This is a genomic window from Pseudomonas anuradhapurensis (assembly GCF_014269225.2).
Taxonomy (GTDB): Bacteria; Pseudomonadota; Gammaproteobacteria; order Pseudomonadales; family Pseudomonadaceae; genus Aquipseudomonas; species Aquipseudomonas anuradhapurensis.
In genome coordinates, this window is record NZ_CP077097.1 from 1,154,505 (window position 1) to 1,381,165 (window position 226,661).

The 226,661-nt window shown below is 64.5% G+C and carries 205 protein-coding genes, 1 pseudogene and 1 riboswitch (2 of these 207 cut by a window edge); of the genes and pseudogenes, 147 read left to right on the top strand and 59 right to left on the bottom strand.

What is annotated here, in order from left to right:
- On the top strand, window positions 1–1,206 hold the end of the coding sequence (gene purL / locus HU763_RS05305; RefSeq protein ID WP_186686083.1) for a phosphoribosylformylglycinamidine synthase. It extends 2,694 nt beyond the left edge of the window; only the last 1,206 of its 3,900 coding nucleotides appear in the window; its start codon lies beyond the left edge, outside the window; the stop codon is at window positions 1,204–1,206.
- 3 nt (window positions 1,207–1,209) lie between these two features.
- A complete protein-coding gene (locus HU763_RS05310; protein ID WP_170028480.1) occupies window positions 1,210–1,521 on the top strand; it encodes a YqfO family protein in 312 nt (103 codons plus the stop codon).
- 103 nt (window positions 1,522–1,624) lie between these two features.
- Here HU763_RS05310 and tatC read toward each other — a convergent pair whose 3' ends face one another.
- From tatC to tatA, 3 genes are read right to left on the bottom strand one after another with little or no spacing between them, the layout of a single operon-like run.
- On the bottom strand, window positions 1,625–2,386 hold the full coding sequence (tatC, locus tag HU763_RS05315) for a twin-arginine translocase subunit TatC (RefSeq protein WP_186686080.1): 762 nt from the start codon (window positions 2,384–2,386) through the stop codon (window positions 1,625–1,627).
- Window positions 2,386–2,673, bottom strand: a complete 288-nt coding sequence (tatB, locus tag HU763_RS05320) for a Sec-independent protein translocase protein TatB (protein WP_186686077.1) — start codon at window positions 2,671–2,673, stop codon at window positions 2,386–2,388. The genes tatC and tatB overlap by 1 nt, the downstream gene beginning before the upstream one ends.
- On the bottom strand, window positions 2,673–2,906 hold the full coding sequence (gene tatA / locus HU763_RS24985; RefSeq protein ID WP_170028483.1) for a twin-arginine translocase TatA/TatE family subunit: 234 nt from the start codon (window positions 2,904–2,906) through the stop codon (window positions 2,673–2,675). Before tatA ends, tatB begins: the two co-directional genes overlap by 1 nt.
- 144 nt (window positions 2,907–3,050) lie before the next feature.
- Between tatA and gspK the strand changes: the two genes are divergently transcribed.
- Window positions 3,051–4,016 (top strand): type II secretion system minor pseudopilin GspK, encoded by a 966-nt coding sequence (gene gspK, locus HU763_RS05330; RefSeq protein WP_186686074.1) that lies wholly within the window; start codon window positions 3,051–3,053, stop codon window positions 4,014–4,016.
- Window positions 4,017–4,155: 139 nt separating this feature from the next.
- Here gspK and HU763_RS05335 read toward each other — a convergent pair whose 3' ends face one another.
- Window positions 4,156–6,201 (bottom strand): PhoX family protein, encoded by a 2,046-nt coding sequence (locus HU763_RS05335; protein ID WP_186686072.1) that lies wholly within the window; start codon window positions 6,199–6,201, stop codon window positions 4,156–4,158.
- A 224-nt stretch (window positions 6,202–6,425) separates the two neighbouring features.
- Here HU763_RS05335 and HU763_RS05340 point away from each other — a divergent pair, with 224 nt between their 5' ends.
- The 12 genes from HU763_RS05340 to HU763_RS05395 are packed head-to-tail and all read left to right on the top strand — an operon-like array spanning window position 6,426 to window position 16,946.
- The gene (locus HU763_RS05340) at window positions 6,426–8,066 is read left to right on the top strand and encodes a bifunctional UDP-sugar hydrolase/5'-nucleotidase (RefSeq protein ID WP_186686070.1); all 1,641 of its coding nucleotides are present in this window, start codon (window positions 6,426–6,428) and stop codon (window positions 8,064–8,066) included.
- Complete coding sequence (locus tag HU763_RS05345; protein WP_189665758.1) at window positions 8,066–8,488, top strand: pilus assembly protein PilZ; 423 nt, start codon at window positions 8,066–8,068, stop codon at window positions 8,486–8,488. Before HU763_RS05340 ends, HU763_RS05345 begins: the two co-directional genes overlap by 1 nt.
- Window positions 8,489–8,491: 3 nt before the next feature.
- On the top strand, window positions 8,492–10,261 hold the full coding sequence (gspD, locus tag HU763_RS05350) for a type II secretion system secretin GspD (RefSeq protein ID WP_186686068.1): 1,770 nt from the start codon (window positions 8,492–8,494) through the stop codon (window positions 10,259–10,261).
- Entirely contained in the window at window positions 10,261–11,709 is a 1,449-nt protein-coding gene (locus tag HU763_RS05355; RefSeq protein WP_186686409.1) for a GspE/PulE family protein, read from the top strand. The genes gspD and HU763_RS05355 overlap by 1 nt, the downstream gene beginning before the upstream one ends.
- 2 nt (window positions 11,710–11,711) lie before the next feature.
- Window positions 11,712–12,914, top strand: a complete 1,203-nt coding sequence (gene gspF, locus HU763_RS05360; protein WP_186686065.1) for a type II secretion system inner membrane protein GspF — start codon at window positions 11,712–11,714, stop codon at window positions 12,912–12,914.
- Between the two features lie 17 nt (window positions 12,915–12,931).
- Window positions 12,932–13,366 (top strand): type II secretion system major pseudopilin GspG, encoded by a 435-nt coding sequence (gene gspG, locus HU763_RS05365; RefSeq protein ID WP_170028490.1) that lies wholly within the window; start codon window positions 12,932–12,934, stop codon window positions 13,364–13,366.
- 3 nt (window positions 13,367–13,369) lie between these two features.
- On the top strand, window positions 13,370–13,807 hold the full coding sequence (gspH, locus tag HU763_RS05370) for a type II secretion system minor pseudopilin GspH (RefSeq protein WP_186686063.1): 438 nt from the start codon (window positions 13,370–13,372) through the stop codon (window positions 13,805–13,807).
- Window positions 13,804–14,172, top strand: a complete 369-nt coding sequence (locus HU763_RS05375) for a type II secretion system protein GspI (protein ID WP_186686061.1) — start codon at window positions 13,804–13,806, stop codon at window positions 14,170–14,172. Before gspH ends, HU763_RS05375 begins: the two co-directional genes overlap by 4 nt.
- Window positions 14,169–14,834 carry a type II secretion system protein gene (locus tag HU763_RS05380; RefSeq protein WP_225931927.1) on the top strand — a complete coding sequence of 222 codons (666 nt, stop codon included), beginning with the start codon at window positions 14,169–14,171 and terminating at the stop codon, window positions 14,832–14,834. Before HU763_RS05375 ends, HU763_RS05380 begins: the two co-directional genes overlap by 4 nt.
- Window positions 14,831–15,907 (top strand): type II secretion system protein GspL, encoded by a 1,077-nt coding sequence (gene gspL, locus HU763_RS05385; RefSeq protein ID WP_186686059.1) that lies wholly within the window; start codon window positions 14,831–14,833, stop codon window positions 15,905–15,907. The genes HU763_RS05380 and gspL overlap by 4 nt, the downstream gene beginning before the upstream one ends.
- Complete coding sequence (gene gspM, locus HU763_RS05390; RefSeq protein ID WP_186686057.1) at window positions 15,904–16,290, top strand: type II secretion system protein GspM; 387 nt, start codon at window positions 15,904–15,906, stop codon at window positions 16,288–16,290. The genes gspL and gspM overlap by 4 nt, the downstream gene beginning before the upstream one ends.
- The gene (locus HU763_RS05395; RefSeq protein ID WP_186686056.1) at window positions 16,287–16,946 is read left to right on the top strand and encodes a general secretion pathway protein GspN; all 660 of its coding nucleotides are present in this window, start codon (window positions 16,287–16,289) and stop codon (window positions 16,944–16,946) included. Before gspM ends, HU763_RS05395 begins: the two co-directional genes overlap by 4 nt.
- A 57-nt stretch (window positions 16,947–17,003) precedes the next feature.
- On the opposite strand, the gene HU763_RS05400 is transcribed toward HU763_RS05395, so the two are convergent.
- The 4 genes from HU763_RS05400 to HU763_RS05415 form a co-directional block, all read right to left on the bottom strand.
- A complete protein-coding gene (locus HU763_RS05400) occupies window positions 17,004–21,530 on the bottom strand; it encodes a hemagglutinin repeat-containing protein (protein WP_186686055.1) in 4,527 nt (1,508 codons plus the stop codon).
- A gap of 27 nt (window positions 21,531–21,557) precedes the next feature.
- A complete protein-coding gene (locus HU763_RS05405) occupies window positions 21,558–23,240 on the bottom strand; it encodes a ShlB/FhaC/HecB family hemolysin secretion/activation protein (RefSeq protein WP_186686054.1) in 1,683 nt (560 codons plus the stop codon).
- Between the two features lie 160 nt (window positions 23,241–23,400).
- On the bottom strand, window positions 23,401–23,955 hold the full coding sequence (locus HU763_RS05410) for a L,D-transpeptidase family protein (RefSeq protein ID WP_170028497.1): 555 nt from the start codon (window positions 23,953–23,955) through the stop codon (window positions 23,401–23,403).
- Between the two features lie 22 nt (window positions 23,956–23,977).
- Window positions 23,978–24,529 (bottom strand): NUDIX hydrolase, encoded by a 552-nt coding sequence (locus tag HU763_RS05415; RefSeq protein ID WP_186686053.1) that lies wholly within the window; start codon window positions 24,527–24,529, stop codon window positions 23,978–23,980.
- A 124-nt stretch (window positions 24,530–24,653) separates the two neighbouring features.
- Between HU763_RS05415 and HU763_RS05420 the strand changes: the two genes are divergently transcribed.
- The 5 genes from HU763_RS05420 (at window position 24,654) to purT (ending at window position 27,995) form a co-directional block, all read left to right on the top strand.
- On the top strand, window positions 24,654–25,253 hold the full coding sequence (locus HU763_RS05420) for a CoA pyrophosphatase (RefSeq protein ID WP_186686051.1): 600 nt from the start codon (window positions 24,654–24,656) through the stop codon (window positions 25,251–25,253).
- A 45-nt stretch (window positions 25,254–25,298) separates the two neighbouring features.
- Window positions 25,299–25,823, top strand: coding sequence for a gamma carbonic anhydrase family protein (locus HU763_RS05425; protein ID WP_170028500.1), 525 nt, complete (start codon window positions 25,299–25,301; stop codon window positions 25,821–25,823).
- Entirely contained in the window at window positions 25,816–26,016 is a 201-nt protein-coding gene (locus HU763_RS05430; RefSeq protein WP_186686049.1) for a DUF1289 domain-containing protein, read from the top strand. The genes HU763_RS05425 and HU763_RS05430 overlap by 8 nt, the downstream gene beginning before the upstream one ends.
- A 253-nt stretch (window positions 26,017–26,269) precedes the next feature.
- Window positions 26,270–26,737: a VUT family protein gene (locus HU763_RS05435; protein ID WP_186686047.1), complete on the top strand. Its 468-nt coding sequence runs from the start codon at window positions 26,270–26,272 to the stop codon at window positions 26,735–26,737.
- Between the two features lie 76 nt (window positions 26,738–26,813).
- Entirely contained in the window at window positions 26,814–27,995 is a 1,182-nt protein-coding gene (gene purT / locus HU763_RS05440) for a formate-dependent phosphoribosylglycinamide formyltransferase (protein ID WP_186686044.1), read from the top strand.
- Between the two features lie 140 nt (window positions 27,996–28,135).
- Here purT and HU763_RS05445 read toward each other — a convergent pair whose 3' ends face one another.
- The 3 genes from HU763_RS05445 to HU763_RS05455 form a co-directional block, all read right to left on the bottom strand.
- Window positions 28,136–29,437 carry an MFS transporter gene (locus HU763_RS05445; RefSeq protein ID WP_170028504.1) on the bottom strand — a complete coding sequence of 434 codons (1,302 nt, stop codon included), beginning with the start codon at window positions 29,435–29,437 and terminating at the stop codon, window positions 28,136–28,138.
- A gap of 277 nt (window positions 29,438–29,714) precedes the next feature.
- A complete protein-coding gene (locus HU763_RS05450; protein WP_186686042.1) occupies window positions 29,715–30,914 on the bottom strand; it encodes a transporter associated domain-containing protein in 1,200 nt (399 codons plus the stop codon).
- Window positions 30,915–30,923: 9 nt separating this feature from the next.
- On the bottom strand, window positions 30,924–31,733 hold the full coding sequence (locus HU763_RS05455) for a cytochrome C assembly family protein (protein WP_186686040.1): 810 nt from the start codon (window positions 31,731–31,733) through the stop codon (window positions 30,924–30,926).
- Between the two features lie 323 nt (window positions 31,734–32,056).
- Here HU763_RS05455 and ffh point away from each other — a divergent pair, with 323 nt between their 5' ends.
- The 12 genes from ffh (at window position 32,057) to HU763_RS05515 (ending at window position 41,981) form a co-directional block, all read left to right on the top strand.
- A complete protein-coding gene (gene ffh / locus HU763_RS05460) occupies window positions 32,057–33,433 on the top strand; it encodes a signal recognition particle protein (RefSeq protein ID WP_170028509.1) in 1,377 nt (458 codons plus the stop codon).
- Between the two features lie 259 nt (window positions 33,434–33,692).
- Entirely contained in the window at window positions 33,693–33,944 is a 252-nt protein-coding gene (gene rpsP / locus HU763_RS05465) for a 30S ribosomal protein S16 (protein ID WP_003259424.1), read from the top strand.
- A gap of 5 nt (window positions 33,945–33,949) precedes the next feature.
- Window positions 33,950–34,486 (top strand): ribosome maturation factor RimM, encoded by a 537-nt coding sequence (gene rimM / locus HU763_RS05470; protein WP_170028510.1) that lies wholly within the window; start codon window positions 33,950–33,952, stop codon window positions 34,484–34,486.
- 3 nt (window positions 34,487–34,489) lie between these two features.
- Window positions 34,490–35,242, top strand: a complete 753-nt coding sequence (gene trmD / locus HU763_RS05475) for a tRNA (guanosine(37)-N1)-methyltransferase TrmD (RefSeq protein WP_003252146.1) — start codon at window positions 34,490–34,492, stop codon at window positions 35,240–35,242.
- 42 nt (window positions 35,243–35,284) lie between these two features.
- The gene (gene rplS, locus HU763_RS05480; protein WP_003252148.1) at window positions 35,285–35,635 is read left to right on the top strand and encodes a 50S ribosomal protein L19; all 351 of its coding nucleotides are present in this window, start codon (window positions 35,285–35,287) and stop codon (window positions 35,633–35,635) included.
- A gap of 93 nt (window positions 35,636–35,728) precedes the next feature.
- A complete protein-coding gene (locus HU763_RS05485) occupies window positions 35,729–36,136 on the top strand; it encodes an acyl-CoA thioesterase (RefSeq protein ID WP_170028512.1) in 408 nt (135 codons plus the stop codon).
- A 207-nt stretch (window positions 36,137–36,343) separates the two neighbouring features.
- Window positions 36,344–37,240, top strand: a complete 897-nt coding sequence (gene xerD / locus HU763_RS05490; RefSeq protein ID WP_186687238.1) for a site-specific tyrosine recombinase XerD — start codon at window positions 36,344–36,346, stop codon at window positions 37,238–37,240.
- A gap of 153 nt (window positions 37,241–37,393) precedes the next feature.
- The gene (locus HU763_RS05495) at window positions 37,394–38,137 is read left to right on the top strand and encodes a DsbC family protein (protein WP_186687236.1); all 744 of its coding nucleotides are present in this window, start codon (window positions 37,394–37,396) and stop codon (window positions 38,135–38,137) included.
- Between the two features lie 83 nt (window positions 38,138–38,220).
- Window positions 38,221–39,525 carry a homoserine dehydrogenase gene (locus tag HU763_RS05500; protein WP_170028519.1) on the top strand — a complete coding sequence of 435 codons (1,305 nt, stop codon included), beginning with the start codon at window positions 38,221–38,223 and terminating at the stop codon, window positions 39,523–39,525.
- A gap of 55 nt (window positions 39,526–39,580) precedes the next feature.
- The gene (gene thrC, locus HU763_RS05505) at window positions 39,581–40,990 is read left to right on the top strand and encodes a threonine synthase (RefSeq protein ID WP_186687233.1); all 1,410 of its coding nucleotides are present in this window, start codon (window positions 39,581–39,583) and stop codon (window positions 40,988–40,990) included.
- A 210-nt stretch (window positions 40,991–41,200) separates the two neighbouring features.
- Window positions 41,201–41,620, top strand: coding sequence for a DNA-binding transcriptional response regulator (locus tag HU763_RS05510; RefSeq protein WP_186687230.1), 420 nt, complete (start codon window positions 41,201–41,203; stop codon window positions 41,618–41,620).
- Window positions 41,621–41,699: 79 nt separating this feature from the next.
- Window positions 41,700–41,981: a DUF3509 domain-containing protein gene (locus HU763_RS05515; protein WP_170028525.1), complete on the top strand. Its 282-nt coding sequence runs from the start codon at window positions 41,700–41,702 to the stop codon at window positions 41,979–41,981.
- A gap of 149 nt (window positions 41,982–42,130) precedes the next feature.
- On the opposite strand, the gene HU763_RS05520 is transcribed toward HU763_RS05515, so the two are convergent.
- Both HU763_RS05520 and HU763_RS05525 read right to left on the bottom strand, forming a co-directional pair.
- Window positions 42,131–43,006: a TIGR02285 family protein gene (locus HU763_RS05520; RefSeq protein WP_186687227.1), complete on the bottom strand. Its 876-nt coding sequence runs from the start codon at window positions 43,004–43,006 to the stop codon at window positions 42,131–42,133.
- A 16-nt stretch (window positions 43,007–43,022) separates the two neighbouring features.
- Window positions 43,023–44,222 (bottom strand): CaiB/BaiF CoA transferase family protein, encoded by a 1,200-nt coding sequence (locus tag HU763_RS05525; protein ID WP_186687224.1) that lies wholly within the window; start codon window positions 44,220–44,222, stop codon window positions 43,023–43,025.
- Between the two features lie 131 nt (window positions 44,223–44,353).
- Between HU763_RS05525 and HU763_RS05530 the strand changes: the two genes are divergently transcribed.
- From HU763_RS05530 to HU763_RS05540, 3 genes are all read left to right on the top strand, one after another.
- Window positions 44,354–44,896 carry a YaeQ family protein gene (locus tag HU763_RS05530; RefSeq protein ID WP_170028531.1) on the top strand — a complete coding sequence of 181 codons (543 nt, stop codon included), beginning with the start codon at window positions 44,354–44,356 and terminating at the stop codon, window positions 44,894–44,896.
- A gap of 8 nt (window positions 44,897–44,904) precedes the next feature.
- Entirely contained in the window at window positions 44,905–46,614 is a 1,710-nt protein-coding gene (recJ, locus tag HU763_RS05535) for a single-stranded-DNA-specific exonuclease RecJ (protein ID WP_186687221.1), read from the top strand.
- Between the two features lie 148 nt (window positions 46,615–46,762).
- A complete protein-coding gene (locus HU763_RS05540) occupies window positions 46,763–47,869 on the top strand; it encodes an NADH:flavin oxidoreductase/NADH oxidase (protein WP_186687219.1) in 1,107 nt (368 codons plus the stop codon).
- Between the two features lie 116 nt (window positions 47,870–47,985).
- Here HU763_RS05540 and HU763_RS05545 read toward each other — a convergent pair whose 3' ends face one another.
- From HU763_RS05545 to ydcS, 5 genes are all read right to left on the bottom strand, one after another.
- Entirely contained in the window at window positions 47,986–49,410 is a 1,425-nt protein-coding gene (locus tag HU763_RS05545) for a gamma-aminobutyraldehyde dehydrogenase (RefSeq protein WP_186687216.1), read from the bottom strand.
- An 18-nt stretch (window positions 49,411–49,428) separates the two neighbouring features.
- A complete protein-coding gene (locus HU763_RS05550; protein WP_186687212.1) occupies window positions 49,429–50,235 on the bottom strand; it encodes an ABC transporter permease in 807 nt (268 codons plus the stop codon).
- Window positions 50,225–51,136 (bottom strand): ABC transporter permease, encoded by a 912-nt coding sequence (locus tag HU763_RS05555; protein WP_186687209.1) that lies wholly within the window; start codon window positions 51,134–51,136, stop codon window positions 50,225–50,227. Before HU763_RS05555 ends, HU763_RS05550 begins: the two co-directional genes overlap by 11 nt.
- Before the next feature lies 1 nt (window position 51,137).
- Complete coding sequence (locus HU763_RS05560) at window positions 51,138–52,169, bottom strand: ABC transporter ATP-binding protein (RefSeq protein WP_186687206.1); 1,032 nt, start codon at window positions 52,167–52,169, stop codon at window positions 51,138–51,140.
- 150 nt (window positions 52,170–52,319) lie between these two features.
- Complete coding sequence (gene ydcS / locus HU763_RS05565; protein ID WP_170028545.1) at window positions 52,320–53,471, bottom strand: putative ABC transporter substrate-binding protein YdcS; 1,152 nt, start codon at window positions 53,469–53,471, stop codon at window positions 52,320–52,322.
- Between the two features lie 216 nt (window positions 53,472–53,687).
- Here ydcS and HU763_RS05570 point away from each other — a divergent pair, with 216 nt between their 5' ends.
- The 15 genes from HU763_RS05570 (at window position 53,688) to HU763_RS05640 (ending at window position 69,979) form a co-directional block, all read left to right on the top strand.
- Window positions 53,688–54,368, top strand: a complete 681-nt coding sequence (locus HU763_RS05570) for a tellurite resistance TerB family protein (RefSeq protein ID WP_186687203.1) — start codon at window positions 53,688–53,690, stop codon at window positions 54,366–54,368.
- A gap of 140 nt (window positions 54,369–54,508) precedes the next feature.
- Window positions 54,509–56,131: a methyl-accepting chemotaxis protein gene (locus HU763_RS05575; RefSeq protein ID WP_186687200.1), complete on the top strand. Its 1,623-nt coding sequence runs from the start codon at window positions 54,509–54,511 to the stop codon at window positions 56,129–56,131.
- A 5-nt stretch (window positions 56,132–56,136) separates the two neighbouring features.
- A complete protein-coding gene (locus tag HU763_RS05580) occupies window positions 56,137–56,643 on the top strand; it encodes a chemotaxis protein CheW (RefSeq protein WP_170028551.1) in 507 nt (168 codons plus the stop codon).
- Entirely contained in the window at window positions 56,640–57,914 is a 1,275-nt protein-coding gene (locus HU763_RS05585; protein WP_170028553.1) for a CheR family methyltransferase, read from the top strand. Before HU763_RS05580 ends, HU763_RS05585 begins: the two co-directional genes overlap by 4 nt.
- On the top strand, window positions 57,911–58,576 hold the full coding sequence (locus HU763_RS05590) for a chemotaxis protein CheW (RefSeq protein WP_186687198.1): 666 nt from the start codon (window positions 57,911–57,913) through the stop codon (window positions 58,574–58,576). The genes HU763_RS05585 and HU763_RS05590 overlap by 4 nt, the downstream gene beginning before the upstream one ends.
- Window positions 58,573–60,876: a hybrid sensor histidine kinase/response regulator gene (locus tag HU763_RS05595; RefSeq protein WP_186687196.1), complete on the top strand. Its 2,304-nt coding sequence runs from the start codon at window positions 58,573–58,575 to the stop codon at window positions 60,874–60,876. Before HU763_RS05590 ends, HU763_RS05595 begins: the two co-directional genes overlap by 4 nt.
- Complete coding sequence (gene cheB / locus HU763_RS05600; RefSeq protein ID WP_186687194.1) at window positions 60,873–61,886, top strand: chemotaxis response regulator protein-glutamate methylesterase; 1,014 nt, start codon at window positions 60,873–60,875, stop codon at window positions 61,884–61,886. Before HU763_RS05595 ends, cheB begins: the two co-directional genes overlap by 4 nt.
- Before the next feature lie 51 nt (window positions 61,887–61,937).
- Complete coding sequence (gene wspR, locus HU763_RS05605; protein ID WP_170028559.1) at window positions 61,938–62,942, top strand: Wsp signal transduction system regulator diguanylate cyclase WspR; 1,005 nt, start codon at window positions 61,938–61,940, stop codon at window positions 62,940–62,942.
- A 237-nt stretch (window positions 62,943–63,179) separates the two neighbouring features.
- A protein-coding gene (gene prfB, locus HU763_RS05610; protein ID WP_123084286.1) for a peptide chain release factor 2 occupies window positions 63,180–64,275 on the top strand; the annotation gives its coding sequence in 2 pieces (ribosomal slippage) (window positions 63,180–63,251 and window positions 63,253–64,275; 1,095 coding nt in all).
- A 93-nt stretch (window positions 64,276–64,368) separates the two neighbouring features.
- Window positions 64,369–65,871 (top strand): lysine--tRNA ligase, encoded by a 1,503-nt coding sequence (gene lysS, locus HU763_RS05615; RefSeq protein ID WP_170028561.1) that lies wholly within the window; start codon window positions 64,369–64,371, stop codon window positions 65,869–65,871.
- Window positions 65,872–66,065: 194 nt separating this feature from the next.
- Window positions 66,066–66,770 carry a TetR/AcrR family transcriptional regulator gene (locus HU763_RS05620; protein ID WP_170034060.1) on the top strand — a complete coding sequence of 235 codons (705 nt, stop codon included), beginning with the start codon at window positions 66,066–66,068 and terminating at the stop codon, window positions 66,768–66,770.
- A 29-nt stretch (window positions 66,771–66,799) separates the two neighbouring features.
- The gene (locus HU763_RS05625) at window positions 66,800–67,348 is read left to right on the top strand and encodes a LolA-like protein (RefSeq protein ID WP_186687192.1); all 549 of its coding nucleotides are present in this window, start codon (window positions 66,800–66,802) and stop codon (window positions 67,346–67,348) included.
- A gap of 135 nt (window positions 67,349–67,483) precedes the next feature.
- Window positions 67,484–68,761, top strand: coding sequence for a flavohemoglobin expression-modulating QEGLA motif protein (locus HU763_RS05630; protein WP_170028565.1), 1,278 nt, complete (start codon window positions 67,484–67,486; stop codon window positions 68,759–68,761).
- Complete coding sequence (locus HU763_RS05635) at window positions 68,733–69,656, top strand: alpha/beta hydrolase (protein WP_186687190.1); 924 nt, start codon at window positions 68,733–68,735, stop codon at window positions 69,654–69,656. Before HU763_RS05630 ends, HU763_RS05635 begins: the two co-directional genes overlap by 29 nt.
- The gene (locus tag HU763_RS05640; protein WP_170028569.1) at window positions 69,653–69,979 is read left to right on the top strand and encodes a PA3694 family proteiin; all 327 of its coding nucleotides are present in this window, start codon (window positions 69,653–69,655) and stop codon (window positions 69,977–69,979) included. Before HU763_RS05635 ends, HU763_RS05640 begins: the two co-directional genes overlap by 4 nt.
- A 178-nt stretch (window positions 69,980–70,157) precedes the next feature.
- Here the strand turns inward: HU763_RS05640 and lptF are convergent, their stop codons facing one another.
- From lptF to HU763_RS05655, 3 genes are all read right to left on the bottom strand, one after another.
- Window positions 70,158–70,949: a lipotoxin F family OmpA-related lipoprotein LptF gene (lptF, locus tag HU763_RS05645; RefSeq protein ID WP_170028571.1), complete on the bottom strand. Its 792-nt coding sequence runs from the start codon at window positions 70,947–70,949 to the stop codon at window positions 70,158–70,160.
- Between the two features lie 50 nt (window positions 70,950–70,999).
- A complete protein-coding gene (locus tag HU763_RS05650) occupies window positions 71,000–71,413 on the bottom strand; it encodes a DUF4398 domain-containing protein (protein WP_170028573.1) in 414 nt (137 codons plus the stop codon).
- A 271-nt stretch (window positions 71,414–71,684) separates the two neighbouring features.
- Window positions 71,685–72,029 carry a pilin assembly protein gene (locus HU763_RS05655; RefSeq protein ID WP_170028575.1) on the bottom strand — a complete coding sequence of 115 codons (345 nt, stop codon included), beginning with the start codon at window positions 72,027–72,029 and terminating at the stop codon, window positions 71,685–71,687.
- Between the two features lie 150 nt (window positions 72,030–72,179).
- Here HU763_RS05655 and ppc point away from each other — a divergent pair, with 150 nt between their 5' ends.
- The 7 genes from ppc to HU763_RS05690 all read left to right on the top strand — a co-directional run bounded on the left by ppc (window position 72,180) and on the right by HU763_RS05690 (window position 79,375).
- Entirely contained in the window at window positions 72,180–74,807 is a 2,628-nt protein-coding gene (gene ppc / locus HU763_RS05660; RefSeq protein ID WP_186687188.1) for a phosphoenolpyruvate carboxylase, read from the top strand.
- Between the two features lie 257 nt (window positions 74,808–75,064).
- Window positions 75,065–75,715, top strand: coding sequence for an adenylate kinase (gene adk, locus HU763_RS05665; protein ID WP_170028579.1), 651 nt, complete (start codon window positions 75,065–75,067; stop codon window positions 75,713–75,715).
- A 143-nt stretch (window positions 75,716–75,858) separates the two neighbouring features.
- A complete protein-coding gene (tsaB, locus tag HU763_RS05670) occupies window positions 75,859–76,533 on the top strand; it encodes a tRNA (adenosine(37)-N6)-threonylcarbamoyltransferase complex dimerization subunit type 1 TsaB (RefSeq protein ID WP_186687186.1) in 675 nt (224 codons plus the stop codon).
- Between the two features lie 130 nt (window positions 76,534–76,663).
- Window positions 76,664–76,954 (top strand): hypothetical protein, encoded by a 291-nt coding sequence (locus HU763_RS05675; RefSeq protein WP_170028583.1) that lies wholly within the window; start codon window positions 76,664–76,666, stop codon window positions 76,952–76,954.
- 3 nt (window positions 76,955–76,957) lie between these two features.
- Complete coding sequence (locus HU763_RS05680) at window positions 76,958–77,827, top strand: DUF72 domain-containing protein (RefSeq protein WP_186687183.1); 870 nt, start codon at window positions 76,958–76,960, stop codon at window positions 77,825–77,827.
- A 28-nt stretch (window positions 77,828–77,855) separates the two neighbouring features.
- Window positions 77,856–78,686, top strand: a complete 831-nt coding sequence (locus HU763_RS05685) for an isocitrate lyase/PEP mutase family protein (RefSeq protein ID WP_186687181.1) — start codon at window positions 77,856–77,858, stop codon at window positions 78,684–78,686.
- Window positions 78,686–79,375: an extensin-like domain-containing protein gene (locus tag HU763_RS05690; RefSeq protein WP_170028589.1), complete on the top strand. Its 690-nt coding sequence runs from the start codon at window positions 78,686–78,688 to the stop codon at window positions 79,373–79,375. Before HU763_RS05685 ends, HU763_RS05690 begins: the two co-directional genes overlap by 1 nt.
- 10 nt (window positions 79,376–79,385) lie before the next feature.
- Here the strand turns inward: HU763_RS05690 and HU763_RS05695 are convergent, their stop codons facing one another.
- Window positions 79,386–80,006 carry an energy transducer TonB gene (locus HU763_RS05695; protein ID WP_170028591.1) on the bottom strand — a complete coding sequence of 207 codons (621 nt, stop codon included), beginning with the start codon at window positions 80,004–80,006 and terminating at the stop codon, window positions 79,386–79,388.
- A 103-nt stretch (window positions 80,007–80,109) separates the two neighbouring features.
- Between HU763_RS05695 and HU763_RS05700 the strand changes: the two genes are divergently transcribed.
- On the top strand, window positions 80,110–80,886 hold the full coding sequence (locus HU763_RS05700; protein ID WP_186687476.1) for a class I SAM-dependent methyltransferase: 777 nt from the start codon (window positions 80,110–80,112) through the stop codon (window positions 80,884–80,886).
- A 139-nt stretch (window positions 80,887–81,025) separates the two neighbouring features.
- On the opposite strand, the gene HU763_RS05705 is transcribed toward HU763_RS05700, so the two are convergent.
- Window positions 81,026–81,667: a TetR/AcrR family transcriptional regulator gene (locus HU763_RS05705; protein ID WP_170028593.1), complete on the bottom strand. Its 642-nt coding sequence runs from the start codon at window positions 81,665–81,667 to the stop codon at window positions 81,026–81,028.
- 169 nt (window positions 81,668–81,836) lie between these two features.
- Here HU763_RS05705 and HU763_RS05710 point away from each other — a divergent pair, with 169 nt between their 5' ends.
- The 4 genes from HU763_RS05710 (at window position 81,837) to HU763_RS05725 (ending at window position 99,161) form a co-directional block, all read left to right on the top strand.
- The gene (locus HU763_RS05710) at window positions 81,837–83,567 is read left to right on the top strand and encodes a ShlB/FhaC/HecB family hemolysin secretion/activation protein (protein ID WP_186687178.1); all 1,731 of its coding nucleotides are present in this window, start codon (window positions 81,837–81,839) and stop codon (window positions 83,565–83,567) included.
- 23 nt (window positions 83,568–83,590) lie between these two features.
- The gene (locus HU763_RS05715) at window positions 83,591–96,856 is read left to right on the top strand and encodes a hemagglutinin repeat-containing protein (RefSeq protein ID WP_186687175.1); all 13,266 of its coding nucleotides are present in this window, start codon (window positions 83,591–83,593) and stop codon (window positions 96,854–96,856) included.
- On the top strand, window positions 96,853–97,437 hold the full coding sequence (locus HU763_RS05720; RefSeq protein WP_186687172.1) for a hypothetical protein: 585 nt from the start codon (window positions 96,853–96,855) through the stop codon (window positions 97,435–97,437). Before HU763_RS05715 ends, HU763_RS05720 begins: the two co-directional genes overlap by 4 nt.
- 1,007 nt (window positions 97,438–98,444) lie before the next feature.
- Window positions 98,445–99,161 carry a response regulator transcription factor gene (locus HU763_RS05725; protein WP_186687169.1) on the top strand — a complete coding sequence of 239 codons (717 nt, stop codon included), beginning with the start codon at window positions 98,445–98,447 and terminating at the stop codon, window positions 99,159–99,161.
- A gap of 159 nt (window positions 99,162–99,320) precedes the next feature.
- On the opposite strand, the gene HU763_RS05730 is transcribed toward HU763_RS05725, so the two are convergent.
- Complete coding sequence (locus HU763_RS05730) at window positions 99,321–105,731, bottom strand: DUF5801 repeats-in-toxin domain-containing protein (protein WP_476705418.1); 6,411 nt, start codon at window positions 105,729–105,731, stop codon at window positions 99,321–99,323.
- A gap of 399 nt (window positions 105,732–106,130) precedes the next feature.
- On the opposite strand from HU763_RS05730, the gene HU763_RS05735 reads away from it, so the two are divergent.
- Window positions 106,131–107,231, top strand: a complete 1,101-nt coding sequence (locus HU763_RS05735) for an efflux RND transporter periplasmic adaptor subunit (protein WP_186689850.1) — start codon at window positions 106,131–106,133, stop codon at window positions 107,229–107,231.
- A 6-nt stretch (window positions 107,232–107,237) separates the two neighbouring features.
- A complete protein-coding gene (locus HU763_RS05740; protein ID WP_186689849.1) occupies window positions 107,238–110,303 on the top strand; it encodes an efflux RND transporter permease subunit in 3,066 nt (1,021 codons plus the stop codon).
- Window positions 110,304–110,421: 118 nt separating this feature from the next.
- On the opposite strand, the gene HU763_RS05745 is transcribed toward HU763_RS05740, so the two are convergent.
- The 3 genes from HU763_RS05745 to plsB form a co-directional block, all read right to left on the bottom strand.
- A complete protein-coding gene (locus HU763_RS05745; protein WP_186689848.1) occupies window positions 110,422–111,108 on the bottom strand; it encodes a DUF4197 domain-containing protein in 687 nt (228 codons plus the stop codon).
- Window positions 111,109–111,141: 33 nt separating this feature from the next.
- Complete coding sequence (locus HU763_RS05750) at window positions 111,142–111,540, bottom strand: YbaY family lipoprotein (RefSeq protein ID WP_186689847.1); 399 nt, start codon at window positions 111,538–111,540, stop codon at window positions 111,142–111,144.
- 77 nt (window positions 111,541–111,617) lie between these two features.
- Window positions 111,618–114,104, bottom strand: coding sequence for a glycerol-3-phosphate 1-O-acyltransferase PlsB (gene plsB, locus HU763_RS05755; protein WP_186689846.1), 2,487 nt, complete (start codon window positions 114,102–114,104; stop codon window positions 111,618–111,620).
- Window positions 114,105–114,335: 231 nt separating this feature from the next.
- On the opposite strand from plsB, the gene HU763_RS05760 reads away from it, so the two are divergent.
- Window positions 114,336–114,545, top strand: coding sequence for a cold-shock protein (locus HU763_RS05760; RefSeq protein WP_003252255.1), 210 nt, complete (start codon window positions 114,336–114,338; stop codon window positions 114,543–114,545).
- Window positions 114,546–114,714: 169 nt separating this feature from the next.
- Here HU763_RS05760 and HU763_RS05765 read toward each other — a convergent pair whose 3' ends face one another.
- The 4 genes from HU763_RS05765 to HU763_RS05780 all read right to left on the bottom strand — a co-directional run bounded on the left by HU763_RS05765 (window position 114,715) and on the right by HU763_RS05780 (window position 119,863).
- Entirely contained in the window at window positions 114,715–115,089 is a 375-nt protein-coding gene (locus HU763_RS05765) for a hypothetical protein (RefSeq protein ID WP_170028623.1), read from the bottom strand.
- Between the two features lie 16 nt (window positions 115,090–115,105).
- Complete coding sequence (locus HU763_RS05770) at window positions 115,106–115,918, bottom strand: putative RNA methyltransferase (protein ID WP_170028625.1); 813 nt, start codon at window positions 115,916–115,918, stop codon at window positions 115,106–115,108.
- A complete protein-coding gene (gene dapE / locus HU763_RS05775; protein WP_186689844.1) occupies window positions 115,918–117,069 on the bottom strand; it encodes a succinyl-diaminopimelate desuccinylase in 1,152 nt (383 codons plus the stop codon). The genes HU763_RS05770 and dapE overlap by 1 nt, the downstream gene beginning before the upstream one ends.
- A gap of 202 nt (window positions 117,070–117,271) precedes the next feature.
- Window positions 117,272–119,863, bottom strand: coding sequence for a glycosyltransferase (locus tag HU763_RS05780; RefSeq protein WP_186689842.1), 2,592 nt, complete (start codon window positions 119,861–119,863; stop codon window positions 117,272–117,274).
- Window positions 119,864–119,982: 119 nt separating this feature from the next.
- On the opposite strand from HU763_RS05780, the gene tcdA reads away from it, so the two are divergent.
- On the top strand, window positions 119,983–120,792 hold the full coding sequence (gene tcdA, locus HU763_RS05785; RefSeq protein WP_186689840.1) for a tRNA cyclic N6-threonylcarbamoyladenosine(37) synthase TcdA: 810 nt from the start codon (window positions 119,983–119,985) through the stop codon (window positions 120,790–120,792).
- A 205-nt stretch (window positions 120,793–120,997) separates the two neighbouring features.
- Here tcdA and HU763_RS05790 read toward each other — a convergent pair whose 3' ends face one another.
- The 4 genes from HU763_RS05790 to HU763_RS05805 form a co-directional block, all read right to left on the bottom strand.
- Window positions 120,998–121,408 (bottom strand): SufE family protein, encoded by a 411-nt coding sequence (locus HU763_RS05790; RefSeq protein ID WP_186689838.1) that lies wholly within the window; start codon window positions 121,406–121,408, stop codon window positions 120,998–121,000.
- Window positions 121,405–122,610, bottom strand: a complete 1,206-nt coding sequence (locus HU763_RS05795) for a cysteine desulfurase (protein WP_186689837.1) — start codon at window positions 122,608–122,610, stop codon at window positions 121,405–121,407. Before HU763_RS05795 ends, HU763_RS05790 begins: the two co-directional genes overlap by 4 nt.
- Before the next feature lie 92 nt (window positions 122,611–122,702).
- Window positions 122,703–123,737: a 2,3,4,5-tetrahydropyridine-2,6-dicarboxylate N-succinyltransferase gene (dapD, locus tag HU763_RS05800; protein WP_186689835.1), complete on the bottom strand. Its 1,035-nt coding sequence runs from the start codon at window positions 123,735–123,737 to the stop codon at window positions 122,703–122,705.
- 31 nt (window positions 123,738–123,768) lie between these two features.
- A complete protein-coding gene (locus HU763_RS05805) occupies window positions 123,769–124,116 on the bottom strand; it encodes an ArsC family reductase (RefSeq protein ID WP_170028639.1) in 348 nt (115 codons plus the stop codon).
- A 268-nt stretch (window positions 124,117–124,384) separates the two neighbouring features.
- Between HU763_RS05805 and HU763_RS05810 the strand changes: the two genes are divergently transcribed.
- Window positions 124,385–126,031 (top strand): Na+/H+ antiporter, encoded by a 1,647-nt coding sequence (locus HU763_RS05810; protein WP_186689834.1) that lies wholly within the window; start codon window positions 124,385–124,387, stop codon window positions 126,029–126,031.
- 150 nt (window positions 126,032–126,181) lie between these two features.
- Here the strand turns inward: HU763_RS05810 and dapC are convergent, their stop codons facing one another.
- Genes dapC through map form a run of 3 tightly spaced genes read right to left on the bottom strand, consistent with a single transcriptional unit; the run spans window position 126,182 to window position 130,937 of the window.
- Window positions 126,182–127,378: a succinyldiaminopimelate transaminase gene (dapC, locus tag HU763_RS05815; RefSeq protein ID WP_186689833.1), complete on the bottom strand. Its 1,197-nt coding sequence runs from the start codon at window positions 127,376–127,378 to the stop codon at window positions 126,182–126,184.
- 30 nt (window positions 127,379–127,408) lie between these two features.
- A complete protein-coding gene (locus HU763_RS05820) occupies window positions 127,409–130,111 on the bottom strand; it encodes a [protein-PII] uridylyltransferase (protein ID WP_170028644.1) in 2,703 nt (900 codons plus the stop codon).
- Window positions 130,112–130,154: 43 nt separating this feature from the next.
- Entirely contained in the window at window positions 130,155–130,937 is a 783-nt protein-coding gene (gene map / locus HU763_RS05825) for a type I methionyl aminopeptidase (protein ID WP_170028645.1), read from the bottom strand.
- A gap of 415 nt (window positions 130,938–131,352) precedes the next feature.
- Between map and rpsB the strand changes: the two genes are divergently transcribed.
- The 23 genes from rpsB to ispD all read left to right on the top strand — a co-directional run bounded on the left by rpsB (window position 131,353) and on the right by ispD (window position 157,458).
- A complete protein-coding gene (gene rpsB / locus HU763_RS05830; protein WP_046616139.1) occupies window positions 131,353–132,090 on the top strand; it encodes a 30S ribosomal protein S2 in 738 nt (245 codons plus the stop codon).
- A 187-nt stretch (window positions 132,091–132,277) separates the two neighbouring features.
- Window positions 132,278–133,141 carry a translation elongation factor Ts gene (gene tsf / locus HU763_RS05835; protein WP_170028646.1) on the top strand — a complete coding sequence of 288 codons (864 nt, stop codon included), beginning with the start codon at window positions 132,278–132,280 and terminating at the stop codon, window positions 133,139–133,141.
- 181 nt (window positions 133,142–133,322) lie between these two features.
- Window positions 133,323–134,066, top strand: coding sequence for a UMP kinase (gene pyrH, locus HU763_RS05840; RefSeq protein ID WP_003252294.1), 744 nt, complete (start codon window positions 133,323–133,325; stop codon window positions 134,064–134,066).
- Entirely contained in the window at window positions 134,063–134,620 is a 558-nt protein-coding gene (frr, locus tag HU763_RS05845) for a ribosome recycling factor (RefSeq protein WP_170028647.1), read from the top strand. The genes pyrH and frr overlap by 4 nt, the downstream gene beginning before the upstream one ends.
- Window positions 134,621–134,635: 15 nt before the next feature.
- Window positions 134,636–135,391, top strand: coding sequence for a polyprenyl diphosphate synthase (gene uppS / locus HU763_RS05850; protein ID WP_170028648.1), 756 nt, complete (start codon window positions 134,636–134,638; stop codon window positions 135,389–135,391).
- Complete coding sequence (locus HU763_RS05855; protein WP_170028649.1) at window positions 135,391–136,206, top strand: phosphatidate cytidylyltransferase; 816 nt, start codon at window positions 135,391–135,393, stop codon at window positions 136,204–136,206. The genes uppS and HU763_RS05855 overlap by 1 nt, the downstream gene beginning before the upstream one ends.
- A complete protein-coding gene (gene ispC / locus HU763_RS05860; RefSeq protein ID WP_170028650.1) occupies window positions 136,203–137,393 on the top strand; it encodes a 1-deoxy-D-xylulose-5-phosphate reductoisomerase in 1,191 nt (396 codons plus the stop codon). The genes HU763_RS05855 and ispC overlap by 4 nt, the downstream gene beginning before the upstream one ends.
- Window positions 137,394–137,464: 71 nt before the next feature.
- On the top strand, window positions 137,465–138,817 hold the full coding sequence (gene rseP / locus HU763_RS05865) for an RIP metalloprotease RseP (RefSeq protein ID WP_186689832.1): 1,353 nt from the start codon (window positions 137,465–137,467) through the stop codon (window positions 138,815–138,817).
- A gap of 73 nt (window positions 138,818–138,890) precedes the next feature.
- Window positions 138,891–141,239, top strand: coding sequence for an outer membrane protein assembly factor BamA (gene bamA, locus HU763_RS05870; protein ID WP_186689831.1), 2,349 nt, complete (start codon window positions 138,891–138,893; stop codon window positions 141,237–141,239).
- A gap of 44 nt (window positions 141,240–141,283) precedes the next feature.
- Window positions 141,284–141,787 (top strand): OmpH/Skp family outer membrane protein, encoded by a 504-nt coding sequence (locus tag HU763_RS05875; protein WP_015269197.1) that lies wholly within the window; start codon window positions 141,284–141,286, stop codon window positions 141,785–141,787.
- 1 nt (window position 141,788) lies between these two features.
- Window positions 141,789–142,844: a UDP-3-O-(3-hydroxymyristoyl)glucosamine N-acyltransferase gene (lpxD, locus tag HU763_RS05880; RefSeq protein ID WP_186689830.1), complete on the top strand. Its 1,056-nt coding sequence runs from the start codon at window positions 141,789–141,791 to the stop codon at window positions 142,842–142,844.
- Window positions 142,845–142,958: 114 nt separating this feature from the next.
- Window positions 142,959–143,399, top strand: a complete 441-nt coding sequence (gene fabZ / locus HU763_RS05885) for a 3-hydroxyacyl-ACP dehydratase FabZ (RefSeq protein ID WP_028634990.1) — start codon at window positions 142,959–142,961, stop codon at window positions 143,397–143,399.
- Window positions 143,396–144,172 (top strand): acyl-ACP--UDP-N-acetylglucosamine O-acyltransferase, encoded by a 777-nt coding sequence (lpxA, locus tag HU763_RS05890; protein WP_170028654.1) that lies wholly within the window; start codon window positions 143,396–143,398, stop codon window positions 144,170–144,172. Before fabZ ends, lpxA begins: the two co-directional genes overlap by 4 nt.
- A 1-nt stretch (window position 144,173) precedes the next feature.
- Window positions 144,174–145,301, top strand: coding sequence for a lipid-A-disaccharide synthase (lpxB, locus tag HU763_RS05895; protein WP_186689829.1), 1,128 nt, complete (start codon window positions 144,174–144,176; stop codon window positions 145,299–145,301).
- Window position 145,302: 1 nt separating this feature from the next.
- A complete protein-coding gene (rnhB, locus tag HU763_RS05900; RefSeq protein WP_186689828.1) occupies window positions 145,303–145,926 on the top strand; it encodes a ribonuclease HII in 624 nt (207 codons plus the stop codon).
- A gap of 187 nt (window positions 145,927–146,113) precedes the next feature.
- Window positions 146,114–149,638: a DNA polymerase III subunit alpha gene (gene dnaE, locus HU763_RS05905; RefSeq protein ID WP_186689827.1), complete on the top strand. Its 3,525-nt coding sequence runs from the start codon at window positions 146,114–146,116 to the stop codon at window positions 149,636–149,638.
- A 106-nt stretch (window positions 149,639–149,744) separates the two neighbouring features.
- Window positions 149,745–150,692: an acetyl-CoA carboxylase carboxyl transferase subunit alpha gene (locus HU763_RS05910; RefSeq protein WP_170028658.1), complete on the top strand. Its 948-nt coding sequence runs from the start codon at window positions 149,745–149,747 to the stop codon at window positions 150,690–150,692.
- A 139-nt stretch (window positions 150,693–150,831) separates the two neighbouring features.
- Window positions 150,832–152,115: a tRNA lysidine(34) synthetase TilS gene (tilS, locus tag HU763_RS05915; protein WP_186689825.1), complete on the top strand. Its 1,284-nt coding sequence runs from the start codon at window positions 150,832–150,834 to the stop codon at window positions 152,113–152,115.
- Window positions 152,116–152,384: 269 nt separating this feature from the next.
- Complete coding sequence (locus HU763_RS05920) at window positions 152,385–154,013, top strand: CTP synthase (RefSeq protein ID WP_170028660.1); 1,629 nt, start codon at window positions 152,385–152,387, stop codon at window positions 154,011–154,013.
- Window positions 154,014–154,016: 3 nt separating this feature from the next.
- Window positions 154,017–154,862, top strand: coding sequence for a 3-deoxy-8-phosphooctulonate synthase (gene kdsA, locus HU763_RS05925; protein WP_170028661.1), 846 nt, complete (start codon window positions 154,017–154,019; stop codon window positions 154,860–154,862).
- Window positions 154,863–155,014: 152 nt separating this feature from the next.
- Complete coding sequence (eno, locus tag HU763_RS05930; RefSeq protein WP_186689823.1) at window positions 155,015–156,304, top strand: phosphopyruvate hydratase; 1,290 nt, start codon at window positions 155,015–155,017, stop codon at window positions 156,302–156,304.
- Between the two features lie 168 nt (window positions 156,305–156,472).
- Window positions 156,473–156,754 (top strand): cell division protein FtsB, encoded by a 282-nt coding sequence (ftsB, locus tag HU763_RS05935; RefSeq protein ID WP_004375443.1) that lies wholly within the window; start codon window positions 156,473–156,475, stop codon window positions 156,752–156,754.
- Window positions 156,751–157,458: a 2-C-methyl-D-erythritol 4-phosphate cytidylyltransferase gene (gene ispD, locus HU763_RS05940; protein WP_186689821.1), complete on the top strand. Its 708-nt coding sequence runs from the start codon at window positions 156,751–156,753 to the stop codon at window positions 157,456–157,458. Before ftsB ends, ispD begins: the two co-directional genes overlap by 4 nt.
- 131 nt (window positions 157,459–157,589) lie before the next feature.
- Here ispD and HU763_RS05945 read toward each other — a convergent pair whose 3' ends face one another.
- Window positions 157,590–158,486 carry a LysR substrate-binding domain-containing protein gene (locus tag HU763_RS05945; protein WP_170028664.1) on the bottom strand — a complete coding sequence of 299 codons (897 nt, stop codon included), beginning with the start codon at window positions 158,484–158,486 and terminating at the stop codon, window positions 157,590–157,592.
- 107 nt (window positions 158,487–158,593) lie between these two features.
- Between HU763_RS05945 and HU763_RS05950 the strand changes: the two genes are divergently transcribed.
- The 8 genes from HU763_RS05950 to rpoS all read left to right on the top strand — a co-directional run bounded on the left by HU763_RS05950 (window position 158,594) and on the right by rpoS (window position 165,855).
- Entirely contained in the window at window positions 158,594–159,706 is a 1,113-nt protein-coding gene (locus HU763_RS05950) for an S-(hydroxymethyl)glutathione dehydrogenase/class III alcohol dehydrogenase (RefSeq protein WP_016712915.1), read from the top strand.
- 8 nt (window positions 159,707–159,714) lie between these two features.
- Window positions 159,715–160,569: an S-formylglutathione hydrolase gene (gene fghA, locus HU763_RS05955; protein ID WP_186689819.1), complete on the top strand. Its 855-nt coding sequence runs from the start codon at window positions 159,715–159,717 to the stop codon at window positions 160,567–160,569.
- 153 nt (window positions 160,570–160,722) lie between these two features.
- Window positions 160,723–161,196: a 2-C-methyl-D-erythritol 2,4-cyclodiphosphate synthase gene (gene ispF, locus HU763_RS05960; RefSeq protein ID WP_186689817.1), complete on the top strand. Its 474-nt coding sequence runs from the start codon at window positions 160,723–160,725 to the stop codon at window positions 161,194–161,196.
- A complete protein-coding gene (gene truD, locus HU763_RS05965; RefSeq protein WP_186689815.1) occupies window positions 161,193–162,251 on the top strand; it encodes a tRNA pseudouridine(13) synthase TruD in 1,059 nt (352 codons plus the stop codon). The genes ispF and truD overlap by 4 nt, the downstream gene beginning before the upstream one ends.
- Window positions 162,239–162,988: a 5'/3'-nucleotidase SurE gene (gene surE / locus HU763_RS05970; RefSeq protein WP_170028668.1), complete on the top strand. Its 750-nt coding sequence runs from the start codon at window positions 162,239–162,241 to the stop codon at window positions 162,986–162,988. Before truD ends, surE begins: the two co-directional genes overlap by 13 nt.
- Window positions 162,989–163,023: 35 nt before the next feature.
- Entirely contained in the window at window positions 163,024–163,662 is a 639-nt protein-coding gene (locus tag HU763_RS05975) for a protein-L-isoaspartate(D-aspartate) O-methyltransferase (RefSeq protein ID WP_186689852.1), read from the top strand.
- A 219-nt stretch (window positions 163,663–163,881) separates the two neighbouring features.
- Window positions 163,882–164,739 (top strand): peptidoglycan DD-metalloendopeptidase family protein, encoded by an 858-nt coding sequence (locus HU763_RS05980; protein WP_170034072.1) that lies wholly within the window; start codon window positions 163,882–163,884, stop codon window positions 164,737–164,739.
- A gap of 108 nt (window positions 164,740–164,847) precedes the next feature.
- Window positions 164,848–165,855: an RNA polymerase sigma factor RpoS gene (gene rpoS, locus HU763_RS05985; protein ID WP_170028669.1), complete on the top strand. Its 1,008-nt coding sequence runs from the start codon at window positions 164,848–164,850 to the stop codon at window positions 165,853–165,855.
- A 512-nt stretch (window positions 165,856–166,367) separates the two neighbouring features.
- Here rpoS and fdxA read toward each other — a convergent pair.
- Both fdxA and mutS read right to left on the bottom strand, forming a co-directional pair.
- Window positions 166,368–166,694 (bottom strand): ferredoxin FdxA, encoded by a 327-nt coding sequence (gene fdxA, locus HU763_RS05990; protein ID WP_186689813.1) that lies wholly within the window; start codon window positions 166,692–166,694, stop codon window positions 166,368–166,370.
- Window positions 166,695–166,834: 140 nt separating this feature from the next.
- Window positions 166,835–169,408: a DNA mismatch repair protein MutS gene (gene mutS, locus HU763_RS05995; RefSeq protein ID WP_186689811.1), complete on the bottom strand. Its 2,574-nt coding sequence runs from the start codon at window positions 169,406–169,408 to the stop codon at window positions 166,835–166,837.
- A gap of 140 nt (window positions 169,409–169,548) precedes the next feature.
- On the opposite strand from mutS, the gene HU763_RS06000 reads away from it, so the two are divergent.
- From HU763_RS06000 to recX, 22 genes and pseudogenes are all read left to right on the top strand, one after another.
- The gene (locus HU763_RS06000; protein WP_170028672.1) at window positions 169,549–170,295 is read left to right on the top strand and encodes a LexA family transcriptional regulator; all 747 of its coding nucleotides are present in this window, start codon (window positions 169,549–169,551) and stop codon (window positions 170,293–170,295) included.
- Between the two features lie 474 nt (window positions 170,296–170,769).
- On the top strand, window positions 170,770–171,108 hold the full coding sequence (locus tag HU763_RS06005; RefSeq protein ID WP_170028673.1) for a phage holin family protein: 339 nt from the start codon (window positions 170,770–170,772) through the stop codon (window positions 171,106–171,108).
- A gap of 12 nt (window positions 171,109–171,120) precedes the next feature.
- Complete coding sequence (locus HU763_RS06010) at window positions 171,121–171,618, top strand: hypothetical protein (RefSeq protein ID WP_186679167.1); 498 nt, start codon at window positions 171,121–171,123, stop codon at window positions 171,616–171,618.
- Window positions 171,615–172,175, top strand: a complete 561-nt coding sequence (locus tag HU763_RS06015; RefSeq protein ID WP_170028675.1) for a phage baseplate assembly protein V — start codon at window positions 171,615–171,617, stop codon at window positions 172,173–172,175. The genes HU763_RS06010 and HU763_RS06015 overlap by 4 nt, the downstream gene beginning before the upstream one ends.
- 72 nt (window positions 172,176–172,247) lie before the next feature.
- Entirely contained in the window at window positions 172,248–172,574 is a 327-nt protein-coding gene (locus HU763_RS06020) for a GPW/gp25 family protein (protein ID WP_170028676.1), read from the top strand.
- The gene (locus HU763_RS06025; protein ID WP_186689809.1) at window positions 172,571–173,452 is read left to right on the top strand and encodes a baseplate assembly protein; all 882 of its coding nucleotides are present in this window, start codon (window positions 172,571–172,573) and stop codon (window positions 173,450–173,452) included. Before HU763_RS06020 ends, HU763_RS06025 begins: the two co-directional genes overlap by 4 nt.
- Before the next feature lies 1 nt (window position 173,453).
- Window positions 173,454–174,062 (top strand): phage tail protein I, encoded by a 609-nt coding sequence (locus tag HU763_RS06030; protein ID WP_186689807.1) that lies wholly within the window; start codon window positions 173,454–173,456, stop codon window positions 174,060–174,062.
- A pseudogene (locus HU763_RS24665) lies at window positions 174,055–175,266 on the top strand (phage tail protein); the annotation flags it as partial. The gene HU763_RS06030 and the pseudogene HU763_RS24665, both read left to right, overlap by 8 nt.
- Before the next feature lie 819 nt (window positions 175,267–176,085).
- Complete coding sequence (locus HU763_RS24990) at window positions 176,086–176,430, top strand: gp53-like domain-containing protein (RefSeq protein ID WP_420831049.1); 345 nt, start codon at window positions 176,086–176,088, stop codon at window positions 176,428–176,430.
- A gap of 66 nt (window positions 176,431–176,496) precedes the next feature.
- Window positions 176,497–176,928, top strand: coding sequence for a phage tail assembly chaperone (locus HU763_RS06040; protein WP_186689805.1), 432 nt, complete (start codon window positions 176,497–176,499; stop codon window positions 176,926–176,928).
- A gap of 82 nt (window positions 176,929–177,010) precedes the next feature.
- Window positions 177,011–178,177 (top strand): phage tail sheath subtilisin-like domain-containing protein, encoded by a 1,167-nt coding sequence (locus tag HU763_RS06045; protein ID WP_186689803.1) that lies wholly within the window; start codon window positions 177,011–177,013, stop codon window positions 178,175–178,177.
- 13 nt (window positions 178,178–178,190) lie between these two features.
- On the top strand, window positions 178,191–178,700 hold the full coding sequence (locus tag HU763_RS06050) for a phage major tail tube protein (protein ID WP_170028682.1): 510 nt from the start codon (window positions 178,191–178,193) through the stop codon (window positions 178,698–178,700).
- 10 nt (window positions 178,701–178,710) lie between these two features.
- Window positions 178,711–179,013 carry a phage tail assembly protein gene (locus HU763_RS06055; RefSeq protein WP_170028683.1) on the top strand — a complete coding sequence of 101 codons (303 nt, stop codon included), beginning with the start codon at window positions 178,711–178,713 and terminating at the stop codon, window positions 179,011–179,013.
- A gap of 125 nt (window positions 179,014–179,138) precedes the next feature.
- A complete protein-coding gene (locus tag HU763_RS06060) occupies window positions 179,139–181,217 on the top strand; it encodes a hypothetical protein (protein WP_186689801.1) in 2,079 nt (692 codons plus the stop codon).
- A 9-nt stretch (window positions 181,218–181,226) separates the two neighbouring features.
- A complete protein-coding gene (locus HU763_RS06065; protein WP_186689799.1) occupies window positions 181,227–182,072 on the top strand; it encodes a phage tail protein in 846 nt (281 codons plus the stop codon).
- Complete coding sequence (locus HU763_RS06070; protein ID WP_170028686.1) at window positions 182,047–182,253, top strand: tail protein X; 207 nt, start codon at window positions 182,047–182,049, stop codon at window positions 182,251–182,253. The genes HU763_RS06065 and HU763_RS06070 overlap by 26 nt, the downstream gene beginning before the upstream one ends.
- Window positions 182,254–182,257: 4 nt before the next feature.
- Entirely contained in the window at window positions 182,258–183,292 is a 1,035-nt protein-coding gene (locus HU763_RS06075; RefSeq protein ID WP_186689797.1) for a phage late control D family protein, read from the top strand.
- Window positions 183,293–183,319: 27 nt separating this feature from the next.
- Complete coding sequence (locus tag HU763_RS06080; RefSeq protein ID WP_170028688.1) at window positions 183,320–183,868, top strand: glycoside hydrolase family 19 protein; 549 nt, start codon at window positions 183,320–183,322, stop codon at window positions 183,866–183,868.
- Window positions 183,862–184,350, top strand: coding sequence for a lysis system i-spanin subunit Rz (locus tag HU763_RS06085; protein WP_225931929.1), 489 nt, complete (start codon window positions 183,862–183,864; stop codon window positions 184,348–184,350). Before HU763_RS06080 ends, HU763_RS06085 begins: the two co-directional genes overlap by 7 nt.
- Before the next feature lie 91 nt (window positions 184,351–184,441).
- Window positions 184,442–184,924, top strand: a complete 483-nt coding sequence (locus HU763_RS06090) for a CinA family protein (RefSeq protein ID WP_170028689.1) — start codon at window positions 184,442–184,444, stop codon at window positions 184,922–184,924.
- 103 nt (window positions 184,925–185,027) lie between these two features.
- A complete protein-coding gene (gene recA / locus HU763_RS06095; protein WP_170028690.1) occupies window positions 185,028–186,095 on the top strand; it encodes a recombinase RecA in 1,068 nt (355 codons plus the stop codon).
- A gap of 18 nt (window positions 186,096–186,113) precedes the next feature.
- On the top strand, window positions 186,114–186,584 hold the full coding sequence (gene recX / locus HU763_RS06100; protein ID WP_186689795.1) for a recombination regulator RecX: 471 nt from the start codon (window positions 186,114–186,116) through the stop codon (window positions 186,582–186,584).
- Window positions 186,585–186,704: 120 nt separating this feature from the next.
- Here the strand turns inward: recX and HU763_RS06105 are convergent, their stop codons facing one another.
- Window positions 186,705–187,823, bottom strand: a complete 1,119-nt coding sequence (locus HU763_RS06105) for an LOG family protein (RefSeq protein ID WP_170028692.1) — start codon at window positions 187,821–187,823, stop codon at window positions 186,705–186,707.
- Between the two features lie 160 nt (window positions 187,824–187,983).
- Between HU763_RS06105 and HU763_RS06110 the strand changes: the two genes are divergently transcribed.
- Window positions 187,984–188,193: a hypothetical protein gene (locus HU763_RS06110; RefSeq protein WP_186689793.1), complete on the top strand. Its 210-nt coding sequence runs from the start codon at window positions 187,984–187,986 to the stop codon at window positions 188,191–188,193.
- Between the two features lie 16 nt (window positions 188,194–188,209).
- Here HU763_RS06110 and HU763_RS06115 read toward each other — a convergent pair whose 3' ends face one another.
- On the bottom strand, window positions 188,210–188,629 hold the full coding sequence (locus tag HU763_RS06115) for a quorum-sensing-regulated virulence factor family protein (RefSeq protein ID WP_186679130.1): 420 nt from the start codon (window positions 188,627–188,629) through the stop codon (window positions 188,210–188,212).
- A gap of 219 nt (window positions 188,630–188,848) precedes the next feature.
- Here HU763_RS06115 and HU763_RS06120 point away from each other — a divergent pair, with 219 nt between their 5' ends.
- From HU763_RS06120 to HU763_RS06130, 3 genes are all read left to right on the top strand, one after another.
- Complete coding sequence (locus HU763_RS06120; protein WP_186689791.1) at window positions 188,849–189,559, top strand: tRNA-uridine aminocarboxypropyltransferase; 711 nt, start codon at window positions 188,849–188,851, stop codon at window positions 189,557–189,559.
- A 77-nt stretch (window positions 189,560–189,636) separates the two neighbouring features.
- Window positions 189,637–190,287, top strand: a complete 651-nt coding sequence (gene erdR, locus HU763_RS06125) for a response regulator transcription factor ErdR (protein ID WP_016715442.1) — start codon at window positions 189,637–189,639, stop codon at window positions 190,285–190,287.
- A 73-nt stretch (window positions 190,288–190,360) separates the two neighbouring features.
- Window positions 190,361–190,726 carry a diacylglycerol kinase gene (locus HU763_RS06130; protein ID WP_004375479.1) on the top strand — a complete coding sequence of 122 codons (366 nt, stop codon included), beginning with the start codon at window positions 190,361–190,363 and terminating at the stop codon, window positions 190,724–190,726.
- Here the strand turns inward: HU763_RS06130 and finR are convergent.
- Window positions 190,723–191,649 carry a LysR family transcriptional regulator FinR gene (gene finR / locus HU763_RS06135; RefSeq protein WP_170028696.1) on the bottom strand — a complete coding sequence of 309 codons (927 nt, stop codon included), beginning with the start codon at window positions 191,647–191,649 and terminating at the stop codon, window positions 190,723–190,725. The two genes, HU763_RS06130 and finR, sit on opposite strands and share 4 nt — an antisense overlap.
- Window positions 191,650–191,769: 120 nt before the next feature.
- Between finR and fpr the strand changes: the two genes are divergently transcribed.
- Entirely contained in the window at window positions 191,770–192,549 is a 780-nt protein-coding gene (fpr, locus tag HU763_RS06140) for a ferredoxin-NADP reductase (protein WP_023381933.1), read from the top strand.
- 87 nt (window positions 192,550–192,636) lie between these two features.
- Here fpr and HU763_RS06145 read toward each other — a convergent pair whose 3' ends face one another.
- On the bottom strand, window positions 192,637–193,131 hold the full coding sequence (locus tag HU763_RS06145) for a SprT family zinc-dependent metalloprotease (protein ID WP_170028697.1): 495 nt from the start codon (window positions 193,129–193,131) through the stop codon (window positions 192,637–192,639).
- A gap of 126 nt (window positions 193,132–193,257) precedes the next feature.
- Window positions 193,258–193,857, bottom strand: coding sequence for a Yip1 family protein (locus HU763_RS06150; RefSeq protein ID WP_003252385.1), 600 nt, complete (start codon window positions 193,855–193,857; stop codon window positions 193,258–193,260).
- A gap of 262 nt (window positions 193,858–194,119) precedes the next feature.
- On the opposite strand from HU763_RS06150, the gene ttcA reads away from it, so the two are divergent.
- Together ttcA and HU763_RS06160 are read left to right on the top strand one after the other, a co-directional pair.
- On the top strand, window positions 194,120–194,944 hold the full coding sequence (gene ttcA, locus HU763_RS06155) for a tRNA 2-thiocytidine(32) synthetase TtcA (RefSeq protein ID WP_170028698.1): 825 nt from the start codon (window positions 194,120–194,122) through the stop codon (window positions 194,942–194,944).
- Window positions 194,945–194,948: 4 nt separating this feature from the next.
- Window positions 194,949–195,620 (top strand): DNA-3-methyladenine glycosylase I, encoded by a 672-nt coding sequence (locus HU763_RS06160; protein ID WP_186689789.1) that lies wholly within the window; start codon window positions 194,949–194,951, stop codon window positions 195,618–195,620.
- A gap of 113 nt (window positions 195,621–195,733) precedes the next feature.
- Here HU763_RS06160 and HU763_RS06165 read toward each other — a convergent pair whose 3' ends face one another.
- Genes HU763_RS06165 through arsC form a run of 3 tightly spaced genes read right to left on the bottom strand, consistent with a single transcriptional unit; the run spans window position 195,734 to window position 197,095 of the window.
- Window positions 195,734–196,147: a DUF2069 domain-containing protein gene (locus HU763_RS06165; protein WP_186689787.1), complete on the bottom strand. Its 414-nt coding sequence runs from the start codon at window positions 196,145–196,147 to the stop codon at window positions 195,734–195,736.
- Window positions 196,140–196,745 carry an NAD(P)H:quinone oxidoreductase gene (gene wrbA / locus HU763_RS06170; protein ID WP_186689785.1) on the bottom strand — a complete coding sequence of 202 codons (606 nt, stop codon included), beginning with the start codon at window positions 196,743–196,745 and terminating at the stop codon, window positions 196,140–196,142. The genes HU763_RS06165 and wrbA overlap by 8 nt, the downstream gene beginning before the upstream one ends.
- Entirely contained in the window at window positions 196,742–197,095 is a 354-nt protein-coding gene (arsC, locus tag HU763_RS06175; protein WP_186689783.1) for an arsenate reductase (glutaredoxin), read from the bottom strand. Before arsC ends, wrbA begins: the two co-directional genes overlap by 4 nt.
- Window positions 197,096–197,180: 85 nt before the next feature.
- Between arsC and HU763_RS06180 the strand changes: the two genes are divergently transcribed.
- The gene (locus HU763_RS06180) at window positions 197,181–197,645 is read left to right on the top strand and encodes a TlpA disulfide reductase family protein (RefSeq protein ID WP_170028703.1); all 465 of its coding nucleotides are present in this window, start codon (window positions 197,181–197,183) and stop codon (window positions 197,643–197,645) included.
- A 172-nt stretch (window positions 197,646–197,817) separates the two neighbouring features.
- On the opposite strand, the gene HU763_RS06185 is transcribed toward HU763_RS06180, so the two are convergent.
- The 4 genes from HU763_RS06185 to HU763_RS06200 form a co-directional block, all read right to left on the bottom strand.
- Window positions 197,818–198,222, bottom strand: coding sequence for an META domain-containing protein (locus HU763_RS06185; RefSeq protein WP_170028704.1), 405 nt, complete (start codon window positions 198,220–198,222; stop codon window positions 197,818–197,820).
- The gene (locus HU763_RS06190; RefSeq protein ID WP_013971353.1) at window positions 198,219–198,656 is read right to left on the bottom strand and encodes a hypothetical protein; all 438 of its coding nucleotides are present in this window, start codon (window positions 198,654–198,656) and stop codon (window positions 198,219–198,221) included. The genes HU763_RS06185 and HU763_RS06190 overlap by 4 nt, the downstream gene beginning before the upstream one ends.
- 31 nt (window positions 198,657–198,687) lie before the next feature.
- A complete protein-coding gene (locus HU763_RS06195; RefSeq protein WP_186689781.1) occupies window positions 198,688–199,677 on the bottom strand; it encodes a 2-hydroxyacid dehydrogenase in 990 nt (329 codons plus the stop codon).
- 317 nt (window positions 199,678–199,994) lie between these two features.
- Entirely contained in the window at window positions 199,995–202,751 is a 2,757-nt protein-coding gene (locus HU763_RS06200; protein ID WP_170028707.1) for a response regulator, read from the bottom strand.
- Window positions 202,752–202,944: 193 nt separating this feature from the next.
- On the opposite strand from HU763_RS06200, the gene HU763_RS06205 reads away from it, so the two are divergent.
- The 7 genes from HU763_RS06205 to HU763_RS06235 all read left to right on the top strand — a co-directional run bounded on the left by HU763_RS06205 (window position 202,945) and on the right by HU763_RS06235 (window position 211,330).
- Window positions 202,945–203,664: a response regulator transcription factor gene (locus tag HU763_RS06205; RefSeq protein ID WP_186689779.1), complete on the top strand. Its 720-nt coding sequence runs from the start codon at window positions 202,945–202,947 to the stop codon at window positions 203,662–203,664.
- 3 nt (window positions 203,665–203,667) lie between these two features.
- Window positions 203,668–205,041: a sensor histidine kinase gene (locus HU763_RS06210; RefSeq protein WP_186689777.1), complete on the top strand. Its 1,374-nt coding sequence runs from the start codon at window positions 203,668–203,670 to the stop codon at window positions 205,039–205,041.
- A gap of 226 nt (window positions 205,042–205,267) precedes the next feature.
- A complete protein-coding gene (cysM, locus tag HU763_RS06215) occupies window positions 205,268–206,167 on the top strand; it encodes a cysteine synthase CysM (protein ID WP_170028710.1) in 900 nt (299 codons plus the stop codon).
- The gene (gene rlmD / locus HU763_RS06220; protein WP_186689775.1) at window positions 206,168–207,526 is read left to right on the top strand and encodes a 23S rRNA (uracil(1939)-C(5))-methyltransferase RlmD; all 1,359 of its coding nucleotides are present in this window, start codon (window positions 206,168–206,170) and stop codon (window positions 207,524–207,526) included.
- A 96-nt stretch (window positions 207,527–207,622) separates the two neighbouring features.
- On the top strand, window positions 207,623–209,863 hold the full coding sequence (relA, locus tag HU763_RS06225; RefSeq protein WP_186689772.1) for a GTP diphosphokinase: 2,241 nt from the start codon (window positions 207,623–207,625) through the stop codon (window positions 209,861–209,863).
- 67 nt (window positions 209,864–209,930) lie between these two features.
- On the top strand, window positions 209,931–210,764 hold the full coding sequence (gene mazG, locus HU763_RS06230) for a nucleoside triphosphate pyrophosphohydrolase (protein WP_186689770.1): 834 nt from the start codon (window positions 209,931–209,933) through the stop codon (window positions 210,762–210,764).
- Between the two features lie 26 nt (window positions 210,765–210,790).
- The gene (locus HU763_RS06235) at window positions 210,791–211,330 is read left to right on the top strand and encodes a DUF2058 domain-containing protein (RefSeq protein WP_170028713.1); all 540 of its coding nucleotides are present in this window, start codon (window positions 210,791–210,793) and stop codon (window positions 211,328–211,330) included.
- 45 nt (window positions 211,331–211,375) lie between these two features.
- Here the strand turns inward: HU763_RS06235 and HU763_RS06240 are convergent, their stop codons facing one another.
- From HU763_RS06240 to purM, 4 genes are all read right to left on the bottom strand, one after another.
- Window positions 211,376–211,558, bottom strand: coding sequence for a hypothetical protein (locus HU763_RS06240; protein WP_170028714.1), 183 nt, complete (start codon window positions 211,556–211,558; stop codon window positions 211,376–211,378).
- Between the two features lie 309 nt (window positions 211,559–211,867).
- On the bottom strand, window positions 211,868–212,578 hold the full coding sequence (locus HU763_RS06245) for a DUF3108 domain-containing protein (protein WP_170028715.1): 711 nt from the start codon (window positions 212,576–212,578) through the stop codon (window positions 211,868–211,870).
- A gap of 8 nt (window positions 212,579–212,586) precedes the next feature.
- Window positions 212,587–213,240 (bottom strand): phosphoribosylglycinamide formyltransferase, encoded by a 654-nt coding sequence (gene purN, locus HU763_RS06250; RefSeq protein ID WP_170028716.1) that lies wholly within the window; start codon window positions 213,238–213,240, stop codon window positions 212,587–212,589.
- Window positions 213,240–214,298 carry a phosphoribosylformylglycinamidine cyclo-ligase gene (purM, locus tag HU763_RS06255; protein WP_186689768.1) on the bottom strand — a complete coding sequence of 353 codons (1,059 nt, stop codon included), beginning with the start codon at window positions 214,296–214,298 and terminating at the stop codon, window positions 213,240–213,242. The genes purN and purM overlap by 1 nt, the downstream gene beginning before the upstream one ends.
- A gap of 321 nt (window positions 214,299–214,619) precedes the next feature.
- Here purM and HU763_RS06260 point away from each other — a divergent pair, with 321 nt between their 5' ends.
- The 5 genes from HU763_RS06260 (at window position 214,620) to HU763_RS06280 (ending at window position 219,095) form a co-directional block, all read left to right on the top strand.
- Window positions 214,620–215,687 (top strand): DUF2066 domain-containing protein, encoded by a 1,068-nt coding sequence (locus HU763_RS06260; protein ID WP_186689766.1) that lies wholly within the window; start codon window positions 214,620–214,622, stop codon window positions 215,685–215,687.
- A 15-nt stretch (window positions 215,688–215,702) separates the two neighbouring features.
- Window positions 215,703–216,776 carry an AI-2E family transporter gene (locus HU763_RS06265; protein WP_186689764.1) on the top strand — a complete coding sequence of 358 codons (1,074 nt, stop codon included), beginning with the start codon at window positions 215,703–215,705 and terminating at the stop codon, window positions 216,774–216,776.
- A gap of 161 nt (window positions 216,777–216,937) precedes the next feature.
- Entirely contained in the window at window positions 216,938–217,645 is a 708-nt protein-coding gene (gene hda / locus HU763_RS06270) for a DnaA regulatory inactivator Hda (RefSeq protein ID WP_003252443.1), read from the top strand.
- A 126-nt stretch (window positions 217,646–217,771) separates the two neighbouring features.
- Complete coding sequence (locus tag HU763_RS06275; RefSeq protein ID WP_186689759.1) at window positions 217,772–218,422, top strand: C40 family peptidase; 651 nt, start codon at window positions 217,772–217,774, stop codon at window positions 218,420–218,422.
- A gap of 139 nt (window positions 218,423–218,561) precedes the next feature.
- A complete protein-coding gene (locus tag HU763_RS06280) occupies window positions 218,562–219,095 on the top strand; it encodes a C40 family peptidase (protein ID WP_170028721.1) in 534 nt (177 codons plus the stop codon).
- A gap of 67 nt (window positions 219,096–219,162) precedes the next feature.
- On the opposite strand, the gene HU763_RS06285 is transcribed toward HU763_RS06280, so the two are convergent.
- The gene (locus tag HU763_RS06285; RefSeq protein ID WP_186689757.1) at window positions 219,163–220,470 is read right to left on the bottom strand and encodes a PQQ-dependent sugar dehydrogenase; all 1,308 of its coding nucleotides are present in this window, start codon (window positions 220,468–220,470) and stop codon (window positions 219,163–219,165) included.
- A gap of 26 nt (window positions 220,471–220,496) precedes the next feature.
- On the opposite strand from HU763_RS06285, the gene HU763_RS06290 reads away from it, so the two are divergent.
- On the top strand, window positions 220,497–220,652 hold the full coding sequence (locus HU763_RS06290) for a hypothetical protein (protein ID WP_217884028.1): 156 nt from the start codon (window positions 220,497–220,499) through the stop codon (window positions 220,650–220,652).
- Window positions 220,653–221,213: 561 nt separating this feature from the next.
- A complete protein-coding gene (locus HU763_RS06295) occupies window positions 221,214–221,483 on the top strand; it encodes a hypothetical protein (protein ID WP_217884029.1) in 270 nt (89 codons plus the stop codon).
- A gap of 113 nt (window positions 221,484–221,596) precedes the next feature.
- Here HU763_RS06295 and HU763_RS06300 read toward each other — a convergent pair whose 3' ends face one another.
- Window positions 221,597–222,175 carry a hypothetical protein gene (locus HU763_RS06300; RefSeq protein WP_170028724.1) on the bottom strand — a complete coding sequence of 193 codons (579 nt, stop codon included), beginning with the start codon at window positions 222,173–222,175 and terminating at the stop codon, window positions 221,597–221,599.
- A 167-nt stretch (window positions 222,176–222,342) separates the two neighbouring features.
- A riboswitch (cobalamin riboswitch) is annotated at window positions 222,343–222,562 on the top strand.
- A 120-nt stretch (window positions 222,563–222,682) separates the two neighbouring features.
- On the opposite strand from HU763_RS06300, the gene cobO reads away from it, so the two are divergent.
- The 5 genes in view from cobO to cobD are tightly spaced (each overlapping or abutting the next) and all read left to right on the top strand, a layout consistent with a single transcriptional unit that may run on beyond the window.
- Window positions 222,683–223,294 (top strand): cob(I)yrinic acid a,c-diamide adenosyltransferase, encoded by a 612-nt coding sequence (gene cobO, locus HU763_RS06305; RefSeq protein ID WP_170028725.1) that lies wholly within the window; start codon window positions 222,683–222,685, stop codon window positions 223,292–223,294.
- Window positions 223,291–224,586: a cobyrinic acid a,c-diamide synthase CobB gene (locus HU763_RS06310; RefSeq protein WP_186689613.1), complete on the top strand. Its 1,296-nt coding sequence runs from the start codon at window positions 223,291–223,293 to the stop codon at window positions 224,584–224,586. Before cobO ends, HU763_RS06310 begins: the two co-directional genes overlap by 4 nt.
- Window positions 224,583–225,233, top strand: a complete 651-nt coding sequence (gene bluB, locus HU763_RS06315) for a 5,6-dimethylbenzimidazole synthase (RefSeq protein ID WP_186689611.1) — start codon at window positions 224,583–224,585, stop codon at window positions 225,231–225,233. Before HU763_RS06310 ends, bluB begins: the two co-directional genes overlap by 4 nt.
- The gene (gene cbiB, locus HU763_RS06320) at window positions 225,230–226,138 is read left to right on the top strand and encodes an adenosylcobinamide-phosphate synthase CbiB (protein WP_186689609.1); all 909 of its coding nucleotides are present in this window, start codon (window positions 225,230–225,232) and stop codon (window positions 226,136–226,138) included. The genes bluB and cbiB overlap by 4 nt, the downstream gene beginning before the upstream one ends.
- Window positions 226,131–226,661, top strand: the 5' portion of a protein-coding gene (cobD, locus tag HU763_RS06325) for a threonine-phosphate decarboxylase CobD (RefSeq protein WP_186689607.1). It continues 462 nt past the right edge of the window; only the first 531 of its 993 coding nucleotides appear in the window; it begins with the start codon at window positions 226,131–226,133; the stop codon falls past the right edge of the window. The genes cbiB and cobD overlap by 8 nt, the downstream gene beginning before the upstream one ends.

The following is a 226,661-nucleotide window of genomic DNA, read 5'->3' on the forward strand; positions in this document are numbered from 1 at the left end:
TTCGCCGGCCACTGCGGCCTCGACCTGCACCTGGACCCGCTGACCGACAGCAAGGCCGACGTGGCGGCCATCCTCTTCAACGAAGAGCTGGGCGCGGTCATCCAGGTTCGCCAGGATGCCACCCCGGACGTGCTGGCACAGTTCAGCGCCGCTGGCCTGGGCGAAGAATGCGTTGCCGTGATCGGCAAGCCGGTCAACAACGGTGAGGTGTCCATCAGCCTGAACGGCGAAGTGCTGTTCGACGACGACCGCCGCATGCTGCAGCGCCAGTGGGCTGAAACCAGCTACCAGATCCAGCGCCTGCGCGACAACGCCGACTGCGCCGACCAGGAATTCGACCTGCTGCTCGAGGAAGACAACCCGGGCCTGTCGGTCAAGCTGGGCTTCGACGTCAACGACGACATCGCCGCACCGTACATCAAGAAAGGCATTCGCCCGCAAGTGGCGATCCTGCGCGAGCAGGGCGTCAACGGCCAGGTCGAGATGGCTGCCGCCTTCGACCGCGCCGGTTTCGCTGCCATCGACGTGCACATGAGCGACATCCTCGCTGGCCGGGTCGACTTCGAGGCGTTCAAGGGCCTGGTCGCCTGCGGCGGCTTCTCTTACGGCGACGTGCTGGGTGCCGGTGAAGGCTGGGCCAAGTCGGCGCTGTTCAACAGCCGCGCCCGCGATGCCTTCCAGGCCTTCTTCGCGCGTACCGACAGCTTTGCCCTGGGCGTGTGCAACGGTTGCCAGATGATGTCCAACCTGCACGAGCTGATCCCGGGCACCGAGCACTGGCCGCACTTCGTGCGCAACCGCTCGGAGCAGTTCGAGGCGCGTGTGGCCATGGTCGAGGTGCAGAAGTCCAACTCGATCTTCCTGCAGGGCATGGCCGGTTCGCGCATGCCGATCGCCATCGCCCACGGTGAAGGCCATGCCGAATTCGCCAGCGAAGAGGCCCTGCTGGCTGCGGACCTGTCCGGCTGCGTGGCCCTGCGCTACGTCGACAACCACGGCAAGGTCACCGAAGCCTATCCGGCCAACCCGAACGGCTCGCCGCGTGGTATCACCGGCCTGACCAGCCGCGACGGCCGCGTGACCATCATGATGCCGCACCCGGAGCGGGTGTTCCGCGCCGTGCAGAACTCCTGGCGCCCGGACGAGTGGCAGGAAGATGCCGCGCTGATGCGCATGTTCCGTAATGCCCGGGTGTGGGTGAACTAAGGCGTGTACAAGCTCGCCTTCTTCGTCCCCGCCAGCCACGTCGAAGTGGTCAAGGCTGCTGTGTTCGCCGCAGGTGGCGGGCGCATCGGCGACTATGACCACTGTGCCTGGCAGACCCTGGGCCAGGGCCAGTTCCGCCCGTTGGACGGCAGCCAGCCGTACCTCGGGCAAACCGGCCAGGTCGAGGTGGTGGAGGAGTGGAAGGTGGAGCTGGTGGTGGCCGACGAGCTGATTGCCCAGGTCGTCGCTGCGCTCAGGCAGAGCCACCCGTACGAGACGCCAGCCTACGAGGTCTGGCGGCTCGCCGAGTTCTAGGTCGCATCAAGGCTCTTCGCGGGTAAACCCGCTCCCACAGGGACCGCACAACCCTCGGAAATTGTGCGATCCCTGTGGGAGCGGGTTTACCCGCGAAGAGGCCCTACAATCCAGCCACAATCTCCTTGCCCTGCCCGGGGCGCTTCAGCCACCCACAAGCCAGCAACCCCACCTCGAACAGCAGCCACATCGGCACCGCCAACATCGTCTGCGAAAACACATCCGGCGGCGTCAGGATCATCCCCACCACAAAGCAGCCGACGATCACGTAGGGCCTGCTGCGCCGCAACGTGGCCACATCGGCCAACCCCACCCAGACCACGATGAAGGTCGCCACCGGGATCTCGAACGCCAGCCCGAACGCCAGGAACAGCGCCAGGATGAAGTCCAGGTACTGGCTGATGTCGGTCATCATCGCTACGCCTTCGGGCGTCACGCTGGCAAAGAAGCCGAACATCATCGGGAACACCAGGAAGAACGCGAAGGCCATGCCGGCATAGAACAGCACGATACTCGACACCAGCAACGGCAGGGCAATGCGCCGTTCGCGGCGATACAGCCCGGGCGCCATGAAACCCCAGGCCTGGTGCAGCAGCAGCGGCATGGCAACGAACAGCGCGCACATCGCGGTCAGCTTGAACGGCGTCAGAAACGGCGAGGTGACACTGGTGGCAATCATGCTGGCGCCTTCCGGCAGAAAGCGCCGCAGCGGTTCGGAAACCAGGGTGTACAGGGTTTGGGCGAAGGGGAACAGGCCGGCGAACAGCAGCGCGACCAGCCCCAGGCAGCGCACCAGGCGTTTGCGCAGGTCGCGCAGGTGCTCGGTCAGCGGCATGCCGGCAAGCGCTTCCGTGGCCATGCTCATCAGGCATTCTCCCTGGGCTGCGTTACCGTGGTCGCGCCTTGGCTGGGGGCTGCACTCAGGCGCACGCCTTGGCGAATTTCCTGTTCCAGGCGCTGCAACGGGGCGTTGTCGAAGCCAGGCAGTTCGATCTCCCGTTCCACCTGCGTGCGCAAGGCCTGCATCGCCCGGCGCGCCTGGCCCAGGCCACGCCCGAGCGTGCGTGCCGCCTGCGGCAGGCGCTCCGGGCCTAGCACCAACAATGCGACGATGCCGACCAGCAGCAGCTCGCTGAAGCCTACCTCGAACATCAGGCCTGGCGTTCCGCTTGTTGCTGCTGCGCCGCCTGGCCGGTCAGCGGGCATTGCTGCTGCACCTGCGGGTGGCCTGCGGCGTTGGCGCCATTGTCGCCGCCCATGGACTTGCGAAAGCCCTGGATCGCCTCGCCCACGTCGCTGCCCAGGCCCTTGAGGCGCTTGGTACCAAACAGCAGGAATACGATCAGCAGTACGATCACCAGTTGCCAGATTCCAATGCCACCCATTGCGACCACTCCTGTAAGGCCATGAAAAGGAAGGGCAATCGTGCCTTGTGTAGATGACGGGCACATGACGGATGGTGGCTGCCATCTCGCTGCAACACCCGAGGTGTTGACTGGCGTTTTCATTCGCGGGTGAGGTGCGCACGGATGGGTGGCAGACAACAGCAGGGGGCGGCCCTGCTGATGGTGATGGTGGTGCTGGCGATGCTGGCGGCGGGCATGGCCTGGCTGGTGGAAGATGGCCGGCGTCAGGTGGATGAGGTGCGCCTGTTGCATCAACGGGTGCAGGCACGGGCCATGGAACAGGCCGGCCTGGCCTATGCCGAGCAGGCCCTGCTTGATCCCGCCTGGCGGCTCAGCCCGTTGTTCTGGCAGGCCTTGCGCGGGCAGCCATTGAACTATGACTTTGGTGGCGGCCAAGCGCAGCTGCAGGTGCGCGACCAGCACAGCTGCTTCAATGTCAACGCGCTGCTCGGGGCGGATGGTGAGCGCGCCGAACGCCAGTTGCGCTACCTGCTGGGCGACGACATGGCGGCCGAACGCCTGGTCGATGCCTTGGCCGACTGGCTCGATGCGGATAGCGATGCCCGCCTGCAGGGCGCCGAGAGTGGCCAGTACCTGCGCCAGCAGCCCGCGCGGTTGGCGGCCAACCAACCGATGCTCGACACCAGCGAGCTGAACCTGTTGCTGGAGCCGGATGCCAGCCGTGAGGGGCGCTACCCGATGCTGTGTGCCTTGCCGCAGACCACGGGCTGGCGGCTGAATGCCAATGCCCTGGGGTTGGCGCATCTGCCTTTGCTGGAGGCGCTGTACGAAGGGCGTTACCCGCGTTCGCTGCTCAGCCGCATCATCAGCGGCCGACCGGCGTCTGGGTATGCGGATGCGGCGGCGCTGCGCCAGGCACTGGGGGCGGTGGATGATGAAACCTTCGAGCGGCTGAGCGAAGGGCTGCTGCTGAACAGCGGGTATTTCCTGTTGCAGCTGTCGTTCGCCGAGGAAGGGCGGGTGATACGTAGCGAGTTCCAGGTGGAGGCGCTGGGCGTTGTGCAATGGCATGCGCGGGTGCCTGCGCAGCAGGTGCGGGTGCGCAGCCGGGAGCCGATTGTTTGGTAATATTCGCCGGCCTCTTCGCGGGTAAACCCGCTCCCACAGAGACCGCACAGTTTTTGAACCCTGTGCAGTACCTGTGGGAGCGGGTTTACCCGCGAAGAGGCCGGCACAGCCAGCACAAGGCTGACTGACCGGCGCTCTTTCAGGCGGTGCCGATCTCGCCGCCATCGATACGCTGGATCACCACCGTCGCCGCTCGCGGCCTTACCGTGGTCCCCGCCGGGGTGGCATCGGTGGCCTTGTCGGTATACGGCCAGTTGTCCGGGTGCTGGATGTTGACGAACAGCGTCTTGTTGTCGGGGGTGAAGGTAATGCCGGTCACCTCGCAACCATTCGGGCCGACGAAAAAGCGGCGCAGGTCCACCTGGTTCTGCGCGTTCACCGGCACCTGCTTGCCGCTGGCATCGACCAGGTTGGTCGGGATCACTGCCAACAGCTGGTCATTGGTGTAGTCGGTCACCGTGCTCTCGCCGTTGTCGGTCTCGAACCACAGCACGCCACGGCTATCGAAGCTCATGCCGTCAGGGCTGGCGAACTGGTTCAGTTCGGTCAGGCCCGAGCGGTTGATGTCGGCGCTGCCGGCCGCGTTGGCGCCGAACACGAAGATGTCCCAGGTGAAGCTCAGCTGGTCGTCGCTGTCGTGCCAGCGAATGATATGGCCGTGACGGTTCGGGCCGCGCGGGTTGGCAGCATCGACCTTGTCCGGAGTGCGTGCGCTGTTGTTGGTCAGGGTCAGGTACACGTCGCCGTTCAGCGGGTTGACCGTGGTCCATTCCGGGCGATCCATCGGCGTGGCGCCTACGGCATCGGCGGCGCCGCGGGTGTTGAGGATGATCCCCGGCAGGTCGCCATACAGGGCGCCCAGGGTGCTGCCGGCAGTGGTCGTGGTGGCGACGTCCAGCAGCAACCATACCCCGCTGCCATCGGCATTGAAGCGCGCCACGTACAGCTTGCCCTGGTCGAGGTACTTGGCGCCGGTGGCCAGGCGGTCGGCCGGGTTGGCGTCGGCGGCATCCCACACGGCGTTGGACACCCACTTGTACAGGTACTCGTTGTTCGAGTCGTCACCCATGTACCACACCAGCGGCTTGCCGGCGACCGCCAGGCCCGGGGCGCAGCCCTCGTGACGGAAACGGCCCAGCGCGGTGCGCTTGGTGGCCAGGGTGGCGCTGTTGTACGGGTCGATCTCGACGATGTAGCCGTAGGTGCTGGCTTCGTTGCGATAGTCGTCGGTGGCGCTGGCACCTTTGACGGTGACGTCGAAACGGGCGAATTCGTCGGCTACCTCGCTGCTGTCACCCGCCGCGGTTTCCCATTTGTACTGGCCGCTGGAAGTGCTCACGCCAATACGGCGCTGGTCTTCGGGGCGGGTACCTTTGTTGACGAAAATACCTGGCCAGTTCTCTTCACAGGTCAGGTAGGTGCCCCACGGGGTGTAGCCGTTGCCGCAGTTGTTGTTGGTGCCGCGGCAGTGGGTGCCGTCCGGCGAATACTTGGTCTTCACGTGATCGGTGCCGCGCAGGGGGCCGGTGATTTCCATGCGCGAGGCCGTGGTGAAGCGGCGGTTGAGCGGGTCGTTGTCGACCACCTGCCAGCGCCCGCTGACCTTCTGCAAGCGCACTACACCGGCGCCGTGGGCGTTGATTTCCTTGCGTACTTCCTCGGCCGGGCGTTTGCCGTCGATATCGGTGGTCGGGCCGGCCGGGTGCAGGGCAGCGGTGTCGATGTACTCGAAGTTGATTGCCAGCAGGCCGTCTTCCGAGCTGCCGTTGATGGGGAAGAAGTGCATGCCGTCGTGGTGCATGCCCATGGCGTTGGCCTGGTCGGTCGAGGTATTGCTGCCGTCGGCCTTCCACGGGTTGCCGTTGCTGTTGATCGGCGTGCCCCATGGCGCCAGCACGTAGGCGCTGTAGCCAGCGGCAACCACGCAGGCATCGGTGCGCGAGCCGGGGATGGACTGGAAGCCCAGCGCCAGTTTTGGCACTTCCGGCTCGGTGATCGGATCATCATGATCCGAACCGCCACTGTCGAAGCAGCCTGTCAGGCCGGTACCGGCAATCATGGCGATGGCAGCGCCCAGGCTGCCGCGCATCACGCTGCGGCGGCTCAGGTAGGCGTCCATGACGCGGGCCATCGGCAGGTTGCCGCTGTGGTTCCGGTCCAGGTTGTCGCCGGTATCTCGACTCATCAGGGTGTCCTTATGTTGGCTGAGTTGGAGGAAACCGCGACTTTAGTGGGCAAATATGATGATTCATTGGCAGAAATGTGAACGCGCCTTTAAAACACCGGGCGCTTAAAAACATGATCGACAGATCAGTTTGGAATGGTTGTCGGATTTCTGCCATCAAACTGTAATGCCAACGCCGCAACATCCGGTGCCCTGAATGAACATGGAAAAGGATGGCGGGTTCGATGGCAAGCAGTGTGCACAGGCGCGAAGTGATCGGCTGGATGGGTGTCGGTGCCTTGGCGCCGTTGCTCGGCGCCTGCTCCGCCTTTCCTGGGCAAGCGCGCGGTAATGCCGGCCTCGACCTGCTGTACGTGGCTGATACCCTCGATGCCCGCCAGCCTGGCCTGGCCGTGGTGCCGGCCACGCGCCTGGGGCCGGTCAGCCATCTGGGCCGCGCGCCATGGATGACCGGCAGCAACGCCAGCGTCGCCCACCCGCAACTGGCGTCACTGCTCGACGCCGGCCAGGCGGCGTCTGCCCAGCTGGGCGGCTATGCAGTGCTGGCGGCGTTGCTGGAGCAGTTGCGCGGCGAGGCCGGGGCGGGCAACAGCCTGACCCTGGAGAACGGCCAGGGTTGGAATGGCAGTGGCCTGGCCTACCTGACCCAGGGCGAAAGCGGTGTGCAGGGCAGCCAGCTGCTGGGAATCGACGCGCGGGTCAGCAGCGACGAGCGCGTGCTGTGGCCGCAACGTTGCCCAGGCCTGTATCGCCAGGCTAGCGCCATCACCCTGGGGGCCGGGCTGGCAGAGGGGCAACGCCAGGCCCTGGGCCTGGACAACTTGCATATCTTCGAGCGGGGCGGTGCCCGGGTCGCCGTGGTCGGTGTCACCGACCCCTACGCCCAGGACCAGAAAGCGTCGCTCAAGCAGTGGTACCAGGCGCTCCAGCCAGTGTTCGAGCAGGCCCGGCGCGACGCCGACCTGGTAGTGGCCCTGGCCGATGCGGGCACTGGCCCAGGGCTCTGGCTGGCCGAGCGGGTACCGCAGATCGACGTGCTGTTATCTGCCCGTGGCCAGGATTTGTGGCCGGCGCCGGTTGAAGTGACCCAAGCCAGCGGCCGCCGGGTACCGGTGCTGTTCGCCGGTTGCCGAGGGAGCGGCGCCTTCCGTCTACGTTGTCGGCGGGTGGCCGGGGCGTGGCAGTTCGACGGGCGATTCTTCCCAGCCTTCGAGCAGCAGTTGGCCCCCGCGGCGCAGCTGCGTGTCGCGCCATTGCAGGCCGAGCTGCGTCAACAGCGCGCCGGCCATGCGGCCTGGCTCGATCAACCGTTGGCCCGCGCGCCCCAGGCCCTGTGGCGCCGCGATACTCGGGGCGGCAGCTGGGACCGCCTGCTGCATCAAGCCCTGGCCGGCGACAGCGACATGCCGGTGCTGCTGCCCGGCCTGCGTTATGACTACCCGCTGCCAGCAGGGGCGGCCATTACCCGCGAACACTTGATCAGCCTCACCGGTGGCTACCCGGCCCCGGTGGTCGAAGCGCCAGCGCGGCAGGTCGAGCAGGTGCTGGAGAACGCGGCGGAGCAACTGTTCGGCGACCCGTTGCTGCTGGACAACAGCCAGGACCTGCCGCGCTGGCAGGGCCAGCCCTGGCGGGTCAGCTACAGCCCGCAAGGCAAGCGCATCAGCGACCTGGCACCGCTACCGGGCCTGTGCCGCACCTTCGGCCTGCAATTCCAGGCCCAGGCGGGTGAGCCCCTGTGGCAACGCGTTGAGGCCTGGCTCGCCCGCCAGCCTGCGGACTGGCAATTGGCGCCGCTGCAATTGCCCGAAGTGCGCTACGTACAGGGGCACCCGGGTTGGCACCCACGGCAGTTGGCCTCGTGATGCTCATCTCGCGCCTGCTCACTGGCGCTGGCCTGACCCTGGCCGGCTGGCTGGCCGCCCAGTGCGTGCTGCAACTGAGCCGCCAGCCGCAACCAGCGATTGCACCCGGCATGGCCGACACGCCGCTTCCCGGGTTGATGGTCGGCCACTGGCAGCTGCCCGTCGATGACGGCGCCATTGCCCTTACCCGCCTGCCGCTGCACTACCTCGGCGGCCTCAAGGCCCAGCCGTTGGCTGCCAGCGTGGTAGTGCTGCGCTATGGCGAGCAGGTGCGCACCCTGGCCCGTGGCCAGCGCCTGGCACCCGGGATCGTGCTGCAGGACATCGACAGCGATGGCCTGATTTTCAACAACCAGGGGCGGCGTGAACGCTTGCCCTGGCCGCCACGCCCCGTCGTGACCGGCTTCAAGCGGCAAGGATGAACGATGCCTGTCAGATATTGCCTAGCGGCCGCCTTGAGCCTGGCCTTGTCCATGGGCATGCCCGCCGCCAATGCCGAAGAGCCGGTATTCGACGACAACGGCACGCCCCTGTATGAGGTGAACTTTGTCGACACCGATCTGGGCGAGTTCATCGACAGCGTGTCGCGCATTACCGGCACCACCTTCATCGTCGACCCCCGGGTCAAAGGCAAGGTCACTGTGCGCACCGTCGACATGCACGACGCCGATGCGATCTACGACATCTTCCTGGCGCAGCTGCGCGCCCAGGGCTATGCCGCTGTCGACCTGCCCAACGGCAGCGTGAAGATCGTCCCCGACCAGGCGGCGCGCCTGGAACCGGTGCCGGTGGAGCCGGCCGGGCAGCAGGGGCAGGGCAGCGACAGCGTGGCTACCCGGGTTTTCAATGTGCGCAATGCTGCCAGCGAACAAGTGCTCGGTATTCTCAAGCCGCTGATCGATCCACGGGTGGGCGTGATCACCCCTTACCCCGCAGCGCAGCAACTGGTGGTGACCGACTGGCGCAGCAACCTGGATCGTATCGCCAGCTTGCTGCAGCACCTCGACCGCCCAGGCGAAGTGGCGGACAACACCGGCACCCAGGTGATCTACCTGCGCCACGCCAGTGCCAGCGAAGTGGTCAAGGTGCTGCGCGGCCTCAGCCAGGAGGGCATGGTGGCGGCGGAAGGCGCTGCTGGAGCCGAGGCCAAGGACCGGCCGTTGGTGGCTGCCGGTGGTGGCAGTGGTATCCGCCTGGAGTACGAGGAAGGCACCAACGCCGTGGTCATGGTCGGCCCCGACAGCGAGCTGGCGGCCTACCGCAGCATCGTCGAGAAATTGGACATCCGCCGCGCCCAGGTGGTGGTGGAGGCGATCATCGCCGAGGTCTCCGACAGCAGTGCCCAGGAGCTGGGCGTGCAGTGGCTGTTCGCCGATGAGAAGTTCGGTGCTGGCATCGTCAATTTCGGCAGCAACGGGGTCAACATCGCCAGTATCGCCGGGGCGGCCGCCAGCGGTGACAGCGAGGCGCTGGGCGAGCTGCTGTCGTCGACCAGCGGGGCGACGGCTGGCATCGGCCATTTCGGCGGTGGCTTCAACTTTGCCATGCTGGTCAATGCGCTGAAGGGCAAGAGTGGCTTCAACCTGCTGTCCACGCCCACCCTGCTGACCCTGGACAATGCCGAGGCGTCGATCCTGGTCGGCCAGGAAGTGCCCTTCGTCACCGGTTCGGTGACCCAGAACAACGCCAACCCGTACCAGACCATCGAGCGCAAGGAAGTCGGGGTGAAGCTGCGCATCAAGCCGCAGATCAATATCGACAACAGCGTGCGCCTGGACATTGTCCAGGAAGTGTCGTCGATCGCCGACTCCAGCGCGGCCAGCGACGTGATCACCAACAAGCGCGAGATCAAGACCAAGGTGATGGTCGAGGACAACGGCCTGGTCATTCTCGGCGGCCTGATCTCCGACGAGCTGAGCACCAGCAACCAGCGTGTGCCGCTGCTGGGCGACATCCCGTACCTGGGCCGGCTGTTCCGCTCCGATGCCAGCAAGAACACCAAGCAGAACCTGATGGTGTTCATTCGCCCGCGTATCCTGCGTGACGAGCCGAGCCTGGCCGGGCTCAGCGAGGGCAAGTACCGCACCTTGCAGCAGACCACGCCGCTGCAGCTGCCGGACCTGGCCGCCGGCAGCCCGCAGTTGCTGCAGGTATTCCCTGCCAGCCGCGCGCGCCTGGAAGGCGGTGACTGGTGATGCTGCCATATCGCCAGGCGCGGCAGAGCGGGGTAGCCATGGCCCCGGGGGAGCAAGGCTGGCAGCTGTGGCTGCGGCCCGACGCCGACAGTGCGCAGTTGCAGGAACTGTTGCGCGTGCATGGCCAGCCCAACCTGCTCGAATACCTGGAACCCGCACTGTTCGATGAACGCCTGGGCCAGCTGTACCAGGCAGGTGCCAACGCCACCGAGGCACTGATCGAAGGCATTGGCGAGCAGGTGGACCTGGACAGCCTGATGAACGAGATGCCGCGCATCGAGGACCTGCTGGAAAGCGACGACGAGGCCCCGGTGATCCGCCTGATCAACGGCCTGTTCGGCCAGGCCCTGCGCCTGCGTGCCTCGGATATCCACATCGAAACCTTCGAACAGAGCCTGGTGGTGCGCCTGCGGGTCGATGGCCACCTGCGCGAGGTGTTGCGCCCACCGCGTGCGCTGTCAGCCATGCTGGTGTCGCGGATAAAGGTGATGGCGCGCCTGGACATCGCCGAAAAGCGCCAGCCCCAGGATGGCCGGATCACCTTGCGTGCGGCCGGGCGCGAAGTGGACGTGCGGGTCTCGACCCTGCCTGGCATCCATGGCGAACGGGTGGTGATGCGCGTCCTCGACAAGCAGGCCAGCCTGCTGGCGCTGGGCAACCTGGGCATGCCGCCGGCGGTACTGCAGGGCCTGCGTGGCTGCCTGGCGCGGCCCAACGGCATCGTCCTGTCCACCGGCCCGACCGGTTCCGGCAAGACCACTACCCTGTACGCCAGCCTCAACAGCCTCAACGATGGCAGCCGCAATATCCTCACCGTCGAGGACCCGGTGGAGTACGCCATTGCCGGCATCGGCCAGACTGCCATCAACCCGCGCGCCGGGTTGACCTTCGCCAGCGGCCTGCGCGCGATACTGCGCCAGGACCCGGACGTGATCATGCTCGGCGAAATCCGCGACCAGGAAACCGCGCAGATCGCCGTACAGGCCAGCCTCACCGGCCACCTGGTGCTGTCCACCCTGCACACCAACAGTGCGCTGGGCGCGGTGACCCGCCTGCGCGACATGGGCATCGAGCCGTTCCTGATCGCCTCGTGCCTGCGTGGTGTACTGGCCCAGCGCCTGGTGCGGCGCCTGTGCAGTTGCGCCGTGGCGCACCCGCTGCAGGCGGCAGAACGTGAGCTGTGGCCCGAGCTGGCGGCACTGGGCAGCAGTTACCACGCGGTGGGCTGCGAGCAGTGCCAGGGCAGCGGTTACCGCGGGCGCCTGGGCCTGTACGAATTCATCGAGCTGGACCCCGGGCTGGTCGGCCTGTTGTACGACGGCGCCAGCGAACTGGCCATGCACGACTACCTGGCCGGACGCCGGCAGAGCCTGCTGGCGATGGCCAGCGACTGCCTGGCGCGTGGCGAGACCAGCCTGGCCGAAGTGTTGCGCGTGGTGCAGGGCTGAGCATGCCGACCTACCGCTACCAGGCCGTCGACCTCGCCGGCAAGACCCGCAAGGCCAGCCTGCAAGCCGACAGCGAACGCCACGCGCGCCAGTTGTTGCGCGAGCAGGGGCTGTTCGCCCGCCAGCTGCAGCGCCACGACGCCGGTACCCGGCAGCCCCGGCGCCAGCGCCTGAGCCGCGCCCAGCTGTGCGAACTGACCCGTCAGCTGGCCACCTTGACCGGTGCCGGCATCCCCCTGGTCGACGCCCTGGCCACCCTTGAGCGTCAATTGCGCCAGCCCGCCCTGCACAGCGTGTTGGTGGCCTTGCGCGGCTCGCTTGCCGAAGGCCTGGGCCTGGCCCGCAGCCTGGCGCGCCAAGGCGCACCGTTCAGCGGCCTGTACTGCGCGCTGGTCGAGGCCGGCGAGCGCTCCGGGCGCCTGGCCCAGGTCCTGGCCCGCCTGGCCGATCACCTGGAACAGGTGCAACGGCAACAGCACAAGGCGCGCACTGCGTTGATCTACCCCACGGTGTTGATGGGCGTGTCGCTGGCGGTGGTCATCGGCCTGATGACCTTCGTCGTGCCCAAGCTCACCGAGCAATTCGCCCATGCCGGGCAGAGCCTGCCGCTGATCACCTCGCTGTTGATCGGCCTGAGCCAAGGGCTGGTCCAGGCCGGGCCTTGGCTGCTGGGGCTGGCCGTGGTGCTCGCGACGCTCGGCGGCTGGTTGCTGCGCAAGCCGCAGTGGTGCCTGCGCCGCGATCAGCTGCTGTTGCGCCTGCCACGTATCGGCAACCTGCTGCAGGTGCTGGAAAGCGCGCGCCTGGCACGCAGCCTGGCCATTCTCACTGGTAGCGGCGTGGCCCTGCTCGAAGCCCTGCACGTGGCCACCGAAACCGTCGGCAACCGGCGTATCCGCCAGGCCATGGAACAGGTGCGCCTGCAGGTGCAGGGCGGTACCAGCCTGCACCGCGCGCTGGATGCCAGCCAGCAGTTCCCGCCACTGCTGGTGAACATGGTCGGCAGTGGCGAGGCCAGCGGCACCCTGGCCGACATGCTCGAGCGTGTGGCCGACGACCAGGAGCGCGGCTTCGCCCGCCAGGTCGACACCGCCATGGCGCTGTTCGAACCCCTGATGATCCTGGTGATGGGCGCCGTGGTGCTGTTCATCGTGCTGGCGGTGCTGCTGCCGATCATGCAACTCAACCAGGGCCTGCAACTGTGAACGCAAGGAGTATTGCCATGCAGCATCGACGCCACCGCCAGCGCGGTTTCACCCTCATGGAAATCATGGTGGTGATCTTCATCATCGGCCTGCTCATCGCCGTGGTCGCGCCCAGCGTGCTCGGTAACCAGGACAAGGCCATGAAACAGAAAGTCATGGCCGACCTGGCCACCCTGGAGCAGGCGCTGGACATGTACCGTCTGGACAACCTGCGCTTTCCCAGTAACGAGCAGGGCCTGGCCGCGCTGGTGAAAAAGCCGGCCCAGGAACCGCTGCCGCGGGCCTGGCGCAGTGACGGCTACGTGCGCCGCCTGCCTGAAGACCCCTGGGGCACCCCGTATCAGTACCGCATGCCCGGCGAGCACGGCCGGGTCGATGTTTACTCGCTAGGCGCCGACGGCCTGCCGGGGGGCGAAGGCCAGGATGCCGACCTGGGCAACTGGGAGCTGTAATCGGTGCGTCGGCAGCGGGGTTTCAGCCTGATCGAGTTGCTGGTGGTGCTGGCCATCGCCGGGCTGATGACTGGGCTGGCGGTGGCCAGTCTCGGCAACGGCCAGGCCGCGGTCGACCAGGCCTTGCAGCGGCTGGCGGCAGAGACCCGCAGCCAGGCCGTGCTGGCCCGGCATGCCGGGCAACTGCGCGGCTTGCGCTGGAACGGCCAGCGCCCGGAGTTCGTGCGCCGCCAAGGCGATGCCTGGGCGCTCGAGACGGTGGCCCTGGGCGACTGGCCCAAGGGCCTGCAACCGGATTGGCCAGCCAGCTCGCAACCTCAGCTGCTGTTCACCCCGCACGGCTGGGCACAGCCGGGCAGCGTGCACTGGCGCTGGGCCGATGGTAGCCAACGCTGGGCCTGGAGCCGTGATGGCCGCTTGCACATAACGGTGGCGCCATGAAGCGGCATCAACGCGGCTTCACCTTGCTCGAGGTTAGCGTGGCCCTGGCGATCGCTGCCGTGCTGGCGGTAATCACCAGCCAGGTGTTGCGCCAGCGCCTGGCCGTGCAGGGCAACCTGCAGCAACACCGCTTTGGCCTGCTGTGCGCGCGCGAGTTGCAAACCCGCTTTGCCGTCGAGCAGTACTGGCCTGCCAGCAACCAGGTGAGCGGTGAGCTGAGCCAGGGTGGCCAGGCGTGCCACTGGCAGTTGCAGCTGCGCCGCACTGGCGTGCGTGACTTGCGTCGCGGGGAACTACTGCTGTTCGCCGATCGCGACCAGCGCCTGCCGCTGGGCCAGTACACCGTATTCCTGGAGCGCCCATGAGCCGGCCAGCTTCAAAGGCGTGCCTGCCCCCTGTAGCAGCGGGGGACACCGGTCACCCGGGCGGCAAACCTGTAAAGCGCCGCCAGGCTGGCCTGACCCTGATCGAACTGATGGTCGCCCTGGCCCTGACCGCCGTGCTCGGCATTCTGCTCGCCGCCCTGGTCAATGGCTGGCTCAAGGTGCGCGAACGCTTGCAGGACACCACCCAGGAAACCTCGGTGCTGGAATTTTGCCTGGCCTTGGAACGGCGCTTCGACAGCCCGGTGATGCGCCGCATCTACGAGCAGCGCCTGCCCCTGGCCAGCCGCTGGCTCGACTGGCAACCAGCGAGCAACCAACTGCTATGGGTTGCAACCACCGGCCTGCCGCAAGCCGAAGGTGGCTCGCGTCTGCAACGCCAGCGCCTGCGCTTCGAGGCCCGCGAGCAGCGCCTGCTGCTGGAAAGCTCGGCCGACCTGTACGCCGCTGCCGCGCCGCGCTGGCTCGAGCGTGAACGGCTCGAGCGGGTCAGCGCCATGAATGTTCTGTATTACCAGGGCGGCCGCTGGCTGGCCTGGCCTTCTGACCAACCCGCGCACCCCGGCCGTGGCGTGCGCCTGGAATTGCAGCGTGACGGAGCCTCCTATGTCTGCACCTTCGCGCTCCCGTGGGGGCGCTCATGAAAATTGAATGGCGGCGGCGTACACCGGCCCGGCCCTGGTTGTTGCTGCGACCGGGTGCAACCTGGCACTGGGCGCTGGTCGCTGGCGGCCGTGTGCAAAGCCAGGGGCAGGGCGAGCCGCCGCTGAACCTGCAGGCGCGTGTCGCACTGATTCTGCCTGCCGAGGCCTGCAGCCATTTCCGCGTGCCGGCACCACCCGGGCTCAAACGAGAGGAATGGCCACTGTTGCTCGAAGATCGCCTGCTGCAGGCCGCGGACGAAGTGACCTGTGCCTGCCTGGCGCGTGGGCCCGGTTACCTTCGCTTGCTGGTGGTGGCGCGCCAGCAACTGGACAGTTGGCATCGGCAGTGTGCAGAGTGGGGTTTGCCAGCGCAGCGTTGCTGGGCGGAGCTGCAGCTACTGCCGACACCCGAGGCTGGCACTGCCTGGCATTGGCAGCGCACAGCCGATCTGCGCTTGTGCAAAGGGCTGGGCGAAGATGGCCAGGAGCATTGGCTGGCCTGGCCGGATGCATTGGGTGATGCGCCTCGCCAACCGTGGGCGGGGCTGCACAAGGTGCCGCTGAGCGGTGACTGGCCAACGGCGTTGCCGCCGCTGGATAAACTGCCCGGCCTGTTCGAGCATACCCGCAACAGGCGCGTGCTGGCGACGGTATCCCGGCCGCAGCAACGCCTGCTGGCCGCCTGCCTGGCATTGGCTGTGGTCTGGGCTGGGCTGTGGATGACCCAGCAATGGCGCCAGGCGCAACTCTGGCGCAGCCAGGTCATTGCCGTGACCGGCGCCCAGGCCAGCCCGCGTCACGCCGCGCAGGCGCTCAAGCGGCTGCGCGAAGGTGCGTTGCAACAGCAACTGCGCATGCGCCAGCTCGAAGACCTGCAAGCGGCATTGCAGGCCTGGCTGCGTGACCATCCCGGCTGGCACCTGGGCGCGGTGCGCTTCGATGGCCAGCGTTGGCAGGTGCGCCTGGCGGGTGAGGGCAGTGCACCGCCCTGGCAGGACATGGCCACCGCTGCCGGTGCGACTGTTCAGGTTCAAGCTGACCAGGTGCTGTTCGATCTGGGAGCGGCCTCATGAACCGGGACTGGATACAGCGTCATCGTTTCACCTTCGCCTGGGCACTGATTGCCCTGTTGCTGGCCGTGCTGGCCCTGCGCGCCGGCCTGGCGCAATGGCGCGAACTCAGCCAGTGGCGCGGGCTGGCCGAACAAGCCGCCAGCCTGCACGGCGGCCCTGGGTTGAACCTGGAACGGCTACGCCAGTCAGCCCAGGCCCGGCGCATCGAACTGGCCGAAGTCGATGCGCAAGGCGAGGCCTGGCAATTGCGTGGCCAGGTCGGCGACGAGCTTCAGCTGCAGGGCTGGCTGCAGAGCCTGCGGGGCGAAGGCGTGCAGCTACGGCAATGGGGGCTGGAACGCCACGGCAAGGGGCTGCGCTTCGAGCTGGTGGTGCAGCCATGAGCCGAACAAGTGCGGCGTGTGTGCTGCTGGTTTTCGTCCTCACGCTATTGCTGGAGCTGCCGGCCAGCTGGGTGGCGCATGTATTCAAGCTGCCGCTGCGCGAGGCCAGTGGCAGCCTCTGGCAAGGCCAGGCACAGCAGCTGGGGCCGCTCGGGCCGCTGCGCTGGGCGCTACAGCCGTGGCGCTTGCAGGCGAGCGCGCAGGTTGGCTGGCAGGGCCAGGCCTGGCAACTGCGTGCTGAAGGCTGGCCCTGGCAGTGGCAGCTAACGGCGAGGGCCCTGGGGCCGCAGCTGACGACAACGACGGATTACCGCCTGGCTGGGCAATGGCAGGGTGCATTGCGGGTCGAGGGCGCTGGGCGCCGATGCCAGGGCAGTGACGGCCGCCTGCAGGTGACCGACCTCGCCTTGAGCGAGCCGTGGTCGCTGGGCCTGGGGCAGGGCTGGCTGGAAATCGACTGCGGCAACGGCTGGCACCTGCGCGGGCAACTGGCACAACAGGGGCAGCATCACCTGGCAATGGAGGCAGACCTGCAGGGGCGTCGGACCCAGCTAGTGTACGAATTGCAGCCCGATGCGGCGCTCACGCCGTTGCTGCGTGGCGCACAGTGGCTCGGGCCCCAGGCGCTGGCCGGCCGGCGAGACCTGCGCTGGTAGGCAATCAGACGCTTGGCAGCCATGGGAGCGGGCAAGCCCGCTCCCACCGAGGACGCTTCACTTGTTCTTGCCCAGCACACTCGAAACCCACTGCTCGCTGCGACTATGCCCGCTGGTCCTCAACAACCCCAGGTCCAGCGCATTCTCCCCGTCCGCCGCGCCTTTGCCCTTGGCTATCTCGGCCAGCGCCGTGCCCAGGTCCACCGGTGAGTTGGACGCATCGATCGACACGTCCCGGCGATAGTCATTGCCGGCAAGCGTCTCGCGGGTCACCGATTGCGCGCCAAGGGCCACATCCCCTTGGGCCGACTGCAAGCGAGCGCCAACCAGTTGAACGCTGCCGCCGACCTGCAGCTCGATGCCTTCGCTGCCTTTGAGCGCAGTCTGTTGGCCGACGCTGTCGCGTTGCATATGGGATACGTCGAGGCTGAAGGTTGGCGAGAAGCCCGGGTCCGCCTTGGTCAGGGCCGAGCCGGCCTTTTCCTTGACCTTGCCGCCCAATGGCCCAGCCACCGCGGTCGCCGCGTTGACGTAGCCTTGCGGGTTTTTCTCCTGGCTCAAGCGGGCATCGCCCCTGACGCTCAGCGTGTTGACGTTGTCCTTGCGGCTGGCGATGTACAGGTCGCCATCGACTACCCCGGCGATGCGTCCTGCCTCCAGGCTGACACCTTCGATACGCGTGTCGCCGCGGCTTTGCAGGTCGATGCGCTCGGCACGCAGGTTGCCGGCGTTCCACTCCAGGTTGTCGCGCTTGTCCAGGTCGACCTTGAGGCGGCCATGCAGGCCACGGCTGTCCAGCTCGCCCTTGGCCATGTCGAAACCGGCGCCGGCGGTGATGTCGAGGTTGTTGCGTTGCTCCTGGTTGGCGGACGCTTCTATGTATATACCGCCGCTGGAGGCCTTGGCCATCAATTCCCGAGCCGAAGCCTGCAGGCCCTGCAAGTGCACTGCGGTGTCTTCCTGGGCGCTGCTGGCCAGGCTCAGCGTGCCCTTGCTGGCGAACTGGGCGTCGATGGCCTGACGCGCCTCTTCGTCCTGCTTGCCGTGGCCGAAGTGCCCGCCGATGGCGCCACCCCTGGTGTCGCCAGCCTTGGCTGCCAGCTCCAGGCCACCGCCCAGCTTGCTGCCGGTCGCTTGCCGGGTGTTGCTGGCCGCCTTGACCGCAAGCTGGCCGCCGCCCTGCAACAGGATGTCGCCAACCTTGGCCTCGCGGCTGCCGATACGGGTACCTTCGAGCAGCAGGTCGCCGCCACTGCTCAGCCGCACCTGGCCCTTGGCGTCGATCTGGGCCACCTGGGCGTTGCTGCTGGTGGCGTGCTGCTGCGCATTGTCGAGATAGCCGCGGCCATCGACACCGGTGCCACCGGGGCGGTTGCCCATCTTGGCCCAGGCGTTGCCGTCTAGCTGGCCGGCCTGCTGTTCGGCCCGGTCGGTCGCCTGCGGCACGGCCAGCGAGCCGGCACTGTCGATGACCACGTCGCCCTCGCCGCCGTCGATGCGCGTGCCTTCGTAGCGGCCTTCACTGCCCAGTTGCACCTGGACACCCTGTTGCCCATACAGGCTGGCGGTTACCGCCGTGCTGGTGGTGTCCCGGGTGGCCTGCGAGCCGCCTTTGCCGGCGGCACGTACATTGAGGTCACTTCCGCTGCTGGTGTCCACACGTGCATCACCGCTGAACGCCAGGCGCTGCACGGAGGTTTGCCGGGTGTCCTGCGCCGCGCGCATGCGGTGTTCCCGTGCCGCGATGCTGAGCGTGCCGGCATTGGCGTGCCAGTTGGTGCCCTGATCGTCAAGGGTATCGGCCTTGACTCGCACCTGGGCTCCGGACAGTTCACTCACCTGGACGAACCCGCGGCGTTGGTTCTCCAGGCGCTTGAGGTGGTCGATGGTCATGTCGCCGCCAACGCTGGGGGCCACCATGGCGTGTTCGGGCGAGGCCTGCTGGAAGCGTGCGGCTTCCTCGCCGAGCACCAGGCGTTCGATGGGGCGGGTGAGGTCACGGTATTCGACGCTGGCGCCCAGAGCGCCTGCCCAGTGGTTGCGGCGCTGTTCTTGCTCCTCGGTCTGTTCGACCGCACGGTTGTCGATGCGTTTGGCCTCCACCTGCAGGCTGTTGCCCGCCGCGACGCGCGCAGCTTCGGTCACCAGTGTGCCGCCTTGCAGCTTCAGGTCGCCGCTGGCCTGCAGGGTGCTGCGCTGTACCTCGCTGGCGCTATCTGTCAGTTGCTCGCGCTGGTGATGGCCTTCGAACAGGCTGCCCACTCGGTCGATGCCACCGGTCACCGTCAGCCCGCCACCGCTGCGGGTGGTGCGGGTGTCCTGGTCGCGCTCGTTGCGGGTAGCCCCCAGCGTGATGTCTCGTGCCTGAACATCAAGGTCGCCAGCGCTGGCGGTTACCGTGGAGCCGTTGACCTGCAGGTTGGCGCCGCTGCTCAGGCCCACCGAGGCCCCGCTGAGCACACTGGGCAGCTGGCTGCTGGTACGTTGCTGGCGAGTCGTGGTCAGCACCTCGTAAGCCACGCCTGCGGCGTATTGCCGGGACTCGGGCTTGCCGTCCTCGGCGTCCTGGGTCTGCCCGGCGCTGGCGCTGAAGTTGCGCTGCTGGTCGCGGGTTTCACGTTCATCGACCGTCTGCACACTGGTAACCAGCAGGTCGCCCTTGGCTTCGACCTGCAGTTGCCCGCCCGCCTCGACCTTGGCGCCCTGGATGCGCATTTCGTCGGCACTGGCCAGGCGCAGGTTGCTCGACGAACCTACATCGCTGACCAGTACCTGCTGTTTGTGCTCGGTGCTTTCATGGCTGCTGCCGATCAGTCCGAACAGCTTGCTGTCGCGGGTGCGGTCGGTCGAGGTGCTGCTGCCCTGGCCTGGCTCGATGGCCAGCGAGCCCTTTTCGCTGAACAGCACGGCGTCCTGCTTGCCATGGACGTTGCTGCCCTTGATGGCGAGCTGGTCGGCTGTGACGGTGAGCTCGCCGTCGCTGGCGATGGTGCTGCCGGCAACGGTCTGGCCTTCATTGTCATTGCCTTTGCGGTCGCCGAAGAAGGCACCGGAGACCAGGTCGCCGCGATAGCCGTCCTGGCTGCCGCGGTGCTTCAGGGTGGTGGTGCCGATGTCGGCCTGCCTGGCGCGAATGGCCAGGTCGCCGCGGCTGCGCAGGCTGCTGCCCTGAATGTCGAGGTTGCCACTGGCCTGGACGCTCACCTGGCCACCCTCGAGTGCGCTGCCCCGGGCATGTTCCTGGCGTACGTCGGTGTCGCTGTCACCACGCCACAAGTCCTTGCGATGGCGCACCTGCTCTTCGGTGCGCTGGCTGTCGATACCGGCGATGATGGTCAGGCCAGCACCGCTGTCCACTGTCAGCGCCTTGCCGGCGGTGACGGTGGCTGCGGTCATGTGCATGTCTTTGCCCGAGTGCAGACTTACGCTGTCGCTGGCAAGCAGTTGCGTGCTCTTCTGTTGTTGGCGGGTGGTGGTGGTGTCGCGGCTGTAGGTTTCGCGGGTAATGAACAGGAACTTGTTGTTCCAGCTGTCCTTGTCACGCTCGATGCTCTCGATCGCCTTGGCGCCGAGGGTGAGTTTCTGGCCGGCCTTGACTTCAATTTGTGGCGCGCGGCCTTCGACAGCTTCCAGGGTGATGTCGTCGGCTGCGCTGAGCCTCAGTATGCCCCGCCCGGCATGCAGTTCGCTGGGGTTGTCGGCGTTGCCGCTGACCTGCAGCCCCCCGGCCGACTGGATGTCGATCCCTTCGCTGCCGACCACCTGCGGCGCTGCCACGCGCACACCGGCGCCTTCGGCGGTGCTCACTATGCGGATACGCCCGGCGCGCATCGCACCGAGAAAGCTGGCATCGATGCTCGACGGCGTGGCTGGCAGGTGCTGGACGATTTCGCCGCTGGCCCGCTCGATACGGTTGCGCCCCACGGTGACATCGAGCGCCTGCCCCGCCATGAGCAGCCCTTTGCTATCGACTTGCGGCGCGATCAGCTCAAGGGCGCCGTTGCCGTTCCTCTGGCCGCGCTCCAGCACTTGCAGGCTGCCACTGGCATTGAGCGTATCGAGGTACTTGAGCTGTTGTTCGTCGAATTGCGGAGTACCCACCACGAAGCCGGCGCGGGTGGTGTTGATGAAACTGCCGCCATTCAGGGTTATGCCATTGGGGTTGGCCAGGATGTAGTCGGCAGGGCGGCCGAAGATTTCCTGTGGCCCTTCGATCAGCGAGGCGTTGCGGCTGACCACTTCGTTGAGGATGGTCGAGGCGGCCTGGCCCTGGAATTGCGGGTTGGCCGCAAGGGCTCCCGCCAGCTCCGAGTGCCCGGCCACGGTGGCGTTGTTCAGCACCACGCCAGGCTTGCCGACGTTGTAGTCGATGAACTGGTTGTGGGACAGCCCGCTGGCGTTGGGCGGCACGATGTCGATGACCGGTACCCCGTGGCCGTTGTTGATGATCGGGGTACCCCCCGGGCCCTGGGTTGCCTCCAGGCCGCCCTGGGCCAGTGCGGCACCGGACCCGAGCAATGCCAGGAAGATGGCCCAACGCAAGGTATCAGGGCGGATCGACGATAGCGGCGAGAGTGTGTGCATTTTCTCGTTCTCATTGTTGTGGGTGAATCAGATGTTCAGGGTCCAGTCCAGCACCCAGAAGCCGGGTTCCAGCAAGCCCTGGGGCAGGTCGCTGGTGTAGAGGGCGCGCTGGTAGTCCAGCCGCAGGCGGCTACTGCCGAGGCCCAGTTCCAGGCCGGCGGCGGCCCCGGCCAGGCGCTGTGACGGTCTGCCTTCGGCGGTGCGGGCCCAGCCCAGGTCCACGCCGATGTAGGGGCGTACCTGCCAGGGGGTGGTCCAGCTGCTAGGCAGTGCCTGGCTGAACGTGTTGCGCCAGGCAGCGGCGCTGGCGCCGGAGTAGGTACGCAGGCGAAAGCCGCGCACGGCCGAATCGTCACTGACCAGCAGTTGCTCCACGGCGGGCAGGGCGTCGCTGCTGTACTGCAGGCCCAGTTCGCTTTGCCAGCGCCATGGGGCGGTGGGCGGGCCCTGGCGCAGGTGCAGCAGGTTGGCGCGGTACTTGCGAAAGTCCGGACGCAAGCGTTCCGCACCGAGTGGCGAGCGGTCGGCGCCGAACGCGTCGAGACCCTGGCCGATCCCGAGGTAGCCATTCCACAGGCCGGCTTCGAGCCACAGCAAATTGATACCTGCTTCGACGCTGCTCAGGGTCGGGCTCTGCTGGATGATGACCGCGCCGGCGCTGCGATTGACCAGTTGCTTGCGGTCCAGCCGTAGACTGGCGCTGAGCATGCCTTGCTGGTTGCGCCACAACACCCGCTCGGCGCTCAGGGCCTGATAGCTGCTGCTGCCATCGGCGCGCTTGTCGCTGCCCGGCAGTGGTGCCTCGTAGCGCAGCTGGCTGGCGCTGAGGGCAAAGGTCCAGGCGCCGTAGGGCACGCTGTAGTACAACGACAGGCCTTGGCTTTCACCGGGGGCATGCAGCACGCTGTTGGTCAGCGCCAGGCGCAGGTCGTCATTCAGGCCCAGCGGGCTGTCCAGGCCGACGCCGAGGCTCAGGCGGTGCCGCCCGCTCAGCTCGCTGCCACGGTTGTCGAAGCGGCTGTCGACATGCCAGCGGGAGGCTACGCTGCGCGGCTGCACGATGACCCGCGTGCCGCCCTGCAGCTCGCCCGGCAGCAGGGCGGCGGTCAGATCGTAGGCGCGCAGGCGGTTGAGTTGGTCGAGGCCTTGCTCCACGTCCGGCAGGTACAGCGGGTGGCCGAGCAGCCCGGGGAAGGCACCCGCCAGCGACAGCGGCAAATCGGCGCCGGCAAGTTCGATGGATTCGACGAAGCCTTCGACGAGGGTGATATCCAGCGTCTCGCCGTCCTGCGGCGGTTGCCGCAGGTAGGGGCGGCTGGCCGGGTAGCCGGCTTGCAGGTACAGCCCGGTGATGGCCTTGAGCAGCTGGTTGATGTCGCTGACGCCCATGCAAGGCGAGACCAGCGCACGGAGGGTTGCTGTCAGCTCCGCGGTATCGAGCTGGCGGTTGCCTTCCACGCGTACGCCGTCGATAGCCCAGCAGTGGTTGTCCTCTGCAACGGGGGCGACAGCGGTGGGGCGTTCGGCCGGGGAGGGCGTACGCTGCCAACGCTCCAGCCGCTGTTGCCGCTCCAGCTGGCGGAGGCTGTGCTGCTGATCGCGCAGTTGTTGGCTGGCGGGGTCGTCGGCCAGTGCCAGGGGGCTGGACAATGCTGCGCCAAGGCAACCAGCTAGCGCCAGGACGGTGACATGGCGAATTCGGCACGGCATTCAGGCACCCCGCAAATGGTGTACGGCTTACGTACTCGTTTGCGTGGATGCTAAGAATTCGGGTGTTGGCCTGGATGCAGTACCCTGCCTAGGCGCCTGTCAGGCGAGTTCTCGGCTGTTTGAAAGATACTTCCTACAGAGTCGCGGCGAAGGCTCTAGATCAGGGGCGGATCTCGATCAGCGTGCCATCGCGCACCAGGTCCCATACTTCCTGCATGTCGCGGTTACGCATGGCAATGCAGCCATCGGTCCAGTCCAGCGTATGGAAGTACCACTCCGGGTACTCGTCGTTGATCGGCGTGCCATGAATCATGATCATGCTGCCGGCACTCACCCCTTCACGGGTCGCGCGGGCGGCATCGCTGACATTCGGGTAGTTGATGTGGATGGCCAGGTTGAAGCGGTCGCTTTGCTTGCGCCAGTCCAGCCAGTAAAGGCCCTCGGGGGTTTTCTTGTCACCCTCGCGTTCCTTGGGCCCCTTGGGCTGCTTGCCCAGGGAGATGCGGTAGGTTTTCAGGGGTTCGCCACGGCTGATCAATTGCAGGCGCCGCTCGGACTTGATCACCAGCACCTTGTCGATCAGCGGCTGCATGGCCTGTTGCGAAGGCGACTGGGTTTGCGCTGCCGGCTGGGGTTTGCGGATGATCGTCTCGGTGAACGCCGCCTGGGACACCGAGGTAACGCAAAGGCAGAAAAGGGCAAGCAACCAGCGCATGTAACGGTTTCCCTGAAGGCTTCTAGGTAGTGGTCGAGACATGCATCGGCGGCAGGTATTCATGGCCTATGGGGTACTGCTGCCCAATGCGGTCGCGATAGTAGCATTCTAGTGTGCGTGTGACAGTGCGGAAAGCCAGCTCGCCCCACGGTATCTCGTGTTCCTCGAACAGCCGCACCTCCAGGCTTTCCACACCGATAGCGAAATCAAGGTCCGCCAGCTCGGCGCGAAAGAACACATGCACCTGGTTGATGTGCGGCAGGTCGAACAGCTGGTACAGGGTCATGCTGCCGAGGCGGGCGCAGGCTTCCTCGACGGTTTCACGACGGGCGGCCTGGTCGAGGGTTTCGCCATTTTCCATGAATCCGGCGGGTAGGGTCCAGAAGCCCCGGCGTGGCTCGATGGCGCGCCGGCACAGCAATACCTGGCTGCCCCAGGTCGGCAGTACGCCGGCAACGATATTGGGGTTCTGGTAGTGGATGGTCTGGCAGGATTCGCAGACATACCGCAAGCGGCTGTCGCCTGCAGGGATCCGCTGAGTGACCAGCTGGCCGCACGTGCTGCAGAATTTCATGTCGGTTTCCTTTCGCTCTGGCTTATCTTGGCGCGACGGCCGTGCCGCCGCAAGCGCGCGGGGCTTGGGTGCTGCGCGGCTTTGGTGCATCATGCAAGGCAGGCCTTGAATACGAGTGTGCGCAATGCTGGACGAGCTACTTCGCCGAATGAGCAACCACCAACCCGCCTCAATGGAAACCGACCGGCGGTTCCCTGAAGCGGCGGTCCTCTTGCCCATTACCCGTAGCGAAGCGCCCGAGCTGGTCCTCACCCTGCGTGCCCAGGGCTTGTCCACACATGGCGGCGAAGTGGCCTTTCCCGGCGGCCGCCGCGACCCGGAAGACCCGGACCTGGTGTTCACCGCATTGCGCGAGGCGGAAGAGGAAATCGGCCTGCCGCCTGGCCTGGTGGAAGTGATCGGCCCGCTCAGCCCGCTGATTTCGCTGCATGGCCTGAAAGTGACGCCATTCGTCGGGCTTATTCCGGATTTTGTCGAATACCGCGCCAATGATGCCGAGATCGCGGCAGTATTCAGCGTGCCGCTGGAATTCTTCCGCCAGGACCCGCGCGAACATACCCACCGTATCGATTACCAGGGGCGCAGCTGGTATGTGCCCAGCTATCGCTACGGCGAATACAAGATCTGGGGCTTGTCGGCGATCATGATCGTCGAGCTGGTCAACCTGCTGTTCGATGCCGGCATCAGCCTGCACCAGCCGCCTGAGCGTTACATCGAAAACTGAGTGGGGGCCTACCCCGCCGTCTGCGTCGCAGCCTGAGGAGCAAGCATGAAATACCGCCTGGGCGACCTGCGGGTCGAAAGCCACCCCACCAGTTGGGCCGCACCCACCGCCACCCTGATCGGCAAGGTACGCCTGCAGGCCAATGCCAGCGTGTGGTTTGGCGCGGTGTTGCGCGGCGACAACGAGCTGATCGACATTGGCGAAGGCAGCAATGTGCAGGATGGCACGGTGATGCACACCGACATGGGCTCGCCGCTGACCCTGGGCAAGGGCGTGACCGTCGGCCACAACGCCATGCTGCATGGCTGCACGGTGGGCGATTACAGCCTGGTGGGCATCAACGCGGTCATCCTCAACGGCGCGCGGATTGGCAAGCACTGCATCATTGGCGCCAATGCGCTGATTGCCGAGGGCAAGGAAATTCCCGACGGCTCCCTGGTGATGGGCTCGCCGGGCAAGGTCGTGCGCGAGCTGACCGAGCAGCAGAAGCGCATGCTCGAAGCCAGTGCCGCGCATTACGTGGCCAATGCCCAGCGTTATGCGCGGGAGTTGGTGGTTGACGATGAGTGATGCCGTGGAACGGCCGGTGGCCTCGCCGTGCGTGAGCATTTGTGCGCTGGACGAGCAGGATATCTGCACTGGCTGCCAGCGCAGCGTGGCGGAAATCAGCCGCTGGGGGCGGATGGACAATGACGAGCGTCGTGCGGTGCTGAAGCTGTGTCATGAACGGGCGAAAGAGGCCGGCCTGGTTTTCCACAACTGAATGTCCCGCAGGCTGGCGTCGCCTGTAGGAGCGGCCTTGCGTCGCGATGGGCTGCGAAGCAGCCCCAATGTTTCGGTGCAGACGCTAACGTTGTGGGGCTGCGAAGCAGCTCCAGTGTTTCGGTGCAGACGCTAACGTTGCTGGGGGCTGCTTTCGCAGCCCATCGCGACGCAAGGCCGCTCCTACACGGAGTACCGTTGCCTGCTCGGGCAGCCAGCGGTAATCTGTGCGGCTTGCCCACAGACCACTCGCCATGTTCTATCTGCTTGCCTACATCAGCAGCGTAGTGCTGATCAACTACGCCTTTTCCAGCGCGCCGCACCTGGACATCATCTGGTCTGCCTGGGGCGGCCTGGTGTTCATCCTGCGCGATATGGTGCAGACCCGCTTCGGCCACGGCGCGCTGGTCGCCATGCTGGCGGCGCTGGTGTTGTCCTATGTCACCTCGGAGCCGGCCATTGCGCTGGCCAGCGCCACTGCGTTCTTCATCTCCGAACTGATCGACTGGCTGGTATTCAGCATCACCCGCCGGCCATTGCGCGACCGCCTGTGGCTGAGCTCGGCGTTGAGCATCCCGGTGGACACGTTCATCTTCTTCGGCATGATCGGTGCCCTGGCCCCGGCCGTGATCGGCACGGCCATGGCCTCGAAGTTCGCCGGGGTCACCGCCGTGTGGCTGGCCATGGCATTTCGCGCGCGGCGCGCTGCCGCCGTCGGTTGATGGTGTAGAATAGCGGTCCTTTTTCAGCGGGCGGCGCCATGCCTGGTGCGGCCCCGGACGCCTTCGAGGACCTGAAATGACCCGTATCGGAACCCCCTTGTCGCCCACCGCGACCCGTGTACTGCTGTGCGGCTGTGGCGAACTGGGCAAGGAAGTGGTGATCGAGCTGCAGCGCCTGGGCGTCGAAGTGATCGCCGTCGACCGCTACGCCAATGCCCCGGCGATGCAGGTGGCGCACCGCAGCCACGTGGTCAACATGCTCGATGGCGTTGCCCTGCGCGCCGTGATCGAGGCCGAGAAGCCGGACTACATCGTTCCCGAAATCGAAGCCATCGCCACCGCCACCCTGGTCGAACTGGAAAACGAAGGTTTCAACGTGGTGCCGACGGCCCGCGCCACCCAGCTGACCATGAACCGCGAAGGCATCCGCCGCCTGGCCGCCGAGGAGCTGGACCTGCCGACCTCGCCGTACCACTTCGCCGACACCTATGAAGACTATGCCAAGGCCGTGGCCGATGTCGGTTACCCGTGCGTGGTCAAGCCGGTGATGAGTTCGTCGGGCAAGGGCCAGAGCCTGTTGCGCAGCGATGCCGACCTGCAGCCGTCGTGGGCCTACGCCCAGGAGGGCGGTCGCGCCGGCAAGGGCCGGGTGATCGTCGAAGGCTTCATCGACTTCGAATACGAGATTACCCTGCTGACAGTGCGCCACGTGGGCGGCACCACTTTCCTCGAGCCGGTCGGCCATCGTCAGGAAAAAGGCGACTACCAGGAGTCGTGGCAGCCGCAGGCCATGAGCCCGAAAGCGCTGGCCGAGTCGCAGCGGGTGGCCAAGGCGGTCACCGATGCCCTGGGCGGTCGTGGCCTGTTCGGCGTGGAGCTGTTCGTGAAGGGGGACCAGGTGTGGTTCAGCGAAGTGTCGCCACGCCCGCATGACACTGGCCTGGTCACCCTGATTTCCCAGGACCTCTCGCAGTTTGCCCTGCATGCCCGGGCGATTCTTGGCCTGCCGATTCCGGCCGTGCGCCAGTTCGGCCCATCGGCCTCGGCGGTGATCCTGCCGCAAGGCCAGTCGCAGCAGACCAGCTTCGCCAATCTGGGCGCAGCGCTGAGCGAGCCGGATACCGCCATTCGCCTGTTCGGCAAGCCGGAAATCAACGGGACGCGGCGCATGGGCGTGTGCCTGGCGCGGGACGAGTCGGTCGAGCTGGCGCGGGCCAAGGCGACCCGTGCTGCGCAGGCGGTCAAGGTCGAGTTCTGATCCAGGCCGCATGGGGCCGCTTTGCGGCCCTGTCGCGCCACAAGGCCGTTCCTACAGGGAATCGCGCAAGCTGAAGCGGGGGCGATCTCCTGCAGGCGCGGCCTTGTGGCGCGATAGGGCTGCAAAGCAGCCCCAATCATTCAAAGCGCAGTATTGCGGGTCTCTTTCAGGCACAGCACGGCAAGCAGGCTGATCACTGCGGCCGCCGACACATAGCCGCCGACCCAGCTCAAGCCACCCATGCTCACCAGTTTCTGGGCAAAGAACGGTGCCGCCGAAGCCCCGACGATCCCGCCCAGGTTATACGCAGCCGACGCCCCGGTGTAACGCACATGGGTCGGGAACAGTTCCGGCAGCAGTGCCCCCATCGGCGCAAAGGTCACGCCCATCAGGAACAATTCGATGGCCAGGAACAGCGCCACGCCTGCGGTCGACCCCGAGGTCAGCAGCGGTTCCATGGTAAAGCCCGAGAGCACCGCCAGCAGGCCGCCGACGACCAGCACCGGCTTGCGTCCGTAGCGGTCGCTGAGCCAGGCCGACAGGGGCGTGGCCAGGGCCATGAACACCACTGCGAAGCACAGCAGGCCGAGGAACGTTTCGCGGCTGTAGCCCAGCGTGGTCACGCCGTAGCTCAGCGAGAACACCGTCGAGATGTAGAACAGTGCGTAGCACACCACCATGGCCGCCGCGCCCAGCAGGGTAGGCCGCCAGTGTTTGGCAAACAGGTCGACCACCGGCATTTTCACCCGTTCCTGGCGCGCGACTGCCTTGGCGAACACCGGGCTTTCCTCGAGTTTCAGCCGCACATACAGGCCGACCAGCACCAGCGCCGCGCTGAGCAGGAACGGAATGCGCCAGCCCCAGGCGCGGAACTGCTCGTCGCTGAGCACCAGCGCCAGGGTCAGGAACAGGCCGTTGGCGGCGAGGAAGCCAATCGACGGCCCCAACTGCGGGAACATGCCGAACCAGGCGCGTTTGCCTTGCGGCGCGTTCTCGGTGGCCAGCAACGCCGCGCCACCCCATTCGCCACCCAGGCCCAGGCCTTGGCCGAAGCGCAACAGGCAGAGGATGACCGGCGCCCACACGCCAATGCTGTCATAGCCCGGCAACACCCCGATGGCGGTGGTGGACACGCCCATCAGCAACAGTGAGGCGACCAGGGTCGATTTGCGGCCGATGCGGTCGCCAAAATGGCCGAACAGTGCCGAGCCCAGCGGGCGCGCCAGGAAAGCGATGCCGAAGGTGAGGAAGGCCGCCAGCATCTGCGCGGTACCCGACCCGGAAGGGAAGAACACCGGGCCGATCACCAGGGCGGCGGCAGTGGCGTAGACGTAGAAATCATAGAACTCGATGGCGGTGCCGATGAAGCTGGCAGTGGCTACCCGCGCGGGCGAATTGACCGGCGCGGCAGGCGCTTCGGCATAAGTGCTGCTGGTTGTCATTTGGAAGGTCCCTGACAGTCTGATCCGGCTCCATGGGCGTGGCCTGCGACAGCGTGCTAAGCGAAAGAGCCAGGCACGGCCATGCGGGCGCCGGAGCGTTTTGTTGTTGTGCGCGCCAGACTGACGATAGCCCAAGGGGGATAGGGGCGGGGGCGGGCACTGTTCGGGGTATTGAAGCAGGACCGCAGGGCGTGTCAGTGGGGCGGACTGGCCGTGGAGCGCCGAGTGCGGATAGCAGGCGGGACGGCTAGGCTGGGTAAGCGTGGCCCGAGTATAGCTAGCGGGTCACGGTCCATACCAGTACCTTGCTGGCACAATTGTCCTCTGTTTCGAGGATTTCCAGGCGATAGCGGCCGATCTTCAGGCAAACGGCGCTTTCCGGGATGCTTTCCAGCGCTTCGGTGACCAGCCCGTTGAGGGTTTTCGGCCCGCCGTCGCAGGGCAGGTGCCAGCCCAGGGTGCGATTGATTTCGCGCAGCGAAGCGGTGCCGTCGATGACGAAGGTGCCATCTGGCTGCGGGTGGACGTGGGGGTTGTCCAGGGTGTGCTCGTCCTCGAATTCGCCAACGATTTCCTCGAGGATATCTTCCAGGGTGACGATGCCCAGTACTTCACCGTACTCGTCCACCACCACGCCCAGGCGGCGTTGCTGTTTGTGGAAGTTCAACAGCTGCATCTGCAGGGGCGTGCTTTCCGGCACGAAATAGGGCTCGTAGCAGGCGCTGTGGAGTTTCTCCAGGGTCAGCTCGGCCTTGGGCAGCAGGTGGCTGATCAGCTTGGTGTTGAGGATCGCTTCAACCTGGTTGATGTCGCTGTGGTACACCGGCAGGCGGGTGTGGCGGCTGACGATCAGTTGCTCGATGATGCGCTCGATCGGATCGTCGAGGTTGATGCCGTCCACTTCGTTGCGCGGCACCAGAATGTCGTTGACGGTGATCTTGTCCAGTGATTGCAGGCCGTCGAGCAGGCCATGGCGCGGCGCTTCGTGCTCGTCGTCCTCATCGAAGTCATCCGCTTCCGGCGGATGCACGGCCACAGCCGTGGGTTGCACGCGGAATGGGCGCAGGATCAACCTGGCAATGCCATCCAGCAGGCAGGCCAGTGGTTGCAACAGGGTCAGCGGCACTTTCAGCAGGCTGACACCGAGGCTGACCAAGGCCTGCGGGTTGCGCCGCGCCAGGCGTCGTGGCAGGTACTCGGCGAACACCAGCAAGCTGAGGGTGGCGGCCAGGCCGGCCAGCCAGAAACCGTGCTCGCCACTGTGGCGCTGGCCGATCAGGCAGGCCAGGCCCAGCACCAGCAACTTGCCCAGGCTGGCACACAGCACCAGGGCCTGGGCGGGCAGCGCGGGGCTGTCCTCGCCGGTGCGCGCACCATTGAGCAGCTGGCGGGCGGCATCCACGGCGGTGAACAGTGCCGACCACAACAGCGCCAGTGCCAGGGTGCCGAATAGCGGTGCGTACGGCAGGGTATCCATGGGCGGCCGTCAGATATGCAGGATGAATTCGCGAACCAGCTTGCTGCCGAAATAGGCCAGCATCAGCAGGCAGAAACCGGCCAGCGTCCAGCGGATGGCCTTGTGGCCACGCCAGCCCAGGCGGGTACGGCCCCACAGCAGCACGCTGAACACCACCCAGGCGACACAGGCCAGCAAGGTCTTGTGCACCAGGTGCTGGGCGAACAGGTTGTCGAGGAACAGCCAGCCGGAGATCAGCGACAGCGACAGCAGGCACCAGCCGGCCCAGAGGAAGCCGAACAGCAGGCTTTCCATGGTTTGCAGGGGCGGGAAGTTGCGGATCAGCCCGGACGGGTGCTTGTTTTTCAACTGGCGGTCCTGCAGCAGCAACAGCAGCGCCTGGAACACCGCGATGGTGAACAGGCCGTAGGCCAGGATCGACAGCAGGATATGCGCGAGGATGCCCGGTTCCTCGTTGATCAGCGGCACCGTGCCGGGGGGCGCGAACTGCGCCAGCAGCGCGGTCACCGCGCCCAGCGGGAACAGCAGCACCAGCAGGTTTTCCACTGGTATGCGCAGGCAGGCCAGCAGGGTCAGGGCGATGACTGCCACGGCGATCAGGCTGGCGGCGCTGAAGAAGTCCAGGCTCAGGCCCAGCGGAGTGATCAGCTGGAAGAACAGCGCGCCGCCCTGGGCGAGCACCGCGAAGGCGCCCAGCAGGGCGAGCAGGCGCTTGTCGGCCTTGCGGTTGCGGGCCAGGAACGAGCCCTGGTAGATGGCCGCAGCTATATAGAGGACGGCGGCGATCAGGTTGGGGATGAGGCTGGGTGAGGAGAACATAAGTCCTGGGTGGCGAGCCTTAAAGAGACGGAGTTTGGCATAGATCGCGCTGGTCTAGGAAGACTGGCAGACCGCGGTGCGGCTTTCGCGGCTGAACCCGCTCTTACAGGTGCGGCGCCGGTCTTGAACGTGGTGCAGACCCTGTGGGAGCGGGTTCACCCGCGAAGAGGCCGGCACAGCCACCGAATATCTATCAGGCCGCCAGCAAGGTGTGCGCCGCCGCCGCACTTCGCTATAATCGCCGCCTTGCTGTGCCTGGCGGGTATGCATTCCCCCTGGGCGCCTGACAAACCTCGGCTTTTACTGGGCCTGAAAGGATCACCATGTTCGAAAACCTGACCGACCGCCTGTCACAGACGCTGCGCCATGTCACCGGCAAGGCCAAGCTGACCGAAGACAACATCAAGGACACGCTGCGCGAAGTGCGCATGGCCCTGCTCGAGGCCGACGTCGCCCTGCCGGTGGTCAAGGATTTCGTCAACAGCGTCAAGGAGCGTGCGGTCGGCACCGAAGTGTCGCGCAGCCTGACCCCGGGCCAGGCCTTCGTGAAGATCGTCCAGGCCGAGCTGGAAAGCCTGATGGGCGCGGCCAACGAAGACCTCGCGCTGAACGCTGCGCCACCTGCCGTGGTGCTGATGGCCGGCCTGCAGGGCGCGGGCAAGACCACCACCGCCGGCAAGCTGGCGCGCTTCCTCAAGGAGCGCAAGAAGAAGAGCGTGATGGTGGTGTCTGCCGACGTCTACCGCCCGGCGGCGATCAAGCAGCTGGAAACCCTGGCCAACGACATCGGTGTCACCTTCTTCCCCTCCGACATCAGCCAGAAGCCCGTGGCCATCGCCGAAGCGGCCATTCGTGAAGCCAAGCTGAAGTTCATCGACGTGGTCATCGTCGATACCGCCGGCCGTCTGCACATCGATGCCGACATGATGGACGAGATCAAGGCGTTGCACGCTGCGGTCAAGCCGATCGAGACCCTGTTCGTGGTCGACGCCATGACCGGCCAGGACGCCGCCAACACCGCCAAGGCATTTGGCGAGGCGCTGCCGCTGACCGGCGTGGTACTGACCAAGGTCGACGGTGACGCGCGTGGCGGTGCCGCCCTGTCGGTGCGGGCCATCACCGGCAAGCCGATCAAGTTCATCGGTATGGGCGAGAAGACCGAAGCGCTCGAGCCGTTCCACCCCGACCGCGTCGCCTCGCGCATCCTCGGCATGGGCGACGTGCTCAGCCTGATCGAGCAGGCCGAGCAGAACATCGACAAGGCCAAGGCCGACAAGCTGGCCAAGAAGCTGAAGAAGGGCAAGGGCTTCGACCTCGAAGACTTCCGCGACCAGTTGCAGCAGATGAAGAACATGGGCGGCCTGGGCGGGCTGATGGACAAGCTGCCGAGCATCGGCGGGGTCAACCTGTCGCAGATGGGCAATGCCCAGGGCGCGGCCGAGAAGCAGTTCAAGCAGATGGAAGCGATCATCAACTCCATGACCCCGGCCGAACGCCGTGATCCGGAGCTGATCAGCGGCTCGCGCAAGCGCCGTATCGCCATCGGTTCCGGCACCCAGGTGCAGGACGTCGGCCGCCTGATCAAGCAGCACAAGCAGATGCAGAAGATGATGAAGAAGTTTTCCGCCAAGGGCGGCATGGCCAAGATGATGCGTGGCCTGGGCGGGATGCTGCCAGGTGGCGGCATGCCCAAGCTGTAACCCCTATTCCGGGTGCCTGCCGTTTGTCCGGCCGGCGCCCTGAACCCCCGCCTTGGTGGGGCAACGGCCGCGAATTTTGCGGCGCAACCGGCGAATCTGGACGGCAGGGCGGGGCCTTGCCGAAAAAGTCATTTGCAAATGTCCGTGTATTCCCCGAGAATATGCGGCCTTTTGGGCACCCGTGTGCCTATTTGGCATTCAGATTTGCAGTACCAGCTGCTGTATCAACTGCAGCACCGACTATAGGAACGATGTTCACATGGTAACCATTCGTCTGGCCCGTGGCGGCTCGAAAAAGCGCCCATTCTACCACCTGACCGTGACCAACTCGCGTAACGCCCGTGACGGCCGTTTCGTTGAGCGCGTAGGTTTCTTCAACCCGATCGCTGCTGGCGCCGAAGTCAAGCTGTCGGTCAACCAAGAGCGCGTCAACTACTGGCTGAGCCAGGGTGCACAGCCGTCTGAGCGCGTTGCTCAGCTGCTGAAGGACGCTGCCAAGGCTGCTGCCTGAGCAGTATGAACGCGACGCCAGAAAAGGCTGACGACCTCATCGTCGTTGGCAAGATTTTTTCGGTTCACGGCGTTCGCGGCGAGGTGAAGGTGTATTCCTTTACCGATCCGATTGAAAACCTGTTGGATTATCCGCGCTGGACGCTTCGGCACGAAGGCAAGGTAAAGCAGGTCGAGCTGGTCAACGGTCGTGGCTCCCAAAAGGGCCTGGTCGTGAAACTGAAAGGCCTCGATGACCGTGATGAAGCTCGTCTTCTGAGTGGTTACGAAATCTGCATTCCGCGGAGCCTTTTGCCCAGCCTGGCGGCCGACGAGTACTACTGGTACCAGTTGGTAGGCCTGAAGGTCATCAACCAGGACGAACAGCTGTTCGGCAAGGTCGATCACCTGCTGGAGACCGGTGCGAACGATGTCATGGTGGTCAAGCCCTGCGCAGGCAGCCTGGATGATCGCGAGCGTCTGTTGCCCTATACGGCGCAATGCGTGCTCGATATCGACCTGGAAGCAGGCGTGATGCGGGTTGAGTGGGACGCGGACTTCTAGACGATGGGTAACCTTCGCGTAGACGTCATCACGTTGTTCCCCGAGATGTTCTCGGCCATCACGGAGTACGGCATTACCAGCCGCGCGGTGAAACAGGGGTTGCTTCAGGTGACTTGCTGGAACCCGCGGGACTACACCACAGATCGTCACCACACGGTGGATGATCGGCCGTTTGGCGGTGGTCCGGGCATGGTGATGAAAATCAAGCCTCTGGAAGACGCCCTGGTTAGCGCCAGGCAGGCGACCGGAGCAGCGGCGAAGGTGATCTACCTTTCGCCACAAGGCCGCAAGCTGACACAGCAGGCGGTCAAAGGCCTGGCCGAACAGGAATCGTTGATCCTGATCGCCGGTCGTTATGAAGGCATCGACGAGCGCTTTATCGAGGCTCATGTCGATGAGGAGTGGTCGATTGGCGACTATGTGCTTTCCGGTGGCGAGCTGCCGGCCATGGTACTGATCGATGCGGTTACACGGCTGCTGCCCGGAGCTTTAGGGCATGTGGACTCGGCGGAAGAAGATTCCTTCACCGACGGTCTGCTCGACTGCCCGCACTACACCCGACCTGAGGTGTATGCGGATCAGCGTGTTCCCGACGTGTTGCTAAGTGGCAACCATGCACACATCCGGCGTTGGAGAATGAAGCAGTCCCTTGGTAGGACCTTCGAACGACGCGCCGATCTTCTGGAAAGTCGCTCGCTTTCTGGAGAAGAGAAGAAGCTGCTCGAGGAATATCTCCGCGAGCGGGACGATAGTTAAACGTATCGATGGTGGATCGCGTATCCATCTTAGGAGCACAGCATGACCAACAAGATCATCCAGCAGCTCGAAGCCGAGCAGATGAGCAAGGAAATCCCGACCTTCGCACCAGGCGACACCGTTGTCGTCCAGGTTAAAGTGAAGGAAGGTGAGCGTTCCCGTCTGCAGGCGTTCGAAGGCGTCGTTATCGCCAAGCGTAACCGCGGTCTGAACAGCGCCTTCACCGTGCGCAAGATCTCCAGCGGCGTTGGCGTAGAGCGTACCTTCCAGACCTACAGCCCGCAGATCGACAGCCTGGCCGTGAAACGTCGTGGTGACGTGCGTAAAGCCAAGCTGTACTACCTGCGCGACCTGTCCGGCAAAGCCGCTCGCATCAAGGAAAAACTGTCCTGAGTGCAGTTTGCCCGGTGGCCGCGGCCGCCTAGCGAGAAAAAAGCAGCCTTCGGGCTGCTTTTTTGCGTTTTGAAACCCGTAGATGTGATTGTCATGACCCCCCGAGACCAGGAAATCCAGCGCCGCACCGAACTGTCGGTGACCCGCGTGACCAAGGCGGTGTTCCCCAACACCACCAACCACCACAACACCTTGTTCGGCGGCACTGCCCTGGCGTGGATGGACGAAGTGTCGTTCATCGCCGCCACGCGCTTCTGCCGTCTGCCACTGGTGACCGTGTCCACCGACCGTATCGACTTCAAGCACCCGATCCCGGCAGGTTCGATCGTCGAACTGGTGGGTTCGGTGATCAAGGTCGGCAATACCAGCTTGCAGGTGCAGGTGGATGTGTTCGTCGAGAACATGTACCTGGACGGACGCGAGCGGGCGATTCATGGGGTATTCAGCTTCGTCGCCATCGACGAGGACAAGCGCCCGGTGCCGGTCTTGCCTCAGGTTTGAGCACATCCTGGGCCTGACCTGGGCCTTGTAGGAGCGGCCTTGTGTCGCGATGGGCTGCGCAGCAGCCCCCAGGATTTTCCGCAGCGCTGTACCATCTGGGGGCCGCTGCGCAGCCCATCGCGACACAAGGTCGCTCCTACAAGGCCCGCGACAACGGGCTGGATGCTGTGAAACACTAGCCCTATCTCAAGCATCCAGCAGCCCCGCATGCCCGCCCTCGACCACCCCCTGATCGACCAGTTCCTCGACGCCCTGTGGCTTGAAAAAGGCCTGTCCGACAACACCCGCGTGTCCTACCGCAGCGACCTGGCCCTGTTCAACGGCTGGCTGCAGGAACGTTCCGTCAGCCTGCCCGACGCCGGCCGCGAGCTGATTCTCGACCACCTGGCCTGGCGCCTCGACCAGGGTTACAAGCCACGCTCCACGGCACGCTTCCTGTCCGGCCTGCGCGGTTTCTTCCGCTACTTGCTGCGGGAAAAGCTGGTGGCCATCGACCCGACCCTGCAAGTGGACATGCCGCAACTGGGCAAGCCCCTGCCCAAGTCGCTGTCCGAAGCCGACGTCGAGGCCTTGCTGCAGGCCCCGGAGCTGGGCGAAGCCATCGGCCAGCGTGACCGCGCCATGCTCGAAGTGCTCTACGCCTGCGGCCTGCGCGTTACCGAACTGGTCAGCCTGACCCTCGACCAGGTCAACCTGCGCCAGGGCGTGCTGCGGGTAATGGGCAAGGGCAGCAAGGAGCGCTTGGTGCCCATGGGCGAAGAAGCGGTGGTGTGGCTGCAGCGCTACCTGCGCGATGGCCGCGCCGAACTGCTCAATGGCCGCCCCAGCGACGTGCTGTTCCCCAGTCAGCGTGGCGAGCAGATGACCCGCCAGACGTTCTGGCACCGCATCAAGCACCACGCCCGGGTGGCCGGCATCGACAAACCCTTGTCGCCGCACACCCTGCGCCATGCCTTCGCCACACACTTGCTCAACCACGGCGCCGACCTGCGTGTGGTGCAGATGCTGCTGGGCCACAGCGACCTGTCGACCACGCAGATCTACACCCATGTCGCCAAGGCCCGCCTGCAGCAGTTGCACGCCCAGCATCACCCGCGTGGATGAATGTTTTTCATGTTCCGCCGACCGGTCCTTGCAGGGCCCTTCATTGGCAGTGTGATGTGGTAGGCTTGAGCGGTTTGCACCAAGGGCCGCATTGTCAGAGCGCATTTTGCGCAGCTGACGCCCTCCGGCCCCTGTCCGCCTTCAGGAGTTCCCATGCGCGTGACCCAGTTTTTCGCCGCCGCCGCGTTGGCGCTGGCCAGTACCCTTGCCGTTGCCGCGGCAACCGATAGCCCTGCCGGCGCCGAGCAGGCCATCCGTAAATCATTGCAGAACCTCGAGCTGGAAGTGCCGGTAGAAAGCGTGGCCAGCAGCCCGGTCAGCGGCCTGTATGAAGTCAAGCTGCAGGGTGGTCGCGTGCTGTATGCCAGCGCTGACGGGCAGTTCGTGATGCAGGGCTACCTGTTCCAGATCCAGGACGGCAAGCCGGTCAACCTGACCGAGAAGGCCGAGCGCCTGGGTATCGCCAAGCTCATCAACGGCATTCCAGCCGCCGAGATGGTGGTTTATCCTGCCAAGGGCGAGACCAAATCGCACATCACCGTGTTTACCGACACCACCTGCCCGTACTGCCACAAGCTGCACGCCGAAGTGCCCGAGCTCAACCGCCGCGGTATCGAAGTGCGTTATGTCGCCTTCCCGCGCCAGGGCCTCGGCTCGCCGGGTGACCAGCAGTTGCAGGCCGTGTGGTGCTCCAGCGACCGCCGTGCAGCGATGGACAAGATGGTCGAGGGTGAGGAAATCAAGGCTGCCAAGTGCGCCAACCCGGTCAGCAAGCAGTTCCAACTGGGCCAGTCGATCGGTGTCAACGGCACGCCGGCGATCGTGCTTGAAAGTGGCCAGGTCATTCCGGGCTACCAGCCGGCACCGCAGGTGGCCAAGCTGGCACTGGCCAAGTAATCCAATTCAGTGCGCCGTCGTCATGGGGTGACGGCATGTTTCACGGCCGGCAAAGGTGTCGGCCGTTCAATGGGGAGTTCACAGTGAAACCGGTCAAAGTAGGCATCTGTGGGTTGGGGACCGTCGGTGGCGGAACCTTCAATGTACTTCAGCGCAACGCCGAGGAGATTGCCCGCCGTGCCGGGCGCGGTATTGAAGTGGCACAGATCGCCATGCGCTCGCAGAACCCGAACTGCCAGATTACCGGTACCCCCATTACCGCTGACGTGTTCGAAGTTGCCAGCAACCCGGAGATCGACATTGTCATCGAGCTGATCGGTGGCTACACCGTGGCCCGCGACCTGGTGCTCAAGGCCATCGAAAACGGCAAGCACGTGGTCACCGCCAACAAGGCGCTGATTGCCGTGCACGGCAACGAAATCTTTGCCAAGGCGCGCGAGAAGGGCGTCATCGTCGCCTTCGAAGCCGCCGTGGCCGGTGGCATTCCGGTGATCAAGGCCATCCGCGAAGGGCTGTCGGCCAACCGCATCAACTGGCTGGCCGGCATCATCAACGGTACCGGCAACTTCATCCTTACCGAAATGCGTGAGAAGGGCCGGGCCTTCCCTGACGTTCTGGCCGAAGCCCAGGCGCTGGGTTACGCCGAAGCCGACCCGACCTTCGACGTCGAAGGCATCGATGCCGCACACAAGCTGACCATCCTCGCCTCGATCGCGTTCGGCATCCCGCTGCAGTTCGACAAGGCCTACACCGAGGGCATCACCCAGCTGACCACCGCTGACGTGAACTACGCCGAGGCCCTGGGCTACCGCATCAAGCACCTGGGCGTGGCACGCCGCACCGCCGACGGCATCGAGCTGCGGGTACACCCGACGCTGATCCCGGCCGACCGCCTGATCGCCAACGTCAATGGCGTGATGAACGCCGTCATGGTCAATGGTGACGCTGCCGGTTCCACCCTGTACTACGGCGCCGGTGCCGGCATGGAGCCTACCGCTTCGTCGGTGGTCGCTGACCTGGTCGACGTGGTGCGGGCGATGACTTCCGACCCGGAAAACCGCGTACCGCACCTGGCCTTCCAGCCGGACTCGCTGTCGGCCCACCCGATCCTGCCGATCGAAGCCTGCAAAAGCGCCTACTACCTGCGCATCCAGGCCAAGGACCACCCGGGCGTACTGGCCCAGGTGGCCAGCATCCTCTCGGCGCGCGGCATCAACATCGAGTCGATCATGCAGAAGGAAGCCGAGGAGCAGGACGGCCTGGTACCGATGATCCTGCTGACCCATGGTGTGGTCGAGCAGCACATCAACGATGCCATCGTCGCCCTGGAAGCCCTGCAGGACGTGGTCGGCAAGGTCGTGCGCATTCGCGTCGAACAGCTCAATTAATTTTGCCGTCGGGCCGCCTGCGCGGCTCCGGCCCCAGTATCGAAGGTTTGCACCCATGCGCTATATCAGCACCCGCGGCCAGGCACCGGCCTTGAATTTCGAAGACGTCCTGCTGGCCGGTCTGGCCAGCGATGGCGGCCTGTACGTGCCAGAAAACCTGCCACGCTTCACCCAGGAAGAAATCGCCTCGTGGGCCGGCCTGCCGTACCACGAGCTGGCCTTCCGGGTAATGCGCCCGTTCGTCGAAGGCAGCATCGCCGATGCCGACTTCAAGAAGATCCTCGAAGAAACCTATGGTGAGTTCGCCCATGCCGCCGTGGCGCCGCTGCGCCAGCTGAACAGCAACGAGTGGGTGCTCGAGCTGTTCCACGGCCCGACCCTGGCGTTCAAGGACTTCGCCCTGCAACTGCTGGGGCGGCTGCTCGACCACGTACTGGCCAAGCGCAACGAGCGCGTGGTGATCATCGGTGCCACCAGCGGTGACACTGGCTCCGCCGCCATCGAAGGTTGCCGCCGTTGCGACAACGTCGACATCTTCATCCTGCACCCGCACCAGCGCGTGTCGGAAGTGCAGCGTCGGCAGATGACCACCATCTTCGGCGACAACATCCACAACATCGCCATCGAAGGCAACTTCGATGACTGCCAGGAAATGGTCAAGGCCAGCTTCGCCGACCAGTCGTTCCTCAAGGGCACCCGCCTGGTTGCGGTGAACTCGATCAACTGGGCGCGGATCATGGCCCAGATCGTCTACTACTTCCACGCCGCCCTGCAGCTGGGTGGCCCGGCCCGTTCGGTCGCGTTCTCGGTACCTACCGGCAACTTCGGCGACATTTTCGCCGGCTACCTGGCGCGCAACATGGGCCTGCCGGTCAGCCAGCTGATCGTCGCCACCAACCGCAACGACATCCTGCACCGCTTCATGAGCGGCAATCAGTACGTCAAGGAAACCCTGCATGCGACCCTGTCGCCGTCGATGGACATCATGGTGTCGTCCAACTTCGAGCGCCTGCTGTTCGACCTGCACGGTCGCAATGGTGGCGCGATTGCCGAGCTGATGGCGAACTTCAAGCAGGGTGGTGGTTTCAGCGTCGAACAGGACCGCTGGACCGAAGCCCGCAAACTGTTCGATTCGCTGGCTGTGACTGACGAGCAGACCTGCGAAACCATCGCCGAGGTATTCGCTGCCACCGGCGAGGTGCTCGACCCGCACACCGCGATTGGCGTCAAGGCCGCGCGCGAGTGCCGGCGCAGCCTCGACACGCCGATGGTGGTCCTGGGTACCGCGCATCCGGTGAAGTTCCCGGAAGCGGTGGAGAAGGCCGGTGTGGGCAAGGCGCTGGAACTGCCTGCGCACCTCAGCGACCTGTTCAGCCGTGAAGAACGCTGCACGGTGCTGGCCAATGACCTGAAGGCTGTGCAGGGCTTTGTCAGCCAGCACGGTAACCGCGGCAAGCCGCTGTAATCACCTTGCATCGGGCTGCGCCGCAGCCCATTGCGCCCCAAGGCCACTCCTGCAGAACATCGCGTTGCGTGCAGGCGCGGCCTTGGGTCCCGATAGGCCGCAAAGCGGCCGTAGCACCTCAGCCTTTTCCTTCGCCCCTCTCAGAAACATCCTATTCAGGTCGACCTTCACAACACCTAAATTAGCCGGCTCTCCCTTCAGGAGCGGCTCATGCACCAGCCCTACGTGTTGATCCACCAGGCTCGCCCGTCTCACCAGATTCTCCTGCACCAGGCCCTCAACGCCCAGGGCATCTTCGACGTTCGCGTCAGCGCAAACACCACTGAACTCGATGCGTGCCTTGGCGCCGAGCGTCGTCCCGACCTGCTGATTCTCGACCACGCCATGCCGACCCTGGCCGGCCTTGCCCTGTTCGAGCAGCGGTACCCCGCACGTGCGTTGCTATTCGTCGGCCAGGCTACCGGCAAGCACCATGACCTTGCCCAGGAGGCCAGAAGCCGTGGCCTGTGGGTGCTCGCCGAGCTGCCCTGGCCGCTGTCGATGCCACGCCTGCAGCATGCCTTGCAGGCACTGCAAATGCGCCCCTGGCGGCGTATTCAAACTGTCACCTGCACCCCGCATGCTCACTGACGAAGGCGCGGTGTGACGAACTTTCCGCTGCGTCTGTTGGTCAGTTCCTCTATATCCCACCACGCAGCGAGTGATCCGGATGGAAAGAATCTGCAGACTGCTCAACGAAGCCCTGACCCCTTACCAGGCCCACCTTGGCGTCGCCGATGCCCAGGGTAATCGCCAGTTGACCGTGCGTGACCCGCTCGGCGATATAACCTTGCGGCGTACGGTCAGCGAACGCCAGTTGCAGGAGCAACGCCTGCTGGTCGACCTGGTGGATGGTTTGCACCGTGACTTGCAGATCGCCGAGGGGCGATTGCAGCCCTGCGTAATCGCAGCACTGCAGCAGCGCCAGCAGCCCCCTGGAACCTTTGCCTGAGTGGCTGATCAGACACTGTAGGGCAGCCAGCCAGTGCTTTGCTCCGGCGCTGGCAGGGCTGCCACGGGAAGTCCCCAAGGACTTTCGCTTGGCCCCGGGCGTGTTCCCCAGCGTCCGGGGTTTCTTTTTGGGTGGCCGCAGCAGCCCTGTCAGCGGTCTTTGAAGAAGCGCTTGCTGTCTTCCAGGTAGCCTTCCTGTAGTGCCGGGTCCAGCCAGCGCGCATAGTGTGCCGGCAGTACTTCCTGGCGCAGGGCAGGCAGCAACTGTTCGATATGCGCAATGGCGGTGCGCCCCAGCTCGGTGTCCGAGCACCCTACATGCAGAAACTGGTAGCGGGGCACTCCCTGCACCGGATAGAACCGATAGTCAGCCAGTGACCCGCCTTGCTGCTGGACCAGGTAGCGCACTTCGTGCCAATAGCCAAGCACCAGGCGCAAGCGCCCCAGTTGCTGCATCTGCAGCAGGTTGGCAGTGGCGTCGTTGCCGTAGTGGCGGCTGAGGGCGCTGTCGGGCAGCTGGCGCAGGATGGCGTCGATCTGCGTGCCGTAACTGCGTTCGGCAACCACGCCCAGCTGCAGCGTGGTCTTGCTCAACAGGCCATGCAGGTCCACCTGCTGGCCATCGAGGTAGGGCGCCACCAGCGCCTGGCTGTCCTTGCGCAGCACCAGGCCGCCGCTGAGCACACCCAGAGCAGGCATGGAAAAACGTACATACCCGGCGCGCTCCGGTGTCCACAGCAAGGTCGGATCGCAGGTGAAGCTGTTGTGGTCTTGCAGCATCTGGATACCGCGGGCGCGGTTGACCCGCACGATGCTGTGGTCGTATTCGGGCATCTGGCCGATGAGCAGTGGCAACAGCTGGTCGATCACCCCCTGGCCTTTTTCCGGCCCTTCGAAAATGGTGAACGGTGGCAGGTCGCGCACCAGCCAGAACAGGCGCTCCTTGGCGCTGGCCGGTTGCCACAGCAAGGCCGGCAGCAGCCCGCACAGCAGGACCAGGTGACGTAGGCGGCGGGCAGCGCGCATGGGGGGCAGGGCCAGGTCAGACCGTGCCGGCTGAACGCAGGCTGGCGATGGCGGCTGCGTCGTAGCCCAGGGCGCCGAGCAATGCCTCGGTGTGTTCGCCCAGTGCCGGGCCAACCCACTCGGCCGAGCCGGGAGTATCCGACAGTTTGGGGACAATGCCGGGCATGCGGAACGGCTTGCCGTCCGGCAGCCTGGCGTGCAGGAACATTTCCCGCGCCAGGTACTGCGGGTCGTTGAACATGTCTTCGGCCGAATAGATGCGGCTGGCCGGCACTTCGGCGGTGGTCAGCACCTGCATCAGTTGCTCCAGCGGCAGGCTGTTGGCCCAGCGGTCGATCACCCCGTACAGCTCGTCGCGGCGCAGGTCGCGGCCATCATTGGTGGCCAGGCTCGGGTCGTCGGCCAGGTCGGTGCGGCCAATGGCCTGCATGAAACGCTTGAAGATGGCATCGCCATTGGCGCCGATCTGCACATGCTTGCCGTCGGCGCTGGTATGGATGGAGGAGGGCGTGATGCCCGGCATGATGTTGCCGGTACGTTCGCGGATGAAGCCGAACACATCGAATTCCGGGACCATGCTTTCCATCATGGCGAAGATCGCCTCGTACAGCGCCACATCCACCACCTGGCCGTCACCGCCGTTGACCTCTCGGTGGCGCAGGGCCATCAGCGCGCCGATCACGCCCCACAAGGCAGCAATCGAGTCACCGATGGAAATGCCGGTGCGCACCGGTGGGCGATCGTCGAAACCGGTTATATAGCGCAGGCCGCCCATCGACTCGCCGACGGCGCCGAAGCCTGGCTGGTCCTTCATCGGCCCGGTCTGGCCAAAACCCGACAGGCGCACCATCACCAGGCGCGGGTTGAGAGCATGCAGCACGTCCCAGCCCAGGCCGAGTTTTTCCAGCACGCCCGGGCGGAAGTTCTCGATCAGGATGTCAGCCTCGGCCAGCAGCCGCTTGAGAATCTCGCGGCCCTCGGGGTGCTTGAGGTTGAGGGTGAGCGACTGCTTGTTGCGGGCCTGTACGAACCACCACAGCGAGGTGCCCTCGTACAACTTGCGCCATTTGCGCAGCGGGTCGCCGCCATCGGGCGATTCGACCTTGATCACCTCTGCGCCGAATTCGGCGCAGATGCGCGAGGCGAACGGCCCGGCGATCAGGGTGCCAAGTTCGATGACTTTGAGGCCGGCGAGGGGTTTGCTGGGCGTAGGCATGGGGCATCCGTGGCAACTGGGCAGAGCCGTGGTTTTATCATAGGTCGCAAGCGGCAGATACTGCCGCGGCGCAACCAAGGGCAGGATCGGTTAGACTGTGCCACTTTTCTTGCGCAAGAAGCCCGTCGACCATGGCCCAGCCGTCCACCACCTACAAATTCGAACTGAACCTGACCGACCTCGATCGTGGCGTGTACGAGAACGTCCGCCAGACTATCGCCCGCCACCCTTCGGAAACTGAAGAGCGCATGGCCGTGCGCCTGCTGGCCTATGCGCTGTGGTACAACGAGAACCTGGCCTTCGGCCGCGGCCTGTCCGACGTCGACGAAGCGGCCCTGTGGGAGAAGAGCCTGGACGATCGCATCCTGCACTGGATCGAAGTGGGCCAGCCGGATGCCGAGCGCCTGACCTGGTGCTCGCGCCGCACCGAGCGTACCAGCCTGCTGGCCTATGGCAGCCTGCGGGTGTGGCAGAACAAGGTGGTGGACGCGGTCAAGGGCTTGAAGAACCTGAGCATCGCCGCCGTTCCGCAGGAGGTGTTGGCAACCCTCGCTACCGATATGCCGCGTACCATCAAGTGGGACGTGATGATCAGCGAGGGCACGGTATTCGTCACCGATGACCGCGGCCAGCACGAAGTGCAGCTGGAGTGGCTGCTGGGTGAGCGTGGCTGAAGCACTCCATGCGTATCGAACCTCGCCCGCTGCCGCCGACCCTGCCATTTCTCGGTAACCTGCCACCCTTGCTGACCCGCCTGTACGCTGCCCGCGGCGTGCAGAGCGAAGCCGAACTGGACAAAAGCCTGGCGCGCCTGCTGCCGTTCCAGCAGCTCAAGGGTATTGAAGCCGGTGTCGATCTGCTGGTCGAGGCCATCGACCAGCGCCAGCGCATTCTGATCGTTGGCGACTTCGATGCCGATGGCGCCACCGCCAGTACGGTCGGCGTGCTGGGCCTGCGCCTGCTGGGCGCGGCGCATGTCGATTACCTGGTACCCAACCGCTTCGAGTATGGCTACGGCCTGACCCCGGAAATCGTCGCGGTGGCGCTGCAACGCCAGCCGCAACTGCTGATTACCGTGGACAACGGCATTTCCAGTGTCGATGGGGTGGCGGCGGCCAAGGCGGCGGGGCTCAAGGTGCTGGTCACCGACCACCACCTGCCGGGCGAGCAGTTGCCCGCGGCCGACGCCATCATCAATCCCAACCAGCCGGGCTGCAGCTTCCCGAGCAAGGCGCTGGCCGGGGTCGGGGTGATCTTCTATGTGCTGATGGCCCTGCGTGCACGCCTGCGCAGCCTTGGGCGCTACGAGACGCAGCCACAGCCGAACATCGGCGAACTGCTCGACCTGGTCGCCCTGGGCAGCGTCGCCGACGTGGTGCCGCTGGACGCCAACAACCGCATCCTGGTGCACCAGGGCCTCGAGCGTATCCGCGCCGGCCGTGCCCGCCCGGGGCTCAAGGCCATTCTCGAAGTGGCCCGCCGCGACCACCGGCGTATCACCTCGACCGACCTCGGCTTCATCCTCGGCCCACGGCTCAACGCTGCCGGGCGCCTGGACGACATGAGCCTGGGCATCGAATGCCTGCTGTGCGAGGACGCCGCCCTGGCCAAGGACATGGCCCAGCAGCTGGACGACCTGAATCAGGACCGCAAGTCCATCGAGCAGGGCATGCAGCGTGAGGCACTGGCCCAGCTCAAGGACCTGCCGATCGAGTCGATGCCCTACGGTCTGTGCCTGTTCGATGCGGACTGGCACCAGGGGGTGATCGGTATCCTGGCCTCGCGCCTGAAGGAGCGTTACCACCGGCCGACCATTGCTTTCGCCGATGCCGGCGAGGGCATGCTCAAGGGCTCGGCGCGTTCGGTGCCGGGCTTCCATATTCGCGATGCGCTGGATGCCGTGGCCGCGCGCCATCCGCAATTGATCAGCAAGTTCGGCGGCCACGCCATGGCCGCCGGGTTGTCGTTGCCCGAGGCTAATTTCCCGGCATTTGCCCAGGCGTTCGACGAAGAAGTGCGGCGTCACCTGGTTGAAGACGACCTGACCGGCCGCCTGTTGTCGGATGGCAGCCTGGCAGTGGAGGAATTCCACCTCGACCTGGCCAAGGCCCTGCGCCATGCCGGCCCTTGGGGCCAGCATTTCCCCGAGCCGCTGTTCCATGGCGTGTTCCAGCTGGTGGAGCAGCGCGTGGTGGGCGAGCGGCACCTGAAGGTGGTGCTCAAGAGCGAGTGCGGCTCGGTGCGGCTGGATGGCATCGCCTTTGGTATCGACCGCGAAGTGTGGCCGAACCCGACGGTGCGTTGGGTTGAACTAGCGTACAAGCTGGACGTGAACGAGTTTCGTGGCAATGAAAGCGTGCAGTTGATGATTGCCCACATGGAGCCGCGCTGACCGTACCGACGCTATCGTCCCTCGAATTTTCAGGGAACCTTCCCCCCAAGCATTCTGGTCTAGTCTGAATATTGACCGGACCCGGGCCAGGGACTTGCAATTGAGTGTCCGGGCCGGATCACCATTGGAGTCCTTGGGAGGTGCCCTCATGAGCCTGCTGCTCGAGCCTTACACCCTGCGTCAGCTGACCCTGCCCAACCGCATCGCCGTTTCGCCGATGTGCCAGTATTCCGCTGTCGATGGCCTGGCCAACGATTGGCACCTTGTTCATCTTGGCAGCCGCGCCGTGGGTGGCGCAGGCTTGGTCATCACCGAAGCGGTGGCGGTGACCGCCGATGGCCGCATCACCGCCGAAGACCTCGGCCTGTGGGACGATGCACAGATCGCCCCGTTGCAGCGCATCACCCGCTTCATCACGGCCCAGGGCGTTGTGCCCGGCATCCAGTTGGCCCATGCCGGGCGCAAGGCCAGTACCTATCGGCCTTGGCTGGGCAAACAAGGCAGCGTCAAGCCGGAAGAGGGTGGCTGGCAGCCGGTAGGGCCATCAAGGATCGCCTTCGACCCGCAGCACACCACGCCTCGCGAGTTGAACCACGACGAAATCCAGGGCGTGATCGACGCTTTCGTCGCCTCGACCGAGCGTGCCCTGAAAGCCGGATTCAAGGTCGTGGAAATCCACGCCGCGCATGGCTACCTGCTGCATCAGTTCCTGTCACCACTGAGCAACCAGCGCCGTGACGAGTACGGCAGCTGTTTCGAAAACCGCATCCGCCTGACCTTGCAGGTGGTCGAGGCCGTGCGCAAGGTGTGGCCGGCCGAGCTGCCGCTGTTCGTGCGGGTGTCGGCGACCGATTGGGTCGAGGATGGCTGGAACCCGGATGAAACCGTCGAACTGGCGCGCCGCCTGCGTGGCCTGGGTGTCGACCTGATCGACGTGTCCTCCGGCGGCACCTCGGTCAATGCCGAGATCCCCACCGGCCCCGGCTACCAGACCCGTTTCGCCGAGCGTGTGCGCAAGGAGTCGGAAATCGCCACCGGCACCGTGGGCATGATCACCGAACCGGCCCAGGCCGAGCACATTCTGCGCACTGGCCAGGCCGACATCATCTTCCTTGCCCGCGAACTGCTGCGCGACCCGTATTGGCCGTTGCATGCCGATGATGACCTGGGCGGCAACAAGGCCACCTGGCCCGCTCAATATCAGCGCGCGACCAGCCGGGCCAACCCGATTCACGAGTCGGATTTACGGGATTAGCATCGTCGGAGTGTGGTGGTGGGCGGAAATAATCGGTAGGGCTGATATCGAGCGCCGCGCGGGCGGCGCTCGATCTCGCAGGCGCCAAGAATCCAGCGACCTACCCCAAACTTCCCTCAATGCTTGATCATCACATGCCGCACGCAGGTGTAGTCTTCCAGCCCATACATCGACATGTCCTTGCCATACCCCGAATGCTTCTGCCCGCCATGGGGCATTTCGCTGACCAGCATGAAGTGGGTGTTCACCCAGGTGCAGCCATACTGCAGGCGCGCCGCCAGGCGGTGGGCGCGGCCGGTGTCGCGGGTCCATACCGATGAGGCCAGGCCGTAGTCGGAGTCGTTGGCCCATTCCAGCGCCTGCGCTTCGTCGCTGAAGCGGGTGACCGAGACCACCGGGCCGAACACCTCGTTACGCACGATCTCGTCGTCCTGCAGGGCATCGGCCAACACCGTCGGCTCGAAGAAGAAACCGTCACCCTCGATCGCCTTGCCGCCGGTCACCAGGCGAATATGCGGCTGGGCGATGGCCCGCTGTACCAGGCCAGCGACCTTGTCGCGGTGCTGGGCGCTGATCAATGGCCCCAGCTCGGTATCTTCGGCTTCCTGCAGGCCGGGCTTGAGGCTGGCCACCGCTTCACCCAGGCGCTCGACGAAGCGCTCGTAGATGCCGTCCTGCACATACAACCGGCACGCGGCCGTGCAGTCCTGGCCGGCGTTGTAGAAACCGAAGGTGCGGATGCCGTCGACGGCCGCGTCGAGGTCGGCATCGTCGAACACCAGTACCGGCGCCTTGCCGCCCAGTTCCATGTGCATGCGTTTCACGCTGTCGGCGGTGGCACTGATGATGCGCGCGCCGGTGGGAATCGAGCCGGTCAGCGATACCATGCGTACCTTGGGGTGGGTGACCAACGGGGTGCCGACGGTCTGGCCGCGGCCGAAGAGGATGTTCAGCACCCCGGGCGGCAACAGGTCCCGGGCCAGTTGGCCCAGGCGCAGGGCGGTCAGCGGGGTCATCTCGGAGGGCTTGATCACCACCGTGTTGCCCGCGGCCAGGGCCGGGGCGATCTTCCATGCCAGCATCATCAACGGGTAATTCCACGGCGCGATCGAGGCGACCACGCCCAGTGGGTCACGGCGGATCATCGAGGTGTGCCCCGGCAGGTATTCGCCAGCTGCCGAACCGCCCAGGCAACGCGCGGCACCGGCGAAATAGCGAAACACATCGGCGATTGCCGGGATCTCGTCATTCAGCGCCGCGCTCAACGGCTTGCCGCAGTTCTGCGATTCCAGCCGGGCCAGTTCATCGCCATGCGCTTCGATCGCGTCGGCCAGCGCCAGCAACGCCTGCGAACGCTCCTTGGGGCTGGTTTGCGACCAACTGTCGAAGGCCTGGTCGGCGGCGCGTACGGCGCTGTCCACCTGCGCCTCGGTGGCTTCGTTGATCTGCGCCAGGGCGCTGCCCAGCGCCGGGTTGAGTACGGTCCAGGCCGGGCCTTCGCCAGCGACCAGCTGGCCATTGATCAGCATCTGCGTTTGCATCGGGGGACTCCTCCAGGGTCATTTGCCGCTGCCCGCGACGCTTTCGCCGCCACGGGTCAGGTAATAGGCGCCAAGGATTGGCAGCATGGTCACCAGCATCACCAGCATGGCGACCACGTTGGTCACCGGCACGTCACGCGGGCGGCTGAGCTGGTTGAGCAGCCAGATCGGCAGGGTGCGTTCGTGGCCGGCGGTAAAGGTGGTGACGATGATCTCGTCGAACGACAGGGCAAAGGCCAGCATGCCGCCGGCCAACAGCGCCGAGCCGAGGTTGGGCAGGATGATGTAGCGGAAGGTCTGCCAGCCATCGGCGCCCAGGTCCATCGAGGCTTCGATCAGGCTCTGCGAAGTGCGCCGCAGGCGGGCGATGACGTTGTTGTAGACGATCACCACGCAAAAGGTGGCGTGGCCGACCACGATGGTGAACACCCCGGGTTCCAGGCCCAGGCTCTTGAACGCCGAGAGCAGGGCGATACCGGTGATGATGCCGGGCAGGGCGATGGGCAGGATCAGCAGCAGCGAAATGCTCTCCTTGCCGAAAAAGCTGCGCCGATACAGCGCCGCCGAGGCCAGGGTACCCAGTACCAGGGCGATCAGCGTGGCCAGGCAGGCTACCTGCAGCGACAGCTGGATCGCCTCCAGCACATCGGGCCGGGCGAACGCCACGGCGAACCACTTCAGGGTAAAGCCCTTGGGCGGGAAGCTGAACGCCGCATCTTCGGTGTTGAAGGCGTACAGGAAGATGATCAGGATCGGAAAGTGCAGGAACAGCAGGCCGCCCCAGGCGGCCAGGCGCAGCCCGATCGAAGCTTTGTCAGAGTGCATCGAAGGCTCCCAGGCGCTTGACCAAGGACAGGTATACCGCGATCAGCACGATCGGCACCAGGGTGAAGGCGGCGGCCATCGGCATGTTGCCGATCGCCCCTTGCTGGGCATAGACCATGCTGCCGATGAAGTAGCCAGGCGGGCCGACCAGCTGCGGCACGATGAAGTCGCCCAGGGTTAGCGAGAAGGTAAAGATCGAGCCGGCGGCAATACCCGGGATCGACAGCGGCAGGATCACCTGCACGAAGGTTTGCCGAGGCCGCGCGCCGAGGTCTGCCGAGGCCTGCAGCAGGGAAGGTGGCAAGCGTTCCAGCGAGGCCTGGATGGGCAGGATCATGAATGGCAGCCAGATATAGACGAACACCATGAAGCGCCCCAGGTGTGATGTCGACAGGGTACTGCCGCCCACCCCCGGCACCGCCAGCACGGTTTGCAACAGGGCATCCAGGTGCAACTGCTGGACGAACCACTGGGCCACGCCACCCTTGGCCAGCAGCAGGGTCCAGGCGTAGGTCTTGACGATGTAGCTGGCCCACATCGGCATCATCACCGCGATGTAGAAAAATGCCTTGGTCTTGCCGCTGGTGTAGCGCGCCATGTAATAGGCGATGGGGAAGGCCAGCACCGCGCTGGCCAGCGACACCGCCAGCGCCATGCCCAGGGTGCGCAGGATGATGTCGAAGTTCGACGGGTTGAACAGGGCGGCGAAATTGCCCAGGGTCAGCTCCGGGCTCACCGCCATGGTGAAGTCGTCGAAGGTATAGAAACCCTGCCACAGCAGGTTGAGCAGCGAACCCAGGTAGATCGCGCCGAACCAGGTCAGTGGCGGCACCAGCAGCAACGCCAGGTACAGGTTGGGGCGCCGGTACAGCAGGTTGGACAGCTCGCGTAGCGTACCCATGTCAGCGGCTCCCGCTTTCCTGCAGCACGGTCATGGCTTGCCGTGGCCAGTGCGCCTGTAGCCGTTGCCCGGGTTGCCAGGCCTGTGCCTGCACCTGCCAGCGGTCATTGGCCTGGCTGACCGCCAACAGCTGGCCACTGTCGAGCTGCAGTTCGTAACGGGTGGCGCTGCCCTGGTACTGGATATCGCGCAGCACGCCACTGACCTGCACCGCCTGCTCGCCTGCAACCGGGTCACCCAGGCGGATGTGCTCGGGACGGATGGAGAACGGCGCCGGGCTGCCGTTGAGCGCCATCGCCAGTTCGCCGCGCAGCACGTTGGAGGAACCGACGAATTCGGCGACGAAGGGCGTGGCCGGTTGCATGTACAGGTTGCGCGGTGTGTCGACCTGCTCGATGCGGCCGCGGTTGAACACCGCCACCCGGTCGGACATCGACAGCGCCTCGGTCTGGTCGTGGGTGACGAAGATGAAGGTGATGCCCAGCTGGCGCTGCAGCTTTTTCAGTTCGCCCTGCATCTGCTCGCGCAGTTTCAGGTCCAGCGCACCCAGGGGTTCGTCCAGCAGCAACACCCGTGGCCGGTTGACCAGGGCGCGGGCCAGGGCCACGCGCTGGCGTTGCCCGCCGGACAGTTGTGCCGGCTTGCGTGCGCCGTAGCCGGCCAGGGCTACCATCGCCAGCGCTTCTTCGGCGCGAGCGTGGCGTTCGGCCTTGGCCATGCCTTTCACCTTCAGGCCGTAGGCGACGTTGTCCAGTACGTTCATGTGCGGGAACAGGGCATAGTCCTGGAACACCGTGTTGACATCACGCACGTACGGCGGCACGCCAGCGGCTTCGACGCCGTGGATGCGGATCGAGCCGCTGGTGGGCTGCTCGAAACCGGCGATCAGGCGCAGGCAGGTGGTCTTGCCCGAGCCTGACGGGCCGAGCATGGAGAAGAACTCGCCATCGATGATGTCGATGCTGACCTGGTCGACGGCCTTGACCTCGCCGAAGGTACGGGAAACCTGGGTGAACTGGACGGCTAGGGGCATGCGTGGGCTCCAGGCATCAAAGTTTCTCCTGTGCCGGCCTCTTCGCGGGCACGCCCGCTCCCACAGGTATTACACAGCCTTCAAGGCCGGTGCCCTACCTGTGGGAGCGGGCATGCCCGCGAAGAGGTCGGCCCTGACATTCAGACAACTTCAGCGGCCACCCATGATCGCGATGTAATCCTGGGTCCAGCGGCTGTAAGGCACGAACTTGCCGCCCTGGGCCTGCGGGGTTTTCCAGAAGGCGATCTTGTCGAAGTTGTCGAAGCCGTTGGTCTTGCAACCGTCCGCCCCCAGCAGTTCGTTGCCACTGCAGGCGGCCGGTACCGCCGGCAACGAGCCGAACCAGGCCGCCACGTCACCCTGCACCTTCGGTTGCAGCGACCAGTCCATCCACTTGTAGGCACAATTGGGGTGCTTGGCCTCGCTGTGCAGCATGGTGGTATCCGCCCAGCCGGTCGCCCCTTCCTTGGGAATGGTCGACGCCACCGGCTGTTTCTCGGCCTTCAGGCCATTGACCATGTAGCCCCAGGAGCTGGTCGCGACCACGCCTTCGTTCTTCACGTCGCTCATCTGCACCGTTGCGTCATGCCAGTAGCGGTGTACTAACGGTTGCTGCTGGCGCAGCAGCTCGAGCACGGCCTTGTACTGGGCTTCGTTCAGTTCGTACGGGTCGTGGATGCCCAGCTCCGGCTTGGCGGTTTTCAGGTACAGCGCCGCATCGGCGATGTAGATCGGCCCGTCGTAGGCCTGCACGCGCCCCTTGTTCGGCTTGCCGTCGGGCAGGTTCTGCGGCTCGAACAGCACCCCCCAGCTGGTGGGCGCCTGCTTGAACACCTCGGTGTTGTACAGCAGCACGTTCGGCCCCCACTGGTATGGCGTGCCGTAGACCTGCTTGTCGACCACGTACCAGCCTCCGTTCTGCAAGCGCGGGTCGATGTGCTTCCAGTTGGGGATCAACGCGGTATTGATCGGCTGTACCCGCTTGCCTGCGATCAGCCGGAGCGAGGCATCACCGGAAGCGGTGACCAGGTCATAGCCGCCCTTGGTCATCAGGCTGACCATCTCATCCGACGTAGCGGCGGTCTTGACGCTGACCTTGCAGCCGGTTTCCTTCTCGAAACCGCTGACCCAGTCGTAGGCCTTGTCGCTTTCACCGCGCTCGATGTAGCCCGGCCAGGCGACGATGTCCAGGCGCCCTTCGCCAGGGCCCAGGGCCTTGGGCGGTTCGGCAGCCTGCAGGCTGGCGCTGGCGAGCACGGCACCGGTGATGGCGCCGAGCAATGCGGTCTTGTGCACTGACATGGTGTTCCCTCTTCTTGGAGATCTTGTTCGGGGCAGTCATCAAGCAAGCCGTGAAGCATTTGTTATAAGCGTAGTGCGCGTGCGCGGGGTATTGGCGATATCGAGTCTAGTTGGCTTTTTGCCAGCCAATGCAACATCCGGAAGCAAATCCACGGTGGCGTACGTTTGCCCAAGCCTTACTCTGGCGTATGAATTTTCTTGCGTGGAGAGCCGCGAATGAACACCCGCAACCTGCTCGATCAGCTCCTCAAGTCCGGCCAGCAACTGCTCGACAAACAGGGCGCTACCGCTAAGCCCGGCAGCGCTGCCGGTGGGCTTGGCGGGCTGTTGTCCGGTGCCGGTGGTGGCTTGTTGGGCGGCGGTGCCCTGGGGCTGTTGCTGGGTAGCAAGAAGGCCCGCAAGTACGGCGGCAAGGCGCTGACCTACGGTGGCCTGGCCGCGCTGGGCGTGCTGGCCTACAAAGCCTATGGCAACTGGCAGGCCAACCAGCGGCTGGCCGCCAGCGAGCCCCGTACCGTCGACCGCCTGCCGCCGGCCCAGGCCGAACAGCACAGCCAGGCCGTGCTGCGGGCGCTGGTGGCGGCGGCCAAGTCCGATGGCCATATCGACGAGCGCGAGCGGGCCCTGATCGAGGGCGAGTTCAGCCGCCTGGACAGCGACCGCGAACTGCAGCACTGGCTGCACGATGAATTGAACAAGCCGCTGGACCCGGCCGAAGTGGCCCGAGCCGCGCAAACGCCGGAAATGGCGGCCGAGATGTACCTGGCCAGCGTGATGATGGTCGACCAGCAGAACTTCATGGAGCGCGCCTACCTGGACGAGCTGGCCCGCCAGCTGCGCCTGGACCCGGGCCTGCGTCAGGAGCTGGAAAGCCAGGCAAGGCTTGCAGCAGGCTGATATCGAGTGGATGGGGCTGCATGCACGCCCCGCCAACGGCCGGTCTACCGCACGCCTTCCATTCAGCCGCAAAAGCATCGGACGCCTGAGCTATACTTCGGCGATTTTTACCGCTCGTTGCGAATTCCTGAGGGCTGAATGTGAAGAACTGGACCTTGCGCCAACGGATCCTGGCAAGTTTCGCCGTGATCATCGCCATCATGCTGCTGATGATCGTGGCCGCCTACTCGCGGTTGGGGGCCATCGAAACCGCCGAAGAAGCGGTGGGCAGCGACAGCATTCCAGGGGTTTACTACAGCTCGATGATCCGCAGCGCCTGGGTCGACAGCTATGTCACCAGCCAACAACTGGTGGGCCTGTCCAACCACCGCGCGATCACCTCGGCCGACATGGAGCTGTTCAGAGGTTTCGAGGAGCGTCTGAAGCAGCACATGGCGAGTTACCAGGCCACGATCCAGACCAAGGACGACCAGACTCGCTTCGATTCCTTCGTGCAACTCGAAGAAAACTACATGAAGATCGTCGGCCAGGTACTGGACGCCTATCGTCAGCATGACTACGACGGCGCCCAACGGCTGATCAACGAGGTGCTCACCCCGACCTGGGTCGATGGGCGCAAGCACCTGACCGAAGTCATCGAGGAGAATCGGGCTGCGGCCGAATCCGCCACCAACGACATCGTCAATGCCGTGAGCACGGCCAAGGGCAGCATGGTGGTTTCGCTGTTGCTGGCCATCATCGCCGCGGGCGTGTGCGGCTTGCTGCTGATGCGTGCCATCTCGGCGCCCATGCAGCGTATTGTGCATGCCCTGGACAAGCTGCGCTCAGGCGACCTGAGCATGCGCCTGAGCCTGGAGCGCAAGGACGAATTCGGCGCCATCGAAGGCGGCTTCAACGAAATGGCCGAGGCCCTGGCCAACCTGGTGGCCCAGGCGCAGCGCTCGTCGGTACAGGTGACCACTTCGGTGACCGAAATTGCCGCCACCTCCAAGCAACAACAGGCCACTGCCACCGAAACGGCCGCCACCACCACCGAAATCGGTGCCACTTCGCGGGAAATCGCCGCCACCTCGCGTGACCTGGTGCGCACCATGACCGAAGTGACCTCGGCGGCCGACCAGGCCTCCAGCCTGGCCGGTTCCGGTCAGCAGGGCCTGGCGCGGATGGAAGAAACCATGCACCAGGTGATGGGCGCCGCCGACCTGGTCAACGCCAAGCTGGCCATCCTCAATGAAAAGGCCAGCAACATCACCCAGATGGTGGTGACCATCGTCAAGGTCGCCGACCAGACCAACCTGCTGTCGCTGAACGCGGCCATCGAGGCGGAAAAGGCCGGTGAATACGGCCGTGGCTTCGCCGTGGTCGCCACCGAAGTGCGTCGCCTGGCCGACCAGACCGCCGTGGCCACCTACGACATCGAGCAGATGGTGCGCGAGATCCAGTCGGCCGTGTCGGCTGGGGTCATGGGCATGGACAAGTTCTCCGAAGAAGTGCGCCGTGGCATGTTCGAGGTGCAGCAGGTGGGCGAGCAGCTGAGCCAGATCATCCACCAGGTGCAGGCCCTGGCGCCGCGCGTGCTGATGGTCAACGAAGGCATGCAGGCCCAGGCCACCGGTGCCGAGCAGATCAACCAGGCGTTGGCCCAGCTCAGCGATGCCAGCACCCAGACGGTCGAGTCGCTGCGCCAGGCCAGTTTCGCCATCGATGAGCTGAGCCAGGTGGCCGCTGGCCTGCGTGGCGGCGTGTCGCGCTTCAAAGTCTGACGGCGATGATCGACATGCAACCGCGCGCTGCGCGGGAGGACAACGCCAAGGGGGTGTTGTACCTGCAGTTTCGCATTCAGGAACAGCGCTTTGCCCTGAGCGTGCACGAGGTGATCGAAGTGCTGCCGCGCCAGCCGCTGAAACCGATAGCCCAGGCGCCTGGCTGGGTCGCGGGCGTGCTTGCCCACCGTGGCCAGCTGGTGCCGGTGGTCGACCTGGCGGCATTGAGCTTTGGCCAGCCGGCGGCGCAACGCACCAGTACCCGGCTGGTGCTGGTGCACTATCGAGGCGACCTGCAGCTTGGCCTGATCTTGGAGCAGGCGACCGAAACCCTGCGCTGCCACCCCGACGAGTTCCAGCCCTATGGCGTGGACAGTGGCGAAGCGCCGTACCTGGGGCCGGTACGCCAGGATGAGCAGGGCTTGCTGCAGCGCATCGAGGTCAACGACCTGCTGCCCGACGTGGTACACCAGTTGTTGTACCCGGGCGAGCCGACAGGGATGCCGACATGAACGAACAGCATTTCTTCCGTTTCCTGCGCGAACGTATCGGCCTCGACGTGGAGTCGGTAGGGGCGTCCATGGTCGAGCGTGCGCTGCGTCAGCGTTGCGTGGCCGTGAACGCCACCGACCTGGACGACTACTGGCTGCGCCTGCAGCAATCGATGGACGAGCAGCAGGCGCTGATCGAGGCCGTCATCGTCCCGGAAACCTGGTTCTTCCGTTATCCGGAGTCCTTCAGCGCCTTGGCCAGCCTGGCGCAGAAGCGCCTGGCCGAGCTTGCCGGGGCGCGCCCACTGCGCTTGCTCAGCCTGCCATGCTCGACCGGCGAGGAACCCTATTCGCTGGCCATGGCCTTGCTCGACGCCGGTATCGCACCCGCTGCGTTCCTGATCGACGGCATGGACATCAGCCCCAGTTCGGTGGCCAAGGCCGGGCAGGCGGTGTACGGGCGCAATGCCTTCCGTGGCAGCGACCTGAGCTTTCGCGAGCGCTACTTCGATGCCGTCGATGAGGGCCACCAACTGCATCAACGGGTGCGTGAGCAGGTCAGCCTGCAGGTGGGCAACGTGCTCGACCCGGCGCTGAGCAGCCGCGATGGCCTCTACGACTTCGTGTTTTGCCGCAACCTGCTGATCTATTTCGACCTGGCCACCCAGCAACGGGTGTTCGAGGTGCTCAAGCGCCTGCTGCACCCGCAGGGCGTGTTGTTCATCGGCCCGGCCGAAGGCAGCCTGCTGGCGCGCCTGGGTATGCGCCCACTGGGCATTGCCCAGTCATTCGCCTATGTGCGCCAGGACGGCGCCGACTCTGCACCGGTTGCCGCACCGGCGCCGCCGCCGCGCCGCCGGTTGCCAGCGCAGCCGACGCCAGGCTATTCGCTGCCGAGTGCCGCGCTGCCACGGCCCGTGCGCGTGCTGCCCGCAGCGGCCAGGCCCGCGCCGGTGCGCGAGCACCAGGGCGAGCAGGCAAGTGAAGTGCTGGCCAACATTGCCCGCCTGGCCAATGCCGGCGCCAGCGAGCAGGCCCGCGCCGAATGCCAGCGTTACCTTGCCCAGTTCGCGCCGTCGGCGCAGGTTTACTACTGGCTGGGGCTGCTCAGCGATACCGAGGGCGATGCGCAGCAGGCTCTGAGCCACTATCGCAAAGCGCTGTACCTGGAGCCGCAGCACCCCGAGGCGCTGGTGCACCTGGCGGCCTTGCTGGCGGCCCAGGGCGACCTGGCCGGTGCCCGGCGCCTGCAGGAGCGGGCCGCGCGGGCGGGACGGGAGTCTGAACGATGAAAGGTGAGTCCGCGATGCAACTGCTCGCCGAAGATGATGCGCACATCGACGACTGCTGGAACCGCATAGGCGTGCATGGCGACAAGCAATGCCCGCTGCTGGCGCGGCACGTGCACTGCCGAAATTGTGAGGTGTATGCCGCCGCCGCCACACGCCTGCTCGACCGCTACGCGTTGATGGATGAGCAGCATGCCGTGCAGGCAGCGCCGGCCGAGGAAACCTCGGGTTGTTCGATGCTGCTGTTCCGCCTGGGGGAGGAGTGGCTGGCGCTGGCCACTGCCTGCCTGGCCGAGATCGCCCCGTTGCAGGCGGTGCATTCGCTGCCGCACCAGCGCTCGCGGGTGCTGCAGGGCGTGGCCAACGTGCGCGGTGCGCTGGTGCCCTGCCTGTCGCTGGCCGACCTGCTGGGCGTGCAGCCCGGCAGTACCGAGCAACGCAGCGGCCGGGCGATGCCACGCATGCTGATCCTGGCCGCCGATGGCGGGCCGGTGGTGATGGCGGTCGAGGAAATCGACGGTATTCACCGGCTCGACCCGCAGCTGCTCGGCAGCGGCCAGGATGCCACCCGCTTCACCGCTGCGGTCCTGCAATGGCGGGGCCGCAGTGTGCGGGTACTGGACGATCAACATTTACTGTCTGCCGTGCAGCGGAGCCTGTCATGACCCCAGAGCAAATGCGCGACGCATCGTTGCTCGAACTGTTCAGCCTGGAAGCCGAGGCGCAGACCCAGATACTCAGTGCCGGCCTGATGGCGCTGGAGCGCAACCCTAAGCAGGCCGACCAGCTCGAGGCTTGCATGCGTGCGGCGCATTCGCTGAAGGGGGCGGCGCGGATCGTTGGGGTGGACGCAGGCGTCAGCGTCGCCCATGTCATGGAAGACTGCCTGGTAGCCGCGCAGGAGGGCCGCCTGCAACTGAGCGCCGAGCATATCGATGCCTTGCTGCAAGGCACCGACCTGCTGATGCGCATCGCCACGCCTGGGGATACCGGGGCGCAAGCGATCCTGCCGGTGTTCCTGGCGCAAATGGCCTGCCTGCTCGACCCGGGGGGCGCAGCCATGCCTGCCGTAGCGCCCGCCGCCCCGGCACTGCCGCAGGCGCCTGCGCCTGCCCAGCAGAGCGAGCCGCTGCCCGCCGCGCCCCTCGAGCCAGACCTCGAGGCCGAGCCCGAACCGCTGGCGCGGCGCAAGGCGGGCAAGCGTGCCGGCGAAGGTGCGGAGCGGGTGCTGCGGGTCACTGCCGATCGCCTCAACAGCCTGCTCGACCTGTCCAGCAAGTCGCTGGTGGAAACCCAGCGGCTCAAGCCTTACCTGGCCACCCTGCAGCGCCTAAAACGCATGCACGGCCAAGGCATGCAGGCGCTCGACGGCCTGCGCATGCAACTGGAGGACAGTGGCCAGAGCAGCGAGGTGCTCGAAGCCTTGGCGCAGACCCAGCGCCTGCTGGCGGAAACCCAGCAGATCCTGCAGCAGCAGGCTGCCGACCTGGATGAGTTCGGCTGGCAGGCCAGCCAGCGCGCACAACTGCTGTACGACACGGCGCTGGCTTGCCGGATGCGGCCGTTTGCCGATGTATTGGCCGGCCAGAGCCGCATGGTCCGCGACCTTGGACGGTCGCTGGGCAAGCCGGTGCGGTTGCTGGTGGAAGGGGAAAAGACCCAGGTCGACCGTGATGTGCTGGAAAAGCTCGAAGCACCGCTGACCCACCTGTTGCGCAACGCCGTCGACCATGGCATCGAACAGCCCGAGCGGCGCCAGTTGGCGGGCAAGCCGGAGGAGGGCGTGATCCGCCTGCGCGCCTCGCACCAGGCCGGCATGCTCAGCCTGGAGCTGATCGACGATGGCGCCGGCATCGACCTCGAACGCCTGCGCAGCAGCATCGTCGAGCGTGCCCTGTCACCGGCCGACACCGTGGCGCGAATGAGCGAGGCGGAGTTGCTGACGTTCCTGTTCCTGCCCGGGTTCAGCCTGCGCGACACGGTCACCGAGGTGTCCGGGCGCGGGGTCGGCCTGGATGCGGTGCAGCACATGATCCGTGAGCTGCGCGGCTCGATCGAACTGACCCAGACAGCCGGGCAGGGCTGCCGTTTCCACCTGCAGGTACCGTTGACCCTGTCGGTGGTGCGCAGCCTGGTGGTCGAGGTGGGCGGCGAGGCCTACGCCTTCCCGCTCGCCCACATCGAACGCACGCTGGACGTGGCTGCCGACGAGATCGTGCAGATCGAAGGGCGCCAGCACTTCTGGCACGAAGGCCGGCACATCGGCCTGGTCGCAGCCAGCCAGTTGCTCAACCGCCCGGCCGGGCAGGCCGAGGAAAGCCGGCTGCGGGTGGTGGTGATTCGTGAGCGCGAGCAACTGTACGGCGTGGCCGTGGAGCGGCTGGTGGGCGAACGCGTGCTGGTGGTGATGCCACTCGACCCGCGGCTGGGCAAGGTGCAGGACATTTCTTCCGGCGCGCTGCTCGACGATGGCTCGGTGGTGCTGATCATCGATGTCGAGGACTTGTTACGCTCACTGGACAAACTGCTCAGCACCGGCAGCCTGGAACGCATCGCGCGCGGCAGCGGCGGTGCCCGCGGCGTGGTGCGCAAGCGCATCCTGGTGGTCGACGACTCGCTGACCGTGCGCGAATTGCAGCGCAAGTTGCTCGGCAACCGTGGCTACGACGTGGCCGTGGCAGTGGATGGCATGGATGGCTGGAACGCCTTGCGTGGCGAGGACTTCGACCTGCTGATCACCGACATCGACATGCCGCGCATGGACGGCATCGAGCTGGTCACCCTGGTGCGCCGCGACCAGCGCCTGCAGTCGCTGCCGGTGATGGTGGTGTCCTACAAGGACCGCGAGGAAGACCGGCGGCGTGGCCTGGACGCCGGCGCCGACTACTATTTGGCAAAGGCCAGTTTCCACGACGATGCGTTGCTGGATGCTGTGGTGGAGCTGATCGGGGGGGCGCAGGGATGAAGATCGCCATCGTCAACGACATGCCCATGGCGGTCGAGGCACTGCGCCGGGCGGTCGCCTTCGAACCGGCGCACGAGGTGATATGGGTGGCCGGCAATGGTGCCGAGGCGGTGCGGCTGTGCGCTGAAGCATTGCCAGACCTGATCCTCATGGACCTGATCATGCCGGTGATGGACGGCGTCGAGGCCACCCGCAGGATCATGGCCGAAACCCCCTGCGCCATCGTCATCGTCACGGTCGACCGCAAGCAGAACATGCCCCGGGTGTTCGAGGCCATGGGCCACGGCGCACTCGACGTGGTCGACACGCCGGCGCTGGGGGCGGGCGACCCGCGCGAAGCGGCAGCGCCACTGTTGCGCAAGATCCTCAACATAAGCTGGCTGATCGGCCAGCAGAATGCCCCGGCCGCACGCCCGGTCGCCGCGCCTGTACGGGCGCTGTCGCAGCATCGCGGGCTGGTGGCGATCGGCTCGTCCGCAGGCGGCCCGGCGGCCCTCGAGGTGCTGCTCAAGGGCCTGCCGGCGGCGTTTCCGGCGGCCATCGTGCTGGTCCAGCATGTGGACCAGGTGTTTGCCGCAGGCATGGCCGAATGGCTCAGCAGCGCAGCCGGCCTGCCGGTGCGCCTGGCCCGTGAAGGTGAACCACCGCAGCCCGGCCAAGTGTTGCTGGCCGGCACCAACCACCACATCCGCCTGCTACAGAACGGCCAACTGGCCTACACTGCCGAACCGGTCAATGAGATTTACCGGCCCTCGATCGATGTGTTCTTCGAAAGCGTGGCGCGCTACTGGACCGGCGATGCGGTCGGCGTGCTGCTCACCGGCATGGGCCGCGATGGCGCCCAAGGCCTGAAACTGATGCGCCAGCAGGGCTTCCTGACCATTGCCCAGGACCAGGCCAGCAGTGCGGTGTATGGAATGCCCAAAGCTGCCGTGGCCATCGATGCCGCGGTGGAAGTCCGCCCGCTGGAACGCATCGCCGGGCGCTTGATGGAAATTTTTGCAAAATGACGAAGTGTATTGAATCACGCCGCCAGGTCGGTAGTGATCGGGTGAACAGCCATGAATGACTTACCGATCGAAGGTTTCACCACCACCAACGAAAACGCGGCGATGGTACTGCTGGTCGACGACCAGGCCATGATCGGCGAGGCGGTGCGGCGTGGCCTGGCCAACGAGGACAACATCGACTTCCACTTCTGCGCCGACCCGCACCAGGCGGTGGCCCAGGCGGTGCGCATCAAGCCCACGGTGATTCTCCAGGACCTGATCATGCCTGGCCTGGACGGGCTGACCCTGGTACGCGAATACCGCAACAACCCGGCGACCCAGGACATCCCGATCATCGTCCTGTCGACCAAGGAAGACCCGCTGGTCAAGAGCGCGGCCTTTGCGGCCGGGGCCAACGACTACCTGGTCAAGCTGCCGGACACCATCGAGCTGGTGGCGCGCATTCGCTACCACTCACGCTCCTACCTGACCCTGCTGCAGCGCGACGAGGCCTACCGTGCCTTGCGCGTCAGCCAGCAGCAATTGCTCGATTCCAACCTGATGCTGCAGCGGCTGATGAACTCCGATGGCCTGACCGGGTTGTCCAACCGCCGCCACTTCGACGAATACCTGGAGCTGGAATGGCGCCGCGCCATGCGTGAGCTGCAGCAGTTGTCGCTGCTGATGATCGACGTGGACTTCTTCAAGGCCTACAACGACAGCTTCGGCCACCTGGCCGGGGACGAGGCCTTGCGCCAGGTGGCCGAGGCGATCCGCGGCGTGTGCTCGCGGCCGACCGACCTGCCGGCGCGCTATGGCGGCGAGGAGTTCGTCCTGGTGTTGCCCAACACCTCGCAGGGTGGAGCGCGCCTGGTGGCCGAGAAGCTGCGCCAGACCATATTGGGCCTGGGTATCCCGCACACCGCGCCGACGGCCGACTCCTACCTGACCGTGAGCATCGGCCTGGCAACCCAGACCCCGGCCATCGGCAGCCATAGCCGGCAGTTGATCTCTGCCGCCGACAAGGGCCTGTACCTGGCCAAGAATGGCGGGCGCAACCAGGTGGGTATCGCCTGAGCGGCTCGCCATACCCTGTAGGAGCGGCCTGGTGTCGCGATGGGGCGCGCAGCGGCCCCCTGCGATATCTGCTGCAAAACTGAAATCCTTGGGGCCGCTGCGCGCCCCATCGCGACACCAGGCCGCTGCTGCAACGATATTTGCGCCTATTCGGCTGCCCGGCGGGTCTGCCGCCCTGCGGCGGACTCGGTTATACTCGCAGGCTTTTCACCGAATTCGCACGAGAGCCGCCCGCCCATGGAAATCCAACCGATCCTGAACACCATCAAGGACCTCACCGAGCGTTCCCAGTCCATTCGGGGGTATCTTTGACTACGATCACAAGCATGACCGCCTGATCGAAGTCAACCGCGAGCTGGAAGACCCCAACGTCTGGAACAAGCCCGAGTACGCCCAGGCCCTGGGCCGCGAACGGGCCATGCTGGCTCAGGTCGTCGAGACCCTGGACAAGCTGTCCGGCGGCCTGGCCGACTGCCAGGACCTGCTCGACATGGCCGTCGAGGAAAATGACGAAGGCGCCGTCGGCGACGTCGTGACCGAGCTGGAAGGCCTGGAAGAAAAACTGGCCCAGCTTGAGTTCCGTCGCATGTTCAGCGGCGAGATGGACATGAACAACGCCTACCTGGACATCCAGGCCGGCTCCGGTGGTACCGAGGCGCAGGACTGGGCCAACATCCTGCTGCGCATGTACCTGCGCTGGGCCGACAAGCGTGGTTTCGACGCCACCATCATCGAGCTTTCCGAGGGTGAAGTCGCCGGGATCAAGGGCGCCACCGTGCACGTCAAGGGCGAGTACGCCTTCGGCTGGCTGCGCACCGAAATCGGTGTGCACCGCCTGGTGCGCAAGAGCCCGTTCGACTCCGGTGCCCGTCGCCACACCTCGTTCTCGGCGGTATTCGTGTCGCCCGAGATCGACGACAAGGTCGAGATCGAGATCAACCCGGCCGACCTGCGCATCGACACCTACCGCTCCTCCGGTGCCGGTGGCCAGCACGTGAACACCACCGACTCGGCGGTACGTATCACCCACGTGCCGACCAACACCGTGGTGGCGTGCCAGAACGAACGCTCCCAGCACGCCAACAAGGACACCGCCATGAAAATGCTGCGGGCCAAGCTGTACGAGCTGGAAATGCAAAAGCGCAACGCCGCCTCGCAGGCGCTGGAAGACAGCAAGTCGGACATCGGCTGGGGCCACCAGATCCGCTCCTACGTGCTGGACGACTCGCGTATCAAGGACCTGCGCACCGGTGTCGAGCGCAGCGACTGCCAGAAGGTCCTGGACGGCGACCTCGACCAGTACCTGGAAGCGAGCCTCAAGCAGGGGCTGTAAACCGCACACAACTGCCGCGGTACCCGGCCTGGGGCCAGTACCGCGTGCCCTGCCCGACAGGGGCACCGAACACCTGATGGAAAGAATGACGAAATGAGCGACCTCAAGACCGACGTGCAAGACCTGCAACAGGAAGAAAACGCCCTGATCGCCCTGCGCAAGGAAAAGCTTGCCGCCGAGCGCGCCAAGGGCAATGCCTTCCCCAATGACTTCCGTCGCGACAGCTACTGCAACGACCTGCAGAAACAGTACGCGGACAAGACCAAGGAAGAACTGGAAGCTGCAGCGATTCCGGTCAAGGTCGCTGGTCGCATCATGCTCAACCGTGGCTCGTTCATGGTTATCCAGGACATGACCGGGCGCATCCAGGTCTATGTCAACCGCAAGACCCTGCCCGAAGAAACCCTGGCCGCGGTCAAGACCTGGGACCTGGGCGACATCATCAGCGCCGAAGGCACCCTGGCCCGTTCCGGCAAGGGCGACCTGTACGTCGAAATGACCAACGTGCGCCTGCTGACCAAGTCGCTGCGCCCGCTGCCCGACAAGCACCACGGCCTGACCGACACCGAGCAGCGCTACCGCCAGCGTTACGTCGACCTGATGGTCAACGAAGAAACCCGCCACACCTTCCGTGTGCGTTCGCAGGTGATCTCGCACATCCGCAAGTTCCTCATCGAGCGCGACTTCCTCGAAGTCGAGACGCCGATGCTGCAGACCATCCCTGGCGGTGCCGCGGCCAAGCCGTTCGAAACCCACCACAACGCCCTGGACATGGCCATGTTCCTGCGTATCGCGCCGGAGCTGTACCTCAAGCGACTGGTGGTTGGTGGCTTCGAAAAAGTCTTCGAGATCAACCGCAACTTCCGTAACGAAGGCGTTTCGACCCGGCACAACCCAGAGTTCACCATGCTCGAGTTCTACCAGGCCTACGCCGACTACCGCGACAACATGGACCTCACCGAGGAACTGTTCCGCGAGCTGGCCCAGCTGGTACTGGGCAGCACCGACGTGCCGTACGGCGACAAGGTGTTCCACTTCGGCGAGCCGTTCGCCCGCCTGTCGGTGTTCGACTCCATCCTCAAGTACAACCCGGAACTGACCGCTGCCGACCTGCAGGACGTTGACCGTGCCCGCGAGATCGCCAAGAAGGCCGGCGCCAAGGTGCTGGGCCACGAAGGCCTGGGCAAGCTGCAGGTGATGATTTTCGAAGAGCTGGTCGAGCACAAGCTGGAGCAGCCGCACTTCATCACCGAGTACCCGTTCGAAGTGTCGCCGCTGGCCCGTCGCAACGACGACAACCCGGCGGTCACCGACCGTTTCGAGCTGTTCATCGGTGGCCGCGAGATCGCCAACGCCTATTCCGAGCTGAACGATGCCGAAGACCAGGCCGAGCGCTTCCTGGCCCAGGTGGCCGAGAAGGACGCCGGTGACGACGAAGCCATGCACTACGACGCCGATTTCGTACGTGCCCTGGAATACGGCATGCCGCCGACCGCAGGTGAAGGCATTGGTATCGACCGCCTGGTGATGCTGCTGACCAACTCGCCATCGATTCGCGACGTGATCCTGTTCCCGCACATGCGTCCGCAAGCCTGAGCCGTTTGAATCAGCCGCCTTTCGAGGCGGCTTTTTCTTGCCTGAAGCTTTATGTTGTCTGTACCGGCCTCTTTGCGGGCGCGCCCGCTCCCACAGCTCCTGACTGTTGTGGGGCCCCTGTGGGAGCGGGCGCGCCCGCGAAGAGGCCGGCACAGACGAAACACTGTCCATGAGGTACCCCCGTGACACCCGCAATGCCTCACCAGGGCGCCGCCGGCATCGCCACCGCCGTCGCCGAAAGCGTGCAATACCAGGGCCGCAAGACTGCCCGCCAAGGCAGCGAACAGCGTCGCCAGCTGATCCTCGACGCCGCCATGCGCATCGTCGTGCGCGACGGCGTGCGCGGGGTGCGCCACCGCGCAGTGGCCGCCGAGGCTGGCGTGCCATTGTCGGCCACCACCTATTACTTCAAGGATATCGAGGACCTGCTCACCGATACCTTCGCCCAATACGTCGAGCGCAGCGCCGCCTACATGGCCAAGCTGTGGGCCAACACCGAGGTGGTGTTGCGCCAGTTGCTCGCCCAGGGCGACGGCAGCCCGCAGGCGCGGGCACGGCTGGCCGACGAAGTGGCGCGCATGACCGCCGACTACGTACAACGCCAGCTGTTGAATCGCCGCGACTACCTGATCGCCGAGCAGGCTTTCCGCCAGGAGGCGCTGCTGTGCCCGCGACTGGCCGAACTGGTGTGCGCCCACGACCAGATCCTGTTGCATGGCACCCGGCAATTGCTGCAAGTGGTCGGCTCTCGGCAACCGGAACAGGACGCCCAAATGTTGACGGCGATTATCGAGCAGATGGAATATCAGGGCCTGCTCAAGGACGCGAACGCGCAAGCCGATGGGCAGATGCTCGCTATGCTTACCCGATACCTGCAGCTGGTGCTGGCATCGGCGTGAGCCGAGACTGACTTTTCAAGGAGAACCGGATGAAAGCCTGGCGTGTGGTGCTGTTGACTCTGTCATTCCTGCTGCTGGGCGGTTGTCTGGTGACCTTCCACGAGCCGTTGCCCAGCAACCAGGCGGCGCCCAAGGCGCTGCTGGGCAAGTGGAGCAGCAAGGATGCCTGGGGCGAGCCGCTGAAGCTGGTGATCAGCCGCAGTAGCGGCGATGCCTACAAGGCGGTGGCCACGGCCAAGGGCAAGGCCCCCGAGGAATACGTGTTCACCGTGTCGCGCCACGGCAACCGCTGGTACCTGTCGGCTGGCGTGCCCAAGCGCCTGGGTGGCAACTTCCTGATCGGCGGTTTCGATATCGTCGATGGCAAGGAACTGGTGATCTACAACCTGGATGTCGAGCAGGTGCAGCAGGCGGTGGACAACAAGGAGCTGATCGGACGCAGTACCGAAGTGCCGGAAGACAACGGTGACGGCGTGCTGATCGACAGCCCGGCGGCGCGAGTGCTGGCGTACCTGGACGACCCGGCCAACTCCGACCTGTTTGTCGAAGTGGCGCGGTTCCAGCGCTCCGGCAAATGACCGTGCTGGCTTCTTCGCGGCTGAAGCCGCTCCCACAGGGACCGCACCGGTTTCGAGCCTGATGCAGTACCTGTGGGAGCGCCTTTAGCCGCGAACAGGCCGGTACAGGTTTCTTGTACTAGAAAGGAGTCCCCGGTGGACGAATACCAGCAAACCATCCGTGCCCTGTCCGACCGCATCGTCGCGGCGCAGACCCCGATCCGGGTCCTGGACGCGGTGAAGTGGGACGACAACATTCGCCAGGGCTTCCTCAAGGCCAAGGGCAAGGAGCCGCCGGCGGTCGACCATGCCTACTACCAGTCGCGCCCGCTGTCGTTCGATTCCAGTGCGGTCAAGGCCGAGTTCCAGGGCATCGAGCGCGACATCATCCGCCAGCTTGGCCAGTTCAACCCGGTCGGGCAGATCATGAAGCGCATGTGCCGCGAGTACCGCATGGTGATCCGCATGCTCGAGGCGCGCGGCACCGAGGACTTCGGCCTGATTTCCCAGGAGCTGTACGGCGCGGCCTCGGATGCCTTCCACGCCGGTGATCCGACCCTGGCCGACCTGGGCCTGATGCTGTCGGACTACCTGAACAACATCGATGGCCGTGGCGACCTCAAGGACGAACCGAAGAACCTCACTGCCAAGGAGGCCGTGGCCATCCTCCAGCGCCGGCTGAACACAGTGTTCGGCGAAGCGGAGGAAACCATCCGCGTGTTCGAGTCCGACGGTATCGTCGCGGACGCCGCGGCCGGGGCGGACTACATCAAGGTGCGCGCCGACGCCATGTTCAACGCCCGTGACGTACGCGCCCTGGAGGTGCACGAAGGGCTGGTGCACGTGGGCACCACGCTCAATGGCCTGAACCAGCCGATCTGCACCTTCCTGGCCAAGGGCCCACCCTCGTCGACGGTGACCCAGGAAGGCCTGGCCATCCTCATGGAAGTGATCGCCTTCGCTTCGTACCCCAGCCGCCTGCGCAAGCTCACCAACCGCACCCGCGCCATCCACATGGTCGAGGAGGGCGCCGATTTCATGCAGGTGTACGGCTTCTTCCGCGAGCAGGGCTTCGAAATGGCGCAAAGCTACAGCAACGCCAGCCGGGTATTCCGTGGCTCGGTGCCCAACGGCCTGCCATTCACCAAGGACTTGTCCTACCTCAAGGGCTTCATCATGGTTTACAACTACATTCAGTTGGCCGTGAAGAAGGGCAAGCTCGAACAGATCCCGCTGTTGTTCTGCGGCAAGACCACCCTGGAAGACATGCGCACCCTGCGCCAACTGGTCGAGGAGGGCCTGGTCGAGCCGCCCAAGTACCTGCCTGAACAGTTCCGTGACCTCAACGCGCTGTCAGCCTGGATGTGTTTCTCCAACTTCCTCAACCACCTGAGCCTGGACCGTATTGAAGCCGACTACGCGAACATTCTCTGAGCGCTGCCGCCTGCTGGCCCTGGGCTTGGCCGCACTGGCCGTGGCCGGGTGCAGCAGCTTGCTGTTCTATCCCGAGCCTGGCCAGCCGTTCACGCCGGAGCGGGCCAGGCTCGAGTACCGCGATGTCACCCTGACCACGGCCGACGGTATCCGCTTGCACGGTTGGTGGTTGCCGGCCAAGGCCGGGGTCGCGGTCAAGGGCACGGTGCTGCACCTGCATGGCAACGGTGGCAACCTGCCGGGGCACCTGGGCGGCAGCTACTGGCTGCCGGAGCAGGGCTACCAGGTGCTGATGATCGACTATCGCGGCTATGGCCTGTCCCAGGGCGAGCCGAGCCTGCCTGAGGTGTACCAGGACATTGCGGCGGCCATGGCCTGGCTGGACCAGGCGCCTGAGGCCAAGGGCAAGCCGCTGGTGCTGCTGGGGCAGAGCCTTGGCGGGGCGATGGCCATCCACTACCTGGCGGCGCACCCCGAGCAGCGTCAGCGCTTCAGCGCCCTGGTGTTCGACGGGGTGCCGGCCAGCTATCGCGCGGTGGGGCGCTTTGCCCTTGGCACTTCCTGGATGACCTGGCCGTTGCAGGTGCCGCTGTCGTGGCTGGTGCCGGATGGCGACAGCGCGATCCACTCGATCGAGCAGCTGAGCAGCCCGCCCAAGCTGTTCTTCCACAGTATCGACGACACCCTGGTGCCGCTGGACAACGGCATTCGCCTGTACCAGCACGCGCCACCGCCACGGGTGCTGCAGCTGACCCGCGGCGGCCACGTGCAGACCTTCGCCGACCCGACTTGGCGCCAGGTGATGCTGCGTTTCCTCGACGACCCTGCCCATTTCAACGGCCTGCGGCGGCTGGCCGAAGTGCCCAACTACCCTGACGAGAAAAACAAGCAATGAGTGAAGAACGCAACGCCATCCCGCTGATCCTGACCGGCATCGGCAGCATCATCGTGACGGTGGGGGCCTTGTGGTATTACGGTTACCTGCATTTCGCCAAGCCCGAAGATGCCCTGTTGCTGCAGGACTTCACCATGCTCAAGACCGTCCCCGGCGAGGACTACAAGGTTTCGCTGGACCCGGCAGCGCAGGTGGCGCAGTGCGTGGACGGGGTGCTGGTGCTGTTTGACACCCAGCAGAAGGGCCTGACCGGCGTGCTGGTCGACAACCGCAAGCGCGCGGTGCGTTGCATGGGCGAAGAAACCCCGCAGCAGGTGCAGTGATCCTCGATCTTCATTGCCTGTGCTGGCCTCTTCGCGGGCACGCCCGCTCCCACAGGGATCGCGCAAAGCTCGGAACTGGCGCCGTACCTGTGGGAGCGGGCGTGCCCGCGAACAGGCCAGTTCAGGCAAAAGAAAGCCCCGCTTCGATCGCGGGGCTTGTCAGTCCAGCTAGCCAGCCTTACTGCTGTACCTGGCTCACCGAACGCGGGGCCACCGGCTGGTTGTCGTTGGAGATGGTCACCTCCACCCGACGGTTCTGCGCACGCCCCGAGTTGCTCGAGTTGTCCGCTACCGGGTACTCCTTGCCATAACCCTGGGAAACGATGCGTGCCGGGTCGACGCCGGCACGCACCAGCGCCATGCGCACGCTGTTGGCGCGGCGTTCGGACAGGCTCTGGTTATAGCTGGCCGAGCCAACGCTGTCGGTGTACCCCTCGACAATCACCTTGCGCTCCGGGTTTTCCTGGAGGAACTGCGCCAGCTTGGTGATGTTCGGGTAGGCGTTGCTCTTGAGTTCGGCCTTGTTGAAGTCGAACAGCACGTCGCCGAAGGTGACCAGGGTGCCGCGATCGGTCTGCTTGGCGTTGAGGCTTTCCTGCAGCTTGGCGATCTGCGCATCGCGGGCATCCAGCTTGGCCTGGGCACGCTGCGCCGAGGCGTTCTTCAGCTCACCTTCGGCAGTACGCAGGGCGATGGTCTGCTTGGCCACCTCGACGCGCTGGTTGGTCAGGTAGGCCAGCTGGTCGACCTTCTGCTCGTCTTCACGCTCCATGTAGGCCTTGTCGGCCTTGTTCAGCCAATCCTGGGCGTCCTTGGTTTCCAGCGCCGCGACCTTGCTCGACTGTGGGTCGCTCTGCAGCGCGGAGAAGTTGCTGCGGGCCGCTTCCAGGTTGGCATTCGGGTCGTGCGAGCAGGCAGCGAGGCCGACGCTCAGGGCCAGCAGGGCGGGAATCATGACGTGGTTGCGCATAGTGTTCATCCTTTGATCGTGTGCGAAGGCAGAGGTTGGCGGGGCAGGGCTCACTGAGCGCTGCGCAGGCCTTCCTCACGTACGTCCTGAACGCCCTGGCGGGCATCCTGCACGGCCTTCTGGGCCTTGGCCGCCTGTGCCTTGCGTTCGGCGAGGCGGGCGTCCCACTCGGCCTGCTCGGCCAGGCGCTTGGCTTCGTCGTACTTCTTGTCGTGCATGGCGATTTCGGCCTGCTTGAACTTGTCCTGGGCCGCCTTCATTTCCACGGCGGCGAACTCGGTGCCGCCAGCGCTGACGGCAGCGTTCACGGCAGACTGGGTTACCGCATACTGCTCGGTCGGCGGGTTGCCTGCACAGCCGGCCAGGACCAGGCTACTGCCCAGGGCCAGCGCGGCCAGCCTGAACCCGCGCACCTGCGTGGATGACGGTTTGCTAATGCGGGATTTGTTGATGGTCAGTTCCATTGGATCACTCCTGTTTACGACGTTGTCCGTAGCAGTCCATCGCTATTCCCTGACCTCCGCGCGCTTCAGCTCAACGGTGCACAACGCCGGTGTGCAGGGTTTTAGCGTGATGGCTATTGGCTGTGACTGAGTCGTTTTTCGGATAGTTCAGAAAAAAGTGCCGTTTTCAGGCAACTATTTCTGACTGATCGGTCAGCGCGGGTGTGACCGGAACTTTCTGTTGCGGCCGCAGTATCCCGGGCCTGAGCAGGCCCGGAACAGGCTGCAGGGGTTATTTTTCACTGTCGTCCGCAGGGTTGCTCAGGTTGTGCAGATGCTGCCGTGACAGCGAAAGGAAACGCGGGGTAGGGCCGATGTCTTCGTACAACGGGTCGCCTTCTTCGTCGGTGGCGATGACCTGGCGGCCTTGCACGTAGGGGAAGCTGGCTTCCAGCTCTTCGAGGGCGGCAGCGACCAGTTCACCGAGCAGTTCCTCTGCGGTGCGCTTGGGGTACATGTCGATCAGCGCGGCCAGGCGCGCTTCGGATTCCAGGTCCAGGTGCAGGACATGGCCGGTGCGGCTGAGGGGGCCGGCGGCATTCTGTTCCCAGTGCTGGGCAAGTTCACGGATTTTCATGATGGCCTCTGTTTACGCCTGCTGGTGTGCATGGCATGGGAGTGCTGTGCTTTCACTTTAGTTTGCTTTGCCCGACCACGGCTTGCCATTGCCGCCCGGCTGTGGGCACTCTTCGGCAGAGGTGCCCACAGCTGCGGCGGAGAAAGGCCAATGACCGATATCGATGTGCGTTTGCGAGAAGATGTCCATGTGCTGGGTGAGCTGCTTGGCGAAACCATTCGCCAGCAGCATGGCGAGGCGTTCCTGCAGAAGATCGAGGACATCCGCCACAGTGCCAAGGCCGACCGCCGCGGCGCTGCCGAACAACTGAGTTCGACCCTGGCCGACCTGGCCGAAGAAGACCTGTTGCCGGTGGCCAGGGCCTTCAACCAGTTTCTCAACCTGGCCAACATGGCCGAGCAGTACCAGCTGATCCGCCGCCGTGATGCCGATCAACCCGAGCCGTTCGAAGCCCGGGTGCTGCCGGAGTTGCTGGCGCGCCTGAAACAGGCGGGCCACAGTGACGATGCCCTGGCCCGGCAGTTGGCCAAGCTTGATATCCAGCTGGTGCTCACCGCGCACCCCACCGAAGTGGCGCGCCGCACCCTGATCCAGAAGTACGACGCCATTGCCGGCCAATTGGCCGCCCAGGACCACCGCGACCTGACCGCAGGCGAACGCCAGCAGGTGCGCGAGCGCCTGCGTCGGCTGATCGCCGAAGCCTGGCACACCGAGGAAATCCGCCGCACCCGGCCGACACCGGTGGACGAGGCCAAGTGGGGCTTCGCGGTGATCGAGCATTCACTCTGGCACGCCATCCCCAGCCACCTGCGCAAGGTCGACAAGGCCCTGCTGGAGGCCACCGGCCTGCGCCTGCCGCTGGAAGCCGCGCCGATCCGCTTCGCCTCGTGGATGGGCGGCGACCGCGATGGCAACCCCAACGTGACCGCAGCGGTCACCCGCGAGGTGCTGTTGCTGGCGCGCTGGATGGCTGCCGACCTGTTCCTGCGCGACATCGATGCACTGGCCTCGGAGTTGTCCATGCAGCAGGCCAATGCGGCGCTGCGCGAGCGGGTCGGCGACAGCGCCGAACCCTACCGGGCCGTGCTCAAGCAACTGCGCGAGCGCCTGCGGGCAACCCGGGCCTGGGCGCATGCGGCATTGGCCGGCAGCCAGCCGGCCGGTGCCGACGTGCTGGTGGACAACCGCGAGCTGATCGCACCGCTGGAGCTGTGCTACCAGTCCCTGCACGAATGCGGCATGGGCGTGATTGCCGAAGGCCCGCTGCTCGACTGCCTGCGCCGCGCGGTTACCTTCGGCCTGTTCCTCGGCCGCCTGGACGTGCGCCAAGACGCCGCCCGCCACCGTGATGCGCTGAGCGAAATTACCGACTACCTGGGTCTGGGCCGTTATGCCGACTGGGATGAAGAGCAGCGTATCGCCTTCCTCCAGGCTGAGCTGAACAACCGCCGGCCCCTGTTGCCCACGCACTTCCGGCCACAGGCGGATACTGCCGAGGTGTTGGCCACCTGCCGGGAAATCGCCGCCGCGCCAGCGGCCTCGCTGGGCTCTTACGTCATCTCGATGGCCGGTGCCGTCTCGGATGTGCTGGCGGTGCAACTGCTGCTCAAGGAAGCCGGGCTGACCCGGCCCATGCGCGTGGTGCCGTTGTTCGAGACCTTGGCTGACCTCGACAACGCCGGCCCGGTGATGCAGCGCCTGCTTGGCCTGCCGGGCTATCGCGCCGGGTTGCGCGGGCCCCAGGAAGTGATGATCGGCTATTCCGACTCGGCCAAGGACGCCGGTACCACCGCCGCGGCCTGGGCGCAGTACCGGGCCCAGGAAGAGCTGGTGCGCATCTGTACCGAGCACCAGGTCGAGCTGTTGCTGTTCCATGGCCGCGGCGGCACGGTTGGCCGCGGCGGTGGCCCGGCTCATGCGGCCATCCTGTCGCAGCCGCCGGGGTCGGTGGCGGGGCGTTTCCGCACCACCGAGCAGGGCGAGATGATCCGCTTCAAGTTCGGTTTGCCGGGCATCGCCGAGCAGAACCTCAACCTGTACCTGGCCGCCGTGCTCGAAGCCACCTTGTTGCCACCACCGCCGCCGCAGCCGGCCTGGCGCGAGGTGATGGACCAGCTGGCCGCCGATGGCGTCAAGGCCTATCGCAGCGTGGTGCGTGACAACCCCGACTTCGTCGAATACTTCCGCCAGGCGACGCCAGAGCAGGAACTCGGGCGCCTGCCGCTGGGTAGCCGCCCGGCCAAGCGTCGTGCCGGTGGCATCGAAAGCCTGCGGGCGATCCCGTGGATCTTCGGCTGGACCCAGACCCGCCTGATGCTGCCGGCCTGGCTGGGCTGGGAAACCGCGCTGAGCAACGCCCTGGCCCGCGGGCAGGGCGAACTGCTGGCGCAGATGCGCGAGCAATGGCCGTTCTTCCGCACCCGCATCGACATGCTCGAGATGGTCTTGGCCAAGGCCGATGCGCAGATCGCCGAAGCCTACGACGAACGTCTAGTGCAACCGCACTTGCTGCCGCTGGGCGCGCACCTGCGCGACCTATTGTCGCAGTCGTGCCAGGTGGTGCTCGGCCTGACGGGGCAGCCGGTGCTACTGGCGCACAGCCCCGAGACGCTGGAATTCATCCGCCTGCGCAACACCTACCTGGACCCGCTGCACCGCCTGCAGGCCGAGTTGCTGGCCCGCTCGCGCAGCCGCGAAGCCGCTCTGGACAGCCCGTTGGAGCAGGCCTTGCTGGTCACGGTGGCGGGCATCGCGGCGGGCCTGCGCAATACCGGCTGAGGGCCGGCGCAAGGTATCCCGGGGGCATGCCAGGCATGCCATGCAGCTGCACGAGGAGGGCGGTTGCGCCGGGCGCAACCGCCAGCCAGGCAAGCCGTAGGTGGCGCATTCCTGCAACTTTGGGACGCTTGTCTGGCTGCCGGGCGCTGTGTATCTTGAGCAGCCTTCTGACCGATTTATGGTCATACCCGATTTTCCGGACTTGGCCCTGGTCGCCGAATCCATTGAATTTCATAAAAAAATTTGAGGAGCACGAGATGCGCGTAATTCTGCTGGGAGCTCCCGGGGCCGGTAAAGGTACTCAGGCAAAGTTCATCACCGAAAAGTTCGGTATCCCCCAGATTTCCACCGGTGACATGCTGCGTGCCGCCGTCAAGGCCGGTACCCCGCTGGGCCTGGAACTGAAGAAAGTCATGGATGCCGGTCAGCTGGTCTCCGACGAGTTGATCATCAGCCTGGTCAAGGAGCGCATCGCCCAGCCTGATTGCGCCAAGGGCTGCCTGTTCGACGGCTTCCCACGTACCATCCCGCAGGCCGAAGCCATGGTCGCTGCCGGTGTCGACATCGACGCCGTGGTCGAAATCGCCGTGGACGACGAGGAAATCGTCGGCCGCATGGCTGGCCGTCGCGTGCACCTGGCCTCGGGCCGCACCTACCACATCCAGTACAACCCGCCGAAGGTGGAAGGCAAGGACGACGAGACTGGCGAAGAGTTGATCCAGCGCGACGACGACAAGGAAGAAACCGTTCGCCATCGCCTGTCGGTCTACCACAGCCAGACCAAGCCGCTGGTGGACTTCTACCAGAAGCTGTCGGCTGCCAATGGCGGCAAGCCGAAGTACAGCCACATCGAAGGCGTCGGTTCGGTCGAAGCCATCACCGCCAAGGTCCTGGCAGCCCTGAGCTGATCAGCGCCTGACGCACCCGACCACGGCCCGCTTGCGGGCCGTGGTCGTTTTCGGCTGAGGCCGCACGGCGGCCCTTTAGGGACACGACGCCGCCACTGTTCTATACTGCCGCTCTTTTTTCTTCGCACCTGGATACCTGTTCGATGACCACCCTGCTGGCCCTGGATACCGCCACCGAAGCCTGTTCCGTCGCGCTGCTGCATGACGGCAAGGTAACCAGCCATTACGAGGTGATCCCGCGCATGCATGCGCAGAAGCTGCTGCCGATGATCAAGCAGTTGCTGGCTGACGCTGGCGTGGCCCTGAATGCGCTGGATGCCATCGCCTTTGGCCGCGGCCCGGGTGCGTTCACCGGTGTGCGTATTGCCATTGGCGTGGTCCAGGGCCTGGCCTTCGCCCTGCAGCGCCCGGTGTTGCCGGTATCCAACCTGGCCGCCCTGGCCCAGGGCGCCTTGCGTGAGCAAGGCGTGCAGCAGGTGGCTGCCGCCATCGATGCGCGCATGGACGAGGTGTACTGGGGGTGCTACCAGGCCACGGCGGGCGAAATGCGCCTGGTCGGCCACGAAGCGGTGTTGCCACCCGGACAGGTGGCGCTGCCGGCGGGCAGCACTGGCGAGTGGTTCGGTGCCGGTACCGGCTGGGGCTATGCCGAGCGCCTGGCAGTGCAAGTGGCGGCGAGCAATGCCGGTGCCTTGCCCAATGCCGTGGATATCCTCAGCCTGGCCAGCTTCGCCTGGGCGCGCGGGGAGGCGATCGCCGCCGACCAGGCGCAACCGGTGTACCTGCGCGACAACGTGGCGACGCCAAAAAAATTCTGAGTGCTGTTCGTCGGTTAGCGCCGACAGCCGAAAACCTTTTGCGCGATCTGTGGTCCAGTTATCACTCGAGCATTAGCGATGGATTCCTGATGCTGCTAAATTGCCATCATCGATCCTGAGTGCTGATGCCATGCGTATCGACGGTTTTACCCCGCAGTCCTACCCGCTCAAGCGCACGCCACGCAAGGCTGCAGTGCGTGACGAGGCCATCGAAGACGCCGAGCTGGTCGAGGAGGCAGAAGCCACCCCGCAGGACGCCACTGCACGCCGCCGTAGCGGTGGCCTGCCGGCCCGCCAGCAGGACATGATCTTCCCCCGTGCCCGCGACCGTCGCACCGCCACGGCGCTGGCCAGCTACCTGAGCACTGCCGGTTTTACCGACTGGGACATGGATGTACTGGGGCTGGACCTGTACATTTGAGGGATGACGCCATCCCCCCTGCCTTATTTTCTCGGTTGTCCGTCCTGGAGCGAAAACGCCTGGCGCGACTACCTGTACCCCGCCGACGCCAACAGCAATGAAATGCTTGGCTTCTACAGCCAGGTGTTCAACGCGGTCGAGGGCAATACCACGTTCTATGCACGCCCGGCCCCCGGCACCATCGCCCGCTGGGCGCAGGTCATGCCCGCACATTTTCGCTTCACCGCCAAGTTTCCCCGGGATATCAGCCACGCCAGCGACCTGCGTGAGCAACTTGAGCCTGCCTGCGACTTCACCCGCCTGATGGCCCCGTTGGGCCAGCGTGTATCGCCGTACTGGCTGCAGTTGCCAGCGCAGTTCGGCCCCGCACGGCTGGCTGAGCTTTGCCAGTTTCTCGATCAGGCTGGGGTGCCGGTGGCGGTGGAAGTGCGCAACCAGGCCTTCTTTGCCAAAGGTGAAGAAGAGCGGCTGCTCAACCGCCTGTTGCACGAGCGTGGCGTGGAGCGCATCTGCCTGGACCCGCGTGCGCTGTTCAGTTGCACCTCGCGCGACCCGGCAGTACTGCACGCGCAGGCGAAAAAGCCCAAGGTACCGCCACGCCCCGCAGCGTTCAGCCAGCACCCCCAGGTGCGCTTCATCGGCCATCCGCAGCTGGAGGCCAACGAGGCGTTTCTCACCCCCTGGGTGGCCAAGGTGGCCAGCTGGATCGAGGAGGGCCGCAGCCCCTACGTGTTCCTGCACACGTCGGACAACCGCCTGGCTGCTGCCCTGGCCCAGCATTTTCACCAGCGCCTGATGCGCCGCCTGCCAGGCCTTGCCGCGCTACCGGAATTGCCGCGTGCGCCCGAGGTCGAACAACTGGGGCTACTATGAGCACTCCCTGACTGCCGGAGGTTGAACCATGGATGTGCAAACCCTGCGAGCCGAAGCCTTCAAGGCTTTGCATGAGCGTGACAGCGCTTTCGTCATCCCCAACCCCTGGGATGCCGGCTCTGCCAAGCTGCTGGCCAGCCTGGGCTTCGAAGCGCTGGCGACCACCAGTGCCGGCCTGGCTTTCAGCCTGGGCCGACCCGACGCCGAAGGCGCCTTGAGCCTGGACGATACGCTCGGCAATGCCGGCGAAATCGTCGACGCTACGGCATTGCCAGTGGCGGCGGACCTGGAAAACGGCTTCGGCGACCTGCCGGAAGATTGCGCCCAGGCCATTCTGCGCGCTGCCGAAGTGGGCCTGGTGGGCGGCTCCATCGAAGATGCCAGTGGCCGTGGCGATGTGCCGATCTATGACCTCGGGTTGGCAGTAGAGCGTGTGCGCGCAGCCGTGCAAGCCGCGCGTAGCCTGCCGTTCCCGTTCACCCTGTGCGCCCGCGCCGAGAACCTGTTGCACGGCCGCCTGGACCTGGACGACACCATCCAGCGCCTGCAGGCCTATGCCGAAGCCGGCGCCGATGTGCTCTATGCGCCCGGGCTGCGCACTGTCGAGGAAATCCGTGCGGTGGTGCAAGCCGTTGCGCCACGGCCGGTGAACGTGCTGATGGGCATGCCAGGCGTGCCGCTGAGCGTCAACCAGCTGCAGGACCTGGGCGTGCGCCGTATCAGTGTCGGCTCGTCGCTGGCCCGCGCCGCGCTGGGGGCGTTCCACCGGGCCGCGCTAAAAATTCGCCAAGAGGGCACGTTCGCCTACGCTGAGCAGGCATTGCCGTTCGCCCAGCTCAACGAGCTGTTCCGCCGCTGATGCGGGCAGCGCTGGCGCTGCTGGTCGGCCTGCTGGCGCTGGTCGGGCTTGCCTGGCAGTTGGGCTGGCGGCTACCGTCGGTGTGGAACCCCTGGGCTCCGCTGGACGTGCGCCAGCCGCCCAACCTGCTGACCCCATACAAGCTGTCACGCCTGCGGGATGACCCGCTGCTGTGTCGCCAGGCGCTGGCAACCAGCCGCCTGCGCTACCGCGCGCAAGCCGACAGCCCACCGTCGGCCGACTGCCCGTTGCATAACGTATGGCGCATCGAAGGCGGCCAGGCGCGGCTCAGTAGCAGCTTCCTCGCCAGTTGCCCGCTGGCAGTGGCCTACGCGCTGTTCGAGCAGCACGGCTTGCAGCCGGTGGCGCAGCGGGTGTTGGGCCAGCCGGTAACGCAGGTCGATCACCTGGGCAGTTTCGCCTGCCGCAACCTGTACCATCGCAAGCAGGGCAGCCTGAGCCAGCACGCCACGGCCAACGCCCTGGATATCAGCGGTTTTCGCCTGCAGAACGGTCAGCGTATCGTGCTGGCGCGTGACTGGCAGGCGGGCGGGCGCAAGGCGGACTTCCTCCGCCAGCTACAGCAGGCGGCCTGCGACAGTTTCAGCACGGTATTGGGGCCAGACTACAACGCGGCGCATCGTGACCACTTTCACCTGGACATGGGGCGCTGGCAGGTGTGCCGTTAGCCTCGGGCGTTCAGGCGTGCACGCGCACGTTGTTCAGCACCACCGGGCGCGCCCAGTGCAGGTCGAACGCCAGGTCGGTCTGCTGCTTGGCCAGGGTGCTGTCGTCGAACGGTTCGGGCGCCGGGTCCAGCAGGTCGGTCTCGAATTCGGCGATGGGCAGGAACAACGGCCGCGGGGCAGGGCCCGGGCCTGGCTCGGCAAGCGGCTGGCCCTGGCTCATCACCACCGGGCGTAGCCAGCTGTTGCTGATATCCAGCTGACGCTGCTGCTCGATCAGTTCGACCGCGCTGAACGGCTCGGGGGCAGGCGGCAGCAGGTTGGCTTCGAGTTCGGCCTTGGGCAGGAACAACGGCTCGGGCGGTGCCACCACGGTGTCATGCACCGGGCAGGCCCGCTGGGCGTCGATCAGCGCCAGGGCGCGGGCGCCACCGATGGGTTCGCCGCTGTCCTGGTCGTAGCGGACGAACGACTGGCTGACGCTATCCGCTGGCTCTTCCTGCTGCTCGGCCATGGCCCGGGCAAAAAAATCCTGCCACAGGTGGCTGACGCCCCCGAGTGCCTGGGTATTGTGCTGACTGTAGTTGCCGACAGGCGACAGGTAGGTCAGGCCGATGGGAAGAGTATCTGTCATGGCAGTCGCGCGCGTTGTGCTCTGGCAGAATAGCGGAATATTGCCTGTATCGGCCGTGATGGCCGATACCTTAATGGCTGGGTTCAATTTTCAGGTGTGAATGATGGAAGAGCAGGGCACAGGTATCCGGGTCGAGGCACTGTCGGCGGAATTCAAGGCGCAAGCTGCGGCGTGGGCCGAACGCCTCGGCTTGCCGCTGCAGGACGAGGCCGCCGGGTTTGCCGTGCAGGTCGGCGTCGATGGCCTGCAGATCCAGCAGTTGGGCCCGCAGGCTCCGGGGCCGGTACGGGTGGACTTCGTCGAGGGCCAGGCTGCGCACCGGCGCCAGTTTGGCGGCGGCACCGGGCAGATGATCGCCAAGGCCGTGGGGGTTGCCCAAGGGGTACGACCGCAGGTGCTCGATGCCACGGCCGGCCTGGGCAAGGACGCCTTCGTGCTGGCCAGCCTGGGTTGTCAGATGACCCTGATCGAACGCCAGCCACTGATTGCCGCGCTGCTGGAGGACGGCCTGGCGCGGGCCCGGGCCGATGAAGAGGTGGCGCCGATCGTCGGCCGTATGCGCCTGCTGACCGGCAATGCCATCGAGCGCATGCGTGCCTGGGAAGGGGAGGCGCCGCAGGTGATCTACCTCGACCCGATGTTCCCGCACCGCGACAAGAGCGCCTTGGTGAAGAAAGAAATGCGCGTGTTCCGGCCATTGGTAGGCGACGACCTGGACGCCCCGGCCCTGCTCGAAGCGGCCCTGGCACTGGCCAGCCATCGGGTAGTGGTAAAGCGCCCGCGCAAGGCGCCGATCATCGACGGGCCGAAGCCGAGCCACAGCCTGGAGGGTAAGTCGAGCCGGTATGACATTTACCCGAAGAAGGCGCTGAAGGCCTGACCCCAAGGGCTGCAATACCCCTGTAGGAGCGGCCTTGCGTCGCGATGGGGCGCGCAGCGGCCCCCGGCCTACAGCTTCGCCACAAACACTGCCGGGGCTGCTTAGCAGCCCTTCGCGACCCAGGCCGCTCCGCTGGGTATCAGGGGCGAAACGCCCGCAAGAACACCCCGACCACTTCGCGCACATGGGCCTCGGCCTCGTCGCCCTCCAGCGGCCCCGCACAGCCCAGCAGCAAGCGATAGTCCGGCGCGCCCTTGACCAGGCAGAAGAAATGCTCCGCCGCGCGCCGCGGGTTGTCGACACGTAGCAGCCCGCGCTCATGCGCCCCGCGCAGCAGCGCTTCCATCCCGGCCAGTACGCGCTTGGGCCCGGCCTCATAGAAATACTCGCCGAAGCTGGGGTCCAGGCTGCCCTGGGCCATGATCAGGCGGCACAGCTTCACGGCTTCATCGCTGCTGACCAGCGCCTGGAAACCGCGGGCGATAGTCAACAACACCTCTTCCACCGCTGCCCCCTCGGGGTATTCGAACAGCAGGTCGGGCAGCTGCAACTGACAAGTGGCCATGACCGCCGAGCAGAACAGGGTCTGCTTGTCGGTGAAGTGGCTGTACACGGTGAGTTTTGAAACACCTGCCGCCGCAGCGACCGCATCCATGCTGGTGTTGGCATAACCAAGGCTGAGAAACAGCGCCTTGGCTGCCTCGAGAATCGCCTCGCGCTTGGCCAGGTCCTTGGGCCGGCCCGGGCCTATGGGTGCGTCGTGGGACATGGGAACCCGCATTTTTTCAAAAGGTTGCTCATCTTACCGGCTCGAACGGCTTGCGGCTGCAGGTAAAACCCTGGAACAGGAAAGTCATGCCATGCGTCGATGTCTGGTTGATATCAAATTAAAGGCCTAATAGCATCATCGGCCGTTTTTGCCCTACCGCTTTGCTTTCGAAGGATCGAACATGCTTTCCCCCTCCCTGAGCCCGCGTGCCGTTGGCCGGCTCGCATGCGCCCTGTTGGCCATTTTCGTGGGTACCGCCAGTGCAGCGCCGATGGGCACACCCGGCGACCAGGACCTGATTCGTGAGCGCCAGAACCGCCTGCTGGAAGAGCAGCAACGGCGTCTGGAACAGTTGAAGGAGCTGCCTGGCAAAGGCGCCGAAACGGCCGCGCCGGCCAAGCCCGTCGACAGCCGATGTTTTCCGATCAGCGATATCGTGCTGGACGGCGCCGATGCGCTGTCTTCCTCGGAGCGCGAGCGCCTGCTCAAACCCTATCTCGGCCAGTGCCTGGGTGTCGCGCAGCTGAACGCGCTGCTCAAGGACATCACCGACCTCTACATTGGCAAAGGCCTGGTCACCAGCCGCGCCTACCTGCCCCAGCAGGACCTGTCCAGCGGCCACCTGAGAGTCATCGTGGTGGAGGGGCGCCTGGAAGGCCTGAAACCGGCGCCAGGCAGCAAGCTGTCGGTGCGCGAACTGGGCATGAGCTTTCCTGGCCGGGTTGGCGACCTGCTGGACCTGCGCCAGATCGAGCAAATGGTCGATCAGCTCAACCGCCTGCCTTCCAATCAGGCGCAAATGGAGTTGACCCCGGGCAAAGCGGTGGGGGGCAGCGAGGTGGTCGTGCGCAATACCCCACAAAAGCCTTGGCGCGTGGGCCTGTCGCGCAGCAACGACGGCCAGCGCAGTACCGGTGAGCAGCAGTGGGGCAGCAGCCTGGAATGGGACAGCCCGTTGGGCCTGGCCGACCAGCTGATGCTGCGTGGCAGCCACGATGCCATCAGCGACCACCAGAAAACCTCGCACAGCGCCATGCTCTACTACAACCTGCCGTTCGGCTGGTGGAACCTCAGCTACAGCTATAGCCAGAGCGAGTACCGCTCGCTGGGCGAGGCTTCGGGGTTCAATTTCAAGCAGACCGGTGACAGCCAGAACCACCAGTTGCGCCTGGAACGGGTGATCCACCGCGATGCCCAAAGCAAGACCTCGCTCAACACCGGCCTGAGTTACCTGCGCACCAACAACTTCATCGAAGACAGCAAGCTGGACACCAGCAGCAACCGCCTGAGTGAAGCGCAATTTGGCATCAACCACGGGCGACGTCTCGGCAACGCCTTCGTCAACTTCGACCTGGGCATGCAGGACGGCATCGGCGCCCTCGATGCCCAGCGTGAAGACCAGCGCAGCAGTAGCGGCAAGCGCCAGCCCAACGCCCGCTACCGCAAGTACACCGCCACGGTCAGCTACCTGCAGCCGTTCACGCTATGGGGTGAGCAGCTGGTGTTCAGCAGCCTGGTCACCGGCCAACGCAGCGAAGACCTGCTGTTCAGCCCGCAACGCATGAGCCTGGGCAGCCAGTCGTCGATCCGTGGTTACAAGGACCAGAGCCTCAATGGCGACAGTGGCTACTACTGGCGCAACGATGTGCGCTGGAGCCGGCCGGTGGCCTGGGACTGGTTGCGGCCGGTGCTGACCGAGTATGGCCTGGGCCTGGCCTACGACGTCGGTGCCATTCGCCATGATCGCTACAACAGCGGGCAAAGCGGCCGGCTGTCCAGCGATGCAGTCGAGCTGTTCGCCCGCGGCAAGCACCTGTCCGCCAGCGTGACCTTCGCCCACTCGCTCGAGCGCCCCGCCGCCATCGAAGCGCGGGAAACGCCGGTCTACTTCCGCCTGGACTTCTTCCTTTAACACCGTTTTTCCCGAGTACCGACATGGACGTTCGTCAATTCGCCTTCCTGGTCCGCCAGCCTGCGGCTGCCCTGCAACCACGCCAGACCTTCTGGGGCCTGTCCAAGCGTGGGCTGGCTTTCATGCTGGCCAACATGATGTTCTGGCAGCCGCTGGTGGCCATGGCCGACGGCATCGTGGTCAACGGCAGCGGCACCCACCTCGGCCAGGCCGGCAACGGCGTGCCCATCGTCAATATCGCTGCGCCCAGCGCTGCCGGGCTGTCGCACAACAAGTTCAGTGACTACAACGTCGGCCAGCAAGGCGTCATCCTCAACAACGCCACCGGCCGCACCCAGGCCACCCAGCTGGGCGGGATCATTCTCGGCAACAGCAACCTCGGCGGCCGTGCGGCGAGCACCATCCTCAACGAGGTCAATGGTGGCAACCCGAGCCAGCTCAAGGGCTACACCGAGGTGGCCGGGCGCTCGGCCCATGTCATCGTCGCCAACCCTTATGGCGTCACCTGCAACGGCTGCGGTTTCATCAACACGCCGAAGGCCACGCTGACCACCGGCAAGCCGGTAATCGAGAACGGGCAACTGCAGCGCTACCAGGTGGAACAGGGCAGTGTCGCCATCGAAGGTGCCGGGCTCAACGCCAGCAACGTCGACCAGTTCGAGATCATTACCCGCAGCGCCAGGATCAACGCCGAGATCCAGGCCCGCCAGCTGGCGCTGGTGGCCGGCAGCAACGACGTGGATGCACACAGCCTGGCCGCCACTGCCCGTAGCGCCGACCCGGCTCAGGCTCCGCAGTTGGCCATTGACTCCTCGGCATTGGGCGGCATGTACGCCAACACCATCAAACTGGTGGGCACCGAGGCCGGCGTGGGGGTGAAGCTGGACGGCAAGCTGATTGCCAGCGGCGGCGACATCCAGCTCGATGCCAACGGCCAGCTGCGCCTGGCCGAGGCCACTGCAGCCAACGGCTCGGTGGCGATCAAGGCCGACCAGCTCGATGCCCAGGGCACGGTGTATGCCGGCAATGCACTGCAGGTGCGCACTCAGGGCGACCTGAACAACCGCCACGCCCTTGCTGCCGGGCAGCGCATCAGCCTCGACAGCGGTGGCCGCCTGAGCAACCAGGGCATCATCGAAGCGGGCGTCAACGCCGACAATAGCCGCAATACCACCGGCGACCTGCGCCTGAACGCCGCGCAGGTCGACAACCATGGTCACACCGTGGTGGCCAGCCGCGACCTGAATGTCACGGCGCGGCAAGGCCTGAACAACCAGGGTGGCACCCTCGCTGCCCAGCGGCAGCTGAGCGCCAGCGCCGCCACCCTCGATAACCGCAATGCCGGCAGGCTGGTGGCCGGCGGCCAGGCCGAGCTCACCGCTACCGGCCTGCTCAATGGCCAGGGCGGGCTGATCGACGGCGCGACCGTGAACGCCAAGGTCGGCCAGCTGGACAATACCGCCGGCACGTTGCGCGCCGGCCAGCACCTTGGCCTGACGGCCAATGCTGCGGTGGATAACCGTGGCGGCCAGCTCACCAGCCTGCAGACCCTCAGCCTCGAGGCTGGCCAGGTGAACAACAGTGATGGCGGACGCATCGCCAGCAACCAGGCGCTGCGCGCCAGTGTCACCGGGCTCGACCAGCACAATGGCGGCCGCCTGACCAGTGCCAGCGAACTGAGCCTGGACCTGCACAAGGGCCAGCTGAACAACCAGGGCGGCCTGATCAATGCGCCGCGCCTGACCCTGGCGAATCTCGACAGCGTGGATAACCGCCAGGGCGAGATTTCCAGCGCACAGGCCTTTGCACTGGTGGCCCGCAGCCTCGACAACAGCCTCGGCAAACTGCTCGGCAACCAGAACCTGACCGTGCAGCTGGAACAGGCGCTGAACAATACAGGCGGCCTGGTTTCTGCAAGCGGCGTCGCGGTACGTGCGGCCAGCCTGGACAACCATCAAGGTACCCTGACCAGTCGTGCCAACCTGGCACTGCAGGTGGCAGGTGCCAGCAACAACCAGGCCGGCGAGATTTCCAGCGTCGGCACCACCAGCCTCAAGGGCGGCAGCCTGGACAACCAGGCTGGGCAGGTGAGTGCTGATGGCGCGCTGCAGGTGGCCCTGGACAATGCCTTGGACAATCGCCAGGGCTTGCTCGGCTCTGGCGGGGCGATCGACCTGCAGGCCGGCAGCCTCGACAACCGCCAGGGCGGCAGCCTGGTTGGCGACGCTGGCCTGGCTGCGCGGGTCGCCGGGCTGCTGGACAACCAGCAAGGCGAGATCAACGTCAAGGGTGGCCTCGACCTGCACGCCGGCAAACTCGACAACCGCACCGGCAAGCTGCGCGCCGGCCAGGAGGCGCGGCTGGAGGTCGACCAGCTGGACAATCGCCAGCAAGGGCTGCTGAACAGCCTGGCGGCGTTCAGCTACAAGGGCACGCAGCTGGACAACCGTGGCGGCCTGCTCAGCGCCGCCGGGCCGCTTCGCCTGGAGGGCGCCAGCCTGGACAACAGCGGCGGCAGGGTTTCCAGCCAGCGCGCGCTGGTGGCCCAGCTTGGTCGCATCATCAACCAGGGTGGCGAATTGGTCGCGCAGGGCGACCTGCTGCTCACCGGCACCAGCCTCGACAACCGCAGCAACGGCCTGGTCGGCGGTACCAGCGCGTTGCAGCTGAATGTGGCCGACATCGACAACCGTGGCGGGGAGATCTCCACCAGCAAAGGCGTGACGCTGCAAGGCAGCCGTCTGGACAACAGCGACAGTGGCAAGGTCCTTGCCGGTAGCAGCCTGCAACTGCAGATGGCCGAGCTGATCAACCGTAACCTGGGCCTGCTGTCTGCTGCGGGCCCGCTGACCCTCGTTGGCCAGCAACTGGACAACAGCCTCGGGCGCCTGGTCAGTGGCGGCGACCTGGACATTGGCTTGGCGGGCGGGCTGGCCAACCAGCAGGGGCTGATCACAGCCGAAGGGCGCCTGGGCGCCACGGTCGGTAGCCTGGACAACAGCAGTGGCAAGCTCTCCAGCGCAGCCGACCTGACCCTGGCCAGCGCAGGCGCACTGCGCAACCGCAGCGGCTCGATCACCACCGACGCCGGGTTGGCCCTCACCAGCGGCAGTCTCGATAACGGCGCGGCTGGCCTGCTCAGCAGCAAGGGCGCGGCCAGGCTCGACACCGGGACCTTCGACAACGGCCAAGGCGCACAGCTGCTCAGCGGTGATCGCCTCGACCTGAAAACGGGCCAGCTCAACAACGGCCAGGGCAGCCGCATCGCCAGTGAAAAGGCCCTGGTCGCCAGCGTTACCGGCCTGGCCCAGGACGGTGGCCAGCTGTTCAGCAAAAGCGCCTTGACCCTCGACCTGAACCACGGCCAGCTGCGCAACCGCCAGGGCCTGATCAACGCCCCCCTGCTGGTGCTGAACAACCTTGCCGAGGTGGATAACCAACAGGGCGAGATCTCCAGCGCCCAGGCCTTCACCGTGGCCGCGCGCAGCCTGGACAACAGCCATGGCCGGCTGATCGCCGAGCAGGGCCTGACCCTGCGCATCGAGCAGTTGCTGAACAACCTCAAGGGCCTGGTATCGGCCGATGGCCTGGGCCTGCACAGCGGCAGCCTGGACAACAGCCAAGGCCTGATCAGCAGCCGTGCCGGCCAGCTCGTGGCGGTGGACGGTGAGCTGCTCAACCAGGGCGGTACGTTGATCGCCGACCAGCAACTGGAGCTGCAGGCCGCCAGCCTGGTCAACCAGCAGGGGCAGGTGTCGGCAGGTGGCGCGTTGCAGGCCCGGGTCGGCAAGCTCGACAACCAGGCGGGCGTGCTGGTTGCCGCCACCACCCTCAAGCTCGGCGGTGAGGTACTGGACAACCGCCAGGCTGGCCTGGTGGGCGCGAGCCAAGGCCTCGAAGTGCAGGTCAAGGCCGTGGACAACCGCGGCGGCGAGCTGTCCAGCAAGGCAAACGTGACCCTGGGCGGCGAACGCCTGGACAACAGTGAGGGCGGCAAGGTGCTGGCCGACGGCAAGCTGCAGATGGCCGTCGCGCAAGTGATCAACCGCAGCAAGGGTGTGCTCTCGGGCAAGGCCGGCCTGGGCTTGACCGGCAACAGCCTGGACAACGCCGGCGGCCTGCTGCTCAGCCACAAGGCCCTCGATGCAACGCTGCAAGGCACGCTGGACAACCGCCAGGGCCTGATCAGCGCCGAGGGCACCCTTGGCCTGGCGAGCAACCAGCTCGACAACCGCGCCGGGAGTGTTACCAGTGCCGGTGACTTGACCCTCAAGCACTCCGGCAACGTGCTCAACCAGGCTGGCGAACTGGTCACCGATGCCGCGCTGCACCTCAGCGCGGCCCAGGTTGGCAACAGCGACCAGGGCACCATCAGTGCCAAAGGGCCAGCCACCCTTCGCGCCAACAGCCTCGATAACAGCCGCCAAGGCCGTATCGACAGCGGCGCCAGCCTGGGCCTGGTCACCGGGCAGTTGTACAACCGCGACGCCGGGCGCATCGCCAGTGACGGCGCGCTCGACATCAACGCCAGCGGCCTTGATCAGCAAGGCGGCCAATTGTTCAGCAACAGCGCGCTGACCCTCGACCTCAACCATGGCCTGCTGGACAACCGCCAAGGCTTGCTCAACGCACCGTTGCTGGTGCTCAAGAACCTTGACGGGGTGAACAACCAGGGCGGCGAAATCTCCTCGGCGCAGGCCTTCACCCTGGCGGCCCGCAGCCTGGACAACAGCAACGGCAAGGTACTCAGCAACCAGTCGCTGATGCTGCGCATCGACCAGGCCCTGGGCAACATCAAGGGCCTGATCGCCGCCGCGTCGCTCGATGCCCGCGCTGCCAGCCTGGACAACAGCGGCGGCACGCTGACCAGCCGTGGCGACCTCGGCCTGCAACTGGCCGATGGCCTGAGCAATGGCCAGCAAGGCCTGATCAGCGCCGCCGGCCTGCTGGCTATCGCCGCCCGTTCCGTGGATAACCAGGCGGGCTCGCTGCTGGGCAACGCCATTCGTGTCGACTTCGGCAGTGCCACGGGCGACCTGAACAACGACAGTGGCCTGATCACCACCCCCGGTGCGCTGACCCTCGATCACCTGCGCGACCTGAGCAACCGCAGTGGTGAGATTTCCACCCGGCAAGACCTCGGCCTGGCCGGCCGCAACCTGGACAACAGCGCCGGCAAACTAATCAGCAGTGGCCAACTGAATGTTACCGCCCGGCACCTGAACAACCAGGGCGGGCTGGTTTCGGGCTGGCAGGGCCTGGGTGTCAACCTGGGTAGCCTGGACAATCGCCAGCAGGGCACCTTGTCCAGCCGCAACGGCGCGCTGGACGCCCAAGTCAGCGGCGACTTGTTGAACAGCGCCGGTGGCGCCTTGGTCAGCCAGCAAGCCTTGAACGTGACAGCGGCGAACCTGGACAACAGTGGCGCCGGCATCCTTTCCAGTGCGGGTGGGCAGCGCCTGACCGTCAGCGGCCTGCTGAACAACGCCCAGGGTGGCTTGATCGACAGCGCCGCGGCCCTGACCCTGAACGCCATGGCCCTGGGCAATGGCAGCGGCAGCATCAGTGCCGGGCAGGCGCTCGAAGTGAATGCCGGCAGCCTGGACAACAGCGCCGGCAGCCTGATCGGCAACGCCGCCGTTACCCTCAAGCTGCTCGGTGCCCTTGGCAACAACCACGGCAAGCTCGCCAGCGCCGGCCCCCTGCGCATCGACAACGCCACGCAGATCGACAACCAGGCTGGGCAGATCGCCAGCCAGGGCCTGCTGAGCCTGTTCGCCGCCCGCCTGGACAACCGCAACCGTGGCACCCTGGCCGCCAACCAGCAGCTGACCCTGGCCGTTGACGGCCAACTGCTGAACAGCGCCGATGGCCTGATCTACAGCCAGAACGGCGGTGCCGATGTGCGCGCCGCCAGCCTGGACAATGCCAAGGGCACCCTGCAGAGCCAGGGCGCCTTGCGCCTGGCCAGCGGTGATATCGACAACCAGAGTGGCCGCATCCTCGCCGACGCTGGCGACCTCGATGTCAGCGCCGGCAACCTGAACAACCGTGGCGGCGTGCTGTCCAGCCTGCACGGCACGTTGACCGCCGACCTGCGCGGTGTGCTGAGCAACGGTTACGACCAGGCCAACAACCGCCAGGGTGGCATCACCCAGGCCCAGGCCCTCGACCTCAAGGTGCAGGGGGGCATCGACAACTATGGCGGGCGGATTGCGGCACAGGCCGGCGACGCCCTGGTCACCACCGGCGATTTCGACAATCGCAACGGTGGCCTCTACGCCCAGGGGCTGGTCAAGGTCAGCGGTGGCAATTTCGACAACAGCGGCGACAACGATGGGCAGATCGCCGGCCAACGCATCGACCTCGACCTCAGCGGTGCACTGAACAACCGCCTGGGCATCATCGAAAGTGACAGCACCCTGGCGATCAAGGCGGCCAGCCTCGACAACCAGACCGGCCAGTTGCGCGCCCTGGGCAGCGGCGGTGCTACCCGCCTGCAGCTCGGTGGGCAATTCGACAACCGCAACGGCAGCCTGGAAACCGCAAACAGTGACCTCGGCCTCGACGTTGGCAGTTTCCTCAACGCCGGCGGCAGCCTGCTGCACGTCGGCAGTGGCAACTTCGACATCAGCACCGCCAACGTCACCGGCGCCGGTGGCAGTATCGTCACCCGCGGCGGCCTGACCCTCAACGCTGGCAGCTGGAGCAATAGCAACGTCATCCAGGCCGGGCGCCTGACGCTCAATGTCGGCAACTTCAGCCAGACCGCCAACGGCCAGTTGCTGGCCAGCGAAGCGCTGGTCGGCAGCGGCAGCGACTGGAGCAACGACGGCCTGATCGCCAGTGACGGCAGCCTCAGCCTCAACCTTGGCGGCACCTATGCCGGCAATGGCCGCCTGAGCAGCCGTGGCACCCTCGGCCTCAGCGCCGCACAGGTGAACCTGGGCAGCGCCGGCAGCATTGCCGGCGGTGGCGCCACCAGCGTCTCGGTAGCCGGGCAGCTGAACAATGCCGGGCGCCTGACCTCTGCTGGCGGGCTCAACCTCGGCGCGGGCGGCGTCAACAACCAGGGTACCCTGGGTGCTGGCGAAGCACTGAGCGTGACCACTGGCGCCCTGGTCAACAGCGACCACGGCCTGATCTTCAGCGGCAAGGACATGGGCCTGCGGGTCGCCAGCCTGAGCAACAGCTATGCCGACGTCTACAGCCTGGGCAGCCTGACCATCGACCGCGACGGCCAGGGTGGCCTGGCCAGCAGCATCGTCAACCGTTCCGGCTCGCTGCAGAGCGACCTGTCGATGAGCCTGGCGGCGAGCACCATTCACAACGTGCGGGCGGTCCTGCAGACCGAGGACAAGGGCATCTACACTGCCCGCGTCGGCGAGGTGGCCTGCATCGAGGGCTATAACGCCGGCGACTGCGGTGGCAAGCGCAACCACGTCTGGGAAATCGTCCAGCGTGACAAGTTCGAGGTGATCGACGCCAGCGCCGCCTCCAGCATCACCACCGGCGGCAACCTGACCATCCACGGCGGTGACTTGCTCAACAGCAGCAGCACCATCGGCGCTGCTGGCAACCTGGTAGCCACGGTCGGCAACCTGACCAACAGCGGTGTGGAAACCGGCGAGACCGAAACCACGCGCATTTTCCGTTCCGAGCGCACCCGCAACGCCGGTGCCTGGTACCAGCTCGCCAGCTCGATCACCAGCAAATACTGGTATGAAAGCCCCGGTTACAACCCTGACAACCTGGGCGGCCTGCAAGCCGACCTGGCCAGGTTCATCGGCATGACCGAAGCGGAGCTGGTGAGCCTGGGCAGCACCCGCAAACTGGCGGCTGGCGACCAGAGCTACGCCGCCGTGATGCAGGCCAATGGCGCAGTGAGCATCAGCGCTGGCAATGGCATCGACAACAGCGTCGTGCGCCCGGGCTACGCCTACATCGGCAGCGGTGCGCGTACCGATACCACGGCACCTGGCACGGCATTCTCCACCCGCATCACCCTCAACCAGCAGTTGCCGCCAGACCTGGCCCAGCAGCAGGTCAACCCGCTGGCGCTGCCCGGTTTCAGCCTGCCCAGCGGGCAGAACGGCCTGTTCCGCCTGAGCAGCGAGGCGGGCAGCACACCCGCCAGCGGCCCGCAAAGCTGGAGCATGGGCGGCGCGAGCCTGAGTGTGGCGCAGCGCCAGCAGCCGTTGCCGCTGGCCCAAGGGCGTATGCTCAGCATCGGTGCTGCCGACCAGGCAACCGCTAGCGGCACCACCCTGAACACTGCCGACCGCACGCAGGCGAACGTCGCCGGCAACGCCAGCGTCGTCGACACCAGCCTGCCTGGCAACGTGGGCGGCCCCGCGCTGCCAGGTCGCTCGGCCGTGGACGACGGCATCAGCCAGGCCTCCACGCTCAATGGCCAGGGCCCGCTCACCCTCGAGCGCGTGCAAGGCCTGCCCGACAGCAGCGTGCGCAGCAACCCGCACAAGTACCTGATCGAAACCAACCCGGTGCTCACCGACCTCAAGCAGTTCATGAGTTCCGACTACCTGCTGGCGAACCTTGGCTACAACCCGGACGAAAGCGCCAAGCGCCTGGGCGATGGCTTCTACGAGCAGAAACTGATCCAGCAGGCCGTGCTCGCCCGTACCGGGCAACGCTACATCGATGGCCAGAACACTGACGAACAGCTGTTCAAGTACCTGATGGACAATGCCATCCAGAGCAAGCAACAGCTCAACCTGGCCGTGGGCGTGAGCCTCACCTCCGAACAGGTGGCGGCGCTGACCCATGACATCGTCTGGCTGGAAAGCGCCGAGGTGAACGGCGAGCAGGTGCTGGTGCCGGTGCTCTACCTGGCGCACGGCAACAATCGCCTGGCCCCCAACGGCGCGCTGATCGCCGGCAACGATGTCAACCTGATCGCCGGCCAGAACCTCGACAACGTCGGCACCCTGCGCGCCAGCAACAACCTCTCGGCCAAGGCCGGCAACAACCTGGTCAACAGCGGCCTGGTCGAGGCTGGCAACCGCCTCGACCTGCTGGCTGGCAACAACCTGGTGAACAAGGCCGGCGGCATCATCGCCGGGCGGGACGTCAGCCTGGCCGCCGTACAGGACGTGATCAACGAACGCACCCTGACCTCGCACCAGAGCAGCAACGGCAGCTACGCCCAGCAGCGCGACTTCGTCGATAACGCCGCCCGCGTGGAAGCCGCGAACAACCTGGCGATCAACGCCGGGCGCGACCTGAGCAACCACGGCGGCGTGCTCAGCAGCGCTGCCGACACCAGCCTGAAGGCTGGTCGCGATGTGAAGCTGACCTCGGTCGAGCAGGTCGTGGTCAACGACCGCGGCGTACGCCACACCGACAGCAGCGTGACCCAGAACGGCTCGAGCGTGCAGGCCGGGCGTGACCTGATTGTCAGCGCCGGGCGCGATATCAGCGCAGTGGCCAGTGCAATCGAGGCCAAGCGGGATGTGGCGATGGCGGCGACGGGCGATCTGCAGCTGGCAGCGGCCACCAACGAGCAGCACTCGGCGAGCAAGACCCGGAAAGTCACCAGCCAGGAGGACCATGTCCAGCAGGTGGGCAGCACCGTGGTGGCTGGCGGCAATGTGGCATTGAAGGCCGGAGACGACCTTGCCCTGAGCGCCAGCCGCGTGACTGCAGGCGATGAGGCATACCTTTACGCCGGCGGCGATGTGCAGCTGGTCGCGCAGGAGAACAGCGACTACAGCTACTACCGCAAGACCAAGACCAGCCACTCCGGGCTATCCAGCAGCCAGAAGACCCGCATCGACAGTTCGACGGCCATCACTCAGCAAGGCTCGTCGGTCAGTGGTGACACGGTGGTCGTTCGCGCCGGGCAGGATATCGGCGTGTCGGGCAGCAGCATCGTGTCGACCAACGACACCAGCCTGCTGGCGGGCCGCAACGTGCAGATCGACAGCGCGACCGAAACGTTCGAGCAGAGCCATGCGAGTTCGAAGAAGAAGTCGGGCCTGCTCAGCAGCGGTGGCATCGGCTTCACGTTGGGCTCGACCAGCCTGGAAAAAACCTCGACCAGCACCAGTGAGAACGCCAAGGCCAGCACCATTGGCAGTGTGCTGGGCAATGTCACCATCGAGGCGGGCAAGGACCTCGGCATCAAGGGGTCGGAGGTTATCGCCGGCAAGGACATCACCCTGGTCGGGCAGAACGTCGAGATCACTGCTGCCGAAAACCACAACAGCAGCGAGCAGACCTCCAAGAGCAAGAGCAGCGGCCTGACCCTGGCGCTGTCCGGTACGGTTGGCAGTGCCATCGACACCGCTTACCAGATTACCAGGCAAGCGACCCGGGAAGAGGACAGCCGGCTTTCTGCCCTTCAGGGCATCAAGGCCGGCCTGACCGGTGTTCAGGCCTGGCAAGCTGCCCAGCAGAGCGGCGGCATGACGGCGGCTAATGCTAGCCAGTTCGTGGGCATCGCCGTATCGCTGGGCGGGCAAAAGTCGAGCTCGCGGCAGACCCAGGAACAGACCGTCAGCCAGGGCAGCAGCCTGACCAGTGGCAACGACCTGAGCATTGTGGCCACCGGCAACGGGGCCGGCAGCGGCGGCGACATCCGGGTCCAAGGCAGTCAACTGAAGGCCGGCAACGACCTGCTGTTGTCCGCTGAACGCGACATCCATCTTGAGGCTGCGGCCAATACGCAAAAGCTCGATGGCAAGAACAGCAGCAGCGGCGGCGCTATTGGCGCCAGTATCGGTGGTGGTCCCGACGGTGTTGGCCTGAGCATCTTTGCCAACGCCAACAAGGGCGCCGGCAACGAGAAAGGCAACGGCACGACCTGGACCGAAACCACCCTCGATGCCGGTAATGAGGCGACCCTGCGCAGCGGGCGGGATACCGCGCTCAAAGGCGCGCAGGTCAACGCTGCGAAGATCACCGCCGACGTGGGGCGTGACCTGACGCTACAAAGCCTGCAGGACACCGACAACTACAAGTCCAAGCAGAGCAACGTCAGCGGCGGGCTGAGCGTCACCGTCATCGGTACCGGCGGGGCGAGCGGCAGTCTCAGCGTCAGCAAGACCAAGCTCGATTCCAAGTACCAGAGCGTGCAGGAGCAGACCGGTCTGTTCGCCGGCAAGGGCGGTTATCAGGTCGATGTCGGCAAGCACACCCAGCTCGACGGCAGCGTCATTGCCAGTACCGCCGATGCCGACAAGAACCGCCTGAGCACCGGCACCCTGGGCTGGAGCGCTATCGCCAACAAGGCGGAGTTCAAGAGCCAGATGGCCAGTGCCAGCATCAGCGGTGGCAACAGTGGCACTGACAGGTTCACCAGCAACATGCCAAGCGGCACGTTGATCGCCTACAATCACAGCGGCAGTGCCAGCGGCACCACGGCTTCGGCCGTTTCCGAGGGCACGCTGGAAATCCGTGACCCGGGCCGGCAGCAGCAGGATGTGGCCAGCCTCAGTCACGACGTCGAGCATGCCAACGACAGCATCAGCCCGATCTTCGACAAGGAGAAGGAACAGCGGCGGCTGCAGCAGGTGCAGCTGATTGGTGAAATCGGCACACAGGTATCGGACATCGTCCGTACCGAGGGGCAGCTGAAGGCCGACAAGGAGGCGCGTGCGGAACTTGATGCACGCGGCATCCCGGCGCCGGGTAAAGGGGCAAGCGATGAGGCGGTCAAGGCGTACCAGGAACAACTGGTCGCCACTGAGGCTTACCAGCGCATCATGGGTAAGTACGGCACCAGTGGTGATTACCAGCGCGTGACCCAGGCCGTGACAGCGGCACTGCAAGGTCTGGCGGGCGGTGATATCGGTTCTGCGCTGGCAGGCGCATCGGCACCATACCTCGCGCAGGTAATCAAGAAATCCACTGGCGACAATAAAGCACTCAACGTCATGGCCCATGCAGTGCTGGGTGCCGTTGTCGCCCAGGCGCAGGGCAACTCGGCGGCGGCCGGTGCAGCGGGTGCGGCCGGCGGCGAGCTGGTTGCCCGCCTGATCACTCAGCAGTTGTATGGCACCAGCGACAGCAACTCGCTCAGCGAAGAACAGAAACAGACCGTTTCTGCGCTGTCGACGCTGGCAGCCGGGCTTTCGGGTGGCCTGGTGGAAGGTAATAGCGCTGGGGCGGTCGCAGGTGCTGGTGCGGGGCGTAACGCGGTTGAAAACAACCTGCTGGCGAACAAGTACGGCGTTGAACGGCTGGATGCAGCCAGCCGGGCGTTGTACGAGAAGCTCAAGGCTGCTGGTATTGGCAGCATTGATGAGTTGCACGAGCGGTATAAAGCCTGTGGAGGAAATGGCAACTGCGAGGTTGGTATTCGTGATGAATACCGGCAGCAGGAGAAACAGGCTGGGGAAAAGCTTGTTGAGCTGTACCAGAGCGGCAGGCTGAGCAAAGCGGAATACGACCTTCTGGTAACGGATTACGCCATTGCGATGATGAGGGGGGTAGTGGACGCGCAGAAGAGCGACGCCGACGCGAGCTTCCTTGATGTCTATGCGCTGTCGGGCAGCGACTGGTCGCCTATGGGCGTTGTTGCCAATCGGTATGTGAAGGAGATCAGAAAGAGTGAGCTGTTTGCGGAGTGGAGAGGGCAAGGGTTAAGTGAGGAGGCAATCATTGAGCGGGCACGTCAGGATGGCTTGCTCGGCTCGACTTTGGCGCCGGTGGATGTGCCAGGGATCATCAGCCTTGTCGATAACGGCGCTACTCCAAAAGATATTCTACAATTAGCGGCCACTGTAATCCTGGGCAAAGCGCTTGGTGGCTCTACGCCGGCTGGCAAAGGGCACGGCGATTCGCTACTTTCAGGGAGTAAGCCTGCTACATCTGCAGTCTCCAGAGTAGACCTTCGGGAGGATCTTGCAGCACAAGCAGGGATTCCTCGAAACTTGGTGGACGAGCCTCAAAATATCTGGGGGAAATCCATCGATGATATTCGGCAGTCATTCAGGATGGATGGGGCTACGTTAAAATATGATCCGCCGAGGAAAGATTCTTCTGGTAATGCGCAGGCGTACTTTGTTGAAGGTGGAACAACAGGGATTTTCAAAATTCAATATAGTCCATCTACGGCTGGATCGGGAAAACAGTCCATCCATATAGGGGAATATTACAAGATTACCTATATTGACGGTAAGATAGCTAAGGTTCTTGATCCTGCTACCTATAGGCCGACATTTAAAGATGGGCGGCCGGTTTATGATAAGGGTACGACCTATTATAATCCGCAAGGCCAAGAAGTTTTGTTCAATCCTTCGAATAATTTGTGGGAGCCCAAATGACTATTTCGATTTCGTGGAGTGCCCCTATTCTCCCCTCTATATCACTTGCTGGCATACCTCTGGGCATGCATGTGGAAGATTTTGAGAGGGCGATCAAACAATATGTTGTAGATGATAAAGCGGGCTTATATAAATTTACTGATTCTCCCGTGTTGCTCATGATGAAAAGCTTTGACTCTGACGGGTGTGGTGGGTATGGTTTTTTTGTGCATGACTTAGATTTGACTAATTGGCAGCTATATTACGATCGTCCAGATCATCCTGGCGTCGAGACAAGGGCGCTTCATGTCCTCGTTCGCGAATGGAAAATTTATGCTATTAAAACTTGGCTTTATGAAAGTGTTGCGCAAGGCTATAAGCCGGTAAGCTCGTATCAAGGTAAGCTGCCAGAAGGGATTGGCTTGGGTGATCTGGTTCGTGACTTATCACCCTATACGGAGCTCGAATTTGATAGTTCAGAGGAGTGGTTTTATACAGACGAAAAATACGGTGGACTAGAAGTTTGTGGGTATGGTAGCGATTTGAGCGATGATCCAGATCAAATAATAACGTCTTTGACAGTTATTGCGGGGGGCAGCTGACGTATTCAAACGGATAATACTGCTGGTTTGTCCCGATGGGTTTATAAGGCCCCGATTCCTATCGACTGGTATTAGCCGACAACAGACAAGCGCGTGCAGGCGGAGGCGGGGACTATTCTCAACGCGCTGGGGGTTGGTTGGGGCAATACGTGGCGGTGGACTGGATGGTGATGCGGAGGAAAGTTCAGTGAGCAACTTTCGAGTCACAAGTTTTTGGGCAGAATACCAATACCCATGTACTCAGAGAAGCCCAATGGCCGTTATGCCACACAAGAGTTTCCACCGGTTCCAGTTGCGCATGGTTTTCCCAATGTTGTCGATAAGAATGAAGTTAGTGTATCAATGGCGCCAGAACGGCGAATACACGATATGATCTCGATAATGGATATTCTTTCAAAACGAACTGTGCCGGTCAGGTGGGCGTATTAACTTCCACTCCGGTTAATAATGCCGTACCAGCAAGACGCTTAATGCGCTTAAAACAGCACTAAAGAGCGATGACCTCGTTGACTGTGGCAATAAATTGACGAAACTTTTTTGACGCATGCAGATATGCACCACTCGTCGATTATTTGACATTTCGTCAGGTCCAAGCACGCGCTAACGCTGCCGCCGAAACCATCTAATCCCTTGATCTTAAAAGACAACCAGTCATGATCGGGACAGCGCTCCGTATGTACCACAACGCGGCGCAAGCCCCAGGCAGTACGCCGCGCTGGCCTAGACTCCGCTGAAGGGCCTGTAGGAGCACTGCAGCATGCGCCAGCAACCAACCGTTGTTTTCATTTCAACGATTCCGCCCCATTGCGGAACCCGTCCGCAACCCCCGCCGCTTGCGCCACCGCCCGTGGCCCCGCGCCATGCAACCTCGTGCGGCACCGTCTGACGCATTGTCGGGTGCCATTGTTCATTGATCCTCGGCCAGTTCAGTCAGTGGCCGATAAGGATGGCTAAGAAAGCTAACAAGTGGAGGACAGGGACCGTTTTTCATGGGAGGCACGAAGACAATGCCAGACCATAAAAAAACGATACGCGTGATGCTGATCGATTGTCGCCCGCTGGTGCTCCTGGGCCTTCACGATCTGATCAATGCCAGAAAGCCCCGCATGGAAGTGAGTGGCCAGGCCACTACCTATGCCCATGCGCTGGACCTTGCCGATCAGTCGCGGCCCGATGTCATTTTCTTCAGTTTTTTTCCTGATGCACTGGACCCGGTCGAGGTGGTTGCCGGCCTTGCGCGCACGGGCGACATGAAAGTGCTGGTGCTCAAGGGGTTGTACGAGACGGTCCCCGTTGCACATGCCATCGAGGCGGGCGCACGTGGCATCGTGCTGGCGGAAGACTCGACCGAGTCGATCATCCGCGCCATCGTCAAAGTCCATCATTGCGACACCGGGCTGGACCGGGCCTGGGTCAGTAGTCTTTCCGGTTATGCCTCGACCAGGCATGTGCCGCTGAAATGCAACCTGGCACACGCGAAACATGCCCGGCTGACGTTGCGCGAGCAGGAACTGGTCCGTGCCATCGTTGGCGACCCGTCCGCCAAGTACATGTGCATCGCCGGGCGCTTGGGCATCAGCGAACACACCGTGCACAATCACCTCAGCAGCATCTATCAGAAGCTCAACCTCACCAACCGCATCGACTTGCTGATGTATGCGGTCAAGCACGGGCTCACCAGTGGCGAAGAGCCGCCTGCATCCACAGGCGGGGAGTACGACTGAGGCCCAGGCACAACGCAGCAGGCTGACGGCGCCTGGCGGGCGCCCGGCCTGTCGTTGTGTGGTGGTCTGTTGGCGTTGAAGGGCGAAGTTCGTTGGTGGCCTGCAGAAACGCTGCGAGGGTGGCTTTTCAGGCCACCCTCGCAGGTTTTCACTCAATGTTCATACGCTCCCATTGAAAATGTCGGTGTTGAGGATGTCGACCCCGACCAAGGTGATGGTCGTCGTCTGCCCGCCGGATTCGGCAATGGTCACGATGCTGTCTGCGCCGCTGTTGTCGATCGACTGCACGACGGCATTCGGATCGCCATTGAGCACCAGCTTGTCGCGTTGCCCCGCACCGGCATCGAACCCGCTGACCTGGTACAGCTGCTCATCAGCCGACAGGTCGACGTTGAACGCATCGCGCTGGCCGGTGGTGCCAACCAGCGAGAAGTCGAACGCTGCGTTGTCCGCTTCGTTGGCGAACAGGTTGGCGTCGAACGTACTGCTTGCGGAGTCGCCATCCTTGTCCGTCAGCGTTGCACTGAACTGCAGTTTGATGTCGCTGGCCAGGTTCTCGGTTTCCTTGATGAACTCGATCACCGGGATCTTGATTTCGCCCCGCCCCATCGTCAGTTGCACGGCATCAATCAGCGACGAACCTGCCTTCTGAATCAGGAACGACACCTGGCCGCCAGCCTCTGGGGTGAGGGTGTTCACCTCGGTCAGGTTCGACGTCGTTCCATCGGCGTAGTAGATGCGGTAGTACAGGTCCTCGGTGGCGGTGTCGTAGCCCCCTACGGAGTTGTCGATGTAGACCTTCATGCCCGTCAGCAAGGTTTCCGGGTTGACCACGAAGCTTTCATCGGCGGAGCTGATCGCCGCCAGGTTGTCACCCTGGAACAGGTTGTTGGCGACGCCGATACCGGACGTGCTGACGTTCATCGACGCGGGGTCGATGTACGACGGCAGGGGATTGGTCTGCAGCTGGGCTTCGGTCGGGTCGGTAGCCCCGATGCCTATGCCGGTGAAGATGTCTGCCGTCGAGGCGAGCGCCTTGGCGGAGAAGAACACGATCTCCTCGGATGCCGACGGAATGCTTGGGTCACTGGTTTTAGGGATCAGCAAGGTACGCACTGGGTCCGGGCCGCCGGCATCCAGCGAGCCGTTGGCACTGCTGAGCGTGGTGACCGAATGGAAGCCTTGCACCAGGTCCAGGGTGTAGCTGCCATTGGCGTAAGCCGTCAGCGTGTAGTCGATCGTGGTGTTGGCCGTTGCGGCGTTGTTGTCGAAGTCCCCGGTCAAGGTGCCAGTGAAGTGGAACGCGCCATTGGCATCTGGCGAAGGCGACGTCTCGGTGAGGGTGCCAGTACCGGTCGTGGTGGTGTTGTCGGGCCGGACCAGGGTGAACTGGCCACCCACCAGCGAAATGTCCAGGCCGGTCGCACCCAGGCCGTCGGCACCGATCGTATTGTTCCAGAAACCGTATTGCGGCAGGATGCTGCCGGTTCCGATCAGGTTGCCGAAGGCCAGGGATGGCCCATCATCGTGGAACACCAGGTTCTGCCCGATGTTGAGGGTGGCCTGGGCGCTGTCGCCGTCCTTGTCGGTCTTGATCGCGGTCAAGGTCACCAGGTTGTCGGCGGTCAGGGTCTTCACGTCATCGGGGTTGGTGGGGTCGGGGTGGACGATGGCGCGGAGCTGGTCGAGGGTGACGGTGCCATTACTGGCGACGCTGACCGTGAACACCAGCGCGTTGGTAGTGGCCGTGCGGCCCTCCACCACGGTGCCATTGAGCGACAGGTTGACCGCCTCGCCGGTGGCCGTGTCCGTCAGGCCCGAAGCGCCTGCCACCACGCCGAGGGCGTAGGTGAGCGTGCCAGCGCCATCGGCGCCGAAGGCCGAGGTGAAGTTGGCGGCGAAGCTCTGGCTGGCGTTGATTGCCAGGTTGGTTTCATCGACGGTCAGGGTCGGCTCGGTGCCAGTGGTGCTGATGCTCGGGCCGTCATCCTTGAATACCAGGTTCTGCCCGATGTTCAGCGTGGCTTGTGCGCTGTCGCCGTCCTTGTCGGTCTTGGTCGCGGTCAAGGTCACCAGGTTGTCGGCGCTCAAGGTCTTCGAGTCGTCCGGGTTAGTGGTGTCGGGGTGGACGATGGCGCGGAGCTGGTCGAGGGTAACGGTGCCGTTACTGGCAACGCTGACCGTGAATACCAGCAGGTTGGTGGTGGCCGTGCGGCCTTCCACCACGGCGCCATTGAGCGACAGGTTGACCGCTTCCCCAGTGGCCGTGTCCGTCAGGCCGGAGGCGCCTGCCACCACGCCGAGGGCGTAGGTGAGCGTGCCGGCGCCATCGGCACCGAAGGCCGAGGTGAAGTTGGCAGCGAAGCTCTGGCTGGCGTTGATTGCCAGGTTGGTTTCATCGACGGTCAGGGTCGGCTCGGTGCCGGTGGTGCTGATGCTCGGGCCGTCATCCTTGAATACCAGGTTCTGCCCGATGTTCAGCGTGGCTTGTGCGCTGTCGCCGTCCTTGTCGGTCTTGGTCGCGGTCAAGGTCACCAGGTTGTCGGCGCTCAGGGTTTTCGAGTCATCCGGGTTAGTGGTGTCGGGGTGGACGATGGCGCGGAGCTGGTCGAGGGTGACCTCACCGTTGCTGGCCACACTGACCGTGAACACCAGCAGGTTGGTAGTGGCCGTGCGGCCTTCCACCACAGTGCCATTGAGCGACAGGTTGACTGCTTCCCCAGTGGCCGTGTCCGTCAGGCCGGAGGCGCCTGCCACCACGCCCAGGGCGTAGGTGAGCGTGCCTGCACCATCGGCACCGAAGGCCGAGGTGAAGTTGGCGGCGAAGCTCTGGGTGGCGTTGATCGCCAGGTTGGTTTCATCGACGGTCAGGGTCGGCTCGGTGCCGGTAGTGCTGATGCTTGGGCCGTCATCCTTGAATACCAGGTTCTGCCCGATGTTGAGCGTAGCCTGGGCGCTGTCGCCGTCCTTGTCGGTTTTGGTCGCGGTCAAGGTCACCAGGTTGTCGGCGCTCAGGGTCTTCGAGTCATCCGGGTTAGTGGTGTCGGGGTGGACGATGGCGCGGATCTGGTCGAGGGTGACGGTGCCGTTACTGGCAACACTGACTGTGAATACCAGCAGGTTGGTGGTGGCCGTGCGGCCTTCCACCACGGCGCCATTGAGCGACAGGTTGACCGCTTCGCCGGTGGCCGTGTCCGTCAGGCCTGAGGCGCCTGCCACCACGCCGAGGGCGTAGGTGAGCGTGCCGGCACCATCGGCGCCGAAGGCCGAGGTGAAGTTGGCAGCGAAGCTCTGGCTGGCGTTGATCGCCAGGTTGGTTTCGTCGACCGTCAGGGTCGGTTCCGTGCCGGTGGTGCTGATGCTCGGGCCGTCATCCTTGAATACCAGGTTCTGCCCGATATTCAGCGTGGCCTGGGCGCTGTCGCCGTCCTTGTCGGTCTTGGTCGCGGTCAGGGTCACCAGGTTGTCGGCGCTCAAGGTCTTCGAGTCATCCGGGTTAGTGGTGTCGGGGTGGACGATGGCGCGGAGCTGGTCGAGGGTGACGGTGCCGTTACTGGCAACGCTGACGGTGAACACCAGCAGGTTGGTGGTAGCCGTGCGGCCTTCCACCACGGCGCCATTGAGCGACAGGTTGACCGCCTCACCGGTGGCCGTGTCCGTCAGGCCCGAAGCGCCGGCCACCACGCCCAGGGCGTAGGTGAGCGTGCCGGCACCATCGGCACCGAAGGCCGAGGTGAAGTTGGCGGCGAAGCTCTGGCTGGCGTTGATCGCCAGGTTGGTTTCGTCGACCGTCAGGGTCGGTTCCGTGCCGGTGGTGCTGATGCTCGGGCCGTCATCCTTGAATACCAGGTTCTGCCCGATATTCAGCGTGGCCTGGGCGCTGTCGCCGTCCTTGTCGGTCTTGGTCGCGGTCAGGGTCACCAGGTTGTCGGCGCTCAGGGTCTTCGAGTCATCCGGGTTAGTGGTGTCGGGGTGGACGATGGCGCGGAGCTGGTCGAGGGTGACGGTGCCGTTACTGGCAACGCTGACGGTGAACACCAGCAGGTTGGTGGTGGCCGTGCGGCCTTCCACTACAGTGCCATTGAGCGACAGGTTGACCGCCTCTCCGGTGGCCGTGTCCGTCAGGCCCGAAGCGCCTGCCACCACGCCCAGGGCGTAGGTGAGCGTGCCGGCACCATCGGCGCCGAAGGCCGAGGTGAAGTTGGCGGCGAAGCTCTGGCTGGCGTTGATCGCCAGGTTGGTTTCATCGACGGTCAGGGTCGGTTCCGTGCCGGTGGTGCTGATGCTTGGGCCATCATCCTTGAATACCAGGTTCTGCCCGATATTCAGCGTGGCCTGGGCGCTGTCGCCGTCCTTGTCGGTCTTGGTCGCGGTCAGGGTCACCAGGTTGTCGCCGGACAGGGTCTTCGAGTCATCGGGGTTAGTGGTGTCGGGGTGAACGATGGCGCGGAGCTGGTCGAGGGTGACGGTGCCGTTACTGGCAACGCTGACCGTGAATACCAGCAGGTTGGTAGTGGCCGTGCGGCCTTCCACCACGGTGCCATTGAGCGACAGGTTGACTGCCTCGCCGGTGGCCGTGTCCGTCAGGCCCGAAGCGCCTGCCACCACGCCCAGGGCGTAGGTGAGTGTGCCGGCACCATCGGCGCCGAAGGCCGAGGTGAAGTTGGCGGCGAAGCTCTGGCTGGCGTTGATCGCCAGGTTGGTTTCATCGACGGTCAGGGTCGGCTCGGTGCCGGTGGTACTGATGCTCGGGCCGTCGTCTTCGAAGACCATCTTGGAGCCGATTTCAGCGGTAGCGGTAGTGACCTGAAGTAGCTTCAGGCCGCCGATATCGAAATCGGCATGGGTATCGCCCTTGGCGTCCACGGCAGCGCCATTCTGGATGAGCACACGGTTGTGATCCTGTGTGGTGGTGTACTCGATTCGTTGGCCGGCGGTAATGCCAGTGAGGGTAGCGACCCCCGAGGCAAAGGTGATGACGATGTTCGGGTCATTCACCGACCCGTTCGAGTTCTCGACTACCTGCCCTGTGGCGATATTGATGACGCGAACGTTGGTGATCGCCACTGCGGCATCGTTGCTGTACCCATTGATGAAGTTCACCCCAGGCTCAGCGGCCGTGCTGTAGGCGCTGACCGTGACCACGGCGCTCTTGCCGCTTTGCAGTTGCACCACATCGAAACTGGCCGACTTCACATTGAACACCGCGGTGTAGTCGATGTTGGCTTCAATATCCGCTTCGTTCTGGTCCAGGTTGGGAATGGTCACATTCTGCCGGGCGCCGGTGACGAAGGAGAAACGGATACCTTCCTGCTCCACGATCATCTGGTTGTTGGTGCCGAAGGTGGTCGGGCCACCCGCCTGGCTGGTGTTGATCGTATCGCCCGTGTTGATGCTGGCACCGCTCGACTGGTCGGCCGGGTCTTTCCCGGTGGCGATGATGGTCGGGTCGCTGATACGCAGGATGCCGCCGTCATTGACCACGGTCGGGTTCGCGGTGGTGAACATGAGGAACAGGTTCTGCCCGGAAGGCGCATTGGCCAGGCTGAATTGCAGGTCCTGGTTGGTGCCGATGAATACCTTGTTCAGCAGGTTGACGGCATCGTCCGGGTTGCTGGTGTTCGGGTGCAGCAGCGGTTGGTATTCCACCGTCCAGATCTTGCCGCCGCTGACGGGCGAGCCGGTTTCTTCGATGTAACCGGCAAACACGATCGCACCTGCTGGCCCGCCCGCACGGCCCAGCACGATGTTGTTGTTGCTGGTATCGGTGTAGAGCAGGATGCTGACGCCATCGAGCGTATCCAGCCCACTGTCGAGGCCATTGAGCGGCGCGCCAGCGCTGTTGGTGAAGCTGACGTCGGTGATGGTGCCGCCCGGTGCCGGGGTGATGGTGAATGCATTGCTGCCGGTGTTGCCCACGGCCCCGGTATAGCCACTCAAGGCAGCACCTGCCGGGGTACCGGCGCCCAGTGCGGTGAGGCGGGTCGAGAACGCGGAGGGCAGGGAGGCCACCAGGATGTCGTTGTCGTCGGCATCCGAGGCCGGGCTTGGTGTGGCTGTGCCATTTTGCAACCCGGCCGTTTCGTCCAGCGTCACGTTCACACCGGTCGCGGTGATCACTGCACTGTCGGTGAACGACGTCGTCGCCAGCACGTCGTCAGCCGTGCCGAACACCTGGTCGGCACCCGCGCCGGTCGCGCTGAGCAGGAAGGTGGCGCCCGCCGAGTCGTCGGGGTTGACGTACCACGAGGTGGTAATGCTGCCGTTGACCTTGCCGTCCAGGTCGCCAGCGCCGCCGTCGGTCACGTACCACGGGTCGTGGCCTTCGCCGGCGTCGGTGGCGAGCACATCGTCGGGGGTGCCCCACAGGTTATCCGCACCAGCGCCGGTGGCATGGTCCACCTCGAAAGCGACCGTGCTGCCAGCCGCAAAGCCGCTGGCCGTGACGGTGGCGGTGCTGCCAGGGCTATAGTCGCTGAGGTCGGTGGTGACGGTAGGTGGGGAGATGGGGGGCAGGTCATCGGCGGGGCTATTGTGTTTGTCCGTTGGCGATGCGTTCTTCTTGTTCATGGTCATGGCTCTCTCGCAAGCGCTGCCAGTTGTCGAGGCCTGGCTGCAGACCTCCGCTACAGGCCTCAACTATGGATAAGCGCCACGGGCGGCGCATCGGCGGATACTCCCAGGCGGCCTGGGAGTATTGGACTACCTGGCGCTGCCGGCGGGTGAGCGAAGGCGTACGCGCCTATGCTGTCGGACACGCTCTGGTGTGCGGCCCAGCGCCCAGGTCGTTGCGCTGAAGGTGATGCCGGAGGTGCGGGCAGCGCTGCGCATCCCGGTGAAAAAAACCTGAAGATGGTGAAAACGTGGCGTGATTTTTTCTGCCGGCGCTGGCTTCCCGGCTCCGGTTCGCTGATTTAATATACTTGCCAGTATAAATATTCAGACGTGCACCTCGCGAAAGGATTCATCATGTTGCGCCATGCCTTGTCCATCGCCCTGTCCACCGCCGCCGTGCTGTTGCTGGCAGCGTGCGGCCAGGAAGCCGTCCCACCCGCCGCGCCACGCCCGGCGCTGGTGGTGCAACCGCAGCCGGCCGAAGCCGCTGCCGACAGTTACCCCGGTGAAGTGCGGGCGCGCTTCGAGCCGGAGCTGGCCTTCCGCATTGCCGGCAAGGTCAGCAAGCGCCTGGTCGAGGAAGGGCAGCGGGTCAAGGCCGACCAGCCGTTGGCCGAACTCGACCCGCAGGATGTGCGCCTGCAGCTGGAAGCCAATCGTGCCCAGCTGGCGGCCGCCGAGGCCAACCTGTCGTTGGTGCGTGCCGAGCGCGATCGCTACCAGAAGCTGCTGGACCGGCAGATGGTCAGCCGTTCGCAGTACGACAACGCCGAAAACCTCTACCGCGCCGGGCAGGCCCGCCTCAAGCAGGCCAAGGCCGAGTTCGACGTGGCCGGCAACCAGGCCGAATATGCCGTGCTGCGTGCACCGCAGGCCGGGGTGATCGCCAAGCGCCAGGTAGAAGTGGGCCAGGTGGTCGCGGCCGGGCAGACCGTATTCACCCTTGCTGCCGATGGCGAGCGGGAAGTGCTCATCGGCCTGCCGGAGCAGCACTTCGCCCGCTTCGCCGTAGGCCAGGCGGTGAGCGTGGAACTGTGGTCGCACCCGCAGGAGCGCTTCCAGGGGCGCATCCGCGAGCTGTCGCCGGCCGCCGACCCGCGCTCGCGTACCTTTGCCGCACGCATTGCCTTCACCTCCGCTGCCACGCCGGCGGAGCTGGGCCAGAGCGCCCGGGTGTACATCGCCCACGAAGGCTTGATCCCGTTGGCCGTGCCGTTGTCGGCGGTTACCGCAGAGAACGGCCAGGCCTACGTCTGGCGGGTCAACAAGGACAGCCGCCTGGAGCGGGCGCTGGTGCGCCTGGGGGCCTATGGTGCCGACAGTGTGCCGGTGCTGGAGGGCCTTGCCGTGGGTGACTGGATAGTCGCCGCCGGTGGCCACGTGTTGCGCGAGGGCCAGGAGATACGCCCGGTAGACCGCACCAACCGTGTAGTGAACCTGACGGCCAAGGAGTAAGTCCCGATGGGTTTCAACCTTTCTGCCTGGGCGCTGCGCAACCGCCAGATCGTCCTGTTTCTGATGATCCTGCTGGCGGTCATTGGCGCGATGTCCTACACCAAGCTCGGCCAGAGCGAAGACCCGCCGTTCACCTTCAAGGCCATGGTCATCCGCACCCTGTGGCCGGGTGCCAGCGCCGAGGAAATGTCGCGCCAGGTCACCGAACGCATCGAGAAGAAACTGATGGAAACCGGCGAATACGAGCGGATTGTCTCGTTTTCCCGCCCCGGTGAGTCGCAGGTTACCTTCATGGCCCGTGACTCGCTGCATTCCCGGGATATCCCCGAGCTGTGGTACCAGATCCGCAAGAAGGTCGCGGACATCCGCCACACCCTGCCGCCGGAAATCCAGGGCCCGTTCTTCAACGACGAGTTCGGCACCACCTTCGGCAATATCTATGCGCTGACCGGCAAGGGCTTCGACTATGCCGTGCTCAAGGACTATGCCGACCGTATCCAGATCCAGCTGCAGCGGGTCAAGGACGTCGGCAAGGTCGAGCTGGTCGGCCTGCAGGACGAAAAAATCTGGATCGAGTTGTCCAACCTCAAGCTGGCCACCCTCGGTGTGCCCTTGGCGGCCGTGCAGCAGGCCCTGCAGGAGCAGAACGCGGTCAGCACTGCCGGCTTTTTCGAAACCCCCAGTGAGCGCCTGCAGTTGCGGGTAAGCGGGCGTTTCGGCAGCGTCGAGCAGATTCGCCAGTTCCCCATTCGCGTGGGTGACCGCACCTTCCGCATCGGCGATGTCGCCGAGGTACACCGGGGCTTCAACGACCCACCGGCACCGCGCATGCGCTTCATGGGCGAGGATGCCATCGGCCTGGCGGTGTCGATGAAGGACGGCGGCGACATCCTGGTGCTGGGCAAGGCCCTGGAAGGCGAGTTCGAGCGCCTGGCACGCAGCCTGCCGGCCGGCATGGAGCTGCGCAAGGTGTCCGACCAGCCGGCGGCGGTCAAGGCTGGCGTGGGCGAATTCATCCAGGTGCTGGTCGAGGCGCTGGTCATCGTGCTGCTGGTGAGCTTCTTCTCGCTGGGCCTGCGCACCGGCCTGGTGGTGGCGCTGGCGATTCCGCTGGTGCTGGCCATGACCTTTGCCGCCATGCATTACTTTGGCATCGGCCTGCACAAGATCTCCCTGGGCGCACTGGTGCTGGCGCTGGGCCTGCTGGTGGATGACGCGATCATTGCGGTGGAGATGATGGCGATCAAGATGGAGCAGGGCTACGACCGGCTCAAGGCGGCCAGCCATGCCTGGAGCAGCACCGCCTTCCCGATGCTCACCGGCACCCTGATCACCGCGGCCGGCTTCCTGCCGATTGCCACGGCGGCCTCCGGCACCGGCGAGTATACCCGTTCGATCTTCCAGGTAGTGACCATTGCCTTGCTCACCTCCTGGGTGGCCGCCGTGGTCTTCGTGCCTTACCTGGGCGAGCGCCTGCTGCCCGACCTGGCCAGCCTGCATGCCGCCCGCCATGGCACGGATGGCCACGCGCCAGACCCGTACGCCACCCCGTTCTACCAGCGCGTGCGGCGGCTGGTGGAGTGGTGCGTGCGGCGGCGCAAGACCGTCATCCTGCTGACCATTGCCGCCTTTGTCGGCAGCATCCTGTTGTTCCGCTTCGTGCCCCAGCAGTTCTTCCCAGCCTCCGGGCGCCCGGAGCTGCTGGTCGACCTGAAGCTGGCCGAAGGCAGCTCGCTGGCCAACACTGCCGAGCGGGTCAAGCAGTTGGAGGCGCTACTCAGGCAGCAGGACGGCATCGACAACTATGTGGCCTACGTGGGTACCGGCTCGCCGCGTTTCTACCTGCCACTGGACCAGCAACTGCCGGCGGCGAGCTTCGCCCAGTTCGTGGTGCTGGCCAAGTCGATGGAGGACCGTGAGCGCCTGCGCAGCTGGCTGATCAGCACCATGGACCAGCAGTTCCCCGACCTGCGCGCCCGCGTCACCCGCCTGGAAAACGGCCCGCCCGTGGGTTATCCGGTGCAGTTCCGCGTCACCGGCGAGCACATCGAGAAAGTCCGAGCACTGGCCCGCGAAGTGGCCGACAAGATCCGCGAGAACCCGCATGTGGTGAACGTGCACCTGGACTGGGAAGAACCGAGCAAGGCGGTATTCCTCGAAATCGACCAGGACCGGGCACGTGCCCTGGGCGTCAGTACCGCGCACCTGTCGAGCTTCCTGCAAAGCTCGCTGACCGGGACCACGGTCAGCCAGTACCGCGAGGACAACGAGCTGATCGAGATCCTGCTGCGCGGTACCCACCAGGAACGCCACGAGCTGGGCAACCTCGGCAGCCTGGCGTTGCCGACCGACAATGGCCAGAGCGTGGCCTTGTCGCAGGTGGCAACCTTGGCCTACGGCTTCGAGGAGGGCATCATCTGGCACCGCAACCGCTTGCCGACGGTGACGGTGCGCGCCGACATCTACGACCAGCAGCAGCCGGTGACGCTGGTCAAGCAGATCGAGCCGACCCTGAAAGAGATTCGCGCCAGGCTGCCCGATGGCTACCTGCTGGAGGTAGGTGGCACGGTGGAGGACTCCGAGCGCGGGCAGAAGTCGGTGAACGCCGGCATGCCGCTGTTCGTGGTGGTGGTGCTGAGCTTGCTGATGATCCAGCTACGCAGCTTCTCGCGCACGGTGATGGTGTTCCTCACCGCACCGCTGGGGCTGATCGGCGTGACCTTGTTCCTGCTGGTGTTCCGCCAGCCGTTCGGCTTCGTCGCCATGCTCGGCACCATTGCCCTGGCGGGGATGATCATGCGCAACTCGGTGATCCTGGTGGACCAGATCGAGCAGGACATCGCCGCCGGCCAGGAACGTTGGCAGGCGATCATCGAAGCCACGGTGCGGCGCTTCCGGCCGATCGTGCTGACCGCACTGGCGGCGGTGCTGGCGATGATCCCGTTGTCGCGTAGCGTATTCTACGGGCCGATGGCCGTGGCGATCATGGGCGGATTGATCGTGGCCACAGTGCTCACCCTGCTGTTCCTGCCGGCGTTGTATGCGGCGTGGTTCAGGGTGAAGAAGGGCTGAAGTTCATAGCGTAGGGCTTGGCCCTCCTTTCGCGATACATGGCCGCCCCTACAGGCCCTTGCAAGCTGTGTTGGAGCGGCCTGGTGTCGCGATGGGCTGCCAGGCAGCCCCACCGCCATCACAGCGCGCCAAAGACCTTCTTGGCCAGGCTGGTAGCCGCTTGAGCCGGGTTCTGGCGAATGCTCTGCTCTTGCTTGGCGATCATCTCGAACAGGCCATCAAGCGCCTTCTCGGTCACGTAGTTCTCGATATTGGCGTCGTCCTTGACCAGCCCCAGGCCTTTGGCCTGGGCGGCGAAGGCATTGTACTGCTGGGCCACGCCAACCTTGTCGGTGGCCTGCTTGACGATCGGCAGGAACTTGGCACGGATCTGCTCGCGGCTGCTCTTGTTCAGGTACTGGGCCGCCGAATCGTCACCACCGCTGAGGATGCCCTTGGCATCGGTCACGCTCATGTTCTTCACGGCATCCACCAGAATCGCCTGGGCCTGCGGCACGGCAGCCTCGGCGGCCTTGTTCATGCTGGTTTCCAGGGCTTCGACCTGGTCACCCTTGCCGAACATCTTCATCGCCTTGGCGGCCTTGCCCAGGTTGCCCGGCAGCTCGATACGCACGTCCGGGTTGTTGCTGAAGCCGCCCGGGGCGCTCAGCTGCTTGACGGCCAGTTGCGCGCCCTGGGTCAGGGCATCTTTCAGGCCGCCGGTGGCGTCTTTCTGGCTCAGGTCGCCCAGCGACAGGGCCAGTGCACTGGCCGACAGCAGCAGGCCGGCGCACAGGGTGGTGAAACGCAGGGAGGTGCGGATCATGAAGCTTTCCTTGTAAACAGATGAATACGGGTTTCAGCGGACCGGATCGACCTTGATCCGCAGCGGTTGCGGGTCATGGCCATCCAGCCGGACAGCATGCTGTTCGGTGTTGATGAACAGCAACTTGCCATCCAGTTCGATGCGCGCGCTGAGCGCATAGCGGTGGCCGGGCTTGACCTGGGCCGGGTCGTAGGCGAGGTGGAAGGGCAGCGGTACGTTGCCTTTGACCGGGCCGGCCTGGCGCGCCAGGACCACGGCCGGGGCATCCATCAGCGACACGTCCTGCAGCTCGACGCTGAGCGTGGCGGTCGGTGGCAGGGCGCTGCGCTGCAGGTAGAACACCTCGCCATCCAGGCTGGCCTGGCTGGACGGGGTGTGGCTGGAACAGGCTGCGAGCAGGGATGCGCAACACAGCATAAAGAGCTTTTTCATGGCGTCTCCGTTTTCCTTGGAGCTGGCTTGTGGCCAACCCCAGGGACTTTAGCGGATTTTCCCGGCTGCCGAACCCTTTACAGGGTCGAACTTTCCAGCCCGTCGTCGCGGTGCAACGCGACCTGGCGGATCGACAGGCGCAGCTCGGCCGACAGTACGCGCTTGGCCACGCCTTCGGCCAGCTCGCCAAGCTTGTCGTGATAGCCCAGCTTGCCTTGGCTGTCGGCCTGCAGCACGCCCTGCTCGAGCAAGGTCTGGATGAAGTGGCGGAACAGCGTCTTGTCGAAGAATTCCGGGGCGTTCAGGCCATGCAGGATCGACAGGCGCTGGGCCATCATCACGCACAGGTCTTCCAGCGCTTCGGCGCTGAGGCTGTGTTGCCCGCTGTTGAGCAGCAGCGAGGTGGCCATGTAGAAGCGCTGCAGGGTCTGGGTGATGGTGCGGGCGAGCAGGGTCAGCAAGACGAACTGCCGTGAACTCGGCGCGGGGCGGATGTACACGTCGTTGTCTTGGCGCAGCAGGCCCTGTTCGACCAGCGCGGCCAGCCACTGGTCGATCACCTCGTCCAGCTGCTGCGGTGTCCAGCGCAGGAACAGTTCGGCCTGCAGATACGGGTACAGCGCGTGCACGTAGCGGCCCAGCAACTCCCGGCTCAGGCGTGAGCTGCTGAGGAAGAAGCTGGCCAGCAGGGCTGGCAGGGCGAAGATGTGCAGCACGTTGTTGCGGTAATAGGTCATCAGCACCGCGTTGGCTTCATCCAGGTACAGGATGCGGCCCAGGGCGTCCTTCTGCTCGGCCACCAGGTTCATGCTGCGCACATGTTCGATCAACGCCTGGCCGTCGCCCTCGGGCAGGGTGGTATGCGGCGAGTAGGGCACCTGACGCAGCAAGGCCAGGTACAGCTCGAGCACGCGGGTCAGGGCACGTTCGTCCAGGGCCAGGCGGCTGGTGGAGAGCAGCGCCAGGGCCACCAGGTTGACCGGGTTGATCGCCGCCGCCTCGTTGAGGTGGCGTGCCACGGTTTCGCCCAGGCGGGTGGTAGTGGCGTTGAGCCAGGCCGGGCGATACTGCGGGCCGTGGTCCTGGTCGCGCCAGCCAGGCTGTTGCTGGTCGAGGAAGCCGGCGAGGCGGATCGGTTCGCCGAAGTTGACGTACACCTGGCCAAAGCGCTGCTTGAGCGCGCCGAATACCTTGAAGATGTCGAGGATCGACTCCTTCTTCTTGCTGGCCCCGCGCAGCTCGCCCAGGTAGGTACGGCCTTCCAGCACGCGCTCGTAGCCGATGTACACCGGCACGAAGACGATCGGCGTGCGCGACGAGCGCAGGAAGCTGCGCAGGGTGATGGCCAGCATCCCGGTGCGTGGCTGCAGCATGCGCCCGGTGCGCGAGCGGCCGCCTTCGACGAAGTACTCCACCGGGAAACCTTTGGTGTACAGGGTGTGCAGGTATTCGTTGAACACTGCGGTGTACAGCGGGTTGCCCTTGAACGTGCGGCGCATGAAGAAGGCACCGCCACGGCGCAGCAGGTTACCTACCAGCGGCATGTTGAGGTTGATGCCTGCGGCCACGTGCGGCGGGGTGAGGCCGTTGCGGAACAGCAAATACGACAGCAGCAGGTAATCGATGTGGCTGCGGTGGCAGGGCACGTAGATCACTTCGTTGCCGGGGGCGATGCCTTGCACCTGCTCGATGTGGTTGACCTTGATGCCGTCGTAGATCTTGTTCCAGAACCAGCTGAGCACCACTTCGAGGAAGCGGATGGCGGTGTAGGTGTAGTCCGAGGCGATCTCGTTGCCATAACGCAGCGCCTGGGCTTCGGCCTTGGCCAGCGGCAGGTTTTCGCGTTGCGCCTCGTCGAGGATGGCCTGACGCACCTGCGGCGCATGGACCAGGCCCTTGACCAGGGTGCGCCGGTGCGAGATGTCCGGGCCGATGACGGCGGTCTTGAGGTTGCGAAAGTGCACGCGCATCAGGCGCTGGGCCATGCGCACGGTGCGTTCCTGGCCTTTGTTGTGCTGCACCAGTTCGCGCAGGTGGATCGGCGCCGAGAACTGCACGCGGGTCTTGCGCCCCAGCACCAGCACGGTCAGCAGCCGGCGCAGGCGCCCGGTAACCGCCCAGCTGTCGGCGAACAGCAGTTTCCACGGGCTGGACTCACTGGCCGGGGTCTGGCCCCAGAACACGCTGACCGGGATGATCTGGGCGTCCTCTTCGGCATGCTGGCCCACGGTCGCGACCAGGCGCTCCAGGGTCGGTGGCGCGCCACGCTTGTCGTGGCGGCCGAGCCAGTCCGGGTCCGGGGTCAGGTAGAAGAATGCGGCCGGCTCCTGCAGCGGGCCCACCGCCACCGGCAGCACCGGGCGCGGCAGCCCCGCCTTGGTGCATTCATGGTCAAGCACCACCAGGTCAGTGAGCGCCGGCGAGGGCAGGGCATAGAACACCGGGCGGCTGCGGTCGAGCTTGAGGGTGAGGGAGGACTGGTTGATGGTCTCGGAGCGCACCCACAGGTACAACAGGCGACGCAGGGCGCCGAAGATCAGGCGGCGCAGGGGGGAACGGGTCATGGGGTGTGTGCCCTGGGTGTGAAATTCAGTGGGTATCTGGCCAATTAGTCTGCCGTATCCGCGCAAGTTCAGCAAAAATCGCCGAACGGCGCGACGGTCATCAAATTTTTTTGTTCTGTGTCATATACTCGGCCTGCCACTTGCAGGATATTTGCGCAAGCGGCGTCGACACGTGGCGGAGGCTTCGTGTCTACAAGGCGATCTTCACAATAAAAATCCGGAGTAGTTCAGATGTCGTCTCGTGAGACTGGGAATGTAAAGTGGTTCAACGATGCCAAGGGTTATGGCTTCATTCAGCGCGAAGGTGGTGCGGATGTGTTCGTCCACTATCGGGCGATTCGCGGTGAGGGGCATCGTACCCTGGTCGAAGGGCAGCGGGTGGAATACGCCTGCGTGCAGGGCCAGAAAGGCCTGCAAGCCGAAGACGTAGTAGGGCTCTGAACCCCTGCTGTAGAGGCCGATTGACGCGGCCAGTGTAGGAGCGGCCTCGTGTCGCGAAAGGGCTGCAAGGCAGCCCCTGCGGTGTGGCGAGCAACGCTGACAACCGGGGGGCGCCATGTGGCCCTTTCGCGACCCGAGGCCGCTCCTGCAGTAGAAGCGGGGGGCTGTCTCAGGTACGCCAGGTGATCTCCTCTTCACCGTCGGCGCTGATGCGGACCCAGCGGTCGGCATCCTCTTCCCCGTCTTCTTCCACCCAGCCACCCGGCGCGCAGCGCACTTCCACACCCAGTGCGGCGAAAGCGGCGCGGGCGCAGGCAACGTCATCGGCCCAGGGCGTCTGGTCGCTTTCCAGGTAAAGGCTGTTCCATTTCCCTACAGCTTTGGGTAACCAGGTGACCGGAATGTTACCGGCCTGGCATTTGAAGGTCTGGCCTTTCTGCTGCCATTCGCTGCACGGGCCGATCGCCTGGGCAAGCCACTCGGCAATCTGCTTGTGGTCGACGTCGGCGTCCTTCAGGTAGATCTCGATATCAGGTTGGCGCATAAGGGCTCCGGTGTGCTCAGTCTTGGCGCAGGAAATAGTCATAACGCATGGAAACCGTGACTTCGAACGGCTCGGCCTGGTCGATCACCCGGGCACGCCTTGCGGCACTGGCGCGCCAGCCGTGCGGAGTCATGGCCAGCAGGTCGGCGCGGGCCTTGGGCGCGACCAGGCTCAGGCGAAACTCGAGGGTTTCGCTGTGGGCATGGGCCATGCCTTCGGGGACCAGTGCGAGGTGCTTGTCGTCGGCGTAAGGGCGTACTTCATCGTAGAGCACTTCGCGCAGTTCCATCAGGTGGCCGCTGGTGGGGCCGACCCGCATCAGGCCGCCGCCAGGGCTGAGCAGGCGCTTGGCCTCGGCCCAGTCGAGCGGGCTGAACACGCTTGCGATGAACTGGCAGCTGGCGTCGGCCAGCGGCACCCGGGCCATGCTGGCGACCATCCAGGTGACCTCGGGCGCGCGGCGGCAGGCGCGCTTGACCGCCTCGCGGGAGATGTCCAGGGCATAGCCCTCGGCGGCTGGCAGCGCCTGGGCGAGCTGCGCGGTGTAGTAGCCCTCGCCGCAACCGATGTCCAGCCAGGCGGAGGGCTGGCGCTCGGCGGCCAGTTCGGCCAGGCGGCGCGCCACCGGGGCGTAGTGGCCGGCCTCGAGGAAATCGCGGCGGGCCTCGACCATGGCCTGGTTGTCACCCGGGTCGCGGCTGTTCTTGTGCTGCACCGGCAACAGGTTCAGGTAACCCTGGCGGGCGCGGTCGAAGCGGTGGCCGGCCGGGCACACCACACCGTTGTCGAGCCGGCTCAGCGGCGCTTGGCAAAGGGGGCAGGCGAGCATCAGGCGAGCAACCGGACCAGGGTCTGGTAGTAGATTTCGGTCAGCAGGTCGAGGTCGCTGGCCAGGATCCGCTCGTCAACCTGGTGGATGGTGGCGTTGACCGGGCCAAGCTCGACCACCTGGGTACCCATGGTGGCGATGAAGCGGCCGTCGGAGGTACCACCGCTGGTGGACGGCTGGGTGTCGCGACCGGTGACGCCCTTGATGCTGGCCGATACGGCGTCCAGCAGCTCGCCCGGCTCGGTGAGGAACGGCAGGCCCGACAGTGCCCAGTCGATCGACCAGTCCAGTTCATGCTTGTCGAGAATGGCCGACACCCGCGCCTGCAGGCCTTCGACGGTGGACTCGGTGGAGAAGCGGAAGTTGAACAGCGCGCTCAGCTCGCCCGGGACCACATTGGTAGCGCCGGTGCCAGCATTGAGGTTGGAGATCTGGAAGCTGGTCGGTGGGAAGAACGCATTGCCTTCGTCCCAGTGCTCGGCGGCCAGTTCGGCCAGAGCCGGGGCAGCCAGGTGGATCGGGTTGCGCGCCAGGTGTGGGTAGGCCACGTGGCCCTGCTTGCCGCGTACGGTCAGCTTGGCGCCCAGCGAGCCACGGCGGCCATTCTTGACCACGTCACCCAGCAGGGTGGTGCTGGATGGCTCGCCGACGATGCACCAGTCCAGGCGCTCGTTGCGCGCTTTCAGGCGCTCGACCACGGCCTTGGTGCCGTGGTGGGCCGGGCCTTCCTCGTCGCTGGTGATCAGGAAGGCGACTTTGCCACGGTGGTTCGGGTAGTCCTGCACGAAGCGCTCGCTGGCCACCACCATGGACGCCAGGCTGCCTTTCATGTCGGCGGCGCCACGGCCGCAGAGCATGCCGTCGGCGTCGATCAGCGCCTCGAAGGGTTCATGCTGCCATTGTTGCACCGGGCCGGTGGGCACCACGTCGGTGTGGCCGGCGAAGCACAGCACCGGGCCGTCCTGGGTACCGTGGGTGGCCCAGAAGTTGTCGACGTCCTCGATGCGCATCGGTTCCAGCTGGAAGCCCACGGCGCCCAGGCGGTTCATCATCTGCGCCTGGCAGTCGGCGTCGACGGGGGTGACCGAGGGGCGACGGATCAGGTCGCAGGCCAGTTGGAGGGTGGGCGAAAGCTCGGCTGGGGCCGTCATGGGGGACTCCGGGGCAAGGCAAGGCGGGAGAAATCTGAGGGGCGTTATCTTATATCAAACCGTCAGGCCAATGGGGCCGCTTTGCGGCCCTTTCGCGACACAAGGCCGCTCTTAAAAGCTATCGCGCCACATCTGACGGGATGCGATCCCATGTAGGAGTGGCCTTGTGTCGCGAAAGGGGCGCAAAGCGCCCCCAAAGAGCTCAAGCCTGTTGCGCCTCGGCGGCCTTTTCCCCAGGTTTGGGCAACGACGACAGAAACGCCATCACCAGCGCTGCCACATAAGGCAACGATTGCACCAGCAACATCGCCACCCAGAAGCGCATGTCCGAACTCGGCAGCCCCTGCACCAGATAGATGCCCAGTGCCGCACCCCACAGCAGCAACATGATGAACAATTCTTCCCGGGCCTCGGAAATCGCCACCAGCAAGCCATGGCTGTCGGCGTTCTTCGGCGTGCGGAAGAACGGCATGCTGCTGGTGAAGAAACCGTACAGCACGGCCTTGGCGATGGTATGCGACAATGCCAGCCCGGCCAGTGCCGCGGCAAAGGCGTCCTTCAAGTTCACCCCCACTGCGCGCCGGTAGAGGAAAATGATCTTGCCGACCTTGAAGAAGAACAGCGCCAGCGGCGGGATGGCGAAGATCATCAGCGGCGGGTCGACCCGGTGTGGCACGATGATCATCGCCGCCGACCACAGCAGCGCGCCGACGGTGAAGAAGATGTTCATGCCATCGGCGATCCAGGGCAGCCAGCCGGCCAGGAAGTGGTAGCGCTGGCCACGGGTCAGCTCGCTGCCCTTGCCGCGCAACAGCGCGCTGGCGTGGTGCTTGATGATCTGGATGGCGCCATAGGCCCAGCGGAAACGCTGCTTCTTGAAGTCGATGAAGGTGTCGGGCATCAGGCCCTTGCCGTAGCTGTTGTGGGCGTAGGCCGCCGACAGGCCCTTTTCGAACACGCGCAGGCCCAGCTCGGCGTCCTCGCAGATGCACCACTCGGCCCAGCCCAACTCTTCCAGCACGCTGCGCCGGGTCATGGTCATGGTGCCGTGCTGGATGATCGCGTCACGGTCGTTGCGGGTGACCATGCCGATGTGGAAGAAGCCCTTGTACTCGCTGTAGCAGAGCTTCTTGAAGGCGCTTTCGTGCTGGTCGCGATAATCCTGCGGCGACTGCACCACGGCGATTTTCGGGTCGGCGAAGTGCGGCACCATGTGCTTGAGCCAGTTGCGGTCGACGCAGTAGTCCGAGTCGATCACCGCAATCACTTCGGCGTCCTTGGCGGTGTGCGGGATCAGGTAGTTCAGTGCGCCGCCCTTGAAGCCGGCCAATGGCGCGACGTGGAAGAACCTGAAGCGCTCGCCGAGCTTCTCGCAGTGGGCCTTGAGCGGCTCCCAAACGGCCGGGTCCTTGGTGTTGTTGTCGATCACCAGCACTTCGTAGTCGGGGTAGTCCAGTGCGGCCAGGGCGTCGAGGGTCTGCTTCACCATCTCTGGCGGCTCGTTGTAGCACGGCACATGCACCGACACCTTGGGCCGGTAGGCGCTGTCGGCCTGCACCGGCAGGAATTCGCGGCGGCGCTTGTGTATCCATACCGCCTCGGCCAGTTCGTGGGCCTCGGTGAGCAGGACGATGAATACCCCCAGCGCGCCAAGGGCCAGCAGCACGCCCACGGTCAGGCTGAACCAGGTGCTGTATTGCTGGCTGTAGTCGTAGGCGATCCACACCAGGACCGAGCCGCACAGGAACGTGATGAAGGTCAGGAAGGTGCGGCCGCGCTGGCGCAGGGCAGAGCCGTCGATGAACAGCACGGTCAGCGCAATCAGGGCCAGGACCACCGAGGCCACTGCCAGGGCACGCCATTGCGGGATCGCCACCACCGGGCCGTCGAAGTTGAACTTCTGCTGGCGCTCGGCGTTGTACACCCCCCAGTAGGCGCCCACCGAACCTTCGTCACTGGCTTTCCAGGGCTGGTCATAGGCTTCGATGACGAAGTAGTTGTACCCACGGCGATTGAGGGTATTGACCAGGGTGCGCAGGTAGATGGCCTGGTCGGCCTGAGTGGCATCGGCACCCCCGCGCATGCGGCCGTTGCTCGGCCAGCCGACTTCCGACAGCAGCAGCGGCTTGCGCGGGAACTGGTGTTTCAGTTCGCGGGCGCGGTCGAGGACGAATGCGACCGAATCCTTCATCGGCACGAACTCCCAGTACGGCAGGATGTGCGCGGCGATCAGGTCGACGTGCTTGGCCAGCTGCGGGTTTTCTTTCCAGATGTGCCACTGCTCACTGGTGGTCACCGGTACCTTGACCGCTGCACGTACCCGGTCCAGGTACTTGATCAGGTTTTCCGGGGTGACCTCCTCGCGGAACAGCGCCTCGTTGCCGACCACTACCCGGACGACGCTGCGCGAGGTGTTGGCCAACTGGATGGCGGTGGCGATCTCACGCTCGTTGCGCTCCAGGTCCGGGCTGATCCAGATGCCCAGTGTGACCCGCAGGCCGAACTCCTCGGCCAGCCGCGGGATATCGGCCTGGGTGCCTTCCACGGTGTAGATACGGATGCTGTCGGTCAGTTTGCTCAACTGCTCCAGGTCCTGGCGCATCTCGTCGTCAGTGGGGTACTGGCCCTTTTGCGGGCTTTCCCCCAGGCGGAACGGCGAATACGAGAAACCGGAGATCTGCTCGGGCCAGGCAGGGGCGGAAACCGGGCGATTGATCAGCGCCCAGAACCCGGTGAACAACGCGGCGATGGCCAGGACCACGACCAGGTTCAGGCCGAATTTACGTGAAGACATTGTCGTCCATTTGTGTCGAAGTGATACGACATTAAAGCAGGGTTGGTAGGCTCTTTCCTAACGATGCAGGCGATGGGCCCACTGGCATATAATGCGCGCCGGTTTTTTGGGGTATGAGCATGAGCACAGAAGATCCACGCTTCGCGGGCGTTGCCCGGTTGTATGGCGACCAGGGGTTGCAGCGCCTGGGCCAGGCCCATGTGGCCGTGGTCGGTATTGGCGGGGTAGGCTCGTGGGCGGCCGAAGCGTTGGCCCGCAGTGGTGTGGGCGAGATCACCCTGTTCGACCTCGACGACGTCTGCGTCAGCAACACCAACCGCCAGGCCCATGCCCTGGAAGGGCAGGTGGGGCGGCCCAAGGTCGAGGTCATGGCCGAGCGCCTGCGGGCGATCAACCCGGCCTGCAGGGTGCATGCGGTAGCCGACTTCGTCACCCGTGACAGCATGGCCGAGTACATCAGCGAAAACCTCGACTGTGTGATCGACTGCATCGACAGCGTCATGGCCAAGGCCGCGCTGATTGCCTGGTGCCGCCGGCGCAAGATCGCCATTGTCACCACCGGTGGCGCCGGCGGGCAGATCGACCCGACGCAGATCCAGATCGCCGACCTGAACAAGACCTTCAACGACCCGCTGGCTTCGCGGGTGCGTTCCACCCTGCGCCGCGACTACAACTTCTCGCGCAATGTCAGCCGCAATTATGGCGTGCCGTGCGTGTTTTCCAGCGAGCAGCTGCGCTATCCCAAGGGGGATGGCAGCGTGTGCCTGCAGAAGAGTTTTGTCGGTGAAGGTGTGCGCCTGGACTGCTCGGGTGGCTTCGGCGCGGTGATGATGGTGACCGCGACCTTCGGCATGGTGGCAGCAAGCAAAGCGGTAGAGAAACTGGTGGCCGGTGCACGACGGCCGTCGGAGCGCGCCAAGCCTGAGTAAAACCCTTCCGCTTTGCTTGGCCCCTGTAGGAGCGCCCTTGCGTCGCGATGGGGCGCGCAGCGGCCCCACGATTGCAGCTTCGCCGCGAACCTGCAGCTTCACCGCTGATTGCAACTTCGCCGCGAACTTGCAGCTTCGCAGTGAATATGGCCGGGGCCGCTGCGCGCCCCATCGCGACGCAAGGCCGCTCCTACAGGCCTTGGGTTCAGGCAGCCGAGGCTAGCTCCGCCATCCGCTGCAACACTGCATGCAGGCCATTGCTGCGCGACGGTGACAGCTGGCGCTCCAGGCCCAGCTGGGTAAACCACTCACGCAGATCAAGCTCGGCCAGCTCTCCACTGGGCAACCCCTGCACCCGCACCAGCAGCAACGCCAGCAGCCCGCGCAACAAGCGGGCGTCGCTGGTGGCCTTGAACTGCCACGCGCCTTCGACTTGCTCGGCTACCAGCCACACCAGGCTTTCACAGCCATGCACCCGGTTGGCCTCGGTCTTTTCAGCCTCAGCCAAGGGCTCCAGGCGGTCGCCCCACTGCATCAGCAGGCGCGCACGCTGTTCCCAGCCCTTGCTTTGCTCAAACGCCTCCAGCGCCTGGCAGGCCTCTGCTGGCAGGTTCATCGCAACAGCTCCAGGCCCTGGTCCAGCGCGTCGAAGAAACGCTGCAAGTCATCGCTGTCGTTGTACAGCCCCAGCGACACGCGAATGGCCCCCTCCAGCCCCAACCCCTTGAGCAGCGGCATGGCACAGTGGTGCCCGGCACGCACGGCAATACCTTGCTCGGTCAGCAGGTGGGCGATATCAGCGTTGTGCACGCCTTCAATGACGAAACTGGCCAGGGCTGCCTGTGGTGCGCCAAGGATGCGCACACCATCGCGGTCTGCCAGGCCACGCAGCAAGTGCTGGTGCAGACTGGTTTCATGGCGTTCGACCGCCTGGGCATCGAGGCTGGCCAGGTAGTCCAGGGTCGCGCCCAGGCCGATCACGCCGGCAATCGGCGGGGTACCGGCCTCGAAGCCCAGCGGCGCAGGGCGGAAGCTGGCGCTATGGTACTCGGCCAGTTGCACCATCTCGCCGCCGAACTGCCAGTGGCGCAACCGCTCCAGTGCCTGGCTGCGGCCGTACAGCACGCCGACGCCTTCCGGGCCGTACAGCTTGTGGCTGGAGAACACATAGAAGTCGCAACCCAGTTGCTGCACATCGTGGCGGCCATGCACCACGCCCTGGGCACCGTCGACCACGGTCAGCGCGCCTTGCGCGCGGGCATGCGCCAGCAGTGCCGGTAGCGGCTGCCAGGTACCCAGCACGTTGGACAGCTGGCTCACCGCCAGTACCCGGGTACGTGGCCCGATCAGTTGCAGTGCCTGCTCGAGGTCGATGCGGCCCTGGCCATCCAGCGGCAGCACTACCAGGCGCAGGTTGCGCCGCTGCGCCAGTTGTTGCCAGGGCAGCAGGTTGGCGTGGTGCTCCAGGGCGCTGACGGCAATTTCATCACCGGCCTCGAAGCGCTGTTCCAGGCCATACGCCAGCAGGTTCAGCGCCGACGTGGCACCGTGGGTGAACACGATCTGCCGCGAATCTGCCGCATTGAGCCAGGCGGCGACCTTGTCGCGACTGGTTTCGAAAGCCTGGGTCGCGAGTGCGCCGGGCAAATGCTGGGCTCGGTGCACGTTGGCTGCGCCATGGCCGTAGTAATGGCTCAGGGCATCGAGCAGGGCTTGCGGCTTCTGGGTGGTGGCGGCGCTGTCCAGGTAGGTCTGGTGCTGCCGTTGCAGGGCGGCGATCGCGGGGAAATCGGCACGCCAGGGGGAGGGCTGGAACATGGTCGCGGGGCCTGGAAGGAAAATCGGGTCTGGCGAGGTGCCAGACCCGATCTTAACATTTCAAGCGCTGAGAATCCGCTGCTGCAGGGTTCTCAGTTGTGCGCGTGCAGCGCCTCGTTCAGCTCGATGGCCGACTTGTGGGTCTTGCACTCCACTGCACCGTTCAGCGAGTTGCGGCGGAACAGCAGGTCGGTCTGGCCGGCCAGGTCGCGGGCCTTGACCACTTTCACCAGCTGGTTGTTCTCGTCCAGCAGGTTCACCTTGGTACCGGCGGTGATGTACAGGCCGGCCTCGACGGTGTTGCGGTCGCCCAGCGGAATACCGATACCGGCGTTGGCGCCGATCAGGCAGCCTTCGCCAACCTTGATGACGATGTTGCCGCCACCGGACAGGGTGCCCATGGTCGAGCAGCCGCCGCCCAGGTCCGAGCCCTTGCCGACGAATACGCCAGCCGAAACGCGGCCTTCGATCATGCCTGGGCCTTCGGTGCCGGCGTTAAAGTTGACGAAGCCTTCGTGCATGATGGTGGTGCCTTCGCCGATGTAGGCGCCCAGGCGGACACGGGCGGTGTCGGCGATGCGTACGCCGGCCGGGACCACGTAGTCGGTCATTTTCGGGAACTTGTCCACCGAGAACACTTCCAGCAGCTCGCCCTTCAGGCGCGCTTCCAGTTGCAGCTCGGCCAGTTCGGCCAGGTCGACTGCGCCCTGGTTGGTCCAGGCAACGTTCGGCAGCAGCGGGAAGATGCCGGCCAGGCTCACACCGTGCGGCTTGACCAGGCGGTGCGACAGCAGGTGCAGCTTGAGGTAGGCCTCTGGGGTCGAGCTCAGTGCGGCGTCTTCGGCCAGCAGGGTGGCGACCAGTGGCTTGTGGCTTTCGGCCAGGCGGGTCAGCAGGGCTGCCTGGGCGGCGTCGACGCCTTTCACGGCTTCGGCCAGTTGTGCAGCCTGGGCAGTGCTGAAGGCGATGGCCTGATTGCCGCCTTGGTAGCCGAGGATCGGCGCTACCGCTGCAACCAGCTCTGCGCTCGGGTTGAGCAGTGGTTGTGCGTAGAATACTTCCAGCCAGGCGCCCTGGCGGTTCTGGGAGCCGACACCGAAGGCCAGGCTGAACAGGGTATTGGACATGTGATTACCTCGTGCGAAATAGGGTAGGGGCTCAGGCCAGGGCAGTGGCGTAAAGGTCTGGCTTGAAGCCGACCAGGGTGCGCGTGCCAAGGTCGAGCACCGGGCGCTTGATCATTGACGGCTGGGCCAGCATCAATTCGACGGCCTTGGCCTGGTCGAGGTCGGCCTTGCTGGCGTCGTCCAGCTTGCGGAACGTGGTGCCGGCACGGTTGAGGATGATTTCCCAGCCGTGTTCGTTGCACCAGCGGTTCAGGCTGTCACGGTCGATGCCTTGGGTCTTGTAATCGTGAAATTCGTAGGCGATGGCTTTTTCGTCGAGCCAGGTACGCGCTTTTTTCATGGTGTCGCAGGCTTTGATGCCGTAGAGCGTGTAGGTCATTGTGTACATTGAGGCCACAGGCTGCCCCAATCTCTCCATTTTCGAATATCAGTCGCGGGATTATGCGGGAACCATCCTTTGAGCGCCACGGGGGAACATGCCTTGGGGCTGTAGCGCATGCGCCCCACGTCTCATCATGTTACATATTCATCCCTCACCTGCGACTATCGTGCAGCGGTCTCGTTTCCCGTTACCCCGCTAACATGTTGTTTCAATGGCGCTCTCTCGCCCTGCTGTCGATCTTGATTCACAAAGGAAGCCTTCCCGGATGCAGTCCGCCTATACCGTCCTCATCCTGCTGACGCTGGTCAGCGTGTCGAAGCTGGTCGGTCGCATGATTCCGCTGCCCCTGCCGCTGGTGCAGATTGCCGCTGGTGCCTTGCTGGCCTGGCCGACGCTGGGCCTGCATGTGGCCCTGGACCCCGAACTGTTCCTGTTCCTGTTCCTGCCACCTTTGCTGTTCGCCGACGGTTGGCGCATTCCCAAGCGCGAGCTGTGGCGCATCCGCGGGCCGGTGGTGGCACTGGCCGTGGGGCTGGTGTTGTTCACTGTGGTCGGGGCCGGCTATTTCATCCACTGGTTGCTGCCTGGCATTCCGTTGCCAGTGGCTTTCGCCCTGGCGGCAGTCTTGTCGCCGACCGACGCCGTGGCAGTGTCGGCCATTGCCCAGGACCGCCTGCCCACCCCGCTGATGCACATGCTGCAAGGCGAGGCCCTGATGAACGATGCGTCCGGCCTGGTGACCTTCAAGTTCGCCCTGGCGGCAGCGATCACCGGGGTGTTCTCGTTGACCGATGCCAGCTTCAGCTTCGTCCTGGTCGCCCTCGGCGGCCTTGCCGTGGGTGTCGCCCTGAGCTGGCTGATCGGCCGCCTGCGGGCGTGGATGATCGCCCGCGGCTGGGACGACCCGGCCACCCACGTGGTGTTCATGTTGCTGCTGCCGTTCGCCGCCTACGTGCTGGCCGAGCGCCTCGGCGTGTCGGGCATCCTCTCGGCGGTGGCGGCCGGCATGATGCAGAGCTGGCTCGACCTGCTGCCCCGGCAGACCAGTACGCGCCTGCTCAACCGCAGTGTCTGGTCGTTGCTGGAGTTTGCGTTCAATGGCCTGATCTTCCTCCTGCTGGGCCTGCAATTGCCCGACATCATCAAGGCCGTGGTCAGCCATGAGGCCACCGTATGGCCGACCCTGGCCTGGCGTTGCCTGGATGTGGTGGCCATCTTCGCCGCGTTGATCCTGCTGCGCTTCATCTGGGTGCAGAGCATCTGGCGCTCGATCGGCGTGGTCCGGCGCTGGCGCGGCAAGCCAGCGCTGGTACTGATGCCCACGGCGCGCTCCTGCTGGCTGTTGACCTTGGGCGGCGTACGCGGTGCGGTCACCCTGGCCGGTGTGATGTCGATCCCGCTGCTGATAGAAGCGGGCAAGGCGTTCCCCGAGCGTGACCTGCTGATCTTCATCGCGGCCGGGGTGATCCTGCTGTCGCTGATCACCGCCTGTATCAGCCTGCCGCTGCTGCTGCGCGGGGTGACCAAGAGCCCGGACGAGCGCTTGCACCAGGAAGTGCAGGAGGCCTGGCGGCGTACTGCCGAGGCGGCGATCCACGCCCTGGAGGCAGAGGAGGTGATCGACAGTACCGCGCCGCAGGATGCCGCCCAGGCGACCTTGGCGACCGAACTCAAGGCGCGCCTGATGGCGGAATACCGGGATGAGCTGGACAGCTACAACGACAGCGCCGAAGCCAAGGCCCTGGCGCAACAGATGGACCTGCTGGAGCGACGTCTGCGCCTGCGCGCGCTGCGGGCGCAGCGGCTGGAGCTGTACAACCTGCATCGTCAGCACCTGGTGGGTGACGAGGTGGTGCGCCAGGTGCTGGGCGAGCTGGACTTGAGCGAGGCGAACCTGGGATCGGTCAAGTAGACCGCAGGGGCCGCTTTGCGGCCCTGTGGGAGCGGGTTTACCCGCGAATCAGGCGACGCGGTGAATGGCACCGGCTGTGCCGGTGTTCGCGGGTAAACCCGCTCCCACCGCTACTGCACAACACTCAAGAACTGTACGGGCCCTGTCGAATCAGCGGTTCTGCAGGAACTCGCGAATCCGCTCCGCCGCCTCGATGCACTCGGCCAGCGGCGCGACCAGCGCCATGCGCACGCGCCCGGCGCCCGGGTTCACCCCATCCACTTCGCGCGACAGGTACGACCCCGGCACCACCGTTACATGCTGCGCCTCGAACAGGTCACGGGTGAATTCGGCATCGCCACCCGGTACCTTGGCCCACAGGTAGAAGCTGCCATCCGGGCGCTGCACGTCCAGCACCGGCTGCAGGATATCCAGCACGGCATCGTACTTGGCGCGGTACTGGTCGCGGTTCTCGCGCACATGCGCCTCGTCCTGCCAGGCGGCAATGCTGGCCAGCTGGGTTTGTACCGGCATGGCGCAGCCATGGTAGGTGCGGTACAGCAGGAACGGCTTGATGATCTCGGCATCCCCGGCGACGAAGCCCGAACGCAGGCCCGGCAGGTTGGAGCGCTTGGACAGGCTGTGGAACACCACGCAGCGCTTGAAATCGCTGCGGCCGAGTTCCGCGCAGGCAGTCAGCAGGCCGGGTGGCGGGGCGTCTTCGTCGAAATACAGCTCGCTGTAGCACTCGTCGGCGGCGATCACGAAGTCGTGCTGGTCGGCCAGGGCAATCAGCTTCTTCAGGGTGGCCATCGGCACCAGCGCGCCGGTGGGGTTGCCCGGCGAGCACAGGAACAGGATCTGGCAACGCTGCCACACCTCGGCCGGCACGGCGTCGAAATCGGGGTTGAAACCGTTGCTCTCCAGGCACGGCAGGTAGTGCGGGGTGGCACCAGCCAGCAGTGCTGCACCTTCGTAGATCTGGTAGAACGGGTTGGGGCTGACCACCAGGCCGTCATCGGCGCGGTTGACCACGGCCTGGGTGAAGGCGAACAACGCCTCGCGGGTGCCGTTGACCGGCAGGATGTGGCGCTCGGCGTCCAGCCAGCCGGCCGGCACGCCGAAGCGACGCTCGCACCAGTGGCCGATCGCCTGGCGCAAGGCGGGCAGGCCGATGGTGCTGGGGTAGACCGCCAGCTTGTCGAGGTTGTCGGCCATGGCCTGGGCGACGAACGCCGGCGATTCGTGCTTCGGCTCACCGATCGACAGGGCGATGGCGCGTTTGTCCGCCGCCGGCTTCACGCTGCCCAGCAGGGCGCGGAGTTTCTCGAACGGGTAGGGCTGAAGCTGGGTCAGGGCATGGTTCATCGGCGCAAGGTCTCGTCAATCGTCTAGTCGTTAAAAAGTCACGCGGGTCGGGCTGGTATCGCTGGCCTGGCCGGCCTGCAGCTGCTGGACGATGGCCTCCTGCAGGCGGCTGCACAGCTGTGGGTCGGACAGCGGCTGGTTGTCGGCGTCGGTGATGAAGAACACGTCCTCCACCCGCTCGCCAAGGGTGGCGATCTTGGCATTCTGCAGCGACAGGTCGAATTCCAGGAAGATCCGCCCGAGCCGGGCCAGCAGGCCTGGGCGGTCGGGCGCGGTGATCTCGAGGATGGTCACTGGCCGCTGGGCATCGTTGAGGATGGTCACCTGCGGCGGGAAGTCGAAGTGCTTGAGCTGGCGTGGCACCCGGCGCTGGATGATGGTCGGGTAGTCCTCGGGGTTGCGCAGCGCTTCGGTCAGGCCGTCGCGAATCTGCTTGACCCGCTGCGGGTTGTCGCCGATCGAGCCGCCATCGTTGTCCAGCACGATGTAGGTGTCGAGGGTGAACTGGCTGCTCGAGGTGATGATCCGTGCGTCGTGGATGTTCAGGTTCAGCTGCGACATGGCGGCCACCGTCACGGCAAAGAAATCGTGCTGGTCGGGGGCGTAGATGAAGATCTGCGTGCCGCCTTCGAATTCGCGCTGGGTGGTTTCCTTGATCAGCACCAGTGGCCCGCCGTCGGCCGGCTGCTGCAGGATCGCGTCGCTGTGCCAGGCCACGTCGGCGGCGGTGTGCTTGAGGAAGTAGTCATCGCCCAGCTGTGCCCACAATTGCTCGACGTCGTCCGGGTCGGTGCCCTCGCGCACCAGAATGTCCAGCGCTGCGGACTGGGTCTGGCGGATCTGCTCCTCGCGGTCCAGCGGGTTTTCCAGGCCGCGGCGCAGCGCGCGCTTGGTCTCGGTGTACAGCTGGCGCAGCAGGCTGGCACGCCACGAGTTCCACAGGCTGGGGTTGGTGGCGTTGATGTCGGCCACGGTCAGCACATAGAGGTAGTCCAGGCGTGTTTCATCGCCCACGTGCAGGGCAAAGTCGTTGATCACCTGCGGGTCGGACAGGTCCTTGCGCTGGGCGGTGGTCGACATTACCAGGTGGTTCTGTACCAGCCAGACGATCAGGCGGCTGTCCCAGGCTGGCAACTGGTGACGTTCGCAGAACTTCTGCGCATCCACCGCGCCCAGCTCGGAATGGTCGCCCTGGCGGCCCTTGCCGATGTCGTGGTACAGGCCGGCCAGGTAGATCAGCTCGGGCTTGGGCAGGCGGCCCATGAGCTTGCTGGCCAGCGGGAATTTCTCGGACACCGGCGTGTACTGCAGCTTGCGCAGGTGCTTGATGAGGTTGAGGGTGTGCGCGTCGACCGTGTAGATGTGGAACAGGTCGTGTTGCATCTGCCCGACGATCAGGCCGAATTCCGGTAGGTAGCGGCCGAGGATGCCATAGCGGTTCATCCGCCGCAGGTTGCGGTGGATGCCGATTTCGCACTTGAACAGCTCGATGAACAGGCTGGTGTTGCGGATATCGGTGCGGAAGGTGTCGTCGATCAGGTGCCGGTGTTCGCGCAGCAGGCGCACGGTATCGGCGCGCACGCCCTTGATCTCGGGGTGCTGGGCCATCAGCACGAAGATTTCCAGCATGGCGAACGGGGTGCGCTTGAACACGTTCGGCCGGGTGGCTTCTATATAGCCATCATGCAGGCGGAAGCGTGCATTCAGCGGCTGGGTGGTGCCGCTGTCGTCATCGGCGAGGATCACTTCTTCAAAGTGCTGGATGATCAGGTCGCACAACTGGCTGATGCTCATCACCACCCGGTAGTACTGCTGCATGAACTGCTCGATCGCCCGCTTGGGGTTGTCGTCGCTGTAGCCCAGCAGTGCGGCGATGCTGCGCTGGTGGTCGAACAGCAGGCGGTCCTCGGCGCGCCCGGCCAGCATGTGCAAGGCGTAGCGCACCTTCCACAGGAAGTCCTGGGAAGAGGCCAGCAGCTCGTTCTCGCTTTCCAGCAAAAAGCCTTCGCCGGCCAGCGCATGCAGGTTGAGGGTGCCGTACTGGCGGCGGGCCACCCAGAGCACGGTCTGGATGTCGCGCAGGCCACCGGGCGAACCTTTCACGTTGGGTTCGAGGTTGTATTCGGTGTCGTTGTACTTGTGGTGGCGGGCCTTGAGCTCGGCGCGCTTGGCCAGGAAGAAGTCCTTGCTCGGCCACATGTGCGTGGTGTCGGTGACCTCCAGCATGCGCTGGCGCAGGGCCTCGGGGCCGGCGATGGTGCGGCTTTCCATCAGGTTGGTGATGACCGTCAGGTCGGCGCGGGCCTGCTCGGCACACTCGTCGACGGTGCGCACGCTCTGGCCCACTTCCAGGCCGATGTCCCACAGCAGGGTGAGAAAGCGTTCGATGGCGTCGCGGTATTGCTCGTGTTCGGCGGCGCCCAGCAGGATCAGCAGGTCGATGTCCGAATGCGGGTGCAGCTCGCCGCGCCCGTAGCCGCCGACCGCGACCAGGGCGATGCCGCTGTGGTCGCCCCAGTCGAACTGGTTCCATGCCTGTTGCAGGATATTGTCGACGAGCCAGGCGCGGGCCTCGATCAGCGGGCGGATTTCGCCGCCGCTGCGAAAACGCCTGTCGAGCACCTCGCCGGCCTGGCGGATGGCCTTCTTGAAGGCGGCGATGGGGCTCGCCTTGAGGGCCAGTTCCGCCTGGAACTGGCCGCGGTCGAACAGCTCGGGATCCACCTGGGGCATCGCGTCAGGTTCCTGTCGAGGGGTGGCCGTTGGCTGAGTACGCTCAGGCCGAGGTGCGCGGGATGGTGTCGTCCTTGCGCAGGGTGAAGATCTCGTAGCCGGTCGCGGTCACCAGCAGGGTATGTTCCCACTGGGCCGAGAGCTTGCGGTCCTTGGTGATGGCGGTCCAGCCGTCGCCCAGCACCTTGGTGTCGGCCTTGCCCTGGTTGATCATCGGCTCGATGGTGAAGGTCATGCCTTCCTTCAGCTCCATGCCGGTGCCGGCGCGGCCGTAGTGCAGGATCTGCGGCTCTTCGTGGAACACCTTGCCGATACCGTGCCCGCAGAACTCGCGTACCACCGAGAAACCGTTCTTTTCCGCGTGCTTCTGGATCACTTCACCGATGTCGCCCAGGCGGCAGCCCGGCTTGACCAGCTCGATGGCCTTGTACATGCACTCCTGGGTGACCTTGGACAGGCGCTCGGCCCATACCGGCACGGTGCCGACATGGAACATGCGGCTGGTGTCGCCGTGGTAGCCGTCCTTGATCACGGTGACGTCGATGTTCAGCGTGTCACCGTCCTTGAGCGGCTTGTCGTTGGGGATGCCGTGGCAGACCACATGGTTGATCGAGGTGCAGATCGACTTCGGGTAGCCCTTGTAGTTGAGCGGCGCCGGGATGGCCTGCTGGACGTTGACGATGTAGTCGTGGCACAGGCGGTCCAGCTCTTCGGTGGTGACACCGGGCTTGACGTGTTCTTCGATCATTTCCAGCACTTCGGCGGCCAGGCGGCCGGCGATGCGCATCTTCTCGATGTCTTCTGCGGTCTTGATGGTGACGGTCATTACAGGCTCTCTACAGCGCCGCATGCGGCGCGAACAAACGGGAAAGGCCGGATTCTAGCAGAGCAGGGCGCCGATCGGTCGGGATAACATCGGAGAATTGGGCTTCCGTGCAGCCCATCGCCGGCAACCCAGCGCCCAGAGGAACTGCGTTACCCTGGTGGACGCTGCCATCTCTCCATGGGGCCATTCTGGCCTGTTTGGCGGGGGGCTGCAAAAGCCGCTGACGGACGCAACAGTATCCGGGTTCCGTTCGGCCGCTGTCTGTGGTATAAAATGCGCCGCTTTCGGGGACGACCCCGTCAGTACTTAACCCACACACGTGTCGACACGATGACCTGGGTGCCCCGAGTTGCAGAATTCGCGGGTTGGTCATTGGGATACGTGGAGGCCCAACCCGACTTATCAAGGAACTATCATGTCCCAAGTCAACATGCGCGATATGCTGAAGGCCGGTGTGCACTTCGGCCACCAGACCCGTTACTGGAACCCGAAAATGGGCAAGTACATTTTCGGCGCGCGCAACAAGATCCACATCGTCAACCTGGAAAAAACCCTGCCGATGTTCAACGACGCCCTGGCGTTCGTAGAGCGCCTGGCCCAGGGCAAGAACAAGATCCTGTTCGTCGGCACCAAGCGTTCCGCTGGCAAGATCGTCGCCGAGCAAGCTGCTCGTTGCGGTTCGCCATACGTTGACCACCGTTGGTTGGGCGGCATGCTGACCAACTACAAGACCATCCGCGCTTCGATCAAGCGTCTGCGCGACCTGGAAACCCAGGCCGAAGACGGCACTTTCGCCAAGCTGACCAAGAAAGAAGCCCTGATGCGCTCCCGCGACCTGGAAAAACTGGATCGCAGTCTGGGCGGTATCAAGGACATGGGCGGTCTGCCTGACGCTCTGTTCGTTATCGACGTTGATCACGAGCGCATCGCGATCACCGAAGCCAACAAACTGGGCATCCCGGTTATCGGCGTTGTCGATACCAACAGCAGCCCGGAAGGTGTTGACTACATCATCCCAGGTAACGATGACGCCATCCGCGCTATCGAGCTGTACATGACTTCGATGGCTGACGCAGTCATCCGTGGCCGCAACAACGTTGCCGGCGGCACCGAAGTTTACGCTGAAGAAGCGGCTGCACCTGCTGCTGAGTAATTAGACGCTAGCGTCGACTTGGCACGCAAAAAGGGGGCTCTGCCCCCTTTTTGCCACCTTGAAATCCTGCTGTCAGCATCGGCCCCGCATCATGGGCCCTGCTGAGATAGACACAGTGGATTTGCAGAATTGAACGCCCGTGAGCAACGGGTGGAATGGTTGAAAAACTTTCCAAGAGGATTTTGAAATGGCAGCAATTACTGCAGCGCTGGTCAAAGAACTGCGCGAGCGTACCGGCGAAGGCATGATGGATTGCAAGAAGGCCCTGGAAAAGGCCGGCGGCGACATCGAGAAAGCCATTGACGACATGCGTGCCTCGGGCGCCATCAAGGCCGCCAAGAAGGCTGGCAACGTCGCTGCTGAAGGCGCTATCGCCGTCAAGACCGACGGTAAATCCGCCGTCCTGCTGGAAGTGAACTCGCAGACCGACTTCCTGGCCCTGCAAGACGACTTCAAGGCTTTCGTAGCCGACAGCCTCGAAGAAGCCTTCGCCCAGAAGCTGACCGACGCCGCTCCGCTGATCGCTTCGCGTGAAGCTGCGCGTGAAGCGCTGGTCGCCAAGTGCGGCGAAAACGTCAACATCCGTCGCCTGGTGCGCGTTGAAGGTGACGTGGTCGGTGCCTACCTGCACGGCAACAAGATCGGCGCTGCCGTTGTCCTGAAAGGCGGCGACGTCGAGCTGGCCAAGAACATCGCCATGCACGTTGCCGCTTCGAACCCTGAGTTCCTGCTGCCGTCGGAAGTTTCGGCCGAAGCCATCGAGCGCGAGAAGGGCGTATTCCTGCAGCTGAACGCTGACAAGATCGCCGGCAAGCCGGAAAACATCGTCGAGAACATGATCAAAGGTCGTATCTCGAAGTTCCTGGCCGAAGCCTCGCTGGTCGAGCAGGCCTTCGTCATGAACCCGGAAGTCAAGGTTGGCGATCTGGCCAAGAAAGCCGGTGCTGAAATCGTTTCCTTCACCTACTTCAAGGTCGGCGAAGGCATCGAGAAGCCAGTCGACAACTTCGCTGAAGAAGTTGCCGCTCAGGTTGCTGCTGCCAAGCAGTAAGACAGCCCCGTCTGTCGCCCCAAAGAGGCTGCCCGCTCACGCGCGCAGCCTCTTTGTCAAAACGGAGAGGGGTTTATCCGACTCCCTCTTCGCTGGCACCGAAGCGGTGCCACGCTACAGTTAGCAGGCTGAAAACAGCCCGCACGAATTTTCTAAAAGTACGCCGCAGGAGAGACTCGCAATGGCTCAGCAGGTGAGTGGTCGCCAACCTCGCTATAAACGCATTTTGCTCAAACTTAGCGGCGAGGCCCTGATGGGCTCGGAAGACTTCGGGATCGACCCGAAGGTGCTGGATCGCATGGCCCTCGAAGTTGGCCAGCTGGTAGGCATCGGTGTCCAGGTCGGCCTGGTGATCGGCGGTGGCAACCTGTTCCGCGGTGCCGCGCTCAGCGCAGCCGGCATGGACCGTGTCACCGGTGACCACATGGGCATGCTGGCCACCGTGATGAACGGCCTGGCCATGCGCGACGCGCTGGAGCGCTCGAACATCCCGGCCCTGGTCATGTCGGCCATTTCCATGGTCGGTGTCACCGATCATTACGATCGTCGCAAAGCTATTCGCCACCTCAACTCCGGGGATGTGGTAATTTTCTCCGCCGGTACCGGCAACCCGTTCTTCACCACCGACTCCGCGGCCTGCCTGCGCGCCATCGAAATCGATGCCGACGTGGTGCTGAAGGCGACCAAGGTCGATGGTGTGTACACTGCCGATCCATTCAAGGACCCGCACGCCGAGAAATTCGATCACCTGACCTACGACGAGGTGCTGGATCGCAAGCTGGGTGTAATGGACCTGACCGCAATCTGCCTGTGCCGTGACCACAAGATGCCATTGCGGGTATTCAACATGAACAAGCCTGGCGCCCTGCTGAACATCGTGGTGGGTGGCGCTGAAGGTACTCTGATCGAGGAAGGCCAAGCATGATCAACGACATCAAGAAAGACGCGCAGGAGCGCATGACCAAGTCCCTCGAGGCCCTGGGTCGCAACCTGGCGGCAATCCGCACCGGTCGCGCTCACCCAAGCATCCTGGATAGCGTCAAGGTCCCGGCCTGGGGCAGCGAGATGCCGCTGAACCAGGTGGCCGCGATCACCGTCGAAGATGCCCGCACCCTGAAGATCGTCGCCCACGACAAGAACCTCAGCGCTGCCATCGAGAAGGCCATCCTCACCTCCGACCTGGGCCTGAACCCGTCCAGCGCCGGTACCACCATTCGTGTGCCGATGCCGGCCCTGACCGAGGAAACCCGCAAGGGCTACACCAAGCAGGCCAGCGGCGTTGCCGAGGATGCCAAGGTCGCTGTGCGCAACGTGCGCCGCGATGCCCTGGCCGACCTGAAAAAGCTGACCAAGGACAAGGAAATCAGCGAAGACGAAGAGCGTCGCGCCGCTGACGAGATCCAGAAGCTGACCGACAAGTTCGTTGCCGAAGTCGATGCTGCCTTCAAAGCCAAGGAAAAGGACCTGATGGCCGTCTAAGGCCGGGGTTTTTTAATGGAAAAGACCAAGCCAGCGGTGCCGTCCACGGTGCCGCGTCATGTCGCGATCATCATGGATGGCAACAACCGCTGGGCGAAAAAACGCCTGCTGCCCGGCGTTGCCGGGCACAAGGCGGGTGTCGACGCCGTTCGCGCGGTCATCGAAGTGTGTGCCGAATCCGGGGTCGAGGTGCTGACCCTGTTCGCGTTCTCCAGCGAGAATTGGCAGCGCCCCGCCGAAGAGGTCGGTGCGCTGATGGAGCTGTTCTTCTCGGCCCTGCGTCGCGAGGCCAGGCGGTTGAACGAGAACAACATCAGCCTGCGTATCATCGGTGACCGTTCGCGTTTCCACCCGGAGCTGCAGGCTGCCATGCGCGAGGCCGAGGCACTGACCGCCGGCAACAACCGTTTCATCCTGCAGATCGCGGCCAATTATGGTGGCCAGTGGGACATCGCCCAGGCCGCCCAGCGGCTGGCGCGGGAAGTGCAAGCCGGGCACCTGCGCCCGGAGGACATCACCCCGGGCCTGCTGCAGGCGTGCCTGGCAACCGGCGAGCTGCCGCTGCCGGACCTGTGCATCCGCACTGGTGGTGAGCACCGCATCAGCAACTTCCTGCTGTGGCAGCTGGCCTACGCCGAGTTGTATTTCTCCGACCTGTACTGGCCGGACTTCAAACACGAGGCCATGCGCAACGCCCTGGCCGATTTCGCTTCGCGCCAGCGCCGCTTCGGTAAGACCAGCGAGCAGGTCGAGGCTGGAGCTCGTGCTTAATGCTTAAACAACGCATCATTACCGCGCTGATCCTGCTGCCGATCGCGCTGGGTGGCTTCTTCCTGCTCAATGGCGGGGATTTCGCCCTGTTCATCGGCTTTGTGGTAACCCTCGGCGCCTGGGAGTGGGCACGCCTGGCCGGGCTGATGGCCCAGCCGCTGCGCATCGCCTATGCCGTGGTGGTCGCCGGGGCGCTGATGCTGCTGTATATCCTCCCCGAGCTGGCGCCCTGGGTGCTCGGCGCTGCGGTGATCTGGTGGGGGCTGGCCACCTGGCTGGTGCTGACCTACCCGCGCAGCAGCGAGCTGTGGGCCAGTGCCGCCTGCCGGCTGCTGATCGGCCTGCTGGTGCTGCTGCCGGCCTGGCAGGGCCTGGTGCTGCTCAAGCACTGGTCGCTGGGTAACTGGCTGATCCTGTCGGTCATGGTGCTGGTATGGGCCGCCGATATTGGTGCGTATTTCTCCGGTCGTGCCTTTGGCAAGCGCAAGCTGGCCCCGCAGGTCAGCCCGGGCAAGAGCTGGGAAGGCGTGTATGGCGGCCTGGCGGTCAGTCTGGCGATCACGGCGGTGGTCGGCATCAGCCGCGACTGGAGCGTCGGGCAGATCCTGCTGGGCCTGCTGGGTGCCGCGCTGGTGGTCATGTCGTCGGTGGTCGGTGACCTGACCGAAAGCATGTTCAAGCGCCGTTCCGGCATCAAGGACAGCAGCAACCTGCTGCCCGGCCATGGCGGGGTGCTGGACCGCATCGACAGCCTGACGGCTGCCATCCCGATTTTCGCCGTGCTGTTGTGGGCTGCGGAATGGGGTGTGATGTGAGCCGTCCGCAGCGCATTACCGTGCTCGGCGCCACTGGCTCCATCGGCCTGAGCACGCTGGATGTCATCGCGCGCCATCCCGACCGCTATCAGGTGTTCGCCCTGAGCGGCTATTCGCGTATCGACGAGTTGCTGGCCTTGTGTTTGCGCCATCGCCCGGCGTTTGCCGTGGTGCCGGTGGCCGAGGCGGCCGTGCGTCTGCGCGAAGGCCTGGCTGCGGCGGGTTGCGCCACCGAGGTGCTGGAAGGCGAGGCCGGGCTGTGCCAGGTGGCTTGCGCGGCGGAAGTCGACGCCGTGATGGCGGCCATCGTCGGTGCTGCCGGCTTGCGTCCCACCCTGGCCGCGGTCGAGGCGGGCAAGAAGGTGCTGCTGGCCAACAAGGAGGCGCTGGTGATGTCCGGCGCGCTGTTCATGGACGCGGTGCGCCGCAGTGGCGCTGTGCTGCTGCCGATCGACAGCGAGCACAACGCGATCTTCCAGTGCATGCCGGGTGACTATGCGCGTGGCCTGAATGCCGTCGGCGTGCGCCGGATCCTGCTGACCGCCTCGGGTGGCCCGTTCCGCGAAACGCCCGTCGAGGCGCTGCTGGATGTCACCCCGGAGCAGGCCTGCGCGCACCCCAACTGGTCCATGGGGCGCAAGATTTCGGTGGATTCCGCCAGCATGATGAACAAGGGCCTGGAGCTGATCGAGGCCTGCTGGCTGTTCGATGCGGCGCCGGCCAAGGTCGAGGTGGTGGTGCATCCGCAAAGCGTGATCCACTCCCTGGTGGACTACGTGGACGGCTCGGTACTGGCGCAGCTGGGTAACCCGGACATGCGCACGCCGATTGCCAATGCCCTGGCCTGGCCCGAGCGGATCGACTCCGGGGTGGCCCCGCTGGACCTGTTCGCCATCGCCCGTCTGGATTTCCAGGCGCCCGACGAACAGCGCTTCCCTTGCCTGCGCCTGGCGCGGCAGGCTGCCGAGGCCGGCAACAGCGCGCCAGCCGTGCTCAATGCCGCCAACGAAGTCGCGGTCGAGGCATTTCTCCAACGGCGTATCCGCTTCCCGGAGATCGCGCGTATGATCGAACAGGTGCTCGATCAGGAGCCCGTCGTGCCGCTGCCGTCGCTGGACGCGGTGTTCGCCGCCGACCAGCGTGCCCGGGAGCTTTCCCGTGAATGGCTGAGGCGCCACGCTCGCTGATGCAGGCCCACCACGGTTCATGAGGGGGCCGGGCATGACGCCGGCCCGCTGAACATCATTCGGAGATGGATATGACAGCGCTCTACATGATTATCGGCACCCTCGTGGCCTTGGGGGTGCTGGTCACCTTCCATGAATTCGGCCACTTCTGGGTGGCACGTCGCTGCGGGGTCAAGGTGCTGCGCTTCTCGGTGGGCTTCGGCACGCCGTTGCTGCGCTGGCATGATCGCCATGGCACCGAGTTCGTGGTCGCAGCGATTCCGCTGGGTGGCTACGTCAAGATGCTCGACGAACGCGAGGGCGAGGTGCCGCCGGCGCTGCTCGACCAGGCGTTCAACCGCAAGTCCGTGCGCCAGCGCATCGCCATCGTCGCGGCCGGCCCGGTGGCCAACTTCCTGCTGGCCATCCTGTTCTTCTGGGTGCTGGCGATGCTGGGTACCCAGCAGGTCCGTCCGGTGATCGGCGCCGTCGAAGCGGGCAGCCTGGCAGCATCGGCAGGCCTGACCGCAGGTCAGGAAATCGTCTCCATCGATGGCAAGCCGACCAATGGCTGGTCGGCGGTCAACCTGCAGCTGGTCCGGCGCCTGGGCGAGAGCGGCACCCTGCAGGTGGGCGTACGCGACGAGGGCGCCACTGCCGAGCGCCAGCTGCAGGTGAAACTGGACAGCTGGCTCAAGGGGGCCGACGAACCGGACCCGATCCAGTCCCTCGGCCTGCAGCCCTGGCGCCCGGCGATCGTGCCGGTGCTGGCCGAAATCGATCCGAAGGGGCCGGCTGCTGCTGCCGGCCTGAAAACCGGTGACAAGCTGCTGGCCCTCGACGGTATTGCCGTGAACGAGTGGCAGCAGGTGGTCGATGCCGTGCGCGCCCGCCCGCAAGCCAAGGTCGTGGTGCGTGTCGAGCGTGACGGCGCTGCCCTGGAGCTGCCGGTGACCCTGGCGCGCAAGGGCGAGGGCAAGGCTGCTGGCGGCTATCTTGGTGCCGGGGTAAAAGCTGGCGAGTGGCCTGCCAGCATGCTCCGCGAAGTCAGCTACGGCCCGCTGGACGCGGTGGGTGAGGGCTTGTCGCGGACCTGGAACATGAGCGTCCTGACCCTTGAATCGCTGAAGAAAATGCTGTTCGGGGAGCTCTCGGTAAAAAACTTGAGTGGACCGATAACCATTGCTAAAGTGGCGGGCGCTTCAGCCCAGTCCGGCGTGGGGGATTTCCTGAATTTCCTGGCCTACCTGAGCATAAGCCTGGGGGTTCTTAACCTGCTGCCCATCCCGGTTCTGGATGGGGGGCATTTGCTGTTTTACCTGGTCGAGTGGGCGCGCGGTCGTCCGCTGTCGGATCGGGTGCAAGGTTGGGGGGTCCAGATCGGTATCAGTTTGGTCATAGGGGTGATGTTGCTCGCCCTGATCAACGATCTGGGTCGACTATAAAGCTTCGCTCAATTGCGAACCCGCCGTTTTGTCGCGGCGGGTTGTTTATTGCCAGTTGGAATAAAAGGACTTCATGAAACGTCTGCTGCTAACTGCGGTCATGTCCGCACTGATGATCGCTGAAGTTCACGCCGAGTCCTTCACCATCTCCGATATCCGCGTCAACGGCCTGCAGCGGGTTTCCGCCGGCAGTGTGTTCGGTGCGCTGCCGCTGAACGTCGGTGACCAGGCCGATGACCGCCGCCTGGTGGAATCGACCCGTTCGCTGTTCAAGACCGGCTTCTTCCAGGACATCCAGCTGAACCGCGATGGCAATGTCCTGATCATCAACGTGGTTGAGCGCCCATCGGTATCGAGCATCGAGATCGAAGGCAACAAGGCGATCAGCACCGAAGACCTGATGAAGGGCCTGAAGCAATCCGGCCTGGCCGAAGGCGAGATCTTCCAGCGCGCCACCCTCGAAGGCGTGCGTAACGAACTGCAGCGTCAGTATGTGGCCCAGGGCCGCTACTCGGCCGAAGTCGACGCCGAGGTGGTGCCGCAGCCGCGCAACCGTGTGGCGCTGAAGATCAAGATCAACGAAGGCACCGTCGCCGCCATCCAGCACATCAACATCGTTGGCAACAACGTGTTCGACGACGAGACCCTGGCGCAGCTGTTCGAGCTGAAGACCACCAACTGGCTGTCGTTCTTCAAGAACGACGACAAGTATGCCCGCGAAAAACTCTCCGGTGACCTGGAACGCCTGCGTTCCTACTACCTGGACCGTGGCTACATCAACATGGACATCGCCTCCACCCAGGTGTCCATCACGCCGGACAAGAAGCACGTCTACATCACCGTCAACATCAACGAGGGCGAGAAGTACACCGTCCGCGACGTGAAGCTGTCGGGTGACCTGAAGGTGCCGGAAGACCAGGTCAAGTCGCTGCTGCTGGTGCAGCCAGGCCAGGTATTCTCGCGCAAGGTGATGACCACCACTTCCGACCTGATTACCCGTCGTCTGGGTAACGAGGGCTATACCTTCGCCAACGTCAACGGCGTGCCGAAGCCGAACGATGAAGACCACACCGTCGACATCATGTTCGTGGTCGACCCGGGCAAGCGTGCCTACGTCAACCGCATCAACTATCGCGGCAACACCAAGACCGAAGACGAAGTGCTGCGCCGCGAAATGCGCCAGATGGAAGGTGGCTGGGCCTCGACCTACCTGATCGACCAGTCCAAGACCCGCCTGGAGCGCCTGGGCTTCTTCAAGGAAGTCAACGTCGAGACGCCGCCGGTGCCGGGCACCGATGACCAGGTCGATGTCAACTACAGCGTGGAAGAGCAGGCTTCCGGCTCGATCACCGCCAGCGTCGGTTTCGCCCAGAGCGCCGGCCTGATCCTCGGTGGTTCGATCAGCCAGAGCAACTTCCTCGGTACCGGTAACAAGGTGTCGATCGGCCTGACCCGTTCGGAATACCAGACCCGCTACAACTTCGGCTTCGTCGACCCCTACTTCACTGCCGATGGCGTGAGCCTGGGCTACAACGCCTTCTACCGCAGCACCGACTACGATGACCTCGACGTCGACGTGGCCAGCTATGCGGTGGACAGCTACGGTGCCGGCGTCAGCCTGGGCTACCCGATCAGCGAAACCTCGCGCCTGACCTATGGCCTGAGCGTGCAGCAGGACAAGATCAAGACCGGCAAGTACACCGTCGACGAGATCTTCGACTTCCTCGAACAGGAAGGCGACAGCTTCCTCAACTTCAAGGCCTCGATCGGCTGGTCGGAATCGACCCTGAACAAAGGCGTGCTGGCGACCCGTGGTCACTCGCAAAGCCTGACCCTTGAGTCCACCGTGCCGGGCAGCGACCTGTCGTTCTTCAAGCTCGACTACCGTGGCCAGCTGTTCAAGCCGATCACCAACGACTACACCCTGCGCCTGCACACCGAGCTGGGCTACGGTGACGGTTATGGCAGCACCTCGGGCCTGCCGTTCTACGAGAACTACTTCGCCGGTGGCTTCAACTCCGTGCGTGGCTTCAAGGACAGCAGCCTGGGCCCGCGCAGTACACCGAGCGACGGTACGCGGCCTGGCACCATCAAGGACCCGGACCAGGATCCGTTGCCGTTCGGTGGTAACGTGCTGGTGCAAGGCGGTGTCGAGCTGCTGTTCCCGCTGCCGTTCGTCAAGGACCAGCGCTCGCTGCGCACCTCCGTGTTCTGGGACGTGGGTAACGTGTTCGACACCAATTGCGGCAACCAGCCTGATTGCGAGAAGGTCGGGTTCTCGGGCATGGCCAGTTCGGTCGGCCTGGGCGTGACCTGGATTACTGCACTGGGCCCGTTGAGCTTCAGCCTGGCGATGCCGGTCAAGAAGCCGGACGATGCCGACACGCAGGTGTTCCAATTCTCTCTGGGCCAGACCTTCTGAGGTCGGCCCTCGCTTAATGACAACGGTTTATCCAGGAGTGCATCGTGCGTAAGTTGACTCAACTGGCCGTAGTGGCCGCGGCGCTGGTCGCCACCCCGGCTTTCGCCGAAATGAAGGTTGCCGTCCTGAACTATCAGATGGCCCTGCTGGAATCGGACGCCGCCAAGAAATACGCGGTGGATGCCGAGAAGAAGTTCGGCCCGCAACTGACCAAGCTGAAAAGCCTGGAAAGCAGCGCCAAGGGCATCCAGGACCGCCTGATCAAAGGTGGCGACAAGATGCAGCAGCAGGAGCGTGAGCGCCTGGAGCTCGAATTCAAGCAGAAGGCCCGGGACTTCCAGTTCCAGTCCAAGGAACTGAACGAAGCCAAGGCCGTTGCCGACCGCGACATGCTCAAGCAGCTGAAGCCGAAGCTGGATGGCGCTGTCGAGGAAGTGATCAAGAAAGGTGGTTACGACCTGGTCCTCGAGCGTGGTGCGGTCATCGATGTCAAACCTCAGTACGACATCACCCGCCAGGTCATCGAGCGCATGAACCAAGCCCGTTGATATGACCGTGACCATGACGCTAGGCCAGCTGGCCGAGGCCCTCGGCGCTACCCTCAAGGGGCCCGAGGCGCTGCAGATTACCGGGCTGGCCACCTTGCAGGAGGCTGGCCCCGGTCAGTTGAGCTTCCTCGCCAACCCGCAGTACCGCAAATACCTGGACATCAGCCAGGCGGCCGCGGTGCTGCTCAAGGCGGCGGATGCCGAAGGCTTTGCCGGCAATGCCCTGATCGTCGCCGATCCGTACCTCGCCTACGCGCGCATTTCCCACCTGTTCGACCCCAAACCCAAGGCTGTGGCGGGTATTCATCCCAGCGCCGTGGTAGCTGAGGACGCGCAGGTGGATGCCAGCGCCAGCATCGGGCCGTTCGCGGTCATCGAGAGCGGCGCGCGCATCGGCGCCAATGTCAGCGTGGGTGCACACTGCGTGGTCGGTGCCCGTTGCGTGATCGGCGAAGGTGGATGGCTGGCGCCACGGGTGACCTTGTACCATGACGTGACCATCGGCAAGCGCGTGGTCATCCAGTCGGGTGCGGTGATCGGCGGCGAAGGCTTCGGCTTCGCCAACGAGAAGGGCGTGTGGCGCAAGATCGCCCAGATTGGCGGCGTGACCATCGGTGACGACGTGGAAATCGGCGTCAACACTGCGGTCGACCGTGGTGCGTTGTCGGACACGCGCATCGCTGACGGGGTCAAGCTCGACAACCAGATCCAGATCGCCCACAACGTGCAGATCGGTGAGCATACGGCCATGGCCGCCTGCGTCGGCATTTCCGGCAGTACCCGCATCGGCAAGCATTGCACCATTGCCGGCGGTGTCGGCATGGTGGGGCATATCGATGTCTGTGATAACGTTTTCGTGTCTGGAATGACCATGGTGACCCGTTCAATCACCGAACCGGGTGCCTATTCTTCCGGCACTGCCATGCAGCCATTGGCTGAATGGCGCAAGAGCGCCGCGCGTATCCGCCACCTGGACGACATGGCCAAGCGTCTCCAGCAGCTGGAAAAACGCGTCGATACCGTGACCTCAGGTGGCCAGCCGACATCAGAAGGCTGATACCATTCCCTGAGCAAGAGTGAACAGTCGCTAGCTGGCTCCTCTTTGGATTGCAAAAGGAGCGTGTGGTCAGCACCTGCGCTCCCTATTCTTATTACAGGCTTCCCCCCCGAAATGATGGACATCAACGAGATTCGCGAATACCTGCCTCACCGTTACCCGTTCCTGCTGGTGGACCGCGTGACGGATCTGGACTACGAGGCCCAGAGCATTCGTGCCTACAAGAATGTCAGCATCAACGAGCCGTTCTTCAATGGCCATTTCCCGGCGCACCCGATCATGCCGGGCGTCCTGATCATCGAAGCCATGGCCCAGGCGGCCGGCATCCTCGGCTTCAAGATGCTGGATGCCAAGCCTGCCGACGGTACCCTGTACTACTTCGTCGGTTCCGACAAACTGCGTTTCCGTCAACCGGTACTGCCGGGTGACCAGCTTGTGCTGGAGGCGAAGTTCCTCAGCCGCAAGAGCATGATCTGGAAGTTCGAGTGCCGTGCGCTGGTCGACGGCAAGCCGGTTTGCTCGGCCGAGATCACCTGCGCGGAACGCTCCCTATGAATTCGATTGATCCTCGGGCCATTATCGATCCCTCGGCCAAGCTGGCCGATGGCGTCGAGGTCGGCCCCTGGTCGATCGTTGGCCCCGATGTGGAAATCGGGGAGGGCACCGTTATCGGCCCGCATGTTGTGCTCAAAGGGCCGACCCGCATCGGCAAGCACAACCGTATCTTTCAGTTTTCCTCGATCGGCGAAGACACACCCGACCTCAAGTACAAGGGTGAGCCGACGCGCCTGGTGATTGGTGACCACAACGTCATCCGCGAAGGGGTGACCATCCACCGCGGCACCATCCAGGACCGCGCGGAAACCACCGTGGGTGACCACAACCTGATCATGGCCTATGCCCACATCGGCCACGACAGCGTCATCGGCAACCATTGCATCCTGGTCAACAACACGGCGCTGGCCGGCCATGTGCACGTGGGCGACTGGGCGATTCTGTCCGGCTACACCCTGGTGCACCAGTACTGCCATATCGGTGCCCACGCGTTTTCGGGCATGGGCACGGCGATCGGCAAGGATGTACCGGCCTTCGTCACCGTGTTCGGCAGCCCGGCGGAAGCGCGCAGCATGAACTTCGAAGGCATGCGCCGGCGCGGTTTCAGCGACGAGGTGATCCATGTGCTGCGCCGTTGCTACAAGATCGTCTATCGCCAGGGCCTGACCGTCGAAGACGCGCTCAAGGAACTGCACGAACTGGCAGCCCAGCACCCTGAGGTCGAGCTGTTCCGTCAGTCGATCGTGACCTCTGCCCGCGGCATCACCCGCTGACATGGCCCAGCTTTGCGTAGCCTTGGTCGCAGGTGAGGCCAGCGGCGACATCCTTGGTTCAGGCTTGATGCGTGCCCTCAAGGCACGCCACCCTGACGTGCGGTTCATCGGCGTTGGCGGCCCGCTGATGGAAGCCGAAGGGCTGCAATCCTATTTTCCCATGGAGCGCCTGGCGGTCATGGGCCTGGTCGAAGTGCTGGGGCGCCTGCGTGAGCTGCTCAAGCGCCGCAAGCTGCTGATCGAGACCCTGATTGGCGAAAGACCCGATGTGTTCATCGGCATCGATGCCCCCGACTTCACCCTCAACATCGAGTTGAAACTGCGCCAGGCCGGTATCAAGACCGTGCATTACGTCAGCCCTTCGGTGTGGGCCTGGCGGCAGAAGCGTGTGCTGAAGATTCGCCAAGGCTGCGACCTGATGCTCACGCTGTTGCCGTTCGAGGCGCGCTTCTATGAGGAAAAGGGTGTGCCGGTGCGCTTCGTTGGCCACCCCTTGGCCGACACCATCCCGCTTGAGGCCGACCGCCCGGCGGCGCGCGCCAAGCTGGGCGTGGGCGAGGGGCCGCTGGTGGCACTGATGCCCGGCAGCCGCGGCGGCGAAGTCGCGCGCCTGGGGGCATTGTTCCTCGATGCGGCCGAACGGCTGCGCCAGCAGGTTCCGGGCGTGCATTTCGTGTTGCCCTGTGCCAATGCCGCACGACGCGCCCAGATCGAGCAGATGCTTGAGGGGCGCCAGCTACCGTTGACCCTGCTCGATGGCCAGTCGCACCAGGCCCTGGCCGCCTGCGACGCGGTGCTGATCGCTTCGGGTACCGCTACACTCGAAGCGTTGTTGTACAAGCGCCCGATGGTGGTGGCCTACCGCCTGGCGCCGTTGACCTACTGGATTCTCAAGCGGCTGGTAAAAAGCCCTTATGTGTCGCTGCCAAACCTGCTCGCCCAGCGTGCGCTGGTGCCCGAGCTGTTGCAGGACGACGCCACCAGCGAAGCGCTGGCCAATACCCTGGCGCCACTGGTAGCCGATGGCAGCCAGCAGACCGAGCGCTTCGACGAAATTCACCGCACCTTGCGCCGCGACGCCTCCAACCAGGCGGCCGAGGCGGTACTGGCCCTGCTCAAGGACCGTTGACATGCAGATTGGACTGGACTTCAACCTGGTCGAAGACCTTGTCGCCGGCGTCGACGAGGTGGGCCGTGGCCCGCTGTGCGGCGCGGTGGTGACGGCGGCGGTGATCCTCGACCCGGCGCGCCCGATCCTCGGCCTGAACGATTCGAAGAAACTCACCGAAGCCAGGCGCGAGGCGCTGTTCGATGAGATCTGCGAAAAGGCCCTGAGCTTCTGCATCGCCCGCGCCGAGGTCGAGGAAATCGACCGGCTGAACATCCTCCACGCCACCATGCTGGCCATGCAGCGCGCGGTCGAAGGGTTGCACGTGACGCCGAAACTGGCCCTTATCGATGGCAATCGCTGCCCGAAACTGGCGGTGCCTTCGGCGCCGGTCGTACAGGGTGATGCCAAGGTCCCTGCCATCGCTGCAGCCTCGATCCTGGCCAAGGTCACCCGCGATCGGGAAATGAGCGCATTCGAGCTGATCTATCCGGGTTACGGCATTGGCGGGCACAAGGGCTACCCGACCCCGGTGCACCTCGAGGCGCTGGCACGATTGGGGCCTACGCCCATTCATCGGCGTTCCTTTGCCCCGGTGCGGGCTGCGTGGGACGCGCGTGAAGGCGTCACCAACGCCCTGATCTGACCTCTGGGGCCGCCTTGCGGCCCTTCGTGGGCGCGCCCGCTCCCACAGGTATAGCGCCGTTCCCGAGGGCGATGATATTCCTGTGGGAGCAGGCGTGTCCGCGAAGGGCTGCGAAGCAGCCCCAAAAAACATCCCCATTTACGCTACAATCCCGCCCTTGTCGTTCAGCACTGCTACAGGATCTTCCATGTCGGTTCCCTTCGTTCACCTGCGCGTCCACTCCGAATTCTCGCTGGTCGACGGCCTGGTGCGGATCAAGCCGCTGGCCAAGGCACTGGCCGGGATGAACATGCCGGCGGTGGCAATCACCGACCAGAGCAACATGTGCTCGCTGGTGAAGTTCTACAAGACCGCCATGGGCGCCGGCATCAAGCCGATCTGCGGCGCCGACCTGTGGCTGGCCGGCGACGACCCGGAAGCACCGCTGTCGCGTATCTGCTTCCTGGCCATGAACCCCAAGGGCTATCGCAACCTCACCGAACTCATTTCGCGCGGCTGGACCGACGGCCAGCGCAATGGCCTGGTAGTCCTCCAGCGTGACTGGATCGCCCCGGCCAGCGAGGGCCTGATCGCCCTGTCCGCAGGCAAGGAAGGTGACATCGGCATGGCCCTGCTGGCGGGCAGGGACGAAGAAGCCGAGGCCCTGCTGCAGGGCTGGATGGGCATGTTCCCCGAGCGCTTCTACGTTGAAGTGCAGCGCACCAACCGCGCCCGCGACGAAGAGTACGTGCATGCCGCCGTGGCCCTGGCCGACAAGTTCGGGGCCCCGCTGGTGGCGACCAACGACGTGCGCTTCATCAAGCAGTCGGACTTCGATGCCCATGAAACGCGGGTGTGCATTGGCGAGGGCTGGACCCTCGACGACCCACGCCGCCCAAGGATGTACAGCGACCAGCAGTACCTGAAATCGGCCGAGGAAATGGCCGAGCTGTTCAGCGACCTGCCCGACGCCATCGCCAACACCGTCGAGATCGCCAAGCGCTGCAATATCCAGGTACAGCTGGGCAAGTACTTCCTGCCCGACTTCCCCACGCCCAATGGCATGGGTATCGACGACTACCTGCGTCACGTCTCCCACGAAGGCCTGGAAGAGCGCCTGGCGGTACTGTGGCCGAAAGAAACCACGCCCAACTACGAAGAAAAGCGCCAGGTCTATCTGGACCGCCTGAAGTTCGAGCTGGACATCATCATCCAGATGGGTTTCCCCGGTTACTTCCTGATCGTGATGGACTTCATCAAGTGGGCCAAGAACAACGGCGTGCCGGTCGGCCCGGGCCGCGGCTCGGGTGCCGGCTCGCTGGTGGCCTACGTGCTGAAGATCACCGACCTCGACCCGCTGGCCTACGACCTGCTGTTCGAGCGTTTCCTCAACCCTGAACGTATTTCCATGCCCGACTTCGACGTCGACTTCTGCATGGATGGCCGCGACCGGGTGATCGACTACGTGGCCGAAACCTATGGCCGCAACGCGGTCAGCCAGATCATCACCTTCGGCACCATGGCCGCCAAGGCGGTGGTGCGCGACGTGGCGCGGGTGCAAGGCAAGTCGTACGGGCTGGCCGACCGGCTGTCGAAGATGATCCCGTTCGAAGTCGGCATGACCCTGGAAAAGGCCTACGAGCAGGAAGAAATCCTGCGCGACTTCCTCAAGGGCGACGAAGACGCCCGCGAGATCTGGGACATGGCCCTGAAACTCGAGGGTGTGACGCGGGGCACCGGCAAGCACGCCGGTGGCGTGGTGATCGCCCCGACCAAGCTCACCGACTTCTCGCCGATCGCCTGTGACGAAGAGGGCGGCGGCCTGGTAACCCAGTTCGACAAGGACGACGTCGAGGCCGCGGGCCTGGTGAAGTTCGACTTCCTCGGCCTGCGTACCTTGACCATCATCAAGTGGGCCATGGAGATCATCAACCGCGAGCAGGCCAAGAAGAACCTGCCCGAGGTCAACATCGACTTCATCCCGCTGGACGACCGCAAGACCTACGAGCTGTTGCAGAAGGCCGAAACCACGGCGGTGTTCCAGCTTGAATCGCGTGGCATGAAGGAGCTGATCAAGAAGCTCAAGCCCGACTGCCTGGAAGACCTCATCGCACTGGTGGCACTGTTCCGCCCCGGCCCGCTGCAGTCGGGCATGGTGGACGACTTCATCAACCGCAAGCACGGCCGCGCCGAGCTGGCCTATCCGCACCCGGACTACCAGTACGAAGGCCTGCAGCCGGTACTGGCGCCAACCTACGGCATCATCCTGTACCAGGAACAGGTGATGCAGATCGCCCAGGTAATGGCCGGCTACACCCTTGGCGGCGCCGACATGCTGCGCCGGGCCATGGGTAAGAAAAAGCCCGAGGAAATGGCCAAGCAGCGCGGCGGCTTCATCGAAGGTTGTGCCAACAACAATATCGATGCGGACCTTGCCGGTAACATCTTCGACCTGGTAGAGAAATTTGCCGGTTACGGCTTCAACAAATCCCACTCCGCCGCCTATGGCCTGGTGTCCTACCAGACCGCCTGGCTGAAGACCCACTACCCGGCGCCGTTCATGGCGGCGGTGCTGTCGGCGGATATGCACAACACCGACAAGGTGGTGGTGCTGGTAGAAGAAGTGCGCAGCATGAAGCTGCGCCTCGACGCCCCGGACGTGAACTTCTCCGACTTCAAGTTCACCGTCAACGATGACGGGCGCATCGTCTATGGCCTGGGTGCCATCAAGGGCGTGGGCGAGGGCCCGGTGGAGGCGATCGTCGAGGCGCGTGCGCAGGGCGGCCCGTTCAAGGACCTGTTCGATTTCTGCCAGCGTATCGACCTCAAGCGGGTCAACAAGCGCACCCTCGATGCGCTGATCCGCAGTGGCGCGCTGGACCGCCTCGGGCCGCACTTCCATGACGAGATCAAGGCCTACCACGCCCACATCGACATCAACCGTGCCACCTTGCTCGCGGCGCTGGGCGAGGCCATCAAGGCCGCCGAACAGGCTGCCCATACCGCGGACAGTGGCCACGTCGACCTGTTCGGCGGCATGTTCGACGCCGCTGACGCCGACGTCTACGCCAACCACCGCAAGGTGCGCGAGCTGACCCTCAAGGAACGCCTGAAAGGCGAGAAGGACACCCTTGGCCTGTACCTCACCGGCCACCCGATCGACGAGTACGAGGCCGAGATCCGCCGCTTCGCCCGCCAGCGCATCATCGACCTCAAGCCGTCGCGCGACACCCAGACCATCGCCGGCATGATCATCGCCCTGCGGGTGATGAAGAACAAGAAAGGCGACAAGATGGGCTTCGTCACCCTGGATGACCGCTCCGGCCGCATCGAGGCATCGCTGTTCGCCGATGCCTTCATGGCGGCACAGTCCTTGCTGCAGACCGACGCCATGGTGGTGGTCGAAGGCGAGGTCAGCAACGACGACTTTTCCGGTGGCCTGCGCCTGCGGGTGAAGCAGGTGATGACCATGGAGGATGCGCGCACCAAGCTGGCCGAGAGCCTGCGCCTGAAGGTGGCGCACGAAGCGCTCAAGGGCGACCGGCTGAAATGGCTGGGCGAGCTGATTACCCGTCATCGGGGCGCGTGCCCGATCACCCTGGAATACACCGGCAGCGACGCCAAGGCCATGCTGCAGTTCGGCGAGCAGTGGGCGATCGACCCGGCCGATGGGCTGATTCAGGCGCTGCGTGACCAGTTCGGACGTGAGAACGTCTTCCTGCAATATCGTTGAACCGACAAAAATTTAATCTCGACCTGAATGCGCCTGATCCCTTAAGGTAGGGCGCCAAACGGATCAACCGGCCGGCCGCCTGGCCGTAGACCCAAGACGGATGACTATGAACCCGAATTTTCTCGATTTCGAACAGCCGATTGCCGACCTGCAAGCCAAGATCGAAGGCCTGCGCCTGGTAGGCAACGACAACTCGCTGAACATCAGCGATGAAATTGCCCGTCTGCAAGACAAGAGCAACACCCTGACCGAAAGCATCTTCGGCAACCTGACCAGCTGGCAGATCGCCCGCCTGGCCCGTCATCCACGTCGTCCTTACACCCTGGACTACCTGGAGCACATCTTCACCGAGTTCGAAGAGCTGCACGGCGACCGCCACTTCTCCGACGACGCCGCCATCGTCGGTGGCACCGCCCGCCTGGACGGCAAGCCGGTCATGGTCATCGGCCACCAGAAGGGCCGTGAAGTACGCGAGAAGGTGCGCCGCAACTTCGGCATGCCGCGCCCTGAAGGCTACCGCAAGGCTTGCCGCCTGATGGAAATGGCCGAGCGTTTCAAGATGCCGATCCTGACCTTCATCGACACCCCGGGCGCCTACCCGGGCATCGATGCCGAGGAGCGCAACCAGAGCGAGGCCATCGCCTGGAACCTGCGCGTGATGGCACGCCTGAAAACGCCAATCATCGCCACCGTGATCGGTGAGGGTGGGTCCGGCGGTGCGCTGGCCATCGGCGTGTGCGACCAGTTGAACATGTTGCAGTACTCCACCTACTCGGTGATTTCGCCGGAAGGCTGTGCCTCGATCCTGTGGAAGACCGCCGACAAGGCTGCTGACGCGGCCGAGGCCATGGGCATCACGGCCGAGCGCCTGAAGAGCCTGAACATCGTCGACAAGGTCATCCAGGAGCCGCTGGGCGGCGCCCACCGTGACCCGGCCAAGATGTCGGAAAGCATCCGTGCCGACCTGGTGCAGCAGCTGGACATGCTCGGCAAGCTCGACCACGACGCGCTGCTGGCCCGCCGTTACGAGCGCCTGATGAGCTACGGCGTCTGACATGGCCGGGGGCCGCTTTGCGGCCCTTTCGCGACACAAGGCCGTTCCTCCAGGCGATCACATGACCCTGTAGGAGCGGCCTTGTGTCGCGAAAGGGGTGCAAAGCACCCCCGACAATCTCCAGCCATGTGAGGCGCCAATGATCAACCTCACCCCCTGGCTCAACGCCCCAGCCTGGTACATTGCCTTCTCCGGCGGCCTCGACTCCACCGTCCTCCTGCACCTGCTGGCCGATTACGCCCGCAATCACGCATCGCCTCCACTGCGCGCCATCCACGTCCACCACGGCCTGCAACCCGCCGCCGGCGCCTGGCCTGCCCACTGCCAGGCCACCTGCGACAATCTTGGCATCGAACTCCAGGTCATCCACGTCCAGGTCACCTCCGGCCCCAGCCTCGAACAGGCCGCCCGCGACGCCCGCTATGCCGCTTTCAAACAAGCCCTCGGTCCAGGCGACCTCCTGTTCACTGGCCAGCACCGTGACGACCAGGCCGAAACCCTGTTGTTCCGCCTGCTGCGCGGCGCCGGCTTGCGTGGCCTGGCAGCAATGCCAAGGCAGCGGGCGCTAGGGCAGGGCAGCCTGGTCAGGCCATTGCTGGGCTGCTCCCGCCAGCAACTGCAGGACTACGCTCTGGCTAATGGGTTGGCCTGGATCGAAGATCCGTCAAACGCTGACACACAGTTTGCTCGCAACTACCTGCGCGGCGAAGTGTTTCCGCTTCTTCAGCAGCGTTGGCCACAGGCCAGCCAGAACCTCGCCCGCGCCGCCGAGCACCTGGGCGAAGCGCTGGGCCTGCTGGACGAGCTGGCTCAGGGCGACCTGGCGCTTGCGCAGGAGGGCGCACCGCTGGCCTGGCCCGGGCTCGACTCCCTCGACCTGGCCGCCCTGGTTGCGCTGTCGCCAGCCCGCCAACGCAATGCCTTGCAGTACTGGCTGAGCCGGCGTACCCGTTTGCCCGACAGCCGACACTGGGCCGGTTGGGCCGACCTGCGCGATGCCGCCGCCGATGCCCAGCCGGTGTGGCGGCTGGCCGATGGACAACTGCTGCGCAGCCATGGGCGCATCTGGTGGTTGAGCGGCGACTGGCTGCGACTGCCTGGCGCAGGGGCGGCGTGGCCCGACCCCAGCGAGCCCCTGCGGCTACCCGGTAACGGCAGTGTGCGGCTGCTTGGCGCAGCACCCGCGACGGGCTTGCGCATTGCCTATCGCCAGGGCGGTGAAGTGCTGGATATCCCCGGCCGCGGCCGACGCGAGCTCAAGCGCCTGCTCAACGAACTGCAGGTACCGCACTTCCTGCGCCCGCGCCTGCCATTGCTGTACCACGGCGAGCGGCTGTTGGCGGTGGCCAACCTGCCCGGGCTGGTACAGGCGGATTGCCAGCTGCATTGGCAGTTGCCGACGAACGCGCAAGGTTTGAGCTGAAGGGTACATTCGGGTAGACTACCCTCCCTTCTTGATACAGCTTCTGTGGGTTCCGCGAAAACACAGGAGTTGCCGATTACCAAGCAGTTTTTTGCTGGGCTGATTCTGAAAATGACGAGCGAGCTCCATGCCGGGGATACCCCTGGTCTGTACAGACGCGGCAGTTTTTCGAGATGCACTGTGATTGACGCAGGTGATCGGGGGCTTCGGCCTTCCTTCGCTTTCTCCGGCGGCGCTGGCCGCCTTAACGCAGACTTCTAGGGTTTTTCATGACGCGCTACATATTCGTCACGGGCGGTGTTGTTTCTTCATTGGGGAAAGGCATTGCCTCGGCTTCCCTGGCGGCCATCCTGGAAGCGCGGGGCCTGAAGGTCACCATGCTCAAGCTGGATCCGTACATCAACGTCGATCCGGGCACCATGAGCCCGTTCCAGCATGGTGAAGTGTTCGTCACCCACGATGGCGCCGAAACCGACCTCGACCTGGGCCACTACGAGCGGTTCATCCGCACCACCATGACCCAGAACAACAACTTCACCACCGGCCGCATCTACGAGCACGTGCTGCGCAAGGAACGTCGTGGTGACTACCTGGGCGCGACCATCCAGGTCATCCCGCACATCACCGACGAAATCAAGCGTCGCATCATCAAGGGCGCCGGCGATGCCGACGTGGCCCTGGTGGAGATCGGCGGTACCGTGGGCGACATCGAGTCGCAACCGTTCCTCGAGGCCATCCGCCAGCTGCGCGTCGAAGTGGGCTCCAAGCGCGCCATGCTGATGCACCTGACCCTGGTCCCGTACATCGCCACCGCTGGCGAGACCAAGACCAAGCCGACCCAGCACTCGGTCAAGGAGCTGCGCTCCATCGGCCTGCAGCCTGACGTGCTGATCTGCCGTTCCGACCACCCGGTCGATGCCTCGTCGCGTCGCAAGATCGCGCTGTTCACCAACGTTGAAGAGCGTGCGGTGATTTCGCTGGAAGACGTCGACACCATCTACAAGATCCCGGGCGTACTGCATGCACAGGGCCTGGACGACTTCGTCGTCGAGCGCTTCGGCCTGCAGTGCAACGGCGCCGACCTGTCCGAATGGGACAAGGTGGTCGATGCCAAGCTCAACCCCGAGCACGAAGTGACCATCGCCATGGTCGGCAAGTACATGGAGCTGCTGGATGCCTACAAGTCGCTGATCGAAGCGATGAGCCACGCCGGCATCACCAACCGCACCAAGGTCAACCTGCGCTACATCGACTCGGAAGACATCGAGAACCAGGGCACCAGCCTGCTCGAAGGTGCCGATGCCATCCTGGTGCCGGGCGGTTTCGGCCTGCGCGGCGTGGAAGGCAAGATCACCGCAGTGCAGTACGCCCGTGAGAACAAGGTGCCGTACCTGGGTATCTGCCTGGGCATGCAGGTGGCGGTGATCGAATTCGCCCGTAACGTGATGGGCTGGAAAGACGCCAACTCCACCGAGTTCGACCGCAACAGCGGCCACCCGGTGGTCGGCCTGATCACCGAGTGGGCCGATGCCACCGGTGCCGTCGAGACCCGCAGCGAAGCCTCCGACCTGGGCGGCACCATGCGCCTGGGCGCCCAGGACTGCCAGCTGGTCGCCGGTTCCAAGGTGCACGACTGCTACGGCAAGGACGTGATCACCGAGCGTCACCGTCACCGCTACGAAGTGAACAACAACCTGCTGCCGCAACTGGTCGACGCCGGCCTGGTGGTGTCCGGCCGTTCCGAAGACGGTGCGCTGGTGGAAGTGGTCGAGTCCAAGGATCACCCATGGTTCGTCGCCTGCCAGTTCCACCCGGAATTCACCTCGACCCCGCGTGACGGCCACCCGCTGTTCAGCGGCTTCGTCAAGGCAGCCCTGGCTCAGAAGAACAAGGCCTGATCAATGACCCAGAAGATCATTCGCGTCGGTAACATCGAGATCGCCAACGACAAGCCGTTCGTCCTGTTCGGCGGCATGAACGTCCTGGAGTCCCGTGACCTGGCAATGAAGGTCTGCGAAGAGTACGTGCGGGTCACCGAGAAGCTCGGTATCCCGTACGTGTTCAAGGCCAGCTTCGACAAGGCCAACCGTTCGTCGGTAACCTCCTACCGCGGCCCGGGCATGGAAGAAGGCTTGAAGATCTTCGAAGAGATCAAGCGCACCTTCAACGTGCCGGTCATCACCGACGTGCACGAGCCCTACCAGGCCGAGCCGGTGGCCAAGGTGTGCGACATCATCCAGCTGCCGGCCTTCCTGTCGCGGCAGACCGACCTGGTTGTGGCCATGGCCCGCACCGGCGCGGTCATCAACATCAAGAAGGCGCAGTTCCTCGCACCCCAGGAGATGAAACACATCCTGACCAAGTGCGAAGAAGCCGGTAACGACCAGCTGATCCTCTGCGAGCGTGGTTCGAGCTTCGGCTACAACAACCTGGTGGTGGACATGCTCGGCTTCGGCATCATGAAGCAGTTCGAGTACCCGGTGTTCTTCGATGTGACCCACGCCCTGCAGATGCCCGGTGGTCGTGCCGACTCCGCCGGCGGCCGTCGCGCCCAGGTCACCGACCTGGCCAAGGCCGGCATGAGCCAGGGCCTGGCCGGCCTGTTCCTCGAAGCCCACCCCGATCCGGACAACGCCAAGTGCGATGGTCCTTGCGCCCTGCGCCTGGACAAACTGGAGCCGTTCCTGGCCCAGCTCAAGCAACTGGATGACCTGGTGAAAAGTTTTCCGACGGTAGAAACCGCGTAAAGCTCGATTCTCGGGTAAAGTACCGTCCGATCCACCCCTGACCACTCGGTCAGGGGTTCCCTTCACGGGGCCTGCCCACTGCAAGTCCGCCCGGTGAACGGCAAGATTTCCCAAGCTAAGTTGTTTTCGTCAATTCTGGAGTGCTTACAACAATGGCAAAAATCGTCGACATCAAAGGTCGTGAAGTTCTCGATTCGCGTGGCAACCCCACCGTAGAAGCCGATGTACTGCTCGACAACGGCATCATCGGTAGCGCTTGCGCGCCGTCCGGTGCTTCCACTGGCTCGCGCGAAGCGCTGGAGCTGCGTGATGGCGACAAGAGCCGTTACCTGGGCAAGGGCGTGCTGAAGGCCGTCGCCAACATCAACGGCCCGATCCGTGACCTGCTGCTGGGCAAGGACCCTGCCGACCAGAAGGCCCTGGACCGCGCCATGATCGAACTGGACGGTACCGAGAACAAGGCCAAGCTGGGCGCCAACGCCATCCTGGCCGTTTCCCTGGCTGCCGCCAAGGCTGCTGCCCAGGACCTGGACCTGCCGCTGTACGCGCACATCGCCAACCTGAACGGCACCCCGGGCCAGTACTCGATGCCGGTGCCGATGATGAACATCATCAACGGCGGCGAGCACGCCGACAACAACGTCGACATCCAGGAGTTCATGGTTCAGCCGGTTGGCGCCAAGACCTTCTCCGACGGCCTGCGCATGGGTACCGAAATCTTCCACCACCTCAAAGCCGTGCTGAAGGCCCGTGGCCTGAACACCGCCGTGGGTGACGAAGGTGGTTTCGCCCCTAACCTGGCTTCCAACGAAGACGCCCTGGGCGCCATCGCCGAAGCGGTCGAGAAAGCCGGCTACAAGCTCGGCACCGACGTGACCCTGGCCCTGGACTGCGCGGCTTCGGAATTCTACGAAGACGGCAAGTACAACCTGTCCGGTGAAGGCAAGTCGTTCGACGCCGAAGGCTTCGCCGAGTACCTGAAAGGCCTGACCGAGCGCTTCCCGATCATCTCGATCGAAGACGGCTTGGACGAGTCCGACTGGGCTGGCTGGAAGATCCTCACCGAGAAGATCGGCGCCAAGGTGCAACTGGTGGGCGACGACCTGTTCGTGACCAACACCAAGATCCTCAAGGAAGGCATCGAGAAGGGCATCGGTAACTCGATCCTGATCAAGTTCAACCAGATCGGCTCGCTGACCGAAACCCTGGAAGCCATCCAGATGGCCAAGGCTGCTGGCTACACCGCGGTGATTTCGCACCGTTCCGGTGAAACCGAAGACTCGACCATCGCCGACCTGGCGGTAGGTACTGCTGCTGGCCAGATCAAGACCGGCTCGCTGTGCCGTTCCGACCGCGTTTCCAAGTACAACCAACTGCTGCGTATCGAAGAGCAACTGGGTGCCAAGGCGGTTTACCGTGGTCGTGCCGAGTTTCGCGGCTAAGCAAGAGATGGTAAAAAGACAGCAGCCGGAGTTGTAGGGGCTTTCATAGTGAAATTCCTACGTTCCAACGGGTTTCTGTCGACGAAGCCTGGCCTCGGCCAGGCTTCGTGCTATTCGAGACCCCGAGTTGAACATTCTGCGACGGTCTTTTTTAACCTGGATACCTAGATGCGCAGTCCTTATTGGTTGTTTCTTGTCCTGCTCCTGCTGCTGGGTGGCCTGCAGTACCGCCTGTGGGTGGGTAATGGCAGCCTGGCGCAAGTGACCGAGCTGAAGCAGCAGATCGCCGAGCAGCATGCCGAGAACGAGCGCCTGCTTGAGCGAAACCGCGTGCTCGACGCCGAAGTGCTGGAGCTGAAAAAAGGCATGGAGACCGTTGAAGAACGGGCTCGCCACGAATTGGGAATGGTCAAAGAGGGCGAAACTCTCTTCCAGTTGCCACAGAAATGATCGATACGTTACCGGCCTTCTGGGCCGTTATTCCTGCTGCGGGCGTCGGTGCCCGCATGGCTGCCGACCGCCCCAAGCAGTATCTGGAGCTGGCTGGGCAGACCATCCTCGAGCACAGCCTCGACTGTTTTCTTGGCCACCCTACGCTCACCGGCGTGGTGGTCAGTATTGCCGAACACGACCCCTACTGGCCGACCCTGCGCTGCGCCAGCGACCCGCGTATCCGTCGCGCGGCGGGTGGCCGTGAGCGTGCCGACTCGGTACTCAATGCCTTGCTGATGCTGCATGCCGAGGGGGCTGCGGACAGCGACTGGGTGCTGGTGCACGATGCCGCTCGGCCAAACCTGGCGCGCAGCGACCTGGACAAACTGTTGTCGGAGCTGGCGGACGACCCGGTAGGCGGCCTGCTGGCGGTGCCAGCGCGCGATACCCTCAAGCGGGCCGATGCCAACGGGCGGGTCAGTGCCACTGTTGACCGCAGTACCATCTGGCAGGCCTACACGCCACAGATGTTCCGCCTGGGCGCGCTGCACCGGGCGCTGGCCGAGTGCCTGGTGTCGGATGTGCTGGTGACCGACGAGGCCTCGGCCATCGAATGGTCCGGCCAGGCGCCAAGGCTGGTGGAAGGGCGCAGTGACAACATCAAGGTGACCCGCCCGGAAGACCTCGAGTGGTTGCGCCAGCGCTGGGCCGGGCGGCGCTGAAGCTTTAATCCAGCACCGGCCTCTTCGCGGGCTTGCCCGCTCCCACAGGTACAGCGCCAGCCTGAAGGTATGCGCAGTACCTGTGGGAGCGGGCAAGCCCGCGAAGCGGCCAGTACAGGCAGCGCATTCCTTCAGCCGAGACGATACTCCGGCAACCCCGCCAACCCTTCCTTCAGGTAGTCCACCAACCGCCGCACTTTCGGCGACAGGTGCCGCTGCTGCGGATACAGCGCCCACACTGCCGTGTTCGGCGGCTGGTGCGCTTCCAGCAATGACACCAGGGCACCACTGTTCAGGTGCTCCAGCACGTAGTAATCCGGCAACTGGCACAAGCCCATGCCCTGCAACGCCGCATCCAGCACGGCCTGCCCGCTGTTGCAGCGCCAGTTGCCCTGCACCCGCTGGCTGATTTCGCGGCCATCCTGCTGCAGCGCCCACAGGTCCGAACTGCCCACCAGGCAGTTGTGCCGTGCCAGCTCCGACAGGCTGTGAGGCCGCCCATAACGTTCCAGGTAGGCCGGCGAGGCGCACAGGTACATGCGCCGTGGCGCCAGGCGGGTGGCCACCAGCCGTGAGTCGGCCAGCCGGCCCAGGCGGATGGCCAGGTCCATGCCTTCGTGGACCAGGTCGAGGGTGTGGTTGCTCAGTTCCACGTCCACCCGCAATTGCGGGTACTGCGCCATGAACCGGGTCACCAGCGGCACGATGAAGCGCTCGCCATAGGCCACCGCGCAGGTCATGCGCAACAAGCCCTTGGGCTCGCTGGCCAGGTCACCCATGGCGCGCAGGGCTTCCTCGCGGCCATCCTGCAGGCGCTGGCAGTGCTGCAGAAAGGTCTGCCCGGCCTCGCTCAGGGTCACCCGCCGGGTACTGCGGTACAGCAAGCGCGTCTGCAGGCGTTCTTCCAGCCGGGCAATCTGCCGGCTGACATGCGACGAAGAAACCCCCAGGCGTTCGGCGGCCGCCGTGAACTGGCCGGTTTCTGCCACGGCGACGAATTCGTCGATGCCTTCCCAGCGGCTGCTCATGGATTATCCCTGTACGGCAATAATGTTTTGTCTTGGCCCGGATTATTCCTCAAATGGCGGTGAATTACACTGCCAGACTGAATCGACCCTCTGTCTGGAGACCTTTGATGATCAAGTCCCGTGCTGCCGTAGCCTTCGAAGCCAAGAAACCCCTGGAAATCGTCGAAGTCGACGTGGCCATGCCCAAGGCCGGCGAAGTGCTGCTGCGGGTAGTCGCCAGCGGTGTCTGCCACACCGATGCCTACACCCTGTCCGGCGCTGACCCAGAAGGTATCTTCCCGTCGATCCTGGGCCACGAAGGTGGCGCGATCGTCGAGGCGGTAGGCGAAGGCGTGACGTCGGTCGCCGTCGGTGACCACGTCATCCCGCTGTACACCCCGGAATGCGGCAAGTGCAAATTCTGTCTCTCGGGCAAGACCAACCTGTGCCAGGCCATTCGCGCCACCCAGGGCAAGGGCCTGATGCCGGATGGCACCACGCGTTTCTCCTACAAAGGCCAGCAGCTGTTCCACTATATGGGCACCTCGACCTTCTCCGAGTACACCGTGCTGCCGGAAATTTCCGTGGCCAAGATCCAGAAAGAAGCGCCACTGGAAAAGGTCTGCCTGCTCGGTTGCGGCGTCACCACCGGTATCGGCGCGGTGCTCAATACCGCCAAGGTCAAGCCGGGTGACACCGTGGCCATCTTCGGCCTGGGCGGTATCGGCCTGTCGGCCGTGATCGGCGCGGTGAAGGCGAAGGCCTCGCGGATCATCGCCATCGACATCAACCCGGCCAAGTTCGAGATCGCCCGCCAGCTGGGGGCCACCGACTGCATCAACCCGAAAGACTACGACCGCCCGATCCAGGAAGTGATTGTCGACCTCACCGACGGCGGCGTGGACTTCTCCTTCGAGTGCATCGGCAACGTGCAGCTCATGCGTGCGGCGCTGGAATGCTGCCACAAGGGTTGGGGCGAGTCGGTGATCATCGGTGTGGCCGGTGCCGGCCAGGAAATCGCCACCCGTCCGTTCCAGCTGGTCACCGGTCGCGTCTGGCGCGGTTCGGCGTTCGGTGGCGTACGTGGCCGCAGCGAACTGCCAAGCTACGTGGAGATGTCCGAGAAGGGCGAGATCCCGCTGGACACCTTCATCACCCACACCATGGGCCTGGAAGACATCAACAAGGCCTTCGACCTGATGCACGAAGGCAAGAGCATCCGTAGCGTGATCCACTTCTGAGGTGCGCCATGAGCCTGGATAACATCTCCTGCCAGAAGAGCTTCGGCGGCTGGCACAAGCGTTACCGGCATCACTCCAGGGTGCTGGGCTGTGACATGGTGTTCGCCGTGTACCTGCCACCGCAGGCCGAGCAGGGCGAGAAGCTGCCGGTGCTGTACTGGCTCAGCGGCCTCACCTGCACCGACGAGAACTTCATGCAGAAGGCCGGCGCCCAGCGCCTGGCCGCCGAGCTGGGGTTGATCATCGTCGCGCCGGATACCAGCCCGCGTGGCGAGCAGGTGCCGGGCGATCCTGACGGTGCCTGGGATTTCGGCCTGGGGGCCGGCTTCTACCTCAACGCCACCCAGCAACCCTGGGCGCAGCACTACCGCATGCACGACTACGTAGTAGAGGAACTGCCGGCACTGATCGAGGCGCACTTCCCGGCATCGGCCGAGCGCAGCATCAGCGGCCATTCCATGGGCGGGCATGGCGCGCTGGTGTGCGCCTTGCGCAACCCGGGGCGGTACCGCTCGGTGTCGGCGTTCTCGCCAATCAGCAACCCGATGGATTGCCCATGGGGCGAGAAAGCCTTCAGCCGTTACCTGGGTGAAGACCGCGCGCGCTGGCGCGAATGGGACGCCAGCGTGCTGCTGGCCGAGACCCCGGCGGGCGAGTGCCCGCCGCTGCTGGTCGACCAGGGGGACCGGGACGACTTCCTCGACAAGCAGCTCAAGCCCGAGGCACTGGAGCAGGCGGCACGCAAAGGCGGGCATGAACTGACCCTGCGCCTGCAGCCGGGTTATGACCATAGCTACTACTTCATTGCCAGCTTCATCGAGGAGCACCTGCGTCATCATGCGGTGGCCTTGGGGCGGGTATAGGGACTGACGTAGCTTTTTCAGCGCCTGTGAAATCGAGCGCCGCCCGCGCGGCGCTCGATCTCATCGGCGCAGACCATGCTGTGCCGATCACCCCAGCCCCAATCCCTCAAAAGCAGGTAGAATCACGCCCTGACTCATTCAGGGCGTTTTTCTATGCGTATTGGCCACGGCTTCGATGTGCACCGTTTCTGCGACGGTGATTTCATTACCCTGGGCGGGGTGCGTATCCCCCACAAATACGGCCTCCTGGCCCACTCCGATGGCGACGTGCTGCTGCACGCCCTGAGCGATGCCTTGCTGGGCGCGGCAGCGCTGGGTGACATCGGCAAACACTTCCCCGACACCGACCCGCAGTACAAGGGCGCCGATAGCCGCGCGCTGCTGCGCCATGTGGTCGGCATTGTCCTGGGCAAAGGCTGGAAGGTCGGCAATATCGACGCCACCATCGTCGCCCAGGCGCCAAAGATGGCCCCACACATCGAGACCATGCGCCAGCGCATCGCCGAAGACCTGCAGGTCGAACTCGACCAGGTCAACGTCAAGGCCACCACCACGGAAAAACTGGGCTTCACCGGCCGCGAGGAGGGTATCGCCGTGCATGCGGTTGCCCTGCTGCTGCCAGCATGACCGAACAGGAACTGCTGGGCCCGCGTGCATCGGGCGAACCCTTGGGCAGCGCTGTACTCAAGGCGGTGGCCGAAGATTTCCAGGTCGACGAAGTGCTGGACATTCCGTTGTCGGGGCAGGGCGAGCACTTGTGGTTGTGGGTCGAAAAGCGTGACCTGAACACCGAAGAAGCCGCCCGCCGCCTGGCGCGCGCTGCCGGCGTGCCGGTGCGCAGCATCAGCTATGCCGGGCTCAAGGACCGCCAGGCGCTGACCCGCCAGTGGTTCAGCCTGCACCTGCCAGGCAAGGCCGACCCGGACCTGTCGCGTGCCGAGGATGCCAGCCTGCGTGTGCTCAAGCAGGTGCGCCACCAGCGCAAGCTGCAGCGTGGCGCGCATTCGGCCAACGGCTTCACCCTGCGCCTGACCGCTCTTGCTGCCGACCACCAGGCGGTGAACGCGCGCCTGGAACAGCTCAAGCAGCACGGCGTACCCAACTATTTCGGCACCCAGCGCTTCGGCCATGCTGGCGGCAATGTCCACGACGCCCTCGACTGGGCCGCGCGCAAGGCCTTGCCCGAACAGCGCAACGTGCGCTCGCGGCTGCTGTCGGCCGGGCGCAGCTACCTGTTCAACCAGCTGTTGGCCGCCCGTGTCGCCGATGGCACCTGGGCACGGGCGCAGGTGGGCGACCTGCTGGCGTTCACCGACAGCCGCAGTTTCTTCCCGGCGGGGGAGGCCGAATGTGCCGACCCGCGCCTGGCGATCCTGGACCTGCACCCGACCGGCCCGCTGTGGGGCGCGGGCGATTCGCCAGCCGGCGCAGCCACCGGGCAGCTGGAAAACGCCATCGGCGCGCGCCAGCCGGCACTGTGCCAGTGGTTGGCCCAGGCGGGCATGGATCACGAACGGCGCATTCTGCGGCTCCCTATTGGCGGCCTGACGTGGCATTATCCCGAGCCTGATATCCTGCAACTGGAATTCGTCCTTCCGGCCGGATGCTTCGCCACCGTGGTGGTGCGCGAAGTCGTGGATCTGGTGTCGGCAGGGCAGACGGACAGCCCATGCGTATTCTGATTTCGAACGACGACGGTGTTACCGCACCCGGCATCGCCGCGCTGCACGCTGCGCTGGCGGATTACGCCGAGTGCACGGTGATCGCCCCGGATCAAGACAAGAGCGGCGCCAGCAGTTCGCTGACGCTGGACCGGCCACTGCACCCGCAGACCTTGGCCAATGGCTTCATCAGCCTCAACGGCACGCCGACCGACTGCGTGCACCTGGGGCTCAATGGGCTGTTGCCGCAGGCGCCGGACATGGTCGTGTCGGGGATCAACCTGGGTGCCAACCTGGGTGACGACGTGCTCTATTCGGGCACGGTTGCCGCCGCCCTGGAAGGCCGCTTCCTCGGTGGGACCTCGCTGGCATTCTCGCTGCTGTCGCGCCAGCCGGACAACCTGCCGACCGCCGCCCATATCGCCCGCCGCCTGGTCGAGGCGCAGTCGCGCCTGGCCTTGCCGCCGCGCACCGTGCTCAACGTCAACATCCCCAACCTGCCGCTGGAACACATTCGTGGCATCCAGCTCACCCGCCTCGGTCACCGGGCGCGGGCGGCGGCGCCGACCAAGGTGGTCAACCCGCGCGGCAAGGAAGGCTACTGGATCGCCGTGGCCGGGGATGCCGAGGACGGTGGCCCGGGCACCGATTTCCACGCCGTGATGCAAGGCTACGTGTCGATCACCCCGCTGCAGCTCGACCGCACCTTCAGTGATGCCTTCGAGCAGCTCGATGGTTGGCTGGAGGGCCTGCTCTGATGCGCGAGGACGATATGCTGCGGCGTGGCATCGGCATGACTTCCCAGCGGACCCGGGAGCGCTTGATCCAGCGCCTGTGCGAAGAGGGCGTCTCCAACAGCAAGGTGCTCGACGTGATCCGTCGCACCCCGCGCCACCTGTTCGTCGACGAGGCACTGGCGCATCGGGCCTACGAAGACACCGCACTGCCGATCGGCCATAACCAGACCATTTCCCAGCCGTTCATGGTCGCCCACATGAGTGAGCTGCTGCTCGAGGCCGGGCCACTGGACAAGGTGCTGGAGATCGGCACTGGCTCGGGCTACCAGACGGCGATCCTGGCCCAGCTGGTCGAGCGGGTGTTCTCGGTGGAGCGCATCAAGGTCTTGCAGGACCGGGCCAAGGAGCGCCTGGTGGAACTGAACCTGCGCAACGTGGTTTTTCGCTGGGGCGACGGTTGCGAGGGCTGGCCGGCGCTGGCGCCGTACAACGGCATCATCGTCACTGCCGTGGCGCCAGAAGTCCCGCAGGCACTGCTCGACCAGCTGGCGCCGGGCGGGCGCATGGTCATCCCGGTGGGGCTGGCCGGCGAAACGCAGCAACTGATGCTGATCGTGCGCGAGGAGCATGGCTTCTCCCGCCGCGTGCTGGGGGCCGTGCGCTTCGTGCCGCTGCTCAACGGCCCGCTGGCCTGAGCGCTGCGGGCACGCGCCAGCGGTATTTTTGCGCTGCTGGCGAATTCCTGTTGCTTCGCCCTGTCTATCTGGCGGGGTGAAGCGCTGGCGCACAGTTTGCGCCGTAGCGTTGCAGCAGTCATACAACCTGCCTGCCAAGAGCGGCCGGCTTGGTTATAATTGCAACATTATTGCATTTCTTGTCTTCATATCGTTTTCGGCACCATGAGGGGAGCGCGGGTGGGTCACACAGTCATTCGGCAGCGCAAGGACGGGTCGGGTTTCACGCTTCTGGTGATTGCACTGGCCATGAGTACGCTACTGGTGGGTTGTTCGAGCACCAGCAGCAACAGCGCGCGGGTGGTCGACCGCAACAACACCGTACCCAAGCGCCCAGCGGTTACTTCCGGGCAGTACATCGTCAAGCCGGGCGATACGCTGTTCTCCATCGCCTTCCGCTATGGCTGGGACTACAAGGAGCTGGCCGCACGTAACGGCATCGCGGCGCCTTACACCATTCGCCCGGGGCAAGCGATTCGTTTCAGCAGCGGTGCGTCCGGCAGTACCACGGTGGTATCCAGCCCCTCGTCGTCAAGCAAGACCACGGTCATCCGGCGGCCTGCCGGCAGCACCGCCACGGCACCTGCCAGCCCTGGCAAACCGGCCGCGCCGGCAGCCTCCAGCAGCGCCCCGGTGGTTGCCAGCGTGCCCGCCGCGGAGCGCGCGGTGGGCGGTTGGACCTGGCCAGCCAATGGCGTGCTGATTGGAAAATTCGCTTCAAACGGTAGTTTGAATAAAGGCATTGATATCGCCGGTGATTTGGGACAGCCTGTTTTTGCTGCGTCTGATGGTGCAGTGGTCTACGCCGGGAGTGGGCTGCGGGGCTACGGCGAGCTGATCATCATCAAGCACAGCGACACCTACGTCAGTGCCTACGGTCATAACCGCAGGCTGTTGGTTCGGGAGGGGCAGCAGGTCAAGGCAGGGCAGTCGATTGCTGAAATGGGGTCCACGGGCACAGATCGGGTGAAGCTGCATTTCGAGATTCGCCGCCAGGGCAAACCCGTCGATCCGCTCCAGTTCCTGCCACGTCGTTGACTGTTGTACCTGGCCTGTTCCGCTGATGTAGAGGGGACAGGCTCCAGCGCTGCCAGGGAGAAAGGTGCCGCTCGAGTCTGAGTTCGAACTCAGCAAAGGACTATAACAATGGCTCTCAGTAAAGAAGTGCCGGAGTTTGACATCGACGATGACGTCCTCCTGATGGAGACGGGTATCGTTTTGGAAACGGATGTGGTGTCAGACGAACCTGCTGTATCTTCGGTTCGGACGAGGGCCAAATCGGGCTCTTCGCTCAAGCAACACAAGTACATCGATTACAGTCGGGCGCTCGATGCCACCCAGCTGTATCTCAACGAGATCGGATTCTCACCTCTGCTTTCGCCGGAAGAGGAAGTGCACTTTGCGCGCCTGTCGCAAAAGGGCGACCCTGCCGGCCGCAAGCGCATGATCGAAAGCAACCTGCGCCTGGTTGTCAAAATCGCCCGTCGTTACGTGAACCGTGGCCTGTCGCTGCTCGACCTGATCGAGGAGGGCAACCTTGGTCTGATTCGTGCGGTCGAGAAGTTCGACCCGGAACGCGGTTTCCGTTTCTCGACCTATGCGACCTGGTGGATTCGCCAGACCATCGAACGGGCGATCATGAACCAGACCCGCACCATTCGCCTGCCGATCCACGTGGTCAAGGAACTGAACGTTTACCTGCGCGCTGCCCGCGAACTGACGCAGAAGCTTGACCACGAGCCGTCGCCGGAAGAAATCGCCACGCTGCTGGAAAAGCCGGTCGGCGAGGTCAAGCGCATGCTGGGCCTGAACGAGCGGGTGTCTTCGGTGGATGTGTCGCTTGGCCCGGACTCGGACAAGACCCTGCTCGATACCCTGACCGACGACCGCCCGACCGACCCGTGCGAGCTGTTGCAGGATGACGACCTGTCGCAGAGCATCGACCAGTGGCTGGGCGAGCTGACTGACAAGCAGCGTGAGGTGGTCGTGCGGCGCTTTGGCCTGCGTGGGCATGAAAGCAGCACGCTCGAGGATGTCGGCCTGGAAATCGGCCTGACCCGTGAACGGGTGCGGCAGATCCAGGTAGAAGGGCTCAAGCGCCTGCGCGAGATCCTTGAGAAGAACGGGCTGTCCAGTGAGTCGCTATTCCAATAGTAGCGAATGCCTGCAGCATGAAACGCCTCGATGACCTCGGGGCGTTTTTGTTTGTTTGCGCCGTGGCGCCAGGCGTCGACAGGCCGCACGGGTTCGAGGCCCGTAACATTATGTACAGCGCTACCCTGTTAACAGTGCGTGTAAGCCTTTGCTTACTTCTTTTGTAAGCCTTCTACGTAGCTGTAGGTAAATCATTGTCGCACCCAAAAAACGTAAATTCCCAACTCATTGAAATAGCTGGTTTATTTAGGCGTTAGGAATTGTGTCACTGGCAACACTCTGTGAGATTTCGCAGTTGCCGGCCCGGCTCAAGCCGCTAGTATTCGAACTGTGCACAGGGACATGCACAGGTTTTCAGGATGAAGGCCAAGGACATCGCAAGAAGCGATTTCATCAGGATGATGTCAGGGACAAGCAGGGACTACGGAAAAAAATGTGGGCGGGTCAAACCGCCCCTTTTTTTGCCTGCGGAAAAGCAAAAAAGGCCCCGAGGGGCCTTTTTCGTGTCGGCGCTATCCGCGCTCGAGGTGTTCGATCTTGCCGGTCTTGCCATCCCACTCTTCAGCGTCTGGCAGAGCGTCCTTACGCTCGGTGATGTTCGGCCAGATGTCCGCCAGTTCGGCGTTCAGCTCGATGAAGTTTTCCATGCCCGCTGGCACTTCGTCTTCCGAGAAAATGGCTTGTGCCGGGCATTCCGGTTCGCACAGGGCGCAGTCGATGCACTCGTCCGGGTGAATGACCAGGAAGTTCGGGCCTTCGTAGAAGCAGTCCACCGGACAGACTTCCACGCAGTCGGTGTATTTGCATTTGATGCAGTTGTCGGTGACGACGAAGGTCATTTCTAGTTCTCTCCTCAGGCGACGGCGGCGGCCCTTCCTCTCAGGGCCGCGCGGTTTACAGGCATATGGCTGCAGGCCAGGCTAATAACCTGCAGCACCAGCAAACCGCGGCGGATTCTACCAGCTTGTAGTGGGCGCCGTTATAACAGGTTCTTTAGTTGATATAGCGTTTCGATAGCTTGACGCGGGGTCATGTCGTCCAGTTGCAGCTTGCCCAGCTTCTCGATGGCCGGGTGTGGCAGGCTGGCGAACAGGTCGCTCTGGTGCGGTACCTGTGGCACATCCTTGGCCTTGTGGGCCGGCGGTTGTTCATGCGGCAGGCTGGTGGTTTCCAGGCGTGCCAGGTGTTCGCGGGCACGCTGGATGACCGCCGTCGGTACGCCTGCCAGCTGGGCCACGGCCAGGCCGTAGCTTTGGCTGGCCGGGCCGGGCAGCACATGGTGCAGGAACACGATGCGTTCATTGTGCTCGGTGGCGTTCAGGTGCACGTTGGCCACCAGCGGCTCGCTTTCGGGCAGCACGGTGAGCTCGAAGTAGTGCGTGGCGAACAGCGTGTAGGCACGCAGCTGGGCCAGCCGCTCGGCGGCAGCCCAGGCCAGCGACAGGCCGTCGAAGGTACTGGTGCCGCGGCCCACTTCGTCCATCAGCACCAGGCTGCGGTCGGTCGCGTTGTGCAGGATGTTGGCGGTTTCGCTCATTTCGACCATGAAGGTCGAGCGCCCGCCGGCCAGGTCGTCGCTGGAACCGATACGGGTGAAGATGCGGTCGACCAGCGACAGTTCGCAACTGGCCGCTGGCACGAAGCTGCCGATATGCGCCAGCAGCACGATCAGGGCGGTCTGGCGCATGTAGGTGGACTTACCGCCCATGTTCGGGCCGGTAATGATCAGCATGCGCGTGTTGTCGTCCAGGCCCAGGTCGTTGGCCACGAACGGCGTGGTCAGTACCTGTTCCACCACCGGGTGGCGGCCTTGCTCGATGCGCAGGCACGGCTCGTCGACGAAGCGCGGGCAGTTCAGGTCCAGGTTCAGCGCACGTTCGGCCAGGTTGCTGAGCACGTCCAGTTCAGCCAGTGCGGCGGCGCTGTCCTGCAGCGGCGCCAGGTGGCTGATCAGGGTTTCCAGCAAGCCGTCGTAGAGCATCTTCTCGCGGGCCAGCGCGCGGCTTTTGGCCGACAGCGCCTTGTCCTCGAACGCCTTCAGCTCCGGGGTGATGAAGCGCTCGGCACCCTTGAGGGTCTGGCGGCGGATATAGTCGCCTGGCGCCTGCTCCGCCTGTTTGGTCGGCAGCTCGATGAAATAGCCGTGCACGCGGTTGTAGCCGACCTTGAGGTTGGCCAGGCCGGTGCGGGCCTTTTCCCGGGCTTCCAGGTCGATCAGGAACTGGCCGGCGTTCTCGCTGATCGCCAGCAACTCGTCCAGCTCGTTGTCATAGCCGGGCTTGAGCACGCCGCCATCGCGGATTACCGCCGGTGGGTTGTCGATGATCGCCCGCTCCAGCAGGCTGGCCAGCTCCGGGTAGGTACCGGTAATGGCGGCCAGGCGCGCCAGGTGCGGCGCCTCCAGCTCGGCCATGGCGTTCTGCAGCTCGGGCAGCGCACCCAGCGCATCGCGCAGGCGTGCCAGGTCGCGTGGGCGGGCGTTGCGCAGGCCGATACGGGCGAGGATCCGCTCGATATCGCCAATTTCCTTGAGTTGCGGCTGCAGCTTCTCGAAGCGGTAGCCGTCGAGCAGGCAACGGATCGAGTCCTGGCGGGCCTGCAGCACCTTGAGGTCGCGCAACGGGCGGTTCAGCCAGCGGCTCAGCAGGCGGCTGGCCATGGCGGTCTGGCAGCGGTCGATGACCGACTGCAGGGTGTTGTCACGCCCGCCAGCGAGGTTGATGTCCAGCTCCAGGTTGCGGCGGCTGGCGCCGTCGAGGATGACCGTGTCGTCCAGCCGTTCGTGGCGCAGGCTGCGCAGGTGCGGCAGGGCAGTGCGCTGGGTTTCCTTGGCGTAGATCAACAGGCAGCCGGCGGCGCCGATGGCCAGGGTCAGCTTGTCGCAGCCAAAGCCCTTGAGGTCCTTGGTCGCGAATTGTTGGCACAGGGCTTTGCGCGCCGAGTCGCGGTCGAAGTCCCACGGCGCGCGGCGACGGGCGCCTGGGCGCTTTTCGGCCGGCAGGTCGCGTGGCCAGTCGTCGGGGATCAGCAGCTCGACCGGGTTGAGGCGCTCGAGCTCGGCCAGCAGGTTTTCCCAGCCCTTGATCTCCTGCACGCTGAAGTTGCCGCTGGTGATGTCCAGCACGGCCAGGCCGAACAGGCGTTCGTCACCCAGCAGCGCGGCAATCAGGTTGTCGCGGCGTTCGTCGAGCAGGGCCTCGTCACTGACCGTGCCGGGGGTGATGATGCGCACCACCTGGCGTTCCACCGGGCCCTTGCTGGTGGCCGGGTCGCCAATCTGCTCGCAGATCACCACCGATTCGCCGAGCTTGACCAGCTTGGCCAGGTAGCCCTCCAGCGAATGGAACGGAATCCCGCACATGGGGATCGACTGGCCGGCCGACTGACCGCGCGCGGTCAGGGTGATGTCCAGCAGTTTCGCAGCCTTTTTCGCGTCTTCGTAGAAGATTTCGTAGAAGTCGCCCATGCGGTAGAACATCAGCTGGTCCGGGTGCTGGTTCTTCAGCTTCCAGTACTGCTGCATCATCGGGGTGTGTGCGGAAAGATCGGACATTCAGGGCCTTACAGCGGGTGATCTGGTTGGCGTTGGTGAAACCGGCAATGGTACAGGCTTTTTCGAGCAGATGCAGGCGCGCCGCTGCATGCATCATCGCGCCGCGGCGCGCATTGCATTTCCTGGCGCATGCCTGCATTATGCATGCTATGCAAAAACGCAACGTAGCCTCCGTACTCAGAGAACTCCTCGACCGCCACGGCCTGTCCCCGACGGAGCTGTACCGGCGCACGGGGGTTCCTCAATCCACCTTGTCGCGGATTCTCGGCGGCAAGATCGTCGACCCCTCCGACAAACATGTGTCGAAGATCGCCGAGTACTTCGGCGTGAGCACCGAGCAATTGCGTGGCCGCGCCGCGCTTGGCGAGTCTCGCGAGGCCGCGCTGCCGGCCCACGGCCATGTCGACCTCAGCGACATCAGCCTGTGGGACGATGAAACCCCCGTCGAGGATGACGAGGTGTCGGTACCTTTCCTTCGCGAGGTCGAATTGGCAGCAGGATCAGGAAGATTCGTCATTGAAGAAAGCGAGCACGCGCGCCTGCGCTTCGGCAAGCGCAGCCTGCGCCACAACGGCGTGCAGTTCGACCAGGCCAAGTGCGTGACCGTGCGCGGCAACAGCATGTTGCCGGTGCTGCGTGACGGCGCGACGGTCGGGGTGAATACCGGCAAGTGCTCGATTGGCGACATCATCGATGGCGACCTCTATGCCATCAATCACAACGGCCAGTTGCGGGTGAAGCAGGTCTATCGCCTGCCTACCGGTATCCGCCTGCGCAGTTTCAACCGCGACGAACACCCCGACGAGGACTACAGCTTCCAGCAGATGCAGGACGAGCAGATCAGCTTGCTCGGGCATGTATTCTGGTGGGGCATGTACGCTCGCTGACAACCCCGCGTTGGCAAAACCCGCTTCGGCGGGTTTTTTTTCGCCTTTGGAAAAGTCCTACAAGCCAGGAGGTGCACGGCCTGCATGCATTTCAGCAAAACTTACGCATAGAAATTTTCAGAAATGCATTGACTGCATATGCGCAAATGCATAGCCTGTGTCTCAAGCCGGATGTAAACCGGTTGTTACACAGGCAGCGATGGACAGGCCTCAACTGTCCAGAGGGTTGGCAACTGGCCCGGGTGTGCAGCGTAAAGCACCACGATCAGTTATCCGGCGGGCAGGTGGCCGCGGTCGGAGTCATCAATCAGCAGCGGAACCGCGCGGCGTCACCAGTCGTGGCCGGCGGTTCGCCAACGCATTACTGAAAAGCCTGGCGAGCCGGGCTTTTTGGAATGCCGAGGTGTTCAAGGCAAAGCATCCATAACCGACCTGTTGGCCTGCGCCAACAGGCATTACACAGGAGACAGGACAGTGACGAACGAGCAACAGGCGTTACTCGAGATGCCGCTCTGGCTGGTAATCGTCCTGGCATTGCTGGGCGGTCTGAGCGGCGAAATGTGGCGGGCCGACAAGGCCGGCGCCACGGGTTGGTCGCTGCTGCGACGGCTGCTGTTGCGCTCCGGGGCCTGCATGGCCTGCGGTGTGTCGACGGTGATGCTGTTGTATGCCGGCGGCCTGTCGATCTGGGCGGCCAGTGCATTGGGCTGCATGACAGCGGTAGGCGGCGCCGATGTTGCCATGCGCCTTTATGAACGCTGGGCGACCCGGCGTCTGGGCCTGCGCGACAGCACACAGCGCGACGAGCGTTAAGGAGGAATACGCATGAGCGAACTGGCCACTTTACATGGCGCAGTGACGGCAACCATCCGTGAGGCAATGCCGGAGTTGGCATCGGTAGATGCCTATACCGCCGTAGGAAATGTCCCCGAACGGCCTTCTCTGCGTCACGGCATCGTCCGCATGACGGCGGATGCCGCCCCGCGGGACGGCCGCTCGGTGTTGATTGCCACCTTCGAGGCGGATATCACCGCCGACAGCGCCAACCCAGAAGCGCGGCTGCAGGGCAGCCTGCTGGCCGCGCAACTGATGGACCTGCTGCGCCAGCAGCATTGGGCGCTGGATTTCGTCGAAGCCAGCCGCAACCTGCAGGCGCAGTTCCAGGGCAACGCCTGGACCGTGCGCTGGGACCAGCCGGTGCTGCTCGGCGAGCCGCGCTGGAACTGGCCGGACCAGCCGCCCGGGAGCCTGGCATTGGGCTTCGCACCCGATATCGGCCTGGGTAACGAAGCGCACTATGTGGCCCCGGAGGATCTGTCATGAGCTACGTCAGCGCCATGCATGACCGCATGCTGGCGTGCATGGTGATTCCCTGCCGGGTGGTCGCCCTGGACCTTGCCGCGGCGCGGGTGCGGGTGTCCGACGGCAGCGGCTGGACCAGCGCCTGGCTGCGCTGGCACGCCCAGGCGGCCGGCCAGGCCAGGCACTGGCGGGCACCCAGCCTGGGCGAGCAGGGCGTGCTGCTCAGCCCCAGTGGCGAGCCGGCCCAGGGCACCTTCCTGCCCGGCCTGTATGGCAATGCCGGTGGCGCAGCGGACAACCGCGGGCACACCGAGGTCTGGCGTTTCGCCGACGGCGGTTCGCTCAGCTACGACTGGCAGGCCAGCCACTACGACATCCAGCTACCGGCAGGCAGCGCGACCATCAAGGTTGGCGCCGCCACGCTGCAGGTCAGTGACGGTGCGATCAGCCTGCAAGCCGCCGCGATCAACCTTTCCGGCAACGTCACGGTCGATGGCCCGCTGCAGGTCAGCGGCGATATCAACGGCGGCGGGCGGATCATCGACACCGCCGGCAACACGGCCAACCACAAACACTGAATCAAGCCCGCCGATGCGGGCTTTTTCATACCAGGAGAATGCCATGCATACCCATGAACAGGGCGGCGCACCATGATCGGCATGGACCGCCGCACCGGCCAGCCACTGGCCGGCATCGATCATCTGCGCCAGTCCATCGAAGACATCCTCGGCACACCGCTGGGCAGCCGGCGCATGCGCCCGGAATACGGCAGCCAGCTGCGGCGTTTCGTCGACTTGCCGGTCAACGAGGGCTGGAAGAGCGCCGTGCAGGCCGAAGTGGCGCGCGCGCTGGGCCGCTGGGAGCCGCGCCTGCAGCTGCAGCGGGTCCGGGTGGTCGCGGTGCTCGACGGTCAGGTCAGCCTGGCGCTCAGCGGCCGCTACCTGGGCGACGAAGCGCTGCTGGAGGTGAACGTATGAGCCAAGTCGATCTGTCGAAACTGCCCACCCCGCAGCTGCTGGAGGACCTGGACTACGAAGCGCTCTACCAGGCCGATCTGGACACCTTCCGGGATTACCTGGGCGACGCCTGGACCGCCAACCTGGAAAGCGACCCGGTCACCAAGCTGCTCGAGGTCGGCGCCTACCGCAAGCTGCTCAACCGGGCGCGCATCAACGATGCCGCCAAGGCGTTGCTGCTGGCCTATGCCCAGGGCAGCGACCTTGACCAGCTGGCGGCCAATGTCGGCCTGCAGCGCCTGGTGATCCAGGCCGAGGACCTGGCCAGCGTCCCGCCGGTCGAGGCGCTGCTGGAGGCGGACGATGCCCTGCGTGAGCGGGTGCAACTGGTTTATGAAGGCCTGACCACGGCCGGCCCGCGCAACAGTTACATCCTGCATGCCCGCAACGCTTCGGGCCAGGTGGCTGACGCCACCGCCGAAAGCCCGTCGCCGGCCGTGGTGGATGTCACCGTGCTGAGCCTGGAAGGTAACGGCGAAGCCAGTGCCGAGCTGCTGGCGCAGGTAGCGGCTTACCTCAATGACGACGATGTCCGGCCGGTGGCCGACCGGGTCAACGTACGTAGCGCCGAGGTGCTGCCATACCGCATCGATGCCGTGCTGTATCTGGCCGACAACGGCCCCGAGTACGAAGCGATTCTCGCCGAGTGCCAACGCCGCCTGCAGGCCTGGATCAACCCGCGCCGACGCCTGGGGGTGGAAGTGGCACGCTCTGGCATCGATGCGCAACTGCACATCGATGGGGTCAGCCGGGTCGAGTTGCATGGCTGGGCCGACATCCGCCCGAGCAAGGCGCAGGCGGCCTGGTGCAGCGGCTTCACCCTGAAGCGGGGGAACTGACATGCACAGCCTGTTGCCGCTCAACCGCACTGCGCTGGAGCGGGCCATCGAAGTGGCTGCCGACGAGGACCTCAAGGTCAGCCTGCGCCAACTCTACAACCCCGCTACCTGCCCGGCGCACCTTCTGTACCAACTGGCCTGGGCCTGGTCGGTGGACCGTTGGGAGGACAGCTGGAGCGATGAAATCAAACGCTCGGTGATCCGCTCGGCGTTCTTCGTCCATGCCCACAAAGGCACCTTGGGTGCACTGCGGCGGGTAGTGGAGCCGTTCGGCTACCTGATCGAGGTAGAGGAATGGTGGCAAACCACACCGCCGGCCCCGGCGGGCACCTTTGCGCTGAAGATCGGCGTTTCCGATGCCGGCATCAGCGAAGGCACCTACCAGGAGCTGTCTGCGCTGATCGACGACGCCCGCCCGGTCAGCCGCCACCTGACCGGCCTGGTGATCAGCCTCGAAAGCCGTGGCGCCCTTCATTTCGGCTGCGCGATCCAGGACGGCGACGAACTGGACATCTACCCGCTGGCGCCCCGTGACATCGAAGTCAGCGGCGTGGTGGGGCGTGGCGGCCGTGAACACACAATCGATACCTTGGACATTGCACATGGTTGACCAGACTTCTCAGTTCTACGCCATCCTCACCAACGTGGGCGCGGCGAAACAGGCCAATGCCGATGCCTTGGGCATTGCCTGGAAAATCACCCAGATGGGTGTCGGCGATGCCAACGGCAGCGACCCTACCCCGAATGCCACCCAGACCAGCCTGATCAACGAATGGCGCCGCGCGCCGTTGAACCAGCTGAAGGTGGATGACAAGAACAGCGCGATCATCATTGCCGAACAGGTCATCCCGGCTGACGTCGGCGGCAAGTGGATTCGCGAGATCGCGCTTTACGATGCCGATGGCGACATGGTTGCCGTGGCCAACTGCGCGCCCACCTACAAGCCGCTGTTGAGCCAGGGCTCGGGACGGACCCAGGTAGTGCGGATGAACCTGGTGGTCAGCAGCGCCAGCAATGTGCAGCTGAAGATCGATCCGGCGGTGGTGCTGGCGACTCGGGAGTGGGTTACCGAGGAACTGGCCAGGCAGGATTTCAAGCATTCGGTGGTGGCGGCGACTACGGCAAACATTGCCTTGACCGGGTTGCAGACGGTTGATGGCGTGGCGCTGACTGCCGGGGCGCGGGTGTTGGTGAAGAACCAGACCGCAGCCAAGGATAATGGCCTGTATCTGGTGGCCGGCGGCGCTTGGACCCGCTGTTCCGATGCGGACAGTAGCGCCAAGGTAACCCCTGGCATGCTGGTGCTGGTCGAACGCGGCACGGTCAACGCGGAAAGCGTCTGGCAGCTGGTGACCGATGCGCCGATTACCCTGGGGGTTACTGCCCTGGCGTATGAAATGGTGTTTGGACGCACCGGTGTGGCTAGCGGCACTTACCGCAGCGTCACGGTGGATACTTACGGCCGCGTCATCGCTGCGACCAACCCGACTACGGTGGCGGGGTATGGCTTGACCGATGTCTACACAAAGACGCAGGTCGACCAGGCACTTGCGCTTAAAGCGCCCTTGGCCAGCCCCGCGCTGACGGGCGTGCCGACGGCGCCCACAGCGGTGGCAGGGACCAATACGGCTCAGCTAGCGAACACCGCGTTTGTGCAGGCTGCAATTGCAGCGTTGGTGGCATCGTCGCCGGGCGCTCTGGACACTCTCAACGAGTTGGCGGCGGCGTTGGGCAACGATCCGAACTTCGCCACGACAGTGACCAACGCCCTGGCGCTCAAGGCGCCTTTGGCCAGTCCGGTGTTTACCGGCGCCCCAAGAGGTCCGACACCAGCCCAGTTCTATGCTGACACATCCTTGGCCACGACCGAGTTTGTGCAGCGCGCCCTCGGGAACTACCGTTTCTCTGTATTCAACATCAGCGCTAACCGCGTGCTGACGGCTGACGATCTCGGGAGCACCCTGGCGACGAACACTGCGTCAAATATTACCTTGACGCTGCCTAACGTGGCCGATATTGCTGGTGGCGGGGCTTTTCACATTTACAATCAAGGGGCCGGTACGACGACCATTGCGCCAGCAACTGGGGGCGGCTCGATTCGTGCGGGTAACGGCAACCTAGCCACGCTGGAGGTGCTGCCCGGCGATACCGTGACGCTTGTGCGCATCCCTGGTGATGGTGTGTGGTACGCGCTGCACGGTAGTGCGGCGATTCGTTATTCTGGCGCGCTAAAGGCCGCAGTTTGGACAACTCAATTACAGTTTGATAGCTCTAAGGCGCTGGCTACCACTGAGTTCGTACAACGAGCATTGGGTAACCTGAGGGGCGTCATAAATATCACAGACAGTCTCTCCCTGACGGCTGCTCATATGGGGGCACAGCTTGTGGGAGCCGCCGAACTGGCGGGTAAAACTATCACGCTTCCACCGATTGCGAGCGTTGGCGTTGGTGCCTTGATTCACTTCTCTTCTGGCGCCAATCCTTCGCCCTTAACTATCAAAGCGTACGGAGCTGAACTGATCGCCCCGGGAGCAGGTGCAGGTTATACCGTCAATTCCTTTGAAATGGCATCGCTGGATTCGGTAGTGCTGGTTAACGTAGGGACTGGGTGGCGTATGGTCGGCGGCTCTCAGATGAACAAGCACAGCGGGCAGTTCCTGGCAAACCTGGGGGTAAACGGCTACCAGAAGTTGCCGAGCGGCTTAATCAGGCAGTGGGGCTGCATTCTAGCGCCCACCGGTGGCTCAAGTGCAGCTATCGATATTGTTTTCCCGGTCCAGTTTCCCAACGCATGCCTTAATGTCGTGGGGTCAATCGGAATATGGACCTCGGATTATGACGCTGTGGCGATTCATCGATCCTGTCGACAGGCGCTTAGCATAGGCATGCCATTGAAGAACGGGGTTGACGCACAGGTGTTTATTGATAACAACGTACAGAGCATGCGGGTTGTGTACTGGGAAGCCACGGGCAATTAGGGAGCGTGATGACTCTTATGCAAGTTGCAGTCAGTGGAATTCTTAATTAAAGGGTATTGATTGCTTATGGCCATTTTCACTAGTAAATCGAGCAAGACTTTCTTTGATAGTGCGATTCATAACGCTATTCCCGAAGACGCGCTTGAGATAACCCGGGAGCAACACGCTGAGTTATTCGCCGGCAAAAGCGCCGGCAAGGTTATCTGTTGGGGGGCCGACGGCATGCCATATCTGGCGTATCCGCCCAAGCCAACCAAGGCTGAGCTGGAGGAACAGGCGCGCGTATGGCGTGACGGACAATTGCTGGTTACTGACCCGCTTGTTGCTCGCCATCGTGATGAGCAAGAGGCTGACGGCGAAACCACGCTGACCAGTGAGCAATATTCTCAACTCCAGCAGTATCGCAAGTGGCTTCGCGAGTGGCCCCAGGTTGAGTCGTTCCCCAGTGACGGTCAGCGCCCTGTGGCGCCGTCCTGGCTCGCTGAATTAGTCGAATAACGCCCCGCACCGACGGGGCGTTTTCTTTTCCGCTGTCCCACTTGGCCCTGCTTTGCGGGGCCTTTTCATATCTGGAGTAAACATGGCTGGATTCTTCCACGGCGTCACCGTAACAAACATCGACACCGGTGCCCGCAGCATCGCGCTGCCTTCTTCCTCGATCATCGGCCTGGTCGACACCTTCACCGAGGGCGCCGGCGCCACGGCCAAGGCCAACGACCTGGTGCTGATCACCAGCGAGCGTGAAGCGGTCGCCGCCTTCGGCGAAAACGCGGCCATCACCAAAGCCTGCCGCGCCATCTACACCCGCGCCAAGGCGGTCATCGTCGCCTGCGGCGTGGCCAAGCTGGACGATGCAGCGGAGCAGACCGCCGCGATCATCGGCGCGGTGCAGGCCGACGGCAAACGCACCGGCCTGCAGGCGCTGCTGGACGGCAAGAGCCGTTTCAACGCCCAGCCACGCCTGCTGGCAGCGCCGCGCCACAGCGCCACCCAGGCGGTGGGCACGGCACTGGTGGCCCTGGCCGACAAGCTGCGCGGCATCGCCATCATCGACGGCCCCAACAGCACCGACCAGGCGGCCATCGACTACGCGAAGAACTTCGGCGCCAAACGCGCCTTCCTGGTCGACCCGGGCGTGCAGTACTGGGATAACGGCGAGCAAGCCACCCTCGATGCGCCCGGTTCGGCCTGGGTCGCCGGCCTGTTCGCCTGGACCGACCGCGAATACGGTTTCTGGGCCTCGCCCTCGAACAAGGAGTTCGTCGGCATCACCGGTACCACCCGCCCGGTGGAGTTCCTCGATGGTGATGACAGCTGCCGCGCCAACCTGCTGAACAACGCCAACATCGCCACCATCATCCGCGACGACGGCTTCCGCCTGTGGGGCAACCGTACCCTGTCGAGCGACCCGAAATGGGCGTTCGTCACCCGCGTACGGACCCTGGACATCGTCATGGACGCGATCCTCTACGGCCACAAGTGGGCTGTCGACCGCGCCATCACCGCCACCTACGTCAAGGACGTCACCGAGGGCCTGCAGGCCTTCATGCGCGACCTGAAGAACCAGGGCGCGATCATCAACTTCGAGGTCTTCGCCGACCCGGAGCTGAACACCGCCAGCCAGCTCGAGCAGGGCAAGGTGTACTGGAACATCCGCTTCACCGATGTGCCACCTGCCGAAAACCCCAATTTCCGCGTCGAAGTCACCAACCAGTGGCTGACCGAAGTCCTCGATTCCGCCGCTTAAGGAGCGCATCCACATGGCAATGATTCCCGAAACCCTGGCCAACCTGAACCTGTTCGTCGATGGCGTCAGCTTCCAGGGCGATGTACCCAGCCTGACCCTGCCCAAACTCACCCTGAAGATGGAAGAGCACCGCCCTGGCGGCATGGACATGCCGGTCGAGATGGACCTGGGCATGGAGAAGCAGGAGGCGGCCTTCACCACCACCGGCGTGCGCCGCGAAGCGCTGAAGTTCTTCGGCCTGGCCGACGGCAGCGGCTTCAACGGCACGTTCCGCGGCGCCTTCAAGGGCCTCAAGGGCAAGATCAACCCGGTAGTGGTCACCCTGCGTGGCACGCTCAAGGAAATCGACATGGGCGACTGGAAGTCCGGTGACAAGGCCGAGATCAAGCACAGCGTCGGCCTGACCTACTACAAGCTCGAAGTCGATGGCCGCCTGGTCTACGAGATCGACGCGCTGGGCATGAAGCGTGTGATCGATGGCGTTGACCAACTGGCCGCCCAGCGCGCCGCGCTTGGCTTGTAAGGAGATGACCATGGCTCACGTGAACAAGCAGCCCCAATGGCTGACCCTGAGCGCCGACCGCGTCACCGTGCGCCTGTCACGCCCCAGCGAAGCCAATGGCGTCCAGGTCGACAGCCTGTCGCTGCGGGCGCCGACCGTGCGCGATATCCGCAATGCCCAGGCCGGCGGCGTGGACGATGACGAGCAGCGTGAACTGAACCTGTTCGCGTCGCTGGCCGAGGTCGGCATCAAGGACCTCGAAGGCCTCACACTGAAGGACTATAGCCGCCTGCAGAGCGGTTATTTTCGCCTGGTGCAGGACGACGAACTTTGACCCGGCCCGGCAAAAGGCCGCCGCCCGACGGCTGGCCAAGGAGCTGAATTTTTCCGCGAGCGAAATCATGACCATGTCGTACAGCGACATGGTCTGGTGGCTCGCCCCGTGACAAGGAGGAACCTATGGCGAACACACAGCTGTTCTCGCTCGGGCTCGGCGTCACCGCCATCAACCCCTTGGGCCAGGCCATCGAGCTGCTGCGCCGGGATGTCGAACGCCTGCGCAGGCAGGCTGACGGCACCCGGCTGGGCCGGCTCGTCGGCGAAGTGATCCGGCTGGGGGTGGAGCTCGGCAAGCTACGCCAGGTCGAGCGCCAGCTGGCGCTGGACCAGGCACAGCAAGACCAACAGGCGATCGCCGGGCTGCTGGATGAAGCCGATGCCGTTGAGCGTTTGCGCCGGCATTACCTGATGCTGGACCGGGTGATTGCCGGGCTGGCGCAGCTCAAGCCGCTGCCGGGGCAGATGACGGTCAATGTCTTTCAACAATGGCACTCGGTGGTGCAGGGGCAAGGCGCAGCCGCACCAGGCAAGGTGCAAGCGCCTGCGCAAGGTCCCGCGAAGGCTTCCAGGCAGGCTCCCGGCGTGCATGCCGATGACGGCACGAGCAACCTCGCCGCGGGCCTGGCGTTGGTCGCTGGCGGTAGCGGGGCTGCTATCGCTGGCGTCGTGCGCAAACTGCCCCCGGAAAGACGGCGCGCGATACGCCAGCGTGTTGCCAAGGAGTGGCAGGACAACCGTGTCGAAACCTTCGGCAAGGTCGCCAAGGCGGTCATCACCGCCGAGGATGGCGAAGAAAGGGCACGTGGCGTCGGCGCTGCCGTCGGTGAAATCGGCGGTCGCATGCTGGGCGCCATGGCACCGCTGCTGTTCAAAGGTAAAGGCAAAGCGCTGGGCAAAGCCTCGAGCAGCAGCATGAGCAGGGGGAGTCGCCAGCGCAGGCGTCAGAGCAAGCGCAAAGCTGAACTCAAGGCGCAAAAAGACCCGGCCCGCAAGCAGGCGGCTGGAAACGCAGCAGAGAAAACGCAGGAGGAGGCCGCGCAGGAGCAATGGGCCAAATTCGGCGGCCAGGTGGGCGAGGCTGCGGGAGGGGAGGCCGGCGGTGCGCTGTTCAACTGGATCACGCAGGAGGAAAAGCCAGCGCCGCAAAGCAGCGAGGCGCCTTTGCTGGAGGAGGCGCAAGCCATTGCCCAGGGCGTCTCTTCCCTACCTTCGCTCGGCACAGGCAAACAGCTGCCATTGGCAGGAACACTGTTCAAGCGCGTGCCACTGACGGCAGTGCTGGATACCTCGCTGCAGGTGGCCGACATCTACCAGAGTGACGGCACTGCCGCGGAAAAGCTGCAAGGCTATGGCGAGGTTTTCGGCGGCTTGGGTGGCAACCTGGCCGGCACCTCGGCCGGGTGGCTCGGTGGCGCGGCAGCAGGTGCCATGCTTGGCTCGGTGGTACCGGGTGTAGGAACCGTGATCGGCGGCGCGGTCGGTGGCCTGCTGGGCAGCCTGGGTGGCGGTTATCTGGGCGGCATCGGCGGTGAATGGGTCGGGGGCGCGTTGGGCAAGGCCGTGGCAGCCGTCGTCGGCTCCGATGAGCCAGCGGCGAGCCAGGATATTGCCGCTTCCCCGGAACAACCAAGCCGCTTGCAGAAAGGCGTCAGCACACCTGCACCGTTGCCTGCCACTGCGACAGCGCAGTTGGTTGGCAGCCTGGCCGGTTCATCGGCCGGTGGGCTCGGTGGTGCGGCAGCCGGCGCGATGATCGGCTCGGTGGTACCGGGTATCGGAACCGTGATCGGCGCCGCGGTCGGTGGCCTGCTGGGCAGCCTGGGTGGCAGTTACCTGGGCGGCATGGGCGCCAAGCTCATTGGCGACGCGTCGGGCAAGGCCGGGCAAGCTGTCGCCGGCTCGGCTATGCCGCAGGCGAACCAGGAGGTTGCCGGTTTCCCCGAGCAGGCGACCCGATTGCCGAAAAACGTCGGCCCGCCCACGCCGTCGCCTGCTGTTTCGATACCGCCGTCCCCGGCTATGGCTCCACCCGCCATCAACCAGCAATTCACCTTCACCGCCAATATGCCGGTGACCTTGCACAACAGCTTCGATGACCCGACCACCCTGCAACAACTGGAAACCATCGCTCGCCGCGTGCTCGACGACCTGATGCGTCAGGCGCGCGCGGTGCAGATGGTCGATCAACCACAGCCATGAGGAGCACCCATGACCTACCTGGAACAGTTGCAAGGCGGCTTGCATGCACTGGTCAAGGCGGGCGAGGCGGGGCGTCGGCGTGCCGACGCCATGCTCGACCCGATGAACCAGGCGGTCGTCCATGCCAGGGAGGCGGCCGCCGAGCTCGAAGCCCTGCCATGGATCGGCCCGCAAATCGGCAAACGCCTGCAGCGCACCCTGCGCGCCATCGACTCGGCCAGGCAGCGCGTCGACAAGGTGATTGCCAAGTACGACCAGGCCCTCGATGTGGTGCGCAAGGTGCGCGCCCGCGTCGAGGCCTTCACCGAGCACCTGGGCAAGGCCGGCGCGGCTGTGCGGCGGGTGATCGGGGATGTGCGCTCGGTCGCCAACGGTGTGTTGTCGACCTTCGGCTTCGCCCCGGACGCAACGCCGACGGCGCAGGCGATCAAGCCGTTCCCGCACCTGCTGGTACTGCAGCCGCTGCAGGCCAACAGCGCGCCGTATTACTTCAACCTCGACACCGCCGCCTTCGATCAACTGCGCCGGCAAACGCGCTTTCGCTGGGCCGGGCAGGAGCGCCTGGGCCGCGAGCATGCCCAGCAGGCGGTGAGCCAGGGTGAAGAGAGCATCACCATCCGTGGCGCGATCTACCCGGGCTTCAAGGGCGGGCTGGGCCAGCTGCAGGCCCTGCGTGGCATCGGCCGCCAGCTGCTGCCGCTGTCGTTGACCACCGGCTATGGCGAAGTGCTCGGCACCTGGTGCCTGACCCGCATCGAGGAAGAGCAGGGCACCTTGCTGGCTGGCGGCATTCCACGCAAACAAGGTTTCTCACTGGAGTTCGTCAGTTATGGACAAGACCTGCAAAACGTCTGAGGGCGACCTGCTCGATACCCTCTGCCAGCAGTATTACGGGCATCTCGATGGCAGCGTCGAAGCGGTGTTGCAAGCCAACCAGGGCTTGGCCGATGAGGCGCAGCCATTTCGCAGCGGCGTGACGTTCCGCTTGCCGGCACTGGCGCTGGCAGCGGCTGACGTCGTGCAGCTGTGGAGCTGATGCCATGCAGCCACAATTTCGCATCCAGGCCGATGGCAAGGACATTACCGCACTGATCAACGATCGCCTGTTGCTGCTGCGGACCACCGACAAACCGGGCATGGAAGCGGATGACTTCGAGCTGCGCATCGATGCCCGGGACGGGACCGTGGCCGTACCGGCTCGCGGTGCACTGATCGAGCTGCATCTGGGTTACGCCGGCCAGCCGCTGACCCGGCTGGGGCGTTACACCGTCGATGAAATCGAGTTGTCCGGCCCGCCCGATACCTTGGTGATTCGCGGCAAGGCCAGCGACCTGCGCGGCAGTGGCCGGACCGTCCGCAGCGGCAGCTGGGAAGCCGTGCCGTTGCAGCGCATCGTCGCCGACATCGGTGCGCGCAATGGCTGGCAGGCAATCTGCCCAGTGCTCACGCAGGTACCTCGGGTCGACCAGGTCAACGAATCGGACTTCAACTTCATCACCCGCCTGGCTCGCCAATACGACAGCACCGCCAAACTTGCCAATGGCCAACTGCTGGTATTGCCGCGCCAGGGCGGGCAGAGCGCCAGCGGCACGCCCCTGGGCGTGGTCGGCATTACCCGTGGCGAGGTCAGCCAGTGGCACTTTCGCCTTGACGACAAGGCCGCGCGCAAGGCCGTGCGCACCCGCCATTTCGACGCAGCCAGTGGCGAGGCCAGGACCATCGAGCTGGGCAACGATGACGCCGCCGGGGGGCAGCGGCCGGTGCATACCGACCGCCATCTCTACCCCAACCGCGCTGCCGCCGAGGAGGCAGCCAGGGCCCGCCTGGCCAGCTTCAACCGCGCTACCGCCCAGGTGCGCCTGGACATGCCGGGGCGTACCGACCTGTTCGCCGAACGCAGCATCGACCTGCATGGTTTTGTCGATGGCCTCGACGGGCAATACCAGATCGACTCGGTGGAGCAGGTGTTCACCAGCTCGGGCTGGCGCACCACCGTGCAGGGCAATGCTGGCAAGGCGGGCAAAGTACAGGCCAAGGGCGCGGCACCGCGTCGTCAGGCCGCGATCAAGGCTTGAGCAGCGATACAGGGAGAAAAGTCATCCATGCTCACTGAAACACAATTGCTACAGATCTTGCCGAACGCCCGCCCGGTAGCGGGCGTTTTTCTTTCGGCACTGAACCTCAGCCTGCCGCGCTGGGAAATCGACAACCCCAAGCGCGTGGCGGCGTTCATCGCCCAGGTTGGCCATGAGTCCGGGCAGTTCCGGTATGTGAAGGAACTCGGCAACGACCAATACCTGGCGCGCTACGACACTGGCAGCCTGGCCTTGCGCCTGGGCAATACGCCACAGGCCGATGGCGATGGCCAGCGGTACTGTGGGCGCGGCCTGATCCAGGTGACCGGGCGCAACAATTACCAGGCCTGCAGCCGCGCGTTGTTCGGCGACGAGCGCTTGCTGGCGCAGCCGCAACTGCTCGAACAGCCACGCTGGGCCTGTGAGTCGGCGGCGTGGTTCTGGCATTCGCGTGGGCTCAATGCCCTGGCAGACCGCGGCGAGTTCAACCGCATCACGCGTCATATCAATGGTGGGCTCAATGGCCTGGAGGACCGGCTCAAGCTCTGGGCGCGGGCGCGCGAGGTGTTGTGTTGAGCCGGTGGCAGCTGGCGCTCGCTGGCTGCCTGCTGATGCTGTCCATGGCCCTGGCCTGGCAGGTTCAGGGCTGGCGCTATGGCCGGCAGCTGGCGCAACTGGCGCAAGCCCAGGCGCAAGCCGAGGCTGTCCGGCTGCTGGCCGAACGTGAACGGCGTCAGCTGCTCGAACGACGCCTGGAAGAAAGTGAAACCCGTCATTTCAAGGAACTTGCCGATGTCCAGCAGTCTCAGGCTCGCCTGCGTGATCGTCTTGCTACTGCCGATCTGCGCCTGTCGGTCCTGGTCGAACGCGACACCCTCCCTGGCGCAGTGCCCGCCACCACCACCAGCGCCACCCGCCTGGATCATGCAACCGTACGTGCCGGACTTGAGCCGGCGCATGCTCGACGAATTGTCGCCATCACCGATGAAGGCGACCGGGGGTTGATTGCGCTACGGGCTTGCCAGGCTTACGTGCGGGAGGTGCGCGGCGGGCCTTGAGGCAGGCCCGGACGCATCTGGCGCCTGCGAGCCATGCACGCGACAGGCGCAAAAATGTTACGTTGTCTGCATGCCCTTCAAGGAACCCGACATGGACCCGATCACCGTCCTCGCCAGCCGTCTCGGCGAACATCTGCGCCGCTTCAACGCCCAGGTCAGCACTGCTGAATCGTGCACCGGCGGTGGTATCGCCGAAGCCATCACCCGTGTTCCAGGCAGCTCTGCCTGGTTCGAGGCCGGCTACGTGACCTATTCCAATGCCCAGAAAACCCGCCAGTTGAACGTGCCGGCGGCGTTGTTCGCCGAGGTTGGCGCAGTCAGCCAGGAGGTGGTCGAGGCCATGGCCCGTGGAGCCCAGGCCGCCAGTGGTGCGCGCTTCGCCGTGGCAGTCAGTGGCGTGGCCGGGCCCGACGGCGGGTCGCCGGCCAAACCGGTGGGCACCGTGTGGCTGGCCTGGGCCGATGGCAACCATGTAACCAGCGAACGCCGGCACTTCGAGGGCGACCGCGAAGCCGTGCGCCGACAGACGGTGATCGCCGCGTTAGACGGCTTGTTACAGCTTGGTGCCGAGTAAATCGACAACAGGGGTTTGCTCGCGCGCTTGCCTGTGGAATAATACTGGCTACTTATACAGGTATTCCGGCCGTCAGGGCCAAGTCGAACACGTGAGGATTTCAATGGACGACAACAAGAAGCGCGCCTTGGCTGCGGCCCTGGGTCAAATCGAACGCCAATTCGGCAAGGGTGCGGTCATGCGCATGGGCGACCATGAGCGCCAGGCGATCCCTGCCATCTCCACCGGCTCCCTGGGCCTGGACATCGCCCTCGGCATCGGCGGCCTGCCGAAAGGCCGTATCGTCGAAATCTACGGCCCGGAGTCGTCGGGTAAGACCACGCTGACCCTGTCGGTCATCGCCGAAGCCCAGAAGAACGGCGCCACCTGTGCCTTCGTCGACGCCGAACACGCGCTCGACCCGGAATATGCCGGCAAGCTGGGTGTCAATGTCGATGACCTGCTGGTTTCCCAGCCGGACACCGGCGAACAGGCGCTGGAAATCACCGACATGCTGGTGCGCTCCAATGCCGTTGACGTGATCATCGTCGACTCCGTGGCCGCCCTGGTACCCAAGGCCGAGATCGAAGGCGAGATGGGTGACATGCACGTGGGCCTGCAGGCTCGCCTGATGTCCCAGGCGCTGCGCAAGATCACCGGTAACATCAAGAACGCCAACTGCCTGGTCATCTTCATCAACCAGATCCGTATGAAGATCGGCGTGATGTTCGGCAGCCCGGAAACCACCACCGGTGGTAACGCCCTGAAGTTCTACGCCTCGGTGCGTCTGGACATCCGTCGTACCGGTGCAGTCAAGGAAGGCGACGAGGTGGTCGGCAGCGAAACCCGCGTCAAGATCGTCAAGAACAAGGTGTCGCCACCGTTCCGTCAGGCCGAGTTCCAGATCCTCTACGGCAAGGGCATCTACCGGAATGGCGAGATCATCGACCTGGGTGTGGCCCAAGGGCTCGTCGAGAAGTCCGGTGCCTGGTATGCCTACCAGGGCAACAAAATCGGTCAAGGTAAGGCAAACGCTGCCAAGTACCTGGCTGAGAACCCGGCCATCGGCGCCGAGATCGAGAAGCAGATCCGCGAGAAGCTGCTGACCGCTGGTGCTGTTGCGGCTGCCGGCAAGGCTGCTGCGGCCGAAGCTGATGCCGATGACATGGCCGACGCTGACGCCGGTTATTGATTGCACGGATAGCCGAACATGTCCGCCGAACTCGACACCCCCGTCGCTATCCGGCGGACAGCCATGGACTTGCTCGCGCGACGTGAGCACGGTCGCGTCGAGCTGACGCGCAAATTGCGTCAGCGCGGCGCTTCGGATGAGCTGATCGAGCCCGAGCTTGATCGGCTTGCCGCAGAAGGGCTGCTCAGCGAAGCCCGCTACCTCGAAAGCTTCATCCGTTATCGTTCCGGCTCCGGCTATGGCCCTGCGCGAATTCGCGAGGAGCTGAGCCAGCGCGGTTTGGCGCGGGCGGACATCGAGCAGGGGCTGCGCGACAGCGGGGTAGAGTGGAGCGAGCGCATGCGTGAGGTGTGGCAGCGCAAGTTTGCCGGCCAGCGCCCCCACGACCCGCGTAGCCGTGCCCAGCAGACCCGGTTTCTGGCTTACCGGGGTTTCCCGATGGACATGATCGGCCGCCTGCTCAGTGGGCGTGATCTCGACGACTACTAAATGCAACAGCAGGCCGCTCCTGCAGGAATGGCGCCAGCCATAGGGCTTGCGCCGTTCCTGTAGGAGCGGCCTTGTGTCGCGACAGGGGGGCAGGGCGCCCCCAAGGCTAGCAACACGGTATCAACTGGCTTTCAACGCCTCCCGGGCCCGCTGTGTGGTATGCATGGGTTGCGGCTTGGCCCAGTTCTCCGGCAGGTTGATAAAGTCCACCAGTTCGCGCAGGCGACCCTGATCGCGGCCATTGAAGGCAAATGACAAACGGGTCAGGTGGCTGAAGTTGCCCACTTCGTGCTCGGCACTGCTGTCAGGCTGCTGGTGGTATTTGCCGCTCAGGCGCAAGTCGGCGAAGCCTTCCTGGATGTCATACAGCGCGGCTTCGCTGAGCGGGTGGTGCATGCGGATCACGAACTGGCTCTTCAACCAGCGGCTGGAGTGGTAGTTGCTGTAGAACTGGTTGATTTCCTCCACCGCCTCGTCGGCGCTGTGCACCAGGCGTAACAGCTTCAGGTCGCTGGGCAGGATGTAGCGGTTTTCTTCCAGCTGGCGGCTGACGAAGTCCAGGCAGTCGCGCCAGAAGCTGCCACCCGGTGAGTCCAGCAGTACCACTGGCACCAGCGGGCTTTTGCCGGTCTGGATCAGGGTCAGCACTTCCAGCGCTTCATCCAGGGTGCCGAAACCGCCTGGGCACAGCACCAGGGCATCGGCTTCCTTGACGAAGAACAGTTTGCGGATGAAGAAAAAGTGGAACGGCAGCAACTTGTCGGTGCCGTCCACCGTGGGGTTGGCGTGTTGCTCGAAGGGCAGGGTGATATTGAAGCCAAGGCTGTGATCGCTGCCAGCGCCTTCGTGGGCTGCCGCCATGATGCCGCCGCCGGCGCCAGTGATGACCATCAGGTCGGAGCGCGCCAACGTCGCGCCCAGTTCGCGGGCCAGGGCGTACATCGGGTGTTCCAGTGGGGTGCGTGCCGAGCCGAACACGGTTACCTTGCGCCGGTCCTTGTAGCGTTCCAGGGCGCGAAACGAGTGGTCCAGTTCCCGCAGGGCCTGCAGGGTGATCTTGGCACTCCAGCGGTCGGTGTCGTCATGGGCCATGCGCAGGATGGTCAGCATCATGTCGCGGTACAGCGGTAGGTTGGGGCTGTCCGGTGCCACCAGTTGCAATTGTGCGTCGATATTGCTCAGGTCGATGTTGTTGTCGCGGAAGTGACTGAACAGCAGTTCATTCGATTGGTAAGGCATGCAACGTCTCCTTCTGCACCAATACCTCTGACCTCAATCTAGACCCTTGCGATCGATCGTGCCGGGGTGTTTGATGCGCCCGCCCGTCGGCACGCAGCCACTGGCGATGCGGGTTTGGTTAACTGGTAAAGCGAAACGTGTCGATGCAGGAGGTGGCGGTATGCATCGCTTGATCATCGAGGTGGACCGGCAGCTGTATCAGCGGCTGGAAAAGGCGGCCCAGGTACACCACCTGAGCCTGGAGGCCGAGTGCCGACGCAGGCTGTCGGGGCTGGAGTGCCAGTCGCAGTATTTGCAGGCGCTGCTGGCAGAAATGCGCGCCGACGCCGCTGAAGGCCATTGGCGCGCCCGTGAAGACGAAAAGGCGTAGCGATTGCAGCTAATCGCTACTTCTTCTTGTTGCCAGCCACACAGCTGGCATTGTCGAAGGCCTGGTCCATGATCGGCTGGTTGGTCTTGTAGACCGTGAAGCGGTAGACCATGACCGCGCCTTTGGACATCAAATTGCGGAAACCGGTGTTGCGGCACACGCTGTCACCCAGCTGGCTACGAACCTGTTCCGGGTTGGCCTGCATGCGCTCGGCGTGGCTCTGGCGCACGCTCAGGTGGTTGATCAGCGCCTTGCCTTCCACGGTGTAACCCTGGTCGAGGATATCCTCGTTGATGGCCCGCGGGGTACCGACACTGCTCTCCTTGGCCACCTTCTGCAGCATGTTGTTCAAGTCGTAATCCTGCTTGGAGGCAGCGTGGGCGGCCAGGGGCAGGGCGAGCATCAGGCTCAGGACGGGGGCAATACGGCGCAGCATGAATCTCTCCTGGTTCGATGACTGGCGCTTTGACATGCGCGGGTCGACGGCGTTCCGTGAATATCGCGAAGGTGCGAGGTCAGGGCACGGTAAAACGCCGATTATAAGGACCGCCTTGCCAGCTGCACAGCAATTGCCCCCTGTTCTGGTAGACTGGCGGCCTTGTTTTCACCGAGCAACCCTTGTGTCCATTCCCAACCTGTCCAGAGGCCTGCCGGCATGAGCCATGCGGTAGCGCGTCTGCGCGCCGAACGCCTGGCGCGCAGCAACAAGCCCTTCATCGCCCGTGGCTCGCGTGCCGAACGTTGCCCGGATTGCCGGGTCATCGCCAGCCATTGCCTGTGCGCCTGGAAGCCACGGGTGCAGGCCGAATCCGGCGTGTGCCTGCTGATGCATGACACCGAACCGCTGAAACCCACCAATACCGGATGGCTGATCGCCGACCTGATCGAAGACACCTCCGCCTTCGGCTGGCTGCGCACTTCGGTCGACGAACGCTTGCTGGCCCTGTTGGACGACCCGCGCTGGCAACCCTATATCGTCTTTCCTGGCGAATTCGTTGCCCAGGAGCGGGTAGTCAGCGAGGTAGTGCGTGAGCCGGGCAAGCGCCCGTTGTTCATCCTGCTGGATGCCACCTGGACCGAAGCCCGCAAGATGTTCCGCAAAAGCCCGTATCTTGATCGCTTCCCGGTGTTGAGCCTGGCCGCCGAGCAGATGTCCCGCTACCGCCTGCGCCGCTCGCGGCGCGATGATCACTTCTGCACGGCGGAAGTGGCTGCCATGTGCCTCGACCTGGCCGGCGATAGCCAGGCCTCGCAGGCGCTGGACGCCTACCTGGACGTGTTCAGCCTGCATTACCTCAGTGGCAAGCGGCGCCTGCCGCTGGACGAGCAGGACGACACCCATCAGCGTTTGCATACCTTCCTATAGTCCAAGGGGCACAACCCCTGCTTTGGTTCATAATGAGCCTACCCGAGTGCCCGACACAGAACAGGATCCCTAGATCGATGGCCACTTATGAAATCCTGATTGCCGATGACCACCCGCTGTTCCGTGGTGCCCTGCGCCAGGCCGTTACCCTCGGCCTGGGCCCGGATGTGCGCCTGGTGGAGGTTGCCAGCATCGCCGAACTGGAAACCCGCCTGAGCGAAAAAGCCGACTGGGACCTGGTGCTGCTGGACCTGAACATGCCGGGTGCCTACGGTTTTTCCGGGCTGGTGCTGCTGCGTGGGCAATACCCGCAGATCCCGGTGGTGATGGTTTCGGCGCAGGAAGAGGCCGCCGTGGTGGTCAAGTCCCGCGAGTTCGGTGCCAGCGGCTTCATCCCCAAGTCGAGCACCCTGGAAGTGATCCAGGATGCGGTACGCAAGGTGCTCGACGGCGAAGTCTGGTGGCCGCCGCAGGCGTTCGAAAAGGTCGACGTCTCGGCCGAGGCCAAGGCCGCCAGCGAAGGCCTGGCCAGCCTCACGCCGCAGCAGTTCCGCGTGCTGACCATGGTCTGCGAAGGCTTGCTGAACAAGCAGATCGCCTATGAGCTGAATGTGTCGGAAGCAACCATCAAGGCCCACGTGACCGCAATCTTCCGTAAGCTTGGCGTGCGCACCCGCACCCAGGCCGCGTTGTTGCTGCAACAACTTGAATCGGTTGCCAGCAACTGACTGCGCATCGATTCACGCTTTTTTGACCCTTGCCGCTCTAGGCTGCTGGCCTTTCGGTTGTGAAGTGACTCACATGACATCGCCATTCAAGGGCCAGACCGGCCTCAAACGCATCTTCAACGCCGCTGGCTACTCGCTGGACGGCCTGCGCGCCGCCTTCAAGGGCGAGGCCGCGTTCCGTCAGCTGGTGCTGCTCAACGTGCTGCTGGTGCCGATTGCCTTCTGGCTGCCGGTCAGCCGTGCGGAGCGGGCGATCATGATTGCCGTATGCCTGTTGGGCTTGATCGTCGAGTTGTTCAACTCGGCAGTCGAGGCGGCCATCGACCGCATTTCGCTGGAGCGCCACCCGCTGTCGAAAAACGCCAAGGACATGGGCAGCGCCGCACAACTGGTGGCACTGACCATGGTGGCGCTGGTGTGGGGCGTGATCCTGCTTTAAGCGATCGGCGGCAGCACGATCTCGTCACTGCGGGTAAAGCCCGCGGTGAAGTTGCGGCACAGTTGGAGAAATTCGCGCATGGCCGAAGTCTGGTACTTCTGTTTGTGCCAGATGAAGTAGAACTGGCGGCTCAGGTCCAGCTCTGGGGTCTCCACCGCAACCAGGCTGCCGCGGCGGAAGGCGTCACGCAGGGCCAGGCGGGAAATGCAGCCGATACCCAGGCCTGACTCCACCGCGCGCTTGATGGCTTCGGTGTGCTCCAGTTCCAGGCGGATGTTGAGGCTGGTGCGCTGGTGGCGCATCGCCTGGTCGAAGGTCAGGCGCGTGCCGGAGCCTTGTTCGCGAAGGATCCAGGCCTCCTGGGACAATGTCTGCACATCGGCGCGGCCCAGTTTGGCCAGAGGATGCTGTGGCGCGCAGAACACCACCAGTTCGTCCTCGACCCAGGGTTGAACCTCCAGGTCGGGGTGGTTGCAGTCGCCTTCGATCAGACCTAGATCAATTTCGTAGTGCGCAACCTGTTGCACGATATGTGCGGTGTTCTGCACATGCAGCTTTACCTGGCTTTCCGGGTGTACCTGCATGAAGCTGCCGATCAGCAGGGTGGCCAGGTAGTTGCCGATGGTCAGCGTGGCGCCGACCGCCAGCGAGCCGAAACCGGACTTGCCATTGAGCAGGTCTTCGATTTCCTTGGCCTGGTCGAGCAGGGCGACGGCCTGCGGCAATAGTTGCTGGCCCAGGGCATTGAGGCTCAGGCGCTTGCCGGCGCGGTCGAACAGCTGGCAGCTGGACTGGCGCTCAAGTTCGGTGATCGAGGTGCTCGCGGCCGATTGCGACAACGCCAGCACGCTGGCGGCCCGGGAGACGCTCTGGTGCTGCGCCACGGCAACGAAGACCTGCAGTTGACGAAGTGTGAATCGCATATCGATATAACCGATAACACATATCTTGATAATCCAGTTAACAGATATTGTCGCTGCCCCTAAACTATCGCGCAACTGCGCGTATGCGCGCGCCGCGTCTTTCTTCAGGAGCCCCATTCGATGAGCAACATGAACCACGAACGTGTCCTCAGTGTGCACCACTGGAACGACACCCTGTTCAGCTTCAAGTGCACCCGCGACCCGGGCCTGCGCTTCGAGAACGGTCAGTTCGTGATGATTGGCCTGCAGCAGGACAACGGTCGTCCGCTCATGCGCGCCTATTCCATCGCTTCGCCGAACTGGGAAGAGCACCTGGAGTTCTTCAGCATCAAGGTGCCGGATGGCCCGCTGACCTCGCAGCTGCAGCACCTGAAGGAAGGCGACGAGATCATCATCAGCAAGAAGCCCACCGGCACCCTGGTCCTCGACGACCTGAACCCCGGCAAGCACCTGTACCTGCTGAGCACCGGCACTGGCCTGGCGCCGTTCATGAGCGTCATCCAGGACCCGGAAACCTACGAGCGCTTCGAGAAAGTGATCCTGGTGCACGGCGTGCGCTACGTGAACGAAGTGGCCTACCGCGAATTCATCACCGAGCACCTGCCGCAGAACGAGTTCTTCGGTGAGGCGGTACGCGACAAGCTGATCTACTACCCGACCGTGACCCGTGAGCCGTTCGAGAACCAGGGGCGCCTGACCGACCTGATGCGCAGCGGCAAGCTGTTCAGCGACATCGGCCTGCCTCCGATCAACCCGCAGGACGACCGCGCGATGATCTGCGGCAGCCCGAGCATGCTCGACGAGACCAGCGAAGTGCTGGACAGCTTCGGCCTGAAGATCTCCCCGCGCATGCGCGAGCCGGGTGATTACCTGATCGAGCGTGCCTTCGTCGAGAAGTAAGGCGTAGCCAGGTATAAAGAAGGCGACCGATGGGTCGCCTTTCTTATGCCTGGAATTCCTGTGCGTGCTGCTCCGGCGCTATCCACCCTATTCGACGCGCGTCTCGCCGCTGTACACCAGTATTCCCCGACACTGCTTGCACAGGTAGCGTCGCCCCTGGCGCACCAGCTTGTGCCGCTGCGCGGTGAACGGGAAATCGCTTTGCGGGCACGGGCAGCGGTAGATATAGCGGGTAGCCACGCGGCGCTGCACTTCATAGTTGTGGCAACGGTTGGGCGGCAATTCATACACGCCACGCATGATCAGCTGCCACTCCTCGCCATGGGCCTGGATGCGGTCACCGAACAGCTGGTGGGCCACCAGGTGTGCCACTTCATGGGCCACGGTCTGGCGCAGGAAGTCTTCCTGGTTCTCCCGATACAGTTGCAGGTTGAAGCGCAGCAGGTTTTCGTGCAGGTGGGCGACCCCGGCTTTTTGCCCGCGCAGCTTGAAGCTGACTTCCGGGCGCGGGAAGGTACGTTTGAAGAAGGTTTCGGCTTGCTGGTAACAGGTTTCGACGCGTTGTTTGAGCAGCTCGGGCATGGCGGGATGGTTCTCCTGGCCGAGCATTATGCCGCAACCCCGGGCCGCCTGCCGAGCCACCGGTCAGCGCACAGCCAGAGGCCGCCTTGCGGCGGCCCCTGGCGATGCCCCAGTGTTGGTCAAGTTCTAGTTGGTGTACACGGGCCCCACGCCCAGGCCCCAGATGATGACCGTGGCCGCCATGATGGCCACCAGCACCACAAGGCCCACCGCCAGCACCGAACTGGAGAACAGGAAGCCCTCGTCGGACGGTATGTTCATGAACGTGGGCAAACCCACATACAACAGATATACCGTGTAGCAGATGGCTGCGGTGCCGATCAGCATGCCCAGCCACAGGTGCGGATACAGCGCCGCCAGGCCACCGATGAACAACGGCGTGGCGGTGTAGGTGGCAAAGGCGATGCACTGTGCCATGGATGGGTTGGCATCGTAGGTGCGGGCCATCCAGTGGATGAATGCACCCATTACCGCCACCCCGGCGAGCATTGCCAGGTACGACATGATGCTCATCCAGATGGCGCTTTCCATGGTCAGCATCACCGCCGGTCGGTCACCGATCACCCAGCCGACCTGGGTGGTACCGATGAACGCCGAAACGGCGGGGATCGCAGCCAGGATCAGGGTGTGCGTCAGGTACATGTGGCTGATGGTTTCTTCTTCGCCACGAATCTCCCGCCATTCTTGGTCGGGATGGGTAAACAGCCCCACAACGTGATGAATCATGCCGATCACTCCTCTCAATGTTGCCAGACGCCCCCCAGATGGAGCGCAGCGGCCCCAGGCCCGAACACCGAAGCAAGCGGTAATGTGGCCCTATTTCGCAGTATAGGAAGCCGTTACCCACATAAATCGTGCTTTTTAGAGCAAATCGCGCTGTAGCGGTGGCTGCTGATTACCTTGAAGTCTTTATCGGGAATGCCTACAGCCCGGTCGCGTTTGTGCGTAAAATAGCCGGCTTTTGTCACACCTCGCGGATCCAAGCGCTATGGGCACCCTCTCGGTCAACCAGAACAAACTGCAAAAACGCCTGCGTCGTCTCGCCGGCGAAGCCATCACCGACTACAACATGATCGAGGATGGCGACAAGGTCATGGTCTGCCTGTCCGGCGGCAAGGACAGCTACACCATGCTCGACGTTCTGTTGCACCTGCAGAAGGTGGCACCGATCAAGTTCGAGATCGTCGCGGTGAACATGGACCAGAAGCAGCCGGGCTTCCCCGAGCATGTGCTGCCGGCCTACCTCAAGGCGCTGGGCGTCGAGTACCACATCGTCGAGAAGGACACCTACTCGGTGGTCAAGGAGCTGGTACCCGAGGGCAAGACCACCTGTTCGCTGTGCTCGCGCCTGCGCCGTGGCACCCTGTACACCTTCGCCGACGAAATCGGCGCGACCAAGATGGCGCTGGGGCACCATCGCGACGACATCGTCGAAACCTTCTTCCTCAACATGTTCTTCAACGGCGCGCTCAAGGGCATGCCGCCGAAGCTGCGTGCCGACGATGGCCGCAACGTGGTGATCCGCCCGCTGGCCTACTGCAGCGAGAAGGACATCCAGGCCTATTCGGACATGAAGGAATTCCCGATCATCCCGTGCAACCTGTGCGGCTCGCAGGAAAACCTGCAACGCCAGGTGGTCAAGGACATGCTGGTGGAGTGGGAGCGCAAGCACCCGGGCCGTACCGAGAGCATCTTCCGCGCCCTGCAGAACGTGGCACCGTCGCAGCTGGCCGACCGCAACCTGTTCGACTTCACCAGCCTGAAGATCGACGAAAACGCCACGCCGCGTTTCCTTGACGTGCTGAACATCTGAGCCCATGCGCGATTACCAGTGGCTGCACGCGTACTGCCTGAACCGCTTCGGCTCGGCCCAGGCCCTGGAGGCCTTCCTGCCGCAGCCGCGCACGCCGGCGCAACTGCGCGACATCAGCGATGACCGCTACCTGTCGACCCTGGCCCTGCGCGTGTTCCGCGCCGGGCTCAAGCACAGCCTGGTGGATGCCAAGTGGCCGGCATTCGAACAGGTGTTCTTCGGCTTCGACCCGGAGAAGGTGGTGCTGATGGGCGCCGAACACCTGGAGCGGCTGATGCAGGACGAGCGCATCATTCGCCACCTGGGCAAGCTCAAGAGTGTGCCGCGCAATGCACAGCTGGTGCTGGATATCGCCAAGGCGCACGGCAGCTTTGGCGCGTTCATCGCCGACTGGCCGGTGACCGATATCGTCGGGCTGTGGAAGTACCTGGCCAAGCACGGCAACCAGCTGGGCGGGTTATCGGCGCCGCGCTTCCTGCGCATGGTCGGCAAGGATACCTTCATCCCTACCGATGACATGGCGGCGGCGTTGATTGCGCAGAAGGTGATCGACAAGCCGCCGACCAGCCAGCGTGACCTGGCCCTGGTGCAGCAGGCGTTCAACCAGTGGCATGCCGAGAGTGGCCGGCCGCTGTGTCAGTTGTCGGTGATGCTGGCGCATACCGTCAATCATTGAGATCCCGGGGCTGCTTTGCAGCCCTTCGCGACACACGGCCGCTGCTACAGGAACAGGCGATCCCCTGTAGGGGCGGCATTGTGTCGCCAAAGGGCCGCAAAGCAGCCCTGAAATCAGCCGCCTTCGCCCGCCAGGCGCCGCTCATGCTGGAACTTCCAGCGCACATACAGCAACGCGGCGATGAACAGCCCCAGGCTCACCAGCACCTCGAGCCAGCCAAACACCGCCCGCGCCGGGTCGAACGCCGCCAGCACGCCCTTGATGAAGTAGATGTTCACCACGAAGCAGGTCCAGGCATGCGCCCGGGCTCTGCCTGCCAGCATGCCCGGCAGCAACAGCAGCAGCGGCACCAGTTCAATCGCCAGAATGACCTCGACCCGGGCCCCATGCAGGTTGGCGAACCCCAGGTTGTTCACCAGCAGCAGGGCGATCAGGCCGAAGAAGAACGCCAGGCTCAATGCCCGCGTCAGGCGCAGGCGCGGGGCCAGCCACTCCAGCGCTGGCAATACCTTGGGCTTTCTAGCCACGTGTGGCCTCCAGGGCCTTGGCGGTGCTCGCCAGGCGTTGGCCAAGGGCGCGGCACAGGGCGATCTCGTGGGCGTCCAGTTCGCGCTTGCCATCGGCCCCGGCATGGTGGCTGGCGCCATACGGCGTGCCGCCACCGCGGGTCTCGAGCAATGCCGACTCGCTGTATGGCAGGCCCATGACAAGCATGCCGTGGTGCATCAGCGGCAGCATCATCGACAGCAGGGTGGTTTCCTGGCCACCATGCAGGCTGGCGGTGGAAGTGAACACGCCCGCCGGCTTGCCGACCAGCTCACCGCCCAGCCACAGGCTGCTGGTGCCATCCAGGAAGTACTTGAGCGGCGCCGCCATGTTGCCGAAGCGGGTCGGGCTACCCAGTACCAGCCCGGCGCAGTGGCGCAGGTCGTCCAGGGTGGCGTACAGCGCGCCACTGGGCGGGATGTCCGGGGCTACCGCTTCGCATTCGGTGGAAATCGCCGGCACCGTGCGCAGGCGAGCCTCCAGGCCGGCCAGCTCGATGCCGCGGGCGATGTGCCTGGCCATCTCGCTGGTCGAGCCGTGGCGGCTGTAATACAGCACCAGGATATAGGGCGTGGTCACGGCAGGATCTCCAGCACTTTCTCCGGCGGGCGGCCGACCACGGCCTTGTCACCGGCGACCAGGATCGGCCGCTCGATCAGCTTGGGATGGCGGGCCATGGCCTCGATCAGTTGCGCATCGGTCAGCCCCGGGTCGGCCAGGTTCAGCTCCTTGTATTCGTCTTCGCCGGTACGCAGCAACTGGCGCGGGCCGATGCCCAGCTTGCCGAGCAAGGCCGCGAGGGTGGCCGCGTCAGGCGGGGTCTCGAGGTAGCGCACGATGGTCGGTGCCAGGCCGCGGGCTTCGAGCAGTTCCAGCGCGCCGCGGGATTTCGAGCAGCGCGGGTTATGATAGAGCGTCAGGTCGGTCATGTCGGGTCGCATCCAGCAGGGTGTGACGGCTATTCTAACCGCAGCGACTGACACATTTGCTTGAAAACTCGAGAAGGATTGACCCATGGCAAGGCGTCTGGCAGCAGTACTGGCCATCACCGCGAGCCTGTTGCTCGGTGGTTGCGGTGCCGATTATGGCGTGGACCAACACGGTAATACGGTTAAGGCCGAACAGCTCGACGGGCACTGGCTGGTGCTCAACTACTGGGCCGAGTGGTGCGGGCCGTGCCGTACCGAGATCCCTCAACTGAATGCGGCAGCCAAGCAATGGGCGGGCGACGGCATCAAGGTGGTGGGGGTGAATTTCGATGGCTTGCAGGGGCAGGACCTGAAGCAGGCGAGCGAAACCCTGGGCATCGATTTCACCGTGTTGGCCCAGGACCCGGCCGAGCGCTATGACCTGCCGCGCAGCGAGGCACTGCCGGTGACCTACATCATCGATGACAAGGGCAAGGTGCGTGAGCAGTTGATGGGCGAGCAGACCCTTGAAGGGCTGCAGGCCAGGATCAAGGCCCTGAAGGGCGCCTGATGCATTTTGCGGCTGCGTTGCAGCCCATCGCGACACAAGGCCGCTCCTACAGGAGATTGAGCTGCGTCCCAAGATGTTGGACATCTACCACCATTAGGGCGCAGCTCAGATCGCATCCCCCTGTAGGAGCGGCCTTGTGTCGCGATGGGCCGCAAAGCGGCCCCAGCAATTCTCAGCCTTCCTCAGGCCAGAAGCGCAATGGCTTGCCCTCGGCCGGCCAGAAGCGTATCTGCTCGATCGGCGACACGTCCCAGCGTTGCACGGTTTCCAGCGCCTGCAAGTAGCGTTTTTCCTGCTCCATCAAGGCCGGCGCGCACAGCTTGCGGGTCTTGCCGACCTTGCCGAAGCTCAGCTGCTGGCCTTCCAGCGTGTACGGCGCAAACCAATGGTTGCAACCGCCATTGCCGTAGGCCCGGCCATCGCTGGCCAGGGTCAGGGTCAAGTGGCTGTAATCGATCAGCGGCCGTTCGCCAATCCACTCCAGTACGTAGCTGCGCTCCTGCTGCAGCCTGGCAGGTTCAGCGGCGCAGCCCAGCAGGCCGGAGGCAATCAGCACGCCGGTCAGCAGATTCTTCACTCGGCGCTCTCCTGGCAACGCGGGCACAGGTGTTTCTCGCCACGGCTGGCCCAACCCAGCTCGGCGATACGTGCACTGGCGGCAGGTTGGCGGGCTTTCTTGCCCAGCTTGGCATCCACTGCAAACTCGAAGTCGAGCACGGCGTCGCAGCTGTCGCAGGCGACCTGCCAGGTGAGGATTTCCAGCTCGTTGAATACCGGGCCACTGGCGACGGCAACCCACTGACCGCGAGGGTTGATCAGGTGGCGCACGCTCTCCACGGTCAGGCGCATCGACAGGTCCTTGCTGCCCTTGAGGGTGACCAGCAGGGTATCGCCTTTGTGCATCGAGCCGCCGTTGCCGGTGACCTGATAACGGCCCGGCACCAGCGCGCGGCACTCGATCAAGGTGTGTTGCGGGTTGAAAAGGGTGTAGCGGAAATCGTGCTCGACCATGGGTCCTCCAGAAATGCCGCGTATCCTAGCACTAACCCATGACCAGATTCTGGGGTTTGCCTGCCGCCCAGCGGTTGATGTTGTCCAGCGTGGTGGCAGCGATGGCGTCCAGTGCCTCACGGGTAAGGAAGGCCTGGTGGGCGGTGACGATCACGTTGGGGAAGGTCAGCAGGCGGGCCAGCACGTCGTCCTGCAGCGGCAGGTCGGAACGGTCTTCGAAGAACAGCTGGGCCTCTTCTTCATAAACATCCAGGCCCAGGTAGCCGAGCTGGCCGCTCTTGAGCGCGTCGATCAGCGCCGGGGTGTCGACCAGCGCGCCGCGGCCGGTGTTGATCAGCATGGCACCGGGTTGCAGCTGGGCCAGGCTACGCGCATTGATCAGGTGCCGGGTGTGCTCGTTCAGCGGGCAGTGCAGGCTGATGATACGGGCTTCGCGCAGCAACTCGGGCAACGGCAGGTAGCGGGCGCCCAGGGCCAGCAGCTCCGGGTTGGGGTGGGGATCGTAGGCCAGCAGCTGGCAGCCGAAACCGGCCATGATGCGGGCGAACGCAGCGCCGATCTGGCCGGTACCGACCACGCCGACGGTCTTGCCGTGCAGGTCGAAGCCGGTCAGCCCGTGCAAGGTGAAATCACCTTCGCGGGTGCGGTTGTAGGCCCGGTGCAGGCGCCGGTTGAGCGCCAGGATCAGCGCGACGGCGTGTTCCGCCACGGCATGCGGCGAATAGGCCGGCACCCGCACCACGGTCAGGCCCAGGCGCTGGGCGCTGGCCAGGTCGACATGGTTGTAGCCGGCCGAGCGCAGGGCGATCAGGCGCGTGCCGCCGGTGACCAGGCGCTGCAGCACCGGGGCGTCGAGTTCGTCGTTGATGAAGGCGCAGACCACCTCGTAGCCATCGGCCAGCGCAGCAGTGTCGAGGGTCAGGCGGGCGGGCTGGAAATGCAGGTCCAGGGTGGTGCCGTTGGCGGCCCGGGTGAAGCTTTCCTGGTCGTAGTGCTGGCTGCTGAACAACAGGGCGCGCATGGTGGGCTTCCTTTGTGGTGAATGTCTTGGGCTAGCGGCTGCATTTGAGATCGAGCGCCGCCCGCGCGGCGCATCGCGAGCTGCGCTCGCTCCTACGTTTGCTTCGGGCCAGTAACGCCTGTGACAGGCGCGCGCGACCGCCTGGTTCATGCGACACGACATCTCGTCATGCGCCAAAGCGTTCGCGCGCCAATCCCACAGGCATGATTGGCCCGAAACAAACGTAGGAGCGAGCGCAGCTCGCGATGCGCCGCGCGGGCGGCGCTCGATCTCACCCACATCGCCTATCTCAACCCAGCCCGGAGGCGCTCAGGCGCTCAGGCGCTCAACCGGGCTTGAGCGGCCAGACGGTTGATGGCCGCATCCAGCTCGTCCAGTGCCTGCTGCGCCTGCGGGTGCTCCTGCTTGAGCAGGGTCTCGCTGCGCTGGCAGGCGGCACGCAGCTGCGGTACACCGCAATAGCGTGAGGCGCCGTTCAAGCGGTGCACCTGCTCTATCAGCGTGGTGCGGTCGTCGGCCTCGCGGGCGGCACGTATGGCTTCGCGGTCGGTGTCCAGCGAGGCCAGCAGCATGCTCAGCATGTCCGCCGCCAGGTCTGCCTTGCCGGCCGCCAGGCGCAGGCCTTCCTCGGGGTCGAGCACTTGCAGTTCGTCACCGCCGGCCAGTTGTTCGACCAGGCGCTCCTGCTGAGGCACGCCCAGGCTCAGCCCGGTCCATTTCATCACCACCTGGGCCAGCTGTCGTTCGCTGATCGGTTTGGTCAGGTAGTCGTCCATCCCACCGTGCAGCAGCGCGCGTTTCTCGTTGGCCATGGCGTGGGCGGTGAGGGCGACGATCGGTAGCGGGTTGCCACTCTGGGTGTTTTCCCACAGGCGGATCTGTTCGGTGCAGGCGCGGCCGTCCATGCCGGGCATCTGCACGTCCATCAGCACCAGGTCGAAGGGCTCGCTCTGCACTGCCTGCAGCGCGGCATAGCCGTTGTCGACGGCCAGCACCTCGGCTCCCAGGTCTTCGAGCAGGGTCTGCACCAGAAGCAGGTTGGCCGGATTGTCGTCGACACACAGGATCTTCGGCTGGCGCTGGCCGTTGACGCTGGTTGCCTCGCCGTGCGTGCGGCGCGGTTGCACCAGCTCCAGCAACAGGCGCCGCAGCTTGCGGGTGCAGGTCGGCTTGGACAGCAGCTGGCCATGACCATTGGGCAGGTAGGGATGATACAGCGCCTGCTCGGTAGTCGGGCACAGCACCACGCACTGGCAATGGTAACGTTCCAGCTGCTGGTGGTAATGGCCCAGTTGTTCGGGCGACAGGTTGCCCAGGTTGGCCCCGAGCACGGCGAACTCGAACGGCTGGCCGGCCTGGCTGGCGGCCTGCACAGCCTGCAGCAACTGGTCGTAGGAGGTGAACAGGCTGACGCTGAGGCCGCAGTCTTCCAGCTGATGCTCCAGCGCCTGGCGGGCCAGTTCGTGGCCATCGACAATCGCCGCGCGGCGGCCCAGCAGTGGTTGCAGTGGCTGCTCCTGGAGGTCGTCGTGGGCCTTGGGCAGGTTGAGGCTGATCCAGAATTGCGAACCCTCGCCCGGGGTACTGTCAACGCCGATTTCGCCGCCCATCTGCTCGATCAGGCGCTTGGAAATCACCAGGCCCAGGCCGGTGCCGCCGGGCTGGCGCGCCAGCGAGTTGTCGGCCTGGCTGAACGCCTGGAACAGCGTGCGCACATCCTGCGGCGACAGGCCGATACCGGTGTCCTGCACACTGATGCGCAACTGCGCGCTGTCTTCATGCTCGTCATCGAGCATGGCGCGCACGACGATGGTGCCTTCGCGGGTGAACTTGATGGCGTTGCTGACCAGGTTGGTGAGGATCTGCTTGAGCCGCAGCGGGTCGCCGATCAGCGACGACGGCGTGTCGCGGTAGATCAGGCTGAGCAGCTCCAGCTGCTTGGCGTGGGCGGCCGGGGCGAGGATGGTCAGGGTATCCTGGATCAGGTCCCGCAGGTTGAACGGGATGCTGTCGAGCACCAGCTTGCCCGCCTCGATCTTCGAGAAGTCGAGGATCTCGTTGATGATCCCCAGCAGGTTGTCGGCGGACTTCTCGATGGTGCTGAGGTAGTCCAGCTGGCGCGGCGTCATTTCGCTTTTCTGCAGCAGGTGGGTAAAACCAAGGATGCCGTTGAGCGGGGTGCGGATTTCATGGCTCATGTTGGCCAGGAATTCCGACTTGATGCGGCTGGCCTCCAGGGCCTCCTTGCGCGCCATGTCCAGCTCGATGTTCTGGATCTCGATGGTTTCCAGGTTCTGGCGCACGTCCTCGGTCGCCTGGTCGATGCTGTGCTGCAGTTCTTCGTGGGCGTTGTGCAGGGTTTCGGCCATGCGGTTGATACCGCGCGCCAGTTCGTCCAGCTCATGGCTGCCGAGGGCCGGCAGGCGCTCTTCCAGGTGGCCGTCCTTGAGCTGGTTGACCGCGTGCTTGATCCGTTCGATGGGGTCGTTGATGGTGCGGCTCATGCGCAAGGCCAGCAAGCCGCTGAGCACCAGGCAGGCGAGGATCAGCAACAGGCTGGTGAACAGGTTGCGGTAGCCGCGCAGTAGCGTGCCGTCGTGGGACAGCTCGATCTCGACCCAGCCCAGCAGGCGTTCGGCTTCGGCCGGCACGGCTTCGGTGGCCAGGTCGCGGTGGTGGCCAAACACCGGCATCAGGTAGCGCGTGGCGTCATTGCCGCTGCGCTGCAGCAGCTGCATGCCGGTACCGCCGCTTGGCGGCTGGTTGAGCATGCTCGGGCCAGCGTGAGCCAGGCGTGTGCGGTCCGGGGCGAGGAAGGTGACGGCGCGCACATCGGCCTGCTCCAGGGTTTGCGCGGCAATGCGCTCCAGTTGCGCCGGTGCCAGCTTGGCCATGGCGGGCGCGGCCAGTGGCGCCAGCTGCTCGGCAATCATCTTGCCGCGTTGCAGCAACTGGGTGCGCAGGTCATTTTGCTGCAGCCAGGTGAAATAACTGCCCAGCACCAGGGCCATCAGGCCGGCCGGCAACAACGCCAGCAGCAGGACCCGGCTGCGAATTCCCAAGCGATCGAGCACACTCGCCTCCTGTCATGTGCCTGGACGCCGTCAAGCGAGGACGGCCAAGGCGGGAAGTTACTCCGCCCGCCGTGCTATTGCACCTGTTTAGTACGTGTTTTGCACCCGTGGCGGCGTATTGCGGGCGGGGCGGTTGCCCGGCAGGCGCAGGATGCCCAATAATTGCGCAATTGAGAATGCATGACAGTTGCCAATGAATCCTGAAGTTGTTCACAACTCCAATATCCTCGCCATCGAGGATGACCCGGTCCTGGGTGCCTATCTGCACGAACAGCTGCAGCGCGGCGGCTACCAGGTGACCTGGTGCCGCAATGGCCTGGAGGGCCTGGAAACAGCAGGGCGCCGCGCCTTCGATGTGGTGCTGATGGACATCCTGCTACCCGGGCTCAACGGCCTGGATGCCCTGGCGCAGTTGCGCCAACGCAGCACCACGCCGGTGATCCTGATGTCGGCACTGGGTGCCGAGGCCGACCGCATCAACGGTTTCCAGCGTGGTGCCGATGATTACCTGCCCAAGCCGTTCAGCATCGCCGAACTGCGCGTGCGCATCGAGGCGATCCTGCGCCGGGTCGCCCTCGAACGTCGCCACCGCGCCCCGCAGGCGCAGCCCGTCAGCGGTGGATTGCACTACGACGAGGGCCTGTGCGATGTACGCCTGGACGGCCGCCTGGCCGGCCTCACCCCCAGCGAATATCGTCTGCTCGATATCCTCAACCGCAACCCGGACGAGGTGCTGAGCAAGCCGTTCCTGTACCAGCAGGTATTGCAACGGGGCTATTCACGGCATGATCGCAGCCTGGACATGCATGTCAGCCAGATCCGTCGCAAGCTCAAGGCCATCGGTTATCACGCCCGGCAGGTGCGTACCGTGTGGGGCAAGGGCTACGTGCTCAGCGCCAGAGAGCTGGAGTGACCCATGCTCGACCGTCACTCGTTGTTCTGGAAGCTGGCCATCCTGCTGGTGGGCTTCTGCCTGCTGATGATCGGCCTCAGCTACACCTGGGGCCGGCACATGGAAACCCAGGACGCCTTTCTTTCGGTGCCGGCGCGGCAGGTGTTGCAGGGCTATGCCAGCGAGGCCGAGCAGGCCTGGCGCAGCGGCGGGCGGGCAGGGCTGGACCGCTGGCTGGCGGCGATGCGCCAGCGCGAACACGGTTGGGTTGGCGTGTTCGACCTCAACCTGCGGCCACTCGACAGCGCCAGCCTCGACCCGCAGACCATGCAACGCTTGACCCGCCTGCGCGGTGTCGACTGGCCGATGAGTCAGCGCACCGTGGGGCAGCCGTGGCTGCGCATACCGTTTCCGGGGGCAGCGGAGCAGGGCCTGCTGGTGATCGAACTGCCGCAGCGCTTCAACCCCGGCCAGCACCGGCTGTTATGGCGGGTCGTCACCAACGGCATCATCCCTGGCCTGTTCACCCTGCTGCTGTGCGTGGGGCTTTACCGCATGCTGATCGTGCCGTTGAACCAGTTGCGCGAGCAGGCCAACGCCTGGCGCGCCGACCAGCTGTCGGCGCGCCTCGACTCACGTACCATCGCCCGCCACGACGAACTGGGCGAGCTGGCCCGCGCCTTCGACCAGATGGCCGAGCGCTTGCAGGGGACGGTGGCGATGCAACAGCAGTTGCTACGCGACCTGTCCCACGAAATGCGTACGCCGCTCAGCCGGCTGCGCGTGGCCTGCGAGAGCGAAACCGACCTGCCACGCCTGCGTGAACGCTTGTCACGGGAGCTGGGCTGCATGCAGCAGCTGGTCGAAGATACCCTGCAACTGGCCTGGCAGGATGCCGAGCGCGCGCCGATGAACCTGGAGCCGATCGAGGTCCATGCCCTGTGGGAGTTGCTGGCCGAGAACGCCAGTTACGAGAGCGGCTGGTCGCTCGCGCGGTTGCGCTGCGAGGTGCCGGCCGGCTGCTGGGTGCTGGGCAACCTCAATCATCTGGCCCAGGCGCTGGAGAACCTGTTGCGCAATGCCATTCGGCATTCACCGGCCGAGGGTGTGGTGCGCTTGGGCGGGCAGCGTGACGGCAGCTATTGGCGGCTGTGGCTGGAGGATGAAGGTGGCGGCGTAGGTGAAGACGACCTGGAGCGAATCTTTGCGCCGTTCTCTCGGCTGGACGGCTCACGGCCTGGGGATGGGGGCTTCGGCCTGGGGTTGAGCATCGCCCGCAGTGCAATTCAGCGCCAGGGCGGGACCTTGTGGGCGGAGAATGGCAAACGCGGGCTGCGGTTGTGTATGCGCTTGCCGTTACATGCAGCGGTGACCCAACAGCCAGCGCCTTCCCTGTAGCAGCGGCCTTGTGTCGCGATGGGGCGCGCAGCGGCCCCGGCAATTCAAGCGGCGAAGCGGCAACCTTGGGCCACTGCGCGCCCCATCGCGACACAAGGCCGCTGCTGCAGGCGGCACAACAGGCGCATATAGCCTGTAGCTATATTCATCACAGATTGCGTGATATGGCCGCGAAGGGTTTGCCGGTATGATAGTCGCCCCTGCCGTCCGGATTGTGAAATACGCCATGACCTTGCAGTACCCAACCATCGCCGATTGCGTCGGCAATACGCCTCTGGTTCGCCTGCAGCGCATCGCTGGCGAAACCAGCAATACCCTCCTGCTCAAGCTCGAAGGTAACAATCCTGCCGGCTCGGTGAAGGACCGCCCGGCACTGTCGATGATCACCCGCGCCGAACTGCGCGGCCAGATCAAGCCCGGCGACACCCTGATCGAAGCCACCTCCGGCAACACCGGCATCGCCCTGGCGATGGCGGCGGCGATCAAGGGCTACAAGATGATCCTGATCATGCCTGACAACTCCACCGCCGAGCGCAAGGCCGCCATGACCGCCTACGGCGCCGAGCTGATCCTGGTGACCAAGGAAGAGGGCATGGAAGGCGCCCGTGACCTGGCCGAGAAGCTGCAGGCCGAAGGCCGTGGCCTGGTGCTGGACCAGTTCGCCAACGGCGACAACCCGATCGCCCACTACACCAGCACCGGCCCGGAGATCTGGCAGCAGACCCAGGGCAGCATCACCCATTTCATCAGCTCCATGGGCACCACCGGGACCATCATGGGCTGCTCGCAGTACCTCAAGGAACAGAACCCGGCGGTGCAGATCATCGGCCTGCAGCCGATGGAAGGTTCGGCCATCCCGGGTATCCGCCGCTGGCCCGAGGAGTACCTGCCGAAGATCTTCGACGCCACCCGCGTCGACCGTGTGGTCGACATGTCGCAGCAGGAAGCCGAAGACACCACCCGCCGCCTTGCCCGTGAAGAGGGCATTTTCTGCGGCGTGTCTTCCGGTGGTGCGGTCGCGGCCATGCTGCGCCTGTCCCGCGAGGTGGAAAACGCCACGATGGTCGCGATCATCTGCGACCGTGGCGACCGTTACCTGTCCACCGGCCTGTTCGACCTGAGCTAAATGTCCAAGAAAAAAAGCAACAGCGGCCTGCGCTTCCAGCCGGCCGGTGGTAACCGTACCGCCCAGGTACCCGTGGGCAAGAAGCAGCGGCTGGACATCGAGCGCCTGGCCGGTGACGGCCGGGGTATCGCCTTCTTCGAGGGGCGCACCTGGTTCGTCAGCGGCGCCCTGGCCGGCGAAGCCGTGGAGGCGCGGGTGCTCAATGCCCGCGGCAAAGTGGTCGAGGCCCGCCTGGAGCGGCTGCTGCAGGCCAGCCCGGAGCGCCGTGAGGCGCCTTGCCGGTATTACGATCGTTGTGGTGGCTGCAACCTGCAGCACCTGCCGCACGAGGCGCAACTGGCGCTCAAGCAGCGCACCCTGGCCGAGCAACTGCAGCGGGTCGCCGGCGTGCAACCCGAAGAGTGGGCGCCGCCGCTGAGCGGGCCGGAATTCGGCTACCGTCGCCGCGCCCGCGTGGCGGTGCGCTGGGATGCCAAGGCACGCCAACTGCAGGTGGGCTTTCGCGCCGAAGCCAGCCAGGACATCATTGCCATCGACGATTGCGCGGTGCTGGTACAGCCCTTGCAGTCGATTCTGCGCCATTTGCCGACTGTGCTGCGTTCCTTGAGCAAGCCGCAGGCGCTGGGCCATGTCGAATTGTTCAGCGGCACTGCCGAGGCGCTGCTGGTGCGCCATGTCGCGCCGTTGCCAGCAGAAGACCTGGCCAGGCTGCAAGCGTTCTGCGAGCAGGCCAAGGCGCAACTGTGGCTGCAAGGCGAAGGTGAGCCGGCACCGCTGCAGCCGGCTGCGCAACTGGGCTTCGCCCTGGCACCATGGCAGCTGGAACTGGCCTGGCGCCCGGGTGACTTCGTGCAGGTGAATGCCCAGGTCAACACGGCAATGATCGAGCAGGCCCTGGCCTGGCTTGCACCGCAGGCCGACGAGCGTGTGCTGGACCTGTTCTGCGGCCTGGGCAACTTCGCCTTGCCGCTGGCGCGCCAGGCGCGCGAGGTGGTGGCAGTGGAAGGCGTGCAGGCCATGGTCGATCGGGCCGCAGCCAATGCCCGGAACAACAATGTGCATAACGCACGGTTTTTTCAGGCCGATTTATCGCAGCCTTTGGCAGGCACCGGATGGGCCGCCGAGGGCTTTTCTGCGGTACTCTTGGATCCACCGCGCGACGGTGCTTTCGAAGTGGTGCAAGGCATCGCCCGCCTCAAGGCCAGAAGGCTGGTCTACGTATCGTGCAATCCGGCCACGCTGGCGCGAGACGCCCAGGTGCTGGTCGGCCAGGGGTACCGGTTAAAAAGGGCCGGGATTCTCGACATGTTTCCTCAAACGGCGCATGTCGAGGCCATGGCGTTATTCGAAGCGGGCTAGCTGACTGGCCCCTTGGTGCGGCTTTCAGGGAATGGCAGCCGCACGGTGATCGCCAGCGCGCCCGCGTGGTGCGCTGTATGGAAAGGTAAAACAAAGATGGTACAGGTGAGAGTGCACCAGCCGGTCAACACTGACGGCAGTATCAATCTCGAAGCATGGTTGGACCATGTGGTGAGCGTCGATTCGGCACTGGATCGCGCAGCGCTGAAAGAGGCCTGCGAGTTCGCCCATGAAGTCGAGAAAAAAGGCAATCCGGCCAAGCATTCCTGGGCGGACGGGACGTCCAGCTTCCAGGCAGGCCTGGAAATCGCCGAAATCCTCGCCGACCTCAAGCTCGACCAGGATTCCCTGGTAGCGGCGGTCATCTACCGCTCGGTGCGCGAGGGCAAGGTGACCCTGGCCGAGGTCAGCCAGCGTTTCGGCCCGGTAGTGTCCAAGCTGATCGACGGCGTGCTGCGCATGGCGGCCATCAGCGCCAGCCTCAGCCCGCGGCAGTCGCTGGTGCTGGGTTCGCAGGCGCAGGTCGAGAACCTGCGCAAGATGCTCGTGGCCATGGTCGATGATGTGCGCGTGGCGCTGATCAAGCTGGCCGAGCGCACCTGCGCGATCCGTGCGGTCAAGGCCGCCGACGACGAGAAACGCCTGCGTGTTGCTCGCGAGGTGTTCGACATTTATGCACCGCTGGCGCACCGCCTGGGCATCGGCCACATCAAGTGGGAGCTGGAAGACCTGTCCTTCCGCTACCTCGAGCCCGACCAGTACAAGCAGATTGCCAAGCTGCTGCACGAGCGGCGGCTGGACCGCGAGCGTTTCATCGCCGACGTGATGAACCAGCTGCAGAACGAACTGTTGGCCACCGGCGTGAAGGCCGACATCAGCGGCCGGGCGAAACATATCTACTCGATCTGGCGCAAGATGCAGCGCAAGGGCCTGGAGTTCAGCCAGATCTACGACGTGCGCGCAGTGCGCGTGCTGGTGCCGGAAATCCGCGACTGCTACACCGCACTGGGTATCGTGCACACGCTGTGGCGGCACATTCCCAAGGAGTTCGACGACTACATCGCCAACCCCAAGGAAAACGGCTACCGCTCGCTGCACACCGCGGTGATCGGCCCCGAGGGCAAGGTGCTGGAAGTGCAGATCCGTACCCACGGCATGCACGAGGAAGCCGAGCTCGGGGTTTGCGCCCACTGGCGCTACAAGGGTACCGACGTCAAGTCCAGCTCCAACCATTACGAAGAGAAGATCTCCTGGCTGCGCCAGGTGCTGGAATGGCACGAAGAACTGGGCGACATCGGTGGCCTGGCCGAGCAGTTGCGGGTCGATATCGAGCCGGACCGGGTCTACGTGTTCACCCCTGACGGCCATGCCATCGACCTGCCCAAGGGCGCCACCCCGCTGGACTTCGCCTACCGCGTGCACACCGAAATCGGTCACAACTGCCGCGGCGCCAAGATCAACGGGCGCATCGTGCCGCTCAACTACAGCTTGCAGACCGGCGAACAGGTCGAGATCATCACCAGCAAGCACGGCAACCCCAGCCGTGACTGGTTGAACTCCAACCTGGGCTACGTCACCACCTCGCGTGCGCGGGCCAAGATCGTGCACTGGTTCAAGCTGCAGGCACGCGACCAGAACGTTGCTGCCGGCAAGACCCTGCTCGAGCGTGAACTCAGCCGCCTGGGCCTGCCGCAAGTGGACTTCGAGCGCCTGGCCGAGAAGACCAACGTCAAGACCGCCGAAGACATGTTCGCCTCGCTCGGCGCCGGCGACCTGCGCCTGGCCCACCTGGTCAACGCGGCCCAGCAGTTGCTTGAGCCTGAGCGCATCGAGCAGATCGAACTGGTGCCGCGCAAGCCTACCGGGCCGCGCACCGGCAAGCGTGGCGACATCCAGATCCAGGGGGTCGGCAACCTGTTGACGCAGATGGCCGGCTGCTGCCAGCCGCTGCCGGGCGACGCCATCGTCGGCTACATTACCCAGGGCCGTGGCGTGAGCATCCACCGCCAGGACTGCGCCTCGGTGCTGCAGCTGGCGGGCAAGGAGCCCGAGCGCATGATCCAGGTCAGCTGGGGGCCGATCCCGGTGCAGACCTACCCGGTGGATATCGTGATACGAGCCTACGACCGCCCGGGCCTGCTGCGCGACGTGTCGCAAGTGCTGCTGAACGAGAAGATCAACGTGCTGGCGGTGAATACCCGCTCGAACAAGGAAGACAACACCGCATTGATGTCGCTGACCATCGAGATTCCCGGCCTGGACGCGCTGGGGCGCCTGTTGGGGCGGATCTCGCAGTTGCCGAACATCATCGAGACGCGGCGTAATCGTACGCCTTGAGACTGCGGCGCCTGCTTCGCGGGGCGGGTTGATCCGCGAAGCAGCCACCACCGAAGGACCTGCTTAGATGACCTACACCCTTGACGACCTGCTGCACCTCATGGCCCGCCTGCGCGACCCGCAGTACGGCTGCCCATGGGACCTGCAGCAGAACTACGCGAGTATCGTCGCGCACACCATCGAAGAGGCCTACGAGGTCGCCGACACCATCGAGCGCGGCGATTTCGAGCACCTGCAAGGTGAACTGGGTGACCTGCTGTTCCAGGTGGTGTACTACAGCCAGCTGGCCCGCGAAGAAGGGCGCTTCGAGTTCGCTGGCGTGGTCGACAGCATCACCCGCAAGCTCATCCGCCGCCACCCGCATGTGTTCCCCACCGGTGAGCTGTATGCGCCGGTGGACACCCCCAGCTTGAGCGAGGCCCAGGTCAAGTCACGCTGGGAAGAAATCAAGGCCGAAGAGCGTGCGGAAAAGAGCCAGCCCGAACAGTTGTCGCTGCTCGACGATGTACCCGCGGCATTGCCGGCGTTGTCGCGTGCCGCCAAACTGCAAAAGCGCGCGGCCACCGTCGGTTTCGACTGGCCTGAGGCATTGCCGGTGCTGGACAAGGTCCGCGAGGAACTGGACGAAGTGCTGCAGGCCATGGCCGACGGCGACGCCGATGCGCTCGAAGATGAAATCGGCGACCTGCTGTTCGCCAGCGTCAACCTGGCCCGCCACCTCAAGCACGACCCTGAACATGCCCTGCGCCGCGCCAACCGCAAGTTCGAACGGCGTTTTCGCTTCATCGAACAGGTGTTGCGCGACAGTGGGCGCCCCATCGAAGATTGTAGCCTTGACGAGCTGGACACCCTCTGGGGTGAAGCCAAGCGTCAGGAAAAGAACCTGCCCAGCTGCGGCTGAGCTGTTGCATAAGTGAGTGAACATTCATGAGCCTTTCCCTTCGCGACCAATTGCTCAAAGCCGGTCTGGTCAACCAGAAACAGGTTTCCCAGGCCAACAAGGCCGAGAAGAAACAGAAACGCCTGGAGCATAAAGGCCAGGTCGAGGTGGACGACAGCCAGCAGCGCTTGGCCAAGGAAGCCATGGCCGAGAAGGCCAAGCGGGACCAGGAGCTGAACCGCCAGCAGCAGGAAAAAGCCGAGCAGAAGGCCCGGGCGGCGCAGATCAAGCAACTGATCGAAGCCACCCGCCTGCCCAAACTGAACACCGAGGACTACTACAACTTCGTCGACGACAAGAAGGTCAAGCGTATTGCCGTCAACGCCCTGATGCGCACCAAGCTGAGCAACGGTGCGCTGGCCGTGGTGTCGTTTGGCGGTGGTTACGAGGTCATTCCCCGCGAAGCGGCGGTGAAGATCCAGGAGCGTGACCCCAGCCGTATCCTGCTGCTCAACACCCATGTCGAGGAAGCGGACGAGGACGACCCGTATGCGGCCTACAAGATCCCGGACGACCTGATGTGGTAAACAGCAAAAACCCCGCCTTGGCGGGGTTTTTCATGGGTAGCGGGGTCACTGCGTGGTGCGCTGGTTTTCCAGGTTTTCCAGCTCGGCCCGGTACTGGTGCGCTTCGTGCTCGTTGTGGAACATGCCCACCAGTTGGCCTTGTTGGTGCACATCCCAGATCCGCACACCAGCGGCCAGGCCTTCGTGGGACATTTTCGATTCGTCGCGTTCGGTTACTTGGACTGTCATCGGTAAACTCCACTGCTTGAGTTGGCTGCGACAAGCTGTCGCACGTCCTCTTTATAGAGTTTGTTAGCAGGCTAAGTAAATAAAACAGTCATGAAACAAGTTTCATCAACAGCCCCTGGGCCTGTTGGTGCGCTTTTGTAGGAGCGGCCTTGTGTCGCGATGGGGCGCGCAGCGGCCCCAGGATCTTTGCCTTGACGCAAGATTGCCGGGGCCGCTCTGCGGCCCATCGCGGCACAAGGCCGTCGGTGCAAGGCAGGCAGAAAAAAGCCCCGCTCAAGGCGGGGCTTCGGGTGCTTCAGGCAGTGCGGCTCAGTTGCCCTTGACCGGCTTGCCATCGACCGTGCCATCCTGCAGCACGATCACGTACTCCTTGCCATCGGTTTCGACCTGGCGCAGTTGCACCAGCAGGTAATCCCAGTTCTTGGCGAACCACAGCTCGGTGATGCGCTTGCTCTGGCTCGGGTCACGTACACGCTCGACCTTGACCGCATCGACCTGGCCGGTCTTGGTGGTGACCTTTTCGGTGCCCAGGACGCGGAAGTCGTAGGTGTCGATCTCGTCACCGTCAACCACCTGGTAGGTCATGCTTTTCTTGCCAGCGGCCACGTCATGCTGCAGGGCCAGCTGGTAGGACGACTTGTCCAGCACACCACGGTTCAGCGGCAGGTTGATGGCATCGCCACGATCGCTGCCGGTGACCTTCTTGGCGTTCCAGTCGAAGTTCAGGTCGACCTTCTTGGCCTTGCCCAGGCCGCCGCGCTCGAAGTGATACTGCTGCGGCAGCAGGGTATCGTTGTCCATGCGCAGGGTGCTTTGCTCGGTCAGGCTGGCGATCATCATGGAGGCCTTGAAGTTAAGGTCCCAGGTACCGTTGGCATTCTTGACCAGGCTGCGTTCGGCGGTGCCGCTCATGGGCAGCTGCTTCCAGTCGGCGGTGTAGCTGGCCGAGAAAGGCTTCAGATCAGCTGCCTGGAGGGGCAGGGCGAGCACGGCGAGAGCCAAGAGCAGGGCGCGACGCATAAATTCTCCTAGGATCGAATCAGGTGACCGCTGGCCGCCAGGGGTTGGCCATCCAGTAATGCGCCGTGTTCGCCAAGACGCAAGCGCCCTTCAGCGTACCAGCGCACTGCCAGCGGGTAGATCAGATGTTCCTGGCGGTGTACCCGCTGGGCCAGGCTTTCGACGGTGTCGTCAGACGCCACCGGCACTACAGCCTGTACGACCAATGGGCCGCCATCGAGTTCCTCAGTCACGAAGTGTACGCTGCAGCCGTGTTCGGCGTCGCCTGCCTCCAGCGCCCGCCGATGGGTATGCAGGCCCTTGTACTTGGGCAGCAACGACGGGTGGATATTGAGCAGGCGGCCTTGGTAGTGACGCACGAAGTCACCACTGAGGATGCGCATGAAACCGGCCAGCACCACCAGGTCCGGGGCAAAACCGTCGATGCGCGCCATCAGCGCGGCATCGAAGGCTTCACGGCTGTCGAACTGGGTGTGCTCGAGCACGACACTGTCGATGCCGGCTGCCGCGGCGCGTTGCAGGCCGTAGGCGTCGGCGCGGTTGGAAACCACCGCGCGGATGCATACCGGGCTGTCCTGGCCTTGGCAGCTGTCGATCAACGCTTGCAGGTTGCTGCCGGAGCCCGACAGCAGTACCACTACATTGCAGGTCTTGCTTGGCATCAGTGTGCCTTGAGGTTCTGCAGCTCGACCTGGGCAGCGCCCTCGGCGGCTTCGGCGATGTGGCCGATCACCCATGGCTGCTCACCGGCGGCGCGCAGTTCGTTCAGTGCAGCTTCTACCTGGTCCTGGGCGACACAGATGACCATGCCGACGCCGCAGTTCAGCACGCGGTGCATTTCATGCTCGTCGACGTTGCCTTTTTCCTGCAGGAAGTCGAACACCGCCGGGCGCTGCCAGCTGGCCACGTCGATGACCGCCTGGGCGTTGGCCGGCAGTACGCGCGGGATGTTGTCCAGCAGGCCACCACCGGTGATGTGGGCCATGGCCTTGACCGCGCCGGTGTTCTTGATCAGCTGCAGCAGCGGCTTGACGTAGATGCGGGTCGGCGCCATCAGCAGGTCGGCCAGCGGCTTGCCGTCCAGCTGGGTGTTCTCGATGTCGGTGGCGGACACTTCAAGGATCTTGCGGATCAGCGAATAGCCGTTGGAGTGCGGGCCCGAGGAGGGCAGGGCGATCAGCGCGTCGCCGGTGGCGACCTTGGAACCGTCGATGATCTCGGCCTTTTCCACCACGCCGACGCAGAAGCCGGCCAGGTCGTAGTCTTCGCCTTCGTACATGCCCGGCATCTCGGCGGTTTCACCGCCGACCAGCGAGCAGCCAGCCAGTTCGCAACCGGCGCCAATGCCGGTGACCACGGTGGCGGCCACATCGACGTTGAGCTTGCCGGTGGCATAGTAGTCGAGGAAGAACAGCGGCTCGGCACCGCACACCACCAGGTCGTTGACGCACATGGCGACCAGGTCCTGGCCGATGCTGTCGTGCTTGTTCAGGTTCAGCGCCAGGCGCAGCTTGGTGCCGACACCATCGGTGCCGGAGACCAGCACCGGTTGCTTGTAGCCGGCCGGGATCTCGCAGAGGGCGCCGAAGCCGCCCAGGCCACCCATGACTTCAGGGCGTGCGGTGCGTTTTGCCACGCCCTTGATGCGTTCGACCAGTGCTTCGCCGGCGTCGATGTCTACACCGGCGTCCTTGTAGCTCAGGGAGGGTTGCTTGCTCATTGATCCAGGCCTTTAGGAGGGAGGGATTCTAAAAAAACGACCATGACGGCCAAGGCCGGCTGGTAGGCGGCGGCTGCCTGAAACGTCAGTGGTCTGTGAAGGCGCGCGATTTTATCAGGGTTGCCGGGCAGCGGCCATCCTCAGGCCGACGGGCAGGGCGGTAATTGTTGAAAAAAGCCTGAGGGTGGTTGATGCGGTTGCATATGTATAAGCTGCAAGCAACGGGCTTCACGCTGCGCGACACGCCAGCCTGGCGCTCGGCCTGCTTTTTCTTGCAGCGTCAGGCTTGCGGCCTGATGCTCGACTGGACAGGAATCCTCCATGCGTTTGTTCAATATTCTGGCAGCCGGTTGCCTGGCCCTGATCTCGGCCACCGTCCAGGCTGAAAATGTCGCTGGCCTTTACCAGGTACGCGAACCGGTCACCGGGCCGGGCGCCGAAGCCCGCGCAGCGGCTACCGCCAAGGCGCTCGACACCCTGGTGCTGCGCCTGACCGGCGACCCCAAGGCGGCACAGAACCCGGCACTGGCCGAGCTGCGCAAGGACCCGCAGCAAATCATCAACCAGGTCGCCAGCGAAGCCGGGCCACCCGAGTCGGTGCTGGTCGAGTTCGACCCCGGCAGTACCGAGCGGGCCCTGCGCAAGGCCGGCCTGGCCTTGTGGGGCAGCAACCGGCCATCGATCCTTGGCTGGTGGCTGAACGACAGTGCCGAAGGCAGCAGCCTGGTTGGCGACGGCCAGGCCAGCGCCGAACCGCTGCGCCGCGCCGCCCAGCACCGTGGCTTGCCGCTGCGCCTGCCGCTGGCCGACCTGCAGGAGCAACTGGTGGCCAACGCCGAGCATATCGAGGGCGGCGACCCGGCACCGCTGCGCGAAGCATCCGAGCGCTACGGCGCCGATGCCCTGCTGGCGGTGCATGCTCGCGAAGCCGACGGCAAGTGGCAAGGCAAATGGCAGTTATGGTTGGGCGACCAACGCGAGCAAGGCACCGCCGAGGGCGCCGACCCGGCAGCCTTGGCCGACGCCGTGATGCAGGCGGTCAGCGTCCGCCTGGCGCCGCGCTACGTCACGCGCCCCGGCGCCAGCAGCCAGTTGCAGGTGCAGGTGCAGGGGATGAATTTGCAGCGCTACGCCGAGCTGGCACGTGTGCTCGAACCTTACGGCCCACGCCTGCAGATGGCCGAGGGCAGCACCCTGACCTATGCGGTGACGGCCAACCGCGAACAGCTGCGGGCCCAGCTTGGCCTGGCCAGGCTGCAGGAGCTACCGGCCGAACAGGCACCGGCGTTGCCAACCCCGCCAGCTGCGGCTGCTGGGGCGGGCGTGCCACCCGCCGCGCCGGCCCAGCCTGCGCTGGCGCCGTTCGACGGCCTGCGTTTTCGCTGGTAAGGGGATGCACATACCATGACCGACGTACGCCGTTGGATCTGGCTGGGCGTTGCCTTGCTGGTTGCCGTGCTGCTTTATAGCCTGCACAACATCCTCACCCCATTCCTGATCGGTATCCTGCTGGCTTACCTGGCCGACCCTCTGGTCGACCGCCTTGAACGCCTGGGGCTGTCGCGCACCTGGGGCGTGATCGTGGTGTTCGGCTTGTTCACACTACTGTTGCTGGCCTTGCTGCTGGTGCTGGTGCCGCTGCTGGCCAAGCAGCTGGTGCGCCTCTACGAGCTGGCGCCACAGATGCTCGACTGGCTCGAACACGTGGCCCTGCCCTGGGTGCAGAGCCGCCTGGGCCTGGCTGACGGTTTTTGGAAATTCGACCGGATCAAGGCTGCCATCGGCAGCCACATGGGCCAGACTACCGACATGGTCGGCATGCTGCTGTCGCATGCCACAGCTTCAGGCCTGGCGCTGATGGCCTGGCTGGCCAACATGGTGCTGATCCCGGTAGTGGGCTTCTATTTGCTGCGCGACTGGGACCGGATGATGGCCAAGCTGCGTGGCCTGCTACCGCGCCAGCGCGAGCCGCAAGTGATGGGCCTGGCGGGCGAATGCCATGAAGTGCTGGGGGCGTTCGTGCGTGGGCAATTGATGGTGATGCTGGCCCTGGGGGTCATCTATTCGGCCGGGCTGATGCTGGTGGGGCTGGAGCTGGGGCTGCTGATCGGCATGCTCGCCGGGCTGGCGGCCATCGTGCCGTACATGGGCTTCGTCATCGGCATCGGCGCGGCCCTGGTGGCGGGACTGTTCCAGTTCGCTGGCGACTTGTATCCGATGCTGGGCATCGTTGCGGTGTTCATGGTCGGCCAGGCGCTGGAAGGCATGGTGCTGACGCCGTTGCTGGTGGGTGACCGCATCGGCCTGCACCCGGTGGCGGTGATCTTCGCCATCCTGGCCGGCGGTGAACTGTTCGGCTTCACCGGCGTGCTGCTGGCGCTGCCGGTGGCGGCGGTGATCATGGTGTTGCTGCGGCATGTGCACGACCTGTACAAGGAATCGGAGATGTATGCCGGGGGCGTTGACCCGGAGCTTTGAGGCCAGGCCGCTCCTACACGGCGCGCAGACCCTATTTGGCACGCAACTCCTTGATTTAGCTTGTGCTATCGGTTGCCGCGATTGTGCACCCCGCGTTGCGGGTATAGACTTTGCAGATTGTTCACCAAAGGCCCCCTGCGGTCCTGCGACCGCCCGCGAGCATGAAACCACCGATCCAGTTGCCCCTGGGTGTGCGCCTGCGCGATGACGCCACCTTCATCAACTACTATCCGGGCGCCAATGCTGCGGCATTGGGTTACGTCGAGCGGCTATGCGAAGCCGACGCCGGCTGGACCGAGAGCCTTATCTACCTGTGGGGCAAGCAGGGTGTTGGCCGTAGCCACCTGCTGCAGGCTGCCACCCACCGCTTCCAGCAACGCGGCGAGCCTGCCGTGTACCTGCCCCTGGCACAATTGCTCGACCGCGGCGTCGAGTTGCTCGACTACCTGGCCCAGTACGAACTGGTGTGCATCGACGACTTGCATGTAATCGCCGGCAAGGCTGACTGGGAAGAGGCCATGTTCCACCTGTTCAACCGCCTGCGTGACAGCGGTCGACGGCTGCTGCTGGCGGCCTCGGCGTCGCCGCGCGAGCTGCCGATCAAGCTGCCCGACCTGAAGTCGCGGCTGACCCTGGCCCTGGTGTTCCAAATGCGTGGCCTGTCCGATGAAGACAAGCTGCGCGCCCTGCAATTGCGTGCTTCGCGCCGCGGTCTGCACCTTACCGACGAAGTCGGCCACTTCATCCTTACCCGTGGCGCACGCAGCATGAGCGCCCTGTTCGACCTGCTCGAACGCCTCGACCAGGCCTCATTGCAGGCACAACGTAAGCTGACCATCCCGTTCCTCAAGGAAACCCTGGGCTGGTAAGTGCCGAAAACGCTGGGCCAGAGCGGCAAAACAAAAAAGTCACATCTTTTTCGATAAAATTTGCAAATGGCCATGATAGAGGGCATAGTTTCATCCTTCTAAAGGATTACAGACACGGTCGTGCCCATGCTGAAGCGCTTCGCACCCCTCGTGCCACTCGCACTCGTGACCCTGCTTTTTGGCTGTGCGGCCCATGGCCCGGCTTCTCATTCCGAGCAGCAGCCCCAGGATCACACCCCGATCGCCGCAGAATCGGCGTTCAAGGCCAAAGCCTCGTCCTCGTCGGTATTCGGCGAGCCGGAAGAGCTGGCCACCGAAGATGACCTGGAGGCGTTCTCCAGCAGCAAGCCTTACCAGTTGCCAGTCTTGGCTGACAGCATTCTCGAGCGTGGCATGTCGCTGATCGGCACCCGCTACCGCTTCGGCGGCACCTCGGAGAAATCCGGCTTCGACTGCAGTGGTTTCATCGGCTACCTGTTCCGCGAAGAGGCGGGCGTGACCCTGCCGCGTTCGACGCGGGAAATGATCAACGTCGATGCCCCGAAAGTGGCGCGCAACAAGCTCAAGCCAGGCGACCTGCTGTTCTTCAGCACCAACGGCCGCGGCCGCGTCAGCCATGCCGGCATCTACCTGGGTGACAACCAGTTCATCCACTCCAGCAGCCGCCGCAGCGGTGGCGTGCGCATCGACAGCCTCGGTGACCGCTACTGGAGCAAGACCTTCATCGAAGCCAAGCGTGCCTTGGCCATGGCGCCGACCAATATCGCGCGCAACTGATAGCAAAATGATGTACCCTGCCGCGGCGGCGATGCTTTGAAAAAAGCTCGCCGCCGTGCGCATTTATAGAAAGCGTCTAATCTAAATTCTCAACTCTTTTCGGCTGCGGCCCCGCGACCTCAGACAGGATGTTCTGGCCATGGTAAAAATGGCGCGCTTCGCATTGATCTCCCTGGCGGCCTTGCTGGCTGCCTGCTCCAGCCGCGCGCCTGCGCCGGCCCCTGTGGTACAGCCACAGGTCACCTACAGTCAGCCCAGCCCATCGCCAATCGCCGACGACGTGTTGATACGTGCCATCGGCCTGGTGGGCACGCCTTATCGCTGGGGCGGCAATACCCCGGATTCCGGCTTCGACTGCAGTGGCTTGATCAAGTATGTCTACCGGGATGCGGCTGGCATCAGCTTGCCGCGTTCGACGCGAGAGATGATTGTCATGCGTGCGCCGACAGTCGATGCCGGGTCGCTGCAGTCCGGTGACCTGGTGTTCTTTGCCACCGGCGGAGGTTCGCAGGTCAGTCATGCCGGCATCTATGTCGGGGAGGGGCGCTTCGTGCATGCACCTTCCACAGGCGGCACGGTGCGCCTGGACTACCTGTCCAACAGCTACTGGGCCAAGGCCTACCTGCAGGCCAAGCGGGTGATCCCTTCGGGCCACCTGGCGCAGAATCCGTGAATGCCAGCCTGGCGCGGTCCTTGTAGGGGCGCGCCAGGTGCCGGCGCTGGTTCGCCCCCGGCAGGGCTCATCGGGCCTTGCTCACCCGCCAGATCACATTGCCGACATCATCGGCTACCAGCACTCCGCCGCGCCCGTCATTGATCACGCCCACCGGGCGCCCCATGGCCTCGCCACGGGCGTTGAGAAACCCGGTGAGCAGGTCCACGGGCTGGCCCGAGGGTGTTCCCGATGCGTCGAACGGCACGAAAATCACCTTGTAGCCGCTGTGTGGCTTGCGGTTCCACGAGCCGTGCTGACCAACGAATGCGCCCTGTTCGAAGGGGGCTGGTAGCCCACCTGGCTCGGCGAACGCCAGCCCCAGCGATGCCGTGTGTGGACCCACGGCATAGTCTGGTACCAGCGCCTGGGCCACCTTGTCGGGGTCAGGTGGTTGCACACGCTCGTCAATGTGCTGGCCGTAATAGCTATAGGGCCAGCCGTAGAAGCCACCTTCCTTCACCGAAGTGATGTAGTCCGGTACCAGGTCGCTGCCGATCTCGTCGCGCTCATTGACCGCCGTCCACAGAACGCCGCTGTGTGGCTCCCAGGCCAACCCGTTGGGGTTGCGCAGGCCGGTGGCGAACAGGCGGTGCTGGCCACTGGCAGGGTCTACTTCCCAGATCGCGGCACGGTCTTGCTCCTTGTCCAGGCCGTTTTCACCTACGTTGCTGTTGGAGCCCACCGTGACATAGAGCTTCTTGCCGTCGGGGCTGGCGATCACATTCTTGGTCCAGTGATGGTTCAGCGGGCCGCCGGGCAACTCCGTCACCACATGACCCTCGCCGGTGATCTGCATTGCCCCTGGCTCATAATGGAAACGTAGCAACTTGTCGGTATCGGCTACGTAGAAGTCCTTGTTCACCAATGCCATGCCGAACGGTGAATTCAGGCCTTCGATGAAAGTACTGCGGATCTCTGCGATACCGTCATGATTGGCATCACGCAGCAGGGTAATGCGGTTGGCGCTGGGCACGCCTGCGCCTGCGCGTTTCATCACCTTCTGCATCACCCAACCACGCAGACCCTTGGCGTCTTCGGGTTTGGGAGGAGCGTTGGTTTCGGCTACCAGGACGTCGCCGTTGGGCAGTAGATAAAGCCAGCGGGGGTGGTCCAAACCGCTGGCGAACGCTTTCACCTGAGTGCCTGGTGCTGCTTCAGGCTTGACATCGTTGGGCCATCCCACTGCTGGGGCGATGTTTACGGTGGGCAGGATCGTTTTGGTTGGAGCAGGCAGTTGAGGGGTAGGGCCACTGCCATCGTGTACATCCAGCAGGGCGGTTTCGCCGCAGGCGGTCAGGCTGGCGACGAACAGCCAAGGCATCAAGTGTTTCATGGACGGCAATTCTCCGGAGAAGGCCTATGGAACTGAGAAATCGGCGAAGTGCCTCGGGTTCCGGCAACCATTCAACTAATGTTGATGCTGTTGCTGTTGCTGTTGCTGTTGCTGTTGCTGTTGCTGTTGCTGTTGCTGTTGCTGTTGCTCGGCTGTTGCTGTTGCTTTTCAGCGCGCGATAGTTCAGGCGCCGCCGATTGCGACTTCAGGAGGCCGAGCGAAGGGCTTGCGGAGGGAGGTGACGGGCATGGATGCCCGTCAAGCGCTGAGGCCCCATGGATGGGGCCTGCAGCGCGTCCTCCCGGGAGCAAGCCCGTAGCGAGGGGACCCCGGAGCGCAGCGTAGGGGCCGGATGATGGGAGCGGGCGGTTTTTGGTTACTTTTTGCCAAGACAAAAAGTAACCCGCCGTAAGGGCGGCAAGGTGACTAAGTGCCGCCTTTGAAAATGAATGTTGACCTTGTTGTTGAAGCCTACGCCTGAAAGCGAAAAGCGAAAAGCGAAAAGCGGGATAGCGCTGGTTTTTATCGCGCGCAAAGTCCATTGGCGATGGCGACGCTGACTCACCTTTTCGCCCTTACGGCGAGTCACTTTTTGCCAAACGCGGCAAAAAGTAACCAAAAAACGCTGCGCTCCTATCATCCGGCCCCTACGCTGCGCTCCGGGGTTCCCTCACTCCGGCCTCGCTCCCGGGAGGACGCGCTGCAGGCCCCATCCATGGGGCCTCAGCGCTTGACGGGCATCCATGCCCGTCACCTCCCTCCGCAAGGCCTGCGTTCGGCCTCCTGAAGTCGCGAAGATCAAGATCAAGATCAAGAGCAAGAGCAAGATCAAGATCAAGATCAAGATCAAGATCAAGATCAAGATCAAGATCAAGATCAAGAGCAAGAGCAAGAGCAAGAGCAAGAGCAAGAGCAAGAGCAAGAGCAAGAGCAAGAGCAAGAGCAAGAGCAAGAGCAAGAGCAAGAGCAAGAGCAAGAGCAAGAGCAAGAGCGAGAGTATGTCTCTGAGCTGAACGGCTGACAGGCACCTCGTGGCGCAGGGCGTACCCACAGAACTCGGTTACCGGACGCAGCTCCACTCCCTGCGTTGGGCCGAATGCTGCTTTCCGGCTGAGATCAGTACAGATCAAACCTGCTTGATCAGCAGCGCTACACCCGGAAAATACTGCCCCAGATCGTTATGCAGCTTGCGCAAGGCATACGGGAAGTACCAGGCAATCGCGCAAGCGGTGTGTTTCTGCAAGTCGTCGACCAAGTCCTGCAGTTCCTCCGGGCTGGCATGCTGGCCAGCCTTCCATGGGCTGACGAAGAGCGCCCCAGCCCTCAACTGACTGGGGCCGGCTACCTGGTGGGCAACAGCGGCGGTCTGCTGCAGGGGCCCCGCCATGTCCAGCCGGGCAATTTTTGGCCAGCGCTGGCTGACACTGAGGTACAACGCTTCGTCGGCACCGCGGATCAACAGGTCGCAGCGCCCTTCGAATTCCCCTTCATCACGCTGCTTCTTCCCCGCAAACTGCTGCAGCGCCGCCAGCTCGGCCTGCCAAGCCGCCGCGGCCAACAACCCGGCATTTGCCGCTGCGCCATGCCAGTGCGGCGCTTCGGCATCACCGGCAAACTGGTTGAAACGGTCAATGCAGTCAACCCAGCGCTCCAGCACAGGGCTTAGAAACTCAAGGCGCGGGTTTCTGATGATCTGGCCTCGCATGCGGCACTCTCCTGTTGTTGTTGTAATCGCATTTGGCTACAAATGATGGCTATGTGATATCACTGTGTGCAGTACAGCACAACCCGATGAATTGGCCATTACCGGGGCGGTACCTGTTCGCCTGCAAAGCAGCCCGCTTCGATTGACGCTCCTGATACAACCCACTAACCTTCGCGCGTGTTTCAGGTGTCCTGCCAGCGCTGTCTGGGCAGGGTGAAACTGGGAAGCCGGTGGGCGCCAGCAAGGTGCGAGTCCGGCGCTGCCCCCGCAACGGTAGGTGAGACGCGGCCGCGCAGGGCCACTGGGTGCCAGCATCCGGGAAGGCGCGCTGGCCTGGGCCGAGGCCCGCTCACAAGCCCGGAGACCGGCCTGATACTGCCAACGGCATCACGGAGGGTGATGCGCGGTGCACCGTGGCTGACGGCCATGGCTCCTGCGCGTTCTCCGTTTGCCCGCCTATTACCTGTCGCCGCGCGTTGCCGGGGTGCCAGCCAGCGGAGAACCCTGATGAGCGAGACTACCGAACGCGACGAACGCCACCTGGCGCGCATGCAGCGCAAGAAAGCGATCATCGACGAACGTATCGCCAATTCCCCCAACGAATGCGGCCTGCTGCTGGTGCTGACCGGCAATGGCAAGGGCAAGAGCAGCTCGGCCTTCGGCATGCTCGCGCGCGCCCTGGGCCATGGCATGCAGTGCGGTGTGGTGCAGTTCATCAAGGGCCGCAACAGCACCGGCGAAGAGCTGTTCTTCCGGCGCTTTCCGGAGCAGGTGCGTTACCACGTGATGGGCGAGGGCTTTACCTGGGAAACCCAGGACCGCCAACGCGACATTGCCGCCGCCGAAGCAGCCTGGGCCGTGTCGCGTCAGTTGCTGCAGGACCCGGGCGTACAGTTCGTGGTGCTGGATGAGCTGAACATCGCCCTCAAGCATGGCTACCTCGACCTTGACCAGGTGCTGGCCGACATCCAGGCGCGCCCGCCGATGCAGCATGTGATCGTGACTGGCCGCGCCGCCAAACCGGAAATGATCGAACTGGCCGACACCGTGACCGAGATGGGCATGCTCAAGCACGCGTTCCAGGCCGGTATCCGCGCACAGAAGGGCGTCGAACTGTGAGCCAGCCCCGTCATTGCCCCGCCGTATTGATCGCGGCACCGGCCTCCGGCCAGGGCAAGACCACCGTCACCGCCGCCCTGGCCCGCCTGCACCGCAACCTCGGGCGCAAGGTGCGGGTGTTCAAGTGCGGGCCCGATTTCCTCGACCCGATGATCCTCGAACGGGCCAGCGGTGCGCCGGTCTACCAGCTGGATCTGTGGATGATCGGTGCCGAGGAAAGTCGCCGTTTGTTGTGGGAGGCAGCCGCCGAGGCCGACCTGATTCTCATCGAAGGGGTGATGGGGCTGTTCGACGGTACCCCGTCCAGCGCCGACCTGGCCCGTCACTTCGGTGTCCCGGTGCTGGCGGTGATCGACGGCACGGCCATGGCCCAGACCTTCGGTGCCCTGGCCCTGGGCCTGGCACGCTACCAGGCCGATCTGCCATTCGCGGGTGTGCTGGCCAACCGGGTGGGCAGCCTGCGCCACGCACAATTGCTCGAAGGTAGCCTGACCGAAGGCTTGCGCTGGTATGGCGGTTTGTCCCGCGAGCGCGGCATCGAACTGCCCAGCCGCCACCTGGGGCTGGTCCAGGCCAGTGAACTGAATGACCTGGATGCCCGTCTGGACGCCGCTGCCGAAGCGCTCGGCGCTAGCTGCGACGCTGCCTTGCCACCGCCGGTGGCGTTCGCCGAACCCGTACCATACAGCTGCAACGCCTCGCTGGCTGGGGTGCGTATCGGCGTGGCGCGGGACGAAGCCTTTGCCTTCATCTATGGCGCCAATCTCGATTTGCTGCGCAAACTCGGTGCCCAACTCGAGTTCTTCTCGCCGTTGCATGATCGCGAACTGCCGACGGTGGACAGCCTGTACCTGCCGGGTGGTTATCCCGAGCTGCACCATCACGCCCTTGCCGCCAATGCGCCGATGAACGCGGCGATCCGGGCTCATCACGCCCAGGGCAAACCGTTGCTGGCCGAGTGCGGCGGCATGCTGTACCTGCTCGATGCCCTGACCGATGTGGCTGGCGAGCGTGCCGAGTTGCTCGGCCTGCTGCCCGGCGAAGCGACCATGCAGAAGCGCCTGGCGGCCCTGGCGCTGCAGGCGGTGGAACTCCCCGAAGGCACCTTGCGCGGGCACACCTATCACCATTCGCTGACCCGTACCGCGCTGGAACCGATCGCCCGTGGCCTGAGCCCCAACGGTGGGCGTGGCAATGAAGCGGTGTACCGCCTGGGGCGGCTGACGGCTTCCTACGTGCACTTCTACTTTCCCTCCAATCCGGATGCGGTGGCGGCGCTGTTGCGACCATGAGCGAACACGCATACAGCGACGCCGAGCGCGCCGCGATCTACCGCGCCATCGGCGAGCGCCGGGACATGCGCCACTTCGCCGCTGGCGAGGTGGCTCCGGAGCTGCTCGGCCGCCTGCTTGCCGCTGCGCACCAGGCGCCCAGCGTAGGCCTGATGCAACCCTGGCGATTCATCCGTATCAGCCGGCGTGACCTGCGCGCACAGATCCAGGCGCTGGTGGAAGCCGAACGGGTGCGGACTGCCGAGGCCCTGGGCGAACGCTCCGACGCCTTCATGAAACTGAAGGTGGAAGGTATCAACGACTGCGCCGAATTGCTGGTGGCCGCGCTGATGGACAACCGCGAACCCCATATCTTCGGCCGCCGCACCCTGCCGGAAATGGACCTGGCCTCGCTGGCCTGCGCTATCCAGAACCTGTGGCTGGCGGCCCGTGGTGAAGGGCTGGGCATGGGCTGGGTGTCGCTGTTCGACCCGCAGGCCTTGGCTGCGCTGCTGGGCATGCCGGCCGGAGCCAAGCCGGTCGCGGTACTGTGCCTGGGCCCGGTGACCGAGTTCTACCCGGCACCGATGCTGGTGCTGGAAAACTGGGCCGAGGAACGGCCCTTGAGCGAAATGCTGTTCGAGAACCAATGGGGAGAGCGCCAATGAGCGTGGCCTTGCTGACCGTGGCCGGGGTGGCCCTGGATGCCTTGCTGGGCGAACCGCAGCGGCGTCACCCGCTGGTGGCTTTTGGCAACATGGCCAGCAACCTCGAGCGGCGCCTGAATGCCGGCGGGCGCGGCTGGCGCAGCCACGGGGTGAGCGCGTGGTTCCTGGCGGTGGTCCCATTGACCCTGGTGGCCCTGGTCCTGTCCTGGTTGCCGTATATCGGCTGGCTGGTCGACATGCTGGCGCTGTACTGCGCCGTTGGCCTGCGCAGCCTGGGCGAGCACGTGCTGCCGGTCGCCAATGCCTTGCGCCAGGGCGACCTGGAGGAAGCGCGGCGCCGCGTGGGCTTCCTGGTCAGCCGCGAAACCCGCGAGCTGGACGAGCCCGCCGTGGCCCGGGCGGCCACCGAGTCGGTGCTGGAAAACGGCAGTGATGCAGTGTTCGCCGCACTGTTCTGGTTCGTCGTGGCCGGCGCGCCGGGGGTGGTGCTGTATCGCCTGAGCAACACGCTCGACGCCATGTGGGGCTACCGCAACGAACGTTTCGAACGCTTCGGCTGGTGCGCAGCGCGTGTCGACGACGTGCTCAACTATATCCCCGCCAGGCTGGTGGCGCTGACCTATGCACTGCTGGGCAAGACCCGTCTGGCCCTGGCCTGCTGGCGCCAGCAGGGCCCGCTGTGGGACAGCCCCAACGCCGGGCCGGTGATGGCCGCCGGTGCGGGCGCGCTGGGCGTGGAACTGGGTGGGCCGGCGGTGTACCACGGTGAGCTGCACGAGCGACCGCGCCTGGGTGACGGGCCAGTGGCCGATGCCGAGGCCATCGAGCGTGGCTGGGGGCTGGTGCAGCGCGGGGTGTGGCTGTGGCTGCTGGTTATCTGCCTGGGGGCTTACATCAATGCTTGAACATGGTGGCCGCCTGCTGCGTGCGGTGCGGCAATATGGCATCGCCCGGGAACACTGGCTGGACTTGTCCAGTGGCATTGCGCCGTGGTCTTTTCCGATCCCGCCGATTCCGCTGGAGGCCTGGGCTCGTCTGCCAGAAACCGAGGACGGCCTGGAGCAGGCCGCACGCGCGTACTACGGCGCCCGCCAATTGCTGCCGGTAGCCGGTTCGCAGGCCGCGATCCAGGCCCTGCCGTTGCTCCGCACAGCGTGTCGTGTGGGCGTCCTCGCACCGTGCTATGCCGAGCACCCGTACGCCTGGCAGCGGGCGGGGCACCAGTTGCTGGAGCTGGACGAAGCCAAGGTCGAGGCGATGCTCGACAACCTCGACGTGCTGGTGCTGGTCAACCCGAACAACCCAACCGGCCACCGGGTGCCACCTGAACGTCTGCTGGAATGGCACGCGCGCCTGTCTGCCCGCAATGGCTGGCTGCTGGTCGACGAAGCGTTCATGGACAACACCCCGGCCGACAGCGTGATTGGC

What these genes read in the sequence shown, in the direction of transcription:
- tatC (WP_186686080.1), bottom strand. Translation starts at nt 2,386, where the DNA reads ATGAGCATGGCCACGGAAGCGCTTGCCGGCATGCCGCTGACCGAGCAC.
- tatB (WP_186686077.1), bottom strand. Translation starts at nt 2,673, where the DNA reads ATGTTCGAGGTAGGCTTCAGCGAGCTGCTGCTGGTCGGCATCGTCGCA.
- tatA (WP_170028483.1), bottom strand. Translation starts at nt 2,906, where the DNA reads ATGGGTGGCATTGGAATCTGGCAACTGGTGATCGTACTGCTGATCGTA.
- gspK (WP_186686074.1), top strand. Translation starts at nt 3,051, where the DNA reads ATGGGTGGCAGACAACAGCAGGGGGCGGCCCTGCTGATGGTGATGGTG.
- HU763_RS05335 (WP_186686072.1), bottom strand. Translation starts at nt 6,201, where the DNA reads ATGAGTCGAGATACCGGCGACAACCTGGACCGGAACCACAGCGGCAAC.
- HU763_RS05340 (WP_186686070.1), top strand. Translation starts at nt 6,426, where the DNA reads ATGGCAAGCAGTGTGCACAGGCGCGAAGTGATCGGCTGGATGGGTGTC.
- HU763_RS05345 (WP_189665758.1), top strand. Translation starts at nt 8,066, where the DNA reads ATGCTCATCTCGCGCCTGCTCACTGGCGCTGGCCTGACCCTGGCCGGC.
- gspD (WP_186686068.1), top strand. Translation starts at nt 8,492, where the DNA reads ATGCCTGTCAGATATTGCCTAGCGGCCGCCTTGAGCCTGGCCTTGTCC.
- HU763_RS05355 (WP_186686409.1), top strand. Translation starts at nt 10,261, where the DNA reads ATGCTGCCATATCGCCAGGCGCGGCAGAGCGGGGTAGCCATGGCCCCG.
- gspF (WP_186686065.1), top strand. Translation starts at nt 11,712, where the DNA reads ATGCCGACCTACCGCTACCAGGCCGTCGACCTCGCCGGCAAGACCCGC.
- gspG (WP_170028490.1), top strand. Translation starts at nt 12,932, where the DNA reads ATGCAGCATCGACGCCACCGCCAGCGCGGTTTCACCCTCATGGAAATC.
- HU763_RS05375 (WP_186686061.1), top strand. Translation starts at nt 13,804, where the DNA reads ATGAAGCGGCATCAACGCGGCTTCACCTTGCTCGAGGTTAGCGTGGCC.
- HU763_RS05380 (WP_225931927.1), top strand. Translation starts at nt 14,169, where the DNA reads ATGAGCCGGCCAGCTTCAAAGGCGTGCCTGCCCCCTGTAGCAGCGGGG.
- gspL (WP_186686059.1), top strand. Translation starts at nt 14,831, where the DNA reads ATGAAAATTGAATGGCGGCGGCGTACACCGGCCCGGCCCTGGTTGTTG.
- gspM (WP_186686057.1), top strand. Translation starts at nt 15,904, where the DNA reads ATGAACCGGGACTGGATACAGCGTCATCGTTTCACCTTCGCCTGGGCA.
- HU763_RS05395 (WP_186686056.1), top strand. Translation starts at nt 16,287, where the DNA reads ATGAGCCGAACAAGTGCGGCGTGTGTGCTGCTGGTTTTCGTCCTCACG.
- HU763_RS05400 (WP_186686055.1), bottom strand. Translation starts at nt 21,530, where the DNA reads ATGCACACACTCTCGCCGCTATCGTCGATCCGCCCTGATACCTTGCGT.
- HU763_RS05405 (WP_186686054.1), bottom strand. Translation starts at nt 23,240, where the DNA reads ATGCCGTGCCGAATTCGCCATGTCACCGTCCTGGCGCTAGCTGGTTGC.
- HU763_RS05410 (WP_170028497.1), bottom strand. Translation starts at nt 23,955, where the DNA reads ATGCGCTGGTTGCTTGCCCTTTTCTGCCTTTGCGTTACCTCGGTGTCC.
- HU763_RS05415 (WP_186686053.1), bottom strand. Translation starts at nt 24,529, where the DNA reads ATGAAATTCTGCAGCACGTGCGGCCAGCTGGTCACTCAGCGGATCCCT.
- HU763_RS05420 (WP_186686051.1), top strand. Translation starts at nt 24,654, where the DNA reads ATGCTGGACGAGCTACTTCGCCGAATGAGCAACCACCAACCCGCCTCA.
- HU763_RS05425 (WP_170028500.1), top strand. Translation starts at nt 25,299, where the DNA reads ATGAAATACCGCCTGGGCGACCTGCGGGTCGAAAGCCACCCCACCAGT.
- HU763_RS05430 (WP_186686049.1), top strand. Translation starts at nt 25,816, where the DNA reads ATGAGTGATGCCGTGGAACGGCCGGTGGCCTCGCCGTGCGTGAGCATT.
- HU763_RS05435 (WP_186686047.1), top strand. Translation starts at nt 26,270, where the DNA reads ATGTTCTATCTGCTTGCCTACATCAGCAGCGTAGTGCTGATCAACTAC.
- purT (WP_186686044.1), top strand. Translation starts at nt 26,814, where the DNA reads ATGACCCGTATCGGAACCCCCTTGTCGCCCACCGCGACCCGTGTACTG.
- HU763_RS05445 (WP_170028504.1), bottom strand. Translation starts at nt 29,437, where the DNA reads ATGACAACCAGCAGCACTTATGCCGAAGCGCCTGCCGCGCCGGTCAAT.
- HU763_RS05450 (WP_186686042.1), bottom strand. Translation starts at nt 30,914, where the DNA reads ATGGATACCCTGCCGTACGCACCGCTATTCGGCACCCTGGCACTGGCG.
- HU763_RS05455 (WP_186686040.1), bottom strand. Translation starts at nt 31,733, where the DNA reads ATGTTCTCCTCACCCAGCCTCATCCCCAACCTGATCGCCGCCGTCCTC.
- ffh (WP_170028509.1), top strand. Translation starts at nt 32,057, where the DNA reads ATGTTCGAAAACCTGACCGACCGCCTGTCACAGACGCTGCGCCATGTC.
- rpsP (WP_003259424.1), top strand. Translation starts at nt 33,693, where the DNA reads ATGGTAACCATTCGTCTGGCCCGTGGCGGCTCGAAAAAGCGCCCATTC.
- rimM (WP_170028510.1), top strand. Translation starts at nt 33,950, where the DNA reads ATGAACGCGACGCCAGAAAAGGCTGACGACCTCATCGTCGTTGGCAAG.
- trmD (WP_003252146.1), top strand. Translation starts at nt 34,490, where the DNA reads ATGGGTAACCTTCGCGTAGACGTCATCACGTTGTTCCCCGAGATGTTC.
- rplS (WP_003252148.1), top strand. Translation starts at nt 35,285, where the DNA reads ATGACCAACAAGATCATCCAGCAGCTCGAAGCCGAGCAGATGAGCAAG.
- HU763_RS05485 (WP_170028512.1), top strand. Translation starts at nt 35,729, where the DNA reads ATGACCCCCCGAGACCAGGAAATCCAGCGCCGCACCGAACTGTCGGTG.
- xerD (WP_186687238.1), top strand. Translation starts at nt 36,344, where the DNA reads ATGCCCGCCCTCGACCACCCCCTGATCGACCAGTTCCTCGACGCCCTG.
- HU763_RS05495 (WP_186687236.1), top strand. Translation starts at nt 37,394, where the DNA reads ATGCGCGTGACCCAGTTTTTCGCCGCCGCCGCGTTGGCGCTGGCCAGT.
- thrC (WP_186687233.1), top strand. Translation starts at nt 39,581, where the DNA reads ATGCGCTATATCAGCACCCGCGGCCAGGCACCGGCCTTGAATTTCGAA.
- HU763_RS05510 (WP_186687230.1), top strand. Translation starts at nt 41,201, where the DNA reads ATGCACCAGCCCTACGTGTTGATCCACCAGGCTCGCCCGTCTCACCAG.
- HU763_RS05515 (WP_170028525.1), top strand. Translation starts at nt 41,700, where the DNA reads ATGGAAAGAATCTGCAGACTGCTCAACGAAGCCCTGACCCCTTACCAG.
- HU763_RS05520 (WP_186687227.1), bottom strand. Translation starts at nt 43,006, where the DNA reads ATGCGCGCTGCCCGCCGCCTACGTCACCTGGTCCTGCTGTGCGGGCTG.
- HU763_RS05525 (WP_186687224.1), bottom strand. Translation starts at nt 44,222, where the DNA reads ATGCCTACGCCCAGCAAACCCCTCGCCGGCCTCAAAGTCATCGAACTT.
- HU763_RS05530 (WP_170028531.1), top strand. Translation starts at nt 44,354, where the DNA reads ATGGCCCAGCCGTCCACCACCTACAAATTCGAACTGAACCTGACCGAC.
- recJ (WP_186687221.1), top strand. Translation starts at nt 44,905, where the DNA reads ATGCGTATCGAACCTCGCCCGCTGCCGCCGACCCTGCCATTTCTCGGT.
- HU763_RS05540 (WP_186687219.1), top strand. Translation starts at nt 46,763, where the DNA reads ATGAGCCTGCTGCTCGAGCCTTACACCCTGCGTCAGCTGACCCTGCCC.
- HU763_RS05545 (WP_186687216.1), bottom strand. Translation starts at nt 49,410, where the DNA reads ATGCAAACGCAGATGCTGATCAATGGCCAGCTGGTCGCTGGCGAAGGC.
- HU763_RS05550 (WP_186687212.1), bottom strand. Translation starts at nt 50,235, where the DNA reads ATGCACTCTGACAAAGCTTCGATCGGGCTGCGCCTGGCCGCCTGGGGC.
- HU763_RS05555 (WP_186687209.1), bottom strand. Translation starts at nt 51,136, where the DNA reads ATGGGTACGCTACGCGAGCTGTCCAACCTGCTGTACCGGCGCCCCAAC.
- HU763_RS05560 (WP_186687206.1), bottom strand. Translation starts at nt 52,169, where the DNA reads ATGCCCCTAGCCGTCCAGTTCACCCAGGTTTCCCGTACCTTCGGCGAG.
- ydcS (WP_170028545.1), bottom strand. Translation starts at nt 53,471, where the DNA reads ATGTCAGTGCACAAGACCGCATTGCTCGGCGCCATCACCGGTGCCGTG.
- HU763_RS05570 (WP_186687203.1), top strand. Translation starts at nt 53,688, where the DNA reads ATGAACACCCGCAACCTGCTCGATCAGCTCCTCAAGTCCGGCCAGCAA.
- HU763_RS05580 (WP_170028551.1), top strand. Translation starts at nt 56,137, where the DNA reads ATGATCGACATGCAACCGCGCGCTGCGCGGGAGGACAACGCCAAGGGG.
- HU763_RS05585 (WP_170028553.1), top strand. Translation starts at nt 56,640, where the DNA reads ATGAACGAACAGCATTTCTTCCGTTTCCTGCGCGAACGTATCGGCCTC.
- HU763_RS05590 (WP_186687198.1), top strand. Translation starts at nt 57,911, where the DNA reads ATGAAAGGTGAGTCCGCGATGCAACTGCTCGCCGAAGATGATGCGCAC.
- HU763_RS05595 (WP_186687196.1), top strand. Translation starts at nt 58,573, where the DNA reads ATGACCCCAGAGCAAATGCGCGACGCATCGTTGCTCGAACTGTTCAGC.
- cheB (WP_186687194.1), top strand. Translation starts at nt 60,873, where the DNA reads ATGAAGATCGCCATCGTCAACGACATGCCCATGGCGGTCGAGGCACTG.
- wspR (WP_170028559.1), top strand. Translation starts at nt 61,938, where the DNA reads ATGAATGACTTACCGATCGAAGGTTTCACCACCACCAACGAAAACGCG.
- lysS (WP_170028561.1), top strand. Translation starts at nt 64,369, where the DNA reads ATGAGCGACCTCAAGACCGACGTGCAAGACCTGCAACAGGAAGAAAAC.
- HU763_RS05620 (WP_170034060.1), top strand. Translation starts at nt 66,066, where the DNA reads ATGCCTCACCAGGGCGCCGCCGGCATCGCCACCGCCGTCGCCGAAAGC.
- HU763_RS05625 (WP_186687192.1), top strand. Translation starts at nt 66,800, where the DNA reads ATGAAAGCCTGGCGTGTGGTGCTGTTGACTCTGTCATTCCTGCTGCTG.
- HU763_RS05640 (WP_170028569.1), top strand. Translation starts at nt 69,653, where the DNA reads ATGAGTGAAGAACGCAACGCCATCCCGCTGATCCTGACCGGCATCGGC.
- lptF (WP_170028571.1), bottom strand. Translation starts at nt 70,949, where the DNA reads ATGCGCAACCACGTCATGATTCCCGCCCTGCTGGCCCTGAGCGTCGGC.
- HU763_RS05650 (WP_170028573.1), bottom strand. Translation starts at nt 71,413, where the DNA reads ATGGAACTGACCATCAACAAATCCCGCATTAGCAAACCGTCATCCACG.
- HU763_RS05655 (WP_170028575.1), bottom strand. Translation starts at nt 72,029, where the DNA reads ATGAAAATCCGTGAACTTGCCCAGCACTGGGAACAGAATGCCGCCGGC.
- ppc (WP_186687188.1), top strand. Translation starts at nt 72,180, where the DNA reads ATGACCGATATCGATGTGCGTTTGCGAGAAGATGTCCATGTGCTGGGT.
- adk (WP_170028579.1), top strand. Translation starts at nt 75,065, where the DNA reads ATGCGCGTAATTCTGCTGGGAGCTCCCGGGGCCGGTAAAGGTACTCAG.
- tsaB (WP_186687186.1), top strand. Translation starts at nt 75,859, where the DNA reads ATGACCACCCTGCTGGCCCTGGATACCGCCACCGAAGCCTGTTCCGTC.
- HU763_RS05675 (WP_170028583.1), top strand. Translation starts at nt 76,664, where the DNA reads ATGCGTATCGACGGTTTTACCCCGCAGTCCTACCCGCTCAAGCGCACG.
- HU763_RS05680 (WP_186687183.1), top strand. Translation starts at nt 76,958, where the DNA reads ATGACGCCATCCCCCCTGCCTTATTTTCTCGGTTGTCCGTCCTGGAGC.
- HU763_RS05685 (WP_186687181.1), top strand. Translation starts at nt 77,856, where the DNA reads ATGGATGTGCAAACCCTGCGAGCCGAAGCCTTCAAGGCTTTGCATGAG.
- HU763_RS05690 (WP_170028589.1), top strand. Translation starts at nt 78,686, where the DNA reads ATGCGGGCAGCGCTGGCGCTGCTGGTCGGCCTGCTGGCGCTGGTCGGG.
- HU763_RS05695 (WP_170028591.1), bottom strand. Translation starts at nt 80,006, where the DNA reads ATGACAGATACTCTTCCCATCGGCCTGACCTACCTGTCGCCTGTCGGC.
- HU763_RS05700 (WP_186687476.1), top strand. Translation starts at nt 80,110, where the DNA reads ATGGAAGAGCAGGGCACAGGTATCCGGGTCGAGGCACTGTCGGCGGAA.
- HU763_RS05705 (WP_170028593.1), bottom strand. Translation starts at nt 81,667, where the DNA reads ATGCGGGTTCCCATGTCCCACGACGCACCCATAGGCCCGGGCCGGCCC.
- HU763_RS05710 (WP_186687178.1), top strand. Translation starts at nt 81,837, where the DNA reads ATGCTTTCCCCCTCCCTGAGCCCGCGTGCCGTTGGCCGGCTCGCATGC.
- HU763_RS05715 (WP_186687175.1), top strand. Translation starts at nt 83,591, where the DNA reads ATGGACGTTCGTCAATTCGCCTTCCTGGTCCGCCAGCCTGCGGCTGCC.
- HU763_RS05720 (WP_186687172.1), top strand. Translation starts at nt 96,853, where the DNA reads ATGACTATTTCGATTTCGTGGAGTGCCCCTATTCTCCCCTCTATATCA.
- HU763_RS05725 (WP_186687169.1), top strand. Translation starts at nt 98,445, where the DNA reads ATGCCAGACCATAAAAAAACGATACGCGTGATGCTGATCGATTGTCGC.
- HU763_RS05730 (WP_476705418.1), bottom strand. Translation starts at nt 105,731, where the DNA reads ATGAACAAGAAGAACGCATCGCCAACGGACAAACACAATAGCCCCGCC.
- HU763_RS05735 (WP_186689850.1), top strand. Translation starts at nt 106,131, where the DNA reads ATGTTGCGCCATGCCTTGTCCATCGCCCTGTCCACCGCCGCCGTGCTG.
- HU763_RS05740 (WP_186689849.1), top strand. Translation starts at nt 107,238, where the DNA reads ATGGGTTTCAACCTTTCTGCCTGGGCGCTGCGCAACCGCCAGATCGTC.
- HU763_RS05745 (WP_186689848.1), bottom strand. Translation starts at nt 111,108, where the DNA reads ATGATCCGCACCTCCCTGCGTTTCACCACCCTGTGCGCCGGCCTGCTG.
- HU763_RS05750 (WP_186689847.1), bottom strand. Translation starts at nt 111,540, where the DNA reads ATGAAAAAGCTCTTTATGCTGTGTTGCGCATCCCTGCTCGCAGCCTGT.
- plsB (WP_186689846.1), bottom strand. Translation starts at nt 114,104, where the DNA reads ATGACCCGTTCCCCCCTGCGCCGCCTGATCTTCGGCGCCCTGCGTCGC.
- HU763_RS05760 (WP_003252255.1), top strand. Translation starts at nt 114,336, where the DNA reads ATGTCGTCTCGTGAGACTGGGAATGTAAAGTGGTTCAACGATGCCAAG.
- HU763_RS05765 (WP_170028623.1), bottom strand. Translation starts at nt 115,089, where the DNA reads ATGCGCCAACCTGATATCGAGATCTACCTGAAGGACGCCGACGTCGAC.
- HU763_RS05770 (WP_170028625.1), bottom strand. Translation starts at nt 115,918, where the DNA reads ATGCTCGCCTGCCCCCTTTGCCAAGCGCCGCTGAGCCGGCTCGACAAC.
- dapE (WP_186689844.1), bottom strand. Translation starts at nt 117,069, where the DNA reads ATGACGGCCCCAGCCGAGCTTTCGCCCACCCTCCAACTGGCCTGCGAC.
- HU763_RS05780 (WP_186689842.1), bottom strand. Translation starts at nt 119,863, where the DNA reads ATGTCTTCACGTAAATTCGGCCTGAACCTGGTCGTGGTCCTGGCCATC.
- tcdA (WP_186689840.1), top strand. Translation starts at nt 119,983, where the DNA reads ATGAGCACAGAAGATCCACGCTTCGCGGGCGTTGCCCGGTTGTATGGC.
- HU763_RS05790 (WP_186689838.1), bottom strand. Translation starts at nt 121,408, where the DNA reads ATGAACCTGCCAGCAGAGGCCTGCCAGGCGCTGGAGGCGTTTGAGCAA.
- HU763_RS05795 (WP_186689837.1), bottom strand. Translation starts at nt 122,610, where the DNA reads ATGTTCCAGCCCTCCCCCTGGCGTGCCGATTTCCCCGCGATCGCCGCC.
- dapD (WP_186689835.1), bottom strand. Translation starts at nt 123,737, where the DNA reads ATGTCCAATACCCTGTTCAGCCTGGCCTTCGGTGTCGGCTCCCAGAAC.
- HU763_RS05805 (WP_170028639.1), bottom strand. Translation starts at nt 124,116, where the DNA reads ATGACCTACACGCTCTACGGCATCAAAGCCTGCGACACCATGAAAAAA.
- HU763_RS05810 (WP_186689834.1), top strand. Translation starts at nt 124,385, where the DNA reads ATGCAGTCCGCCTATACCGTCCTCATCCTGCTGACGCTGGTCAGCGTG.
- dapC (WP_186689833.1), bottom strand. Translation starts at nt 127,378, where the DNA reads ATGAACCATGCCCTGACCCAGCTTCAGCCCTACCCGTTCGAGAAACTC.
- HU763_RS05820 (WP_170028644.1), bottom strand. Translation starts at nt 130,111, where the DNA reads ATGCCCCAGGTGGATCCCGAGCTGTTCGACCGCGGCCAGTTCCAGGCG.
- map (WP_170028645.1), bottom strand. Translation starts at nt 130,937, where the DNA reads ATGACCGTCACCATCAAGACCGCAGAAGACATCGAGAAGATGCGCATC.
- rpsB (WP_046616139.1), top strand. Translation starts at nt 131,353, where the DNA reads ATGTCCCAAGTCAACATGCGCGATATGCTGAAGGCCGGTGTGCACTTC.
- tsf (WP_170028646.1), top strand. Translation starts at nt 132,278, where the DNA reads ATGGCAGCAATTACTGCAGCGCTGGTCAAAGAACTGCGCGAGCGTACC.
- pyrH (WP_003252294.1), top strand. Translation starts at nt 133,323, where the DNA reads ATGGCTCAGCAGGTGAGTGGTCGCCAACCTCGCTATAAACGCATTTTG.
- frr (WP_170028647.1), top strand. Translation starts at nt 134,063, where the DNA reads ATGATCAACGACATCAAGAAAGACGCGCAGGAGCGCATGACCAAGTCC.
- uppS (WP_170028648.1), top strand. Translation starts at nt 134,636, where the DNA reads ATGGAAAAGACCAAGCCAGCGGTGCCGTCCACGGTGCCGCGTCATGTC.
- HU763_RS05855 (WP_170028649.1), top strand. Translation starts at nt 135,391, where the DNA reads ATGCTTAAACAACGCATCATTACCGCGCTGATCCTGCTGCCGATCGCG.
- rseP (WP_186689832.1), top strand. Translation starts at nt 137,465, where the DNA reads ATGACAGCGCTCTACATGATTATCGGCACCCTCGTGGCCTTGGGGGTG.
- bamA (WP_186689831.1), top strand. Translation starts at nt 138,891, where the DNA reads ATGAAACGTCTGCTGCTAACTGCGGTCATGTCCGCACTGATGATCGCT.
- lpxD (WP_186689830.1), top strand. Translation starts at nt 141,789, where the DNA reads ATGACCGTGACCATGACGCTAGGCCAGCTGGCCGAGGCCCTCGGCGCT.
- fabZ (WP_028634990.1), top strand. Translation starts at nt 142,959, where the DNA reads ATGATGGACATCAACGAGATTCGCGAATACCTGCCTCACCGTTACCCG.
- lpxA (WP_170028654.1), top strand. Translation starts at nt 143,396, where the DNA reads ATGAATTCGATTGATCCTCGGGCCATTATCGATCCCTCGGCCAAGCTG.
- lpxB (WP_186689829.1), top strand. Translation starts at nt 144,174, where the DNA reads ATGGCCCAGCTTTGCGTAGCCTTGGTCGCAGGTGAGGCCAGCGGCGAC.
- rnhB (WP_186689828.1), top strand. Translation starts at nt 145,303, where the DNA reads ATGCAGATTGGACTGGACTTCAACCTGGTCGAAGACCTTGTCGCCGGC.
- dnaE (WP_186689827.1), top strand. Translation starts at nt 146,114, where the DNA reads ATGTCGGTTCCCTTCGTTCACCTGCGCGTCCACTCCGAATTCTCGCTG.
- HU763_RS05910 (WP_170028658.1), top strand. Translation starts at nt 149,745, where the DNA reads ATGAACCCGAATTTTCTCGATTTCGAACAGCCGATTGCCGACCTGCAA.
- tilS (WP_186689825.1), top strand. Translation starts at nt 150,832, where the DNA reads ATGATCAACCTCACCCCCTGGCTCAACGCCCCAGCCTGGTACATTGCC.
- HU763_RS05920 (WP_170028660.1), top strand. Translation starts at nt 152,385, where the DNA reads ATGACGCGCTACATATTCGTCACGGGCGGTGTTGTTTCTTCATTGGGG.
- kdsA (WP_170028661.1), top strand. Translation starts at nt 154,017, where the DNA reads ATGACCCAGAAGATCATTCGCGTCGGTAACATCGAGATCGCCAACGAC.
- eno (WP_186689823.1), top strand. Translation starts at nt 155,015, where the DNA reads ATGGCAAAAATCGTCGACATCAAAGGTCGTGAAGTTCTCGATTCGCGT.
- ftsB (WP_004375443.1), top strand. Translation starts at nt 156,473, where the DNA reads ATGCGCAGTCCTTATTGGTTGTTTCTTGTCCTGCTCCTGCTGCTGGGT.
- ispD (WP_186689821.1), top strand. Translation starts at nt 156,751, where the DNA reads ATGATCGATACGTTACCGGCCTTCTGGGCCGTTATTCCTGCTGCGGGC.
- HU763_RS05945 (WP_170028664.1), bottom strand. Translation starts at nt 158,486, where the DNA reads ATGAGCAGCCGCTGGGAAGGCATCGACGAATTCGTCGCCGTGGCAGAA.
- HU763_RS05950 (WP_016712915.1), top strand. Translation starts at nt 158,594, where the DNA reads ATGATCAAGTCCCGTGCTGCCGTAGCCTTCGAAGCCAAGAAACCCCTG.
- fghA (WP_186689819.1), top strand. Translation starts at nt 159,715, where the DNA reads ATGAGCCTGGATAACATCTCCTGCCAGAAGAGCTTCGGCGGCTGGCAC.
- ispF (WP_186689817.1), top strand. Translation starts at nt 160,723, where the DNA reads ATGCGTATTGGCCACGGCTTCGATGTGCACCGTTTCTGCGACGGTGAT.
- truD (WP_186689815.1), top strand. Translation starts at nt 161,193, where the DNA reads ATGACCGAACAGGAACTGCTGGGCCCGCGTGCATCGGGCGAACCCTTG.
- surE (WP_170028668.1), top strand. Translation starts at nt 162,239, where the DNA reads ATGCGTATTCTGATTTCGAACGACGACGGTGTTACCGCACCCGGCATC.
- HU763_RS05975 (WP_186689852.1), top strand. Translation starts at nt 163,024, where the DNA reads ATGACTTCCCAGCGGACCCGGGAGCGCTTGATCCAGCGCCTGTGCGAA.
- rpoS (WP_170028669.1), top strand. Translation starts at nt 164,848, where the DNA reads ATGGCTCTCAGTAAAGAAGTGCCGGAGTTTGACATCGACGATGACGTC.
- fdxA (WP_186689813.1), bottom strand. Translation starts at nt 166,694, where the DNA reads ATGACCTTCGTCGTCACCGACAACTGCATCAAATGCAAATACACCGAC.
- mutS (WP_186689811.1), bottom strand. Translation starts at nt 169,408, where the DNA reads ATGTCCGATCTTTCCGCACACACCCCGATGATGCAGCAGTACTGGAAG.
- HU763_RS06000 (WP_170028672.1), top strand. Translation starts at nt 169,549, where the DNA reads ATGCATGCTATGCAAAAACGCAACGTAGCCTCCGTACTCAGAGAACTC.
- HU763_RS06010 (WP_186679167.1), top strand. Translation starts at nt 171,121, where the DNA reads ATGAGCGAACTGGCCACTTTACATGGCGCAGTGACGGCAACCATCCGT.
- HU763_RS06015 (WP_170028675.1), top strand. Translation starts at nt 171,615, where the DNA reads ATGAGCTACGTCAGCGCCATGCATGACCGCATGCTGGCGTGCATGGTG.
- HU763_RS06020 (WP_170028676.1), top strand. Translation starts at nt 172,248, where the DNA reads ATGATCGGCATGGACCGCCGCACCGGCCAGCCACTGGCCGGCATCGAT.
- HU763_RS06025 (WP_186689809.1), top strand. Translation starts at nt 172,571, where the DNA reads ATGAGCCAAGTCGATCTGTCGAAACTGCCCACCCCGCAGCTGCTGGAG.
- HU763_RS06030 (WP_186689807.1), top strand. Translation starts at nt 173,454, where the DNA reads ATGCACAGCCTGTTGCCGCTCAACCGCACTGCGCTGGAGCGGGCCATC.
- HU763_RS24990 (WP_420831049.1), top strand. Translation starts at nt 176,086, where the DNA reads ATGAACAAGCACAGCGGGCAGTTCCTGGCAAACCTGGGGGTAAACGGC.
- HU763_RS06040 (WP_186689805.1), top strand. Translation starts at nt 176,497, where the DNA reads ATGGCCATTTTCACTAGTAAATCGAGCAAGACTTTCTTTGATAGTGCG.
- HU763_RS06045 (WP_186689803.1), top strand. Translation starts at nt 177,011, where the DNA reads ATGGCTGGATTCTTCCACGGCGTCACCGTAACAAACATCGACACCGGT.
- HU763_RS06050 (WP_170028682.1), top strand. Translation starts at nt 178,191, where the DNA reads ATGGCAATGATTCCCGAAACCCTGGCCAACCTGAACCTGTTCGTCGAT.
- HU763_RS06055 (WP_170028683.1), top strand. Translation starts at nt 178,711, where the DNA reads ATGGCTCACGTGAACAAGCAGCCCCAATGGCTGACCCTGAGCGCCGAC.
- HU763_RS06060 (WP_186689801.1), top strand. Translation starts at nt 179,139, where the DNA reads ATGGCGAACACACAGCTGTTCTCGCTCGGGCTCGGCGTCACCGCCATC.
- HU763_RS06065 (WP_186689799.1), top strand. Translation starts at nt 181,227, where the DNA reads ATGACCTACCTGGAACAGTTGCAAGGCGGCTTGCATGCACTGGTCAAG.
- HU763_RS06070 (WP_170028686.1), top strand. Translation starts at nt 182,047, where the DNA reads ATGGACAAGACCTGCAAAACGTCTGAGGGCGACCTGCTCGATACCCTC.
- HU763_RS06075 (WP_186689797.1), top strand. Translation starts at nt 182,258, where the DNA reads ATGCAGCCACAATTTCGCATCCAGGCCGATGGCAAGGACATTACCGCA.
- HU763_RS06080 (WP_170028688.1), top strand. Translation starts at nt 183,320, where the DNA reads ATGCTCACTGAAACACAATTGCTACAGATCTTGCCGAACGCCCGCCCG.
- HU763_RS06090 (WP_170028689.1), top strand. Translation starts at nt 184,442, where the DNA reads ATGGACCCGATCACCGTCCTCGCCAGCCGTCTCGGCGAACATCTGCGC.
- recA (WP_170028690.1), top strand. Translation starts at nt 185,028, where the DNA reads ATGGACGACAACAAGAAGCGCGCCTTGGCTGCGGCCCTGGGTCAAATC.
- recX (WP_186689795.1), top strand. Translation starts at nt 186,114, where the DNA reads ATGTCCGCCGAACTCGACACCCCCGTCGCTATCCGGCGGACAGCCATG.
- HU763_RS06105 (WP_170028692.1), bottom strand. Translation starts at nt 187,823, where the DNA reads ATGCCTTACCAATCGAATGAACTGCTGTTCAGTCACTTCCGCGACAAC.
- HU763_RS06110 (WP_186689793.1), top strand. Translation starts at nt 187,984, where the DNA reads ATGCATCGCTTGATCATCGAGGTGGACCGGCAGCTGTATCAGCGGCTG.
- HU763_RS06115 (WP_186679130.1), bottom strand. Translation starts at nt 188,629, where the DNA reads ATGCTGCGCCGTATTGCCCCCGTCCTGAGCCTGATGCTCGCCCTGCCC.
- HU763_RS06120 (WP_186689791.1), top strand. Translation starts at nt 188,849, where the DNA reads ATGAGCCATGCGGTAGCGCGTCTGCGCGCCGAACGCCTGGCGCGCAGC.
- erdR (WP_016715442.1), top strand. Translation starts at nt 189,637, where the DNA reads ATGGCCACTTATGAAATCCTGATTGCCGATGACCACCCGCTGTTCCGT.
- HU763_RS06130 (WP_004375479.1), top strand. Translation starts at nt 190,361, where the DNA reads ATGACATCGCCATTCAAGGGCCAGACCGGCCTCAAACGCATCTTCAAC.
- finR (WP_170028696.1), bottom strand. Translation starts at nt 191,649, where the DNA reads ATGCGATTCACACTTCGTCAACTGCAGGTCTTCGTTGCCGTGGCGCAG.
- fpr (WP_023381933.1), top strand. Translation starts at nt 191,770, where the DNA reads ATGAGCAACATGAACCACGAACGTGTCCTCAGTGTGCACCACTGGAAC.
- HU763_RS06145 (WP_170028697.1), bottom strand. Translation starts at nt 193,131, where the DNA reads ATGCCCGAGCTGCTCAAACAACGCGTCGAAACCTGTTACCAGCAAGCC.
- HU763_RS06150 (WP_003252385.1), bottom strand. Translation starts at nt 193,857, where the DNA reads ATGATTCATCACGTTGTGGGGCTGTTTACCCATCCCGACCAAGAATGG.
- ttcA (WP_170028698.1), top strand. Translation starts at nt 194,120, where the DNA reads ATGGGCACCCTCTCGGTCAACCAGAACAAACTGCAAAAACGCCTGCGT.
- HU763_RS06160 (WP_186689789.1), top strand. Translation starts at nt 194,949, where the DNA reads ATGCGCGATTACCAGTGGCTGCACGCGTACTGCCTGAACCGCTTCGGC.
- arsC (WP_186689783.1), bottom strand. Translation starts at nt 197,095, where the DNA reads ATGACCGACCTGACGCTCTATCATAACCCGCGCTGCTCGAAATCCCGC.
- HU763_RS06180 (WP_170028703.1), top strand. Translation starts at nt 197,181, where the DNA reads ATGGCAAGGCGTCTGGCAGCAGTACTGGCCATCACCGCGAGCCTGTTG.
- HU763_RS06190 (WP_013971353.1), bottom strand. Translation starts at nt 198,656, where the DNA reads ATGGTCGAGCACGATTTCCGCTACACCCTTTTCAACCCGCAACACACC.
- HU763_RS06195 (WP_186689781.1), bottom strand. Translation starts at nt 199,677, where the DNA reads ATGCGCGCCCTGTTGTTCAGCAGCCAGCACTACGACCAGGAAAGCTTC.
- HU763_RS06205 (WP_186689779.1), top strand. Translation starts at nt 202,945, where the DNA reads ATGAATCCTGAAGTTGTTCACAACTCCAATATCCTCGCCATCGAGGAT.
- HU763_RS06210 (WP_186689777.1), top strand. Translation starts at nt 203,668, where the DNA reads ATGCTCGACCGTCACTCGTTGTTCTGGAAGCTGGCCATCCTGCTGGTG.
- cysM (WP_170028710.1), top strand. Translation starts at nt 205,268, where the DNA reads ATGACCTTGCAGTACCCAACCATCGCCGATTGCGTCGGCAATACGCCT.
- rlmD (WP_186689775.1), top strand. Translation starts at nt 206,168, where the DNA reads ATGTCCAAGAAAAAAAGCAACAGCGGCCTGCGCTTCCAGCCGGCCGGT.
- relA (WP_186689772.1), top strand. Translation starts at nt 207,623, where the DNA reads ATGGTACAGGTGAGAGTGCACCAGCCGGTCAACACTGACGGCAGTATC.
- mazG (WP_186689770.1), top strand. Translation starts at nt 209,931, where the DNA reads ATGACCTACACCCTTGACGACCTGCTGCACCTCATGGCCCGCCTGCGC.
- HU763_RS06235 (WP_170028713.1), top strand. Translation starts at nt 210,791, where the DNA reads ATGAGCCTTTCCCTTCGCGACCAATTGCTCAAAGCCGGTCTGGTCAAC.
- HU763_RS06240 (WP_170028714.1), bottom strand. Translation starts at nt 211,558, where the DNA reads ATGACAGTCCAAGTAACCGAACGCGACGAATCGAAAATGTCCCACGAA.
- HU763_RS06245 (WP_170028715.1), bottom strand. Translation starts at nt 212,578, where the DNA reads ATGCGTCGCGCCCTGCTCTTGGCTCTCGCCGTGCTCGCCCTGCCCCTC.
- purN (WP_170028716.1), bottom strand. Translation starts at nt 213,240, where the DNA reads ATGCCAAGCAAGACCTGCAATGTAGTGGTACTGCTGTCGGGCTCCGGC.
- purM (WP_186689768.1), bottom strand. Translation starts at nt 214,298, where the DNA reads ATGAGCAAGCAACCCTCCCTGAGCTACAAGGACGCCGGTGTAGACATC.
- HU763_RS06260 (WP_186689766.1), top strand. Translation starts at nt 214,620, where the DNA reads ATGCGTTTGTTCAATATTCTGGCAGCCGGTTGCCTGGCCCTGATCTCG.
- HU763_RS06265 (WP_186689764.1), top strand. Translation starts at nt 215,703, where the DNA reads ATGACCGACGTACGCCGTTGGATCTGGCTGGGCGTTGCCTTGCTGGTT.
- hda (WP_003252443.1), top strand. Translation starts at nt 216,938, where the DNA reads ATGAAACCACCGATCCAGTTGCCCCTGGGTGTGCGCCTGCGCGATGAC.
- HU763_RS06275 (WP_186689759.1), top strand. Translation starts at nt 217,772, where the DNA reads ATGCTGAAGCGCTTCGCACCCCTCGTGCCACTCGCACTCGTGACCCTG.
- HU763_RS06280 (WP_170028721.1), top strand. Translation starts at nt 218,562, where the DNA reads ATGGTAAAAATGGCGCGCTTCGCATTGATCTCCCTGGCGGCCTTGCTG.
- HU763_RS06285 (WP_186689757.1), bottom strand. Translation starts at nt 220,470, where the DNA reads ATGAAACACTTGATGCCTTGGCTGTTCGTCGCCAGCCTGACCGCCTGC.
- HU763_RS06290 (WP_217884028.1), top strand. Translation starts at nt 220,497, where the DNA reads ATGGAACTGAGAAATCGGCGAAGTGCCTCGGGTTCCGGCAACCATTCA.
- HU763_RS06295 (WP_217884029.1), top strand. Translation starts at nt 221,214, where the DNA reads ATGCCCGTCACCTCCCTCCGCAAGGCCTGCGTTCGGCCTCCTGAAGTC.
- HU763_RS06300 (WP_170028724.1), bottom strand. Translation starts at nt 222,175, where the DNA reads ATGCGAGGCCAGATCATCAGAAACCCGCGCCTTGAGTTTCTAAGCCCT.
- cobO (WP_170028725.1), top strand. Translation starts at nt 222,683, where the DNA reads ATGAGCGAGACTACCGAACGCGACGAACGCCACCTGGCGCGCATGCAG.
- bluB (WP_186689611.1), top strand. Translation starts at nt 224,583, where the DNA reads ATGAGCGAACACGCATACAGCGACGCCGAGCGCGCCGCGATCTACCGC.
- cbiB (WP_186689609.1), top strand. Translation starts at nt 225,230, where the DNA reads ATGAGCGTGGCCTTGCTGACCGTGGCCGGGGTGGCCCTGGATGCCTTG.